198 protein-coding genes, 6 tRNA genes, 1 other RNA gene, 2 pseudogenes and 5 CRISPR repeat arrays (1 of these 212 cut by a window edge) are annotated in these 230686 nt (G+C 24.8%); of the genes and pseudogenes, 94 read left to right on the top strand and 113 right to left on the bottom strand.

The genetic code is table 11. The features are described 5' to 3' along the window. Positions 1-504 precede the first annotated feature (504 nt). Positions 505-2031 (bottom strand): ATP-binding protein, encoded by a 1527-nt coding sequence (locus IGS63_RS10430; protein ID WP_190614777.1) that lies wholly within the window; start codon positions 2029-2031, stop codon positions 505-507. A gap of 167 nt (positions 2032-2198) precedes the next feature. On the opposite strand from IGS63_RS10430, the gene IGS63_RS10425 reads away from it, so the two are divergent. From IGS63_RS10425 to IGS63_RS10415, 3 genes are read left to right on the top strand one after another with little or no spacing between them, the layout of a single operon-like run. Beyond that, complete coding sequence (locus IGS63_RS10425; RefSeq protein ID WP_190614775.1) at positions 2199-3908, top strand: YgiQ family radical SAM protein; 1710 nt, start codon at positions 2199-2201, stop codon at positions 3906-3908. Between the two features lie 28 nt (positions 3909-3936). Next, positions 3937-5148 (top strand): GAF domain-containing sensor histidine kinase, encoded by a 1212-nt coding sequence (locus tag IGS63_RS10420; protein WP_232521230.1) that lies wholly within the window; start codon positions 3937-3939, stop codon positions 5146-5148. Further along, positions 5149-6147, top strand: coding sequence for a bifunctional 5,10-methylenetetrahydrofolate dehydrogenase/5,10-methenyltetrahydrofolate cyclohydrolase (locus IGS63_RS10415; RefSeq protein ID WP_190614773.1), 999 nt, complete (start codon positions 5149-5151; stop codon positions 6145-6147). 61 nt (positions 6148-6208) lie between these two features. Here the strand turns inward: IGS63_RS10415 and IGS63_RS10410 are convergent, their stop codons facing one another. Together IGS63_RS10410 and IGS63_RS10405 are read right to left on the bottom strand one after the other, a co-directional pair. Next, positions 6209-6898: an RloB family protein gene (locus tag IGS63_RS10410; protein WP_190614771.1), complete on the bottom strand. Its 690-nt coding sequence runs from the start codon at positions 6896-6898 to the stop codon at positions 6209-6211. Then, entirely contained in the window at positions 6891-8123 is a 1233-nt protein-coding gene (locus tag IGS63_RS10405) for an AAA family ATPase (protein WP_190614770.1), read from the bottom strand. Before IGS63_RS10405 ends, IGS63_RS10410 begins: the two co-directional genes overlap by 8 nt. 254 nt (positions 8124-8377) lie before the next feature. Here IGS63_RS10405 and IGS63_RS10400 point away from each other — a divergent pair, with 254 nt between their 5' ends. Beyond that, entirely contained in the window at positions 8378-9304 is a 927-nt protein-coding gene (locus IGS63_RS10400) for a DUF5655 domain-containing protein (RefSeq protein WP_190614768.1), read from the top strand. Positions 9305-9371: 67 nt separating this feature from the next. Here the strand turns inward: IGS63_RS10400 and efp are convergent, their stop codons facing one another. Genes efp through prfB form a run of 7 tightly spaced genes read right to left on the bottom strand, consistent with a single transcriptional unit; the run spans position 9372 to position 15852 of the window. Then, complete coding sequence (gene efp, locus IGS63_RS10395) at positions 9372-9929, bottom strand: elongation factor P (protein WP_190614766.1); 558 nt, start codon at positions 9927-9929, stop codon at positions 9372-9374. A gap of 39 nt (positions 9930-9968) precedes the next feature. Continuing rightward, complete coding sequence (earP, locus tag IGS63_RS10390; protein WP_190614764.1) at positions 9969-10907, bottom strand: elongation factor P maturation arginine rhamnosyltransferase EarP; 939 nt, start codon at positions 10905-10907, stop codon at positions 9969-9971. Then, on the bottom strand, positions 10897-11853 hold the full coding sequence (locus IGS63_RS10385; RefSeq protein WP_190614758.1) for a DNA polymerase III subunit delta: 957 nt from the start codon (positions 11851-11853) through the stop codon (positions 10897-10899). The genes earP and IGS63_RS10385 overlap by 11 nt, the downstream gene beginning before the upstream one ends. A 1-nt stretch (position 11854) precedes the next feature. After that, a complete protein-coding gene (locus IGS63_RS10380) occupies positions 11855-13534 on the bottom strand; it encodes a penicillin-binding transpeptidase domain-containing protein (RefSeq protein WP_190614756.1) in 1680 nt (559 codons plus the stop codon). A gap of 3 nt (positions 13535-13537) precedes the next feature. Continuing rightward, on the bottom strand, positions 13538-13798 hold the full coding sequence (locus IGS63_RS10375) for a hypothetical protein (RefSeq protein ID WP_190614755.1): 261 nt from the start codon (positions 13796-13798) through the stop codon (positions 13538-13540). Between the two features lie 24 nt (positions 13799-13822). Next, on the bottom strand, positions 13823-14710 hold the full coding sequence (gene rsmH, locus IGS63_RS10370) for a 16S rRNA (cytosine(1402)-N(4))-methyltransferase RsmH (protein ID WP_190614753.1): 888 nt from the start codon (positions 14708-14710) through the stop codon (positions 13823-13825). Positions 14711-14748: 38 nt separating this feature from the next. Continuing rightward, entirely contained in the window at positions 14749-15852 is a 1104-nt protein-coding gene (gene prfB / locus IGS63_RS10365) for a peptide chain release factor 2 (RefSeq protein ID WP_190614751.1), read from the bottom strand. A gap of 441 nt (positions 15853-16293) precedes the next feature. Here prfB and IGS63_RS10360 point away from each other — a divergent pair, with 441 nt between their 5' ends. Further along, a complete protein-coding gene (locus tag IGS63_RS10360) occupies positions 16294-18927 on the top strand; it encodes a response regulator (protein ID WP_190614749.1) in 2634 nt (877 codons plus the stop codon). A gap of 250 nt (positions 18928-19177) precedes the next feature. After that, the gene (locus IGS63_RS11880) at positions 19178-19267 is read left to right on the top strand and encodes a hypothetical protein (protein ID WP_476756227.1); all 90 of its coding nucleotides are present in this window, start codon (positions 19178-19180) and stop codon (positions 19265-19267) included. A gap of 78 nt (positions 19268-19345) precedes the next feature. On the opposite strand, the gene IGS63_RS10355 is transcribed toward IGS63_RS11880, so the two are convergent. The 6 genes from IGS63_RS10355 to IGS63_RS10330 form a co-directional block, all read right to left on the bottom strand. Beyond that, on the bottom strand, positions 19346-20311 hold the full coding sequence (locus tag IGS63_RS10355) for an adenine nucleotide alpha hydrolase family protein (protein ID WP_198423052.1): 966 nt from the start codon (positions 20309-20311) through the stop codon (positions 19346-19348). A gap of 175 nt (positions 20312-20486) precedes the next feature. Then, positions 20487-20822 carry a GIY-YIG nuclease family protein gene (locus IGS63_RS10350; RefSeq protein WP_190614747.1) on the bottom strand — a complete coding sequence of 112 codons (336 nt, stop codon included), beginning with the start codon at positions 20820-20822 and terminating at the stop codon, positions 20487-20489. A gap of 783 nt (positions 20823-21605) precedes the next feature. Further along, positions 21606-24698 (bottom strand): type I restriction endonuclease subunit R, encoded by a 3093-nt coding sequence (locus tag IGS63_RS10345; protein WP_190614745.1) that lies wholly within the window; start codon positions 24696-24698, stop codon positions 21606-21608. After that, complete coding sequence (locus IGS63_RS10340; RefSeq protein WP_190614740.1) at positions 24691-25920, bottom strand: restriction endonuclease subunit S; 1230 nt, start codon at positions 25918-25920, stop codon at positions 24691-24693. Before IGS63_RS10340 ends, IGS63_RS10345 begins: the two co-directional genes overlap by 8 nt. After that, positions 25913-26770, bottom strand: a complete 858-nt coding sequence (locus tag IGS63_RS10335) for an ORF6N domain-containing protein (protein ID WP_190614738.1) — start codon at positions 26768-26770, stop codon at positions 25913-25915. The genes IGS63_RS10340 and IGS63_RS10335 overlap by 8 nt, the downstream gene beginning before the upstream one ends. Before the next feature lie 118 nt (positions 26771-26888). Continuing rightward, positions 26889-28436 (bottom strand): type I restriction-modification system subunit M, encoded by a 1548-nt coding sequence (locus IGS63_RS10330; RefSeq protein ID WP_190614736.1) that lies wholly within the window; start codon positions 28434-28436, stop codon positions 26889-26891. A 345-nt stretch (positions 28437-28781) separates the two neighbouring features. Between IGS63_RS10330 and epsC the strand changes: the two genes are divergently transcribed. From epsC to uvrA, 4 genes are all read left to right on the top strand, one after another. After that, positions 28782-29378, top strand: a complete 597-nt coding sequence (gene epsC, locus IGS63_RS10325; RefSeq protein WP_190614735.1) for a serine O-acetyltransferase EpsC — start codon at positions 28782-28784, stop codon at positions 29376-29378. Between the two features lie 11 nt (positions 29379-29389). Then, positions 29390-30274, top strand: a complete 885-nt coding sequence (gene cysK, locus IGS63_RS10320) for a cysteine synthase A (RefSeq protein WP_190614733.1) — start codon at positions 29390-29392, stop codon at positions 30272-30274. 88 nt (positions 30275-30362) lie between these two features. Beyond that, a complete protein-coding gene (locus tag IGS63_RS10315; RefSeq protein WP_190614731.1) occupies positions 30363-30878 on the top strand; it encodes a hypothetical protein in 516 nt (171 codons plus the stop codon). Between the two features lie 92 nt (positions 30879-30970). After that, positions 30971-33799, top strand: a complete 2829-nt coding sequence (gene uvrA / locus IGS63_RS10310) for an excinuclease ABC subunit UvrA (protein ID WP_190614729.1) — start codon at positions 30971-30973, stop codon at positions 33797-33799. Positions 33800-33820: 21 nt separating this feature from the next. Here the strand turns inward: uvrA and IGS63_RS10305 are convergent, their stop codons facing one another. From IGS63_RS10305 to IGS63_RS10285, 5 genes are read right to left on the bottom strand one after another with little or no spacing between them, the layout of a single operon-like run. After that, positions 33821-34348, bottom strand: a complete 528-nt coding sequence (locus IGS63_RS10305) for a DUF402 domain-containing protein (protein WP_190614727.1) — start codon at positions 34346-34348, stop codon at positions 33821-33823. Positions 34349-34399: 51 nt separating this feature from the next. After that, positions 34400-35638, bottom strand: a complete 1239-nt coding sequence (locus IGS63_RS10300; RefSeq protein ID WP_190614725.1) for a DUF1015 domain-containing protein — start codon at positions 35636-35638, stop codon at positions 34400-34402. A 2-nt stretch (positions 35639-35640) separates the two neighbouring features. After that, positions 35641-36069 (bottom strand): rRNA maturation RNase YbeY, encoded by a 429-nt coding sequence (gene ybeY / locus IGS63_RS10295; protein ID WP_190614723.1) that lies wholly within the window; start codon positions 36067-36069, stop codon positions 35641-35643. Positions 36070-36074: 5 nt separating this feature from the next. After that, positions 36075-37463, bottom strand: a complete 1389-nt coding sequence (locus IGS63_RS10290) for an HDIG domain-containing metalloprotein (RefSeq protein WP_232521227.1) — start codon at positions 37461-37463, stop codon at positions 36075-36077. Position 37464: 1 nt separating this feature from the next. Beyond that, positions 37465-38421: a PhoH family protein gene (locus tag IGS63_RS10285; protein WP_232521225.1), complete on the bottom strand. Its 957-nt coding sequence runs from the start codon at positions 38419-38421 to the stop codon at positions 37465-37467. 88 nt (positions 38422-38509) lie between these two features. Between IGS63_RS10285 and IGS63_RS10280 the strand changes: the two genes are divergently transcribed. From IGS63_RS10280 to IGS63_RS10235, 10 genes are read left to right on the top strand one after another with little or no spacing between them, the layout of a single operon-like run. Then, on the top strand, positions 38510-39715 hold the full coding sequence (locus IGS63_RS10280; protein WP_190614714.1) for a hypothetical protein: 1206 nt from the start codon (positions 38510-38512) through the stop codon (positions 39713-39715). Then, positions 39708-40631, top strand: coding sequence for a hypothetical protein (locus IGS63_RS10275; protein WP_190614713.1), 924 nt, complete (start codon positions 39708-39710; stop codon positions 40629-40631). The genes IGS63_RS10280 and IGS63_RS10275 overlap by 8 nt, the downstream gene beginning before the upstream one ends. Beyond that, positions 40628-41293, top strand: coding sequence for a hypothetical protein (locus IGS63_RS10270; RefSeq protein ID WP_190614712.1), 666 nt, complete (start codon positions 40628-40630; stop codon positions 41291-41293). The genes IGS63_RS10275 and IGS63_RS10270 overlap by 4 nt, the downstream gene beginning before the upstream one ends. Next, complete coding sequence (gene pelF / locus IGS63_RS10265) at positions 41293-42708, top strand: GT4 family glycosyltransferase PelF (protein WP_232521223.1); 1416 nt, start codon at positions 41293-41295, stop codon at positions 42706-42708. Before IGS63_RS10270 ends, pelF begins: the two co-directional genes overlap by 1 nt. Then, positions 42696-44198: an exopolysaccharide Pel transporter PelG gene (gene pelG / locus IGS63_RS10260; RefSeq protein WP_190614711.1), complete on the top strand. Its 1503-nt coding sequence runs from the start codon at positions 42696-42698 to the stop codon at positions 44196-44198. Before pelF ends, pelG begins: the two co-directional genes overlap by 13 nt. Then, positions 44198-45025 (top strand): ribosome biogenesis GTPase YlqF, encoded by an 828-nt coding sequence (gene ylqF / locus IGS63_RS10255; RefSeq protein WP_190614710.1) that lies wholly within the window; start codon positions 44198-44200, stop codon positions 45023-45025. The genes pelG and ylqF overlap by 1 nt, the downstream gene beginning before the upstream one ends. Next, entirely contained in the window at positions 44988-45890 is a 903-nt protein-coding gene (locus IGS63_RS10250) for a phospholipase D-like domain-containing protein (RefSeq protein WP_190614709.1), read from the top strand. The genes ylqF and IGS63_RS10250 overlap by 38 nt, the downstream gene beginning before the upstream one ends. After that, the gene (locus IGS63_RS10245) at positions 45890-47626 is read left to right on the top strand and encodes an NAD+ synthase (protein ID WP_190614708.1); all 1737 of its coding nucleotides are present in this window, start codon (positions 45890-45892) and stop codon (positions 47624-47626) included. Before IGS63_RS10250 ends, IGS63_RS10245 begins: the two co-directional genes overlap by 1 nt. A 1-nt stretch (position 47627) precedes the next feature. Then, complete coding sequence (locus IGS63_RS10240; RefSeq protein ID WP_190614707.1) at positions 47628-48311, top strand: hypothetical protein; 684 nt, start codon at positions 47628-47630, stop codon at positions 48309-48311. 31 nt (positions 48312-48342) lie between these two features. After that, on the top strand, positions 48343-49290 hold the full coding sequence (locus tag IGS63_RS10235) for an Rpn family recombination-promoting nuclease/putative transposase (protein ID WP_190614706.1): 948 nt from the start codon (positions 48343-48345) through the stop codon (positions 49288-49290). Between the two features lie 51 nt (positions 49291-49341). On the opposite strand, the gene speE is transcribed toward IGS63_RS10235, so the two are convergent. From speE to IGS63_RS10220, 3 genes are read right to left on the bottom strand one after another with little or no spacing between them, the layout of a single operon-like run. Beyond that, on the bottom strand, positions 49342-50193 hold the full coding sequence (speE, locus tag IGS63_RS10230; RefSeq protein WP_190614705.1) for a polyamine aminopropyltransferase: 852 nt from the start codon (positions 50191-50193) through the stop codon (positions 49342-49344). Then, positions 50193-50591: an adenosylmethionine decarboxylase gene (gene speD / locus IGS63_RS10225; protein ID WP_190614703.1), complete on the bottom strand. Its 399-nt coding sequence runs from the start codon at positions 50589-50591 to the stop codon at positions 50193-50195. The genes speE and speD overlap by 1 nt, the downstream gene beginning before the upstream one ends. Positions 50592-50604: 13 nt before the next feature. Beyond that, positions 50605-51141: a helix-turn-helix domain-containing protein gene (locus IGS63_RS10220; RefSeq protein ID WP_190614701.1), complete on the bottom strand. Its 537-nt coding sequence runs from the start codon at positions 51139-51141 to the stop codon at positions 50605-50607. A gap of 173 nt (positions 51142-51314) precedes the next feature. Between IGS63_RS10220 and mreB the strand changes: the two genes are divergently transcribed. From mreB to IGS63_RS10200, 4 genes are read left to right on the top strand one after another with little or no spacing between them, the layout of a single operon-like run. Then, positions 51315-52325, top strand: a complete 1011-nt coding sequence (gene mreB / locus IGS63_RS10215) for a rod shape-determining protein (RefSeq protein WP_190614700.1) — start codon at positions 51315-51317, stop codon at positions 52323-52325. Positions 52326-52328: 3 nt separating this feature from the next. Continuing rightward, a complete protein-coding gene (locus tag IGS63_RS10210) occupies positions 52329-52982 on the top strand; it encodes a hypothetical protein (RefSeq protein WP_190614698.1) in 654 nt (217 codons plus the stop codon). A gap of 2 nt (positions 52983-52984) precedes the next feature. Continuing rightward, positions 52985-53392, top strand: coding sequence for a hypothetical protein (locus IGS63_RS10205; protein ID WP_190614696.1), 408 nt, complete (start codon positions 52985-52987; stop codon positions 53390-53392). Continuing rightward, positions 53379-55094, top strand: a complete 1716-nt coding sequence (locus IGS63_RS10200; protein WP_190614694.1) for a penicillin-binding transpeptidase domain-containing protein — start codon at positions 53379-53381, stop codon at positions 55092-55094. Before IGS63_RS10205 ends, IGS63_RS10200 begins: the two co-directional genes overlap by 14 nt. Here the strand turns inward: IGS63_RS10200 and sdaAA are convergent. Continuing rightward, entirely contained in the window at positions 55062-55943 is an 882-nt protein-coding gene (gene sdaAA / locus IGS63_RS10195; RefSeq protein WP_232521218.1) for an L-serine ammonia-lyase, iron-sulfur-dependent, subunit alpha, read from the bottom strand. The genes IGS63_RS10200 and sdaAA overlap by 33 nt on opposite strands. Before the next feature lie 126 nt (positions 55944-56069). On the opposite strand from sdaAA, the gene IGS63_RS10190 reads away from it, so the two are divergent. Together IGS63_RS10190 and IGS63_RS10185 are read left to right on the top strand one after the other, a co-directional pair. Then, positions 56070-56912: a GNAT family N-acetyltransferase gene (locus tag IGS63_RS10190; protein WP_190614689.1), complete on the top strand. Its 843-nt coding sequence runs from the start codon at positions 56070-56072 to the stop codon at positions 56910-56912. A 110-nt stretch (positions 56913-57022) separates the two neighbouring features. Next, on the top strand, positions 57023-58384 hold the full coding sequence (locus tag IGS63_RS10185; protein WP_190616170.1) for an aldehyde dehydrogenase: 1362 nt from the start codon (positions 57023-57025) through the stop codon (positions 58382-58384). Positions 58385-58446: 62 nt separating this feature from the next. Here the strand turns inward: IGS63_RS10185 and IGS63_RS10180 are convergent. The 4 genes from IGS63_RS10180 to IGS63_RS10165 form a co-directional block, all read right to left on the bottom strand. Continuing rightward, a tRNA-Leu gene (locus IGS63_RS10180) sits at positions 58447-58535 on the bottom strand. A 70-nt stretch (positions 58536-58605) separates the two neighbouring features. Further along, the gene (gene nadD / locus IGS63_RS10175; RefSeq protein ID WP_190614687.1) at positions 58606-59163 is read right to left on the bottom strand and encodes a nicotinate (nicotinamide) nucleotide adenylyltransferase; all 558 of its coding nucleotides are present in this window, start codon (positions 59161-59163) and stop codon (positions 58606-58608) included. Positions 59164-59175: 12 nt separating this feature from the next. After that, positions 59176-60501 carry a GTPase ObgE gene (gene obgE / locus IGS63_RS10170; protein ID WP_190614684.1) on the bottom strand — a complete coding sequence of 442 codons (1326 nt, stop codon included), beginning with the start codon at positions 60499-60501 and terminating at the stop codon, positions 59176-59178. Next, positions 60491-61453, bottom strand: coding sequence for a cation diffusion facilitator family transporter (locus IGS63_RS10165; protein WP_190614683.1), 963 nt, complete (start codon positions 61451-61453; stop codon positions 60491-60493). Before IGS63_RS10165 ends, obgE begins: the two co-directional genes overlap by 11 nt. A gap of 124 nt (positions 61454-61577) precedes the next feature. On the opposite strand from IGS63_RS10165, the gene IGS63_RS10160 reads away from it, so the two are divergent. The 15 genes from IGS63_RS10160 (at position 61578) to IGS63_RS10090 (ending at position 77674) form a co-directional block, all read left to right on the top strand. Further along, a complete protein-coding gene (locus IGS63_RS10160; protein ID WP_190614681.1) occupies positions 61578-61868 on the top strand; it encodes an extracellular matrix/biofilm biosynthesis regulator RemA family protein in 291 nt (96 codons plus the stop codon). 8 nt (positions 61869-61876) lie between these two features. After that, complete coding sequence (gene clpP, locus IGS63_RS10155) at positions 61877-62464, top strand: ATP-dependent Clp endopeptidase proteolytic subunit ClpP (protein ID WP_190616169.1); 588 nt, start codon at positions 61877-61879, stop codon at positions 62462-62464. A gap of 46 nt (positions 62465-62510) precedes the next feature. Then, positions 62511-64961 (top strand): DNA mismatch repair protein MutS, encoded by a 2451-nt coding sequence (gene mutS, locus IGS63_RS10150; protein ID WP_190614679.1) that lies wholly within the window; start codon positions 62511-62513, stop codon positions 64959-64961. 48 nt (positions 64962-65009) lie between these two features. Further along, positions 65010-65402, top strand: a complete 393-nt coding sequence (locus IGS63_RS10145) for an Asp23/Gls24 family envelope stress response protein (RefSeq protein WP_190614677.1) — start codon at positions 65010-65012, stop codon at positions 65400-65402. Between the two features lie 4 nt (positions 65403-65406). Beyond that, positions 65407-65820 carry a transcription antitermination factor NusB gene (gene nusB / locus IGS63_RS10140; protein WP_232521217.1) on the top strand — a complete coding sequence of 138 codons (414 nt, stop codon included), beginning with the start codon at positions 65407-65409 and terminating at the stop codon, positions 65818-65820. Further along, entirely contained in the window at positions 65807-67630 is a 1824-nt protein-coding gene (gene dxs / locus IGS63_RS10135) for a 1-deoxy-D-xylulose-5-phosphate synthase (RefSeq protein ID WP_190614674.1), read from the top strand. The genes nusB and dxs overlap by 14 nt, the downstream gene beginning before the upstream one ends. Continuing rightward, the gene (locus IGS63_RS10130; RefSeq protein WP_190614672.1) at positions 67627-68160 is read left to right on the top strand and encodes a hypothetical protein; all 534 of its coding nucleotides are present in this window, start codon (positions 67627-67629) and stop codon (positions 68158-68160) included. The genes dxs and IGS63_RS10130 overlap by 4 nt, the downstream gene beginning before the upstream one ends. Then, positions 68133-70460, top strand: coding sequence for an endonuclease MutS2 (locus IGS63_RS10125; RefSeq protein ID WP_420856927.1), 2328 nt, complete (start codon positions 68133-68135; stop codon positions 70458-70460). The genes IGS63_RS10130 and IGS63_RS10125 overlap by 28 nt, the downstream gene beginning before the upstream one ends. 2 nt (positions 70461-70462) lie before the next feature. Then, positions 70463-72529: a cell division FtsA domain-containing protein gene (locus IGS63_RS10120; RefSeq protein WP_232521216.1), complete on the top strand. Its 2067-nt coding sequence runs from the start codon at positions 70463-70465 to the stop codon at positions 72527-72529. Continuing rightward, on the top strand, positions 72526-72882 hold the full coding sequence (gene acpS / locus IGS63_RS10115; RefSeq protein WP_190614668.1) for a holo-ACP synthase: 357 nt from the start codon (positions 72526-72528) through the stop codon (positions 72880-72882). Before IGS63_RS10120 ends, acpS begins: the two co-directional genes overlap by 4 nt. A 1-nt stretch (position 72883) precedes the next feature. After that, positions 72884-74875, top strand: coding sequence for an NAD-dependent DNA ligase LigA (gene ligA / locus IGS63_RS10110; RefSeq protein ID WP_190614666.1), 1992 nt, complete (start codon positions 72884-72886; stop codon positions 74873-74875). Between the two features lie 22 nt (positions 74876-74897). Beyond that, entirely contained in the window at positions 74898-75335 is a 438-nt protein-coding gene (locus IGS63_RS10105) for a GatB/YqeY domain-containing protein (RefSeq protein ID WP_190614665.1), read from the top strand. A gap of 1 nt (position 75336) precedes the next feature. Then, positions 75337-76548 (top strand): TolB family protein, encoded by a 1212-nt coding sequence (locus IGS63_RS10100; RefSeq protein WP_190614664.1) that lies wholly within the window; start codon positions 75337-75339, stop codon positions 76546-76548. Between the two features lie 64 nt (positions 76549-76612). Next, a tRNA-Leu gene (locus IGS63_RS10095) sits at positions 76613-76699 on the top strand. Positions 76700-76744: 45 nt separating this feature from the next. After that, positions 76745-77674, top strand: a complete 930-nt coding sequence (locus IGS63_RS10090; protein WP_190614662.1) for a GAF domain-containing protein — start codon at positions 76745-76747, stop codon at positions 77672-77674. Between the two features lie 54 nt (positions 77675-77728). On the opposite strand, the gene IGS63_RS10085 is transcribed toward IGS63_RS10090, so the two are convergent. Then, the gene (locus IGS63_RS10085) at positions 77729-78694 is read right to left on the bottom strand and encodes a 2-hydroxyacid dehydrogenase (protein ID WP_190614661.1); all 966 of its coding nucleotides are present in this window, start codon (positions 78692-78694) and stop codon (positions 77729-77731) included. Between the two features lie 121 nt (positions 78695-78815). Here IGS63_RS10085 and IGS63_RS10080 point away from each other — a divergent pair, with 121 nt between their 5' ends. Then, positions 78816-80243, top strand: coding sequence for a GGDEF domain-containing response regulator (locus IGS63_RS10080; protein WP_190614659.1), 1428 nt, complete (start codon positions 78816-78818; stop codon positions 80241-80243). A 33-nt stretch (positions 80244-80276) separates the two neighbouring features. Here the strand turns inward: IGS63_RS10080 and ssrA are convergent. The 3 genes from ssrA to IGS63_RS10065 form a co-directional block, all read right to left on the bottom strand. Continuing rightward, positions 80277-80630, bottom strand: a transfer-messenger RNA (tmRNA) gene (ssrA, locus tag IGS63_RS10075). Between the two features lie 46 nt (positions 80631-80676). Beyond that, a complete protein-coding gene (locus IGS63_RS10070) occupies positions 80677-81294 on the bottom strand; it encodes a HEAT repeat domain-containing protein (RefSeq protein ID WP_190614657.1) in 618 nt (205 codons plus the stop codon). 14 nt (positions 81295-81308) lie between these two features. After that, a complete protein-coding gene (locus tag IGS63_RS10065; RefSeq protein ID WP_190614655.1) occupies positions 81309-82910 on the bottom strand; it encodes an AAA family ATPase in 1602 nt (533 codons plus the stop codon). A gap of 139 nt (positions 82911-83049) precedes the next feature. Here IGS63_RS10065 and IGS63_RS10060 point away from each other — a divergent pair, with 139 nt between their 5' ends. Further along, positions 83050-84831, top strand: a complete 1782-nt coding sequence (locus IGS63_RS10060) for an AAA family ATPase (RefSeq protein ID WP_232521212.1) — start codon at positions 83050-83052, stop codon at positions 84829-84831. 30 nt (positions 84832-84861) lie between these two features. Here IGS63_RS10060 and IGS63_RS10055 read toward each other — a convergent pair whose 3' ends face one another. Further along, entirely contained in the window at positions 84862-86478 is a 1617-nt protein-coding gene (locus tag IGS63_RS10055; RefSeq protein WP_190614651.1) for a radical SAM protein, read from the bottom strand. Between the two features lie 178 nt (positions 86479-86656). Between IGS63_RS10055 and IGS63_RS10050 the strand changes: the two genes are divergently transcribed. From IGS63_RS10050 to IGS63_RS10025, 6 genes are all read left to right on the top strand, one after another. Continuing rightward, positions 86657-87172, top strand: a complete 516-nt coding sequence (locus tag IGS63_RS10050; RefSeq protein ID WP_190614649.1) for a DUF5684 domain-containing protein — start codon at positions 86657-86659, stop codon at positions 87170-87172. A gap of 94 nt (positions 87173-87266) precedes the next feature. Then, positions 87267-87659: a YbaB/EbfC family nucleoid-associated protein gene (locus IGS63_RS10045; protein ID WP_190614647.1), complete on the top strand. Its 393-nt coding sequence runs from the start codon at positions 87267-87269 to the stop codon at positions 87657-87659. 144 nt (positions 87660-87803) lie between these two features. After that, positions 87804-88823 (top strand): type I glyceraldehyde-3-phosphate dehydrogenase, encoded by a 1020-nt coding sequence (gene gap / locus IGS63_RS10040; protein ID WP_190614645.1) that lies wholly within the window; start codon positions 87804-87806, stop codon positions 88821-88823. Positions 88824-88876: 53 nt separating this feature from the next. After that, entirely contained in the window at positions 88877-90844 is a 1968-nt protein-coding gene (gene tpiA / locus IGS63_RS10035; protein WP_190614643.1) for a triose-phosphate isomerase, read from the top strand. A gap of 272 nt (positions 90845-91116) precedes the next feature. After that, a complete protein-coding gene (locus IGS63_RS10030; protein ID WP_190614642.1) occupies positions 91117-91398 on the top strand; it encodes a hypothetical protein in 282 nt (93 codons plus the stop codon). Between the two features lie 138 nt (positions 91399-91536). Then, on the top strand, positions 91537-91716 hold the full coding sequence (locus IGS63_RS10025) for a hypothetical protein (protein WP_190614640.1): 180 nt from the start codon (positions 91537-91539) through the stop codon (positions 91714-91716). 82 nt (positions 91717-91798) lie between these two features. On the opposite strand, the gene IGS63_RS10020 is transcribed toward IGS63_RS10025, so the two are convergent. From IGS63_RS10020 to IGS63_RS10010, 3 genes are all read right to left on the bottom strand, one after another. Next, positions 91799-91873: transfer RNA gene (locus IGS63_RS10020), tRNA-Cys, on the bottom strand. Between the two features lie 38 nt (positions 91874-91911). Next, positions 91912-91988, bottom strand: a tRNA-Asp gene (locus IGS63_RS10015). 68 nt (positions 91989-92056) lie between these two features. After that, positions 92057-93322, bottom strand: coding sequence for a trigger factor (locus IGS63_RS10010; protein ID WP_190614638.1), 1266 nt, complete (start codon positions 93320-93322; stop codon positions 92057-92059). 269 nt (positions 93323-93591) lie between these two features. On the opposite strand from IGS63_RS10010, the gene IGS63_RS10005 reads away from it, so the two are divergent. Together IGS63_RS10005 and IGS63_RS10000 are read left to right on the top strand one after the other, a co-directional pair. Continuing rightward, on the top strand, positions 93592-94296 hold the full coding sequence (locus IGS63_RS10005; protein ID WP_190614637.1) for a WecB/TagA/CpsF family glycosyltransferase: 705 nt from the start codon (positions 93592-93594) through the stop codon (positions 94294-94296). Positions 94297-94318: 22 nt separating this feature from the next. After that, positions 94319-95605: an amidohydrolase family protein gene (locus tag IGS63_RS10000; RefSeq protein ID WP_190614635.1), complete on the top strand. Its 1287-nt coding sequence runs from the start codon at positions 94319-94321 to the stop codon at positions 95603-95605. Positions 95606-95632: 27 nt separating this feature from the next. On the opposite strand, the gene IGS63_RS09995 is transcribed toward IGS63_RS10000, so the two are convergent. Genes IGS63_RS09995 through IGS63_RS09980 form a run of 4 tightly spaced genes read right to left on the bottom strand, consistent with a single transcriptional unit; the run spans position 95633 to position 98415 of the window. Next, positions 95633-96571 (bottom strand): hypothetical protein, encoded by a 939-nt coding sequence (locus IGS63_RS09995; RefSeq protein WP_190614633.1) that lies wholly within the window; start codon positions 96569-96571, stop codon positions 95633-95635. Continuing rightward, entirely contained in the window at positions 96568-97065 is a 498-nt protein-coding gene (locus tag IGS63_RS09990; RefSeq protein WP_190614632.1) for a hypothetical protein, read from the bottom strand. Before IGS63_RS09990 ends, IGS63_RS09995 begins: the two co-directional genes overlap by 4 nt. A 12-nt stretch (positions 97066-97077) precedes the next feature. Next, positions 97078-98010, bottom strand: a complete 933-nt coding sequence (locus IGS63_RS09985) for a DUF4097 family beta strand repeat-containing protein (protein WP_190614630.1) — start codon at positions 98008-98010, stop codon at positions 97078-97080. Between the two features lie 27 nt (positions 98011-98037). Further along, positions 98038-98415, bottom strand: coding sequence for a DUF2089 domain-containing protein (locus tag IGS63_RS09980; RefSeq protein ID WP_232521211.1), 378 nt, complete (start codon positions 98413-98415; stop codon positions 98038-98040). A gap of 320 nt (positions 98416-98735) precedes the next feature. Between IGS63_RS09980 and ftsY the strand changes: the two genes are divergently transcribed. The 9 genes from ftsY to eno all read left to right on the top strand — a co-directional run bounded on the left by ftsY (position 98736) and on the right by eno (position 106836). Beyond that, positions 98736-99641 (top strand): signal recognition particle-docking protein FtsY, encoded by a 906-nt coding sequence (ftsY, locus tag IGS63_RS09975; protein WP_190614628.1) that lies wholly within the window; start codon positions 98736-98738, stop codon positions 99639-99641. Positions 99642-99644: 3 nt separating this feature from the next. Further along, positions 99645-100310, top strand: coding sequence for a DUF2225 domain-containing protein (locus IGS63_RS09970; protein ID WP_190614626.1), 666 nt, complete (start codon positions 99645-99647; stop codon positions 100308-100310). Then, the gene (locus IGS63_RS09965) at positions 100307-102061 is read left to right on the top strand and encodes a 3D domain-containing protein (RefSeq protein WP_190614625.1); all 1755 of its coding nucleotides are present in this window, start codon (positions 100307-100309) and stop codon (positions 102059-102061) included. The genes IGS63_RS09970 and IGS63_RS09965 overlap by 4 nt, the downstream gene beginning before the upstream one ends. 1 nt (position 102062) lies before the next feature. Continuing rightward, the gene (locus IGS63_RS09960) at positions 102063-102530 is read left to right on the top strand and encodes an RrF2 family transcriptional regulator (protein WP_190614623.1); all 468 of its coding nucleotides are present in this window, start codon (positions 102063-102065) and stop codon (positions 102528-102530) included. Continuing rightward, positions 102493-103584 carry a tRNA 2-thiouridine(34) synthase MnmA gene (mnmA, locus tag IGS63_RS09955; RefSeq protein WP_232521210.1) on the top strand — a complete coding sequence of 364 codons (1092 nt, stop codon included), beginning with the start codon at positions 102493-102495 and terminating at the stop codon, positions 103582-103584. The genes IGS63_RS09960 and mnmA overlap by 38 nt, the downstream gene beginning before the upstream one ends. A 2-nt stretch (positions 103585-103586) precedes the next feature. After that, entirely contained in the window at positions 103587-104066 is a 480-nt protein-coding gene (coaD, locus tag IGS63_RS09950; RefSeq protein WP_190614622.1) for a pantetheine-phosphate adenylyltransferase, read from the top strand. Positions 104067-104166: 100 nt separating this feature from the next. Then, positions 104167-104754: a translation elongation factor Ts gene (tsf, locus tag IGS63_RS09945; protein ID WP_190614620.1), complete on the top strand. Its 588-nt coding sequence runs from the start codon at positions 104167-104169 to the stop codon at positions 104752-104754. Positions 104755-104805: 51 nt separating this feature from the next. Further along, entirely contained in the window at positions 104806-105513 is a 708-nt protein-coding gene (gene pyrH / locus IGS63_RS09940) for a UMP kinase (RefSeq protein ID WP_190614618.1), read from the top strand. Positions 105514-105537: 24 nt separating this feature from the next. Then, complete coding sequence (gene eno / locus IGS63_RS09935; protein ID WP_190614616.1) at positions 105538-106836, top strand: phosphopyruvate hydratase; 1299 nt, start codon at positions 105538-105540, stop codon at positions 106834-106836. A gap of 24 nt (positions 106837-106860) precedes the next feature. Here the strand turns inward: eno and IGS63_RS09930 are convergent, their stop codons facing one another. Next, the gene (locus IGS63_RS09930) at positions 106861-108870 is read right to left on the bottom strand and encodes a fructose-1,6-bisphosphatase (protein WP_476756226.1); all 2010 of its coding nucleotides are present in this window, start codon (positions 108868-108870) and stop codon (positions 106861-106863) included. Positions 108871-109052: 182 nt separating this feature from the next. On the opposite strand from IGS63_RS09930, the gene IGS63_RS09925 reads away from it, so the two are divergent. The 3 genes from IGS63_RS09925 to IGS63_RS09915 all read left to right on the top strand — a co-directional run bounded on the left by IGS63_RS09925 (position 109053) and on the right by IGS63_RS09915 (position 110456). Further along, complete coding sequence (locus IGS63_RS09925; RefSeq protein WP_190614612.1) at positions 109053-110240, top strand: MFS transporter; 1188 nt, start codon at positions 109053-109055, stop codon at positions 110238-110240. 31 nt (positions 110241-110271) lie between these two features. Continuing rightward, positions 110272-110361, top strand: a tRNA-Ser gene (locus IGS63_RS09920). 18 nt (positions 110362-110379) lie between these two features. Continuing rightward, positions 110380-110456, top strand: a tRNA-Arg gene (locus tag IGS63_RS09915). 79 nt (positions 110457-110535) lie between these two features. On the opposite strand, the gene IGS63_RS09910 is transcribed toward IGS63_RS09915, so the two are convergent. From IGS63_RS09910 to IGS63_RS09895, 4 genes are all read right to left on the bottom strand, one after another. Beyond that, on the bottom strand, positions 110536-111918 hold the full coding sequence (locus tag IGS63_RS09910; RefSeq protein ID WP_190614610.1) for a sensor histidine kinase: 1383 nt from the start codon (positions 111916-111918) through the stop codon (positions 110536-110538). After that, positions 111915-112568, bottom strand: a complete 654-nt coding sequence (locus tag IGS63_RS09905) for a response regulator transcription factor (RefSeq protein ID WP_190614608.1) — start codon at positions 112566-112568, stop codon at positions 111915-111917. The genes IGS63_RS09910 and IGS63_RS09905 overlap by 4 nt, the downstream gene beginning before the upstream one ends. A gap of 9 nt (positions 112569-112577) precedes the next feature. Further along, positions 112578-113012, bottom strand: coding sequence for a hypothetical protein (locus IGS63_RS09900; protein WP_190614606.1), 435 nt, complete (start codon positions 113010-113012; stop codon positions 112578-112580). Positions 113013-113076: 64 nt separating this feature from the next. Further along, positions 113077-115341, bottom strand: coding sequence for a glycoside hydrolase (locus IGS63_RS09895; RefSeq protein ID WP_190614605.1), 2265 nt, complete (start codon positions 115339-115341; stop codon positions 113077-113079). Between the two features lie 185 nt (positions 115342-115526). Here IGS63_RS09895 and IGS63_RS09890 point away from each other — a divergent pair, with 185 nt between their 5' ends. The 17 genes from IGS63_RS09890 to IGS63_RS09810 all read left to right on the top strand — a co-directional run bounded on the left by IGS63_RS09890 (position 115527) and on the right by IGS63_RS09810 (position 134104). Then, positions 115527-117431: a S9 family peptidase gene (locus IGS63_RS09890; RefSeq protein WP_190614603.1), complete on the top strand. Its 1905-nt coding sequence runs from the start codon at positions 115527-115529 to the stop codon at positions 117429-117431. A 265-nt stretch (positions 117432-117696) separates the two neighbouring features. Next, positions 117697-119232, top strand: a complete 1536-nt coding sequence (locus tag IGS63_RS09885; protein ID WP_190614602.1) for an ATP-binding protein — start codon at positions 117697-117699, stop codon at positions 119230-119232. A gap of 399 nt (positions 119233-119631) precedes the next feature. Next, positions 119632-119811 carry a hypothetical protein gene (locus IGS63_RS09880; RefSeq protein ID WP_190614600.1) on the top strand — a complete coding sequence of 60 codons (180 nt, stop codon included), beginning with the start codon at positions 119632-119634 and terminating at the stop codon, positions 119809-119811. An 812-nt stretch (positions 119812-120623) separates the two neighbouring features. Beyond that, positions 120624-120902: an SPASM domain-containing protein gene (locus tag IGS63_RS11870; RefSeq protein WP_190614598.1), complete on the top strand. Its 279-nt coding sequence runs from the start codon at positions 120624-120626 to the stop codon at positions 120900-120902. Between the two features lie 253 nt (positions 120903-121155). Then, entirely contained in the window at positions 121156-121293 is a 138-nt protein-coding gene (locus IGS63_RS09870; RefSeq protein ID WP_190614596.1) for a hypothetical protein, read from the top strand. Between the two features lie 96 nt (positions 121294-121389). Beyond that, positions 121390-122442 (top strand): radical SAM/SPASM domain-containing protein, encoded by a 1053-nt coding sequence (locus tag IGS63_RS09865; protein WP_190614594.1) that lies wholly within the window; start codon positions 121390-121392, stop codon positions 122440-122442. Next, positions 122426-123259, top strand: coding sequence for a radical SAM/SPASM domain-containing protein (locus IGS63_RS09860; RefSeq protein WP_190614592.1), 834 nt, complete (start codon positions 122426-122428; stop codon positions 123257-123259). Before IGS63_RS09865 ends, IGS63_RS09860 begins: the two co-directional genes overlap by 17 nt. A gap of 271 nt (positions 123260-123530) precedes the next feature. Further along, on the top strand, positions 123531-124481 hold the full coding sequence (locus IGS63_RS09855; protein ID WP_190614590.1) for an ABC transporter ATP-binding protein: 951 nt from the start codon (positions 123531-123533) through the stop codon (positions 124479-124481). 16 nt (positions 124482-124497) lie between these two features. Beyond that, a complete protein-coding gene (locus tag IGS63_RS09850; RefSeq protein ID WP_190614588.1) occupies positions 124498-125265 on the top strand; it encodes an ABC transporter permease in 768 nt (255 codons plus the stop codon). Then, complete coding sequence (locus IGS63_RS09845) at positions 125258-126079, top strand: ABC transporter permease (RefSeq protein WP_190614586.1); 822 nt, start codon at positions 125258-125260, stop codon at positions 126077-126079. Before IGS63_RS09850 ends, IGS63_RS09845 begins: the two co-directional genes overlap by 8 nt. Then, positions 126055-126543: a nitroreductase family protein gene (locus tag IGS63_RS09840; protein ID WP_190614584.1), complete on the top strand. Its 489-nt coding sequence runs from the start codon at positions 126055-126057 to the stop codon at positions 126541-126543. Before IGS63_RS09845 ends, IGS63_RS09840 begins: the two co-directional genes overlap by 25 nt. Next, positions 126530-126691, top strand: coding sequence for a hypothetical protein (locus tag IGS63_RS09835; RefSeq protein WP_190614582.1), 162 nt, complete (start codon positions 126530-126532; stop codon positions 126689-126691). The genes IGS63_RS09840 and IGS63_RS09835 overlap by 14 nt, the downstream gene beginning before the upstream one ends. A gap of 78 nt (positions 126692-126769) precedes the next feature. Further along, a complete protein-coding gene (locus tag IGS63_RS09830; RefSeq protein WP_190614581.1) occupies positions 126770-127264 on the top strand; it encodes a S24/S26 family peptidase in 495 nt (164 codons plus the stop codon). A 180-nt stretch (positions 127265-127444) separates the two neighbouring features. After that, positions 127445-128182 carry a phosphorylase family protein gene (locus tag IGS63_RS09825; protein WP_190614579.1) on the top strand — a complete coding sequence of 246 codons (738 nt, stop codon included), beginning with the start codon at positions 127445-127447 and terminating at the stop codon, positions 128180-128182. A gap of 889 nt (positions 128183-129071) precedes the next feature. Beyond that, positions 129072-130607, top strand: coding sequence for an ATP-binding protein (locus IGS63_RS09820; protein WP_190614577.1), 1536 nt, complete (start codon positions 129072-129074; stop codon positions 130605-130607). 660 nt (positions 130608-131267) lie between these two features. Beyond that, positions 131268-132485, top strand: a complete 1218-nt coding sequence (locus tag IGS63_RS09815; RefSeq protein WP_190614575.1) for an IS256 family transposase — start codon at positions 131268-131270, stop codon at positions 132483-132485. Between the two features lie 326 nt (positions 132486-132811). After that, on the top strand, positions 132812-134104 hold the full coding sequence (locus tag IGS63_RS09810; protein ID WP_190614574.1) for a radical SAM/SPASM domain-containing protein: 1293 nt from the start codon (positions 132812-132814) through the stop codon (positions 134102-134104). A 148-nt stretch (positions 134105-134252) separates the two neighbouring features. Here the strand turns inward: IGS63_RS09810 and IGS63_RS11865 are convergent, their stop codons facing one another. Both IGS63_RS11865 and IGS63_RS09800 read right to left on the bottom strand, forming a co-directional pair. Continuing rightward, the gene (locus IGS63_RS11865) at positions 134253-134636 is read right to left on the bottom strand and encodes a transposase (protein WP_420856926.1); all 384 of its coding nucleotides are present in this window, start codon (positions 134634-134636) and stop codon (positions 134253-134255) included. Positions 134637-135021: 385 nt separating this feature from the next. Beyond that, the gene (locus tag IGS63_RS09800; protein ID WP_190614572.1) at positions 135022-135456 is read right to left on the bottom strand and encodes an IS110 family transposase; all 435 of its coding nucleotides are present in this window, start codon (positions 135454-135456) and stop codon (positions 135022-135024) included. Between the two features lie 243 nt (positions 135457-135699). On the opposite strand from IGS63_RS09800, the gene IGS63_RS09795 reads away from it, so the two are divergent. The 5 genes from IGS63_RS09795 to IGS63_RS11860 all read left to right on the top strand — a co-directional run bounded on the left by IGS63_RS09795 (position 135700) and on the right by IGS63_RS11860 (position 141014). After that, complete coding sequence (locus tag IGS63_RS09795) at positions 135700-136956, top strand: radical SAM/SPASM domain-containing protein (protein WP_190614570.1); 1257 nt, start codon at positions 135700-135702, stop codon at positions 136954-136956. A 15-nt stretch (positions 136957-136971) separates the two neighbouring features. Beyond that, a complete protein-coding gene (locus IGS63_RS09790) occupies positions 136972-138183 on the top strand; it encodes a S41 family peptidase (protein WP_190614569.1) in 1212 nt (403 codons plus the stop codon). Between the two features lie 159 nt (positions 138184-138342). Further along, a complete protein-coding gene (locus tag IGS63_RS09785; protein ID WP_190614567.1) occupies positions 138343-139218 on the top strand; it encodes an ABC transporter ATP-binding protein in 876 nt (291 codons plus the stop codon). Positions 139219-139267: 49 nt separating this feature from the next. Continuing rightward, entirely contained in the window at positions 139268-139993 is a 726-nt protein-coding gene (locus tag IGS63_RS09780) for an ABC-2 transporter permease (RefSeq protein WP_190614565.1), read from the top strand. A 754-nt stretch (positions 139994-140747) separates the two neighbouring features. Next, on the top strand, positions 140748-141014 hold the full coding sequence (locus tag IGS63_RS11860) for a helix-turn-helix domain-containing protein (protein ID WP_420856925.1): 267 nt from the start codon (positions 140748-140750) through the stop codon (positions 141012-141014). Between the two features lie 332 nt (positions 141015-141346). Here IGS63_RS11860 and IGS63_RS09770 read toward each other — a convergent pair. The 4 genes and pseudogenes from IGS63_RS09770 to IGS63_RS09755 form a co-directional block, all read right to left on the bottom strand. After that, positions 141347-142596 (bottom strand): annotated as a pseudogene (locus IGS63_RS09770) (IS256 family transposase). Between the two features lie 175 nt (positions 142597-142771). Beyond that, the gene (locus IGS63_RS09765) at positions 142772-143971 is read right to left on the bottom strand and encodes an extracellular solute-binding protein (RefSeq protein WP_190614551.1); all 1200 of its coding nucleotides are present in this window, start codon (positions 143969-143971) and stop codon (positions 142772-142774) included. After that, on the bottom strand, positions 143971-145347 hold the full coding sequence (locus IGS63_RS09760; RefSeq protein WP_190614549.1) for a sigma-54-dependent transcriptional regulator: 1377 nt from the start codon (positions 145345-145347) through the stop codon (positions 143971-143973). Before IGS63_RS09760 ends, IGS63_RS09765 begins: the two co-directional genes overlap by 1 nt. Then, positions 145344-147320, bottom strand: a complete 1977-nt coding sequence (locus tag IGS63_RS09755) for a sensor histidine kinase (RefSeq protein WP_190614547.1) — start codon at positions 147318-147320, stop codon at positions 145344-145346. The genes IGS63_RS09760 and IGS63_RS09755 overlap by 4 nt, the downstream gene beginning before the upstream one ends. A 247-nt stretch (positions 147321-147567) precedes the next feature. Between IGS63_RS09755 and IGS63_RS09750 the strand changes: the two genes are divergently transcribed. The 3 genes from IGS63_RS09750 to IGS63_RS09740 are packed head-to-tail and all read left to right on the top strand — an operon-like array spanning position 147568 to position 151389. After that, positions 147568-148629: a sugar ABC transporter substrate-binding protein gene (locus tag IGS63_RS09750; RefSeq protein ID WP_190614545.1), complete on the top strand. Its 1062-nt coding sequence runs from the start codon at positions 147568-147570 to the stop codon at positions 148627-148629. 57 nt (positions 148630-148686) lie between these two features. Further along, positions 148687-150207 (top strand): sugar ABC transporter ATP-binding protein, encoded by a 1521-nt coding sequence (locus tag IGS63_RS09745; protein WP_190614544.1) that lies wholly within the window; start codon positions 148687-148689, stop codon positions 150205-150207. 12 nt (positions 150208-150219) lie between these two features. After that, complete coding sequence (locus IGS63_RS09740) at positions 150220-151389, top strand: sugar ABC transporter permease (protein WP_190614542.1); 1170 nt, start codon at positions 150220-150222, stop codon at positions 151387-151389. 77 nt (positions 151390-151466) lie between these two features. Here the strand turns inward: IGS63_RS09740 and argS are convergent, their stop codons facing one another. Then, positions 151467-153158: an arginine--tRNA ligase gene (gene argS / locus IGS63_RS09735; protein ID WP_190616164.1), complete on the bottom strand. Its 1692-nt coding sequence runs from the start codon at positions 153156-153158 to the stop codon at positions 151467-151469. 131 nt (positions 153159-153289) lie between these two features. Here argS and IGS63_RS09730 point away from each other — a divergent pair, with 131 nt between their 5' ends. Beyond that, entirely contained in the window at positions 153290-154033 is a 744-nt protein-coding gene (locus IGS63_RS09730; RefSeq protein ID WP_198423048.1) for a DUF1175 family protein, read from the top strand. Here the strand turns inward: IGS63_RS09730 and IGS63_RS09725 are convergent. Further along, a complete protein-coding gene (locus IGS63_RS09725) occupies positions 154017-154850 on the bottom strand; it encodes a helix-turn-helix domain-containing protein (RefSeq protein WP_190614541.1) in 834 nt (277 codons plus the stop codon). The two genes, IGS63_RS09730 and IGS63_RS09725, sit on opposite strands and share 17 nt — an antisense overlap. Positions 154851-155000: 150 nt before the next feature. Here IGS63_RS09725 and yiaY point away from each other — a divergent pair, with 150 nt between their 5' ends. Both yiaY and IGS63_RS09715 read left to right on the top strand, forming a co-directional pair. Continuing rightward, positions 155001-156149, top strand: coding sequence for an L-threonine dehydrogenase (gene yiaY, locus IGS63_RS09720; protein ID WP_190614539.1), 1149 nt, complete (start codon positions 155001-155003; stop codon positions 156147-156149). A 121-nt stretch (positions 156150-156270) separates the two neighbouring features. Then, positions 156271-159003, top strand: coding sequence for a CYTH domain-containing protein (locus IGS63_RS09715; protein ID WP_190614537.1), 2733 nt, complete (start codon positions 156271-156273; stop codon positions 159001-159003). A 73-nt stretch (positions 159004-159076) separates the two neighbouring features. On the opposite strand, the gene IGS63_RS11805 is transcribed toward IGS63_RS09715, so the two are convergent. The 47 genes and pseudogenes from IGS63_RS11805 to IGS63_RS09495 form a co-directional block, all read right to left on the bottom strand. Next, positions 159077-159205 carry a hypothetical protein gene (locus IGS63_RS11805; RefSeq protein WP_269777930.1) on the bottom strand — a complete coding sequence of 43 codons (129 nt, stop codon included), beginning with the start codon at positions 159203-159205 and terminating at the stop codon, positions 159077-159079. Positions 159206-159245: 40 nt separating this feature from the next. Continuing rightward, complete coding sequence (locus IGS63_RS09710) at positions 159246-159515, bottom strand: hypothetical protein (RefSeq protein WP_190614535.1); 270 nt, start codon at positions 159513-159515, stop codon at positions 159246-159248. 102 nt (positions 159516-159617) lie between these two features. Further along, the gene (locus IGS63_RS11800; RefSeq protein WP_269777929.1) at positions 159618-159752 is read right to left on the bottom strand and encodes a hypothetical protein; all 135 of its coding nucleotides are present in this window, start codon (positions 159750-159752) and stop codon (positions 159618-159620) included. A 76-nt stretch (positions 159753-159828) separates the two neighbouring features. Beyond that, positions 159829-160170, bottom strand: coding sequence for a hypothetical protein (locus tag IGS63_RS09705; protein ID WP_190614473.1), 342 nt, complete (start codon positions 160168-160170; stop codon positions 159829-159831). Positions 160171-160578: 408 nt separating this feature from the next. Next, positions 160579-161345, bottom strand: a pseudogene (istB, locus tag IGS63_RS09700) (IS21-like element helper ATPase IstB). Next, positions 161342-162886, bottom strand: a complete 1545-nt coding sequence (gene istA, locus IGS63_RS09695) for an IS21 family transposase (RefSeq protein ID WP_190614534.1) — start codon at positions 162884-162886, stop codon at positions 161342-161344. The pseudogene istB and the gene istA overlap by 4 nt, the downstream one beginning before the upstream one ends. A 463-nt stretch (positions 162887-163349) precedes the next feature. Next, positions 163350-165137: an AAA family ATPase gene (locus IGS63_RS09690; protein WP_232521207.1), complete on the bottom strand. Its 1788-nt coding sequence runs from the start codon at positions 165135-165137 to the stop codon at positions 163350-163352. Positions 165138-165332: 195 nt separating this feature from the next. Then, positions 165333-166794: a CRISPR direct-repeat array (repeat unit 36 nt; unit sequence GTTATTATCCCTTTCAGGGAAGAGTAGCATTCAGAC). A gap of 303 nt (positions 166795-167097) precedes the next feature. Continuing rightward, on the bottom strand, positions 167098-168264 hold the full coding sequence (locus IGS63_RS09685; protein WP_190614532.1) for a hypothetical protein: 1167 nt from the start codon (positions 168262-168264) through the stop codon (positions 167098-167100). A gap of 26 nt (positions 168265-168290) precedes the next feature. Beyond that, on the bottom strand, positions 168291-168719 hold the full coding sequence (locus tag IGS63_RS09680; RefSeq protein WP_190614531.1) for a hypothetical protein: 429 nt from the start codon (positions 168717-168719) through the stop codon (positions 168291-168293). A 112-nt stretch (positions 168720-168831) separates the two neighbouring features. After that, positions 168832-169746, bottom strand: a complete 915-nt coding sequence (locus IGS63_RS09675; RefSeq protein WP_190614530.1) for a hypothetical protein — start codon at positions 169744-169746, stop codon at positions 168832-168834. 426 nt (positions 169747-170172) lie between these two features. After that, positions 170173-171753 carry a hypothetical protein gene (locus IGS63_RS09670; protein ID WP_190614528.1) on the bottom strand — a complete coding sequence of 527 codons (1581 nt, stop codon included), beginning with the start codon at positions 171751-171753 and terminating at the stop codon, positions 170173-170175. Further along, positions 171746-172417, bottom strand: coding sequence for a hypothetical protein (locus tag IGS63_RS09665; protein ID WP_190614527.1), 672 nt, complete (start codon positions 172415-172417; stop codon positions 171746-171748). The genes IGS63_RS09670 and IGS63_RS09665 overlap by 8 nt, the downstream gene beginning before the upstream one ends. Positions 172418-172566: 149 nt before the next feature. Continuing rightward, positions 172567-172914, bottom strand: coding sequence for a double zinc ribbon domain-containing protein (locus IGS63_RS09660; protein WP_190614525.1), 348 nt, complete (start codon positions 172912-172914; stop codon positions 172567-172569). Positions 172915-173137: 223 nt separating this feature from the next. Then, positions 173138-174071: direct repeats of the CRISPR family, unit length 36 nt; unit sequence GTTATTATCCCTTTCAGGGAAGAGTATCTTTCAGAC. Between the two features lie 233 nt (positions 174072-174304). Then, entirely contained in the window at positions 174305-175603 is a 1299-nt protein-coding gene (locus IGS63_RS09655) for a sigma-54-dependent transcriptional regulator (RefSeq protein WP_190614523.1), read from the bottom strand. Further along, the gene (locus tag IGS63_RS09650; protein WP_190614520.1) at positions 175603-176406 is read right to left on the bottom strand and encodes a hypothetical protein; all 804 of its coding nucleotides are present in this window, start codon (positions 176404-176406) and stop codon (positions 175603-175605) included. The genes IGS63_RS09655 and IGS63_RS09650 overlap by 1 nt, the downstream gene beginning before the upstream one ends. After that, entirely contained in the window at positions 176399-180643 is a 4245-nt protein-coding gene (locus IGS63_RS09645; RefSeq protein WP_190614518.1) for a hypothetical protein, read from the bottom strand. The genes IGS63_RS09650 and IGS63_RS09645 overlap by 8 nt, the downstream gene beginning before the upstream one ends. A gap of 99 nt (positions 180644-180742) precedes the next feature. Continuing rightward, entirely contained in the window at positions 180743-181429 is a 687-nt protein-coding gene (locus tag IGS63_RS09640; protein WP_190614516.1) for a DarT1-associated NADAR antitoxin family protein, read from the bottom strand. A 12-nt stretch (positions 181430-181441) separates the two neighbouring features. Further along, complete coding sequence (locus IGS63_RS09635; protein ID WP_190614514.1) at positions 181442-182068, bottom strand: DarT ssDNA thymidine ADP-ribosyltransferase family protein; 627 nt, start codon at positions 182066-182068, stop codon at positions 181442-181444. Between the two features lie 112 nt (positions 182069-182180). Further along, positions 182181-183158: a type III-B CRISPR module RAMP protein Cmr6 gene (gene cmr6, locus IGS63_RS09630; protein ID WP_190614513.1), complete on the bottom strand. Its 978-nt coding sequence runs from the start codon at positions 183156-183158 to the stop codon at positions 182181-182183. After that, positions 183155-183532: a type III-B CRISPR module-associated protein Cmr5 gene (gene cmr5 / locus IGS63_RS09625; RefSeq protein ID WP_232521205.1), complete on the bottom strand. Its 378-nt coding sequence runs from the start codon at positions 183530-183532 to the stop codon at positions 183155-183157. Before cmr5 ends, cmr6 begins: the two co-directional genes overlap by 4 nt. Before the next feature lie 12 nt (positions 183533-183544). Then, a complete protein-coding gene (cmr4, locus tag IGS63_RS09620; protein ID WP_190614511.1) occupies positions 183545-184366 on the bottom strand; it encodes a type III-B CRISPR module RAMP protein Cmr4 in 822 nt (273 codons plus the stop codon). 1 nt (position 184367) lies between these two features. Then, positions 184368-185348 carry a type III-B CRISPR module-associated protein Cmr3 gene (gene cmr3 / locus IGS63_RS09615; protein ID WP_190614509.1) on the bottom strand — a complete coding sequence of 327 codons (981 nt, stop codon included), beginning with the start codon at positions 185346-185348 and terminating at the stop codon, positions 184368-184370. After that, positions 185345-187717: a type III-B CRISPR-associated protein Cas10/Cmr2 gene (gene cas10, locus IGS63_RS09610; RefSeq protein WP_190614507.1), complete on the bottom strand. Its 2373-nt coding sequence runs from the start codon at positions 187715-187717 to the stop codon at positions 185345-185347. Before cas10 ends, cmr3 begins: the two co-directional genes overlap by 4 nt. Beyond that, positions 187701-188870 carry a type III-B CRISPR module RAMP protein Cmr1 gene (cmr1, locus tag IGS63_RS09605; protein ID WP_190614505.1) on the bottom strand — a complete coding sequence of 390 codons (1170 nt, stop codon included), beginning with the start codon at positions 188868-188870 and terminating at the stop codon, positions 187701-187703. Before cmr1 ends, cas10 begins: the two co-directional genes overlap by 17 nt. Positions 188871-188894: 24 nt before the next feature. Further along, a complete protein-coding gene (locus IGS63_RS09600; protein WP_190614503.1) occupies positions 188895-190115 on the bottom strand; it encodes a putative CRISPR-associated protein in 1221 nt (406 codons plus the stop codon). Between the two features lie 109 nt (positions 190116-190224). Continuing rightward, positions 190225-191139, bottom strand: a complete 915-nt coding sequence (locus tag IGS63_RS09595; RefSeq protein ID WP_190614501.1) for a glycosyltransferase family protein — start codon at positions 191137-191139, stop codon at positions 190225-190227. A gap of 321 nt (positions 191140-191460) precedes the next feature. Next, positions 191461-191736, bottom strand: a complete 276-nt coding sequence (locus tag IGS63_RS09590) for a hypothetical protein (protein ID WP_190614498.1) — start codon at positions 191734-191736, stop codon at positions 191461-191463. Positions 191737-191845: 109 nt separating this feature from the next. Next, entirely contained in the window at positions 191846-192031 is a 186-nt protein-coding gene (locus IGS63_RS09585) for a hypothetical protein (RefSeq protein WP_190614497.1), read from the bottom strand. 607 nt (positions 192032-192638) lie between these two features. Then, positions 192639-192773, bottom strand: coding sequence for a hypothetical protein (locus IGS63_RS11795; RefSeq protein WP_269777927.1), 135 nt, complete (start codon positions 192771-192773; stop codon positions 192639-192641). A 100-nt stretch (positions 192774-192873) separates the two neighbouring features. Further along, the gene (locus tag IGS63_RS09580; RefSeq protein ID WP_190614495.1) at positions 192874-193011 is read right to left on the bottom strand and encodes a hypothetical protein; all 138 of its coding nucleotides are present in this window, start codon (positions 193009-193011) and stop codon (positions 192874-192876) included. Between the two features lie 46 nt (positions 193012-193057). Then, positions 193058-193819 (bottom strand): vWA domain-containing protein, encoded by a 762-nt coding sequence (locus IGS63_RS09575; protein ID WP_190614493.1) that lies wholly within the window; start codon positions 193817-193819, stop codon positions 193058-193060. A gap of 231 nt (positions 193820-194050) precedes the next feature. Next, complete coding sequence (locus tag IGS63_RS09570; RefSeq protein ID WP_232521202.1) at positions 194051-195838, bottom strand: AAA family ATPase; 1788 nt, start codon at positions 195836-195838, stop codon at positions 194051-194053. Between the two features lie 120 nt (positions 195839-195958). After that, complete coding sequence (locus tag IGS63_RS09565; RefSeq protein WP_190614491.1) at positions 195959-196102, bottom strand: hypothetical protein; 144 nt, start codon at positions 196100-196102, stop codon at positions 195959-195961. Between the two features lie 205 nt (positions 196103-196307). Next, positions 196308-197696: direct repeats of the CRISPR family, unit length 36 nt; unit sequence GTTATTATCCCTTTCAGGGAAGAGTAGCATTCAGAC. Positions 197697-198010: 314 nt separating this feature from the next. After that, positions 198011-199942, bottom strand: coding sequence for a protein argonaute (ago, locus tag IGS63_RS09560; RefSeq protein ID WP_190614489.1), 1932 nt, complete (start codon positions 199940-199942; stop codon positions 198011-198013). 11 nt (positions 199943-199953) lie between these two features. Beyond that, on the bottom strand, positions 199954-200232 hold the full coding sequence (cas2, locus tag IGS63_RS09555; protein WP_190614488.1) for a CRISPR-associated endonuclease Cas2: 279 nt from the start codon (positions 200230-200232) through the stop codon (positions 199954-199956). A gap of 1 nt (position 200233) precedes the next feature. Further along, complete coding sequence (gene cas1, locus IGS63_RS09550) at positions 200234-201238, bottom strand: CRISPR-associated endonuclease Cas1 (protein ID WP_190614486.1); 1005 nt, start codon at positions 201236-201238, stop codon at positions 200234-200236. A 10-nt stretch (positions 201239-201248) separates the two neighbouring features. Further along, entirely contained in the window at positions 201249-202880 is a 1632-nt protein-coding gene (locus tag IGS63_RS09545) for a CRISPR-associated primase-polymerase type A1 (protein WP_190614484.1), read from the bottom strand. A gap of 2 nt (positions 202881-202882) precedes the next feature. After that, positions 202883-203716, bottom strand: a complete 834-nt coding sequence (cas6, locus tag IGS63_RS09540) for a CRISPR-associated endoribonuclease Cas6 (RefSeq protein WP_190614482.1) — start codon at positions 203714-203716, stop codon at positions 202883-202885. A 315-nt stretch (positions 203717-204031) separates the two neighbouring features. Further along, positions 204032-205036: a PP2C family serine/threonine-protein phosphatase gene (locus IGS63_RS09535; RefSeq protein ID WP_190614480.1), complete on the bottom strand. Its 1005-nt coding sequence runs from the start codon at positions 205034-205036 to the stop codon at positions 204032-204034. A gap of 45 nt (positions 205037-205081) precedes the next feature. Continuing rightward, positions 205082-205765, bottom strand: coding sequence for a vWA domain-containing protein (locus IGS63_RS09530; protein ID WP_190614479.1), 684 nt, complete (start codon positions 205763-205765; stop codon positions 205082-205084). Between the two features lie 11 nt (positions 205766-205776). Next, complete coding sequence (locus IGS63_RS09525) at positions 205777-207480, bottom strand: protein kinase domain-containing protein (protein WP_190614477.1); 1704 nt, start codon at positions 207478-207480, stop codon at positions 205777-205779. A gap of 102 nt (positions 207481-207582) precedes the next feature. Continuing rightward, complete coding sequence (locus IGS63_RS09520; protein WP_190614475.1) at positions 207583-207987, bottom strand: ribonuclease H family protein; 405 nt, start codon at positions 207985-207987, stop codon at positions 207583-207585. A 77-nt stretch (positions 207988-208064) separates the two neighbouring features. After that, positions 208065-208406 (bottom strand): hypothetical protein, encoded by a 342-nt coding sequence (locus IGS63_RS09515; RefSeq protein ID WP_190614473.1) that lies wholly within the window; start codon positions 208404-208406, stop codon positions 208065-208067. Positions 208407-208844: 438 nt separating this feature from the next. Further along, positions 208845-209606 carry a vWA domain-containing protein gene (locus tag IGS63_RS09510; RefSeq protein WP_190614471.1) on the bottom strand — a complete coding sequence of 254 codons (762 nt, stop codon included), beginning with the start codon at positions 209604-209606 and terminating at the stop codon, positions 208845-208847. A gap of 218 nt (positions 209607-209824) precedes the next feature. Next, the gene (locus IGS63_RS09505) at positions 209825-210172 is read right to left on the bottom strand and encodes a double zinc ribbon domain-containing protein (RefSeq protein WP_190614470.1); all 348 of its coding nucleotides are present in this window, start codon (positions 210170-210172) and stop codon (positions 209825-209827) included. A 223-nt stretch (positions 210173-210395) separates the two neighbouring features. Then, positions 210396-211715: a CRISPR direct-repeat array (repeat unit 36 nt; unit sequence GTTATTATCCCTTTCAGGGAAGAGTAGCATTCAGAC). Positions 211716-212016: 301 nt separating this feature from the next. After that, entirely contained in the window at positions 212017-213672 is a 1656-nt protein-coding gene (gene nrdD / locus IGS63_RS09500; RefSeq protein ID WP_190614468.1) for an anaerobic ribonucleoside-triphosphate reductase, read from the bottom strand. After that, positions 213654-214118, bottom strand: coding sequence for a 4Fe-4S cluster-binding domain-containing protein (locus IGS63_RS09495; RefSeq protein WP_190614466.1), 465 nt, complete (start codon positions 214116-214118; stop codon positions 213654-213656). The genes nrdD and IGS63_RS09495 overlap by 19 nt, the downstream gene beginning before the upstream one ends. Before the next feature lie 923 nt (positions 214119-215041). On the opposite strand from IGS63_RS09495, the gene IGS63_RS09490 reads away from it, so the two are divergent. Then, positions 215042-217603, top strand: a complete 2562-nt coding sequence (locus tag IGS63_RS09490) for a hypothetical protein (protein WP_190614464.1) — start codon at positions 215042-215044, stop codon at positions 217601-217603. A 139-nt stretch (positions 217604-217742) separates the two neighbouring features. Here IGS63_RS09490 and IGS63_RS09485 read toward each other — a convergent pair whose 3' ends face one another. From IGS63_RS09485 to IGS63_RS09430, 12 genes are all read right to left on the bottom strand, one after another. Beyond that, complete coding sequence (locus IGS63_RS09485; protein WP_190614462.1) at positions 217743-218180, bottom strand: PIN domain-containing protein; 438 nt, start codon at positions 218178-218180, stop codon at positions 217743-217745. A 15-nt stretch (positions 218181-218195) separates the two neighbouring features. After that, positions 218196-218447 (bottom strand): hypothetical protein, encoded by a 252-nt coding sequence (locus tag IGS63_RS09480; RefSeq protein ID WP_190614460.1) that lies wholly within the window; start codon positions 218445-218447, stop codon positions 218196-218198. A gap of 64 nt (positions 218448-218511) precedes the next feature. Continuing rightward, positions 218512-218778 carry a hypothetical protein gene (locus tag IGS63_RS09475; protein WP_190614458.1) on the bottom strand — a complete coding sequence of 89 codons (267 nt, stop codon included), beginning with the start codon at positions 218776-218778 and terminating at the stop codon, positions 218512-218514. A 492-nt stretch (positions 218779-219270) separates the two neighbouring features. After that, on the bottom strand, positions 219271-221061 hold the full coding sequence (locus tag IGS63_RS09470; RefSeq protein WP_232521200.1) for an AAA family ATPase: 1791 nt from the start codon (positions 221059-221061) through the stop codon (positions 219271-219273). Positions 221062-221320: 259 nt separating this feature from the next. Further along, positions 221321-222409: a CRISPR direct-repeat array (repeat unit 36 nt; unit sequence GTTATTATCCCTTACAGGGAAGAGTAGCATTCAGAC). Positions 222410-222875: 466 nt separating this feature from the next. Further along, complete coding sequence (folK, locus tag IGS63_RS09465) at positions 222876-223349, bottom strand: 2-amino-4-hydroxy-6-hydroxymethyldihydropteridine diphosphokinase (protein WP_190614456.1); 474 nt, start codon at positions 223347-223349, stop codon at positions 222876-222878. Next, a complete protein-coding gene (folB, locus tag IGS63_RS09460; protein ID WP_190614455.1) occupies positions 223333-223707 on the bottom strand; it encodes a dihydroneopterin aldolase in 375 nt (124 codons plus the stop codon). Before folB ends, folK begins: the two co-directional genes overlap by 17 nt. A gap of 1 nt (position 223708) precedes the next feature. After that, positions 223709-224557: a dihydropteroate synthase gene (gene folP / locus IGS63_RS09455; protein ID WP_190614453.1), complete on the bottom strand. Its 849-nt coding sequence runs from the start codon at positions 224555-224557 to the stop codon at positions 223709-223711. Positions 224558-224561: 4 nt separating this feature from the next. After that, on the bottom strand, positions 224562-225125 hold the full coding sequence (gene folE / locus IGS63_RS09450; RefSeq protein ID WP_190614452.1) for a GTP cyclohydrolase I FolE: 564 nt from the start codon (positions 225123-225125) through the stop codon (positions 224562-224564). Continuing rightward, entirely contained in the window at positions 225118-225933 is an 816-nt protein-coding gene (locus IGS63_RS09445; RefSeq protein WP_190614450.1) for an aminotransferase class IV, read from the bottom strand. Before IGS63_RS09445 ends, folE begins: the two co-directional genes overlap by 8 nt. Next, entirely contained in the window at positions 225933-227279 is a 1347-nt protein-coding gene (gene pabB / locus IGS63_RS09440) for an aminodeoxychorismate synthase component I (RefSeq protein WP_190614448.1), read from the bottom strand. Before pabB ends, IGS63_RS09445 begins: the two co-directional genes overlap by 1 nt. Next, a complete protein-coding gene (locus tag IGS63_RS09435; RefSeq protein ID WP_190614446.1) occupies positions 227272-227862 on the bottom strand; it encodes an anthranilate synthase component II in 591 nt (196 codons plus the stop codon). Before IGS63_RS09435 ends, pabB begins: the two co-directional genes overlap by 8 nt. Positions 227863-227914: 52 nt before the next feature. Beyond that, a complete protein-coding gene (locus tag IGS63_RS09430) occupies positions 227915-228370 on the bottom strand; it encodes a methylated-DNA--[protein]-cysteine S-methyltransferase (protein ID WP_190614444.1) in 456 nt (151 codons plus the stop codon). 270 nt (positions 228371-228640) lie between these two features. On the opposite strand from IGS63_RS09430, the gene IGS63_RS09425 reads away from it, so the two are divergent. Next, positions 228641-230167, top strand: coding sequence for an ATP-binding protein (locus tag IGS63_RS09425; RefSeq protein WP_190614442.1), 1527 nt, complete (start codon positions 228641-228643; stop codon positions 230165-230167). 228 nt (positions 230168-230395) lie between these two features. Beyond that, positions 230396-230686, top strand: the start of a protein-coding gene (locus tag IGS63_RS09420; protein WP_190614440.1) for an MFS transporter. 861 nt of this gene lie beyond the right edge of the window; the window shows 291 of its 1152 coding nt (coding positions 1-291); its start codon is at positions 230396-230398; its stop codon lies off the right edge, out of view.

The following is a 230686-nucleotide window of genomic DNA, read 5'->3' as shown; positions in this document are numbered from 1 at the left end:
ATTTCATATTAACTGTTAATCTTTGTGAATTTAGATTTTATATTTTTTATAATGTTATTATTAATAATTTTCATTATAAAAGTTTGTGAAATTCTATCAAAAATTTATTTTTTATAAATATTCTGATTTGATTTTTTATTATTGATGAAATATTAATATCAAAAATTTGAGTGTTTTTTTACTTTGATTTTATCTTTAATCTATTGTATTTTATTAAAATTTTTAATTTTATATATTTTTTTTACTCACAAAATGCGTGAATATTACAAAAATATTTAAATTTAAAAGGAAATAGTGAAAAAAATGAATAAGTGAGCCTTGTGAGAATTTTCGTTATAAAAACCATCGAGAGAATGGGGAAATATGTTAAGAAAATTCAACTGTTTGAGCGTTATTAGTTCCAAGTATAGTGAGTTTTAAATTTTTAATATTTTTTCATGAACGAAATACGTTTTTTAGAAAATATGAGTTTTTATAAAAATATAATCCCAGCACCCGCTGGGATTATATTTTTTCTATTTTGTATTCGTCTATGTTTCTTTTTTCTGAGTTTATGTTTATTCCTATTATGTAAATTTCTTTCTCTTTGTACTTTTCATAGTACTTCATTTCTTTTATTTGATTTAAAGCTTTTTCTGCACTTTTGTCTATCTTTATTTCCATTATGTATATAGTGTCTTCCTCTATTACTATATCGCTTCTTCCTAAGTTCGTTAATTCTTCTGCTGTTACGTTCAGTCCCGCTGATGCAAGTATTGTGTATATCAATGAGTGATAGTAGCTTTCTTCTTTTTTGTGCAAGTTGTATGGTATTGCACTTATTATTCTTTTTATTTCTTTTATTATTCCTTCTATGTCTTTTTCATATATTCTTTCATATATTGTGGTTTCTATTTGTTCTGTTTCTCTTATTCCATAGTTTGCTTCTAATATTATCTTTGAAAAGCTGTTCTTTACTTCTATGTTTGGATAGTCTAATATATACTTTTCCCTCAATCCTAATCTTTTTATTCCTTTAAAGGTCAAGTATCCTGCTTGTGTAAAGAATATGCTTGCATTTGCTTCTTCTATTTCTCGGGTTGAAAAGTCTAATTCACTCACTGGATACTTCACTAAGTCTTCGTATCTTATCTTCTTTCCTTTTATGTATTCATATAAAAATGATGGCGATCCACTTTCAAACCAATAGTTTTGAAACTTTCTTTCATTAAAAAATCTTAATATTGAAAATGGATTGTATACAGAATTCTCTCCATCAAATGAAAATCCATTGTAGTACATCTTTAAGTTTTTTAATAATTCTTTTTCTTCCATCTTCATTTCAATTGCTGTTTCTTTTATATGCTCTTTAAAGTTACTTTCCAACTCTTCTTGTGTGTACCCCAACATCTGTGCGTATTTTTTATTCAACGATATATCATTTAAGTTGTTCAATGCTGAAAATACTCCTGTTTTTGTGAACTTTGTTATTCCTGTCATGAATACAAACTTTATGTATTCATCATTTGATTTTATACTAACATAAAAATTCCTCAATATTTCTCTATATCTTTCTGCTTTTTCTTTGTTGTTTATATTGTCTAATATTGGTTTTTCATATTCATCTACTAATATTACTACTCTTTCTTTTCTTGATAGTTCAAATATTAATTCATCAAAAGCATATTTATAATGGTCGCTCTCTATATTTATTCCATATTTTTTTGCTTCTCTTTTTATTATTCTTAATAATCCATCTTTTAATTCTTCTTCTGTATCATTTGTTGTATCCAATAAACTTATCCTTATTACTGGATACTCTTTGAACTCCCATTTGTCGTATATGTATGTTCCTTTAAATAAGTCTTTTTCTCCTTTAAACAAATAATACAGCGTTGATATCGTTAAACTCTTTCCAAATCTTCTTGGACGAGATAAAAAATAAAATTTTCCACTTGTTATTAATTCATGTAAATATTTTGTTTTATCTATGTATATATAATCTGTTATTAATTCTTTGTAGTCTTGTACTCCTATTGGTAGTTTTTTCATTTTTATCACCTCTAATTTTTATTATACCATAGGTTTTTTATTAAATAAAAATTAATAATATTAGATCCATTGGTTTAAACTAATTTAAACATTAAACTAATTAATTTCTTAATGAACAAATAACTTTTTTAATGTATAATAAAAGAAAAAACTAAAGGAGTTATAAGATGTTTGATATACCGACAACACGTGAAGAAATGAATAAATTAGGAATTAAACAATTAGACGTGATTTTAGTTAGTGGCGATGCTTTTGTAGATCATCCTTCCTTTGGAACTGCTATAATAGCTCGTGTTTTAAAAGATATTGCTAATTTAAAAGTAGGAATTATTTGTCAACCAGATTGGAAAACATCAAAAGATATAACTAGACTTGGGGAACCTAAGTATTTTTTTGGTGTTACTTCAGGAAATATGGATTCAATGGTTGCTAACTATACTGCTTCAAGGAGAAAAAGAAAAACTGATGAGTATACTCCAAATGCTGATTTTGGTAAAAGACCAGATAGAGCAACTATAGTTTATTCTAATTTAATAAAACAAAATTTCAAAGGAATACCTGTTATTCTAGGTGGAATAGAAGCAAGTTTAAGAAGAATTTCTCATTATGACTGGTGGCAAAATAAAGTAAAAAAATCATTTCTTTTAGATTCAAAAGCAGATCTTTTAGTTTATGGTATGGGAGAAAAAACTATATTACAAGTAGCTGATATTTTCAAAAATGGAGGAAACATAGATGATTGCAAAAAATTACGTGGTGTAGTTTTTTGGAAATCAAAGTTACCTAAAAATAACTTTAAATATAAATCATTACCTTCTTTTGAAGAAGTTTCAAATTCTAAAGAAAAGTATATGGAAATGTTTAAAATTTTTCAAAATGAAAATGATCCTCTTAACTCTGATGGATTAATACAAAAACATGATAATAGATTTGTTATACAAAATCCACCACAAAAATATTTAACAACTAAAGAAATGGATATGATTTATGATTTGCCTTATACAAAAAAAGTTCATCCATACTATAAAAAAATGGGTTATGTTAAAGCCTTGGATACTGTTAAAACATCTATAACTTCTCACAGAGGTTGTTATGGAGAATGTAGTTTTTGTGCTATAACGCTTCATCAAGGAAGAACTATACAGAGTAGAAGCATTGAATCTATTTTAAATGAAATAAAAAAAATGACAGCTGATTCTTCTTTTAATGGTATTATTTCAGATATAGGTGGTCCAACTGCAAATATGTATGGACATGATTGTTCAAAAAAAATTGAACATGGAGCTTGTAAAAATAAAAGATGTATAGGGATTAAAACTTGTAATCTATTAAAACCTAATCATTCAAAGTATATTGAATTATTAAAAAAAGCCAGAAAAATTAAAGGAATAAAAAAAATTTTTGTGGCCTCTGGGATCCGGTTAGATTTAATTTTTGAAGATAAAATTTATGGTATGGATTTTTTAAAAGAATTAATTAATCATCATATTTCTGGAAGAATGAAAATAGCTCCAGAACACGCATCAAAAAAAGTTTTAAACTTAATGAATAAACCGGATTTTTCAATAACAGAAAAGTTTATAGAAACATTTAAAAAATTAAATAAAGAATCTGGAAAAAAACAATTTTTTTCGGCTTACATAATAGCAGCTCATCCAGGAAGTACTTTAGAAGATGAAAAATACTTAAAAAAAAGATTAAATAAAAGTTTTGGATTTACTCCAAATCAAGTACAAATTTTCACTCCAACTCCATCAACAAAATCAACAACAATGTATTATACTGAAAAAGATCCAAATACAAATAAAAAAATTTTTGTTGAAAAAAACGAAAAAAAGCGTAAAATTCATAAAGAAATTGTGGTAAAATATAATTGAATTTTTGAAAACAGGGGGCCTTATTAATATGAGTTCTGATATTTATTTTAAAAGTTTTAAAGAAATGGCAGAATTATCTTCAATTATAACTGGTACTGAAAGCGAAAAAGATTTTTTTAAAAAACTTCTTAGTGCTGCTATTAAAAGCATTCCGGAAGCAGAATGTGGTTCAATATGGAAAATAAATGGGTCTCTTTATAAAGGAATGGTTGGATATTGTTATGATGATTCAATTTCAAAAGTTGAAATACCAATTGAAGAATCTTATATTTATAAAACATTAGAAAAAGACGAAATAATTGAAGTCAAAAATATAGAAAACGCTAAAATGAAACCTCAAGAACTTTATTCAGATAAATCAAACAAATTTACTAAAAGTGTGACAACATTAATTGTTCCATTAAAAATACATAAAAAAATAGTTGGACACATATATATAGATAATTTCTTAATAAAATCCTTTTCAGAAGAATCCAAAAGAATATTACAAGTTTTTAGTAATTTTGCATCTACTTTTTTAACTTTGAAAGCTTCAAGAGATAAAGAAAGAGAAGCAAATGAATTAAATAGTGTTTATTGGAGTTTTATAACTCATGAATTAAGGACACCATTAACTTCAGCATTAGGATATGCGGAATACATACTTAGAAATAGAGATATAGAAGAAAAAGAATTGAGAATTCATGTAAAAAAAATATACGCTTCTTCAAAACATATGAATTCTTTAATAAATGATATTTCTACTTTTAACAAACTAAATAGAGAAAATAAAATAAGTATTGAAAAAATAAATTTTAAACAAATAATGTTTGAATCTGTTTCTATAGTTGAACCATTAACTTCTCCAGATGTAGAATTAAATATAAAGTATGAAGCAAATATTCCAGAGTTTATTGAAACAGATACTACAAAATTTACTCAAATTCTAGTAAATATCATAGGAAATGCTATAAAATATACTGATTATGGATACGTTGATGTTAAAGTATCTTATGATAAAAACAAAAAATTATTTATAATTCACGTAGAAGATTCAGGACCAGGAATACCAAAAGATAAATTAGAAGATATATTTAAACCTTTTATTAGACTTTCAAAAGATAAGCCTGGAAGTGGACTTGGATTAGCTATAGTAAAGAAAACTATAAAATTATTGGGTGGAGATTTAAATATTGTTTCAGAAGTAGGATATGGAACAAAATTTACAATAAAAATCCCACATTCATTAAAGGTGTTCTAAATGCAAAATAAATTATTTAGTATAAAAACAATAATAGATATGTTTGATAAACCTATTTTTAAAAAAAATATTGAATTATATAAAAACAATAATATAAATCCAAAAATAGTTTGTATAATTACTTCAGATGATTTGGGAAGTTTATCATATTCTAAAGGTATCAACAATATATGTAAAGAATTTAATATTGATTTTGAAAATTTCTATGCATATTCACGTCACGAATTAACAGATATCATTAATTCATGTAATAAAAATGAAAGTATTAATGGAATAATAACTTTGTATCCAATTGATTTTGGAAAAGATACTCATTTTATGAATTTAGTTTCCTTTGAAAAAGATATTGAAGGTCTAAATAATAAATACTTAGGATACTTAATGCAGCATGAAAAGTTTCAAGATGAATATGGCTTAAGAAAACTAATTATTCCACCAACTGCCAAAGGTATTTTATATGTTTTAAAAAGATACAATAGAATTTTTGAATCACATATGAAAACTTTTGGAAAATATCCTGATACTGTAAAAGAAAATCCGTTTAATTTAAATGGGAAAAAAGTAACTATAATTAATGATTCTTTAGCTGTTGGAAGATCATTAGCTTTAATGTTTTTAAATGAAAATGCAAGTGTTAGAGTTTGTCAAAAATATACTGATTATAAAGATATCTTAAACTTTGTATCAAACTCAGATATAATTATATCAGCAGTTCCTTCGAAAAAATTTATTATACCAACAAACTCAATAAAAGAAAATTCTATAATTTTCGATGTTTCTTTTACAGGAAATTTTGAATACCCTTCTATTTATGAAAAAGTTTATAAAATATCTCCAATGTGGAAGTTAGTAAAAAAAGGTAACAGAATAAACGATATGACATTACATAGACTAATTTCAAATTTATTTTATTTAACTAATAGGAACTTACCTGAAAAAGATTTAATTGAATTAAAAAACTTTGAAAACTCAATAATACCAAAAAAAGAGATGGATTAATTCCATCTCTTTTTGATTTAATGAAAACTATAAAAATTTTTGTACGAGTAGAATTTTATTTTTATTTTTTATCTTGTTTTTCTATAATTTCACATAATTCTTTAACAAGATAATAAACAGTTGTATATGGTGCTTTTTTAGCATATGATTTTTCATTTTTAAACTTATTTACTAATTTTTCAGCATTTTTATATGCTTTTTTCCATCCACTATATCTTTCTAAAATTTCAAACATATCTTTTCTATTTTTTTTGTATCCTTTTTCATTTATATTTTTTTTTACATTTGTATCCAACTTTTCTATATAGTTTTTACAATTAAGATTAGAGTCATTATATTCAAAATATAAAAGAAACCATAATTCAAAACATTTATTTGACCAAGCTACAGAATATCCATTATTTTTAGACTGTTCAATTGTATAATTAAAGCTTTCATCCGAAAAATTATCTTTATCAAAAACCAACCATATATTATCATATATATTACTATTTCTATTTATATATCTATTAACCTCTTTTAATAATTCATCAGTACCTCTTTCGACTCCCTTAATTTCAAAATTATATTTTTTTAAATCAAATACTGTTGAATCTCTTCTTAATAATCCTTTTTCTTCAAATTTCTTTTTTATTCCTTCAAAATAGTTCACTTCTGTTTCTTTACCTTCACAAGCTATTAGATATCTTACAATATTTTCGTTCCTAATATTTTCTTTTCTAATTCTTTTTTTTCTTTTTCTACTACTCATTTTTCTCAGCCCTAAAATAAAAATCTTTTACTATTGGTATTGCTCCATACTTTCCTTTTAAATAATCCTTATCATATGATGCATCATTTCTTACCTTTTTACCATTAACTTTAAATTCAACTAAGGAATATAACTTTGATTCTTTACTTTTTTTCTCAGCAAACCAAATTTCATCTCTTCTAAATAAATCTTTAGTAAGTAATACAACATTGTGAGTTGTAAAAATTAATTGAGAATTATTTTTATTTACTTTTTCATCATGAAACATCGCTATAACTTTTCTCATTAATATTGGATGTAATTTTGAATCAAGTTCATCTATAAATATTGTTTCTCCATTTTTAAATACATCATAAAAAATGTTATATAAAAGAAGCATTTTTTTTGTTCCATCTGACTCCTCATCAAATGGTAATTCTATTAATTTTTTTTTATTATCATAATGTTTAGAATATAAAATTGATGTTTTTTTATTATTTGATATTCGCTCTTTTACCATAATATCTTCAATATCTATATCTATTGATTTCAAAAATTCTACTAATCCTTTAATATATTTTTTATCTTTATACCTTCGTTTTAATTCGGAATTTGTTTCATATATTAATTCAGAAAAGCTATCTCCAAAATTTATTACTTTTATTTCTCTAAACCAATCAAAAACATTTTTAATCTCTTTAACATTAATATTTCCTAAAAATGATAAAAATAATGTAGAACCATTAATAATATTTTCTGTTATAGAGACAACTTTTTTTAAAAATTTAGAAGATTTTATATTATTTTCTTTTCTTTCAAAAATTATATTATATTTATTTTTTCCTCTAAAATCTCTTTTATATAACCATTCTTCGTATACTTTACTATCATCAATTAAAAAACCATATTGATATTCATAACCTTTTTCTTTAAAAAAAACTTCAAATTCAGATTTACCATTTTTAAATTTTTCATCAAAAGCAAAACATTTAAGAGGTATCCCTTTTCTTTCTCCTGCTTCCTTAAAAGAAGATAGCACCCAATATCTCATAAACCTAAAAGCTTCTATAATATTGCTTTTTCCGCCTGCATTGGGACCATATATTGCAGCTATTTTTAAAAATTTTTCTTCATTTTTATCGTGTATTAAATTATATTCATGATCTTTTATTGATGTTGCGGATAAATCTAAAGACACTTCATTTTTATACGATTTAAAATTTTTAAAATTGAATTGTATGAGCATTTTTCTCACCTCCTGTTTTTATTATACCATAAAAATTATAATATATCATAAATTATGAGCATTTTTCTCATTAATTACATTTTTTAGATTTATTCTTAAATAAAATAAAAATAATAAACAATCACAGATTTTCATGATATAATATAATTAAAAAGTTAAATGTTTAATGTATAAGAAGTATTTTGAGAAAAAAACAAATCAAATCAATTAATTGTATTACATTGTATTATTTATTGAAAAAAGGAGTGATTTAATTGGCATTATTTGAGTTGAAGAACGATAAAAAAATTGATGAAATAAAAGAAAAAGAATTTAAACTTGAAAAAGAATTACAAGAAGTTTGTGAAATTAATATGGAAAAATTATTAGGTATAAAGTTTATAAAAAGCGAATTTGCAGTTGAAAATTATAGATTTGACACTCTTGGATATGATGAAGAAAATAAAGCCTTTGTAATTATCGAATATAAAAGAGGACAAAATTATAGTGTTATAGACCAAGGATATGCATATTTAGCTACAATGTTAAACAATAAAGCTGAATTTATTTTAGAATATAATGAAAAATTCGATAATTCCTTAAAAAAAATAGATATTGATTGGTCTCAATCTAAAGTTATTTTCATATCTCAAAATTTTAATAAATTTCAAAAAGATACTATCAATTTTAAAGATTTACCGATTGAATTGTATGAAATAAAACAATTTGAAAATAATATTTTGTACTTTAACGAAATAAAAGGAAATAGAATTACTAATAGTATTTCAAATATTTTAAGTAAAGATGAAAAGGTACAAAAAGTTATTTCTGAAATAAAAACTTATACATTAGAAGACAGTTTAAGCTCAGGTAGCAAAGAAATTATTGAATTATTTAAAATATTTAGTGATAAAATAGAACAAATGATTCCAGATATTGAAGTAGAACCAAAAAAAATATACATAGCATTTAAGAAAAATAAAAAAAATATAGTTGATTTTAAACTTCAAAAAAAGAATTTAAAAATATGGTTGAATATAAGTAAAGGAAATTTAGAAGATAGTAGAAATATCTTTAACGATGTTTCACAAAAAGGGCATCATGGAAATGGAGATTATGAAACAACTATAAATGATGATGAAAATTTAGAATACATACTAAGCTTAATTAAACAAGTTTATAAAAAAAATTTTAATAAATAAAGTAAAACTCAATAATACCAAAAAAAGAGATGGATTAATTCCATCTCTTTTTTTGTATTATATTATTTTAAGCTCTTGATGCATACTCTCCAGTTCTTGTATCTATTACTATTTTATCTCCTATATTTATAAATAAAGGTACTCCAACTTCATATCCTGTTGAAAGAGTAGCGGGTTTTAATGTATTACCAACAGTATCTCCTCTTTCACCTGGTTCAGTGTAAGTAACTTCAAGAATAACATTTTTTGGAAGTGAAAAAGCTACTGGTCTTTCTTCATAAAATGATACTATTACTATTCCATCTTCTGCAAGAAAATTAACTATATCTCCAAGTTCATCTTTTAAAACTTCTATTTGTTCATAAGTTTCATTATCCATAAATGCATAATAATCTCCACTTGTATATATGAATTGCATTTCTCTATGGTCTAATTGTATATCTTCTAATTTTTCTCCACCCTTCATAACTGTATCTAACATTGAATTATTTTCAATATTTTTCATTTTTAAAGTTACTGTTGCTTCATTTCTTCCAGACCAGTTGTATTTTGCCTTTAAAACTGTATAAAGTTTTCCGTTTATTTTTACAACGTATCCAGGTTTTAATTCTGCTGCTGTTATCATTGAATTCACTCCTTTTGTTGATTTTCTATTTTTATTATACTATAAAATTTCTATTATTTTTATTAAGTTTTTTTGAAAACTTTTTCTATTAAGAAAATATTGATTTAAATTCATAAATTTATTTTTAAAATCATTATAATTATTGTTTATAAATAAATATGATTCTTTTATACTTGTTTTTTTAAAATTATTTATATATAAAATTATGTTATAATAACTTTGATAAAATTCATCTAAAAAAGGTTTCATAAAATTCAAAAAAGCATCTATTTTAAGCTTTTTTATTTCATTTTTTTGGGGGTAAGCCTCCCAAAAAAATGGTATACCAGACCAAAGTGCTAATTGAAAAGAGTCTTCTCCTCTAATCCAATTATATTTTGCACCTAAAATATAAGAATCAAATATATCTTGTGTTTTAAAATTCATTTTTTTTATATTATTTATGTTTCCGCTCCAAAGTATTGAATCATTAAGGTCTATAAAAGTTTTTAATTTTTCAGGTGTATATAAATATATATTATTATTTACTTTAGTTTTTTTCATTGCTGAAGTATATGTTAAAACGCCTAAACTTTTATTAGATAAACCTGGAACATAAAATTCACATGGAATATTTAAACCATTGTGCAAACAATTATTTCCATTTACTTCATCTGCCCAAGATTCTGAAGTAAAATAATCTATAACTATAAATTTTTTTGAATTTTTATTAATTTTATTAATAAAAAAATCATTTGGAAAGTACTGAAACATTCCTATACATACATCTGATGCTTCATATTTTTTTATTTCATTAAAACTCAAAATATCAATATCATTTATAAATTTTGGTTTTAATTTTAAGAATAACTCTTTATAATCTGTATAAATTCTTATTTTAAGTGAAGTTTTTAGTGATCTTAAAGCCATAGCCATTCTTAATGTATAACCAGCATCTCCATAATTATCTATTACCGTACAAAATATATCAATTTTCATATCTACACACCTTTTCAAAAAAATCCAAAAAGATAACTCTATGATCAGCTCCAATTTTTAACTTTCTATCTATTTTTTCAATTTCAATTAAAATATTTCTCAATTCTTTTATTTCATATAATTTTACAAGATTTATTTTTTTTATTTTATCATTTTTAAAGTTGATTCCTAAAAAATTTCTAACTCTTTGTGAATTAACTTTAGTTTCATTTTTTATTTTTTCTACTTCTGGCCAAGTATATTTATTTTTCTTTTCTACAAAAGATATTACTTTATACAAATCAAAAAAATATTTAAAGGCAAAACTATTAAACATTATACTATCAAAATCATTATTTGAAATATTTTTAAAATGTTTTATTACTTCATTAATTTTTTTTGAAGATAAGTAATAAAAAAAATCTTCCAAGTTTGATTTAGAAAAATTAGATCCTATTTCAACAACATCATTAAATGTTATAAATTCATTACTATAAATTTTTAACTTTTTTATTTCACCATAAAGATATAAATCGTTATTTCCTAATAAAGATAAAAGATATTCAGATGCTTCGTTTTTTATTTTTTTTGGTTCAGCAAGTTCATTTATAAATTTTATCCATTTATCTTCTTCCCATGGCTTTGGTAAGAAAGCTTTCTTTTTTTCATCAAAATTTATATTTTTGATTTCTTTTTTTGATGAAACAATTAAAATACCATCAGTTAATATTTCATTATTCAATAAAGAAGTAATTTCTTTCTTTTGAGATGTTTTAAAATCATCAAAATTTTCAATTAAAATATCTTTTTTTTTAGTAAACATTCCTCTTGTTGATAATAATGTATTTATTTTTTCAAAAGTGTAGTTTTCTTTTGAAAGTTTTTCAAAGTTATTATTAGTAAAAAACTTTTTTATTATTAATTCTTTTTTTATTAATGAATCACCATATATTAAAATTTTTTTCAAATTAATCACTCCGCAACTCTATATATTGAGTATCTTTTAGTAATGTTCCAGGATTAGGATATTGATAAGTGACTTTAGTTCCACTTCCAGTTATTATTATTTTATTAAAATTATATCCAAGATTTATCAATAATGCTTTAGCTTCTTCCATATCAAAATTTATTAAATTTGGTAAAACTCCTTTAAAATAATAACCTAAGTAATTATAAACTTCTTTTCTTTTGGAATAATTATAAAAAACATTAGTTATTATTGGTGCAGCAACCTCTCCGCCATAATATTCTCCTTTTGGATCATCAACAATAATTAAAAAAGTATATTCTGGATTTATCGACGGATAATATCCTTCAAATAATGAATAATAATCTTCTTTTGTATAACCAATTCCTTTTAATGCTTTTTGTGCTGTACCAGTCTTTCCACCAATTAAAAGCCCTTCTTTATAGGCATCTTTTGCTGTTCCTAATATAGTTGTATATCTCATCCAATCCAATAACTTTTTAGAGGTTCTTTCTGAATATATTTGTCTTCCAAATACTTTTTTGTTTTTAAAGAAAGTTGGATAAACATAATATCCATTATTTACTATTGCATTAAATGCTGTTATTAATTGTATTGGAGTTACTCCAATTCCTTGCCCTATTGCAATTTGATATGGAGTTATAGATTTCCATTCATCTGGATTTTTTAATACACCATCAATTTCTCCAGAAAATTCTATATTTGTTTTTTTCCCAAATCCCATTTTTAATAAACTATTATACAACCATTCTTGAGAATATGTATTTAAAATTTTTTCCATAACTTTGGCTATTGCAACATTTGAAGAATGAGCTAAAGCGGTTTTTATATCCATTGTACCTAAATCAAAATATTCTGATTCTTTTATTTTAATATTCGTATTTTTAGGAGTATATTGATAGCTCCACTTAAATGTTTCATAAGGCTTTATTATATTTTCATCTATTGCCATTGCATAAATCATTGGTTTTAAGGTTGAGCCTGGCTCTATATATCCCATATATCCCATATTCCATGGATATATTGATACACTTGCTTTAATTTCACCCGTTTTAGTATTCATTATAAGTGCAACTGCACCAGATGCATTTTTTTCTTTTACTGTTTTTTTAAGTTCTTCATATAATATTCTTTGTAAAGTTAAATCAATTGATAAATTTTGTTCTTTTTGAGTTTCTAAAAGCTTATTATTATATAAATATTTTTCAATACCATAATTTGTTTTGTCATATTTTCCAATTAATTGAGATAGTGAAAATAAATCATTATATATTCTATCTTGTGTTTCATATATTTTAGAGAATTTTCTTAAAACTCCCAAATTGTCTTCAGCTTCTTTTTTTGTATAGAATTTTCCCCATTTTAAAAATTTTTTATCTTTTATTTCATCTTGAGTATATTTAGATAGTAATAAATGTTCGTATTCTTTAAATTTTTTTTGTCTTCTTAAAAAAGATAAATCAATCCAAGCTTCATACATTTTTTTATTATAAACAATAAAATTACCCTTGCAATCTACAAGGGTAGCCATATTTTTATTATTAATATTTATATCTTTTGAATTTTCAATAACTTTATAATTAAAAAAAACACCAAAAAAAATAATTGTCAAATATAACATTGACAAAAGTAATAAAAGAATATACTTTTTTAATTTCATGAATTATTTTCCTTCATAAGAGTTTAAAATTTGAGTTATCTTTGCAATTTCATCATTTAATTGTACTATTTTTTGTTCTGTACCATTAATCTTTTTTTGAGAAACAGCTAAAGATTCTCTATAACTCTCTACGTTTTTTCCAAAGTTTAAAAATAGTGAAATCCACACAACAACTGCTATTAAAATCATAAAAAGAATAGACCAAAAAGTTAAATCAATAGTTTTTACTTCTGTTTTTTCAATTCTTATGCTTTTAGTACTCATAATAAAGCCCCCCAAATTAATAGATTACTTTTTTTCTGCAGCTCTAAGTTTGGTACTTCTCGCACGTGGATTATTTTTTATTTCTTCTTCTGAAGGTATCAAAGGTTTTTTTGTTAATAAATTAAACCTTTCATCATTTTTAAAAAATGTTTTTATAATTTTATCTTCAAGAGAATGAAAAGACAAAACAACAACCCGTCCCCCAACTTCTAAATAATTTCCAAATTTATTTAATGCCGTTTTAATATTATTAAATTCACCATTTACTTCTATTCTTATTGCTTGAAATGTTTTGGTTGCAAAATGTCTTTTTCTTTTTCTTATTTCAGAATAAGGAAAGGCAGATTTTATTGCTTCAACTAATTCAAAAGTAGTATTTAATGGCCTTGCTTGTACTATCCTTTTTGCTATCTTCCTTGAAAATCTAAATTCTTCACCATATTCAAATATTATTTTTGATAATTCTTGTTCAGAATATTCATTCACAACATAATGAGCCGTCTTATCAGCTTCTAAATCCATTCTCATATCAAGAGGTTCATCTTTCATAAATGTAAATCCTCTTCCTACGCCTTTTAATTGAAAAGTTGAAACTCCTAAATCCATAAAAAATCCATTTACTTTTTTAACTCCAAGTCCCGCTAAAACAATATCTATTTCTTGATACGGTGCTTTAAAAAAATCTATTTTATAAGAAAGTTCTTTTAATCTTTTTTCTGCTATTCCAAGGACTTCATAATCAACATCAACTGATATTACTCTAGCTTTCCCATTGCATTTTTCATAAATTGCTTTAGAATGTCCACCCTCTCCAGCAGTACAATCTACATATATTCCATCTTCCACTGTAATAAGATAATCAAGAACTTCATTCACCATTATACTTTTATGATAATCTTTATACTCTCTCAAAAATTATACACCACCTTAACGTTTTTGTCAAATTTATTTTATCTTGAAAGCTCTGCAAAGTACAAAAGTTCTGATTCTATAAACCCATCTATTGTACCGTCTAATACTCCATCTGTATCTGATGTTTCATAAGAAGTTCTATGATCTTTAACCATTTGATATGGATATAATACATACGATCTTATTTGATTTCCCCAAGATATATTTTTAACATCTCCCATTAATTGCATTTTTTCTTCCATTTTTTTTCTCATTTCCATTTCATAAAGTCTTGCTTTTAACATACTCATTGCTGTTGCTTTGTTTTGATGTTGTGATCTTTCATTTTGACAGGCAACAACTATTCCTGTAGGTAAATGAGTTAATCTTACAGCAGAATCTGTTTTGTTTACATGTTGTCCTCCTGCTCCACCTGCTCGATATGTATCAATTCTTAAATCTTCTGTTCTTATTTCTATTTCAACATCTTCGTTTAATTCAGGAACAACATTTACAGATGTAAAAGATGTATGTCTTCTACCATTTGAATCGAATGGGGAAATTCTAACTAGTCTATGTACTCCACTTTCATATTTTAGTTTTCCATAAGCATATGGTCCAGAAATTTTTATTGTTACACTTTTTATTCCCGCTTCGTCTCCATCAAGATAATCTATTGTTTCTACTTTCATTTTATTTTTTTCACACCATCTTACATACATTCTATAAAGCATACTTGCCCAATCTTGAGATTCTGTTCCACCTGCTCCTGGATGTATAGAAAGAAATACATTATTGTTGTCATACTTTCCTGATAAAAGCATTGAAAGTTCAAATGCTTTTATTTTCTTTTCTATTTCATTGAGTGTTTCAAATATTTGAGATTCCATGCTTGAATCTTCTTCTGTTAGTTCTATTGCTGCATCTAGATCATCAAATAAATTTGCTAATGCTTCAAAATCTCCTATTTCGTTTTTTAGGTGTTGTGACTCTCTTGAAACACTTTCAGCTTTTTTAGAATCATTCCAAAAATTTGGATCTGTCATAATTTTTTCCAATTCTTTAACTCTATTTCTTGATTTTTCAATATTAAATAAATTTTTTAAATCTTTAAACTTATTTTTAAGTCCATCTATTTTTACTTTAACTTCATAATCAATCATTTTTTACCTCCAAAATGAAATACGTAATTTATTTAATTATAGCATAAAAAGAAAATATTTTGTTTAAATTGATTTTAAATGTTGTTCAAATTAATTATATTATGCACAAATTATTTGTTATAATATTTTTAAGAATAAATTATAAAACAACAAATCAACAATGAATATTTTTATAAAACATTCACAAAATATTAATATTAATTTGTTGATTTTATTAAAAAGATATGATATAATTTAATTGTTCTTAAATAAGTATAAAAACTCCCCAATTTAGAATAAAAAGGTTAATCCCCTTCAATTTCCCAATATATCCTATTGCTGACTTATGTCAGCATTTTTTTTAATTGATTAGATTAAGAATATATGGTATAATTAATTATATTAAAAAAAAGTTAATTTTTTTAATTGATCACTAATAAAATCTTTTAAGAGGTGTATTTTATGATTAATATAATTTTATTATTAACTTTAATAGTTTTACTTTTTGATATTCTTATTAGAATAATTTTCTTTAAAAACATAATATCGAGTGACTTTGATGGAAGAATTATCTTAAAACAAAAAGATAACAAATTAATAATATCTTCTTGTAATGAATATGCAGAGCTTTTATTTGGCGAAAAGATAAAAAATAAAAATATATTAAATTATTTAAAAATTAATATTGAAAAAAATATGAAATATTCAAAAGTTAAAGATATTTATTTTTCAAAAACAAAAAAATGGGCTTATGGAGTAATTTATAAAATTAATTTCAATAAATTTGTTTTGATTTTATCTGACATAACCGATGAAAAAGAAAAAGAAAATAAAATTAGGAAAGAACAAAAGAGAATGAATCTTGCAATGAGTGCTTCTAATGAAGGAATATGGGAATGGGACTTAGAAAAAAATGAATTTAATTTTAATAAAACAATAGAAAAAGTATTAGATTATAATATTATTGAATTAAAAGAAAAATTTAAAGACTGGAAATCTTTATTTTCACCAAAAGATTTAAAAAAAATATCTCAAAAAGTAGATGCTTGTGTTAATAATAAAACAGATGATTTTACATGTGAAATACAAATAAAAATGAAAAATGGAACTTTAAAGTGGATAGAAGCACGAGGAAAAGTAATTGAAAGAACTCAAAATTTAAAAGCAATAAGAATCATAGGAACTTTAAGTGATATTTCAAAAAGAAAGAATTTTGAAAAAGAAAAAGAAAAACTTTTGGAAATAACTCAAAAATTATTTGAATTATCTCCAGACTTTATATTAATAGTTGATTTCAATCAAAATATAGTAAAAGTATCACAATCTATATTGGATACATTTGAATATAAAGAAGAAGAACTATTAAATAAAAATATTAAATATTTTTTAAAAGATTCGGATTTAATTACTGTAGAAAATACACATAATAAAATTTTAGAAGGAAATTTTATAAATAACACTAAAATTTATATGAAGAAAAAAAATGGAACTTATCTGCCTTTAAGAATATCAGCAAAGGCTTCTAAAGAATTAAAACTAATATTTGGTGTAGGAAGAGATGTAAGTGCTGAAGAATTAACTCTTAAAAAACTACAAATGGCTGCAAAAAAAGAAGCCGAAGCTTCAAAATTAAAAACTAATTTTCTTGCTAACATGAGTCATGAAATAAGAACTCCTTTATCTGCAATCATAGGAGCTATTGAATTATTATCAGAATATAATTATACAAATGAACAAGAAGAACTAATTAATATACTTAGAAGTTCATCTGATACTTTATTAGAGTTAATAAACAACATATTAGATCTTTCAAAAATAGAAAGTGGACATTTAAGTTTTGAATTTATTGATTTTAGTCCTTCAATAATGTTTGAAAATATTGAAAATATTTTTAGACCTCTTGCAAATAAAAAAGGAATAAATTTTTATCTTGAAAATAATATGAGTAAAAAATATAATTTAAAAAGTGATCCAACAAGATTAAAACAAGTTTTAGTAAACTTAATATCAAATGCAATTAAATTCACTTCAGAAGGTAGTGTTTCTTTATCAATAAATGAATTAGAATCAAATGAAAAAACTGTTAAATTAGAATTTAAAGTTAAAGATACTGGAATAGGAATTCCAAAAGAGAAAATAAATACAATTTTTGAAAGTTTTAATCAAGCAGATAATTCAATAACAAGAAAATTTGGCGGTACTGGCTTGGGTCTTGCAATATCAAAAAAAATAATTGAAAAATTAGGTGGGAAAATAATTGTTGAAAGCGTTTTAAATGCTGGAAGTACTTTTAAATTTGTTCTTGAAATCGAAAAATCTAATAAGTTCATTGAAAAAGATAATACATTGAATATTGATACAATAAAAAGTTCTGAAATAACTATATTAATTGCTGAAGACAATGATATTAATCAAAAAATATTAAAAATGATGTTAAAAGATAAAAATTTTAATATACACATGGCTTCAGATGGCGAAGAGGCTGTTTCACTTATTTCAAAAATACCTTTTGATTTAATATTAATGGATGTACAAATGCCTAAATTAAATGGATTTGAGGCAACAAAAGAAATTCGAAAACACAATAAAAATATACCGATTATAGCTTTAACAGCAAATGCCATGAAAGGATATAAAGAAGTATGTATAAAAAATGGAATGAATGACTATCTTGTAAAGCCTATAAGTAAAAGGGCTTTGTTCAATATAATATTAAAATATGCAAGCTTAAAAAAACAAAGTATAAATAACTTTAAAAATATTCATATAGAAGATAATTTTGAAAATAGAATTGAGAGAAGTGGACTTGATAAAGAGTCATTTAGAGAAATCTTTTCAGAATTTATAACTAATTATAAGCCTATACTTTCTGAAATAAAAAATGCTTTACTTGAAAGAAATTTTAAAAAATTAGAGGAAATTTCTCATTCTTTAAAGTCTTCTGTTGGATATCTTGGTACAAAAAAATCTTTTTATTTAGCTCATCAATTAGAAATATGTGGAAAAACTTTTAACTTAAAAAAAGCTCAATATTATTTAAATGCATTAGAAGAAGAACTACAAAAAATGCAAGTAGAATTTTATCAAAATTTTTAAAATCAAAGAAAAGTAGATAATGAATAAAAATTAGATTATCTATTAAGAAGTATTTTTTATGAGAAAAGTATATTAAAGATATCTAAATATAAAGAACATGTAGTTAATGAATTTCTTATTTTATTATAAAAAGATGAATTAACAGATGGCATAGATTTAAAGAATTATGATGCAAGTCAAAATCTAAAATTAATGAAAACAAATTAACTGAAGCTAAAAAAACAAAATGTGAACTTGAGAAAGAAAAAGAATAGAAGAATTAAAAGGTAAAGTAGTTGAATATATTAAATATTACAATGAAAAAAATCTTAAAATAAAATGCATGGTTTCTATATTATAGAAACCATGCATTTATATATACAACATTTTAATTTAGTTAATGATTTATTTGATAAAGGTCTATTCAAAGTTTACATTGTTATTTTATAAATTCATAGTCAATAACAGAAAAAGTTCTTAATTTATTATTTTTAGAAGGTAACCATTCAACTTCTATTGGAACTGCAAATTCTGGTTGAAGTCTTCCCGTTTTAATCCAATAACTTGATTCTTTATTATTAGATATTCCAGGACTTGCTGAAATTTTTAGTTTCATGGGTTTATTAGCAACAACAACTTCATCAATAGTACTTTCTTTTTCTAAAAGTTTTACAATATCATTTATTATGTTTTGTGGAGGTAATGGCTTTATATTTATAATGGCTATATTTTTAGACAAAGGACCTATTATTTTTACATTAGCAATTTCCCTTTTAAATTCATAAAAATCTAAAACATCATGAATTACTTCATTTGATATAACATCAGCTCTTGAATGATATTGTGTATTTACAGCCATTTTTAAAAGATGTTTAAATTTACATCCTTCTCTTCCAATATTTTCACCAATTTTTGGAATTGTAAATCCATAATAGCTTAATATTTCTTTTATTTGAATTTTATTGAGCATGACTAAAGGAGAATATATATTATTCATAATTTTAATTTTTGTTTTTCCCCAAGAATCAGATTGATTAGCTCCAGAAGCTACTATACCTTTGTAAGCAAATTCTTTTACTTTTTCAATTTTTATACTCTTGGTACATTGATTACAATTTGGGCCATGATACATTAGTGTTTCCTGTTCAGATTCTCCTGATACAAAAAATAAATTTAAATTCATTTGATTTGATAAACTCAGTACGGCTTCTAATCCTTTTGAATAAGAATAAGCACCAAAACATACATTCACTAGAGTTATTTGAGATTTTGGAAGAGCATCTTTAGCAAGTAATGCAACGACCGTACTATCTAATCCTCCAGAAAAAGCAATATAGAGTTTTTTATTTCCAACTACTTGTTTTATATCTTCTTTAATTTCTTCTATTATTTTTATTGTAAACACCTCCGTATAGAGTTTATCAAAAAAATTTTAAGAGATAGTAAAAAAATTTCTAACATTTAAAAATTCTAAAAAAATACTTGACTCTTAGGAGAGCAAGTGTTTTTATATAATGTTATAATAATTATTATGTAAATTTTTAATTTTTTCAATAGACAGATTTGTCATTTCGACAAGCTCAATGACTGGATTGCTTTTTTCCCCCTAAGCCAGTCGAAGAGTATTTTTTCGTTTGTCTTTGATTCTTTACTAATTCTGGTAATAATTCTGGACAACCATTGATCAATGCCTCTTTTTTCTTTCGACTCCAACCTTGAATTTGTTTTTCTCTATAGAAGGCTTCATCTACTCTTGAATATTCTTCATAATAAACCAACTTTACAGGTAATCTTTTTCTTGTATAATTTGCTCCATTACCATCTTGATGTTGAATTAATCTTTTTTGTAAATCATTAGTACTTCCTGTATAATAACTTCCATCAGAACATTTTAATATATATGTATAACCTATCATTAATAAAGTCCCCCTTTTGATAAGTCATTTCGACAAGCTCAATGACCGGATTTTTGCTCCCTGAGCCAGTCGAAGGGTGGGAGTCATTTCGACAAGCTCAATGATCGGATTTTTGCTCCCTGAGCCTGTCGAAGGGTAGGAGTCATTTCGACAAGCTCAATGACCGGATTTTTGCTCCCTGAGCCTGTCGAAGGGTAGGAGTCATTTCGACAAGCTCAATGATCGGATTTTTGCTCCCTGAGCCAGTCGAAGGGTGGGAGTCATTTTTCGACAAGCTCAATGATCGGATTTTTGCTCCCTGAGCTTGTCGAAGGGTGAGAGTCATTTCGACAAGCTCAATGACCGGATTTTTGCTCCCTGAGCCAGTCGAAGGGTGGGAGTCATTTCGACAAGCTCAATGACCGGATTTTTGCTCCCTGAGCCAGTCAAAGTGTGTGTGACATTTCGACAAGCTCAATGATCGGATTTTTGCTCCCTGAGCCAGTCGAAGGGTGGGAGTCATTTTTCGACAAGCTCAATGACCGGATTTTTGCTCCCTGAGCCAGTCGAAGGGTGGGAGTCATTTTTCGACAAGCTCAATGATCGGATTTTTGCTCCTTGAGCCAGTCGAAGGGTGAGAGTCATTTCGACAAGCTCAATGACCGGATTTTTGCTCCCTGAGCCAGTCGAAGGGTAGGAGTCATTTCGACAAGCTCGATGATCGGATTTTTGCTCCCTGAGCCTGTCGAAGGGGATTCTATAATATCCTTTCAATTGGCTAAAAATATATTTATTTAATTTAAATTAAATTTTCCCTCCTATACCTTTAAACTTTTCTACAAATGCAGCAATTTTTTGAAAAACACTTTGTTTTTTTGTTAAATATTGTGGATTAAGAGGACTCATTTTAGGTAGAATACTATTAAGTTCAGTCCCATTTTCACTAGCATATTCTTTTTTTAGTGAATTTAAGATATATCTTTTTGCAGCTTCTTCATTAAGTTTTTCTGTATTAATTAATTTTTCTGCTTCACGTTTCTGTTCTTTTTGAGCAAATAAGAAAAAGGAATCAATAATGCTAGCTTTATCTTGAATCTCGTCTAAATCATTATTATTAATAAAGTTAACTATTAAACTTTCTTTAGCTCTATTTCCAACACTAGAACGAATTAAACGTTTTATATCCTCAACTAATAACTTTTTATCTTTTGTTTTTTTATTTTTTTCAAATATCAGTTCAAGAATATAATCTAAATTTATTTCTTTTGACTTTAAAAGTTCTACTTCAAAAACAACGTCATCCCAATCAACAGAAGAGGATTCTTTTGCTTTCTCAACTCTTTCAGAGTGAAGCCAATCTCGAATATCATTATAAGTTGAACGATAATCTTGAATAACTCTTTCTTCTGGAATTTTAATATTTTGTACATAAGGTATATTTTCTTCACTTACATAAAAATCTGATGCATCTTCTTCATTTATATAAAAGTTATTATCTGTTGACTGTAACTCTTTTAACTTAGTAAAATCATCATAGTTTTGTAGTATATTTTCAATTTTTAAATATTCTCCAAAAAGTTTAACAAATTCTTTTTTATCTTCTTCAGTAGTTATATTTTCAACATTTGGAAAACGCTCTTGTAACTCTTTTACTATATCTATATATCCACGTCGAGCTTTTCCGGTAATTATATCAGTAAATCCTTCCATATATTCCTTATAACTTTTTTCTAAAATAATATTTTTAGTATTTTCCTTACCAAAAAGAGTTATTGCATCTATAGTTGCTTTTTCTAAATCTCTAAAAGTAACAATGTTTCCAAATGTTTTAGTAGAATCATAAATACGATTAGTTCTTGAAAAAGCCTGTATTAATCCATGATAACGTAGATTTTTATCAACAAATAATGTGTTTAGCATAGGTGCATCAAATCCAGTTAAAAACATTCCTACAACAATCAAAAGGTCAATTTCTTTTCTTTTGACTCTATTAGATAAATCACGGTAATAGTTTTGAAATTGCTTACTATCTACACTATAATTAGTTTTAAACATAGCATTATAATCATTAATTGCTAATGTTAAAAATTCTTTTGCACTACTATCCATTGCAGATGGTTCAAAAGTTTCATCAATAATTTCACCTATAGAATTTTGATCTTCATTAGCAGCAAATGAAAATATTGTAGCTATTTTTAAAGGTTTATTGCTTCCTTTCTGTAAATTATTCAATGATTCATAATAAAGTTTTGCTGCATCTACACTACTTACTGCAAACATCGCATTAAATCCTTTTCCACTTGCGTTTCGATGTGTTTTTATTTTGAAATTTTTAAGTATATACTCTGAAATTTCTTTAATTCTTTCGGGATGTAATAAAGCTTCTTTATTTTCTGCTGCTGATAATTTTTTCTCGTCTTGTTCTGTTTCTAAATTCTTAAATTTAGGACGGACATTATTATAATCTACCTTAAATTTTAAAACTTTTTCATCTCTTATTGCGTGAGTAATTACATAAGAATGTAATTCTCTACCAAATACTGATGCAGTAGTCTCAGATCCTAAAGCATTTTCAGGAAAAATTGGTGTACCAGTAAATCCAAATTGATAAAATTTTTTAAATTTCTTTTTAATATTTTTTTGAGCTTCTCCAAATTGAGAACGATGTGCTTCATCAAAAATAAATACAACTTGTTTATTATATATAGACAAATCTGATTCTTTTTTTATAAGGTTATTTAGTTTTTGAATTGTAGTTACAATAATTTTATTATCATCTTTTTCAATGTTACGTTTTAAACCTGCTGTATTTTCTGATCCGTTAACACTATCAGGAGAAAAACGCTGATATTCTTTCATAGTTTGATAATCTAAATCTTTTCTATCTACAACAAAAAATACTTTATCTATAAAATCTAATTCAGTAGCTAAACGAGCAGCTTTAAAACTTGTCAGAGTTTTCCCAGAACCTGTAGTATGCCAAATATATCCACCACTTTCAGTAGTACTCCATTTTTTTGCTAAATGAGAACTCTTTATTTTCCATAAAATTCTTTCTGTAGCAGCTATTTGATAAGGTCTCATAATTAACAAAGTATCATTTGTATCAAAAACTGAATAATGTAATAATATTTTTAATATAGTGTTTTTTTGAAAAAATGTAGCAGTAAAGTCTTTTAAATCTTTAATTAAAGAGTTATCTGACTTTGCCCAGTTCATAGTAAAGTCAAAACTATTTTTATCTCTTTTAGTTGTATTTGCAAAATAACGACTATCTGTACCATTAGAAATAACAAAAAGCTGTAAATACTTAAACAAAGAGTTTTCAGAATTAAAGCTTTCTTTACTATATCTATGAATTTGATTAAAAGCTTCACGAATAGCAACCCCACGTTTTTTAAGTTCTATTTGCACCAAAGGTAAACCATTTACTAAAATAGTTACATCATATCTATTTTTATGAGTTCCTGTTTGTTCAAACTGAGAAATTACTTGTAATTTATTTTTTGAAATAGTCTTTTTATTTACTAAATAAATATTTTGAATATGTCCATCGTCAAATACAAAATCATAAATATAATCATTGTGTATTTTACGTGTTTTATCTATAATATTATCACTAGGTTTATCTAAATATTCTTCTACAAAACGAAGCCATTCACCTTCTGAAAATTTTACTTTATTTAATGTTTCTAATTGTAATCTAACATTAGCAAGCATTTTTTCAGGAGTTGTTAAGTCTTTTAGATAGTCGTATCCTTGATTTTCTAAATCTTGAATAAGTTCTCGCTCTAAATCAGGTTCTGTTTGATAACCTGTACCATCTTGCTCTATTTTTTTGTATTTATCTAAAACTATAAAGTTATTTGATTCTGCTATTGGTTTATAGTTAGTCATATTTATTGTTCCCTCCTTTATTCCACCTTAGCCCTGGAAAATTAAGAAGCATATTTCTATAATATTCATATTGTTTTTGACGCAACTCTATTTCACGAGGTAAACCTTCTGAAATTGAGGTTGTTAAAGCCTCAAATTTATCTAAAATTTCCACAATCTCTTTTTGTTTTTCTAATGGTGGGATTGGGATTTCCCATTTTCTTAATTGCCCCATTTGCACGCTAGGAAAACTTGACTTATTAACTGATTGTTTTGCTTTCTCATCAATAATAAAAAAATAATAATAAACAAATTTCATACATAATCTTTCACAAAGCTCATCTTTTAAAGTGAAATTTGTGAACCGTTGATTACTCAAGTAATCAACGGTTACAAGAGCATGTTCACCTATTGTTGCAGTTGTCGCCATTATAATAGAATTAGCAGGAAATAAATTCCCTTTTATTCCACTTTTGTGAACATGTTGTATTGAATTATTAAGAATATTCCCATTTTTTCTTAAATCTTCCATTCTAAACCAAGGGATATCTCCATTTTTCCAATATTCTTTTTTAGATTTTGAAGGAGTATATCCGTTTTTTAAATAAAATATGTCTTCAATTTTCTTCCACTCCACCTCTTTGCCATTTAAGAACCATTTACCATTATCTTCTATAGGTGTAAGCAACTTATCACGATAATACTCATATTGCTTCTTACGAGCTGTAAGCTCTGCTGTAAGCTCTGCTGTAAGCTCTGTAAAGGTATCCAAGATACGGACTATCTCCTTTTGGACGTGTAGGGGTGGGATTGGGATTTTTACTTTTGCCATTTGATTACTCATTAACTTTGGGTTACCCATCCCCGAGTAAACATATTTTTTAGCTTCAATTGACAACCAAAAATATAAGAATTTATAACTTAATTTTTTTTCATTCTTAATTGTTATAAGACCACACACATTTGTAATAGAGAATTTTCCATTACGATGAAATACTGTGCCGGCATTAGCACCATCAGTTGTCCAATTAATATACTCGCCATCAAAATCATAAGAGGTAATTTTACCTATCATTCCATTATTCAAAGTCTGAGAACTATATACAGGATAATCGCCAGCATTTTCAGCTAAGTAAGTTTTTGACATAACTCTACCTCGTTTTAATTCAGCCACTTCCTCCAACGTCCTCCACTCAACCTCAACTCCATTAAGCAACTTTTCCATAAAATTCTTTTTAATCATTTTCAACCCCCAATAATTCTTTATCTATATTCATCTTACTAAAGCCAAAAACTTTCTTACCTAAATCTTTTAAGCTTTCCCCAATATGATAGACCATCTCATCAATTATCAAAAATCTATCATGGTATTTATTAGAAGTTTTCACTTTTAGATTTTTATACTGAGAATTATATTTCTCTAAATCAAGATTTAATTTTTTATCTATCTTTTTTGTGATAATTGTAACAGTTAATTTTGGATACTCTTTTAGAAGAGTTAAAACAGTGTCATCAATATAATTATCTATCAAAGTTACCTCTTTTTTGGCACTTCGTAATAATTTGTTTATAAACTCATAAGCATCCCAAATCTCTCCATCAAAAAACACTCTTTGAATAGGAGGTTTATCACCTTCTAAATATTTAAAAATTTTTTCAAATTTCTCTTTATGTTCTAGTAATATTTTCTCTGTTCGGTCAATTCTTTGAAAAAGAGAAGCATTTGATAACATTATTTGTTTCATTTCTACAAAAGCTCTCATTATATTTACACTTACTTCTACAGCTACTTTACTTTTTAAAACAGCACTTAACATTGATACACCTTGTTCTGTAAAGGCATAAGGTAATGAAGAGGAATGTTTTAAATTTTCAAGCCGGTCGCATTTTGCGACCAGTTCATTTTTTTCATTAGAAGTTAATTGAAATCTAAAATCATTAGGGAATCTTTCTATATTTCTTTTAACTTGTTCATTTATTCTTTTTGTTTCTGCTTGGTATAAACTTGCCAAATCTCTATCTATCATCACTTGTTTACCTCGAAAGGTAAAAATGGTATCTTTTATATTAACTGTTTTTATTAAATCTTCCACTTTAAAACCTCTCTCCTCATAAAAAAATCACTCCACTCTAGTCCTCTCCTTTGTAAAAGGGAGGGAACATCTTTTAAAGTCTCCCCTTTATTAAGGGGGAGATTTAGATGGGGTACGCTTATGCTTCTATTTCCTCTACAATCTTATCAATTTCAGATCGCAATTTGTCTATCTTTTCTACTGTACTTTTTATCTCTTTATTTAATTCTTTTATATCAATAACTTCTCTTGTGTCTTTTGGTTCAACATAAGAACTAACAGATAGAGTATAATCTTCTTCAACTATTTTTTCATAATCAACAGATTTTGAAATATGTTTAATATCTTCTTTACTATCAAACGTTTCAATAATTTTTTCAATATGTTCATCTGTAAGTTTATTATTATTAGTTTCTTTTTTATAAAAATCTTCTCCACTAACATCAATAAACTGAATTTTATTATCTGTTTTGTGTTTAGATAAAACTAAAATATTAACAGCTATAGAAGTTCCAAAAAATAAGTTTGGAGCTAATGAAATAACAGTTTCTACAAAATTATTATCAACTAAATATTGTCTTATTTTTTTCTCCACTCCTCCACGATAAAATATACCTGGGAAAGTAACTATAGCAGCACGCCCTTTACTAGATAAATAATGTAGTGAATGAAGAATAAAAGCAAAATCAGCTTTAGATTTTGGTGCTAATACTCCAGCAGGTGCAAATCTTTCGTCATTAATAAGAGTTGGGTCATCTTTTCCAATCCATTTTATTGAATAAGGTGGATTAGACACAATTGCATCAAAAGGTTTTTCATCCTCAAACTGTGGGTCTATTAAAGTATTTCCTAAAGCAATATTAAATTTATCATAATTTATATTATGTAAAAACATATTCATACGAGCAAGATTATAAGTTGTATGATTAATTTCTTGACCATAAAAACCTTCTTGAATAATATGCTCATCAAATTGTTTTTTTGCTTGTAATAATAATGAACCTGAACCACAAGCAGGATCATAAATTTTATTAATAGTTTCTTGTTTATGAGTTGCTAATTTTGCTATAAGTTTAGATACACATTGAGGAGTAAAAAACTCTCCTCCTGATTTTCCTGCATTAGCAGCATAATTAGATATTAAAAATTCATATGCGTCACCAAAAAGGTCAATATTATTCTCTTCAAATTTTCCAAAGTTTAATTCTGCTACACCTTTAATTACAGCTGCTAAACGACTATTTTTATCCTTAACTGTATTTCCTAACCTATTACTTGTTGTATCAAAATCAGCAAAAAGTCCTTTAATATCCAATTCTGATGGATAACCATTTGCAGAATTTTCTATTGATGAAAATATATCAGCCAAATCCGTATTTAAATTTTCATTTGTATTGGCTGTTTTAGCAATATTAATAAATAATTGACTAGGATATATAAAATAACCCTTTGTTTTAATTGCATCATCTTTAATTTCTGGAGTAATAACATCGTCAGATAATTCAGCATAATTTATATTTTCATCGTCACCTTCAATATAGTTGGCAAAATTTTCACTAATAAAACGATAAAAAAGAGTTCCCAAAACATATTGTTTAAAATCCCATCCATCTACTGAACCACGGACATCATTAGCTATTTTCCATATTTGAGATTGTAATTCTGCTCTTTGAGCTGTGCTTGACATTTTTATACCTCCAAAACATGTATTTTTTATAATATTCCAAAAACTTTAATTCTATGTTTATTATACCATATTAATTATAACCTATTACTTTTCGCTTTAAATTCTTTTATCATTTTTAACTAAAAAAATATCCTTTAATCACAACAAATAAAAGTGTTTACATTCGTAAACACTTTTATTTAACAATTATAATCTATAATATTTTAAATACGATAAAATAGGTGGTGAAAGAAATGGGGTGCATTTTAGTTTAAAATATTTAAAGTTGTTTCATAATTCCTCAATATACGTCTGTTGATTTTTTATGTAAAATAATTAAAAATCAAATATTGGAGGCGTATATGCATGATTAAAATAATTAAGGATTTTTTTCACATTTTTAGATCAATAAACAAAGATTTGAATGAATTTATAAAGAAAGATCCAATAGCAACTTCTAAATTAAAAATATTTTTTATATCAACATCTTTACATGGGTTAATTTCTTATAGATTTTATAGTTTTTTTCATAAATATAAGATTTATATTTTATCTTATCCACTGTATGTTTTGTCAAAGATATTGTATTCAATGGATATACATCCATCAGCACAAATAGATGCTGGAGTTGTTATAGATCATGGTATAGGTGTTGTCATTGGTGAAACTGCAAAGATTGGTAGTGGTACTTTAATATATCATGGAGTTACTTTAGGAGCCAAAAAGGTTATGAAAGGCAAACGACATCCTGAAATAGGTAAAAATGTAACTATTGGAGCTGGTGCAAAGGTTCTTGGTAATATAATAATTGGAGATGATGTTGTTATTGGTTCAAATTCAGTTGTTTTAATGGATATACCAAGAAAAAGTTTAGTTGTTGGTATTCCTGCAAAGATTAAAAAGTTTAATTGCAATGCATCAAAGATGTTTGCTCTTTCTGAAAATACAAACTTTGTGATATAGGAGATGATAATATGATTATAAATGCGATAGGTACTACACCATTAATAACTCTTTCAAATATAATTGATCCTGGAAAAATATTTATTAAATTAGAAAAAAATAATGTGGCAGGTAGTGTTAAAGATAGACCAGCTTATTTTATGATAAGTGAAGCTGAAAAGTCTGGGAACTTAAAAAATAAAGTTATTATAGAGCCAACAAGTGGAAATACTGGTATTGCTCTTGCAGCAATAGGAAAAAGCAAAGGGTATAGAGTAATTCTAACTATGCCTGAAAGTATGAGCATAGAAAGAAGAAAAGTTTTGAAAGCTTATGGTGCTGAATTAGTTTTAACTCCTGCAGAAAAAGGTATGAAAGGAGCTATTGATAAAGCAATAAGTTTAACAAAAGAATATGATGCTTTTATGCCAAATCAATTTGAAAATCCAAATAATCCACTATCTCATGAATTAACAACTGGACCAGAAATATTGAAACAAATGAGCTTTAATATGGATGCATTTGTTGCTGGAGTTGGTACTGGAGGAACTATAAGCGGAGTTGGAAGAGTATTGAGAAAATATTTCCAAAATTGTGTTAAAATAGTAGCAGTAGAACCAAAAAATTCTTCTGTTATATCTGGAAATAATCCAGGAAAGCATAATATTCAAGGTATTGGAGCTGGTTTTATTCCAAGAAATTTAGATATTTCTTTAATTGATAATATAGTACAAGTAGAAGATGATGAAGCTTTTGAAATGAAAAAGAGATTGGCAAAAGAAGAAGGGTTGTTTTTAGGTATTTCATCTGCTGCTAATGTAGTTGCTTCTTTGAGAGTTTTAGAAAACATGAATGAAAATTCAAGAATAGTAACTATTTCTCCTGATTCTGGAGATAAGTATTTGAGTTTAATTTAAAATTTTTAGCATTTTTTTAGTAAATTTTTAGTAGTTTTTTATTTTTTTTTGTTATAATATTTTAGAAGTTCATATGAGGAGATGAAAAATGAAAAAACTACTTGTTACAATTTATATGTTTATAATAATAAATATTTTTAGTATATGTTTTGTAAATCCATTAGTTCCAATAACTCCAACAGTTCCAAATATAAAACCTGGTCAAATATCTGTGAGAGTTAAGATAAAACCTTGTAGATATTTTATGATGCAAGTTATTTATGATAAAACTTGTCCTTGGGGACTGAATACAACTATAAATTATGATAAAGATGATAAAGATAAAGATAAAGTATTTAAAGATAAAGTTAAATTGTATATGTATTCAAATGTGAATTTTAATTTGAAAATAACTACTGATTATGATGGCCCTGGAAATTTTTATTTAAAAGATAGATATCATGAGTATAAATTTAATTCAAATAAATCAATAGATTTTATTTTAAGAAAGGGAGTTTATAATTCAAATATAGAGTATAGGTTTTCTTATAAAAATAAAGAGTTTTATGATATAAAATCAGGAGAATATAATGGAAAAATATATGTAACAATGTACCCCGATTAAACCCAATTTTATGGTGGCTTTTGCCACCACTTTTTTTATTTTTATGATATAATATATATATAAGTATACTTTTTTATTTTGGAGGTAATTTTATGGATTTTATAAATGTAAGAGGTGCCCGAGAACATAATTTAAAAAATATAGATGTAAAAATTCCAAAAAACAAAATAACTGTAATAAGTGGTTTATCTGGTTCTGGAAAGTCAACTCTTGCCATGAATACAATATATGCTGAAGGACAAAGACGATATTTAGAATCTGTTTCTTCTTATGCAAGACAGTTTTTGGGTAATTTAAACAAACCAGATGTTGAATCTATTGAAGGACTTTCACCTGCAATAGCAATAGAACAAAAATCAGTGAGTCATAATCCACGTTCAACAGTTGGTACAGTAACTGAAATTTATGATTATATAAGAGTTTTATTTGCAAGAGTAGGAAAGGCTTATTGTCCATCTTGTGGAACAAAACTTGAACGTTCAACTGTTGATGAAATAGTTGATAATATTTATATTAATTTTGAAGAAGATTCGAGAATATATATTTTTTCTCCAATTGCCAAAGAAAAAAAGGGAGAATTTAAAAAAGAAATAGAAAGTATGAAACTTTCTGGATATAAAAAGGTTGAAGTTGATGGAATTTTATATGAATTAGAAGATTTAACAGAACTAAAAAAAACAAAGAGACATAATATAAACTTATTGATAGATAGAATGAAGCTAAAGAAAGATAATTTTGAAAGATTATATGAAAGTATTGAATTAGCTTTAAAAGAAGGAAATGGTTTCGTTAATATAAGAGAAATGAATATTGACGAAAAAACTTTAAAATCAATGGATTTTAGTGAAATGCTTGCTTGTCCAAAATGCGGATATAGTTTTCCCGAAATAACTCCAAAATTATTTTCATTTAATAGTCCGCATGGAGCGTGTACTGAATGTCATGGATTAGGATTTAAATTAGAAGTTGAACCTTCATATGTTTTTGACTTTAATAAATCAATAGATGAAGGTGCAATTTTAACTATGGGAAAAGATACTTATATGGCTGAAATGATGAAGCAAATAATAGAGTTTTATGGTGAAGCTTCAAACAAAAAGCTTTCAGAACTTCCTGAAGAAGTTTTAAACAAGCTTATGTATGGTACAAAAGAAAAAATATCCTTTGATGTATCTACTGAAAATGGAAAACATTATGTTTTTAAAAGAAAATTTGAAGGTCTTTTGAAGTGGTATGAGAGGCGTTATAAACAAACAGAATCTCCTGATATGCGTTCTTGGATGGAAAATAATGTTATGGTTCAAAGAACTTGTAATTCATGTAATGGAAAAAGATTAAATAAAGATGCTTTAAATGTTAGAATTGGTAAATATAATTTACATGATATAACGAATATGCCTTTAAATAAATTAAATAATTTATTGAATAAATTAGAATTTTCTGATTTTGAAAAAGAAATAATCGATGAGCTTCTTTTAGAAATAAAAAAAAGAGTTACATTTTTAGTTGATGTTGGCCTTGGGTATATATCTCTTTCAAGAACTTCAAGTACTTTATCTGGCGGTGAATCTCAAAGAGTAAGGCTTGCAACTCAAATTGGATCAGGTTTAACAGGAGTTACTTATGTTTTGGATGAACCTACTATAGGTCTTCATTCAAGAGATAATGATAGATTAATAAAAACTTTAAAAAAATTAAAAGATTTAGGAAATACAGTAATTATAGTAGAACACGATGAAGAAGTAATAAAATCTTCTGATTATCTTGTTGATCTAGGACCAAAAGCAGGTGTAAATGGTGGTGAGGTTGTTTATCAAGGTAGTACAAAAAGAGTTCTTAATGCTCCAGGAAAATCTTTAACAGCTCAATATGTTTCTGGAAAGAGAAAGGTTGAAATTTTTGAAAAAAATAGAGTTGACTTAAATAAAAGTATAAAAATACTTGGAGCCAAGCACAACAATTTAAAAGATATAGATGTTGAAATTCCTTTAGGAAAATTAGTTGTAGTTACAGGTGTTTCTGGTTCAGGAAAGTCTTCTTTAATAATGGATACATTATATCCTGCTCTTTTAAAAAAATTGAGAAAAACAAGAGCAAGGCACGGAGATTTTAAAGATATTATTGGCCTTGAAAATTTAGATAATATAATTTCTATTGATCAGTCGCCCATTGGCAGAACACCAAGAAGTAATCCTGCAACTTATACAAAAATTTTTGATACTATTAGAGATGTTTTTTCTCAAACACCTGAAGCAAGAATTCGTGGATATACAAAGGGAAGGTTTAGTTTTAATGTGAAAGGTGGTCGTTGTGAAGCTTGTGCTGGTCATGGTGTAATAAAAATAGATATGCAATTTTTATCTGATGTGTATGTTACTTGCGATGTATGTAAAGGTAAAAGATATAACAAAGAAACTTTAAAAGTAACTTATAAGGGGAAAAATATTTCTGATATTTTGAATATGACTGTAGATGAAGCAGCAGACTTTTTTAAAAATATCTCTTCAATAAAGAAAACTTTAAATTTATTACAAGAGGTTGGACTTGGATATATAAAATTAGGACAACCTGCAACTACATTGTCTGGGGGAGAAGCTCAAAGAATAAAGTTAACTTCAGAATTGAAAAAAAGAGATACAGGAAGAACTATCTATATTTTAGATGAACCAACAACGGGACTTCATTTTGAAGATGTTAGAAAATTAATTTCAGTTTTAAATTTATTGGTTGAAAAAGGTAATACTGTAATAATAATAGAACATAATTTAGATATAATAAAAAATGCTGATTATATAATAGATTTAGGACCAGAAGGTGGAGAAGATGGTGGTGAAATAATTGCAGTTGGTACTCCACAAGAAATAATTAAAAATCAAAAAAGTTATACTGGAAAATATTTAAAAGAATTAATAATAAAATGAATGTTTTTAATGAATGATTTTTTAGTCAATTAGCCATTCAATTACTTTTTTATTATAAAGTTCTTTTAATGTATTTAAAGGTCCATATTTATTAAAATCATTCATTAATTTTTCCATATTTATTAAAACTGTTTCTAATTCAAAAAAAGGAATTTTCCTTTTTAAAAAAGATTCTAATAATTCATCCATATCTAAAAGAGTATACTTTAAATCTTTTGTTATTATTATATCTAATTCTAAATCAAAAAATTCTATAAAATTTTTTTCGTATTTGTATTTTCCAAAATCCATATAAATTAAATAATTAGAGTATTTAGAATTTTTTTGAGGTATATCTTTATAACTAGATAACATATAAGGATAATGTGGATTAATTATTCTTTTTACGTATTCTACGTCATTATGAGAAGAAAGAGTTTTCCATTCTCTTTTAAAGCCATAAGAGTCATGATTGAAATTTCTAAATTCGGAAAAATCAAAGGTTTCTTTATTTTTTATTGTATTTATTTTTTCGGATTTTTCTTTTAAATTAAATGTATAACTTTTCATAATATACCTCCATAAAATTAATACAGGGCAAGCCCTGTATTAATTATTATATCATATTTTATGAATAACTAGTCCTGAACGTAATTTTGGTTCAAACCATGTTGATTTTGGTGGCATAACTTTATCAGCATCTGCTACATCTATTAATTGTTCGAGAGGTGTTGGATGCATTGAAAAAGCAACTTTCCAATCTTTATTATCTACCCATTCTTCAAGTACACCTATTCCTCTTATTCCTCCAAGAAAGTGTATTCTTGAATCTTTTCTTGGGTTTTTAATTCCTAAAATAGGGTCTAAAAGATAGTTTTGAAGTATATATACATCTAAAGCTTTTACTGGATCACTTTCATCAACTGTTTTTGGTTTTAGTATATACCATTTTTTATCTAAGTACATACCATATGTATGTAATTCTTTTGGAGAGTAAGGTGTTTCTTTTGTTTCTGTAATTTCGAAATTTTCAGAAATTTTTTCAATAAATTCATCTTTACTTAAGCCATTTAAATCTTTCACAACTCTATTGTAATCTAATACTCTTAATTCATCATGTGGGAAAATTGCTGCAAGGAAATAATTGTATTCTTCATTACCTACATGATTAGAATTTTTTTCTTTCATTAATTTTTGAGTTCTTGATGCTGCTGCTGCTCTATGATGTCCATCTGCTATGTATAATTTTTCTATATCTGAAAATGATTCTTGAATTTTTTTAACGTCTTCTTCATTATTTACTACCCATAATTCATGCCTTACTTCATTTTCATCTGTTAAATCATATTCTTTGTCATATTTTTCTAACATTTCAGATAAAATATTTTTTATAGTTTCTTTTGATTTAAAGGTTAAAAAAACTGGTCCACTTTGAGCACCTAATAATGTTATATGTCTTGTTCTATCGTCTTCTTTATCTTGTCTTGTTAGTTCGTGCTTTTTTATTAATCCTTTATCATATTCATCAACAGATACAGTTGCAAACAATCCTGTTTGAGATTGACCTCTCCAAGTTTCTCTATAAAGATAATATGCTGGAGTTTCATCTTGAAATATTATACCTTCTTTTTCAAAGTTTTTTAGATTTTCTCCTGCTCTTTTATAAACTTCATCAGAGTGAGGATCTGTACCTTCAGGGAATTCAACTTCTGCTCTTGTAACTTTTAAAAAGCTTTCTGGTTTTTTTGAAACAATTTCTTTTACTTCTGAATCTTCTAAAACATCATAAGGTGGACATGCAAAACTTTCAACTTTTTCTCCTGTTGGTCTTAATCCTTTAAAAGGTCTAACTATCGACAAAATTACTCGCCCCTTTCTACTAATTTTTTAAAATATTTATCTTGTTTTTCAAACATTATTTTTTTGTCTTCTTCATTTGTCTCATGATCATATCCAAGTATGTGTAAAATTCCATGTATAATATTATAATAAAATTCTTCTTCAAATGTATTATTAAAGGTAGGTGCTTGTTTTTCTATCTGTTCAGTCGATATAACTATATCACCGATTATTTGTTCATTCAAACCGTATTCAAATGAAAGAACGTCAGTTGGTCCTGTTTTATGCCTATAATTTTCATTATACTCTTTTATTCTCTCATTTTTTGTAATTAATATATTTAATTCAAAGTCTCCATCTTTAAATTCTTTTTCTATAATATACTTTGTTATATGTTTTATTAATTCTTCATTTATAATTTTTTCTTGTTCATTTATTATATTTATTTTCATCAAGTTCAACTCCTTAATTTGTCAACTTCTATTTTTGGATATTTAATTCTTTTATGATTCATTTCAAGCATAGTTCTTATTATTTGTCCTTTCATTTTTTTAAATTCTCTTAATGTTAATCCACAATCATCTAATTGTCCTTCTGCAAATAATGATTCAAGTAATTTATCTAATTTTTCATTTAAAATAGATGGTGTAATTTCTTTTAAAGATCTACTCATTGCTTCTGTTACATCACAAAACATCAATATAGCACTTTCCTTAAATTGAGGAATAGGTCCTGGGTACTTAAACATTTCTTTATCATATATTCCTGTTTCATCATAATACTTTTTAAAAAAGTATTGTTTTATACGTGTTCCTTGATGTTGAGCTATCATATCTTCAATTAAAATTGGTAATCTGTTTTTTTTAGCTAATTCAATACCATATACTATATGATTATTTAAAATTAATGAGCTCAATTTTGGTGAAATATTATTGTGTGGGTTTTCAGATTTTTGATTTTCTGTAAAATAAATGGGTTTCCAAATTTTTCCTATATCATGAAAGTATGATCCAACTCTTGCAAGAGTTGAATTACCTCCAATAGCTTCAGCTGCACTTTCAGCAATATTAGAAATAATCATACTATGATAATAAGTACCTGGAGCTCTCAAGGTTAATTTTTTTAATAAAGGATTATTTAAATTACCTAATTCAAGTAAGCCTATATTTGAATATACACGAGTAATATATTCAATAAAAGGTAAAATCCCCATTGTTATAAGTGTATTTATGAAGTTGCTTCCAATAAGTAAAAAAATATCTTCTGTAGTATGTTTATATTTAAATATATAAGTCAATAATATTTGTATTATACTTGAAATAAAAAAAGGAAAAATTATTTCTACTCTTCTATTTATTCCTTTTGAAAAATATGCTACAATGGCTGATGGAATAAATAAAAGTATCATATATTTTATATCAAATCCAAAAATCCCTCCAAAAAATATAGAAAAAGTTATAGCTGATATAATACCCGATTCAAAATCAATTAACATTGTTATCATTAATGTACTTAATATTCCAGAGACTGCAAAAATATTTACATATTTAAAAATAAACAAATTTATTAAAATATTTATAATTAGCGGAGTTAAAAAAGCTCCCCAATAATTTTTTCTATGCAATTTAAAAAGCCTTTTATAGCTCATAATTAACTCTATTACAAAGATCCATAATGATAGAAAAACTGTATTAAAAATAATTTGAAAACTAAAAGTTATTTGTTTCCATAAAAAAAATTCAGCTATAATAGATAAAAATATAAATAATAAACCTCTAAATATTTGTTCTCTATAATTAGGAATTTTTATTTCGGATAATTTTAAAAATTTTATTAATTTAATCATTTTAATTCTCCTTTTTGTTTTCATATATTTCATATGCCTGAATTATTTTTTTCACCATTGGGTTTCTAACTACATCGTTTTTATTTAAATAAGTTATTTTTATCTCTTCAATGTCTTTTAATATTTTTGTTATAGCAAGAAGTCCTGATTCTTTTTTCTTTTCTAAATCTATTTGTGTTATATCTCCTGTAACTACAACTTTAGAATTAAATCCAATTCTCGTTAAAAACATTTTCATTTGTTGATAAGTTGAATTTTGCGCTTCATCTAATATAACATAAGAATTATTTAAGGTTCTTCCTCTCATATATGCAAGTGGTACTATTTCAATTATACCTTTTTCTTTATATTGAATTAAATTTTCTGTTCCTATAAAGTCCATTAAAGAATCGTATAAGGGTTTTAAATATGGATCAATTTTATCATAAAGTGTTCCTGGTAAAAATCCTAATTTTTCTCCAGCTTCAACTGCAGGTCTTGTTAAAATTATTCTTTGTACTTCTCCCATCTTTAAGCTTTTAACTGCCATTGCAACTGCAAGATATGTTTTTCCAGTACCTGCTGGTCCAATTGAAAAAAGCATATCATATTTTTTTAAATTTTCTATATATTTTGCTTGTCCTTCTGTTTTTGCAGAAATTTTAACTCCATTTATTGTAGTATTAACTATATTTTTCATTGACATACTGTTTTTTTGAACTTGTTTAGATACTATATATATAAATTCACTCCATTCAATAGTTTTTTTTAATAATATTACATCTAAAACTTCCTTTATTATTTTTTCTACAGTTTTAAGTTCTTCTTTCTTATTAGAATTTATCAAAATATTTAAGTTTTCATACTTTATTTCAACATCAAAATATTTTTTGATATATCTTACTTTATTGTTGTGAACACCTAAAATTTCTACTGGTTCTATTCCATTTGGAATATTAACTTTAATGTTATATTTCAAGTTGTTTCCTCCTTAAATTTTGTGTTAAAATATTCATAATGGGGGTGATATTATTAAGAAAAATTACTATCTTTTTTTTGAAATTATTGTGCTTTCAACCATATTATTATTTATTGATTTATTTTTTATAAAAAGTAGCGCAGCTTATGTTGATATTTTTCCTAATCCTTATTTAATTATAGTTATTTATGCTGCTTCAAGGTATGGAACAGTATTTGGTTTTATTGATGCATTTATAAATATAATTTATATGTTTATATCTATTTTAACATATTATGGGTCGATTGATGAAATAAGTAAATCATTAGATAAATTAGATCTTTTTAAATATCCTATAATATATTTAATAATGGCTTTTATTTTTGGAATTTTAAAAGATATAGAAAATATAAGAAGTTTGAATTTAAAAAATCAAGTTAAAGAAAGAGAGCAAATAATAGATGACTTAAATAAATTAATTGAAGAACATCAAAATGCTATTGATAATTTAAAAGAAAAATTAACCATTGAAGATAAAGGTGTTTCAATGCTCGTTGAAAAACTTAGAAATGTTCATATAAATAAATTAGAAGATGTCTATAATGAAGGTGTAGAATTAATTTCTAATTTTATAGGTGCAGAAACTGTTTCAATTTATAATCTTGAACAAAATGGTTTTTTACGCCTAAAGGTAAGAAAAGGAAAAGGTTTATTGAGAAATTCTTTAATGCCAGATGATTCAATTGTTATTAAATATGCAATTAAAAATGATGTAGCAAATATAAATGTTATGTTTTTAACAGATGAAGAATCAAAAATAGATTTTGAACCTTCAATGGTTTCTGTAATTAAAAGTTTGGATAAAATAATAGGATTAGTAGTTGTTGAAAATATTGATGTTAATAAATTAAATAAAAATACAGAATCTTATTTAAGAATCGTTTCAGATTGGTTATCTTCAATGCTTTCATCTTCGTTAGCTATAAATAAAGAATTAGAAGTTGTTATGAAAAATGAGGATGGTACTATTAAAAATAATTATTATGAAAAATTTCTTGAAGATTATTTAACTAGATGGAATAAATTTAAAATGCCATTTTCTTATTTAAAAATAAAAGTAAATCTCAAAATAAGAAAAAAAATAATAAGTTCTAAAAGAGCTATGGATATAGTTTTTGAAGGTGAAGAAAATGAAAAACTTCAATTTATATTTGGTATTTGTGATAAAATAGGTCTTGAAAAAATTATAGAAAGATTTAAGGATATATATGGAGATGATGTTGAAATCCTTGAAAGGGGATCTTATAGTGAATAAAAACTTAAAAGTATCATTGTTATTGATATCTTTTGTATTTGGTTTTATGTCATTAATATTCTTTTTTGAAAGAGATTTTAATACAGTTTTTTTTATTTTCTTTTCAATGTACTTTATATTTTATATTATTTCTGGTATAAAGTTACTTGAAATTTTAGCACTTTTTCTATTTTTTCCTTATTTTCCTTTAATAAAAGTTTTTAGTATTTTACAAAAAGAAAAAAAATATGTTGAATATAAAATTGAAAAACCTATTTATTCTATATCAAAAAGTATAAAAACAGATGTTGTTGATACAACACCTCTTTCTGTTTTATCTAAATATGGAGATACAACTCAAAAAAAATCTAGTGTAAGACTTTTAGTAGAATTAATAAAATCTGAAAAAATAAATGTAAGTGAAAGCTTAAATGTTTTAAAAACTCTTCAAGAAGATGATCATCCTGATGTTGTAATGTATGCTTCAGATGCTATGACAGAGTTAGAAAATTTTTTTATAAGAAAAATAGAAAGTTTGAAGAAAAAATTAGATTCTCCTAATAACATCATATCCTATACAAATTATATAAAATATTATCTTTTATCTGGAATGGTTGGAGGTAACATAAAAAAAAGAATGTTATTAAATGCAAAAAAACTATTAAAAAATAAAATAAATCTTTTTCCAACAAGAGTCGATTTAATAGAACAATATGTTTTTTTTGTTGAACTTTCAGGAGAAAATTCTCTATTAATTATAGAAGATTTTTATAATAACTTTCCTGTTCAAAATTTATTAGAATTATTAATAATAACATCAATAAAGTATAGAAATTATTCTGTTTTGAAAAAATTTGCTAATATTTTTATTAAAAATGATTACAAAACAGAAAATGAAGTTATTCAATATCTTTTTGAATCGGGGGGAATATTGTGAAAAAAGATTATAAAGATAAAATTTTAATTTTTATATTAAAACCTAAAAATTTAACCTTTATACTTATGATTATAATTATATTAGTAATTGCATTAACGGGTAAAAATCTTAAACCTAATTTAACAGCAAGAGAAGCAAGTATTTTATCTCGTGATGAAGTTACTTTAATGCAAGATAAAAACAATCATGAAAATCTTATTAAAAAATTAGAAAACAGCATGACTTCTCAAAGAAATGTTGAAAGGTATAGTGCTAAGTATATTCAAACATTAAAAGAATATAGAAATATATTAATATATATAAAAAAAGAAAAATTCAAGGGATTTTTAGAAGATATAAGTGCAGAAATTGAAGAAACAGATATAAAATTAATAAACTTTTTTAAATTAAATATATCATATTTAATGGATGGATACAATTATTATACATCAGAACAAAAAAATATTTTATTAAAAGAAATTGCTATATCATCTCAAGATGAAAATATACTAAAATTTTTATATAAAAAACTCTCTTGGAAAGAAAAAGGGGAATTTTTAATTTATTTAAAGTTTTATAATAAAGAAGTTAAAGAATTAAAAGAGGATTTTTTACTAAAAGCAAAAAATAATATTCAAGATAATCTTTATGAATCTTTTAAAAATATATTGAGTGGTGATTAATGTTGAGAGTAGGAATCTTATTTGAAGGAACATTTCCATATGTTAGAGGTGGTGTTTCTTCATGGGGAAAAACTTTAATGAGTGGTTTAGATGACATAGAATTTACAGTTATACATGTAGGAGCAAATCCTGAAAGAAGATTACCAAAATATAAATTTTCAAAAAACATAAAAGATTTTTTTGAATTTTTTATCTTTTCAGATTATACTTATAATAAACCTCCATTAACTGATTCTATTGTAAAAGAAATTTCAGATAACATAATTTATCCTTTTGAAGAAAAATATATGAGTAGTAAGCTTTATGAAATTTTAAAAAGAAATAACAATATTGACTTTACAAAAATGTTTCAAATGAATTCTTATTGGGATGCAATTTTAAGTATGTATAAAAAATTTATACCTTATGAAAATTTTAATTATTATTATTGGAATACTCGTTCAATGTTAATACCTTTTTTAAATTCACTTACTATAGATATACCAGAATGCGATGTTTATCATTCAGTTACTACTGGATATGCTGGATTAATTGCATTAATGGCTTCTTTACGTTATAAAAAACCTTTTATAATAACTGAACATGGAATTTATCATAGAGAAAGGCAACTTGAACTTCTTAGATCAAAATGGGTTAAAGATGAATATAGAATGTCTTGGATTAAATTGTTTAATACAATAAGTGCTTTAACTTATAATAGTGCTTCTCTTGTAACAACATTATTTTATAAAAATCAACAGGTTGAAAAAGAGTTATGTTATGATCATTCTAAACTCGAACTAATCCCAAATGGTGTTGACTATAAAAAATTTGCTTCTATACAAAAAATAAAAAACGATATATTTACAATAGGTCTTGTTGGAAGAGTTGTAGAAATAAAAGATATAAAAACAGCATTAAAAGCTATAAAGGTAGTTAGTGAAAGTATAAAAATAAAATTTTATGTACTTGGACCTACAGATGAAGAACCAGATTATTTCAATGAATGTTTAGAAATGATTAATGTTTTAGAATTGGAAGGTATAGTTGAATTTACTGGAAATGTAAATGTTTTAGAATGGTATTCAAAATTAGATTTAGTATTATTATCCAGTGTTAGTGAAGGACAACCTTTAGTACTTTTAGAAGCTATGTCTGTTGGTATTCCTTGTATAGCTACAGATGTTGGCGCATGTTCTGAAATAATAAATGGAAGCGGAGTAGATGATGTAGAAGGTAAATGTGGTTATATTGTTAAATCAAAAGATTTTATGGATATGGCTAAAAAAATAATAAATATTTTTGAAGATGAAAAATTTTATAAAAATGCTTCTATTATCGGTAAAAAAAGAGTCGAAAAAAAATATAATTTACCCCAAATGTTAGAAAATTATAGAAATGCTTATAAGATGGTGGTGGAAAAATGGCAGGAATAGGCTTTAAGTTAAATAGAATGATGCAAAATGAAAGTATATCAGGAAATATACTTGCCTTTACATATTCAACTATAATTTCTGCTGGTCCTTGGATAATTACATCTTTTACACTTTATTTATTATTATCTAAAAACTTTTTTTTGAGTGCATTTAAAATTATAGCTAATATATCTAATTTTTTTGGAATTTCACTTATAAAAACAAATGCTTTTGAAAAAATAATCAATGATTATTTTAGTGTTGCATTAGTTTATAGCTTCGTTTTTTCAACATTAATTACTGGTGGAGTATTAATGGTTATTTCAAGAGTCATATCAGATAATATTTATTTAAAAAAATATGATAATATATTTTCTGATACTTTAAATATTATATTTTTTACCAATATAATAGCTTCTTTTTTAGCAATTATATTTTTTATATTCAATCCAAATTCACCTTTAGACTTTAAACTTTCATTTATATACTTGCTTGTTTCTCTGTGTACATTATGGATTTCGGCTGTTTCAGCTGTTTCAACAGATGATTATGGTAAGTATTTGATAGGTTTTGCTATTTCAGGATTTTCAAGTTTAATATTTGCATTTATATTTGGATATAATTATGGATATTCAGGTAGTATATTTGGATATGGACTTGGAATATCTGCTGGATCATCTTATATGCTTTATATAATTGGAAACAATTTTGGCTTTTCTTTTAACTTTGATTTCACTTGGTTTAATGGATTTAAAAAGTATTGGACAAACTTATTAATTGGAACTTTTTACTATTTTGCTCTTTGGATTGATGATTTAATGACTTGGTATTCAAACTATGGAAGAGGTTTTAAAAATATACAAGGCTTTAGACTTTCTTTTATTTATGACTCACCAATGTTTGTAGCTTATTTTAGTACAATTCCAACTATGGCTATGTTTGTTTTAGTTTTAGAAACTTATTTTTATAAAAAATATAAAACTTTTTATAATACAATAATAGAAGGTGGCTCTTATACAGAAATTGAATATGCCAAAAAAGATATGATTACAGAAATGAAATCAAATATTTCAATGGTTATAAAATTTCAATTAATTATAACTGTTATATTATTTTTGATAAATGAAATACTTGATATAATGGGAATGGTTACTATTTCAAGCCTTATATTAAGAATTGCAGTTGTTGGCGCATTTTTAAATGGTGTATACTTAATGATAACCTTATTACTTTTATACTTTGATTTTAGAAAAGAAGTAATTTATTTACATTTTATGACATTTTTAATAAATTTAATAAGTACACCAATAATTTTAAATATTTATGGAATAAATGGTATGGGATATGGTTACACTATTGCATTCTTAGTTGGAACTTATTTAGGTTATAATTTATTGTTAAAAAAATTAGATAAGATTATACAAATTGAATTTAATAGGCAAAAAACATCTATGCCAAAAGGATATGTCGTCGAATATGAAGACATAAAAAAATATGTGGAGGAAAAATAATGTGGTACCCAGGTCATATAGCTAAAACAAAAAGAGCAATAAAAGATAACATAAAAGCAGTTAGTGCAGTAATTGAATTAGTAGATTCAAGAATACCATATTCAAGTAGAGCTTATGAATATGCTAGTTTATTTAGAGATAAGAAAAAAATTATAATTTTTAATAAATACGATATATGTGAAATTGAAAAAACAAAAAAATGGATTAAAATTTATGAAAATAAAGGATACATAGTGAAAACTGTAAGTTTAAAAAGCATAAACATAAAAAATTTTTTGAAAAAAAATATTGCTAATGAAATTCCAGAAAAATTTAATGAACGTAGAGCTCTTGTGGTTGGTGCTCCAAATGTTGGTAAATCAACATTTATAAATAGTTTAAAGGGTAAAAAAACAACTTCTGTTGGTAATACTCCAGGAATAACACGTGGAGTTCAATGGATAAATGTAGATTCAAAAACAAAAATAATGGATACTCCAGGTATATTATTTCCTGAACTATACAATAAATCAATAGCATATAAATTAATTTTAGCTGGTTGTTTAAAGGCAGAAGATGATGAAGCAGATGATGCAGCTTTCTTTGCTTTTGATTATCTAAAAGAAAATAATCCAAAAATTTTAGAAAATTCTGTTGAGAATGGAAGTAAACTTGAAAATGCTTATGAGTTTATTGAAAATTTTGCAAAAAAAAGAAATTTTTTAAAAAAAGGTGGAATTGGAGATTATCAAAGAGGATTAAAAACATGGCTTAAAGAAATTTCAGATGGAAAATTGGGAAGAATAACTTATGAAATACCTGATGAATATGAAGAAATTAAAGTTTAATGTTTTTTTTCTATTAATTGCCATAAATTCTTATACTCAAATTTTTTACTCTGGAGAAATATTACAAGATTTTGTTAAAAATAAAATTGATTCTTCAAATAACATAGAGGTAGTTACTTTAACTATAAATAAAGAAATTTTATCAAAATTAAAAGATAAAAACTATACGATATATGCTGAAAGTACTTTAAATAATTCTCCTATGATAATTCTAGATAAAAATAAAGATGGCTATTTACATGAAAAATTTATGATATTTGACAATAAGAGTATATTATTTGGGACTGGAAATTTTACTGAAAGTGGTCTTAAAAATGATTTCAATGTTTTTATTTATACTAAAGATATAAAAATAGTTAATTTATTCAATTTAGAATTAAATAATTTTAAAAGAGGTTTATATGGAATAAAAAAAGAAAAAATTGATAAAAAAATAAATTCAAAAGAATTTGGAAATGTAGAATTTATAACCTCCCCATCAGAAACAATCTATAAAAAAATTATTAAAGAATTAAACACAGCAAAAAAATCTATAAATATTTTTACTTTTTCATTTACGGATCCTTTTTTACTAAAAGAATTAGAAAAGATTTCATCAAAAAATATAAAAATAAAAATATTATATGATGATTGGAATGAAAAATATTTATCTTCTATTAAATATATGAAAGGAATTGAGTTAAAAAAAAGAAATGATATACATGCAAAAATTATAGTAATAGATTCAAAAACATTAATAATTGGAAGTTATAATTATACTTATAGAGCAAGAGCAAAAAATGATGAATATATTTTAATAATTAAAAATAGAATAATTTCAGAAAAAATAAATAAAAAATTTCAAAATATGTTTAGAGGTGAATAATGAGAGTAAGAATTGCAATTTCTCAAATAAATCAAATCGTTGGAAATTATGAAGAAAATTACAAAAAAATTATAACTTCTATTGAAGAAGCACATAACAATAAATCAGATATAATAATTTTTCCAGAATTAACCTTAAATGGATATCCTCCAGAAGATTTAATTTTAAAAACTCAATATTTAAAAAAATCTAAACTCTATATAAATAAAATAATTGAATATTCAAAAAATAAAAATATTTTAATTGCATTTGGAGCAGTAGATTGGGATGTAGAAACATATAATTCAGCTTTTATTGTATACAATGGTCAATTAATATCTAAATACAAAAAGATGTTTTTACCAAACTATTCAGTTTTTGATGAAAAGAGATATTTTATTGCAGGGAATACACCTACAATGATTGAATTTAATGATATAAAAATTGGAATTACTATTTGTGAAGATATATGGGTTCCAAATGGCCCTGCTTTAGCTCTTGCACAAAATGGTGCAAATATAATATTAAATCTTTCTGCATCACCATTTTTTAAAGGGAAACAGAGTTCAAAGTTGGAAATGTTAAAAACCAGAGCATCTGAACTTTCTTGTTGGATTGCTTACTGTAATCTCATAGGTGGACAAGATGAGGTTGTTTTTGATGGAGGAAGTGCTATATTAAATCCTTATGGAGAAATAATGCAACAAGCACCTTTGTTTGAAGAAACTATTCTATATTATGATGTAGATCCTTATGAAACAACAAGAGCAAATTTAAGAGAAGGAAAGAGGAAACATTATAATAATAGTGTTTACAATAATATTAAAATAAAAAGTATAAATCATGAAGTATGCAAAAAAGAAAAATTAGATCAAAAAAATGAAAATCTTCCAGATATTTATACACAAATGTACATGGCTATAAAATGTGGAATAAAAGATTATGTTAAAAAGAATGGTTTTTCAAAAGTAGTTCTAGGATTAAGTGGTGGGATGGATTCCGCAATAGTTGCATCAATAGCCGTTGATGCACTTGGAAAAGATAATGTTTTTGGTATAATGATGCCATCTCAATATTCTTCTGAAGGAAGTATAGATGATTCAAAAGCACTTGCAGAAAATCTTGGAATAAAGACAACAATAGTACCTATAAAGGATATTTTTGATTCATTCATGGAAAAGTTAAATAAAGATTTTGAAGGAACAGAATTTAACACAACAGAAGAAAACATACAGGCAAGAATTAGAGGCGTTATAAATATGGCATTTTCAAATAAATTTGGTTATATGGTTTTAGCAACTGGAAATAAAAGTGAATCTGCAGTTGGATATTCTACTCTTTATGGAGATATGGCTGGTGGTTTTTCTCCAATAAAGGACTTATATAAAACGGAAGTATACAAAGTTGCTGAAAAATATAATGAATTACATAAATCAGAAATCATACCAAAAAACATATTTACAAAGGCTCCTTCTGCTGAATTACGTCCAGATCAAAAAGATCAAGATTCTTTACCAGATTATGATACACTCGATGCAATACTTTTTAGATATATAGATAGAGAAATGTCTTTTGATGAAATAGTTGAAGATAATTATGATAAAAATTTAGTTAAATTTGTAATTAGATTAGTAGATTTAAATGAATATAAAAGAAGGCAAGCTGCACCTGGAATAAAACTAACGGAAAGAAGTTTTGGGAAAGATAGAAGAATGCCTATAACAAACGGATATAAAGTATGGAAAGAAGGTGTTTAATGTGATCTCAAAAGAAGAAAAAGAAAACACTATAAAAAATTTTCTTAGTATACTTGGAATAATGGCAGTGATATATCTTTTATCATTTTTTGCTTGGCAAAGATATGAACTTCATTTAAAAAATAAAATACATTATCCATATGTTCAACTAAGAGATAGCGGTTATACAACAGTAAAATATTATCCATATAAATTTAAGAATACTAGTATAGAAATAAATTTAACTAATAAAATTAATATATACAATATTTCTACAAAATATGGAAATGGCGAAATAAAAACTTTTGATTCAAGATATTTCATTTTTGAAAATAGTAATTTTTCTATAATTGCTTATCCATCTTATGAATATAGAGGTCTTGAATATAAAGCTTTTTCTAAAAAAAAGGTATTAAATTTTATAATTATTCCTACAGAAGAAAAATTAAATAATATTTTTGAAATTCTAGAAACTTTAATTAAAGATAAAAAAAATGAATTAATAAAAGGAGAAAATAATTTAATAATAACTGGAAAAACAGCCTGCATAAAATATGAAGATGAAACTTATACTATACCAGAAGAAGTTTTAAAAGTTTTTAAAAGTAAAAATTATTATTATTTTTATGTATTAGAAAATAAGTTTAATAAAGTTTATATAGCTAATAAAACGCAAGAAAAAATTTATGAAATAATTTTGTTGTGATATAAGGAAGTATAGAGAGGAGGAAAGAATCATGTGTAGAATAAACCCAAGAGTAGATTTTGCATTCAAAAAGTTATTTGGTACGGAATCAAATAAACAATTATTAATAGACTTAATAAATTCAATAGTATCAGAAGAAGATAAAGTAAAGGACATAGAAATAAAAAATCCATACAATGAAAAAAACTTTAAAAATGATAAACTTTCAATATTAGATATAAAAGCAGTAGATCAAAAGGGACATTGGTACAATGTAGAAATGCAGATAATAGATCAAGAATATTATGATAAAAGAGCACTGTATTACTGGTCAAGAGTCTATTCAGGACAACTTTTTGCAGGAATAAACTATGATAATTTGAAAAAAACTATTAGTATAAACATATTAAACTTCAAATGTTTAGAAGAGGAAAATTATCATAATGTATACAAAATAGTAAATATGGAAAGCAAAAAAGAATTCATTGATCATTTAGAAATACATTTTATTGAGCTAGAAAAGTACGATGAAAAAATGAGTACCATGTTGGATAGATGGGTAAACTTTCTAAAAAAAGCTGATATATATGAAAAAGATAAATTACCAAAAGAATTAGAAGAAGTAGAAAGTATAAAAAAAGCTGTAGAATTATTGGATGAAATGTCATTAAATTATGAAGAACGAGAAAGCTATGAAGCAAGATTAAAGTGGCTTCGTGATGAAGAAGCTGCAATAAAAACAGCTGAAAATAAAGGTTTTAAAAAAGGTTTATCTAAGGGAATTGAACAGGGAATCGAACAAGGTATTGAACAAGGTATTGAACAAGGTATTGAACAAGGTATTGAACAAGGTATTGAACAAGGGATCGAACAGGGGATCGAACAAGGTAAAATGGAAATAGCTAAAAGTTTATTAGATATTTTAGATATAAAGACAATAGCTGAAAAAACAGGACTAACTGAAGAAATAATTAAAAAATTAAAAAACACTGATAGTTAAATTAAACAAATAATAAGAAATATCAATGGTTATTTAACCATTGATATTTTTTTATTTAATATTTATTAATTCTTTTACAAAATTAGGTAATGCAAACGAAGCAATATGAATACTTTCATTATAATACTTTAATTCTGATTCAAAAGCTTTAATCTTTTCTGGATTAAAATCTTTTATTGGATCTAATCCTTTTGATGCAAAGGTCCAAGTCCAAGTGCCTGGTGGATATTGTGGAACATATCCCATATATAAATTCGATACATTAAAAACATTAGAAATTCTATTGTAAGCTAATTTCAACCATTTTTTATGAAGGAACGGATCTTCGGTTTCAGCAGAAAAAACACCATTTTCTGTCATAGCTTCATAACAATCTTTATAAAATTCTTCAGTAAATAAAAGACCACCTTGACCTTCAGTTGGATCTGTTGAATCAATTATTATCACATCAAAATAATCTTTATATTTTTTTATCAACTTAGATCCATCTTCACAAATAATCTTTAATTTTGGATTATCAAATTCACAAGAAGTTGTAGGTAAAAATTCTTTAGCAACGTTTACAACATCTGAGTCTATTTCACACATAATAACATTCTCTACTGATGGATGTTTTAAAACCTCTCTTGAAGTTCCTCCATCTCCTCCACCTATTATCAATACATTCTTAGGATTAGGATGTATAAACATAGGAACATGAGTTATCATTTCATGATATATAAATTCATCTGATTCCCTTGTCATAGTAAGTCCATCAAGTGTAAAAACTCTTCCAAATTCAGGTGTTTCAAATACATCTATCCTTTGATATTTGCTTTGCGTTGAATATAAAAATTTATCTATTGTAAAAAAAATTCCAGAATTATTTCCTATATTGTATTCTTCAAATCTTAAATGATTCATTATTTCACCTCCACTTTATGCGGAGAATTTTCCGCTATTCCAATTTCACTATAAAGTCCTCTAAAATGTTCTGAAACTTGTGTTCTTGATGATGAAAAAGCTTCTTTTAAATATTCGAATGCTTTCCATGGATCAACATGATCACCACAGGTATATAAATCAATAGAAGCATATCCATATTCAGGCCAAGTATGAATTGCTAAATGTGATTCTGAAACAATAACAGCACCGCTAACTCCATGAGGTAAAAAACGATGAAACGTTGAAGTTACTATAGTAGCTCCTGTTTCTATTGTTGCTTTTTTCATATGATATTCTATTTTTTCGACATTGTCTAAAATGTCTTTATTGCATTCAAAAAATTCTGCAATTAAATGTTTTCCAAGAGATATTGCCATTTTTTACCCCCTCTTAAAAAATTTCTATCCACAAAACTTTTGCACAGTTTTTTTTAGATGTGTTTTTTATAAAATGTTTTTTATTAGATGTAAAAAAGAAAGATTCTTCTTCTTTTACTTTGTAAGAAATTCCATCTAAGTAAAGCATAATATTCCCTTCAATTACATAACCAAATTCAATTCCTTCATGATAATTTTCTTCCTTTGTTTTACTCATAGGTTTCAAATATAAAAATGAAGGTTCTATTTTTTTAGGGTCAGTTGCTGTCATTAATAACTCTTCTTTTACCCCTTTTGGAGTATCATAAATTGGTATTCTATCTTCTTTTTTATATACAATTTTCTCAACTGAATCAAATTTTGAAAAAAATTCTTTTAAATCAGTTCCGAGTGCATGAAGAATCATATCTAAATTTTCTAATGTAGGAGAAGTTAAATCTCTTTCTAATTGAGATATAAAACCTCTTGTTAAATCTGATCTAACAGCTAATTCTTCTTGTGTCATGTTTTTCATAATTCTTAAACTTTTTAATTTCTTACCAATTTTCACGAAAAAGCCCCCTATAAAAAGCTTTAGTATATAATATTAAACAATACGTTTAATATTATATACTTTTATATTATACATGTCAATAAAAAAAAATTAAATTTTTGTTTCTATATTTTCAAATGGCATTAGGTGTGATATACTATAATTGATATTTATTCTTAAGGAGGAAATTTATGAGGACATATCTTGGGATTGATTTGGGAACTGCAAATACACTTGTTTATTCAAAAGGAAAAGGAATAATAATAAATGAACCATCAGTAATAGCTATAGAAAGAGACAAAGGGGAAGCTTTAAGTGTTGGAATAGAAGCAAAAAAAATGATAGGTAAAACACCATCAAATATAATAGCGATAAGACCTTTAAAAGATGGTGTTATTGCTGATTATGATATAGCTCTTGCAATGTTAAAATACTTTATAAAAAATGCAGTCGGTGGCTTTAGTATATTAAAACCATTAGTTGTTGTTGGTATTCCAACTGAAGCAACTGAAGTTGAAAGACAAGCTCTTAGAGAAGCAGCACTTGATGGTGGAGCAGGAAAAGTATATTTAATAGAAGAAGCTATGGCAACAGCAATAGGAGCAGGATTAAATGTTGAAGAACCTTCAGGAAATATGATTGTAGATATTGGGGGAGGTACAACAGAAATAGCAGTTATATCTCTTGGTAGTATTGTACTTTCAAAGTCTATAAGAGTTGCCGGAGATGAGTTGGATGAACATATTGTTGAATATATAAAAAATGAACATAATATACTTGTTGGAGAAAGAACTGCGGAACAAATTAAAATGGAAGTAGGAAATACCTTTGAATGTGATGAATATGATAATCTAAGTATTGAAGTAATAGGACTTGATATACTAAGCGGATTGCCAAAAAGAGTTAATATTACAGGAAAAGAAATAAGAACTGCTATAAAAAACCCAGTTTCAAAAATAGTTGAAAATATAAAAAATGCTGTTGAATCAACGCCACCAGAACTTTTATCAGATATTGTAAATAAAGGAATATTTTTAGCTGGTGGTGGTGCTATGATTAAAGGAATAAAAGAACTTATTGAAAAAGAAACTTTAATTAGAGTAGTTATAGCTGATGAACCTTTAACCTGTGTTGCAAGAGGTGCCGGTATGGCTTTGGATAATATTAAAATATTAGAAAACATTTCAAAAACCAGGAGATAATAAATGTTTAAAAATAAAATATTTTATTTAAATATTTTTATAGTTTTGACTATAATGATAAATATATATAAACCCATTGGAAATATAGTTCAATGGGTTTCTTATCCTTTTAATTACGTTTTTTCAAAATTACAAGAAGAAATTTTAATAAGAGATTCAAGAGCAGAAAGTTTAAAAAATATTTTAAGTATAATTTCTTCAAATAAAATACAATTAAAAAAAGGAGAAAATTTAAAATTTTCTATTCCTTATGGAATAATATTAAAAGAAGAATATAAATACTTAATAGTTCATTCTAATGAAAAAGTTTCTAAAAATAGTTTTGTAATTGATGATGAAGGAAATTTAATAGGTTTTTCAGAAAAAACATACTCTAATAGAATAATTGTAAAAAAATTAGGTTGGGGAACAAATGAAATATTTGGAGAAATAGGTGGATATGATGTTTTAATAAAAGAGGATAATGGAAATCTTTTTGTAGAATTACCACAAAAAATAAATGAAAAAATATTAACTATTACATTACCTTATTATATTGATACAATAAACAAAAAAAAAGTAATATTAACAGGAAAAATAATTTCTAAATATGGTGAAATGTATCTCTTTAAACCTCTTAAATTTAAAGGAATACTTGCTTACTTTTTGGAGGAATAATTATGAAATATTTATTGTTTTTTTTATTTACAATAGCCTCTTCATCATGGGATAGATGGTTAGGTCAATATCTGTTTTTTTCTTATCCAATAGTTTCAGTTTATTTAAAAAATCTTGATTTTAATGAAAAAACAAAAAATATGTATGCTTTTTTATATACGTTGATATATTTTTCGTTAAAATATGATGTAGGTTTATATGCGATCATTTTTTTAGTAATATACATAATAATAGATACAATTTTTATAAATATACAAAAAAATTTTATTTCAACAATTGCTTACACAATACCATCAACATTGTTTTTATGTTCAATAAAATGGACTCCAATACCTTTAATAATAACTTTATCAATAATAATAATTTTATATTTTATAAACATGAGGTTGATTATAAATGAAAAATCATAGAATAACTTTAATATTTATAATTATATTTTTTAGTTTTAGTTTATTGCTTGTAAGAAGTTTTTATTTACAAATAATAAAGTGGAAAGATTTTAGAATAGAAGTTCAAGATTTAAGTACAAGAATAATAAAACAAAATGCAAAAAGAGGAAATATATATGATAGAAATGGAAAATTATTAGCTTGGAATGAAAGAATATATAAAATAACTAACTTGAGTGATGAAATAAATGCTGATACAGAAAAAAAAATAAGACTAATATTAAATAAATTTAATATAGATACAGATTCTATCATAGATAAATTAAACTTTCAAAAAAGTATAAATTTAAACATAAACTCTACAACAGCAAAAAAATTATCTTCAATAAGAACTTTATTAATAGAAGAAAAATACATAAGAAAATATGCTCATAAATCTTTATATCATATTACTGGATATGTAGATAACGAAGGAAATCCTCGAAGTGGTCTTGAATTAACATTAAATGATAAATTAAAAGGTGAAGACGGTTATAAAATAGTAAACATAACTCCAAGTGGTCGTATTAAAAATATAATAGAAAAAACAATTCCTATTTCAGGAAATGATGTTTATTTAACTCTTGATTTAGATATTCAAGAAAAAATATACACTTATTTAAGTGAGAATAATAAGCCAGGAGCTGTAGTTGTTTCAAACCCAAATAATGGTGAAATAATAGCAATGGTTAGTTATCCTTCACCAGACCCAAATGATTTTTCAAAAGGTCTTACAAACTTAAAGTTTCAGAGAATATTAAACGATAATAAAAAACCAATGTACAATAGAGCAATATATCAAAATTATCCTCCGGGATCTGTAATAAAACCATTTTTAGCTTTGTCGGCTTTAGAATTAGGTATTTCACCAGAAGCTACAATAAACTCAACAGGAAAGTATCAACTAAAAAATTCAAAAGGATACGTAATAGGAACATTTAAAGATTGGTGGCCACTTGGTCATGGAATAACAAATATGATAAAAGCAATTAGAGTATCAGCTAATAGTTATTTTTATTGGCTTGGTGAAACAATAGGGATAGATGCTATAAATAAAAAAGTTAAAGAATATAAATTAATTGAAAAAACAGATATAGATTTACCTGGAGAAAAAAGTGGCTTTTTTCCTTCAAAAGAATGGAAAGAAAAAGTTTTTAAAGAACCATGGTATCCTGGAAATACTTTGAATGTTTTTATAGGGCAAGGAAATGTAAAAGCTACACCTTTAGAAATGTTGCGTTTTTATAATATATTAGCAACTCGCGGAAAATACTATCAATTTCATTTGTTTAATATTCAAAAAGATTTATTCAATAAAATACAAGAACAATATATTCCAAAAATAAGAGATGCTTACAATATAAATGAAGAATATTTAGATAATGTTTTAGAGGGAATGAAAGAAGTTACTACTTATATGGGAAATTATGAAGGAGATTCTGCAAATGAGGGAACTGCTTACGAAGGGTTTAAAGGATTTCCTTATGTAGTTGCAGGTAAAACTGGAACTGCTGAAGTTTCTGGAGGGAAAAAACCTCATGCTTGGTTTGCAGGTTTTTTCCCAGCAGATAAACCTAAATATTCAATAATAGTTTTTTTAGAAAATGCAGGTTATGGACCTCACATTGCAGTTCCGTTGGCAAGAAAATCTTTAGATTTTATTATTAATAAAGTCATTAAGTAATTTTTTACCTGTTTTGGTGGCAGCAATGCCACCTTTACCTGTTTCTCTTAAATCTTCAGACAAAGATCGACCAACTTTTCCCATAGCATCGGCAACTTCATCGAATGGAATGGCGCTTTTTACTCCCGATAAAGCTAATTCAGCTGCAGTAAAAGCAAGTATAGATCCTGCAGGATTTCTTTTAACACAAGGTATCTCAACAAATCCACCAACTGGATCACAAACAAGTCCCATTAAAAATTTCATAGAAAGAGCTGCCGCATTAGAAACTTTATCTGGATTTCCATCAATTGCATAAACAATTGCTGCTGCTCCCATAGCAGTTGCACTTCCTATTTCAGCCTGACAACCACCAACAGCACCAGCTAAACTTCCTCTTCTTCTTATAAATTCACCAACAGCACCAGCAATTAATAAACTTTTCCCAAGAGTTTTTATATCTATATTTTTTTCTTCATGTAATGAAACTAAAACACCAGGTATTACCCCACTTGATCCTGCAGTAGGACAAGCAACAATTCTTCCCATAGAAGCATTATTTTCTGAAGTAGCTAAAGCCACAAGAATAGCTTTTGATAAAAGATTGTTAAATAAACTTTTTTTATTTTTCATTCTTTCAAAATAGATTTTAGTATTAAATCCTGTCCATCCTGTTATACTTTTTTCATTAAGATTTTCTATTTTATGTTTATAAGATTTTATCATTTCTTCAACTAATAATTCTGAATTTTTTTCAATTTGTATTGGATCAGTGCCATTTTCTAACATTTCCCATTCTTTTACAACTTCATGTAAAGGTTGACCACTTGAATTTGATAAATCAATTAATTCTTTAAATTTTGTAAACACAAAACCACTTCCCTCTAATTTTAAGATATATTTATATAATATCATAAAATATAAGATAAAATGCTTACATTAATTTAAAATTTTTAATAAAAATGTAGTATAATAATATTGAGAGGAGGGAAAAATATGGAATACAAAAATTTGGTGGAAGCATCTTTGATGACAGTTGTAAATCTTGTTAATGAGGTTTTTAAAGATTATATAGTTCCAGTTCATTGGACAATTCAATCATTTGAAAAAGATATTGTTGAAAACTCCATATCCCTTGAAAATTCATTTGTAGCATATGATAAAAATGAACCAATAGGATTTAGTATAGTTTCTGTAAGGGGAGAAAGAGGAAGAATTGATTCTATAGGGTTATTAAAAAAATATCGTGGAACTGGTATATCTTCTGAAATATTAACAAGAACCATGGAAACTTTAAAATGGAAAGGAATAAGAGATGTTGTTTTAGAAGTAGAAGAAAATGAAAAAAGAGCTGTAAAGTTTTATCAAAAACATAATTTTAAATTAAAAAGAAAATTAGAATCATTAAAGTATAATATAAAAAAGTCAGAAGATCCAGAATATAAGTATTTACCAGAAGATGGAAAATGGGTTCATGATATGGCAGTTTCTGCATTGAATAATCTTCATAGAAAGCCTAATTGGCAAAGAGAACCTAAAACATTAGGTTTGAGTGAAGGAAGATATATTGTTGAAAAAATAGTTTCAAAAGGTTTTGCTATTGGTTATATAGTTTGGGGAACAAATGAAGATAATGCTTTTATTGTTGATATTTCTCCAATAGCTGATGAAACTAAGTATTATGATATTTTTAAAGATGCTTTAAAAAGAATTGCTTCAGAAAAAAATAAAGTAATTATGGTTTCTGTACCATCAGATGATCTTTTAAATAAAGTTGCAAAAGAACTAAATTTTGAACCATTTTTAATTCAATGGGAAATGGAAAAAAAGATACATTAAAAAAAACACTAAAGAATTTCTTTAGTGTTTTTTAAATTCTTTATTTTATAAAAAATAAATGTTAATATGAAATGTAGGAGGATAATGTGAATAATAAAGAACTTCAAAATATGCTACTTGAAATGAAAGAATATTTTTTTATAGGAAAAACAAAAGATGTAAACTTTAGAATAGAACAGTTAAAAAAACTAAAAAAATCAATTATTAAATACACTGATGAAATTATAGTAGCCTTAGAAAAAGATTTAGGTAGACATAAATATGAAACTTATGCAGCAGAAATAGGAACCGTGTTAAAAAGTATCAACTATTCAATAAAAAATATAAAAAAATGGAGTAAAGTAAAAAAAGTTAAAACGCCACTACATTTGTTTAGTGCAAAGAGTTATATTAACCCAGAACCATATGGTGTTGTATTGATTATAGGACCATTTAATTATCCTTTTAATCTTTTAATAGAACCAATGATAGGAGCTATAACCGCTGGGAATACAGTAGTTATAAAACCATCAGAAGATACACCAAATGTTTCAAAAGTAATAAATAAAATAATTTCTGAAAATTATGATTTTAATTATATAAGGGTTGTAGAAGGAGAAAAAGAAATTGTTTCTAATTTAATCAATATGAAGTTTGATTTTATATTTTTTACTGGAAGTGTAAAAGTTGGAAAGATTATAATGGAAGCAGCAAGTAAAAATTTAACTCCAGTAACATTAGAGCTTGGAGGAAAGAGTCCTTGTATTGTAGATAAAACAGCAAACATTAAAGTTTCAGCTAAAAGGATTGCTTGGGGGAAATGTTTTAATGCAGGTCAAACTTGTGTAGCGCCAGATTACCTTATAATTCATAAATCAGTAAAAGAACAATTTATAAAAGAATTTAAACAAGCCATAAGTAATTTTTATGGTCATGAAATTGAAAAATCAAAAGATTATGCAAGAATAATTAATGAAAAACAAATGAACAGATTAATTAAAATAATTGAAGAGGATAAAAGTAAAGTGATTTTTGGTGGAGAATATAATTTAAAAGAAAAATATATATCTCCAACTCTTTTAAATAATGTAAATTGGAATGATGCTTCTATGAAAGATGAAATATTTGGCCCATTATTGCCAATTTTAGAGTATGAAAATATTGAAGATGTTTCAAAAATAATTAATGAAAGGCCAAAACCTTTAGCTGTTTATATATTTTCTGAAAGTAAAAATAATCAAAAGTATATTATTGAAAATACAAGTTCTGGAGGTTTTGGAATAAATGAGACTGTAAGTCATTTTACTTCACATTATATGCCTTTTGGAGGCGTTGGAAATTCTGGATTAGGTTCTTATCATGGAGAAGCAAGTTTTAGACAATTTTCCCATTTTAAAAGTATTTTAAATAAATCCACAAAGATAAATTTAAACGTTCAATTTCCACCATATACAGAAAAAAAATTCAAACTTGTAAAAAAGATTTTAAAATAAGAATATATATTCAATATTAAAAATATCAAATAAAAAAGAGAAGACTAAGTCTTCTCTTTTTTTGGTGCCGGGGGCGGGACTTGAACCCGCACGAGCGCAATTGCCCATATGGCCCTCAACCATACGTGTCTACCAATTCCACCACCCCGGCATTAAGAACTCGAAGTTCATTTACGAAACAATTATACACAACAAATACCTATTTGTCAATAGTTTTACTTTTAAATTTGTGTAAAATAAGTATAAACTTTGATTATTTCATCTTTTATTTTATCTTCAACCATTCCATTTATTGTTTTCTTTTGGGTTATTCGATTTCTTATAGTAGTAGAAGATATATCAATTAATGGTGAATTTATTTTTATATATGGGATATCTGTATTAATTTTATTTTTAAAAAATCGTGGATAAACAGCTAAAGTACATTTTTTTAATATTTCTTCCCATTTATACCATTTTTTAAAGTTTAGTAGTGAATCTTCTCCAATGAGTAAAATAACTTTATCTTTTTTTGAAAAATATTCAATAGTTTGAAATGAATATGATGGTTTTGGTAATTTGTTTTCTATATTACTAATTTCAAATTTTGACGAAAAAACTTTTTTTAACCAGTTATATCTTATATTAAAATCAACTATAAAATTATTAGTTTTATGTGGTGGTACAGATGCAGGAATTATTAAAAATCTACTTGGTTTTAGTTCATCATAAGCTACTTCTGCTATTATTTTATGAGCAATGTGTGGTGGATTGAATGTTCCTCCAAATAAAACAATCATTTTTAATTCTCCTTAAGGTATGTATTCAAATGCAAGATCACCTATGTAAACGGTATCTCCTTCTTTTATTCCAGCACTTAGGAGTGCTCTATCCATTCCATTTTCTTCAAGAAGATGGATTATTTTTCTTTTAGAATCTTCTTGCATAATATTATATTTATTTAAAAGTTTTTCTACACTTGAGCCTGTAACTTCGTAAGTATCTTTACTCCATTTTACTACTTCTATTTTAATTTTAAAATCGATTGGTATATTTACTGGTTCTACCTTTAATTTTACTCTTTCTGGTTGAGTTTTTAAGAATTTTTGAATTCTTTTTATGTATTCAATTCGATCTTTGCTTATTAAGTTCCACATTTTACTTATTAGTTTATCTGTGTTATATCCAGTATATGCTGAAATTTCAAATATTTCTTTACCTGTTTTTTCTGTAAATTCTTTTAATTTTTTTTGAGTTTCTTCTTCTGTTATTAAATCAAGTTTATTTGCAACAATAATTTCTTTTTTTGAGGCTAAAATTTCTGAAAAATTTTCTAATTCTTTTCTTATTTTATAGTAGTCATCAATAGGATCTCTACCTTCTATTCCAGAAATATCTACAATATGAACTATAACATGACATCTTTCTATATGTCTTAAAAATTTATCTCCAAGTCCTGTTCCTTCATGGGCTCCTTCAATTAATCCTGGTATATCTGCAACAACAAATGAATTGCCTTCTCCAACTTTTACTACGCCAAGATTTGGTTTTAATGTTGTAAAATGATAATTTGCTATTTTTGGTTTTGCATTAGAAATTTTTGAAATTAATGTTGATTTTCCTACATTTGGAAATCCAACTATTCCTATATCTGCTATTAATTTTAGTATAAATTTTATATTTCTTTCTTCTCCTTCGATGCCTTTTTCTGCAATTTTAGGAGCTTGCATTTTTGAATTTGCAAACTTTGCATTACCTTTTCCACCTTTTCCTCCACGAGCAATTACTACGTATTGTTCTGGATAAGTTAAATCTGCTATTAATTCTTCCGTATCTTCATCATAAATCATTGTTCCAACAGGAACTTCAATTATTGTATCTTTACCATTTCTTCCAAATTGTTTTTTTCTTGTTCCAGCTACACCATCTTCTGCAACAAATTTCTTTTTGAATTTAAAGTCTATTAAAGTATTTTTTGTTAAAACAGATTTTATTATTACGTTTCCTCCATTTCCTCCATCGCCACCATCTGGACCGCCTTTTGGAACGTATTTTTCTCTTCTAAAATTTACGGAACCATTTCCGCCTCTACCTGCTTTAACATATATTCTTGCTTCATCTAAAAAATCAAATTCCATTGTTTTCCTCCTCATTTCCAAATGTTCTTTTTATTAGATTTTCATCGTATCCAAAACATTCTTTTTCATTATTTCCTATTGGTTCTACATGGATAGTTATATCTTTTATATAAACATTTAATTGTTTGATTTCTTTTTCTATTTTCATTATTATTGAATGTGCTTCATTTATTGTTTTTTCTCCATTTATTTCAAGATGCATGTCTACAAAAAAAACAAATCCAGATTTTCTAACTCTTATTTTATGTGGATTTTTGATATCTTCATATTTATCTACTACGTTTACTATATCAAGGTATATTTTACCAAGGTTTTTAGAACCATCCATTAAATCGTTTGAAGCTTCAAAAAAAGTTTCAAATCCAACTTTAAAAATCATTAATGAAACTAATAAAGCTATTATAGGATCTAATATTTTTATTCCAGTAAAATAGTAAATGGTTATTCCTATCAATACTGAAAGGGATATTAAGACATCATTTTTCATATTCATTGCATCTGCAATTGAAGATGGACTATTTATTTTTTTGCCAATTTTTAATTTGTATTTAAAAAGAAAATATTTTATAATAACAGAAATTGATGCTGTTATCAATACTAAAATTAAATTGTTAATTTTAAATTCCGGAGTTATTATATTTTTTATAGATTTTATTAATAAATTGTATCCTGCAAATATTATTACAAGAGAAAGTAATTTTGTTATTATTGTTTCTATTTTTTCATGTCCATAAGGATGAGATTTATCTGGAGGTTTATTAGAAATTTTTGCTGCGATTAATGTTAAAAATGAAGTTGCTATATCAGTGGTAGTATCTATTCCATCAGCTAATATTGCTAAACTTCCAGTAAATATACCTATAAATAATTTTAATATAGCCAAAAATGTATTTCCTATTATTCCAGCATATGCAGCTCTATTTACAAGTTTATTTCTGTTATCATCATTCATAATATTTTTCTCCTTATCAATATTGTTTATTAAATTAGTTTAAGTATAACAAATTATTGTTAACTATGTAAAGAAATTTTGTTTTTTTTTTAGTTTGTTGTATAATATGGGCGGAGGTGAAAAAATGTTTATTCCAATAACAAAAGATTCTTATTTAGTTGCAGAAAGAATACATTCTGTTATTCCAGAAGAATTCTTGCAATTTAGAAAAATAAAAAAAATATTTCAAGAAAATGATGTTTTAGCTCAACTTGAAAAAAAACCTATAAAAGGTGGAATAAAATTAATTGATATAACTTATGGAAAAAGTGTTGAAACCGTTATTTTTATGGATAGTGGCCATATGGTTTTAACTTCCGTTAATGCTAATAAAATAATAGATAAAGTAAAAAAGGGGAGGAGGAATGAACTTTGAGTATTCCAATGCCGGTAGTTGTTGAATCAAATGGACGTTATGAAAGATCCTATGATATATATTCTAGATTATTAAAAGATAGAATTATCTTTATAGGTTCACCAATAGAAGAAACTATTGCAAATGTAGTTGTTGCACAATTATTATTTCTTGAATCTCAAGATCCTGAAAAAGATATTTATATTTATATAAATTCTCCAGGGGGATCTGTAACAGATGGTCTTGCAATTTATGATACTATGCAATATATAAAACCAGATGTATCTACTATTTGTATAGGCCAAGCTGCATCAATGGGTGCAGTATTATTATCTGGAGGTACAAAAGGTAAAAGATTTGCTCTTCCAAATTCCAGAGTAATGATACATCAAATAGCTGGCGGTGCTGAGGGTGTTGCAACCGATGTTCAAATAAGATTAAATGAAATGCAACGCTTAAAGAAAATACTTTATGATATATTGAGTTTCCACACTGGTCAAACATACAAAAAAATTGAAAAAGATTGCGATAGAGATAATTTTATGTCAGCAGAAGAAGCTGTAAAATATGGATTAATAGATAAAGTTATAGGTTCAAGAAAAGAAATTGAAAAATAAACAAGGCGCTTAGCGCCTTGTTTTTTGAAACGGAGGTTTTTTATTCATGGCTTCTCTTACTCCTATGATAAGACAATATCTTGAAATAAAAGAACAATATAAAGATGCTGTTTTACTATTTAGATTAGGCGATTTTTATGAAACTTTTTTTGAAGATGCTAAAAGAGTAAGTGATATACTACAAATAGTTTTAACTAATAGAAATGGACATCCAATGGCTGGTATTCCATATCATGCTCTTGATAATTATTTAAAAAAATTGTTAGAAAATGGTTTGAAAGTTGCAATTTGTGAGCAACTTGAAAATCCAGAAGATGCAAAGGGTATAATAAAACGTGAAGTAACTAGAATTATTACTCCAGGTACAATTATAGAAGAAAATATGCTAGATGAAATTAATAGTTTTTCATTATTGATTAAAAAAAATGATGACAGAAAATATATTGTCAGCATTTTTGATTTTTCAACTGGAGAGGTCTATTTAGATTCTTTTGAATTTAATGAATCTGAATTAATAGATTTTATTATTTCATCAAATTTTGTACAAATTCTTTTGTCTGAAGAACTAAAAGATTTATCAAAAAAAATAAAAGAAATTAATAATAAAATTTATATAGAATCTTTAGATGAATGGTATTTTTCAAAAAATTATAAAAATCAATTGGAAGAAAGTTATGGTTCAATTGATTTTAATATATTAGGTTTTTCAAAAGATGAATTAATAACTTTTTCTGCTGTTTTAAAGTATTTAGAAGTAACACAATTTTCAAAAGTAAAACATTTTAAAATTCCAAAAAGATTAAAAACCTTAGAATATATGTATATTGACAGTAATACAGTTACAAATTTAGGATTAATACCTTCTAATGAAACAAAAGGAAAAACATTATATGATATTTTAAAGAAAACAAAGACTCCTATGGGAAATAGATTATTACGTGAATATTTATTAAGGCCTTTAATAGATAAAAACGTCATAGAAAACAGATTGAATAATGTTGAAATAATGTACAAAGATAGACTTTTAATGAATGAACTAAAGGAATATTTATCATACATAAGAGATATTGATAGAATTTCTACAAGAATCTCTTTATTAAAAGCTACTCCGAGTGATATTTTAGCTTTAAAAACATCTTTAAATGCTATACCTTATATTTATGAATTATTAGAAAGTAGTGAGCTATCAAATTTTTTTGAAGATATTAATTTACTTCAAAATATAAAAGAAAAAATAAATAACACATTATTTGAAAATGCAAATAATGATGTAGGAAAAGGTTTTGTAATAAAAGAAGGTGTTTCTAAAGAATTAGATGAGTATAGAAATTTATCTTTTGATATAGATAAAATATTAAAAGAAATAGAAAATAAAGAAAAAGAAAAAACTGGTATTACTAAATTAAAAGTTGGAAGAAACAAAATATATGGATTTTATGTAGAAGTTTCAAAAACGCAAGCAAATTTAGTTCCAGAATACTATATAAGAAGACAAACATTAACTAATAATGAAAGATTTATTTTTGAAGAATTAAAAGATTTAGAAAAAAAGATGATAATAGCAGAAGATAAGATTAGGAAAATAGAAAAAAAATTGTATTTAGAATTATTAGAATGGCTAAATTCTTATACTCAAAAGATTAAAAAATTATCTGATAAAATTTCTGAATTAGATGTTTTAAGATCTTTTGCGGAAATTTCTGTGTTAAATAATTATGTAAGACCAACTTTTACAGAAAACAAAAAATCTAAAATAATGCAAGGAAGACATCCTGTAGTTGAAAAATTTTCAAAAGAATATACATCAAATGATTTTGATATAGATAATGAAAACTTTTTTATAATTTTAACAGGACCAAATATGAGTGGAAAATCGACATATTTAAGACAAGTTGGAATAATAAGTGTAATGGCTCAAATTGGGTGTTTTGTACCTGCTAAAAAGGCACTTTTACCTATTTATGATAGAATTTTTACAAGAATAGGCGCAAGAGATGATATCATTACAGGAAAATCAACTTTCTTAATGGAAATGTTGGAAATGTCAACTATATTAAATAATGCTACTAAAAATAGTTTGGTTTTATTAGATGAAGTTGGAAGAGGTACGAGTACTTTAGATGGTATTTCTGTTGCCTGGGCAATTTCTGAATATATTTTTCAAGTAATAGGATCAATTTCTATATTTGCTACTCATTATACTGAATTAACTATGATGGCTGATATTTATGAAGGTGTTACTACTAAAAGGGTTAAAGTTTTAGAAACTGAAAATGGTGTCATTTTCTTACACAAAATTGAGGATGGTGTAAGTGATAACAGCTATGGAATAGAAGTTGCAAAGTTGGCAGGGTTTCCAATTGATATAATTACACGTTCTAAAGAAGTTTTGGATTTAATATCAAATAAGATAGATTTAGAAAATAACTTAAAAAAAATGAAAAATGTAAAGAAAAAGAGATATAAAGTTCCTAAAGGGCAAATAAAAATATTTTGAATTATGGTATAATTTTATAGTAATTAAATTTCAAAAGGAGGAATTACTATGTCTATAAAAGAAGAAAATAATTTTGGACAAATAAATATTTCTGAAACTGTTTTAAAAAATATAGCTTACAAATCTCTTGAAAAATTTTTAAAGGAAGAAAAAATATATAATTTAAAAATAGAAAAAGATTTACCAAAAAATATAAAAATAGGAAAAAATGAGGATCAAAGTATAACAGTTACAGTTAAAACAGCTGCTAAATATGGAGAAAATATAGTTGAATTTTCTAAAAAATTACAAGAATTAATAAAAAACGAATTAGAAAAAATGGCTGATGTTTATGTAACTAATATAGAAGTAATTGTAGAATCTCTTGAATACCCTATTACCGAAGAATTAGAACAATCAATAATTGAAACAAAAGAATATGAAGAAAAAACTGAGGAGTGATAAAGTGCCTGTACCAAAAAGAAAAATTAGAGAAGCTGTTATAGAAAGTATATTTCAATTAAATTTTTTTGAAATAAAATTAGATGAATTAATTGAAAATCTTAATGATATATGTAAAGAAAAAAAAATAAATATGGAAGAACCTTTAATTTATGTAAAGTATATAAAAGAAAATTTATCTTCAATAGATAAAATAATTGAAGATAATTTAAAAAATTGGTCTTTTGATAGAATAGGAAATGTTGAAAAAAGTGTATTAAGATTAGCAATTTATGAAATATTAGAAAAAAAAGAAACTCCCATTAAGGTTATAATAGACGAAGCTATTGAATTATCAAAAAAATATTCAGAAGAAACGTCTGGGAAATTTGTTAATGGAATATTAGATAGGATTGCGAGGAAATATGAAAGATTATAAAAAAGAAAAAATGCTTTATAATGCAACAAGAAAAATGAATTATAAACAACTTGATGGATTTGCAAAAAATATAAGAAAGTATATTTATAATATTGTGTCAAAAGGAAATGGTCATCTTGCTTCAAATTTAGGAGTTGTAGAATTAACTCTTGCAATGTACAGAACCTTTAATCCAGAAGAAGATGTTATTATATGGGATACAAGTCATCAAGCATATGTACATAAGCTCCTCACTGGAAGGTGGGGAGCATTTAAAACATTAAGAAAATTAAATGGTATTAGTGGTTTTACAAATATAAATGAATCAAGAACTGATAGATTTATTGCAGGACATGCAGCAACCTCTATTGCAGCAGGTATTGGTTATGCACTTGGAGATAAAGTCTTAGAAAAATCAAGAAGTATTGTTACTGTAATTGGAGATGGTGCTTTTACAAGTGGAATGGCTTTAGAATCTTTAAATCAATTAAAGTATCAAAAAACAAACATAAAAATAATTTTAAATAGTAATGATATGGCTATATCAAATAATGTTGGAACACTTTCAACTTTGTTTTCTAAAATACGTGTTAAAAAATCATATAATACAATAAAAAAATATATAAAAGAGAGTTTAAATGATTCTGAAATAGGGCAAGATTTAGAACTAATATTAAAAAAATTAAGAAATGGAATGAAATACAGTATTTATTCAGAACCAGCTGGTTTTTTTGAAGATATGGGAATAAAGTATTATGGCCCAGTAGATGGTCATAACATAAAAGAATTAGAGTTATTTATGAAGTGTTTAAAAAATTATAATAATGGTCCAGCTGTTTTACAAGTTCTTACAACAAAAGGAAAAGGAATTGAAAAAGCAGAAAAGAATCCATCTAAATTTCATGGTATGTCTATAAAAAAAGAAGGGTTGTCTTATAGCAAAATAGTTGGTAAAACTTTATCGATATTAAAAGATTATCGATATTTAGCCTTTACAGCAGCTATGACATCAGGGACAGGACTTGATGAATTAAAAAAAGAAGCTCCAGAAAAAATGATTGATATGGGAATTACTGAACCAAGTATAGTAACTACAGCAGCAGCACTATCTTTAACAGGTATACTTCCTATTGTTGATATTTATTCTACATTTTTACAAAGAGCTTATGATTCTTTAATACACGATGTTTCTTTACAATCTTTACCTGTTTTATTTTTATTAGATAGAGCTGGATTAGTTGGTGAAGATGGACCAACTCACCATGGGATTTTTGATATAGCTTATTTAAGACCAATTCCAAATATAGAAGTTTTAACTCCATTGGATGGTTTTGATCTAGCAAACATGATTTATACGTCAATAGTTAAAGAAATAAATAAACCAAGGTTTATAAGATTTCCAAAAGAATATTATCTTGGAAAAGAGGAAGATCTTTTTAAGAGTCTAAAAGAAGTAAATTATAATTGGAAGTATTTAAAAAAATCAAATTCAAATATTTATGCACTTGCCGTTGGAACGCTATCTAAAACTGTTTATAAGGCTTTAAAAGATTATGAAGTTAATATAATAGGAGTAAGAAGTATAAAACCAATAGATAATAATATAATGAATGAAATAAATAAGAATGCATCTATAGTAATTACTTATGAAGAAGGTATTTTACAAGGCGGTTTTAATGAAGAAATAAAAAATAAAAAGGTATATGCATATGGTATAAAGGATTTTGTAACTCATGGAACGCGTGAAGAACTTTTAAAAATTTGTGAACTTGATTTAGTGTCTATAAAAACTAATTTTGAAAAGATACTTGAAAGGGTGAATTTATCTTGAAAAAAATATTTTTATTTATAATCATATCTTTTACTATATTTAATTTTTCTAAAATATTTTTTAATTATTCTTATGAAGTAACTCAAAGTGCTACATCTGCTATAACGAATTTTGATACAAATTTGAAAGCAGATTATATTGGAGGAAGAATAAGTTATTTAGTTCCAACAGAAGATTCAAATGAAATATATTTTGGACCATACTTTGGTTTTTTTTATAATAATTTTAAAGATACAATGTTAAATTTATATAATCCGAAAATTGGAACAATATCTTATTCATTGGGGTTAAACGTAGTGTATAAAGGTAAAATAATAGAAAATATAAATTACTCTATAATTGCATATGGTGGTGTTCATAGCGAAGACAATTTAGTATCTTTTTCAACGGAAGTATTAGTTGGAGGTGGATTAAATATAGGAATATTCCATTTGAGTTCTAGTTATGAAACAAGATATTATAAATCAAATGATGATTATACTATAATTAATTATATACCTGTATTTTTGGGGGTGGAGTTACAATTTTAAAAGAAAAACTATACAATGACTTACAAATATATGAAACATTAAATAAAATTTCTGAAAATTGTCATACAAAATATGGAAGGGATTTTATAAAAAATAATTTTAAAATGCTCAATATAGATCAAATAAAAATTGAAATAGATATTTCAATAAGTTTTTTTAATCTTTTTAATACAGGAAAATACATTGATTTAAGAGGTTTACCAGATATAACAGAAACATTAGAAAAAATAGAATTAAATTCTTTAGTAGAAATAAAAGAGTATAGAAATATTGCAAATTTTTTAAATCAAATATATGATATCTTTAGTAAAAATAAACAAAACTTTGATAAAAATATTGAAGAACAATTTTCTCATTTTATTTATCATAGAGAATATGTATCTATGCTCTATAAAACTATAAGCATAGATGGTGAAATAGAAGATAACGCTACTTTGTCTTTATTTACAATAAGAAAAAATATAAATAGAATAAAAAATAAAACTTCTGGAACTTTATCATCTTTGATAAATAAGTTTGGAAAATATTTATCAATAGATAGACCAATAATTAGGAATGAAAGACAATGTCTTGCAGTAAAAAGTGAATATAGAAGTAGAGTTAAAGGAATGTTTGTTGGAAAATCTGATTCTGGATCAACTTTTTTTATAGAACCCGAAAAATTAATAGAGTTAAATGAAGAACTTTTGAAATTAAAGTCTGATGAAAAAACTGAAATTTCAAAAATTATTTCACATATAAATTTTGAAACGGTAAAAAGATTAAAATCTATTAAAAATAATATAAAAGTAATTTCATACATAGATAGTATGATAGGAAAAGCAAATTATGCAATAAATAATAAAGGAATATATGTTACTCCAAGTGAACAAGATAAAAAGATATTTTTTAATGGATTGAGACATCCTTTAATCCCTAAAAGTGAAGTTATTCCTTTGAATTTAAAATTAAATGAAGAAGGAATGATTATAACTGGTCCAAATACTGGTGGAAAAACAGTCACATTAAAATCAATAGGTCTTGCTTTTTTATTATCTCATGCTGGTTTTCCTATATTATCTTATGAGGCAAAATTACCGTATATAAAAAATATATTTACAGATATAGGAGATTCACAAAGCGTAACACAAAATCTTAGTACATTTTCTTCGCATTTAAAAAATTTAAAAATAATATTAGATGAAGCAAATGAATATTCATTAATCTTAATAGATGAACTTGGAACAGGAACAGATCCAATTGAAGGAGCTGCTTTAGGTAGAGCTATAATAAAAAGATTATTAAATAAAAATTCCATTTTATTTATAACTTCACATCTTTCTGAAATAAAAACTTATTCAATAGAGGAAAAAAGATTAGAAACAGCCTCCATGTCGTTTGATGTTCAAACATTAAGACCAACATATAAAATATTAATAGGAGTTCCTGGTGCTTCACATGCAATAGAAATTTCAAGAAGAATGGGATTTGATGAAGAATTACTTAGAGATGCACAAAATAATATAGGCGAAGAATATATAAAAAGTGAGCATTTATTTTCAAAAATGGCTAATTCTTTTGAAACAATTGAAGAAGAAAAGAATAAGATAAAAATGAAAAAATATGAAATAGAACAATTGAAAAAACAATATGAAAAAAAATATCAGAAATTGAAAAATAAAGAAGTTGAAAAACTTGATAATGAAACTTTAAAACTTAAAAATGAAATAAGATTTTTAAAAAATGAAGTTTATAATATAATGAGTGATATAAAACATGCATCTAATCAAAAAAACACAGATTCTTTAAAGAAAAATTTAAAAAAATTAGAAGATATTTCTAATAAAATTGAAATATTAAATAAAAAAAATGAGGTTAAGAATAGTTATACCATAAAAGTTGGTATGGATGTAAAAGCTCCAGGTGGAACTATTGGAAGGGTTATATCTATAAAAAAGAATAAAGCAGAAATTAAAATTGAAAATTCACCTATTAATTTAACTTATAATATAAACGAATTAATACCAACGAAGAAAAAAGAAAAAATAAATAAAGTTACCTCTTTTTCAAACTCAAGTACAAAAATACCAGAAATAGATTTAAGAGGGTTTACAGTAGCTGAATCTATACCAGAAATAGAAAATCTTATTTCTGATATGTTATTTTCAAATTTTAATAAAGGTTATATAATTCATGGCAAAGGAACTGGAAAATTATCTTTGGGAATATGGGAATACTTAAGAAATTGTAAAGAAATAAAAAGTTTTAGGGTTGGAAAACCAAATGAAGGTGGCACAGGGGTTACCGTTGTGGAGGTGTAATAATGATTTTTAGCCTTGATGTTGGTACAAGAACATTAGTTGGTGTTATTGCTGATTATGATGAAAATGAAAATTTAATTATAAAACATACTTCAATAAGAGAACATGAAAGTAGAGCAATGGTTGACGGACAAATACATGATGTTCAAAAAGTTGCAAAAGGAGTAACAAAAGTAAAAAAGGAACTTGAAGAAAAATTAGGTGAAAAACTTGAAGATGTTGCTGTAGCTCTTGCTGGAAGATTTTTAATAACAACAACGGGAGAACATATAGCTGATATAAGTAGTACAAGATATATTGATAATTCTTTGGTAAAAACTTTTGAAATTGAAGCTGTAAAAGATGCTACTCAAAAATTAAATGAAAATAATGGAATGTATTGTGTTGGTTATTCAGTACTTTACTATGAATTAGATGACGAATGGATAAAAAGATTAGAAGGACAAAGAGGTACAAAGGCTTCTGTAAAAGTTATTGCTGCATTTTTACCCAAAAATGTAGTTGAAGCTATGATATCTGTATTGGAATTAAACGATTTAAAACCAGCACATATAACTCTTGAACCTATAGCAGCAATAAATCTTGTTGTTCCAGAAGATTTAAGAAACTTAAATATTGTTATGGTTGATGTTGGAGCAGGAACTAGTGATATAGCTGTTTCAAATGAAGGAACTATAGTTGGATATGGAATGGTTCCTATGGCAGGTGATGAAATTACAGATTCTATAACAAAAAAATTATTAATAGATTTTAAAGCGGCTGAAGAAATAAAAAAGCATTTACACGAAAAAGAAAAATTTATATATAAAGATATTTTGGATTTTGAACAAGAAATAACTAAGAAAGAAGTTTTAGAAATAATAGAACCAGTAATAAATAATATAACAACAAATATAGCTGATAGAATTTTAGAATTAAATGGAAAACCACCAGTTGCAGTAATGGTTGTTGGTGGAGGAGGAAAAGTACCAGGTTTTAAAGAAAAATTAGGTGAAAAATTAGGTTTACCTAAAAATAGAATAGCTTTAAAAGATTTAAAATCATTAAATACTATAAAATTTGAAGGTGAAAAAGAATTAGTAGGAAGTGAATTTATTACACCTGTTGGAATTGCAAATGTGGCTTTGAAAAATGAAGGGAATGTTTTTACATCTGTTTATATAAATGGAAAAACCGTAAATATGATGATGGTAGGTACTAATTTAACTGTATTACAAGTATTATTACAAGATGGATATTCTTTATCTCAACTCATAGGAAAGCCATCACCAGCAATAACCTATGAAGTAAATGGTGAATTAACTATAAAAAAAGGAAATATGGGAAAAGAAGCACCAATATCAGTTAATGATAGACCAGCTTCTTTAAAAACAAAAATAAATTCTGGAGATAGAATAACTATTGGAACTCCAAAAGATGGTGAACCATTAATATTAAAGGTAAAAGATGTAATAAATCCAATAAAATACTTTTTAAATGGAAAACCACAAAAAATTTATCCAAAAATAATAGTTAATAACAAAGAATCAAATATAGATACTATAATAAAAGATGGAGATAAAATAACTTTAGAAAAAATATACTTAAAAAATGTAACAAATAGTTCGAATAAAACTATTTATTTTACCATAGATGGTATACCTTATGAAATACCTAGTAATACCGTTATATTAAAAAACGGTGAAGTTTTAAAAGATGATTATGAAATAAAAAATATGGATTCATTTGAAATTGAAAAAGTTGATTTACCAGTAATTGGTGATTTTATAGATGTTGATGTAAAAAAAAGAGCAATAGACTTTAATGGAAAAACTATTTTTTTACCTGAAGAAGAATGCTTAATTAAAGTTGGAAATAAAATTATAGATAAAAACAAAAAAATATCTGAGGGAGAAAATTATATTATTGAAAAAATAGAAAAAAATCCAACTATAATAGATTTATTGGCACATCTTTCAATAGATACAAGAACAATAACAAGCTTTGAAATATATATAAATGGTAAAAAAGTAGAAAGTTTTATGCAAACACTTCCACCAAATTCATCAGTGAGGTTTAATTATAAATGATTTTAGGAATAGGTACCGATATAGTAAAAATAAGCAGATTAAATATTAAATTATTAAATAAAATATTAACTGAAAGCGAAAGAGAAATATGTAAAAACTATGCTATAAATAGAAAACTAGAATTTGCTGCAGGTAGATTTGCTGTAAAAGAATCTTTAACAAAAGCCTTTAAAATATTCATTCCAATGGATAAAATTTCTGTATTAAAAGATGATAATGAAGTTCCTTACTTATCAAAAGAAACTCATAAGTATCTAAAAAATAAGTTTGGTAATGTTAATATAAACATATCAATATCTCATGAAAAAGAATATGCTATTGCAATGGTTATTGTAGAAAAATTGGAGGATTAAAATGTCTGTACCTGCTAAATTAAGAGAAAAATATGAAAAATTAAAAAAAGAAATAGAAGAACACAATTATAGATATTATATAAAATCAGATCCAATAATTTCAGATACTCAATATGATAAAATATTTAAAGAATTAATAACTCTTGAAGAAAATTTTCCTGAATTAAAAACTCAAGATTCACCTACTCAAAGAGTTGGTGGAATTATTGTAAATGAATTTAAAAAAGTAGAACATACATTGCCAATGTTATCTTTAGATAACACTTATAATGAAAAAGATATAATTGACTTTAATCAAAAGATAATTAAAAATTTTCCAAATGTAAAATATTATTGTGAATTAAAAATAGATGGTGTATCAATATCCTTAAAGTATAAAAAAGGTAAATTAATACAGGCTTTAACTAGAGGAGATGGAATTTTTGGTGAAGATGTAACCCAAAACATAAAAACTATTAGAAGTATCCCTTTAAATTTAAATGAAAAAATAGATATAGAAGTTAGAGGGGAAGTTTTTATGCCAATAAATGAATTTAAAAGAATAAATGAAGAAAGAGAAATTGAAGGCTTAAATATATTTGCAAATCCAAGGAATTCTGCAGCTGGAACTTTAAAACTTTTAGACTCCTCAAAAGTATCTAAAAGAAGATTAGATGCTTTTATTTATTATATTTTATTTCCAAATAATTATAATTTAAAAACACAAGAAGAAGCTATGATTTTTTTAAAAAAACTAGGTTTTAAAATAAATGAGCATAATAAAATATGTAAAAATGAAAATGAATTAATCGATTATTGGATATATTGGAGTAATAATAGAAAAAATTTAGATTATGATATAGATGGAGCTGTTGCAAAAGTAAATGAATTTTCAATGCAAAGAGAACTTGGAGAAACTTCACGCGCACCAAGATGGGCAATTGCTTTCAAATTTAAAGCTGAAAGAAAATTGACTCAGATAAAAAATATTAAATTACAAGTTGGAAGCAGTGGCATAATAACTCCTGTTGCAGAATTTGAAGCTATACAACTTGAAGGTTCTACTGTAAAAAAGGCTAGTCTTCATAATTTTGAATATATAAAAGAAAGAGATATTAGAGAAAAAGACTTTGTTTATGTTGAAAAAGCTGGTGGTATAATACCACAAGTTGTAGGTGTAAAAATAGAAAAAAGAACGGGTGAAGAAAAAATTATTTTAGAACCCCAAAAATGTCCTGAATGTGGTGGAAAAACAGGGAAAATTAATCCTTCAGAAGTTGCAATAAGATGTTTAAACCCACTTTGTCCTGCAAAATTAATACGAATATTAGAAAATTTTGTATCAAGAGATGGGATGAATATAGAAGGATTAGGACCAAAATTAATAGAAAGAATGGTAAAAAGCAAACTGATTTCTGATCCAAGTGATTTATATTATTTAAATTCTTTTAAACTTGCAACGCTTGGAAGTGGAATAGGCATAAAAACCATAAATAATCTTCTATCAGAAATAGAAAAATCAAAAGACTCTGATTTAGAAAATTTATTATTTGCATTAGGTATACCTCTTGTTGGAATTAAAAATGCTAAAAATCTTGCCATAAAATTTAAATCAATTGACAAAATTCAAACTTCAACATTACATGAATTAATGGAAGTTGAAGGTATAGGAGAAGATATGGCGCGTTCAATAAAAGAATTTTTTAATCAAGAAGATGTAAAAAAAATACTTTTGAAATTAAAAAATGCTAATGTAAATACTGTTTATAAAAAAGAAGTAAAAGAAGGAAAATTATCAGGGTATATAGTTTCACAAACTGGCGAATTAAAAAATATGAATAGAAGGGAATTCTCTAAATATGTAGAAAGTAAAGGTGGTATTTTTTCCAATAATGTAACTAAAAAAACAAAAATATTAGTGGTTGGAGAAAATCCAGGAAGCAAATTAGAAAAAGCAAAAAAATTTGGAATATCAATTATGTTAGAAGAAGAATTTTTTAAAAATTATAATTAAAAACTCAAGGAGGAATAAAATTATGTTGAAAGAAAAATTAATGGAAGATTTAAAAAAGTTCATGAAAGAAAAAAATCAAATTGCTTTAAATACAGTAAAATTATTGAGATCAGAAATAAAAAAAGCGGAGATAGATACACAAAAAGAACTAAATGATGATGAAATTATAAAAATAATAAAAAAGCAAGTTAAAATGAGAAACGAATCAATAAAACAATTTAAAGATGCTGGAAGAAATGACTTAGTAGTAAATGAAGAAAAAGAAATAGCGTTTTTAAAAAATTATTTACCAGAAGAAATGAGTGAAGAAGAAATAAAAAATATAATAAGTTCAATAATAAAAGAAATGAATGCAACACCTAAACAATTTGGATTAGTAATGAAAACTGCTATTCAAAAAATTGGAAATCAAGCAGATGGTTCTATAATATCAAAAATAGTAAAAGAAATTTTAGGATAAAATGAAAAAATATATAGTTTTCTTTATATTATTATTTTCTGTTTTTATGTATGCACAAAGCATGGTAAAAAATATGATGTTAATAACAATCCATGATAAACAATGGATTACTAATCGTGTTGCAAAAAAAATTTCCGAATTATCAGAGTATATGTATAATACAAAAATTATAGAAAAAACACCTTATGGTTATATAACAGATGATTCAACAGAAGTTTGGGAAAATATAAATATAGAGGCAGATGTATATTTAAATATTACTTCAGATGCTTCTACTAATAAAATTAGAGCCTATGGAAGTTTTAAAAATGGAACATTTGATCTGTCTTCAGATATAAAAGATACAGAAGAATGGGTAGAATATTTTTCTGGAAAAACTTTAGAAAAAATAGCAGAAAATAGATTTTTATATGATAAAACTTGGGATGTTTTACAATTAACTTATTGGAAAGGTGTAGATGAATATCCTATTTATTCTAATGGTAAATTATATTTTATAAGTGATAGATATAGTGGTAATAGAGAAATAAATATAATAAACTTTAAAACAGGATATCAAACTACTATACAACTTGAATTATCCTCAGAATATTTTCCTGATGTATCACCAAATGGAAAGTATGTAGTTTTTCAAACATCAATGTTTGGAAAATGGGATATAGTATTGTACAATACTGAAACAAGTGAATTTAAAAGAATTTCTCCAGAAGGATTAAATGCTTATTCACCTTATTTTTATGATGATTCTTTAATTTTATTTAGTATGGGAACAAAAGAAAATAAAAACATAATGGAAATATGGATTTATGATATATTGAATGATGAAGTAAAACAAATTACAAATGATAAAACTATTATGAAATTTAGACCAATAAAATGGAATAAAAATAAAATAGCTTTTTATGGTCAAGATCTAAAAAATGCTGACTTAAATATTTATTATATTGATAATGAAAAAATAAAAACATTATTAAACGGTGAATACAATCAAGCTGATTCATGGTCAGACGGTTCAAATCTCTTGTTATATTCACAATTTCAATTTGGAAATTTTAGAATATTTTCTTATGATAATAAAAATATAAAAAATCTAACTTATATGATATCGGACGACTGTTACTACCCAAGTTTTTCACCAGATAAAAAATTTGTTTTTTTTGGAGTTTATTATAAGGATAAAGAACCAGATATTTTTGTAATTAGAAGAAATTAAATATTTAATTCATAAGTGAGTAAAAAAAAATTAAATTTAAAAGGGTATAATGATTTAAAATGATGCCGGGATGGTGGAATTGGTAGACACGTAAGATTCAGATTCTTATGAGAGAAATCTCGTACGGGTTCAAATCCCGTTTCCGGCACCATACTTAGCAGACAAAAAAGTCTGCTTTTTTTAAAGGAGTGATTTTATGAGAAGTGTTTTTCGAGATATAACAGATAATTTTTTTGAAATTTTATCATATAAAAAAGAAGAATGGAATAAATTCTGGCATATTTATAAAATTAAAGTTCCATATGTTGAATTGTATCAAAAAAAGAACGAATTAAGTGATGAAAAAATATTAAATAAATTATTTTCTTATGGAAGAAAATATTTAGATGAAATGTTTTGGTATAAATTTGAAAATGCTGAAAAAGTAAAAACAGAAATTATAAAAATGGTTGGGAAAAATGTACAAAAATATAATTTACAAAGAGGAGATTATACAGTAAGAATAATTGGTTTAACTGGCGATAAACCTTATGAATTTGTTGATACTTATGCAGGAACTATTATATTAATTGATTATTTATATTTTTATAAAAATAAAGAAAAAACGACAATAAAAGAAATTATGGACAAAGCTATATTAGACTTTATAGAAAATAATGAAGTAAATGAAAAAAAAGCTAATTTTTGGATAACATATGATGAGATAAAAAAAGTAGTTTATGATAATAAAAATAAAAATATTGCAATGAAAAAAATAGTAAAAATATTAGATAAAAGATTTGACTACTTTGACTGGACTGGTTTTTATCTTGTTGAAAATAATGAATTAAAATTAGGCGAGTTCATAGGTGAACCTACAGAACATAAAAAAATAAAGTTTGGAGAAGGTATTTGTGGTCAAGCTGCCGAAACTCAAAAAACTTTTGTTGTAAAAGATGTAAATAAAGAAAGTAATTATTTATCTTGTAGTCCTAAAACAAAATCTGAAATAGTAGTTCCGATTTTTGGAAAAAATAATTCTATTGTTGGCGAAATAGATATAGATAGTCATAAGGTTAATGCTTTTGATGATGGAGATAAAGAATTTTTAGAAAATATAGCAATACTTTTAAAAAAATACTTTTAAAAAAATAAAATTGGTTTTTAAAACCAATTTTATTTTTTTTATGCTACCTTTTTATTAATATTTTTCTTTCATATCAACTATATTTTTTGGTTTACCAGTATTAATATACGATTCAATATTTTCAATTGTCCAGTCAATACTGTATCTAACTGATTCTTCATTAAATCCAGCTACATGTGGGGAAACTATAACATTTTTAAATGTATGTATAGGATACTTTGAAGGAATTTTATATTTATTTTCTTTATTTGGATAATCATACCAAACATCTATAGCTGCTCCTGCCAAAATATTATTTTTAATGCTTTCATAAAGAGCTTTTTCGTTTACTATTGGTCCTCTACCAACATTTATTAAATACTTACCTTTCATTTTATATAAAATATCTTCACTTATTAAATTTCTTGTTTTTTCTGTTAATGGAAGGGCCACAAAAATTATATCACTTTTATTAACAACATAATTAATATCATTACTCAATTCATCAAAATTTTCTACTTTATTATTAATATTTTTTTTGAAACCAATTGTTTTACATTCAAATGGTTTAAGATACTTAGCAATGTATCCACCTATACTCCCTGTACCTAAAATCCCACATTTTTTTTCTCTAATGCTTGTCCAAGAAGTATTTGGTTTTTCTCCAATAGTAAATCCATGCCAAATTCCTCTTGAAAGATCATTATGAAATTCTGGAATTCTTCCAAGAAGCGATAAAGCTAATGCTATAGCTCTTTCTGCAACTATTTTTCCATTTCCCTTTGCATTTGCAACAATTATTTTTTTTTCAATTATTTCATTCGAAGGTAATATATTTACTCCTGAATATGGAACAAAAATAATTTTTAAATTTTTAGCTTTTTTAAGTTCTTCTTTTGAAATAGTCCCTCCAATTAAAGCATCAACTTTTGAAATATCAACATTTTCATCAGTTATTATTTTTAATTTATACTTATTTTCAAGATAATTTATCTTAGTTTTCCAATAATCATTTAATATATGTCTAAATAAAAATATCATGCATTTTACCTCCATCATTTTTAATAACTTTACTATTATTATACAACATGAATAAATATTATACAAATATTATTTTGACATATTAATTTATTTGTTATATAATATAAATGAGGTGTTAAATATGCAAAAAAAAATACTGATTGTAGATGATAGTAAAGTTTGGAGAGAATTTTTAAAAGACTCATTAGAAAATAAAGGTCATATAGTAGAAGTTGCTAATGATGGAATAGAAGGAATAAATAAGGCTTTTGATTTTTTACCAGAAGTAATTATAACAGATTATGTAATGCCAAAAATGAATGGCATACAACTTTGTCGGTTTATAAGAAGTTATAATACATTTAAAAGTGCTGGAGTAATTTTATTAACTGCTTCAGAAGATACTCTTAATTCTTTTTGGAGTTTAAGAAGTGGTGTTGATTTATTTATAAAAAAATCATCTGATAATAAAAAAATGTTAAATGAAATTCTTAATTTTTTAGAAAACAATTTTAATGTAGAGTGGTCAAGAGAATTATATAAATATAGAAAAGAACCATTTGGAGAACTTGTTGATATATTAGAGGAAACTTTGAAATTTGAAATAATAAATAAAGAAATTTTAAAACTATCGAATTATATTAATGACGATGAATATATGATGAGAAGAATATTTATGATTTTAAAAGAATTAATAGATTTTGAAAATTTTTATTTAATGATTCTTACATCAAGCTCTGGTAGAATTTATGCTTTTTCAAGTAATAATTCAAAAATAAATCAAAAAATATTGAAAAACAAATTATTTTATTTATTACAAAAACCAATTACTCCATCTGAATGGGTATACAAAGGAAATATGTTTGAAGAAAAAATACTTAGAGAACCAGCTAATTTAGTTTCATTTCCAATTGTTCATGAAAGTAATGAAATAGGATTAATTTCTTTTGAAAATCCAAAACAAAAAAATGAACTATATGATTTTTATGGAAGCATAGCAGAAAATCTTGGAATATTAATTTATTCCATAAATACTTTTATAGAATATAAAATGGCTTCAGAAATTGATTCTTTGACAAAACTTTATAATAAAAAAAAGATATTATCAAAGTTGTCAGAATACATACATTTATTAAAAAGAGAATATATTGAATTATCAGTTGCAATGTTTGACATAGATGACTTTAAAAAAATTAATGATACGCATGGTCATTTAATTGGTGATTTAGTTTTAAAAAATATTGGTAAAATAATAAAAAATTCTTTAAGGGAAAGTGATTTTGCTGGTAGATATGGAGGAGAAGAGTTTTTTATACTATTACCTTATACTAATGTTGAGCTAGCAGGGAATATTTCTCAAAGAATATTAAAAAATATTGAAAGTTTTGATTGGGAAAAAGAAATTAATAAAAAAATAAATATAACTATTAGTGGAGGTATTTCTTCTGTAAAAAAAGGTGATTTAATTACTACAATTATAGAAACCGCTGATAAAAATCTTTATAAAGCAAAAAGAGCTGGAAAAAATAGAATATTTATTGAAGGAATAGAAAAACAAAAAAGCTGTTAATTTCAACAGCTTTTTTGTTTTTCTATTTTTTATTGGTGGAGACGGCGGGAGTCGAACCCGCGTCCGGAAATAACGCACTTAGAGCATCTCCGAGCGCAGCCCAAGTTTGAAATTCGGTTAATTCCGCTACTTAGGCAAAGCTAAATCAACCTATCGTTATAAATTTTCCAAAGTAACCCTAACGAAAAAATTACTTTGTAAGAACTCCTAAATGACGTTCATTAGTTTGGCGGAGTTCATTACAAACTAAGAACGAGCTAACCTATTAGGCAGCTAATGCGTAATTTTCTTCTGCGTTTATATTTTGTGCTGTTGTTTAACGAAGGTAACAGCAACCTCGGCTCGCTTCTCTAAGAAAGCTATCCCCGTCGAATCCGGAACGCCCCCAAAAGTATTATATCATTATTTTATTTAAATTTCAATTACTTTTTAATTATTTAAAAGTTTCCCAATGCCAACGTAATTTATTTGCTATTTCTCTATCTTTTTCTTGTAAATAAGGAACTAATTTAAAATCGTTTATTATAATTTGTAAAATAGAATCTAATATTAAAGCTCTTGATGAATTTTCTTTTGAATTATTATACTTATCAACTAAAACATCTATACCTTTTTTAGTTGGAACATGGCTTATACCCATAATTGCTATTTCTTGTACAGCATCATCATCATCTAAAAAAGTTGTTAGTATATCTAAATATCTTTCCTCTTTTGTAAGTCTCCAAAGATGTTCTACTATTATTGGAAATGCTCTTTCATCAGTATAATTATTTATCATACGTTCTAAATAAGGTATTATTTCTTTATAACCATTTTGAGATAAAATCTCTGCTAAATATAACATAACCATATCATCTTCTAAGTTTTTATCAAATCTCTTTTTAAAATCTTCAAACAAGTATTCATTTGCACTTTCACCCATTACTCCAATTACATCTCGTGCAAGTTCTCTTGTATCAGGATCACTATCTTCTAATAACTTTACAAGATTTGGTATAGCCTCTATACCTTTTTCTTCAACTATTTTTTGTATTATATCTTCTTTATACATAATTATAACCTCCTTTAATACACAATATTTCCATACATATCTTTAATTTCTTTTTCTCTATCAACGTTCTTTAATTCTATAATTTTGGAATATACACTGTTATTTTCTTTATTCTTTTGAATTTTAAAGTGTTTTGTTCCAAAATTGGCAACTTGTGGCATATGTGTAATTGTTATTATTTGTTTTTTTGAAGATAATTCATTTAATTTTTTTCCAACAGTATCTGCCATTCTTGGACCAACTCCAGAATCGACTTCATCAAAAAGCATTGTATCTACATAATGATTTTTTCCAATAACTTCTTCCATTGCCAATAAAATTCTTGACATTTCTCCTCCAGAAGCAATTTTATTTAATTTTAAAAAATCACTTTGTGGAGTTGTTTTTAATAAAAGTTCACAACTATAAAAAGAATTTATATCTGGTTCTGTTTTCTTTTCAAAATAAAAATCAATTTCAGCATGTGGCATATTTAAATCTTTTAAATTATTTTCTATATTTATTTTTAATTTTTTTAAATATTTCATACTTTTATTAATTATAAATTCACTTTCTATTTTCATTTTCTCTTTTAAATCTTTTATTTGTGGTTTTATTTTATCCATTATTTTTTGTAATTCTTGATATTCCAATAAGTCTTTTTTCATTGTTTCATATTTTTCAATAATATCTTCTATTGTAGGACCATACTTCCTTTTTAATTCAATTATATTATTTAATTTTTCAGATATCAATTGTAACTCGTCCTTATCAACATCTAATTCAAAAAGCTTTGATTCAAGCATACTATAAAGCTCATTAACTTCTTCTTGTATAGAGAGAGCTAAATCTGCTTCAGTATTAAAACCATATTTTGATACTTTATTTATATTGTATACTATATCTCCAACTAAATTATAAACATTTATTTCACTATCTTTTAAAATAGAAAGATTTTCATATACATTATTTTTAATTAATTCAACATTATTTAGAGCATTAAAATGTTCAGTTAATTCATCATCTTCGCCAATTTTAGGATTAACTACTTTTATTTCATCTATTTGATACTTTAATAAATCTATTTTTCTGTATACTTCAGATGGATCTGAAGGTAATTTTTTTAATTTTTTATTTAATTTTAAATATTCATTAAATAAATTATCATATTTTTTAAAATCATTTGTAAATTTTTTTCTTAAAATATTAAAAATTAATTTATTTTGATATGAGCTATCTCTGAATATAACGTTTGAATCTTGAGAATGTATTTCTATTAAATATTTTCCAACAGTTTTTATTGTGCTTTTTGGAACTATTGTTCCATTTATCCTAAACAAAGTTTTTTTTAACGAAAAATTTGCAGATATAATCAATTCATTATCTTCAATATCAATATATTTATTAAGTATGTCTTTTATACTTTCTACAGTAAAATAAGCTGATATACTACCATCATTATTTTTCATATTTGAAGGTATATTTCCAGTTGTTAAAGCTTTTATAGCTGATATAAACATAGATTTTCCTGCACCTGATTCACCTGTTAATATATTAAATTTTTCATCGAAATTAACATGAGCTTCTCTGAACAAACCAAAGTTTTTAATTGACAAAGAAATTAGCAAAGTTTTCACCAACCCATTATTGTTTATATTTTAATTATATCATATTTTTTATTACTGAATACTAAAAAAAATATTTCATAAGCAAATTAAGGTTTTTATTTTTTAGCTTCATATAAAATTTATGATATAATAAAATGAGGTGATGAAAATGAAAAAAAGACTTCCAATAGGACGAAGTGACTTTAAATCATTAATAGATGACAATATGTACTTTGTAGATAAAAGCATGTTAATCAAAGAAGTTATTGAAAGTGGAGACGTTCTATTAATAACAAGACCAAGAAGGTTTGGGAAAACTCTCAGTCAATCTATGATGAAGTACTTTTTTGATATTACTCAAAATAACGAATACCTCTTTAAAAACTTAAAAATATATAAAGAAAAAAATATAATAGAAAAACATTTAAATAAACATCCAGTTATATACATCACCTTTAAAGATTTAAAGTCTAATAACTTAAAAAAGATGCATGCTTTATTAACAATGGAACTTTCAAGATTATATACAAAACATGAATATGTTTTTGAAATATTGAGTGAAAAGGAAAAAATTGTATTTAAAGAAATAATGTTAGAAACAGCAGATGATGCTAAGTATGAAAATTGTATAAGAAGTTTATCAGAATATATGGAAAGATACTATGGTAAAAAGGTAATAATATTAATAGATGAATACGATACTCCCATTCAACAAGCTTACTTACATGGTTACTATGATGAAATAATATCTTTAATTGGTAACTTGTTTGGCATGGCATTAAAAGATAACGTATACCTTGAAAAGGCAGTTCTTACTGGTATAACAAGAGTTTCTAAAGAAAGTATCTTTACTGGTGTGAATAACTTAAAGGTTTCTACTGTATTGAATGAACTATTCAATGATAAGTATGGTTTAACTAAAGAAGAAGTTGAAGAAACATTGAAGTATTATGAACTTGAATACGAGGAAAGTGAAGTTATAGATTGGTACAATGGTTATAATTTTGGTGGTGTTGAAATTTACAATCCTTTTTCTATAATAAACTTAGTAGATGAAAAAAAGATAAGACCATATTGGATGAATACTAGTGGAAACTACTTAGTTAAACAATTAATAAAACAAGGAAGTGCTGAATTAAAAGATAAAATTGAAAAACTAATAAATGGTGAAGAAATTGAAAGTACAATAAATGAAACTATGGTTTATGGAGACTTAAACAATAACTTAGAAGAGTCTGTATGGACATTATTTTTATTCAGCGGATATTTAAAATGGACAAAAAATATAAATCATGATTATGAAAGATATACTTTAAAGATACCAAATAAAGAAGTAAAAATATTTTATAATAAAACTGTAGTATCTATGCTTGAAGAAGAAAGAATAAAACTAAATAATATATTAATAAATCTAATAAATGGACATATAGAAGAGTTTAAAGAAGACTTTCAAAAACTAACTATGAATACATTGAGTTACTTTGACGTTAACGGAGAAGAACCAGAAAGATTTTATCATGGACTAATACTTGGAATGAGCGTTGGATTAAAAGAAGAGTACATAATAAAGAGTAATAGAGAAACAGGACTTGGAAGAGCAGATGTTATTTTAATACCAAAAGATAAAACAGATAAAGGAATAATAATAGAGTTTAAAAAGTTTTATAAAAATGAAAAAACACTATTAAACAGTGCACAAAATGGACTAAAACAAATAAATGAAAAAAGGTATGAAGAAGATATAAAAAATTATGGAATAAATGATATAATAAAAGTTTCAATAGCTTTTGATAAAAAAGAGGTTGAAATTGTTAGTAATTTGGATAAAGATGTTGAATTAACTCCAGAAGAAAAAATTGCAAAAGAGCTATTAAAAAATGGAGTTGATATAGAAATTATTTCTAGAACAACAAATTTATCTATTGAAAAAATTAAAAATATGCTCAATTGATTAAAAACAAGCTGTAAAAATTATTGATTTTTACAGCTTGTTTTTCAGTATTTCATTTTTAATATCTTTAAGTGATTTTGTTAAATAAATTTTTTCAGCTGTTTTTTTACCTATTCCATTTATAGAAGATAATTCCTCAACTGATAAATTTTTAAAATCAAATGGATATTCGAGTACAGTCAAAGATCTTGAACCATGATTAACAACTATTCCATCGAATTTTTCTAAAAGTTCTTTCTTTTTTTTGATTCCGGCGAGTATTGGATATGTTGCTATTTGTCTTGAAAAAGAAATATTTCCTTTTACTTCTTCTACGAATAAATCTTTTAAAATTGCTCCTTCTGGAAAAACTTTTTTTATCATTTGATTGTTATATACATCCATAAATTCTTTGAATTTTATAAATTCTTTTTTATTTATTTTTATTTTATTTAGTTTTTTTGATAATAATGTTCCTGGGAACATCATTACTTGTCTAACATTTATTCTTCTCAATAATAAATTTTCATTCAATATTTTGTTTAAGTATTCTTTGTTTTTATTATAGGTGTTTTTAGTTTCACCTATTAATCCATACAATAAGTTTATTCCAGGTAATAATTTTGGTATTCCATTTTTATCTCGTTTGCTTCCTATTTCGTTAACTATTCTTATGGCTTTTAAAGCTTTTTCAGAGTTTAAGGCTATGTTGTTTAGTTTTGCAACTTCATCATCAAATGTTTCTATGCCAAAAGACAGTATATCACCAGATGTATTTTTATTTGAAATTATTTCAAGAATTTTTTTTGCTTCTTTTTCATTATTTACTATAAATTCTGGATTTGCATTGTCTGTATGTAAAACATTACAAAAATTTGAAACTTCTGAATATAATTCATTAAATATTTCTGGGTTTGGATTTCCATTGTTAAATGTTATTCCATAAGCCAAAAAGTTAGCACTTCTCCCAAATCTAAAGTTTGTGGCTCCATTTGCATTCAATGCTTTCATTTCGTTTATTATGCCATTTAAACTTCTTTCTCTATACATTCCATGAAGTATTGGTTCTGTGCAAAAAGAACAAAAACCAGTTTTTCTATCGCACCCTTTTGATACTTCTATTTCTAACATTACATTTGGGTATCTTTCATGCATTTTTATAATACCAGCACCATAGGGAGCTATTTTATCTATTAATTCATAACTACTCTTGGAATTTAAATCGAACTCATCTGATACGGGATAGTCAAATAAAAATTTTTCTATGTCTCCTTCAACAATATACTCAACATTTTCTTCTATAAAATCTTTTAAAGATATAGCTTTTTTACCACCTGTTATTGTGTATCCTTTTGTTATAGGTCCTCCTATTACTCTGAGTGGTTCTTTATTTAATTCAAAAATTTTCTTTATTTCATTTAAATTTATAGGAGTTCCACCAAGATAATGACCAGGTACAGTAGTTCCAGCTATTATTATAAGATATTCATATGAATTAAATGATTGCCATAAATTTTTTTCTCTTATTTTATCTATTGTATAATAATCTACTTCTATTCCATGATACCTTAAAGCTCCTGCTGCGTATCTAACATATGGGGAAATATAAGGTGGAACACCTAATACTGCAGGTTCATCAACATATCCATCAATAATTATTGCCTTCATTTTAACACCTCTAATTAAAAGATATGAAAATTATAGCATATTTATTTTAATTTTTTTAATATGAAAAATTTAAAATCTTGACAAACTATTTTTTGTTATGATATAATCATATTATTAATTTTATATTATATGTATAATTTATTTTAAAAAATAATCAAAAAATTAAGGAGGTTTTTGTATGATTAAGTACTTTTTTTTCCGTTTTTTTCCATTTTTTTCTCATATTTTTTCTTTAGAATATAGGGAATACCCTACTTCTAACTTTGATTTTGATCCAGGTTTTGGAGCTAATATGAATCAAATGGGCTCTTCTTTTATTTCTGCCATGTGGGTATTTATGGTAACTATTTTTGTGATTGTTTTTATTACATATGTAATATCTTTGTGGAAAATATTTAGTGATAATAACATTCAAGGATGGAAAGCATTAATACCAATTTATAATATTTATGTGTTATTAAAAATGTTAGATATGTCTGGATGGTGGCTTATACTTTATTTAATAGACTTTGGATATATAACTAGTGTGTTAATAAATTATAAGTTAGTAAAAAAATATGAAAAAATATTACCTTTTATTGTTGGACTTGAGATATTACCTTTCATCTTTTATCCAATTTTGGCTTTTTCAAATAAAACACAAAAACACTTTAAAACATATAGAGAAAACGATGATATCGATGATGAATTATAAAAATAGATGTTTGCTTAGCAAACGTCTATTTTTTTTAATATACACAATTTTATGGTATAATTATTTGTAAGATAGAATAAAGGAGGATTTTCAAATGGCTAAAAAAATAAAAAGTATTGGTGGAAGATCGCTTAAAGGTGGAAAATCAAAAAAGCCTAGTATGGCTCATCTTTTACAAGAAGCTCAAAAAACTCAGTCAGCAATGGAAGAAGAAATGGCAAAATTAGAAACACAACTTGCAGATATGACTGTAGAAGCCACTAGTGGTGGAGGAGTTGTAAAAGTTGTTGCAAATGGTAATTTAAGAATAAAAGATATAATTATATCTGATGAACTTGAAGATGAAGATATAGAAATAGTTAAAGATATGATAATGGCAGCAACTAATGAAGCTATTGAAAAAGCTTCAAATTTAAAGGAAGAAGAAAGTAATAAAGTAAGTGAAAAATATCTTGGTGGACTTCAAAGTATGGGACTTGGTTTTTAATAAATTAACATTATTTTAGTTATCCTTTATAAAAATAAGAGTATAATTTCATTGAGAAAAAAATAACCACTTAAAATTAATAAGTAATATTCGAGGGCAGATACTAAAAAAGTTTAGAAAACCTTAGAGGGGGTGCTTTTTAGCATGGCAGTAAAAGTAGCTATTAACGGTTTTGGTAGAATTGGAAGACTTGCATTCAGACTTATGTTTGATAATCCTGAATTTGAAATTGTTGCATTAAATGATTTAACTGATGCAAAAACACTTGCACTTTTATTGAAGTATGATTCATCACAAGGTAAATTTCCTGGCACAGTTGAAGCAGGAGAAAATGCTATTATTGTAAATGGAAAAGAAATTAAAATTTTAGCAGAAAAGAATCCTGCAGATCTTCCTTGGGGAGAAATGGGAGTAGATGTTGTATTAGAATGTACAGGTTTCTTTGTACAAAAAGATAAAGCAGCTTTACATCTTCAAGCTGGAGCTAAAAAAGTTGTTATTTCTGCACCAGCAAAAGGTGATGTTCCAACAGTTGTTTACAATGTAAACCACGATATACTTTCTGGTGAAGAAGATATAATTTCTGGTGCTTCTTGTACAACAAACTGTCTTGCACCAGTTGCAAAGGTTTTAAATGATAAGTTTGGAATTGTTAAAGGTATAATGACAACAGTTCATTCTTATACAAATGATCAAAATACTCTTGATGCTCCACATAGAAAAGGAGATATGAGAAGAGCAAGAGCTGCTGGAGTTAACTTAGTTCCAACAACAACAGGTGCTGCAAAAGCAGTTGGTTTAGTTCTTCCAGAATTAAAAGGTAAATTAGATGGAATGGCTATGAGGATTCCTACTCCAACAGGTTCTTTAGTTGATTTAGTTGTTGAATTGAAAAAGAATGTAACTGTTGAAGAAATAAATGCAGCAATGAAAGAAGCTTCTGAAACAAACTTAAAAGATACATTGGGTTATACTGAAGATCCTATTGTTTTAACAGATATAGTTGGAATAACATACGGTTCTTACTTTGATGCACAATTAACAAAAATAGTAGAATCAGATGGAAAACAAATGATAAAAGTTGTTTCTTGGTATGATAATGAAATGAGTTATACAGCTCAGCTTGTAAGACTCGTAAAACATTTTGCAACATTAATTAAGTAATAAATGAGCGGAGCTTTCGAGTTCCGCTATTTTATTAATAGGGAGGAATAATAATGTCAAAAATGACAGTTAGAGATATAGATTTAAAAGGTAAAAAAGTTATAATGAGAGTTGATTTTAATGTTCCACTAAAAGATGGGAAAATAACAGATGAAACAAGAATAAAAGCAGCTCTTTCTACTATAAAATATGTTCTTGAGAAAGGGGCTAAGGTTATATTATTATCTCATCTTGGAAGACCAAAAGGAGAAGTAAAACCTGAATTTTCTTTAAAACCTGTTGCTAATAGATTAAATGAATTGCTCGATGGAAAGGTAAGTTTTATAGACAAAACAAGAGGTGAAGAAGTAGAAAAAGCTGTAGAAAGCTTAGAAGAAGGTAAAGTTTTAGTAATTGAAAATACTAGATTTGAAAAAGGTGAAACAAAAAATAATGAAGAATTAGCTAAATATTGGGCTTCACTTGCAGATATTCATGTAAATGATGCTTTTGGTACAGCTCATAGAGCTCATGCTTCTAATGTTGGAATAGCTTCTAATATTCCAAGTTTTGCAGGATTTTTAATGGAAAAAGAAATAAAGTTTATTGGCGGAGTTAATGATAATCCAGAAAAACCTTACTCTGTAATTCTTGGTGGAGTTAAAGTTTCAGATAAAATAGGCGTTATAAATAACTTACTTGAAAAAGCAGATAATATTTTTATAGGTGGAGCTATGATGTTTACTTTCTTAAAAGCTATGGGGAAAGAAATAGGTTCATCTTTATTTGAAGAAGATAAATTAGATCTTGCAAAGTCACTTTTGAAAAAAGCAGAAGAAAAAGGAGTTAATTTTATACTTCCTGTTGATACTGTAATTGCTCAAGAATTAAAAGCAGGGGTAGAAACAAAAGTAGTAAAAATAGAAGATGGAATTGAAAAAGGTTGGATGGGACTTGACATAGGACCAGAAACTGTAAAATTATTTAAAGAAAAGATGGCAAACTCAAAAACAATAGTATGGAATGGACCAATGGGTGTTTTTGAAATAGATGAATTTTCAAATGGTACAAAGTCAGTAGCCGAGATGATAGTTGAATTTACAGAAAAAGGAACAACAAGTGTTATTGGTGGTGGAGATTCAGCAGCTGCTGCTGAAAAATTTGGACTTGCAAAGAAGTTTTCTCATGTTTCTACAGGTGGTGGTGCTTCATTAGAATATCTTGAAGGTAAAAAATTACCAGGAATAGAAGCTATTGTTTCAAAAAAAAAAGTAACTGATAAAAGATATATCTTAGCAGGAAACTGGAAAATGAACAAAACAACAACTGAAACAGCTGAATTTTTAGCAAAACTTTCTGGAAAAATAGGAAATAAAAGTTCTTATGATGTTGTTGTATGTACACCTGCTGTTTCATTACAAAAAGCAGTGGATATTGTATCTTCTACAAATATAAAAATTGGTGCAGAAAATATGCATTATGAAGATAAAGGTGCATTTACTGGTGAAATATCTTCACACATGTTAAAAGATATAAATGTTGAATATGTTGTACTTGGACATTCAGAAAGAAGAGATATTTTTGGTGAAACCGATGAATTAATAAATAAAAAAATAATAAAAGCTTTAAAAGAAGAATTAAACCCTATTTTCTGTATAGGAGAACACCTTGAAGAAAGAGAAAAAGATTTAACTTTCAATGTAATAGAAAGACAAATAAAAGAAGGATTTAATTCAATTAATGCAGAAGATGCAAAAAAAGTTATTATTGCTTATGAACCAATTTGGGCAATAGGTACTGGAAAAGTTGCAACACCAGCTCAAGCTCAAGAAGTTCACGCTTATATAAGAAGCTTATTAGCAAAAATGTATGACGAAGAAACAGCAAATTCTATATCAATTCTTTATGGTGGAAGTGTTAAACCGAATAATTACTTTGGTTTATTCACTAAAAAAGATATTGATGGTGGATTAGTTGGAGGTGCTTCTTTAACAGAAGCATTTGTTGAACTTGCAGAAATAATGGATTTAGTTATTGAATAATAAAACAAAAAAATACACTCTTTAATTAGAGTGTATTTTTTTTATTAATAAAAAAATTAAATAAAACTAAATTAAAAAAATGATATAATTAATAGTGAAGTGTATGTTGAATTGAGTATAAAAATAAAAAGAAGTGATTTATATGTATAAGCTATATGATATAGTAAAAACTAAAATAAATATGATGTTTCGACATGAATTTTTTTTCTAATTCTACAAAACTAGTTTTTAAAAATATAAAATCATTATTTATTAAAAAAGTGGGGATTTTTGTGAAAAAAGAAATAGATGCTTTAATATATGCTAAAAGATATTATTCAGCTATTATAGGATATGAAGAAGATCCATATTATACTGAAGATGCTGCATATTTTCGTAAAATGGCAATAATAAAACTCAGAAAATTAAAAGATCCTAAAAATAAAAAAGAAATAAAATTAATATTGAAAAACACCGATAATATTTTAAGAAGAGAAAAGAAAAAGTTAATAGATAGGCTTTCAAGAATTTCTAGTATGGATAGAAAAGAATTAAAATATTTAGAAAGAATATAAATAAAAAAATTTTTTATATTAATAATTAATAAAAAAGAACTGTTGAAGTATTTAGTGAGATTAAAAATATCTGAAAAATTATTTATTAATATATTTAAATAAAATTGAAAAAGGTTGTGGTTATTATGAAAAAAACAGATGATAAGATTAAAAATGATTAATTTATTTAAGTATATGGAATGGATGGAAATAGAATTAGATAATTGGAAATTAAAAAAAGATGCTCCAGATTATGTAAAAAAAGAGTGGGAAAAATATAAAAAAATTGATGAATTAAAAAAAATAGATATAGATATAAAAAATAAAAACACTCCTTAATAAAGTGTTCCATATAAAATGAATAACAAAAAAATGTCGATACGAATCGCATCGACATTATTAGAACTCACATAAATATCTATGGAGGCAACGATGGGATTCGAACCCATGCGTATCGATTTTGCAGACCGATGCCTTACCACTTGGCTACGTTGCCTCAAATAATAAAGAGTTTCCAAAGAAACTCTTTATTTATGGCGGGGACGACGAGACTCGAACTCGCGGCCACAGGTGTGACAGACCCGCATGCTAACCAACTGCACCACGTCCCCACTACGGAAATATTTTACCGTATTAGTGATTACATTTCAAGTTATTAATAGTTAAAATTTTGTTACTATTATTTAGTTTCTTCTTCTTTTTCTTCAACTTCTTTTATTGTTACTTTTTCTTTTATTATATCAGCTACTTTTGATTTTAATACATCCCAAACTACATCATTTAAGAGCTTTTGATTTGAATAAATTGTTTCTTTTGCTCTTTCAACAGGCATATACCACATTTGAGCTATTGCTTTTATAGATTCCATTATTTCTTCTTCTTTTACTTCGAGATTGTGTTCTTTAGTTAATGTATCAACAACAACTAATTCCTTTACCCATCTTTCAGCAGTTTTTTTAACTTCTTCAATTAATTTTTCTTTATCATTATCATATTTTGCTAATTCTTCTTCTAATTTACCTTCTTTTTCCATTGATTCCATATAGCTTTTAACATAAAATTCTTTAGTTTCTTCTGATAAGTCAACTTCTGTTTTTGCTGGGATTTCTCCAATTATGTAGTTTCTTACGAAGTCGTCATTCCATTTGCTAAATACTTCTTTTCCTTCTTCTTCATATTTTGCTTTTAATTCAGAAATTGAATTAAATTCTGATCCTATTTCTCTTAAAAATTCATCTGTTAATTCAGGAATTGTTCTATTATAAACTTCTTCTAAAGTTACTATATATTTGTATTTTTTATTTTCATATTCTTTTTCGTATTCTACAACATCACCTTTTTCTTTTCCAACTAATTTAGTAACCATAGGTCTTTTATCATCTTCATAAAGAACATATTCATTTTCTTTATCTTTTTGTAATTCTTTTCCTTCTTCGTTTAAAACAGTATATTTAACTCTTATGAAGTCGTTTAATTCTGCTTTACCTTCTTTTGGTTCAACAATGGCATTTGATTCAAGTAATGTTTTTATCTTATCTTCTATAAATTTTTCTACAACTTTATCTGATTTAGGAGCTTCTACTACAATTTCTTCAAATTTTGTATTTAGTAGTTTTGGATAAGCATGAACCAATATTTCAAATTCAACATTACCATTTTCATTAGCTGTTGATTCTACTGTTGGAGAAAAAAGAAATTTTTCTTCTTTTTCAATATCCTGAACTGCTTTTTCTAAAAGTGTATCATTTAACCAATTATTGAAATTTTCACCTAATCTTATTTTTATTATTTGTTTTGGAGCTTTACCTTTTCTAAAACCTTCAAATGAATATTCTTTATTAACTTCTCTAACTATATAATCTTCAGTTTTTTTAACTTCATCACTAGGAATTTTTACAAGAATTCTTTTAATATTTTTATCCTCTGATAGTATTTGTTTTTCCATTTTATAATACCTCCATAATATTTTTTTGCCTTTATATTATACAGTTTAAATACTTTTATTTTGTTAAAATTAAGTCAAATTTCATTGTCTTGTGTAAAATTCAGTGTAACAAAGACATTTTTAACCATTTTTTTCTTATAGTTAAATTTACATTAAATTTATTATACTATAATATAAATTGTACTAATAATATGGTAAAATATTAATCGAGAGTGAATTTTAAGATAAGTAACTATTAATTGTATAAAAATTTTTTAGGAAGGTATCATATGATCAAAAAAGTGAATTTTAATGAAATTGATATTATTACTGGTAAAAATAATGATATACTTGAATTTATTTTAAATCAAAAAACAAAAGAAAAAATATGGATAACAACATTAAATGCCTTAATGTATATGGAATATTTAAAAAAATCTGATTACAATAAAGCAATTAAAGAATCAACTTTTTCAATTCCAGATGGGTTTGGAATAGTAAAACTTTTAAAAAAATATGATATTTTCACAGAAAAATGTTCTGGAATAGAAACTATGAAAGAAATTTGTAAAAATTCAAAAGATGGAATTTATCTTTTAGGATCTAAAGAAAACAATGTAAATAATGCTGCAAAGAATTTAAAAAAATTATTTAATACTAATATTGTTGGGGTTCATCATGGATATTTTTCAATAAATGATGAGGAAAAGATAATATCAGATATTAACTCTTCGAAGGCAAAATTTTTATTTGTAGGAATGGGTATACCAAAACAAGAACTTTTTATAATGAGAAATTATGAAAAGTTAAATATTGATTTTATTATGGGAGTTGGTGGAAGTATAGACGTTTTTGCTGGGAAAGTAAAAAGAGCTCCTGCTTTTTTTCAAAAATTTGGATTAGAGTGGTTATACAGAATGATTTGTGAGCCTAAACGTTTAAAAAAATTTCCTGATTTAGTTAAATTTTATTTAAAAATATATATGAAAAAATAAATATGTAGTGGAGGTGTAAAATATGATTTTAAAAAATTGTAAAATTTTAACAGGAACCCTTGGAGAAATTATTGAAAATGGTGCTGTATATATAAAAGAAGAAAAAATAGTTGATGTTGGAGAAACTGAAGAAATTTTAAAAAAATATCCAGATGAAAAATCAAAGGATTTAGATGGAAAAATAATACTTCCAGGGCTTTCTAATCCTTATACAAGTTTTTATATAAACGAACTTTCAATGCTTTATAAACTTATAAACTCCAAATTTCCACCATATGAAAAATTTTCAAAAATTGTTGGATATTCAGAAAAACTTGTAGAAAAAGAACAATTATTTGAGTATATTATTAAATTAGGTGGATATAAGTCTATGATAAATGGTATAACTTCAACAATTGTTTCAATACCTTATTCTAAAAACATTTCTAAAGTTAATGAACTTTGTAATTCAATAGGAATAAAAATAAAACCTTCTCCTGTTTTTTTAACTGAAAGAGGAGTTCCTAGAGCATATAGAGATGATTTAATAAATAATAAAGAAATTTCTTCAATTACTCTTTTGGGCGCTTGGGGATTAGAAGAAGAAGATTATGAATTTTTAAAGAAATTTATAAATTCTGGAAAAAGAGTAAGAATAGTAATTATTGATTTTAAACAAGAAGAAAGATATTGTAAATTAAAACATGGAAAAGATCTATTAAGCGTTTTTAAAGAAAATAATATATTATCAAAACATATAGATATAATATTTGCTGGTAATGTTAATTCAGAAATAATTGATTTTTTCTCTTCAAAAAGTGTGAGATTGATAAAGAGTCTTAGAGCTGAATTATCTGAACTTGAAAAAACTCCTGATTTATTAGATATGCTTGGAAGAGGTATGAAGGTTTCTATTGGAACTGGAACTACAGATTATTCTATTTTTGATGAAGCAAAAACACTTTTGGTTAATGAAAAATCAAGTAATAAAGCTAAATCTAATATAGTATACAATGAAGTAGAAAGAACAATTTTTATGAATAATTATTTATTTACATCGGAAGAGTTTGGAGTACAACTTGGAAAGATTGCGCCAGGAAAAGAAGCTGATATAACAATATTAAATTCAAGAACTGGAGTTTTTCAATTTGAAACAAAGACACCGTTTACAGAAATTTCTTTTAAAATAGGATCTGAACTTGAAGTTTTTGGAACTATTACAAGCGGTAAAATAGCTATGTGGGATAGGAAACCAAAAATTGCTAATGTTAAAGAAATAAGAAAAATTCAAAAGAAAATAAATAAATTTGTAAATGAAATAGAACTATAAAAAAATGCGAACATTGTTCGCATTTTTTTATATAATAACTACGTTTAACTTTGAGACATCAGAAGATATTGTTAAATGACATATGTATTCAGAATTATCATAATTAGATGAAATATAAGAACCACTTTCTGTTTTGATTAATCCTTCAAATGTTTTAAAATTTAAATCTCCAGAATGAGTTAAAATTAATCCGATGTTTCTTGGTAATTTTATTGTTAAAGAAGAAATTTCAAGATTTATATCCATTGTTGAATCTGATTTATCTATTGGTATAATAACTATTTTTGAGGCAGTTGCAGAAATATATGTATCTTTTATATTAGTTTCACGAAAATCATAAAATACATCAGCAACATTTAAATCGCTATTTAAATGATAAAGTATATTTTTATTTAACTGTAGTCTTACTTTAGCTCTTTCTGGAATTTTAGGAGATGTTACGTTTATTTTATTTTTAAATGTTATTATATTCTCGTCATTATTTAATGACATATTGTATATTTTACTATTTGATATATATTTTGCAATTAATGCATGTTCAATATTATTGCTATTTAGATTTATTTTTGTCCAATCTGCATCTATATTTAAACTTATTTCTTTGTCTAATTTATTGTAAGGGATTTTAAATTCTTTTGGCATATCATTTTTTGTTGAAAATAAAAATGTTCCACTATAAAAAGCTGAATATAAGCCATGTCCTATCATATATGAAGCTATTAAAACTAATATTATTTGCCAAAAAGATAAAATTGGAATTATTTTAAATGCTTCTAAAATTAAAAAAATACCAAAAATAAGACTTCCGAATCTTTCACCTTTCATTTTTTTAAAGTTTAATCCATCTATTAAAAATATTAAAGAGAATATTATTAAAAGAGTACTGTTTAATCCCAATTCTATTTTAAATACAATATTTAACAATATTAATATTCCAATAAGAATGCTTATTAATCCATTTCTCATTTTTTTTCACCGCCAAATATAATGTTTGAAATTCCAAGCCCTATTAAATATGAAGAAAAAATAACTAATATTATTTGCCAAAAATTAAAATTTAGTCCGAATAAACTAAATGAATCTAATATTAATATTGTTCCAGATAAAAACCCAAAAATTAAATACTTTAAAATTCTCTTTTTTTCATTTGGTAATAAATGATCTTTTACTACACCAATAGTTTTTGTAGCTATTTTTTTTGCAAATTCAGGCATTTCATTTTCAGAACTTATTTCTTCTTCAGCTTCTTCTAAAGTATTTTTTATCATATTTTTATCTCTTACTATTTTATCTTTATATATTAAATGAAAGTTTGAATTTTTGTGAAAAAAAGAAGTTGAAATTAATAAAATTCCCAATATAAATTCAAATATACTCCATATATTCATTGAATATCCAGAAAAAACTATCATTAATAATAAAATTCCTAATATCATTAAAGTTATAGAAAAACTTTTCATAAAGAACCTCCTTTAAATATCTCTTTTTTTTAAAAAGGTTTCACCTGAATTAGAATCGTATCCAAGTTCAATTAATAATTCTAATGCAAATTCTCTTGATATTTTTCCTTGTTTTAAAAGATCAATTATCTTTTTTTCTTCTTCGCTCATTATTTCTGTATCATTTTTTCCTAAATTTATTTTAGTATCATTGCTTTTTTTCCCAATTAATCTTACTGTAGAAGCTGTTGCTTTTATTTCTAAATTTCTATTATTTCCATATCCATTAATTGTTGGGATATTTGTTTTTAGTGAAGCTGAATAAGGAGTTAATTTTTTTTCTAAGTATACAGGGTCAGTACCTTTAATGTATAACTCCGCATCACCGGTTATTACTTTTAAAGTACTTTTATTAAAGTTTTCGGATAATGAATCTAAATGTATATCACCTGTTATTAATGAAACTTCTATTCTATTTAAATCTGAATTTTTTATTGAAACATCACCAGTGGTTACTTTTGAAATGAAATCTAAAATTTTTGTATTTTTTATTGATAAATCACCAGTTATTATTTTTTGTTCTAAAACATCTATTGAACAATCTTTTATTTCTATATCACCTGTTGTAAGTTTAGTATATAAGTAATCAATATTTAAATCACTCATATAAACATCACCATTTGTTGATTTAATACTTATTGATTTAACTTCTGGTGGTATAGTTAATACACAATCAATATTTTTTCCAGAAATAAAAGAACCTAAAAAGTTAGTAAAAAAATCTTCTTTTTTATTTTGAAACTTTATTATATTTGTATCTGAATTACTATAATTTTCAATATTTAATTCATTATCATCATCAAATTCTAATTGTAACGAATCTCCTTTTTTTACATTTAAATCTAAGTTTATTTTTGGAGCTTCAATTTCTAAATTTTTAAGTGGTATCATGTTTATTATTCCCATTTTTTTCCCCCCTAATAAAAATTAAAGTTATCTTTTTTTATTTTTTTTTAAAATTTCTTTTGCTTCTTCTGGAGTTATTTCTCCACGTTCAATTTTTTCGAGTATTTCAAATGTTTTAATTCTATTATCTTCTTCTCTTCTATAACCTAAAGCACTTACTAAATCCTCTAATCTTGCCTTTGCTGTTGGATAAGAAATATTCATTTCTTTTTGAAGTTCTGATAAATTGCCTCTGTTTTTTATAAAAATTTTTAAAAATAACATTTGTTCATTTGTTAATGATGCAAAATCTTCTAATTTAAAATCTCCTGAAATTTCTGTTCCACATCTTTCACATTTATATCTTGTGATTTTTAGTCTTCCTCCACAAGCTGGGCAGGTAGATAATCTTTTTTTTTCTATCATATTTTTTGCCTCCATATTCTATAAAATTTTATAAAAATTTTTAAAATTAATTCAAATCTAAAAAAATTATACTCTTTTTTTTTAGATTTGTCAATTAAAACCTTTAATATTTTTAAAAAAATAAATAAAATATTATAAAATATAATTTTGTGTTTAATTTTTTTAATTTTAAAACTAATATTTTTTTGAATTTATTTTTATTTCTTGTATACTTTAAACTAAGAAAAAATTAGAAAAATAATTGAAATAAAAAAACTTTTTATTTTAAACAAAAAATGTTATAATTGTTTTATGTAAATTATCGGAGGTGTATTTGTTTTATGGGAATTTTTGATAAATTTAAAAAAGGTCTTGAAAAAGCAAGAAATACTTTTTTTGGTAGTATAAAAACAATCTTTGCAGGGAAAACACTTGATGATGAAACATTAGAGGAGTTAGAGGAAATATTAGTAATGTCTGATATGGGTGTTGAAGTTACTCAAAAGATTTTAAAAGAACTAAAAGAATTTTATAAAAAAAGTGATGATTCAGATCCTTTGATACTTTTGAGAGATATAATGGAAGAAAATTTGACTAATGAACCTATAAACTTAAATCCAACAAAAAAGCCATATGTCATATTAGTTGTTGGTGTTAATGGAAATGGTAAAACAACTACAATTGCAAAACTTGCAAATCAATATATAAAAAATGGAAAATCTGTAGTTCTTGCTGCTGGTGATACATTTAGGGCAGCTGCTATTGAACAATTAAAACATTGGGGAGAAAAAATAGGCGCAGAAGTAATAGCTCATGAACATGGATCTGATGCGGCAGCTGTTGCTTTTGATGCAGTTAAACATGCAAAAGCAAAAGGAAAAGATGTTGTTTTAATAGATACTGCAGGTAGATTACATAATAAATCAAATCTTATGGAAGAGTTAAAAAAAATAAAAAGAGTTGTACAAAAAGAATTGCCTGAAGGTATTGATGAAACATTATTGATTTTAGATGGAACAACAGGTCAAAATGGTATAGTACAGGCAAAAGCATTTAAAGAAACTGTAGATATAACAGGAATTGTAATTACAAAATTAGATGGAACTGCAAAGGGAGGTATAGCTTTTGCTATAGATCATGATTTAAATATTCCAATAAGAATGATTGGAGTTGGAGAAAAAGAAGATGATTTACAACCATTTGTTCCACATGAATATTGTGATGCTTTGCTTGGATTGGAGGAATAAAGTATGGCAAATTTTTATAAAGAAATTACGACTTGTCCTATTTGCAAAACTGAATTTACGTATGCAAAGATTATGTCTTCTGCTATAAAGGTTAAATCTTATGATCAAGATTTAAAACCTAATTATGTAGATTATAATCCGTTGATGTTTTCTATTATAACATGTACGAACTGTAAATTTACCTATAATGAAAAAGATAAAGATAAAATAAAAAATAATATTTCTCCAAAAAAATTTGAATTAATAAATAAGTATCTTTCTAATATAACAGAAGAAGATATATTTAAAATAGATAATAGTGAAAATAAATCTCCTGAATTTTATAAACAACAGTTAGTAATGGGATCAGAAATATACTCTATATTAAAAAAACCATTTGAAGTAGCAAAGTTGCTTTTGAAATTAGCTTGGCATTATAGAGATATTGATGATGAAAGAAGAGAATTAAAAATATTAAATAATGTTTTGAAAATTTCAACTATGTATTTTGAAGAAGCATATACAGATGATGATACTATTTTTGCTTTATTTTATTCTGGATATATAAGTTATAGATTTGGGAATTTAAATGATGCTGCTAGATATTTGGATAGACTAAATAGTAAGTATAAAAATGCAAGAAGCCCTTATATAAGAGCTTCTAAAGAATTGAGAGGGGAACTTAAGTGAAGAAGGCGTATATTTTAATTTTACTGATAACTATTTTGATTTTTACAGGATGTACTACTTTAAAAAAAGATCCAAGTCTTCCTGAAAATCAATTAAGTGAAATAAATACTAACTTAAAGAATTTAAATGATAAAATAAAAATATTAGAAGATAAAGTAAATTATATATCTAAAAAAGTTGAAGAGAATTCTGATTATAATGATAATACAAAGACGAATATAAATAGTTTAAAAGAAAATTTTGATATTGTGGATAAAAGGCTTAGAATAATGGAAGGTTTTATTTATGATGGTAAAAGTGTCAACAATAATTCGAAAAATAATATAGAAGAAAGAGTAAAAAAATTAGAAGATTCTTTAGATAAGATAGCTACTTCTTTATCTGGAGATTCAACAAAGGTTAATTTAGAAACTATTACTAACAAAATTAAAAATATTTATTCGGAAAATGAATCAATAATAGATAATTTAAACAAATTAAGCGAAAAGATTAGTTATTTAGAAAGTAGTTATAAAAATTCAGATAAATATTTAATGGAAAATGGAAATTTAAAAGAATTTATTTCTAATGAAATAAATTCTGAAATATCAAAAATGGATTTTAGTAAATATGTAAAAGATGTAGTTGAACTCAAAACAGAACAAGAATTTTCAAAATTATATTATGAAAATAAAAAGGAAGAAATACAAAAAATAGAAACTTTAACTAAAAAAGTTGATGTATTACAAGATAATATAAAAAATTTAAGTAATGAATTTGAAATGGTTTCATCTAATCCGGCTCACAGTTTAGATGAAAAATATACCACTCAAATTCAAGAAATTGAAAAGAAAATAAATACAGCTTTATTTTCTATGGGAAATAGTGAAATTCAGAAATTATTTCAAAATAAATCTGAGTTAAATTATATAGTTAAATCTGGAGATACTTTAAGTGAAATTTCATATGCTTATGGTCTTGGATATTCTGGAATAGAAATATTAAAATCTGCTAATAATCTTAAAAATGCTGGTAGTATACGCGTTGGTCAAAGAATAAAAATACCTGTTGGAAATATAGAAAAATATATAAAATGGCCTTTAAAAACAACTAGAATAATTGATTATGATAGAATAGTTGTTAAATTTGGTGAAAGAACAGTTGGTGGGATTACAGCTGGAATAGGTATATTACCTAAAAGTTCTGAAAGAATATACCCTATACTTCCAGGTAAAATTATTGAAACTGGTAAAGATGCCAAAGGAACTTATTATGTTAAAATAGATCACGGAAATTCAATAGTTAGTGTTATTTCGAATTTGTATGTTTTGTATACAAAAATTGGTAAATGGGTTGGAAGTACAGATTCATTAGGATCTGTAAAAAAAGATAAGTTAGTTATGATTGAATTATGGAAAGAAGGCGAGCCAAGAGATCCATTGAAATTATTTTTTAAGTTAGCTGGACAATATAAAGCTACTTATTATACTGAATGGGATGATAAACATATATATTCTCCAACATTTAGAGTTACAAAATCTGGAAAAATACCAAAAAATTTTGAAACTATAGCTGCTGATCCTAAAAAGTTACCAATTGGTACGGTTGTTTATATACCACAATTTAGTAAATTGCCTAATTCTGGATTTTTTGTTGTAGAAGATATAGGAAGTTCTATAAAAGGAAATAGAATTGATATATATATAAATGATGTTAGAAATGCTGATATAAAAAAAGATGTAACACTATATATAGTGGGACAGGAGGGGTAACATGAGTTTAACAGTTAAAAGTAGCTATGCGTTAAGAGCTTTGTATGAACTCTCAATTTTAAATAAAAAAGGGAAAAAAAAAGTATCAATAGCTGAACTTTCTAAAAATCAAGAAATACCAAGAGATTTTTTAGAAAAAATATTTAGTGAACTCAGAGATGCGGGAATACTTCTTTCAATAAGAGGAAGATATGGTGGATACGTGCTTTTAAAAAAACCATCTGAATTAAAAATAAGTGAAATAGTAAATATTTTAGATAAACCATTGCAATCTTATAAGTGTGTTGGAGGAGAATGCTCTATGGAAGTTAAGTGTGCTGTTGAATTTGTTTGGAAAAGGGCATACAACACAATGATGATGGAACTTAGTAAAATAACACTTCAAGATATAATAGATCATGGACAAAAAATGATAAATGGAGGTACTGACATTGCCAAAAGCAATAATGTTGATGAGTGGCGGTGTTGATAGCTCCGTTGCTGCATACTTATTAAAAAAAGAAGGATATGAAATTATAGGTATACATTTTAAAACTGTAGAAGATATAATCTTTTCATTAATACCAGAAAAGAAAAAAGTTTGTTGTAGTCCTTCTGATACAAATGATGCTTTAAAAGTATCAAATGATATAGGACTTGATGATTTTAAAGTTATTTCAATAAAAGAAGAGTTTAAAGAAAAAATCATAAAGTATTTTATTGAAGAATATTCAAAAGGTAAAACTCCAAATCCCTGTATGTTGTGTAATAGATACTTTAAATTTGGGAAAGCTTTTGATATTATGAAAGAGTTAAATGCTGATATTGTAGTAAGTGGTCATTATGTAATTTCTGAATTTTCAGAAAAACACAATACTTACGTAATAAAAAAAGGGATTGATGAATATAAAGATCAATCATATTTTTTATCTATGGTAAAAAAAGAATATTTAGATAAAATGTACTTTCCACTTGGAAAATTAAAAAAAGAAGAAATACGAAAAATAGCTTTAAATTTGGGTTTAACAGTTGCCAAAAAACCAGATAGTCAAGAACTTTGTTTTATACCAGACAATAATTATGTTAGATACTTAAAAGATGCTGGTTTAAAAATAAAAGAAGGAAATGTGTTAAACTTAAATGGCGAAGTAATAGGAACACACAGTGGATATACTAATTATACTATTGGTCAAAGAACTGGAATAAAATATTTTAAGAATGCTTCAAGTAAGCTATATGTTTATAAATTAAACTCTGAAAAAAACGAAGTAACGGTTGCACCTAAAGAAAAATTATATTTTACGCAAATGATAGTAAATAAATTAAATATGTTTGTTGAAATTGAAGATAAAAACGTTTTATGCAAAATAAGAAAAAGGAATGAAGAGAAAAAAGTAAAAGTAATAAAAATAAATAAAAATGAACTTAAAGTTATATTTGAAGAACCTGTTTTTGCTATAACACCTGGTCAATTTGCTACCTTTTATGATGAAGATGGCATTGTTTTGGGTTCAGGAATAATTCAAAAATATTTGGAGGATTAAATATGAAAGAAGTTGCTGTATATCCTGGAAGCTTTGATCCTATAACTAAAGGACACATAAACATAGTAGAAAGAGCAGCAAAACATTTTGATAAAGTTATTATATTAGTTTTAATGAATGTAAACAAAAATTATACATTTTCTTTGGAAGAAAGAATAGAATTAACAAAAAAATGTGTTTCACATATAGACAATGTTGAAGTTCAAAGCTATTCTGGTTTATTAGTAAATTATGCTAAAGAAAATAATATAAAATCAGTAATAAGAGGTTTAAGAGCTGTTACAGATTTTGAATATGAACTTCAAATGGCTAATGCAAATAGGTCTCTTTATAAAAGCTTAGAAATTTTTTTCTTAATGACAGATACTGAGTATTCCTTTGTTTCTTCTTCTATGATAAAAGAAGTTGCAAGATTTAAAGGGGATATAAGTATGTGGGTATCAAAAGAAGTTGAAGTGGCGTTAGCTAAAAAATTTGAATAAAAGTTAACTTTTCATAAGTTTTTAACAGTTATTATACTGAAATAAAAAAAATATATGATAGAATATAATGATTAAAATAACCGTAAGGAGGTACTATTTAATGGCTGTAACTGTAGAAATGATAAAAAAATTGAGAGAAGCAACAGGTGCTGGTATGATGGATTGTAAAAAAGCTCTCGTTGAAACTGATGGAAATCTTGATGCTGCAATTGATTACTTAAGAAAAAAAGGTGCTGCTAAAGCTGCAAAAAAAGCAGATAGAACTACTGGTGAAGGTATTGTTTATTCATATATACATCATAATGAAAAAATTGGTGTTCTTCTAACTTTAAGCTGTGAAACAGATTTTGTTGCTAGAACAGAAGATTTTCATGCAATAGCAAAAAAGATTGCTTTACAAATTGCTGCTATGAATCCAAGATGGTTATCAAGAGAAGATGTACCAGAAGAAATTATTAATAAAGAAAAAGAAATATATGCAGAAGAATTGAAAAATTCCGGAAAACCAGAACATATAATTTCTAAAATAACAGAAAATAAATTAGAAAAATTTTATGAAGAAAATTGTTTATTAGAACAAGTTCATTACGAAGAAAAGAAAAAAATAAGTGATATGATTACTGAAGGAATTGCAAAAATAGGTGAAAATATAAAAGTAGCAGAATTTACAAGATATCAAATAGGATAATGGGTGGGGTGTTTTTATTCCACCCCTTTTTTTTAGGGAGGGATGTGTATTATGTATAGAAATGTACTCCTAAAATTAAGTGGAGAAGTTCTATCTGGAGAAGGAAGTAAAGGCTTCAATCTTGATGCTTTAAAATATATGGCCGAAGAAATTAAAAAAATATCTCAACATGGTTTAAATATAGGAATGGTTGTTGGTGCAGGTAATATTTTTAGAGGAAAAGAATTACCTGGTATGACAAATTCAATTGCAGACCATATAGGAATGATGGGAACTGTAATGAATGCTCTTTTTATTAAAGATTATTTTGAAAAATCAGGTATAAAAACCGTTGTCGTTTCTCAAATTGTAAACTTGCCTTCAGTTAGATCTATACATTATGATGATATAGATTTATACTTTAATTCTGGTTATGTTGTAATATTTGCTGGTGGAACTTCAAATCCTTTCTTTACAACAGATACTGCAGCAGCTTTAAGATCTGTTGAAATGAAAGCAGATATACTTGTAAAAGCCACTAAAGTAGATGGAATATATGATAAAGATCCAAAAAGGTTTACAGATGCTGTGAAATATGATACAATTACATATGAAGAAGCAATTTCTAAAAATATAAAAGTAATGGACACAGAAGCATTTGCTATTTGTCAAAGATATAATATGCCAATAATTGTATTGGATTTTTTTAAAAAAGATAATTTATTAAATGCAGTAATGCAAAATAAAGTTGGAACAAAGGTTGTTCCAAATAGATCATAACACTAGAGGGGGTGTTGTATAAACATGGAATTATTTTATGATGAAATTGTAGAAGTAAAAGCAAGAGAAGTTTTAGACTCAAGAGGTAATCCAACTATTGAAGCAGAAGTTATTTTAGCAAGTGGAGCAACAGGATCTGCAATAGTACCATCCGGGGCATCAACAGGTATTTATGAAGCATTAGAATTAAGAGACGGTGATAAATCAAGATATATGGGTAAAGGTGTTTTAAAAGCTGTTGAAAATGTAAATGATATAATAGCTAAAGAAGTACTTGGATTAAATGTTTTTGATCAAGCATTAATAGATAAAGTTATGATAGATCTTGATGGAACTGAAAACAAAGATAAACTTGGAGCTAATGCAATATTATCTGTATCAATGGCTGTTGCAAGAGCAGCTGCAGATTCTTTAGGGATTCCTCTTTATAAGTATCTTGGAGGTCCTAATGCAAAGGTTATACCATCACCAATGATGAATATTGTTAATGGTGGTCAACATGCAGATAATAGTTTAGATATTCAAGAATTTATGATAATGCCTTTAGGTTTTCCAACATTTAGAGAAGCATTAAGAGCAGGTTCTGAAATTTTTCATACTTTGAAAAAGATATTAAAAGAAAATGGTCTTGCAACCTCTGTTGGAGATGAAGGTGGATTTGCTCCTAATTTGAATTCAAATGAAGAAGGACTTCAATATATAATGAAAGCAATTGAAGCTGCAGGATACAAACCAGGAGAAGAAGTATTTATTGCATTAGACAGTGCTGCATCTGAATTTTATAATTCAGATACAAAAAAATACTCAGTTGATGGAAAAGAATTAACTTCAGAAGAACTAGCAGATTACTATGCAGGATTAATTGAAAAGTATCCAATAATCAATTTAGAAGATCCATTTGATCAAGATGATTGGGATGGTTATAAGAATTTAACAGCTAAAGTTGGTCATAAAGCTCAAATAGTTGGAGATGACCTTTATGTTACTAATGTAAAAAGACTAAGAAAAGGTATAGAAACTAAAGCAACAAATTCTATTTTAATAAAATTAAATCAAATAGGATCAGTTACAGAAACACTTGATACAATAGAACTTGCAATGAAAAATAATATGACAGCTGTTATTTCTCATAGATCAGGAGAAGCAGAAGATGCATTTATAGCTGATCTTGCTGTTGCAACAAATGCAGGATTTATTAAAACAGGATCATTATCAAGAACAGATAGAATTTTAAAATACAATCAATTATTAAGAATTGAAGAACAACTTGGAGAAGTTTCTGAATACAGAGGAAAAGATGCATTTTATAGTTTAAATAAATAAGAATAGGCCCTATGGGCCTATTCTTTATATAGAGTTAAGAAGTTTAGAAATATTAAATTTTTTCTCTTTTTCCTTTAAAACACCATTTTTATAAGCTTCAAGAAGTTCTTTTAAATCTTCAACTTCTTTTATTAATTCTTTTCCTATATCTGTATTTTTTACCTTTAATCTTTCAGCTTTCTTTAAAACATTTGTTGAAGAAATGATATCTTGACCTTCAATAATAGCTTTTTTAGTGCCTTCAAATTTTTTATGTGAATTTAGAACTAATCCATAAGAGTTAAAAATCAATGTATATCCAGCAATTCCAGTTGTATTTTGATAAGCTCTGCAAAATCCACCATCTATTACTAAAAGTCGTCCATTTGCTTTTATTGGACTTTCACCTTTTTTTACTTTTACTGGTGTATGACCATTTATTATATAACCTTTTTCATCTAAATCAAATTCATCTAAAACTTTTAAAGCTATTTCTTCTTTTTCACGTAAAGTATAATAAGAGTTTTTAATTTCTTTGTGAGTTTCTTTATTTTTTATAAAGTAACGTTCAAATGTTGACATTTTATTTTTTCCAAATAAAGGTGATTTTTCACCTCGCCATAAATACCACAACCACTTTAAATACTTATTATTTTCATTTTTATGAAAATAACTCTTTCTTACATAAACATCAAATTTGTCCAATAAAGCTCTTCCTTTATACTTTCTTCCATTTATTTCAACTTCTTCAAAGTTACCTTCTTCATTCATAGGTATACAACCATGGAATAATAAATTTCCATTTGTTTTTAAATACATACTACCTTTATTTATTAAAAAATAAATATGACTCTTTAATTTTTCACTTTCAGTAAAATTTTTAATCAAATTATTTAAAACATCACTTTCTTCTTTTGTAAGATTTAAAGGATTTTTAGGATCAATTGTTGGAAAATTATTTGAAGTGAGAGAATAAACTGTATTGTTTAATTTTATTGTACCTTTTTCATAATTTATATTTTCTAAATAATCTATATTATTTATGTGTAATTCTGGATATTCATTCATTATTTTTTCTTCAACTTTAAATTGTATTATAGAAATTGCTTTGTGCATTTGTGCAATCATATATTTTTCACTTTCATTAAAAAGATTTTTATCTACTCTTGGCATAAATTCTTCACAAGGGTCACCTTTATAAGTATTCATTGCAAAGGTTAAAAGAGGTCTTAAATTTATACCATAAGAATCTTCTAATATACTCAAGTTTGCATAACGTAAAGTTATCCTAACAGCAGTTGCTACTAGAGCAGGATGACCTAAAGCTGCACCTATCCATAAAATATCATGATTTCCCCACTGTATATCACAATCATGATGTTTTATTAATCTTTCGATAATTTTATGTGCACCATTTCCTCTATCGAATATATCTCCAACTATGTGAAGTTTATCCACTGCAAGTCTTTGAATTAAATAAGATATTTGTATTATAAAATCATCTGCTCTTCCAATTTCAATAATAGTATTTATTATATTATTGTAATAACCTTCTTTATTTAATTGAGTATTTTTTAAATGAAGTAACTCTTCAATAATATATGCAAAATCTTTTGGTAAAGCTTTTCTAACTTTTGAACGAGTATACTTTGAAGAAATGACTTTACAAATATTTATGACTCTATTTAAAGTTATTTTATACCAATTTGGAGTTGTTATATTTTTTTCATGTAACTCTTTTAATTTTTGTTCAGGGTAAAAAATTAAAACACCAAGTTGTTTCTTATCTTCCTCATGTAAATGATCTCCAAATATATCATCTATTTTTCTCTTTAAAACACCAGAAGCAGTTCTTATTACATGATCAAAAGCTTCGTCTTCTCCATGTAAATCTGTTAAAAAATGCTCTGTAGCTTTTGGTAAGTTTAAAATTGCTTGTAAATTTATTATTTCAGAACTAACACTTGCAATATTTGGATATTCTTTTGAAAGTAATTTTAAATATTCAATACTTCTCATAAAAACCTCCATAAAATAAATTTGTGAAAAAGTAATTACATATTAATTATATCAAATATAAATGAAAAATTATAAAGTTAATGAAAAGTTTTTATAAATTGAAATTTTAATTTATTTCAATATAAAAATAATAGTATTAAAAATATTTAAATAATAATATTTGACATTCATAATTATATGTGTTAAAATATTCTCAATATTAATTTGGAGGTGGTTATATGGAAGTACAACGGTTTAAAAAGAATATAAAGGTTTATGTTTTATTTAGGTTTTTTATATCCATGTTGATAATAGGACCTATATTAACTCCTTATATGCTGTTTAAAGGACTTAATTACTCTCAAATAATGTTGCTTCAATCAATTGCTGCAATATCAGTTTTTGTATTTGAAGTACCTACAGGAGCAATAGCAGATAAAATTTCAAGAAAAGTATCGCTTGTTATGTCTGGCTTTTTTATAGCACTTGGAACCTTATTTTATATAGTTTTTAGTTCTTTTTATTTATTTGCAATTGCTGAAATTTTATTTGGAATTGGTCTAACTTTTGCAAGTGGAGCCGATTCAGCAATATTGTATGAGAGTTTAGATAAATTAGGAAGAAAAAAAGATTATCAATACTTTGAAGGTCATGCATCGTTTTATATATTTATAGGTCAAGCATTTGGTTCTATTTTAAGTGGATTTTTGTATAAAATAAATCCATATGCACCTTGGTGGATAAGCATTGTAAATGTTTTAATTGCATCATTAATAGCATTTAGTTTTACTGAACCATCTAAAAATAAGAGTAAACACAAATATTTAATTCATGTTTTTAAAAGTTTTAATATTGCTTTTAAAACACCAAGAATACTTTGGGCAATAGTGTTTTCGGCTATTATTGGATTTACATTTAAGAGTAGTTTTTGGCTTTATCAACCGTACTTTAAATCTGTAAATATAGACGTTATGTGGTATGGGGTAATATTTTTCTTTTTTAATATAATTGCAGTATTTTCTTCAAAAATATTAGTAAAGAGATATTATGATAAAAGGCCAAGAAAAGTTTTAATAAGGCTTTTGATTTTATTATCAATAACCTTTATACTTCCTGCAATATTTATTTTTCCATTTATGGTGATAGTATTATCTTTACAACAAATTTTAAGAGGATTGTACCCGCCAACTCTTAAATTTTATATAAATCATCAAATAAAAAATGAATATAGAGCAACAGTATTATCTTTAGTCAGCCTTGTTGCAAATTTAAGTTTTGCAATTTTTTCACCATTTGTTGGTATGAGTCTTGATTCATTTGGAATGAAAACAACATACATATGGATGGGAACAGTTACAGTTGGTGGAATATTGGTTTTAACAAAGCTAAGAAAAATTCAAAAGAATAAAAAAATACTTGACAAGTAAACGTATCCATGTTATAATATTTGCGTGATGCGGAGAGATGGCCGAGCGGCCGAAGGCGCTTGCCTGCTAAGCAAGTGTAGGGGTAACTCTACCGAGGGTTCGAATCCCTCTCTCTCCGCCATTTTTTTTATATAAAAACGTACCCGTGGCTCAATTGGATAGAGCGTTGGACTGCGACTCCAAAGACTGCCGGTTCGATTCCGGCCGGGTACGCCAAAAAATAACCGACTAATGTCGGTTGTTTTTTTAATTTTTTCATTATTATATTCACGCATTTTATGAGTTATTACATAAATTAAGTATAAAGACTAAAATAAAATTCTACTCCATTGTTTAAATTATTGACCCCAAAATTAGAATTGTGTTTTTTTAATATTTCGGCTACTATTGAAAGACCAAGTCCTGTTCCGCCATATTTTCTATTTTTTAAAGTTTTAATTTTATAAAAAGGAGTCCATATATCATTTATTTTTTCTACTGGAATTTGTTCACCATCATTGAAAATAAAAAACATTATCTTATTATTTTGTTTTTTAGTACTTATTGTAATAACATTATTGGTAAAACTTAATGCATTTGAAAGTAAATTATCAAATACTTGTTCCAGTTTTTTAGGATTTCCATAAACTACAGTGCCTTTATCTATTAATAAATTTATTTGTATATTTTTTTCTTCTAAATCTAAACTGTATTTTTTTATTACATTTAATATTACTTCATAAATATTAAAATGGTAAAAAATTATTTCATCATTATTTATTGATGAAAAATCAAGAAAAGTATTAATTATATCTTTTAATTTTTCGCTTTCTTCTACTATTATTTCAGAATAAAAAGTTCGTTTTTTATCATTTTTTATGTTATCTTTTATAGCATGAGCATATCCTTCAATTATTGTGACTGGTGTTTTTAATTCATGACCTGCATTTGATATAAAATTTTGTTGTTTTTCATTCAATACTTCATGATAATTTATTTGTTTTTTTAATTTATTTATAGAAACTTCAAGTTTTTTTGAGAGTGAATTTATACTTTCACTCAATTCTTGTAATTCATCATTTGTATTTAATTTTATTTTTTCTGAAAAATTCAAATTAGAAATTTTTTTTGCAGCATTTTTTATTTTTTGTATTTTGTTTACAAGGTTATTTGTATAAATATTTATTCCAATACTTGAAAGTATTAAAGTTATTATTAAAGCAAATAAATAAAATTTATTAAATAAACTTATTGTATCTTTCATAGAAGCTAAAGAAACTGCTACACTTATTACTTTGTTTTTATACAGTTTTATTGTAATAATGGTAGTTGTTTTTAATTTTGGCTGCTTATAATACTGTATGTAAGTTTCTCCATTTTTTATTTTATCTATATTTTTTTGTATTACCCAGATTTTTACTAAAAACAATTTCTTATCATGAAAACCAAGCCTTAGACGATCATTGAATAGATCTTCATTGTCAACATATTCAAAAATGTTTATTGTTGTTTCTGAATCTGAAAGAATTTCACTTTTTTTTTCATCTTTAATTAATTCATTTAATATATTTATAGATTTTTTAGTTTTTTCGTATATATAGTATTTTTCCAAAAAAATATTTATAAAAAAATATATTGAAAAAAATATAAAAATTAATAAAAAATTTATTAAAAGAAAATTTTTTGTTTTTAATTTCATTTAGATACCTCAAATATATATCCGAAATTTCTTCTTGTTTTAATTAACTCTTTTCCCAATTTTTTTCTTAATTCTTTTACATGATAATCAACAGTTCTTTCATCTCCAAAATAATCAAAACCCCAAACATCATTTAAAATTTTTTCTCTTGAAAGAGTTATATTTTTATTTTTATAAAAATACCATAAAAGCAAAAATTCTTTTGGAGCTAATTTTATTTCAACTTTATCTTTGAATATTTTTTTTGAATTAAAATCTATCATTAAATTTTTGATTTTTATTAATTCTTCTCCATAGCATCTTTTAATCAAATTTTTAACTCTTAAAACTAATAAATTAGGATTGAATGGTTTGGTTATGTATTCATCTGCACCATTTTTAAAGCCTTTAATTTGATCATTGTCTAAATTTTTAGCAGTCAACATTATTATTGGTACATTAGAACTTTTTCGTATTTCTTTACACACATCAATTCCCTCTATTTTTGGCAGCATCCAATCTAATATTATTAAATTATATTTATTTTTATAAAATAAATCGAGTGCTTGTTCACCATCATTAGCTTCACTTATCTCAAAGTTTTCTTCTATGAGATAATCTTTTATTATCCATCTTATTTTTTCTTCATCTTCTACTATTAATACTTTCATTTATTCCTCCTAAAAAGTATAATCAAGGCTTAAAAATGGAACGGGTTTAAATTCTTTGCTGGCAGAAAATGGAAGTATTAACTCTGTTAAAATCGATAGGTTGAATTTTCCATCAAAAAGATTACAACCTAAACCTCCGCCAGTTAAAAATAATCTTCTGTTTTCTATAGAAACATTTATTATTCTAAAATTTCCTTCAAGATTAATTGCAAAATCAGTATAATATTTTAATTTTAAAATTGGCTCATACAAAACAATAATACCATTTTCATAAGGTGCGGCAATAGTTGCAAAATCTCCTTCAACTTCAAAATTATTTAATTTATATGAGATACCAATATAAGGAAAAATATGACCACTGATTTCAATACCAGCTTTTATTGTGTATGAAAAATTTAATGATAAAAATAATAAAATTATAATAAAAAAGATAAACTTTTTCATAATATCCCCTCCTTTTAATATTTTCATTATAATGATACATCAAGAAAATTTCAATTAAATTTCATTAAAAATATAATTTTGGTGAATATAAAACTTTATTATTTTCAATACATAATAAAACTGATTTTGGAGGAATTTTTGTATCTTTATATATATAATTTTTTAATGAAAAATTTGCAATAATTTTTGTTTTATCTTTAAATTCAGTCATTTGAACTAATTTATCATTACTCAAAATTTTAAAGTTAGTCATTTCAACATTTGCTAATTTTTTATGTAATTTTGACCACACATTTATATGATTGATAATAGTATTTTTGTATTTTTTCCACAAAACTCTATCTAAATGATAAAGTGGAGGAATACAATAAAGCATTTCACGAAGCATGTTATTAATATCTTCTTCTGGTGCTTTTAAGCTTCCCATTTCCCAGTGATATGAAGAAATCACTGAATCATGATAAACTAATTGAAATAAAGGTAAATTGTATTTTTGATTATAGTATATTTTTTTATGAATAGGTTTTAATGGAACTTCTTTTGAATATCTAAAAGGTGTACCAATTGCTGCCCAATATTTGCCAAGATAATATTTTGATTTTTGATTTTTTCTTAAATCTTTATCTGACCAATCCATTACAAAAGATTCCATTCCATGAGAAAAAATAATATTTTTTGAAGAATAATCATTACCTTTTTCTGTTCCAACTATTAAACCTTTTTTTGAAAGGAGGTCAATTCTTTTAAGTCTTGCATCCATATCCATTTTTTCGGATGTGTTATGAGCATAATCTTCAAAAAATTCACCAGCTCCATCACAATCAAGAAACCAAGAATTAAATTTGACTCCAGTATTTAAAATTTTGTCAACCCTATTTTTTACTGCATTTAATGCAAGTGTTGGATTTAATTTTCTACCTTTTTTTAAAAATCCAGTTAAATATTTTCCTTCTTTATTTTGTATAGTAGCCTTATAATAAAGGGTTTTGTCTTCAAATTTTGCCGTATTCCATAGTTCTTTCCCTGGTTCATGAATTGAATGATATGAATCATAAGTTCCAATTACATATCCTTTATCAACAGCATTTTTAATAAATTCAGAATTCATTATTCCAGTTTTCCAATCGCTTAAACCAAACCATGCTTTTTTTATACCAGAATTCCAAAGTTCATTTAAAATATAATCTGATGCACCATTTCCCCAATTTTTTATTGGATAAAGATATTCTTTATAAGCATTGTATAAAATCTCTTTATTTATTTTATATATTTGAGTTAAAGACATAGAATTTATATTTTTAACTTCTTCATTCATATATTTAGATAATTTATCATTATAAAAATCTCTTAAATAAAGAGCTTTATTTATACTTGTACAAATTGTATTTTTTAAATAAGTATATATCCATTTTTCTTTTAAAAGTAAATTAAAATTGTTTAAGGCTTCTTTAGAATCTTCAATTTTATTTTTTTTAAAAATATTCAATAAATGTTTAGTTAGATTATAATCTTTTGAGTTTAAATCATCTTTTACTTTTTGTTTAAATAATTTCCAATTTTTTATATTTTGTGGAATTAAGATTTCATCTGACCATAAGTATATGTGTGGAGCTCCAAACATTTTTTTTATATTTTTATTATTTTCAATTTTTTTATTAAGAGAAATAAATTTATTTTTTTCTAAAATATACTTTTTGTATGTTTTAGCTATTTTTTCTGAAGAATTCTCTAATATATATATTCTATACTGTAATTTATCTTTTATATTTAATGAAGTGAAATCATGAGATACGCTTATTTTTAATTTTTTATTTTCATTATAAAACTTTATATTGTTATTAAATATATTTTCTATTATAAATAATGAAGAAAAATTTTTATAATTTGATGCAAGAAATTGCATTGATAAAAATTCAGATCCCTTTTCTATATTTCCATCAAGGAATTTAATCCAATCAGAATCATAAGCTGGTATATACTTACCTTCTTGCATTGGGAGTGTGTAAGCATTTCCATTTAGTTTTAAAAATTCATAAGTTTCTACTTTATTTGCTTCTATTAAAACAGATAAATAAGAATCTTTTAGTTCAAAAATAATTTTTTCATTTTTTGTTTCAAAAGAAAGCTTATTCTTTGAAACAAGTAATTTTTGTGGAATAAAATTTGTTTTACCTGATGAAATAATTTCATAATTACCATTTTTTTCTGCTGTTATTTCCATATTATTAGTGTTTATACTAAACTTTAAATGAGAATTTTGTAAAATATAAACCTTTGAAAACACGAAAGCAGAAATGAGTAAAAAGAAGAATAAAATAGTTTTTTTCATTGTATAACCTCCATTTTTTAAATTCTAAATTATTTTACACATTTAATATGAGGGTTTTTTGATGAAAAAATAATTATTTAAAAATGTATGAGAATGTTTTTTTATAATTTGTAAAAAATTAAAATTAAAGTGGTATAATAGTTAATATAGCTAATTATTTTTAAAATAAAAAAGGGGGAATAAAAATGGAAAAATTAACTTTAGATGAATTTACTAAGTTTAAGTATATATCGACTTTAAAATTTTCTCCAGATGGAGAAAAAATATGTTTTGTTCAACATGAAGCAGATATGAAAAAAAATGGATACAATTCATATTTATGGATTTATAATAATGAAAGATTGTATAAATTAACATCTTTTGGAAAAGAAAAGAACTATTTATGGTTGGATGATGAAAATATACTCTTTCCATCTATGCGCGAAGAAAATAATGATAAAGATAAAAAAAGAACTATTTTTTATAAGATAAATGTAAATGGTGGAGAAGCAATTAAAGACTTTGAAGTGGAAGAAAAAATAACCGGAATAAAAAGAATTAATGATGATAAGTTTTTAATTACTGTAATAATGGAAGAAGAAAGTGAAAAAGATTATAAAGTTTTTGATGAAATACCGTTTTGGATTAATGGACAAGGTTTTTCTAATAAAAAAAGAAATACTTTGTGTATTTATGATAAAAAAACTTCTAAAATAGAAAAAATAACAGAAAGATATGAAAATGTAGGTGGATATGATATTTTAAATGAAAAAATAGTTTTTGTATCTAATACTTATGAAAATAAAATGGAAAAGTATAATGAAATAAAGTTGTATGATATAAAAAATAAAAAAATAGAAACTATAATTTCAGTATCAAATAAATTAAATTTTTCAAAACCATTTTTGATTGATGATGAAACAATAATAGTTCCTGCTTCAGATATGAAACTATATGGAATAAATGAAAATAAAAAGTTTTATAAAATAAATATAAAAACTAAAGATATAAAGTGCATAACTCCAAATTTTGATGCATCTCTTTGGAACTCTGTTGGAACAGATAGTAGATTTGGTGGAAATGAAATGATGATAAAAAAGAATGAACATATTTATTTTGTTTCTACACAAGAGTATTATTCTAAACTCTTTAAGATAAATAAAGAAGGAAAAATAGAAAAAGTAATAGATGAAGAAGGTACAGTTGATGGATATGATATCTTTGATGAAAAAGTTGTATTTACAGGATTAAAAGGATTAAAACTTCAAGAATTGTATTTAAATGGAAAACAAATAACTTCTTTTAATACATGGGTTTTAGAAAAATCTCTTTCTATTCCTGAAAAAATTGAAATAGAGAGTAATGGAGATAAAATAGTTGGATGGATTATGAAACCTATTGATTTTGATGAAAATAAAAAATATTCAGCAATACTGGATATTCATGGTGGTCCAAAAACAGTTTATTCTGATATTTATTATCATGAAATGCAATATTGGACTAATAGAGATTATGTTGTATTTTATTGTAATCCACATGGAAGCGATGGACGAGGAAATGAATTTGCAGATATAAGAGGAAAATATGGAACTATAGACTTTGAAGATATAATGAACTTTACAAAATATGTTGTAGAAAAATATACTTTTATAGATAAAGAAAAAATTGGAGTAACTGGTGGATCTTATGGTGGGTTCATGACAAATTGGATAATAGGTAATACTGATTTTTTTAAAGCTGCAGCTTCACAAAGAAGTATTTCAAATTGGATATCAATGGGAATGACTACAGATATAGGATATTATTTTGCAGAAGATCAAATGGATACAAATCCATGGAATGGTTTTGAAAAAATGTGGAATCAATCACCATTAAAGTTTGCAGATAAAGCAAAAACACCAACTTTATTCATACATTCTGATGAAGATTATAGATGTTATATGCCTGAAGCAATACAAATGTTTACAGCATTAAAGTATCATGGTGTGGAATCAAAATTCGTTTTATTCCATGGAGAAAATCATGAATTGAGTAGAGGTGGAAAACCAGAACATAGAATAAGAAGACTAAAAGAAATAACTGAATGGATGGACAAATATTTAAAAAAATAAATCTCTGAAATTTTTAAAGTTAAAAGATAAAAAATAGGTTTTATACTAGAAAAGTTTTAAATAAAAAAGAGGAGAGGAAGATATTTATTCTAAAAATTATACATGGTCGGTTAGTGAAATATCCATTGATGTAGCATGGTACGATTATAACTCTCAAGGAAGTATTCAAAAAATAAAATCCCAGCGGGTGCTGGGATATTTTTATATAAAAAAATTCAATTTTAAAAAATACATATGGTATAATAAAAATTAGAGGTGATAAAAAATGAAAAAACTACCAATAGGAGTACAAGACTATAAAAAAATAAAAGAAGGAAATTATACATATATAGATAAAACGAAGTATATATTAGATTTAATAAGTTCAGAAGCACCTATTTTTTTATCTCGCCCAAGAAGATTTGGAAAGAGTTTAACGATATCAACACTTTACTATCTATTTAAAGGAGAAAAAGACCTATTTAAAGAAACATACATATACGACAAATGGGAGTTCAAAGAATATCCAGTAATAAGGATAAACCTTTTAGATGTAGCAACAGATAATGTGGAAAGAATGAAAGAAAGTTTAACAAAGATAATAAAATTAGAAGGAAAGCGAAATGGAATAGAAATAACAGAAACAGACTACAAGTTTGCATTCAATGAACTGATAATAAAACTATCAAAAAAAGAAAGAGTAGTAATATTAGTAGATGAATATGAAAAACCAATATTAGACAATATAAACAACAAAGAAAAAGCAGAAAAGTATAGAGAAATATTGAGAGACTTTTATGTGAGTATAAAATCAAAAGACGAATACATAAAGTTTGTATTCATGACAGGAATAACAAAGTTCACAAAAACAGGAGTATTTTCAGCATTGAACAACTTAAACGATATATCATTGGATAAAGCATATGCACAGATGTTGGGATACACACAAGAAGAGTTGGAAAGTAACTTTAAAGAGCACATAAAAGAAACAGCACTTGAAATGAAGATGGAAGAAAAAGAGTTATTAAAAAACTTAAAGATGTACTACAATGGATTTTCATTTGATGGAAAAAATTCTGTATACAATCCATTTTCAATACTACAATTTTTTAAAAAAAGAGAATTTGAAAACTATTGGTTTGAAAGTGGATCACCATCATTTTTGTACGAATACATAAAAGGGAAGAAGATAAGATACGAAGACTTAGTAAAGTATCCAGTGAGCAAACTCGATTTTTCAACCCGAGAAATAGAAGAAGCAAATGCAAGCATATTCTTTACACAAGCAGGATACTTAACTTTTAAAGGAAAAGAACAATATGGAATGGAATATGAATACCTATTAGACTATCCAAATATAGAAGTAAAGAACAGCTTTTCAAAGATGATATTAGAAGCAAACTATGAACTTGAAAGGGGAAAAATAAAAGAAATAAACAAAACGATATGGAAAGCAATAAAAGAAAAAGACATAGAAGAAATAATAAAAGAAATAAAAAGAATAATAAGTGCAATCCCATACAACTTGCACAAAAAAGAAGAAAGCTACTATCATTCATTGATATACACAATAATAGCATCAGCAGGACTGAACGTAACAGCAGAAGAATTAACGAACTTAGGAAGAAGCGATATAGTAATAGAGGAAGACACTATATACATAATGGAAATAAAGATAGACAAAAGTGCAGAAAAAGCTTTAAATCAAATAAAAGAAATGAAGTACTATGAAAAGTACAAAGAAAAAGAAATTTATATAATAGGAATAAACATAAACTCAGAAAAAAGGAACATAGACGAATACAAAATAGAAAAGATATAATCCCAGCGGGTGCTGGGATATTTTTTTATAAAGAATATATAAAAGGGAGTGTAAAATAACTGATAACATTTTACCAAAATTACAAGAGTGGCAAAATAGACCTTAAAAAAAACTTGTATTTTGCAAGTGAAGAATAAGCCAAATTACAATTGAAAAATGGGCCATGAAGGGAAAAAGACTCCTTTTAAAAGATGAGAGGATTCCATGGAAAACTGCCCCTTTGAAGGGGCGTGTCCGCAGGACGGAGGGATGTTGTTTATTGGTATATTCGCTGTTTATTATTATATAGAAAATTAGAAATCCAAACATCCCTCCGAGAAAACCTCGTCCCCTCAAGGGGACATTTATAAACCGAAAATATTAAGACATAATATACGCTTCCACACATGGAACTGTTTAATGTATAAAAAAATTAAGCCAGGAATAAAAAAGAAAAATGGGTCAAGAAGAAAAAAAGAAGTATCAAAAAAATTTAAACAAAGCAATAACAAAAAAAATGAACAACAAAAAAACTACCATTTAATAAAAAATGAAATGAGATCAGTATTAGGAATATTTAAACGAAGTAACATCAAATGATTCAAAAATAGATAAAGTACTGATAAACATAGGAAAAAAAATTATGAAATGTCAGATTTCATAATAAAAAAGGTGGAATTATATTAAAAGATACACCACAAGGAATGGAATATATAGTACAATACCCAGTATCCTGTAAAATTTTACAGGATACTTTTTTTATATTTTTTATAAAATGGGACGTTATAAACAAAAAAATTCAATGTTACAATTTTTAAGAAAAATCGTCGTCTAAAATCATCTTATAGCACACGCAAAAAAGTGAAATCAAATGAAATATGTTATAATGAAATATATTAAATTTTTGAGGAAGATAAATAAGATTAAAGAGAAATATAAAAAATATTGGAGATATAGTTTTCTTTGTATAAAAAATATGAAAAAAGACAAAAGATATTTCTTTTGGAAAATTTACAAAAAAATAACCTTTCTGCAAAAAAAAAAAAAAAAAAAACGAAACATTTATTTAACATTAAAAGTGATATAATGCTTGTGTTAGTTTACAAAAAGCAAACATAAAGATACGCTAATTACATATAAAGGTTTTTCTTGTAATATTAAAAATATAAATAAAACAACTTAAAGTATTGTTTTAAAGTTATTAAAGATTATTTTCACAAAGCAAAAATGATGCCAAGAGACTTTCAAAAATAAAAAAATTAACTCTCCAAATTTCTTTGGATGGAATTACCAAAGAATTACATGAATTCAACAGAGATAGAAATACATTTGATAAGGTTATTAAAACTATAAAAATTTAAAAAAAATATGATGAAAAATATAAAAATATTTTACAAAAAGACTCAGCAAGGATGATTTTAGATTCGTTAATAAGTCAAATTAAGAAAAAATGTTGTGGGATTGATAATCGAACGGTATATATTAATTCAGATGGAGGTGTCTATCCATGTAATTTACTTATTAATGAAAAATTAAAACATGGAAATATTAGAGAAAAAAACTTCAGAGATATATGGTTATACAATAATCATAAAATTTTTTTAAAAATTAAGGTTAATTTTATTTTTGTAATTAAAATTAAATATTTGTGCGCACAAATTAAATTAAAAAAAGAGGTGAGAAAAAGATGAAAAAAGATAAAAAAATGCAACAACCAGAATATACAATAGTGGAAATTACTGTATGTATGAGTAAGACAGGTTGTTCATCAGTAGTTGATTGAATGTAAAAATAAAATAGTAGCGGATTAAAAAAATTAATCTGCTACTATTAAATATTAATAAACAGTATTTACTGTTTGATTTGTTAGTACAAAATAATATGTATTTTGTGTAAATAAAAAAACAAATTAGTTTATCGAATCATATTTAATGGAGGGAAAAAATGAAATTAAAGGATAACTTAATTTATAGAGAAGATGATGCTGTTATTTTTGATACAGAAAAGGGAATATTGATTGAGTTAAATGAATCTGCTAACGAAATAATAAAACGTTTAAATAAAACGGAAAAAAAATTATAGAGGATTTAAAGTATATATATCCAGATACCAATGAGGAAGAAATTAAACAATTTTTTTATGAATTTATTTTTAAATTTCAAAAAGAAGGTATTTTATATGAATAAAATTTTTTCTAGTCCATTATTTGTTTGTTGGGATGCTACTTATAAATGTAATTTAAACTGTTTACATTGTTGTTTTGGAAGCAATAATAAAAAGAATAATGAACTTACAACACTAGAGGCTAAAAAAATGTTTGACGAATTATCAGATTTAAAGGTCATATCTTTTCAATTTGCTGGTGGAGAACCAATGATTAGAAAAGATTTTTTTGAATTGGCAGAATATATATGCAAAAAAAATATTATCACAACTGTAGCAACAAATGGCTTATATATAGATAAAATCACTTCTAAAAAAATGAAAAATATAGGAATACAGGGAATTCAAATTAGCCTAGATGGAGTTAATGAAAAGAATCATGAGTATATTAGAGGCAAAAACACATTTTCTAGAACTATAGAAGCAATTAAACATTTAGTAAGAGTTAAGATACCAGTTTCAGTAGCTACTTTAGTATATAAAAAAAATATTGAAGATATTTATAAATTAATTAATTTTCTTAATAGTATTGGAGTAAAAAACATGAGATTGCAATTTTTATTACCACAAGGAAATGCAATTAATAATTTAAAAGAGCTATTTATTAGTCCAAATAAGATAAAAGAAATAATTGAAAAACTTTATAACCATCCTCTTGTAGTTCAAAATAAATTCAATTTGATATTACCTTGTTTTGTTCCGAGCATAATTGGAACAAAACAAATTAAGACTAATAAAAGTTTATTTTTAACCAATAATTGTGGTGCTGGAACGTGTAATGTAAATATTAATCCTTTTGGTGATGTTACAGCTTGTGGTATTCTAACTGATGAAAAATGGATATGTGGAAATATTAGAGAAAATACTTTAAAAAATATTTGGAGTAAAAGTGATGGCTTTTCCATATGGAGAAAAGATATAAAATTAAATGGTAAATGTAATTATTGTGATTTATTGGATGATTGTAAAGGGGGGTGTAGAGCTAGTGCCTATCTTTCGACTGGAGATATAAATGCATCTGACCCATTATGCTGGAAAGGAGTAAATTTAAATGAAACAACCTGTTAGTTGCGAATGGAATATAACGAATTATTGTAATTTAAAATGCTCATTTTGTAGTATGAATTCTGAGCATTATAAGGATTTTGAAAATTTAAATACTATAAAAATAAAAGAAGTTGCAAAAAAAATAAAAGAAGTTGGATGTTTATATGTTTCATTAAGTGGTGGAGAACCGATGAGTCATCCTATGTTTTTTGATATTATCAAAGAGCTTAGAAAAAAGAATCTTGAAGTTACTATATCAACTAATGGAACTCTTATTAATTCATATAATATTAAAAAACTTGAAAAATTGAAAGTTAAGTGGATTCAAATTAGTTTACATGGAAATCAAGCAAATGTAAATGATAAAATAATGGGAAAAAACGTATATAACACTATTAAAAAGAATATAGAATTGATAAAACAAAGCAATATTGGAATCTCTGTAGCTTCAGTTATGACAACTGAAAATAAAATATCGATAAAAAAATTACATGAGGAATTAAAACGTGAAAATATACCACACATTATAAGAAAACAAATGTTAGTAGGTAGGGCTGCTTTAATTGAAAAAGAGTTAAATATAAGTAAAAAAATTAAAATAGAAAAAAATAATAAAAGATGTGGTTATTTTTTTGCAATAGCAGTTAATGGAGATATACAACCTTGTGGAGAATTTAAAATAAAATTAGGTAATATATTTAAAGATAATTTAGTTAAAATTTGGAAAAATAATCCAATGTTAAGAATGTGTAGTAAAGATTCAGGGTGTTTGGCTGAAATATATGAAAATGATGAAAGTTTTAGAATGCAAATAAATGAAACCATAAAAAAGTTTTGATTTGTATAATATATAATTTTCTATAAATATATAGAGTTAAATTTTAAATAAAATATTAATTTATTTATTAAGGTTATACTAATAAATGATGGGTTACACAAAAATTTTGATAATAACTACTCGCAACTATTCATAATATTTTTTAATGAAATGGACATTGGATAAAAAATTATAACTGTTGTAGAGAAATATTTTCTTGTAGTTACTTTAAATAAATAGTTTTATAAATTAAATTTAGAAAAAGATACTATAGCTATTTTAGGAGGGAAAAATGGAAGATATAATTAGTTGTAAGAATATTCATAAATCTTATATTAAAAAAAAATGGTTTAAAACTGTGAAAAGAAATAATGTGCTAAAAAATTTAAATATTAAAATAAAAAAAGGAGAAGTTTATGGATTACTTGGATTAAATGGAGCAGGAAAAACTACCTTAATTAGAATAATTACAGGTATTTTAGTACCAGATAATGGGACTGTTGAATTATTTAAAATGACTTATAATGAATCTGAAAAAGAAATTAAATCTAAATTGGGAGTTGTTATGGGAGGTGATAGATCGCTATATTGGAAGCTTTCGGCCGAGGAAAACTTAGAATTTTTTGGTACTTTATATAATGTACCAAAGAAAAAACTTAAAGAAAATATACAATTATATTTAGATTATGTGGGATTGAGTAAATATAAGAAAAATTTAGTTGAAACTTATTCTAAAGGAATGAAACAAAGATTATTAATAGCTAAATCTTTAATAAGTGATCCTGAAGTTTTAATTTTAGATGAACCAACAGTTGGCTTAGATATACAAGTAGCATTTGAGTATAGAAATTTATTAAAAAAACTAAATGAAGATTTAAATTTAACAATATTATTAACGACTCATTATTTACATGAAGCTGAGGAACTATGTTCTAGAGTTGGTATATTAAAAGGTGGAAGCATTATTGAAGAAGGAACAATTGATTATTTAAAAAAAAGAAATAAAATGGAAGAAATAATAGAATTTAAATTAAAATCTAAAATAGAATATAATTTAAAAAAGAAAATTTCAAATATAGGTGTAATAAAAGAATTAATTGTTGATAATTCTTTTTCATATCGAGTAAAAACTAGTAGTTTATATGTAGAACAAATCATTGATTTATTGAGTTCTCAAGGTAAGTTACTTTATTTAGAAGTAAAAGGAATTACTTTGGAGGATATAGTTTCCAATTATTTTTAAGAAGGAGTTGTTCATTATGAAACATATATTGATAGCAGCAAAGTCAGAATTTCTTATTTTAAAAAGATATCCTTTGAATTTATTTTATACTATAATTGCCACTCTTTTTTTCTTATTGCCATTATTTTATATTACTAAAACATACAATGTTGAACAACAGCAATATTTGTGGATGTTGTCTGGTGGAGTATTTTGGATGTATATATCCCAAGCATTGTGGGTTATTGGTTTGTCGCTTAGAAAGGAACAAGAAATAGGAACATTAGAACAAATATTTTTATCGCCTACAAATTTAATTTTTATAATGATAGGAAAAAGTTTAATTACGCTTGGAATTAATAGTTTAACTTTGTCTATTGGAGTACTATTGATTAAATATATTTTTAATTGTCATATTAATTTTTTAATAATATTTATTATTCCAATAATTAGTATTCCAGCTATTTTTGGTTTTGCATATATAATATCTGGTATGGTAATTAAATTTAAAGAAATATTTGCATTTTTACAGGTTTTAGTTGGTTTGCTATTTATTTTTAGTGGTATAAGTCAACCAATAAAATTTCTTCCATATAAGTTAGGAGGAATAAGTAAATTTATAGTTTTTGAAAAAATGATTTATATATTTAGACAAGCCATAATTGATTCACCAACATTTTCAGAGATTTCTAATGATTTAATTTATATAGGGGTTTATGGTTTAATATTAAACATAATTGCTATTTTCATATTTTATTATTTTAGAAAAAGAGTGTTGAAAAATGGGGATGGTTTATATGTTTAGTAAAATTTATATTTTTTTAAAAAAAGAATTACTTTTTCTTATTAGATATCCAATGCAATTTATATTTGAAATAATATTACCAGTAATTAATATGTTGCCAGCAATATTTTTGTCAATATATTTAATGTCTTCTAATCATATTCAAAGTTTTGAAAAATCAACGGGAACAAAAAATTATTTTGTTTTTATTAGTATAGGAATTGTTTTTTCTATATTTAATTCAATACAAGAACAAACAGGATATCAATTATCTAAAGAAATGTGGATGGGAACTTTAGAACAAATTTGGATTACTCCAATAAAAAAAATTAATTTAATATTAGGCTGGATATTTTTTAGTTTTATAAAAGCACTATTATATACTATCAGTTCAGCAATAATATTAAAATTTATATTTATATACTTAAATATAAATTTTAATGTCTATAATTTACCATTATTTATTTTATCTGTACTTTTATTATTGGCTACTTCAATTTGTGGTGGAATAATTATGTGTAGTATTACTCTTAGCATAAAACAAGTGGATTCTTTTGTGTTTTTAATAACTGGAGTTATACCGTTATTAAGCGGTATTACGTTTCCAATTTCAGTTTTACCTCCTAAAATACAGATAATTTCAAAAATTTTACCAACAACTTATGTGTTTGATTTGATTAGATATTCTATTTTAAAAAGTAATACTATATTTGAACCAATTGAGGAATTAATTTTGGTTTTATTTTTTATAATTATTTTGATGATTGTATCTGTTATTATTTTTAAACTATTAAAAAGAAGGGTTGAAAAATGTGGAACAATTTATATGATGTAAGGAATAAATTTTATTCAAGAAAAAGTATTAGAAATTATTTAAATTTCAAACTAAGCCAAGAGATGATTAACATATTAATTGATATAGGGTTTAGTGGCCCTGTTTCAGGCGGATTAAAATGTGTTTTTATAAAAGAAATAAACAATATTGAAGAAAAACATATTTGTTATAAAGGAACTTATTATCAAAAGCATGTTTTGGAGGCTCCACATATTTTTTTAATTGGATGTGATGATTCAATTATTGAAAGTAAGTATAGTGGAGAATATGTAAGTACATTTAGTTGTCAAAATTCAGTTGTTGCTGCTCAGAATATTATTATGGCTGCTCATGAAATAGAATTGGGAACATGTTTTATTGGTTCTATTAGGAAGAATATAATAATAAAATATTTAAAATTAGAAAAAGGCTATAATCCGTGGTGTATATTATGTTTAGGAGTAGGTGATAATGTTGGAATATAAAAATCTTGATATGATAATAAAATTTGATGAAAAAGATAAAAAAGCTATTCTATTAAAGAATAACAATGAAATAATAATGGATATTAAACAAATTATAGGTTCTATTGTAATATTTAGAGAAATTTTAGAAAAGATAAAAGATAAATGATTTTAGAGTTTTTAGAAAGTTTTTTAATAAAAAATGATAAAATTTCAAATTATTGCGTGAGGAGTATTGAGATTGAGAGTGAATTATAGCTATTTTATAAAAAATATTATTAATAATAAAGATATTACTGTTTTTTCAGATGAGAATACTACAAGCATGAATCCTTTTATTGTTGGAAAAGTTAAATTAATTGTATCAAATTGCAGAATGAGTGATTTAAAAATAGGAGATATTTGTGTAATTATATTTGATACAGGAGAGTTAGTATGCCACAGAATAATTTTTTGTAGTGAAAATCAAATTGTTACAAAAGGAGATAATGGATTACATTATGATTGGGCAACATATAAAAAGGATTTAGTTGGAAAAGTAAAAAAGATTTTTTATGATTCTTATTATTTAGATATGGAAAATAGTAGGAATTGCTTATTAAATATAATTATGGTAGTGTTATCAAAATTAAAAATTACAAAAAAACAATATATAAATTTGTATCAAAAAATAAAAAATAATATAATATTTTTTTTACAAAAGATTATAACCAAATTATATAAAAAATCATTAATAAATTAATTTACTATTGTAGATAAAATCAACCCATTATTATAATAAAAATAACATTTTTATGTAAGAAAGCATTTCTAATTTTTGGGGTAATTAATTTGTATTTTAGAGTTAAGTAGATTTTATACAAGAATTTGGATTTGGTTAACTCTATAGTTATATAAAAAAATATACATGAGAGGTGACATTATGAAAATTAAATATGGAATTGTTTTAGAAAACACTAGTTGGTATAAAAACGTTATAAAATTGTTTAATTCAGACTTAAATTATGAAATTAAAGAATTTACCCTATATTATGATTATCAAAAAATTCTAAGGATAAAATATAAGGATATATGTGAATTTTATGTTATAACTGGTTCTGGTGCTTCAAATGCAGCATCAAATTCAGAATTTTTAATAAACTTTAATATTGATGTATTATTACGTATTGGAACTGTTGGTGCACTAACAAATACATTAAAAATAGGTGATGTTGTAAATATTATTGCTGGAATCAAAGGTGACGGAGTAACCAAATATTATCTTCCAGATCAAATTCCAGCAATGGCAAATATTAAATTATTTAAAAGTTTGAGTTCTTATTTAGAATCAAAATTAACAATAGTTGAAGGCATTGTATTTACTACTGCTGCTAGATTTAAAGAAAATATTGAATATTTGAAAAAAGTAGTGCAATATAATGTAATAGGTATTGAAATGGAAACAGCAGCTATATTTGGAGTTGGATTAGATAAAAAAATTCCTACAGGTTCATTATGTGTTGTTAGTGATCTACCTATAAATGATCAACAAAATAATCCTGGAATAATGAATAAAAGAAATTATGATATTGTAGAAAATAAATTTAGAAAATTATTTTTAGAAATTATAAAATGGGGATCTTTGGTAGATATTGAAAATATAAATTATAAATGGGAATAAAAAAATACAAATAACGGGTAAAATTTCACATTTTTTGATTAATAAACAACAAATAATATAAAAAATATAAAATAATCAAGAAATATTATTTTTTCAGTAAAAAAGTTGATTTTTTTGATATAATATTTTTGTAATTATAAAATAACATTTTATATATGGAAAAAATTAAAATTATTAAAAGACCTAAAAATATTAAAAAAATTAATGATGGCTCAGAATTATTAGATAATAATTATGGAGCTTGGTAATTTTGAGGAGGCATATCTGAAGTTTTCCCTGGGAAATAGACATGAAATAAAAAAGTGCCATAAAAGAACAGGGAACACTTTTGCTATATAAGTAAGAATAAAAAGAAAGTCTCTGGTATTAAGTCAAGAGGAAAATAAAAAAAACAATAATAATTAACAGAGAAGTAAAACAAAAAGGAATAAGAATAAAAAAAGTAAAAAAACATTATGCACAGCGTACAAAAATTAAAATTATTAAATTAATAATAAATTATTAGATATTACATTAGGATTATAAGGGATAATGTTTTTAATCATATAATAAATGCTTCTAACCAATTTTCTAGTAGTTAAAACAATTGTTTAAAGTATAAAAAAAGTAAGGCAGGAATACAATTGAAAAATGGACCAGGTTTGAAAAAAACGAAGTAACAATAAATGATTCAAAAATAGATAAAGTAATGAAAGTACTGATAAACATAGGAAAAAAATTATGAAATGTTATATTACATAATGAACCGCTATATATCAAACGGCACTTACGGTGATGTGAGAGGACAGAAAATAAAATAAATATTTTTTTCCTAAAACAATAAAAAATCATATAGCTTCATAAGAAAGTGATGAGAACATATGGTATAATGAAATTAGAGGTGATAAAAATGAAAAAACTACCAATAGGAGTACAAGACTATAAAAAAATAAAAGAAGGAAACTATACATATATAGATAAAACAAAGTATATATTAGAATTAATAAGTTCAGAAGCACCAATCTTTTTATCTCGCCCAAGAAGATTTGGAAAGAGTTTAACGATATCAACACTTTACTATCTATTTAAAGGAGAAAAAGACCTATTTAAAGAAACATACATATACGACAAATGGGAGTTCAAAGAATATCCAGTAATAAGGATAAACCTTTTAGATGTAGCAACAGATAATGTGGAAAGAATGAAAGAAAGTTTAACAAAGATAATAAAATTAGAAGGAAAGCGAAATGGAATAGAAATAACAGAAACAGACTACAAGTTTGCATTCAATGAACTGATAATAAAACTATCAAAAAAAGAAAGAGTAGTAATATTAGTAGATGAATATGAAAAACCAATATTAGACAATATAAACAACAAAGAAAAAGCAGAAAAGTATAGAGAAATATTGAAAGACTTTTATGTGAGTATAAAATCAAAAGATGAATACATAAAGTTTGTATTTATGACAGGAATAACAAAGTTCACAAAAACAGGAGTATTTTCAGCATTGAACAACTTAAATGATATATCATTGAATAAAAAATACGCGCAGATGTTGGGATACACACAAGAAGAGTTAGAAAGAAACTTTAAAGAACACATAAAAGAAACAGCACTTGAAATGAATATGAAAGAAAAAGAGTTATTAAAAAACTTAAAGATGTACTACAATGGATTTTCATTTGATGGAGAAGATAGTGTATACAATCCATTTTCAATATTAAGATTTTTTAATGAAAGAAAGTTTCAAAACTATTGGTTTGAAAGTGGATCACCATCATTCTTGTATGAATACATAAAAGGGAAGAAGATAAGATACGAAGACTTAGTGAAGTATCCAGTGAGCGAACTCGATTTTTCAACCCGAGAAATAGAAGAAGCAAATGCAAGCATATTCTTTACACAATCAGGATACTTAACCTTTAAAGGAAAAGAACAATATGGAATGGAATATGAATATCTATTAGACTATCCAAACATAGAAGTAAAGAACAGTTTTTCAAAGATGATATTAGAAGCAAACTATGAACTTGAAAGAGGAAAAATAAAAGAAATAAATAAAACGATATGGAAAGCAATAAAAGAAAAAGACATAGAAGGAATAATAAAAGAAATAAAAAGAATAATAAGTGCAATACCATACAACTTGCACAAAAAAGAAGAAAGTTACTATCATTCATTGATATACACAATAATAGCATCAGCAGGACTGAACGTAACAGCAGAAGAATTAACGAACTTAGGAAGAAGCGATATAGTAATAGAGGAAGACATCATATACATAATGGAAATAAAGATAGATAAAAGTGCAGAAAAAGCCTTAACCCAAATAAAAGAAATGAAGTACTATGAAAAATACAAAGGGAAAGAAATTTATATAGTAGGAATAAACATAAACTCAGAAAAGAGAAACATAGACGAATACAAAATAGAAAAGATATAATCCCAGCGGGTGCTGGGATTATTTTTTTATGTGTGCCCGGCATGGGCCCGTTCTATAGGGTGAAAGTCCCGAACGCCGAAGAGGATATAGGCGTTAGTTGAGGGCAAGGGTGTTCATCGTGAGGTGAAATCTGAAGGAAGCCTAAGGCAAAGTTCCGATCCGAGGGACACAAATCACATAAGAGGCTGCCGAACTCTGGATGAGTTTGCATAACAAAACGAAGTCCGTATCCTCCGAAAGAGCCGGAAGTATATGTGGCGGATATATGGAATGAAAGAACGTGTTCTTACCCGGGGAGGTCTGGCAGCTGTCAGGAAGCAGAAGACTACACCGACAGGAATAATGGAGACATTAAACCGAAAACTGCCAGAAGTCAGCAGAGGTCATAGTACCGAAAGGTGATGAAACTGAAGGGAGTAAGTTTCAATAATGCGTAAGGGAAGGGCCGAACATTGAGTGGTGAAACCGCTGAGGATTCCCGCAAAGCGAATAGCACAGAAAAAAAAAAAAAAGCTAAACCTGAAGAATTAAGGCTGGAAGTCTGAAATAAACAGGAAAGCGTGGGGAATGTCAAGTAAAATGAGAGTGTAAAATATTAAGTGTATAAGGAAAAAAAGATACAGATCTGGTGGTAAAATAAAACCAGAGGAGGTACGAAAAATGGGAAATGTACTACAGGAAATAATAAAGGAAATGGTAAGGAAAGGAGAAATCCGAACAATAAAGGATATAAAGGAGTTAACAAAATCACTGACAGGAAATCTGATCCAGGAAGTACTGGAAGCGGAACTCGAAGACGAGCTGGGCTATGGCAAGTATGACAGAGAAAAGAAAAATACAGAAAATTCAAGAAATGGCTACAGGAAGAAGAATTTAAAGAGTAGTAGCGGTATGATAGAATTAATGGTACCTCGAGACAGGAAGGGAGAATATGAACCCAAAATAGTTCCAAAGTATTCGAATGATATTTCAGAGATAGAGGAAAAAATAATAAGTTTGTACGCAAGAGGAATGACCACCAGGGATATATCTGATCAGATAATGGATTTGTACGGATTTGAAGTATCAGCTGAACTGGTGAGCAAGATAACAAATAAGCTTATGCCATTAATAAAAGACTGGCAGGAAAGACCATTACACGAAATATACACCTTCGTTTTCTTGGATGCAATATACTTCAACGTTAGAGAGGACGGAAGGATAGGAAAGAAGGCTGCTTATGTAATAATAGGTGTTGACATAGACGGAATTAAAGATGTGCTCGGGATATATGTTGGTGAAGTAGAAAGTGCCAAGTTTTGGATGGGAGTACTTAACAACCTCAAAAACAGAGGAGTTAAGGACATACTTGTAGCTTCAATAGATGGTCTTTCTGGATTCGAGCAGGCTATAAATGCAACCTTCCCGCAAACTATGATACAAAGGTGCATAATCCACCAGATTAGAAACACCCTGAAATATGTTCCTCACAAGGATAGGAAAGAGTTTGCAAAGGACTTAAAGACAATCTATACAGCACTGGATGAAAAGACGGGCTATGATAATCTAACCAATGTAATAAACAAATGGGGAGACAAGTATTACGCTTCATTGAGGAGCTGGGAGAAAAATTGGCACCTATTATCCACCTTCTTTCAGTTCTCAGACGGGGTAAGGAAGATTATGTACACCACGAACATCATAGAGTCACTTAACAGGCAATTCAGGAAGGCTACCAAGACCAAATCAATATTCCCTAATGACGATGCTGTCCTTAAAAGTTTATACCTTACTACCAAAAACGTGACAAAAAAATGGACAGCACGGTTTCACAACTGGAACGCTGTTATTTCCGAACTGGCCATCCTTTTCGAGGATCGTCTTAAAGACTACCTCTGAAAGTAGCTTGTAACCCTAAAAAACTTAATATTTTACACTCTCACCGGGAGATGGGTTGTCGCCCTTTCAGTCATTGCAGTTTTTTACTGTAAAAGGGTGGTTTTACCAATTTTGCCTTATTTAATTCATACTATTCAGGAACATTTTTTTCATTTTCTAATAACTACATTTTTTTAAGATTTTTGTCGTTGTTTTCCAATATTTATATGCTACCAGATATATCTAATACACACTAATCTTTACAGACTCGGTTATTTGATGGTAGAATTATAGAAACAGATTTTGATAAAAAGTATGAGTATGTTACGAAGTTAGTCAATAATGGAATGTTTATACCAAGATCTATGCTGTTACCAACTAGTGAAAATGTATTTAATGATATGTTGATGAGAACATCTATTTCTCAATTATATATAATTGTAACTGAAGATTGCAATTTAAGATGTAAATACTGCATATTTTCTGATAATTATCCACATACTCATGGATATTCATCACAAAAAATGACATTTGAAATAGCAAAGAAGGCAATAGATTATTATCTAGATTTATATAAAGAGAAGCAAGCCTATGGGTTGGGAAGTAATCCTGTTATAAGTTTTTATGGAGGAGAACCATTACTAGAATTTAATTTAATTAAAGAAATAGTTAAGTATGCTAAGGAATTAAATGACAATTTCGAATTTTATATTACAACTAATGGAACTATTATGAATGATGAAATTATTAACTTTCTTATAAGCAATAGTGTTAAGATAACTGTGAGCTTAGATGGATATAAAGAAAATCATGATAGAAACAGGGTTTTTATAAATAATAAGAGATCTTTTGATGTTATAATTAAAAACCTTACAAAACTACAAGAAGAAAAGGAAAAAAGAGGTAGTAATCAGCCAATTTCATTTAATTGTTGTTATGATAATTATACTGACATGGTAAAGGTTGTGGATTTCTTCTCACATGCACGACTAGGTGGGGCTGCTACATTCTATGCTCAAATAAGTCCTTATGACACAAGTTACTATGATCATTGTGACGATTTAAATAAAAAAGGTTTTATAAAAGAGAATATTGATACTAAGAATCAGAGTATAAAGAAACTTCTTGAAGAATATAAAGAAAAACTATCTAAAAATGAAAAAGTTCCAGAACCATTAAAATTTTTATTTACTTCTATGTTTTATATTAAAAATGCTCCAAGGGGGCAACAAGGACCATTAGGAAATGCTTGTATACCAGGGAGTAAAATAGCAGTTGCACCAGATGGAAATTATTATTTGTGCGAGAAAATGAATGAAACACATCCTATTGGGAATGTAAATGATGGATTAGAATGGTATAAAATACAAAAAATTATAAAAGACTACTTAGAAATCATAGAAAAGAATTGTAGTAATTGTAATGTAAAACGACTTTGTGAATGTTGCTATGTGCATCTAAATATGAATGGCGATGGAGTATTCAAATTTAACAAAGAATTTTGTAAAGAAAATAAAGAGGGAATCCCTTTAATGTTAAAGACTTTATATTCATTACTTGAAAAAATACCTAATGCATTATCATTCAATGATAATGAAAAAGCAAATTTAAGTAAAGACTTTACTTTATTAGAATTATAGTAAATTGAAGATTATAGAGTCTCTGGTATTAAGTCAAGAGGGAGGTAGAAAAAGCAACAGTAAATTAACCAAAAAGAAAAACAAATAAAAATAAAATAAAAAAAGGTGCAAAAAAGATATGCACAAAGTGCAGATAGAATAAAGAATATTAAAATGTAAAAATGTTACTACTATGAAAAATCTTTAAAAAGGACGGTCTTCTTAAAAGATTGAGATAATTCAAAAAGAATATAAGGGACATTTTTTTTAGCATAAAGAAAATACTTCTAAGAAGTTTTCTAGCAGATAAAACAACAGCAGCTTTATGAGATTTTCCTTGAGCTCTCTTCATTTTGTAATAAGACTTAAGGACAGGGTCATGAATAATGGCTAAAGAAGAAGCCTGATAAAAGTAATAACGCAAATATTTATTACCTTTTTTAGATAACCCTTTGTGATTGTTGGTATTTTTACCAGAATCATTTAAATCCCAACGTAACCCTGCGTAAGAAGAAAGTTTGGAATCTGAAGAAAAATTATTAATATTAACAATTTCAGAAATAATAGAAACAGATAAAACAACAGAAACACCTGGGATAGTATCAAGGTAGTATTAATACGATTAAAAAAATTTTCTAGCTGTTTATCAATACGCTTGATTTGAGAATTTAAAAGTTTAACTCTATCAAAAGCTAAAGCAATATTAAAATTGGCTGTATTAAAATCATTTAAAATAGAACGATAAATTTTAGTAACAATAGATTTGAGTTTTTTAGCGAAATCAATACCTAATTTTCTCTTGGATAAAAAAGCAACTAAATTAAATAAATCATCAATAGACATATTAACAATATCATCAGCAGAATAATCAGATAAAATAGTTAAAAGAGTTTTAAATAAATTAAGTTGCTTAGATAAACTAGGAAAATACGCAGAAATTAGTTCAGCAAGATAAGTTTTTTCTGCACTAATTGATGAGAAATATGGTATCTAGAACGAGTAAGTTCTCTAAGAGATTCAAAAAAAGAATCTTTAGAAACAAAAGGAGTGAGATTCTCAGGGAATTTAAGAGCAGTTTTTTGAATAATTTTAGAATCTAGCTTGTCAGTTTTAGCCCAATTAAGAATCTTTCTGGTATTAGAAACATTAGCTGGAGCAACAAAGAATAAATCATTAAAGCCATGAGACTTAAGAAAAATGAAGATATTTTTAGAATAAATTCCTGTAGACTCCAAAGCAAAAGCAACATCTTTATCTTTGAAAATAGAAACAAGTTTCTCATAACCATCAATAGAATTATCAACAATACCTTTGATAGAATTTTCAAGAAAATAATCAAGCTTATCTTTAGAAACATCGATACCAACAAACAATATAGAAACACATCCTTTCTAATTAAGATTCTAATTATGGGTATATAAGAAAAAAGCCTAGTTATAGGTAGGAACTAGTGTTCATGGCAATTCAACTTATATACCAAAGTTAGTCAGAATTATTAGAGCATTTGAAAATGCAAGGAGGAACAGAATTACTATAGTTAAATAATAATTCAAAGTTAGAATGTTTTTTAAAAAATTATTAACTGTATGAAAACATTATACACGAGGGAGGAAATAATGAGATATTTCAGATTAAATATGGGAAGTTTTTTAATTAAAGGAAAAGAATATGGAGCCATATATGATACTTTAACTGGTAATATTATTCGCATAACAAAACATAATTATGAGGTGTTAGAAAGTTGTGAGAATAATAATGATATTGATGAACTTAATAAAGAGGATTTTTTGTTTTTAGAGAAGTTATATGAATTAAATGTAGGTATGTTTTATAGTAAGCCTATTTATATTGAAAAGTTGTCAATTTATGATGATGGGGTTAAAGAAAGGTTTTCAAAATATAGTTATATAATAAAAAATTTATTTATAGAATTTACTAATAGATGTAATCTTGAATGTAAATTTTGCAACGAGGATGATGAGGTAGTATTTAGGAAAACTGGATGTAAAAAATGGAAATTAAAAGGAGAGATTATAGATATAGATAAAATATTAGATATAATATCACAAGCTAAAAAGTTAGGCTGTGAGAGTTTGTATTTAATTGGTGGTGAACCCTTTATGTTTATAAATAAAATAAAAAAAATAACAAATTATTCACATAGTATTGGAATCAATAATATAACAATATTTACAAATGGAACTATTCTTGATGATAATATATTAGCTTTTTTGAAAAAAAATAATGTAAATCTAATTGTACAGATTTTAGGGAGTAGTGATAATGTTTATAAAGCAATAACAAAGAAAGAAAAATTAGCATCTAAAATATATGATAATGTTATTTCTTTAGCAAAGAATAATATAAATTATTCATTAAGTATTTTAATTAATTCTTTTAATGAAAATGAGATAGAAGAAATTATAAAAAAATATAATTCAGTAATAGATAGAACAAAGATAAGAATTGATTATATATATCCTAATAAATCAAATAAATATCATTCTGAAAAATATAAAGAATTGATGTATAGTAAGGAAAAGACTTTATCTAAAATTTCATTGATTCAGTTCTTAACAAATAGATATAAGCATAATTGCTATGGAAATCAAATAGCTATTACAGGTGATGGAGAAGTAATTCCATGTATAATGTCTAGGAAACTTGTTTTAGGAAACATAAGAGAAAATAAATTAGTAAATATTTTGAGAAATAGTAATTATAAGGAATTGTATAAGTTAACAAAAGATAAAATAGACAAGTGCAAGAATTGTGAATTAAGGTATGGATGTTTTGATTGTCGTGCACTTGAAAGTAATGCAGATAATAATTTATTAGGTATAAAATATTGCAAATATGCAGACAATTATTAATAAGGTGTGATTAGAATGATCAATAATAATTTTAATGTTCATAACTTAAAAAAGGATATATTTACAACAGTATGGGAAAAAGTTAATGATGTATATCCTCTTTTTTATGAAAGAAAAATAAATTGGCATGAAATACGAAATAGATATAAAGAAAAAATTAATAACGTTAATTCTTTTCCAGATTTATATGATATATTAAATAATATGCTTTTGCAACTTAGAGATCCTCATACAAAAATATATAGTTCCTATACTAATAACGAAAAATTACCACCTCTTATATTTACCTTTAAGGAAAATGATTTATATGTTTATTATACATTAAACAATAGTCCAACTATTAAACCTGGAATGAAGGTTTCTAAAATTGATGGATTAAGTATAGAAAAACATATGGAAAAAATGAGATATAAAATTAACTTTACATCATTAAACATGAGAAACAATGCATTTGAAAGTGAATTGATAAAGTATATTAAGTCTAAATCAGTTAATATTGAAGTGATAGGACATAACGATAAAGCTAGTATTCACAATATATCTCCTATAGACAATCCTATATTAGTCAATAAAAAATTAAGTAATAATATCAGTACCTTAGAAATAAAATATTGTAATTCTAGAATTATTGATAATATTGGATATATAAAAATCCATAATTTTTCTAATAAAAAAGTGATTTCTGATTTTCAAGAAGAAGTTTACAAGTGTAAAGGGTGTGCTTCTTTTATTATAGATATTAGGTCTAATAGTGGTGGATTAATAGATGTTGCAAAAGAAATAACATCAATGCTTTCTATGCAAGAAAAAGTTATACTATATAAGATTTCAAGGAAGAAAAATGTGAAAGGATATAAGTATGAAAAACCTAAGCCCATAGTAATACGTCCTAAAAATTCAATTAAATACAAAAAATTAGCAATACTTTGCAATGAAAAAACTTCTAGTTCTGCTGAATATATATTGTTGAATACATTGATTCATTCAAGTAATAACATAAAAGTATTTGGAACAAAAACAGCAGGTTTTGCTCACGAAGCGACTAGGTATACTCTTTTTGATAAGTCAATATTACAAGTAACTACTAGTAAGTATCTAGATAAGAATAAAGTGCTTTTAAAAGAAGATGGAATATCTCCTGATTATATAGTAAAAATTTCAATAGATGATCTGATAAAGGGTAGAGATACCGTCTTAGATTGTGCAATAGAATTTTGTACAAAGTGATAGTTGGAGTATATATTGTGAATTTATGAATAGATATTAAAAGTATTTTTATTATAGTTAAAATGTATATAATACAAATATGACTAGTAATTTAAAATACAGACATTTTATAAAATTTTGTCTAAATAAAATTATTATTAACAAAAAAGGAGGTGTAATATGAATCAGAGCTATATATTAGAGATTAAAGGATTAAGAAAAGAGTACTCTAAGTTTACACTAAATAATATAAATGTAGAACTTGAAAAAGGGTCTATTATGGGTTTTATTGGACCAAATGGTGCAGGAAAAAGTACTACTATAAAATCAATATTGAATATTATTTCTTATGATAGTGGAGAGATAATTATTAATGGGATAAATTCTAAAGATAATGAAGTATCTACAAAGGAAATTATAGGATATGTTGGAGATGAAACAAGCTTGTATTCTCAAAACTATGCGAAAAGTGTATATAAGTTTATAAGAAGGTTTTACAAAAATTGGGATGATGAAGTATTTAATAGCTTGATTAGGAAATTTAATTTAAATTTAGATAAAAAAGTTAAAGAGTTTTCCAAAGGGATGAAAGCACAGTTTATGCTTGCATTATCACTTTCACATCATGCAAAACTATTTATATTAGATGAACCTACCTCAGGATTAGATCCTGTTATTAGAGCTGAAATATTGGATATTATTTTTAATACGGTAAAGGAAGAAGGTGCTTCAGTGTTTTTCTCTTCACATATAACAGAAGATATACAAAAAATTGCAGATAGTGTTACATATATAAATAACGGAAATATACTCCTATCTGATAAAAAGGTTAATATATTATCTAATTATAAACAAGTTGATTTTAATCAAGATATTTCTTGTGAATTTGAAAAAAAGCTTACTTTTTATAGAAATAAGAAATTGATTATACATAAATCAAAAATAGAAGAAGTAATAAATTTGGCTAAAAGTTATAATATTGATTCTAGGAAAATAGAGTTTACTACTCCTTTACTAGATGAAATATTATTAAACTTAATCAAGAAACAAAATTAAATTATTGTATAATAATATTTTTAATATAAATAAGTAAAGGAGAATTTATATGAAAGATAATTTTAATAGAATTATAAACATTAAAAATTTAATGTTGAAAGATATAATATTTAATCAAAAACCTTTTATGTTAGGTATAGCTTTTTCTTTATTTGCTTGTATAGCATTTCAGTTTGATTCAGATCCAAATCCAACTTTGGCATTGTATATGAGCTTGATGGTTTTATTCACAAATTTTATTGGAAAATCGTGTTCATCAGAAGAGAAAGATAATATTTATAATTATTTGAAAGCAATTCCTATTAGAAAAACGGATATTGTTCTTGCTAAATATTTGAACAGCATATTAGTTATTCTTATAACTTTTTTACTATATTTCTTGGCTTCTATCATACTTCCATTATTTGGAATAAATTCATTGATGATAGGTTTAAATTTATCAATATTGCTAATTAGCATTTATATATTGTATTGTTCAATTTATTTATTCATCTTCTTTAAATATAATTATTCTAGTGCACAAAATACTGTACTAATAGTTTTTATATTAATGTTTATTATTCTGAAATTTTTTAAAAATAAAGCTAAAATCCATTTGGTAGGTATTTTACGAATTGATTTAATATATATAGTAATTTTAATGTCGTTAGTTCTGTTTTTAATATCATATAAGTTATCTAGTAAATATTTTATTAGTAAATCTAATAAGGATAGTATTAAAAGTTCCTTTAATCTTAAAATTAAGAGTATTTTAGAAAGGATGGGATTGTCATAAAAAAATTATCTATAAAGAAAATTATTTTTATTGTTTTAAAATTTTTATCAGTATTCATAGTTCCATCAGTAGTTTTATATCAAAGATTTTTATTATTTTCAGTATTTTTGTTGATATGTATTATTGAAAATAAAGTTTTAAAAAAAGATACAAAATGGAATAAGTTTTATATTTTAGGAATAGTATTGTTTAGTATAATAGCAACTACTACAGTAATCGTATGAATAAACATCTTACTATATGTAAAGAATAAATTTAATATAAATAAAATAGATAATGAAATAGAAGAATTATTAAATTAAAGTATTCCCTGTAAAATAGACACGAAATAAAAAAGTGTCAGAAAAGAACAGGGAACACTTTTGTTATATAATAGAATAAAAAGAAGGTGAAAAAATGAGTGAAAAAAATTTAGTGAAGAAGAAATAAAAATATTAGAAAATAATAAAAATGTAAAAACAGTATCAAATAAAGGAATAACATACAAAGAAAAATTCAAAAAAATTAATAGAAGGATATTTAAAAGGAAAAACAGCGCTAAAAATATTTGAAGAAAATGGATTAAGTATAAAAATATTTGGAAGAAAAAGAATTGAATCAAGGTAGGTCAAAATCAAGAGAATTGACTTTAGAAGAAAAATATGAAAATTTAAAGGTTGAATTAGAATATTTGAAAATGGAAAATGAACTTTTAAAAAAATTATAAAAGATGGAAAGATTGTGAGAGTTATCAAAATCAGATAGATTTGAGTTAATAAATATATTAATTAATAAACATGGAAAAAAGCATATTAAACATTTATATGATTTTGATAAAGTTTCTAAGAGTGGTTATTATAATCATTTTAATTATAATATTTCTTTTAAAAGACACAAAGGAGCTAGACAAATAAAAATGACTTTAAAATCTTTTTTTGATACAATTTTTAATCTTAAAAAGATTAGAAGACTTATGAAAAAATTTGGCTTATTTTGTCCTATTAGAAAAAAGAATGAGTCTGTAAAGATTAGTGTGTATTAGATATATCTGTTAGCATATAAATATTGAAAAACAACGACAAAAATCTTAAAAAATGTAGTTATTTGAAAAGGTAGCATAAAAACTTTTGTGTAAACGGCTCTTCTTGGAAGGTAAAAATAAATAAAATTAGTTATTATTTTTAAAGTATTTCCATAAGAATTATCGACTATAAAGAAATAAGCTTTAAGAGTAAATTTTAGAAGTTTTTAGTATAATTTTTTGTAATAAATAGCCTTTTGCAACTTTTTATTGCAAGGTATAGCATTATAATATTTAATATTCATTTTTGTGTGTTATAGGTATTTTTTGTTAAGTTACAAAGTATATTTATGTTAGGAATTATAGATATATTTTGTAATTCTTTCATTAAAAAAGATGGATAATTCGTTTAGGACATTGCTCCAGTTTCTATAACGAGCTGTCCATCTTTTTGTTGCATTTATTGTTGCTAAATAAAGCATTTTCAATAATGCATCGTCATTTGGAAATGATGTTTTATTTTTTGTAGCTTTTCTATATTGTCTATTTAATGATTCTATTACATTTGTTGTGTACATTATTTTTCTTACATCATCGCCATAATCGAAATAAGGAGATATTGTTTCCCAATGTTTTTCCCAACTTTCTAATGCTAATTTGTATTTAGTCCATTTATTTTCTTTCAAATCTTGTAAGTTTGAATAAGCAATATCTTTATTTGGTGCTTTATATACTTTTTTTAAATCATTAACAAGTTCTTTTCTATCTTTGTAACTAACATATTTTAATGTATTTCTTATTTGATGTATTATACATCTTTGTACTATAGTATCTGGGAAAGCAGTTTTTATTGCTTGTGGGAAACCTGTTAATCCATCTACAGAAGCTATTAATATATCTTTTATTCCTCTATTTTTTAAATCATTTAATACTCTTAACCAAAATTTTGATGATTCTATTTCACCTATATATATACCAAGTACTTCTTTAAATCCATCTATATTTACACCAAGTACTACATATGCAGTCTTTTTTATTATTTCTCCATCATCTTTTACTTTAAACACTATTCCATCCATAAACATAAAAGTGTATATTTCTTCTAAAGGTCTGCTTTGCCATTCTCTGATTTCAGGTAATATTTTATTAGTTATTTTACTTATCATTTCCGCTGATAATTCTACACCATATATGTCCTCTACGTTCTTTACTATATCTTTTGTGCTTAATCCTAAACCGTACATACCTATTATTCTACCTTCAATATCTGAGATATCTTTTTTATACTTTGGTACTATGGCTCATATTCACCTTTTCTATCTCTAGGTATTTTTAATTCCATTTCTCCAACACTTGTTCTTACTCTTTTTGAACTGTACCCATTTCTAGAATTATCTGTTTTCTTGTTTTCTTTATCGTATTTCCCATAACCTAATTCATCTTCTAATTCTGCTTCTAACATCCCTTGTATTAACGGTCCCACTAATTCTTTTATCTTTTCATATACATCTTTTATTGTGTTTACCTCTGGATCTCTTGCTATTAATCTTGCTAATTTTTCAATGTTGCTTTCTTCTTTTTCTTCTTTTTTCCTTCTTGCCATTTTAAAAACCTCCTTCCTGGTTTTATTTTACCATCCCAAGAAGAAGGTTTTATTTTTTTATTTACACAAATTTTTTTATGGTCTCTTTGAAAATGAAAAAATGTTCCTTAATAGTATGAATTAAATAAATAAAAATTGGTAAAAATAAACTCTTTGCATTGCAAAGAGTTTATTTTTAATTCATACCTTCAATTTCTTTTTGAGCTTTATTTAAAGCTTCTTTTGGACTTATTAATCCTTTTAAAGCCATATAAATATATCTTCTTAATATCTTTGAAAATTCATTATATTTTACCAAAGAAGGTCTATTTACTATATTTTGTAATTCTGTTAATTTTTTTTCATTGTAATATTTTTCTTTAGAATAATCTGTATACATGCTCTTATACAGCGGGATTTCATAATTAAACTTTTTAAAAAATTCTTTTTTAGTAAAAAGTTTTATAGCTTCAATTGAACCTTTAATATTTTTAGAATTTTTTAATATAGCTAATCCTTGAAAACCACTTACTGAAACAGTTTTTTTATTAGTTTTATTGGAAACAGGAATTAATTCAAGACTACCCTTTTTAATTATTTTTGAATATCTTGAATCTTCCATATATCTTGATTGATATGTCCAATTAGTGGTAAAAGCAGCATCACCATTAATAAATACATTTAAAACATCATCTTCTTTAAATTCAAGAGATAGTGGATTTATTAATTTTTCATCTAATAACCTTTTCATGAAAGATAGAGCATTTATTGCTTCTTTTGTATTTACTTTTAAAGAATTATTTTCATAGTATTTACCTCCAAAAGCTCCCAATAACCAAGTGAATTCACACATCAAAACTTCTTCATTTGTCCAAGAATCAACAATTGGATATTCTAAAATCCCTTTTTCTTTAATTACTTTTGCTTGATGTTCCATTTCTTCTAATGTTTTTGGAGCTTCATTGAATCCAGCTTTTTTTAATATTTCTTTATTCACAAAAAAATGTTGTATATTAGTTAAATATGGAAAAGCCCATATCTTATTATTATATTTAAATTGATTAAATATATTTTTGGGAATATCTTCTAAATATTTTTTATTTATTAAGTTATCAAGAGGGTATAACATATGATTTTTTGCTAATTCTGGTATCCATATTAAATCAACTAGAGCAACATCATATAATGGAGAATCTAAATTTTCAGAAATTTTGATGTTTTCGTGCATTTCTTCATAAATTTTAAAAGTAATATTTATATTAGTTGCATTTTGTGAATTTAAATAATTTATTAAGTCTTCTGGCTGATATCCTGCTTGATACATGTACAAAAAATTAACACTGAATATTATTGAATATGATATTATTATAATCAATATAAAAATGTATTTTTTCATTATTTTTCTCCTAAAGTATTTTCATATTTTTTTAATTTATACTGTAATGTTCTTAAACTAATTCCTAATGATTTAGCTGTTTTTGTTTTGTTTCCAGAAAATATTTCTAATGTTTTTAAAATTACATTTTTTTCAATTTCTTCTAATTTCATTAATGAAAAATTATCTGATTTTAAAAGTTCTTCTTTAGAATTTTTTGCTTTTAATTTTTTTGCTAATAAACTTTCAATTTCTTGTTTTTTTATTTGTTTACTTGTATCAAAAATTATAAAAATTCTTTCCATAAAGTTTCTAACCTCTCTAATATTTCCTGGCCAATCATATGAGTTTAATATATTATATGAATCTTTAGAAAATGAAATTTCTGGTTTATTATACTTTTGAGAATATTTTTTATTAAAAAATTCAATGAATATAGGTATATCTTGTTTTCTTTCTCTTAAAGGTGGAATAACAATATTTATTATATTTAATCTATAAAATAAATCCATTCTAAAATTTCCTTTTTTTACTTCTTCTTCTAAATTCCTGTTTGTTGCAGCAATTATTCTAACATCTGTTTTTATTTCTTTTGTACCGCCAACTCTTTCAAATACTCCATTTTCTAAAACTCTTAATAATTTGCTTTGCATTTGAAGTGGAAGTTCACCAATTTCATCTAAAAATAATGTTCCTTTGTCTGCAAGTTCAAATTTACCAAGTTTAAATTTATCAGCTCCTGTAAAAGCTCCCTTTTCATATCCAAATAATTCAGATTCAACTAAATCCTTTGGTATAGCAGCACAATTAATAGTGATGAATGGTTTATCTTTTCTTTGGCTAAACTTTTGAATATATCTTGTAAACACTTCCTTTCCAACACCAGTTTCACCTGTAATCAACAAATTAGCATCAGTTTCTGTTACTTTGTTTACTATATAAATAATATTTTTCATTATATCAGACTTTCCAATAACAAAATCTTTTTTTATACTTTCTTGAACAATGTATCTTAATTTTTTATTTTCTTTTTCTAATGAAATTTCTTCATAAGCTTTTTCAATTAAGAACATCAATCTTTTTAAATCAATTGGTTTTTTTATAAAGTCAAATGCTCCGCTTTTCATAGAGTATACTGCATCTTTTACATCACCAAAACCAGTCATAATTATAATTTTTAAATAGGGATTTAAGTTTATTAAATCTTTTATTTTTTCTGTTCCTTTACCATCTGGAAGTATCATATCTAATAATATTAAGTCATAATTATTCAAATCTACTTTTTCTAAACTTTTTAAATTATGAAAGGCATTTACATTATATTCCTTTTTTTCTAAAAATTGTTTTAGTATTTGTGCACTATTTTTATCATCTTCAATTATTAAAATATTTTTCATAAAGTTTTCTCCTTATTTTCAAAGTTTAGAGTTACTTTTGTACCTTTTTTTGAACTAATAATTTTTATATCTCCATTTAACTCTTTTACTATTGAATGTACGATAAATAATCCAATTCCATTTCCGTATTTTTTAGTTGTAAAAGGTTTTTTAAATAAATTTTTTTGATATTCTTTTGGTATTCCAATTCCATTATCTTCTACATCAATTAAAATTTTATTTTTAACATTAGATACATTTATAAGTATTTTTTTTGAATTATTTTTATTTTCCAAAGCTTCAACGGCATTGTTTATTATATTATAAAATAATTGATTTAATCTTTGTGGATTTGCTTTTATTAAAATATTTTTGTTTGACTTAGAAAAAACAACTTCTATAGAATTTTCTAAGAGTTTATATTTTAAAAGATTTAATATTTGAGATATAACACTGTTTATATTTATTTCTTTTTCTTCTGATTCCATGATAGCTCTTGAAGACCATTCCTCAACAACAGAATCTATAATTTTTATTTGTTCTATTATTAAATTACTGATTTCACTTATTTTTTTATTTTCTTCAAATTCTAAGTTTAAATATTGTAAGTTAAGATACATTGAGTTTAATGGATTTCTTATTTCATGAGCAGCAATTCTACCAAACTTTTCTTTTTCTACTAATTTTTCATTTAATGAATATAAATCATTCATTTCTTTTTCTAATGAAATATCTCTTATTAAAATTAATAGTGCTGCATCTAAAAAATTTCTACTTACTTCAATTAATTTTTGTTCATTTTTAATTTTTAATGAATATATTTTATTAGTGGATTTTTTTAGTTCTTCTTTTCCAATTTTATTTAAAACTTCTTCACCAAATTTATTTTTTACTTTTATGCTTCCATCTAAATCAAAAAAAATAATGCCTTCATGTAAGTTATTAACCAAATATTTTAAAGTGTTTTTTTCATTTTTAAGGGTATCTATATTTTTTTCTAATTCTTTGTGCATATAATTTAAATTCTTAGATAAAGTATTTATGGAGTTAACTAAGTCTTTATAACGATTGTTTTCTAAATTTTTAACATTTATTTTCACATTAAAATTTCCTTTAGCAATTTTTTTAATTGATTTTATAGATAGTTCAACAGTTTCTATATTTTTTCCAAAATAAAATAGTGCAAAATAAATTAAAAGTGGAGATATAAGAATCCAGATCAATAAAGAAGTATTTAAATTTGAAGATATATTTTGAAAAAAAACATCTTTTATTTTATTTTGAATTAAATTTAATTGAGAAACATTGAATGATAAAACAAAAGTAATATCTTTTGATAATTTTTCTGATTTTGAAGGATATTTGTATTTTCCTGAATTTACATAATTATTATTTAATTTAAAATCTATATAAAAATTATCATTTTGAAAAATTTTGTGTTTTTTACCAATTATTGAAATTATTGAAATAGAAGATAAATTCAATGAATTTAAAAAGTATTTATCTAATTTCATTGAAGCATAGACTTGAACATTATTTTTTGATGTTCCAGATATCATATATATATTTTCATTGTCTTCAAAGTAACCATTTTCTATAACATTTATTTCTGGAAAATTACCTACTTTAATTCTTTTTTTATTGTCAATAATGATTATAATCCCATCTGCAGAAGAAGAAGTTAATAGTTCATTAATGTGTATGTTTAAGGTGTTTATTAATCCATATGTTGCATAATCTATAAGTCGTTGATTGTTCAATATATTTTTTGAAAATGATTTTAAAGAATTATTGTATTCAAAAAAATTATTTAATGCAGTTGGATATATTTTATTAACGAGTTCAAAGCCAAAATCATCTATTTTTTCTTTTGTATATCCAGATAATTCATTAAAAATATACTTTGTAATGTAAGTTTTATTGAAAATTGTGAGTATTGTAGGCAAAATAACAAAAATAATAATTATTAAAATAAATCTTTTTTTTAAGGTCATAAGTTTTCCCCCAGATATTTTTGCATACTACATGCAATTTTTGCACTGCGATTATATTATTTATTTTAAAAGTATGCAAATTATTCATATTACTATAAAAGAGAATTAACTCAAATTAAATTTAATTGTAGTAATAAATCTTTTATTTTGTAAAAAATATAAATATAAACTTAACAAGTTAAATAAGAGGTGGCACAGTGTTGCTAAAGTATATATGTATGAGTTTTTATAATTTGGAGGTGGAGTTATGAAAAAAGTTTTGTTGGCATTGTTGGCTATTTTTGCAGTTACTATTTTTTCTGTTGATGTAGGAATTGTTTTACCTACAAAAGATGAACCAAGATGGGTACAAGATGAAGCAAGATTTAAGAGTGCATTAAATGACACTAACTATTCTGTTGAAGTTTTATTCAGTCAAGGTAGTTCTGCAAAAGAAAGACAAAATGTTGAAGCATTACTTTCAAAAGGGATTAAAGTATTAATCATTTGTCCACAAGATGCTGTAGCAGCTGCTGGTACAGTAAACTTAGCAAAAAAAGCTGGAGTAGAGGTAATTTCTTATGATAGACTAGTAACTAACACAAATTCTGTTGATTATTATGTAACCTTTGACAGTGTTGAAGTTGGAAGAGCACAAGGTAGATTTTTAGTTGATCATGCAAGTGGAAAAAATAATCCATTATACTTATATGCTGGAGCATTATCAGACAACAACGCATTTTTATTTTTCCAAGGTGCATGGGAAGTTTTACAACCAAAAATTGCTGATGGTACATTTAGAATTATTAATTCTACAGAAGCACAAAATTTAAAAAATAAAAAGAATTTAAGTAGAGAAGAAACATCTAAAATAATAAATCAAATTACAACAGATTGGAGTTTTACAGTAGCAAGAAGAAAAGCTGAAGATAATTTAACAAGAGCAAGAAGAACAGATAAAGGAAATGTATTTATTTTAGCACCAAATGATGGTACAGCAAGAGCTATAGCAGATGCATTTAAACAAGATAGAGATGTTAAAAGCTATTATGTTACAGGTCAAGATGCTGAAAAAGCTTCTATTCAGTATATTATTAGTGGAAAACAATCTATGACAGTATTTAAAGATGTTAGATTGTTAGTAAAAGATGCTATAAATGTTGCTCAATTCTTATTAAAAGGAGTAAAGTTGATAACACCACAAGCATATGACAATGGATCAAAAATGGTTCCTGCAATTCAATCAGAAATTCAAGTTGTTACAAAAGATAATGTAAAAAAGATCTTAATAGATTCTAAATATTATAAAGATTCAGATTTTAGATGGTAAATTTCTAAAGGGGTAGTGAAAAACCACTACCCTTTTTTAAAGTAAGGGGTGATGTTATTGAGTGAATATATTCTTGAAATGAAAAATATAACTAAAGAATTCCCGGGAGTAAAAGCTTTAGACAAAGTTAATTTTAAAGTAAAAAAAGGTGAAATACATTGTTTAATTGGTGAAAATGGATCAGGTAAATCAACACTAATGAAGGTTCTTAGTGGATTTCATAAGTATGGAAGTTATGATGGTGAAATAATTTTTGAGGGTGAAAAGCAACAATTTAATAGCATATATGATAGTGAAAAAATTGGTATTATAACAATTTATCAAGAATTAGCTTTGATACCAGAACTAACTATATATGAAAATATTTTTTTGGGTCATGAAATTAAAAACAAAGGTATGATAGATTGGAATAAAACTACATCTGAATCTGAAAAAGTTTTAAAAAAACTTGGATATGAATTGGATACATCAAAAAAAATAAAAGATTTTGGTGTTGGAATACAGCAAATTATTGAAATAGCTAAAGCTCTTAGTAAAAATGTTAAATTATTAGTTTTAGATGAACCAACTTCATCGTTGAATGAAACTGATAGTGAAAATTTATTAAGAATAGTAAAAGAATTAAAAAAACAAGGTATTACTTCTATTTTAATATCTCATAAATTAAACGAAATTTTAGAAGTTGCTGATACGATAACAATTTTAAGAGATGGATTAACCATAAAAACAATTGAAAATAATGAAAATATAACTGAAAATGAAATTATTAAGCATATGGTTGGGAGAGAAATTACTGATATTTATCCAAAAAGAGATAGCAATATTGGAGAAAAATTATTTGAAGTAAAAAATTGGAAAGCTTTTGATACAAAAAATGAAAGATATGTTGTGAAATCTGCTAATTTTAATGTAAAAAAAGGAGAAATAGTTGGTATTGCTGGATTAATTGGTGCAGGTAGAACAGAACTTGCACACAGTATTTTTGGAAATCCAGATGATTATAAGATAAGTGGTGAATTATATTTTGAGGGTGAAAAACGAAATTTTAAATCAACATCAGATGCAATAAAAACTGGTATTGCATATGTTTCAGAAGATAGAAAAGGGAATGGACTTATTTTAGACTTTGATATAAAAACTAATATTACAGTTGCAAACTTGAAAAAAATAATAAAAAATAAAATGTTTGTAAATGAGAATGAGGAAGTTATAGTAGCTCAAGATTATAGAAAATCATTAAAAATTAAATCTTACAGTATAGAACAAAAAGTTTTAAATCTTAGTGGAGGTAATCAACAAAAAGTATCTTTAGCAAAATGGCTTTTTGTATCACCAAAATTATTGATATTAGATGAACCAACAAGAGGTATAGATGTTGGGGCAAAACATGAAATATATAGTATTATGAATGAATTAGTTAAAGAAGGTATGAGTATAATAATGATTTCTTCAGAACTACCAGAAGTTTTAGGAATGAGCGATAGAGTATATGTAATGTCTGGTGGAAAGATAACTGGTGAACTCAGTAAAGAAGAAGCAACTCAAGAAAAAATAATGGTATTAGCTGTAGATTATTAGGAGGAAGAGAGCATGTTTAATGAAATAGGAACATTACTCAAAAAAAATATAAGAGAATATGGAATGTATATAGCTCTTGCAATCATTATGTTGATTTTTTCTGTATTAACAAATGGATTATTTCTTTCTGCAAGAAATATAAGTAATTTATTTAATCAAATGGGTTATATTGCTGTATTGGCAGTTGGTATGACATTAGTAATTGTTATAAGACATATCGATCTTTCTGTTGGATTTGGTTCTGGATTTTTAGGTGCAGCTGCAGCAATATTATTGATGAATCATAATGTCCCAGTTCTTCCAACAGTAATAATTGTAACTTTATTAGGTATTGCCATGTGGCTTGTTATAGGATTTTTAGTATCATATATAGGTATACCTTCATTTGTTGTTACTTTGGCAGGAATGATGGTGTTTAGAGGAGCATTATTAGTTTCTACTGAAAAAAGTGGGACAATTATAATATTAAATGATACATTTAATATTATTGGTAATGGCTATATTCCAGATTTTTTTCACGGTGAATATATTCATATAACGACATTGTTAATAGGTGTACTTATTGTATTATTTTATATTTATTCAGATATAAAAAGCAGAAATAATAAAATGAAATATAACTTTGAGGTATTATCTGTTCCAGTATTTATAGTTAAATTAATATTAATGTCTTCAATAATAATGTATGTTTTTTGGATTTTAGCAAATTATAATGGTTTATCATGGACAGTTGTAATAGTTTTAATTGTTACTCTTATTTATCATATTTTTACTACAAAAACAGCTTTAGGAAGACATATTTATGCTGTTGGAGGAAATCCAGAAGCAGCTAAACTTAGTGGTATTAGTTTAAATAAAATTACTTTATTTGTTTTTGGATCAATGGGATTTTTGACAGCATTATCAGGAATTTTATATGCATCAAGATTTCAATCAGCAACACCTACTGCTGGAGCATCTTTTGAACTTGATGCTATAGCAGCTGCATTTGTTGGAGGAGCTTCAGCTGCAGGAGGCGTTGGTAAAGTTACTAACTCTATAGTAGGAGCCATTGTTATGGCATCACTTATTAATGGTATGAATTTAATAGGTGTTGGTATATCTTATCAATACATTATTCGTGGAGCAGTCCTTGTTGCAGCAGTTATATTTGATATTAAAACCAGAAGTAAAGCATCATAATATCTCCCCTTTATATATAAGTATATAAAAAATAGTAAAACTCTTTTTTGAGTTTTACTATTTTTTTATTTCAATAATTACATTTCATTAAGAACTTTAATTCCAAGAAGGTTTAATCCTTCTTTTAATATATGAGCTGTTTTTTCACACAAAATTAGTCTTGAATTTAATTCAATATCAGTTGATTTTAATATAGGTGTTGAACTATAAAAAGAATTAAAAGTTTGAGCTAAGTCAAATAAATAATCCGTTAAAAGATTAGGTTTATAAGCATCTGCAGCTCTTAAAACAGCTTCAGGGAATTTAATTAAGGTTTTTGCTAATTTTTCTTCAGCTTCAGTTGTTAAAGATAAATTATTTGAAAGCTTATCTATATTTGCTTTTCTAAAAATAGATTGTATTCTTGCATATGTATATTGAAGATAAACTGATGAATTTGCATTAAAACTCAAGGTTTTATTCCAATCAAAGATAACTTCACTGGTTCTATTTTGACTTAGATCACCATATTTTACAGCTCCAATTGCTATTATTTCAGCTTTTTCATCTATATTTTCATCATTTGGATTTCTTTCTTTTAAAATGTCTAATACCTTTTCTTTAGCTCTATCGAGTAAGTCTTGTAATTTTATAACATTACCTTTTCTTGTTGAAAATACTCCATCAGCAAATCTCATTAATCCAAAGTAAACATGTTCTTTTTTTACATCCCAACCGAGCATATCAGTTATTGCAAAAACTTGTTTAAAATGAAGTTGTTGTCTATCATCAGTTACATAAATTAGTCTATCTACATTATATTTTTTTCTTCTAAAATCTATACATGCAAGATCTGATGTTGTGTATAAAAAGGCACCATCACTTTTTTGAACTAAAGCTACTGGTATATGAGATTCTTCAGGAAATTTTACTACAAGAGCCCCTTGGTCTTTTTCAGCAATATTTTTTTCCTTTAATAATTCTATTATTTTTCCCATCTTGTCATGATAAAATGATTCACCATAATATGTATCAAATTTTATGTACATTCTGTCGTATATTTTATTGTACTCACTCATGGAGACATCAATAAATTCTTTCCAAAGTTTTCTGTTTTTTTCATCCCCATCTTGAAGTTTTTTTAATTCAGCTCTTGCAATATCAAGAAGTTCAGGGTTTTCAGCAGATTTTTTTTCAAATTCAACATATATTCTTTCTAATTCATTTATAGGATTTTTTTCATAATTTTCTTTGTCTAACCATCTTTCATAAGCAACAATTAACTTACCAAATTGAGTTCCCCAATCTCCAAGGTGATTATCTCCAATAACATTGTATCCTACGAATGTATAGATTCTTTTAATAGCATCTCCAATAACAGTACTTCTTAAATGTCCAATATGCATTGGCTTTGCAATGTTTGGAGAAGAATAATCTATGACTATGTCTCCAGAAATATCTCTATTGAAGTCAATCTTTTCTTTTCCAGTAGAAAGAACATAATTTTCAATAAAAGATTTTTTTAAAAAAATATTTATAAATCCAGGACCGGCTATTTCAACTTTTTCAATTACATCATTTTTTTCAAGATTATCTACTATTTCTTGAGCTATAAGCCTTGGGTTCTTTTTAAATACCTTTGCATTTATCATAGCATAATTAGTTTGATAATCTCCAAAAGTTGGATTATTTGTTTCTTGTATAAATAATTTTTCTGCATTTTCTTTTCCATAAAGTTTTGAAACAGTTTCTACCAATATTTCTTGAAGTATATTTTCAATTAATTTAATATTAATCACGCTCCTTAAATTTTTATATTTTGTATTTTATATTTTGTATATTTTGCCGTAATTTTGTTTTATGCATATTATCACTCCTAAAGATTTAAACTTTATAGTATAATTAAAATGAGGTGATTAAAGTGAAAAAAAGTGTAATTATCATTGTTTTCTTTATTATAGCATTTTTATTTTTTTTATTCATTAACATTAATAAAAAAAATGTTAAAAATGTTTCTTTTTTCAACATGGATAATAACAATAATAATTATCCAGATATATTAGAACTAGATTATAAAGATTCAAATAACTTTAGATTATGGTATTCATCGATATTAATTGCTATTTTAAAAAAAGATATAAAACTTCCTAAAAATTATCAGGATTGTGCAGGATTAGTTCGTTTTGTATATAAAGAAACACTAAAAAAACACAATAATGATTGGATAAATCAAAGTAATTATAAAGGACCAATTTTTAATGACATAAAGAAATATAATTATCCAGATATTCCTTATATAAAATCAAAATTATTTAAAATAAAAGAAGAATTAAAAACAAATAATTTTTCAACTTATGCTTCTGCAAGGTATATAATAGAATTTAATATGAATTATGTTTCAAAAGATATAATATTTGCTAAAAATGGAGATATATTAGCATTTTTTCATCCAGAAGATACAGATTTTCCATATCATTTAATGATATATTTTAAAAATACAAAAAATAAGTATGTAATATACCATACAGGACCAATAAATTCAAACAATAAAGGTGAAATTAGAGTAGTAAAAATAAATGATTTATCTTTAGTTGATCCAACTTGGCGAGTAAATAAAGATAATAAATATTTTTTAGGTATTTATAAATTTAAAATTTTAAATTAAAATCTTTTAATTGGAATTGTTTTGGTGTTATTCCAAATTTTTCTTTAAAAATTTTTATAAAATAAGAAATATTTTCATAACCTAAATCATAGGCTACATCGGTTACACTCTCATTTAATAATCTTTTTTTTGCTTCATTTAATTTTAAATTTTTTAAATAATTATTTGGAGAAATTCCTGTACACTTTTTAAAATATGTAGAAAAATTTGAAGTGGACATGCTTAAATAATTTGCTAAATCATTTACTGTTAAATTGTTTAAAAAATCATTTTTCATCTTTGAAATAGCTTTTTGAATTAATGTGTTTTCATGACATAGTAATGAATTAGATAATTCATTTGTTAATAAAGAATAAGTTATTTCTTGAGCATATAAATCTAATAAAAATTCTTTGTTTTTAGTATTTTGTAAAAAGACATTGTGTATTTTATTAAGTACATCATCTATTAAATTAACTTTGCTCTTAAAAAGAGAAACTTCTTTTTGTTCAACATTAAATTTTATTGAAATTTGATTTGATATATTGTGTATTAATTCATTACTTATCTCTAAAACAAAAGCCTTTGTTGGTTTTTGTATTTCCATTTCAACAGAAGAATTTGAAGGTAATAAAATAAATTGATCTTTATTATAAATAAATTTTTCATTTGAATTGATAGTAACTCTTTTTTCTCCTTCTAAAATAGTACACAATCTTGGATATTCATAAGATTTATAAGATCCTTTATAATAACTATTAAAATCATAGTATAAAACTTTCATATATTTTGTTTCTAAACCATCATTCATTTCAAGTTTTCTGTTAAATGAATTCATTAAAAACACCTCTTTATTATTTTCCTTGTTAAAATTATAACATTTTAAAATTAAAAAAATAGAATATTTTTATGAAAAAAGTGTTAGTTTTTTTTTTAACAAAAGAATATACTTTTAATGTGAAAATAATAATTTAAAGAGGTGATGAAAATGGGTTATAAATTTTTTATGCCAACGATGAGTTTAATGGGAAAAGGATGTTTGAATGAAGCAGGAGATGCAATAGTAGAAAATGGATTTAAAAAAGCTCTTATAGTTACTGATAAAGTTTTGGAAGAAATAAAATTAGTAAATAAATTAACAGATATGCTTGAAGGTAAAAAGATTGACTATGTTGTTTATTCTGGAGCACAACCTAATCCAACTATTTCAAATGTAGAAAATGGATTAAAAATGTTAAAAGAAAATAATTGTGATTTTGTAATGTCTTTTGGAGGAGGATCACCACACGATTGTGCAAAAGGAATAGCACTTGTTGCTAAAAATGGAGGTAGCATAAAAGATTATGAAGGAGTAAATAAATCTAAATTACCACAACTTCCATTAATTGCAGTTAATACAACAGCTGGTACAGCAAGTGAAATGACTATGTTTGCAATTATAACAGACGAAGAAAGACATGTTAAAATGGCAATAGTTGATAAACATACTACTCCAATAATAGCTGTAAATGATCCTGAATTAATGATGGAAATGCCAAAATCTTTAACGGCAGCAACAGGAATGGATGCATTAACTCATGCAATAGAAGCTTATGTTTCAACAGCAGCAACACCAGTAACAGATGCAAGTGCACTTCATGCAATTACATTGATTTCAAAATACTTAAAAAAAGCTGTTGACAATGGACAAGATGTTGAAGCAAGAGATAAAATGGCATATGCAGAATTTTTAGCTGGTATGGCATTTAACAATGCATCATTAGGTTATGTACATGCAATGGCACACCAACTTGGGGGATTTTATGATTTGCCACACGGAGTTTGTAATGCAATACTTTTACCACATGTTCAAAAGTATAATTCCCAAGTATCTGCTAACAGATTAAAAGACGTGGCAAAAGCAATGGGAGTCGATGTTTCTAATTTAAATGCAGAAGAAGGTGCAAAAAAAGCTTTAGAAGAAATTAAAAAATTATCAAAATCAGTTGGAATTCCATCTGGTTTAAAAGAAATAGGAGTTAAAGAAAAAGATATAAAAACACTTTCAGAAAATGCTTTGAAAGATGCATGTGGTTTTACAAATCCAAAACAAGCAACACTTGAAGAAATAATGAACATATATAAAGAAGCATTATAATAAATATAAATTATTAAAATTATAAAAAATCCTCTTTTTAAAAGAGGATTTTTATTTATCAAAAAACATAAACTTTTATGTTATAATTTATTTATAAAACTTAATTGAAAAGGGGGATATTATGAGTATTGAAAGAGAAAAAAAGTTTTATATATTAAAAAATACGTCTATTATTGATAATTTAAAAGATAATTGTATAGAAAAAGTAGGGATTATTCAATGGTATACAAAAATTAAAGATGAATTTGAAGAAAGAATAAGATTAAATATAAGATTATTAAATGATGGTTATTCTTATGAATGGATAAAAACAATTAAGAAGGAAACAAATAAACTTAATGAAAGAGAAGAAATTGAAGAATCAATTGATTATAGTCTTGAGAAAGATTTAATGGATAAACCATGTATTGCTAAAATAAGATATGTAGTAAAAAAAGACCCAGAAATTATCATTGATGAATATTTATTTCAAGATAATATTAATTATAATGTTGTAGATAAATATGATTTAAATAAAATTTATATTGTTGAAGTTGAAGAAAAATCAAAAAAAAATATTGACTTAGATAATGAAGCAAAAAAAATTTTTGGAAAAAAATTAAAATTAATAGACAAAAATGATGAAGAAAAACTAAAGAATAAAAGCATTGCTAATATTTTTAAGTTTGATAAAGAAAAAAAGATTTTGAATATAACTGATATCAAATTTTTTATAGAAAATAGATTAAAAGGAAAAGTTGATGTATTTTTATCACTTGGATTATCATTGAAAAGTAATATTAATAATCCTAAAAAAAATATATTTGATGAAATAAAAAAGATGTTTAAAGATAAAAATTATTACAATAGAGAAGCTTTAATTGAAAGTTCTGCAGAGATAGGAACTTTAATATCACTTAAAGAGAGTGGATTTGATATAAATACCGTATATACTTATGTTTCAAATCCTTTTATAGATGAAAAATTTGATGTTGAATATTTAGAAAATACTGATAAAAATTTTAGAAAAAATTATTCATCTTTTTTTGATACGGAAATTAATGATTTTAATCAAAAAGAATATTTTTTTAATGAAAACAGAAGAAGATTTCCAAGTGTTTATCCATTTTTCTACAAAATATGTAAAGATATATTAAATATTAAAAATATTGAATATATATCTAATGATTATGATTCTAATGATAGCAATAAGTCAAAAACTTTATTTGTAGATACTTGGGATGTTTTAAATAAATTATATCAAAGTTCTAACAACTTAATATTTGATATAGGACCAGGTAATAAGTTGTTTTCAATAATAGTTTCTTTGTATGCGTTATTTAATAAAAAAGAATTTTATTATAAGTTTGAAACTGGAGATATTTTTAAATTTCCTGAAATAGGAATAGATTGGGATTATCAATATCTTGATGAATTATACAATATAATAAATAATTATAGAAATAAAGAAGAATTTAATAAAATTTATAAGTACTTACCCAAAAATATTCAATCTTTGTATTATAAAAACAGAGAAGAATTAAAAGAGTTTTTTCCAGTAGAATTGATATTGAAAAGTTATAAAGAAAGAAGAAATATGCCATTTGGATATGGAGAATCTTATTTAAAATTTATTAAAAATAATGAATTATATGATTATATTAAATATGGAATATTTAATAAATGGACTCATATGTGGATAGGAGACTTAATTCCAGAAACCGTAGAACATTCACAAAGACATAGTAAAAGATTAATGGAAATGACTGTAAAAATTATAAGAGTTATTGGAGAAAGGAACTTCTTACCCAAAGTAGAATTAGATAAAGAGTATGTTGAAGGTATAAATTATAGAGACTTATTTTACTTTTTGTTTGGAGTAGCTTTAAATGTTCATGATTTAGGACATACATATTCAAAGTTTAAATTAAAGTCTAGAGAAGATTTTTATGTGGATGCTTTTCCTTCTTTAGTTAGAGATTTACACAATGAATTAACATTAAATTTAATAGATGATGAATCGTTTGATATTTTAGCTATTAATAATAAATTTTCTGATAAATCAAAAACTTTACAGGATTTATTTGGCAATAAATCAAAAGAAATTATAAACGCAATTAAATATATTTGTAAATATCATAGAGGTTATCTACCAATTGATGATAAATTAGAAAAATGCGATAAGGAGTATGTAAAAATTTTTGATATTGATTATTCTCCTTTAGCTAAAGTAGTTGAAAATATAAAAGATGATAACTTAAAAAAAATTATTATTCATTCAGCAAGATGGATTAAGTTTATAGATGGAACAGACGTTCAAAACGATAGAATAGTTACAAAAAGCTATCATGAAATGAAAAAACAAAGAACTGCTTTTGATATTATGATTAATATAAATAGATTTTTAAATGATTCTAAAAATATAGATACTATTTATGAAGAATTTGAAACTAATTTTAAATTGATGAATGAAAATTTAAAATTAAAAAATAAAAATTATAAAGAAATAGAAGAAAAAGCAAAATCGTTAGAAAAGAAATTATACAATAAATTAAAAGAATATATAAAAGATAAAAATGAAATTAACTTAAATAGATTAGGGCAAGTTAATAAAATTTTATTTAAAGCAAGACAATTTCCACATTTTGATAAACATTTTGCTGTTAATTCAGTATTTCCAACTTGGTTTGAATGGTCAGATAAAAAAGATGTAATGACAATACATTTTAAATTGATTAAAAATCCAGAATTTGAAGGGGAAAAAAAATATATAAAAAATGATATAACTAACGAAGTTAAAAAAGATATAACTGATGAACTTGAAAATGCTAATATTACTATTAATAATAAAAAATTAAAAATAGAATTTGATTAATAATTTAAAATAAAGGTGAATTATTCACCTTTATTTTTTATATTTTTTGAATTTGAGTTATTATAATTTTGTGCTATTCATTTTCAATAATGAAATTTTCAGATACATTAAAATGTTTGGCTGTAATTTTTATAGCTTCTTCCTTAGTTTTTCCAGTTAATAATAACATCATCATATATACATCTATTTCTATTAATTTCATTTATTTCACCTCCAATACTTTTTTATAAATAGTATTAATTTTAATTATTTTTTTTATAAATTTCTTTTTCATTGGTAGAATTTTTTTGTATTTCATTGCTTTTTTCACCTTTTATTATTTTTAAACTAACTATAAGAAATATTATTATAAATAATGCTAAAATTAAAAATATCAATAAACTTTCTATCATTTTTGTTTGGTTTTCTATTACTATACTTTGATTTTTAGTGGTTTCTGCTAAATATAAATTTGTGCATGATGAAAATAACATTAATATAATCGTTGAAATAATTATAAATACTTTTTTCATAAAAAATCACCACCTTTATTATTTTTTATCTTTTATCAAATTATGATTCGACATTATTAATTGTAAAAATAAATAAAGAGGAGCAAAGCTCCTCAAAGAGATTTAATCTTCTTTTTTTTCTTCATTTTTCTTTTCATTTATTTTTTTATCATAATACTTAAAAAAATGCTTAGTTAATTCTTTTATTTGTTCTGAAAATAATGTTCCAATTACTATACCAATTATAAATTCTAACATGTTTACTCCTCCTTTCGAATTTTTTTAAATACTTTTATAAAACAAATAAAAAATAGGGAGCAAAAGCTCCCAAGAATTAATATAAAGTATCAACATAATAATACAATTTTTCCTTAAAACCTTTAGTAATCCAAAGTTTAGAAATTTCATGTCTTAATTCATATTTTGAATAACCTTTCTTTTTGTATTCACGCATTAATTTTTTCATTGCATAATCAATTCCATAATTATCTAAATAATTGACTATAACAGGAGCAGAAGCTAAAACAAGCATTCCACCAGCCATACCAGCAGGACCACCAAGTGTTGATAAGGTTGTAGATATAGCAGCAGCACCAGCTAAACCTGATGTTGCTAACATTGCTAAAATTACCATACCCAATACACCAAACGAAGCTAATTTTACTATTACATCCATGATTTTCACCATCCTTTTTTATATTTTTTGTTTCTCTATGTTATTATTCGACATTAAACAAATAAATAAAAAAGATGCATTTTCATTGAAAATGCATCTTCTAATTTATGATACTTTAAATAAAAAAATAAAGTATTTTCAGAACTTGCTGAAGAATATGATTAATCCCTTTCAGGGAAGAGTAGCATTCAGACTTAAAGTTATCTTGAGAAAAAGTGGGGTCGAATACATGTTATTATCCCTTTCAGGGAAGAGTAGCATTCTGTATTTTGCAAGTGAAGAATAAGCCAAATTACAATTGAAAAATGGGCCAAAAAAATAAAACGCTGAATAAAACCACGTTTCAGGAAACATTAAGAGTTTGTTAATATTATAATCTCACCAATCTTTCTATAAGCATCCCTCCAATCAATCCAAAGATTTTATAAATTCTTCTGTTTCTTTTAATCTATAACTATGTTCATATTGGCCATATAAGCTCTATGAGTTAATCTATCGATCATAGCTGCAGATAATACAGGATCATTAAATATTTCTTCCCATCTATCAAAGGATAAATTAGTTGTTATTACAGTAGATTTTCTTGTTGCTCTTAGAGATAATAAAGAAAATAATAATTCAGCACCTTCTTTGTCAAAAGATATGTATCCTAATTCATCACATATTACAAGGTCATATTTTCCAAATTTACTTTGAAAAGCTCTCAAAGTTTTATTTGATCTAGATTCTTTTAATTGAGTTATTAATAATGGAATTGTTGTAAATAATACTTTAAATCCTTTCATACAAGCTTTCATACCAAGTCCTATTGCTATATGAGTTTTCCCTGTTCCAGGATTACCAGATAATATTACATTCTGATTTGTTTGTATAAATTCTAATGTAGATAATACTTTTAATTTTTTTCTTGCATCTTCTGGTAAATATTCTTTTTCTAAATCTTCTATATATTTTTTTTGTGAGAAATTTGCTGTTCTTATCCTGCTTTTTAATCTTGAATCTAATAATCTTTCATATTCTTTTTTTAATATCTCATACAAAAATGATTCATAACTTATCTCTGTATTATTTGCATCTTTTATATATTCTTTAAAATGTATTTTTAATTTTGATAACTTTAATTCTTTTGAATAAAACTCTATTTCTTCATATATTTTATTTTTGTTATTTTTCATGATTTGATCAGCTCTTTTAAATGCAACAATTGTTTTCTTGAATATTCTTCTATTGTTCCTTGATATTTATTTTTTTGATTATTATTAATTTTATTTTCATAGAGTATCTTTATTTTTGTAGCGCTTATATCTTTTGGACTTATACGTTCTAACTTTTCAATTGTTTCTTCAATATCATTTATTCTTAAATTATTTTTATACATATACTCTAATAAGTTTATGAATTCTTTTGGTTTTGTGGTAAAATAGTTATTGTAGATTTTTTTTATTTTTTGTGGGACCTGATGCAGAGCTAAACTACTATGCAATGCACCAGGTTTTCTTTTTAATAATGATAAATAATGATTTATTTCTATTTTCCACATATTATTACCATATAACCTTTTATGAGTAGCAATAGGTTTTTCATCATATATTATTATCTTTTCTGGATATAACTTAACCTTTAACCATTTATTAGTATATTCTACTGGTACCGAGTAATGACAGTTATTTAAAGTTATAGTTGAATATTTATCTACATAAACTTCTTTTATTATTGAATATTCATATTTTGGTGGTTTGCATATTAAATATTCTTTTTCTTCTTTTAACAACTTTAAAGGGCTAATGTTTGATGTGTTTTTCATATTTTCATTTAAATATTTGACTCTTGAACTCAAAAATTCATTTGCATCATCTATATTTTTAAATTTATCTTTTATTGAAAATGCTCTTTGTTTCAATACATTGACACTCTTTTCTACATGACCTTTTTCATTTGGTTTTCTCACATTACAAAACCTTATATCGAATTTATAATATAATGATAATTTAGTTAAATCATCTGTCAACTCTCTATCGTTATGCCCTACAAATTTTCTTATTGCAACTTTCATATTGTCATATACAATAGTTTTATTAATACCACCAATATGTTCAAAAAACCTTACGTGTGAATCTATAAAACTCTCCATATTTTGTTTTTCATACAATAACGCATATCTATAATTACTATATGCAAAAGTAAATACTGCCATTTGAAACTTTTTATTGATTCCATTTATTTCTAACTTAACTTCTCCCCAATCGAATTCAACAATTTCTCCAGGATTATATCTTTGTTTTATATAAGCCTCTTTAGTTCTTTTTGTATTAAATTTCTTTACAATATTATATATTGTTCCTATACTAATCTCATACCCTTCATCTCGAATAATTTCATACATTTGAGTAACTGGCATAGTTTGTTTTCTCAACCCTTTTTGCCTTTTTAATTCATTTGCTTTAACTAACTCTTCTATTTTAATTCTTAATTCTTCTGTGACTTTTCTGGGTTTTCTATTTGAAACTTTATATTTTGGTTTACCTGTTATAATTTCTATTATTTCTTCTTTACTCTTTTTACTTTCTACCTTTTCAAATTCTTTTAATGCATCTTCATATTCATTTATATATTTATTTACTGTTTTTCTGTTAATTCCTGTTTTTCTGCTTATCTCTGATTTGTTTTCTCTAAAATATAATATTATTATTTCTCTTTTTTGGCCCAATCTTATCATCCTTCCTTCAACTCCTCTCTTGTTCTCTGAGAAGAGTTTATCATATTTTTTCCTTCCTGGCCCATTTTTCAATTGTATTCCTGGCTTACTTTTATTATACATTAAACATTGTTGCATTTTTGGAAATATTTTAGTTTAATTTTTATATGTTTTAGTAGTATTTAAAGGATATAAACTTATGTATATTATTAAAACAAAATGTTTAATACTTTCATATTTCCTCCTCCCTTCAAGATTTTTTAATTAATTACTTTTTTCATCATTAGAAGTTGATATTTTTTTTATAAATATTTTTAAATTTTCTGAAAACAATGTTCCTAATGCTATACCAATAAAAAATTCAAACATTTTTAATACACCTCCAAATTATATTTTCAAAGTGTTATTCGACATTAAACAAATAAATAAATAAAAAAGATGCATTTTCATTTGAAAATGCATCTTTATCTTTTTCAAGTTTATTTTATAAATGATTATACATATTTTTTAATTTTTCTATTGGAATACCAGTTAATTCAGAAATCATATTTATATCTAACTTTTTTTCTAACATTCCTTTTGCTACTTTTTCCATTTCTGTTAATTCAGTATCTTTATCCAAATTACTAACAATTTCAACCTCTTTTTTGTCAAAAGCTATTGAAACTTTTATTATGTCATTTATACCATAATTTTTTATCTCTTCTTCATACTTCTTTTCATTTATTTGTTTTAATCCATTTTGAGCGCTATTTAATAGTGTTTTTTCGTTTTTATAAAACTTTTTAAACTCTATTATTATTCCTTTATCTGTTTTATCTTTTGGAATTAATATAACATCAGCTCTTCCAAGCCATGTTTCTCTATTACTCTTTATTATGTACTTTTCTTTTAATCCAACGCTCATTCCAAGTATTAATCCATGATAAAACCTTTCTGGTTCTTCTCCACTAACATCAAAATAACTCAATGTATTCATTGTTAGTTTTTGAAAGTCTTCTTTAAACTCTTCTATATGTCCATTTATTAAGTTTATTAGTATATTATCTAATTGTATATTTTCTTCTTCAAGCATTAATAACACTGTATCTTCATAAAACATTCTTACTTCTTTATTTGGAATAGCAAGTGTGTATCTTCTATAACCTTCTTTTGTTTCTTTAATCCATTTTAAGTAACCGCTAAATAAAAACAATGTCCATATTGATTCATTTGAATTTATGTGCAAATCACCATAAACCATAGTTTCATTTATTTTACTTTCAACCTTTTCTCCATTCAAAAGTTTTTCTATACTATCTTTTATATTAACAGTTCCTTCTTTTATTAACTTTCTTATTAAATAATTCCCACTCGTATTCATCCAATATGGTCCTATCTTTTTCTCATCTACTAAGTTTATAATAGAAAAAGGATTGTAAATTTCAACACCACCAAAGTTATAACCGTTGTACCAATCTATAACTTCACTTTCTTCATATTCAAGATCATAATACTTCAATGTTTCTTCTACTTCTTCTTTAGTTAAACCATACTTATCATTGAATAGTTCATTCAATACAGTAGAAACCTTTAAGTTATTCACACCAGTAAAGATACTTTCTTTAGAAACTCTTGTTATACCAGTAAGAACTGCTTTTTCAAGATATACGTTATCTTTTAATGCCATGCCAAATAAGTTACCAATTAAAGATATTATTTCATCATAGTATCCGTGTAAGTAAGCTTGTTGAATAGGAGTATCGTATTCATCTATTAATATTATTACCTTTTTACCATAATATCTTTCCATATACTTTGATAAGTTTCTTATAGAATTTTCATATTCAGAATCATTTGCTTTTTTTGAGGTTATTGATTTATATACTGATTTTTCTTCTTCATCTAATACATCTAAAACATACTTATGATCTATATACAAAGTTGAAAGTTCAGAAATTAATAAATCATGCATCTTTTTTAAGTTGTTGGACTTTAAATCTTTAAAGGTGATGTATATAACAGGATGTTTATTTAAATGTTTTTCTATTATGTTCTTTTCTTTATATATTTTTAAAGCTTTAAAGAGGTGTTCGTTATTTTGAGTAATATCAAAAAAGTACTTCATCATAGATTGACTGAGAGTTTTCCCAAACCTTCTTGGCCTTGTTATTAATAAAACATCGCCACTTTCAATAACTTCTTTTATTAACAAGCTTTTATCTACAAAATACATATTATCTTCAATTAAAGATTTGAAGTCACTTCTTCCTATTGGAAGCCTTTTTTTCATTTTTATCACCTCTTTTTATATCCTTACATGTTATTATATCAAATCTTCTTTAAAATAAAAAAAAGGTCATTTTGATATGTTCAATGACCACATTTCGACAAGCTCAATGACCACATTTCGACAAGCTCAATGACCGTAAGAAAAGTAGAAGTATTAAAAAAAAAATAAACGTTTCCTGAGCTTGTCGAAGGGCACGTTATTATCCCTTTCAGGGAAGAGTAGCATTCAGACAAGGTATGAGAATAATAGATAATAAAGTTTATGTAAGTGTTATTATCCCTTTCAGGGAAGAGTAGCATTCAGACATATTTTCGAGCAAGCCCGAAAGGCTTGTTCTCAAATTAGTTATTATCCCTTTCAGGGAAGAGTAGCATTCAGACGCTATTGATGGTTATATGTATTTCAGTGAAACATTTGAAGTTATTATCCCTTTCAGGGAAGAGTAGCATTCAGACAAAGTTTGTAATTAAAGTAAATGAAGGATATGTATACAGTTATTATCCCTTTCAGGGAAGAGTAGCATTCAGACTTCGAACTATTCGACAAAGTATACATTTTAATTATTTATGTTATTATCCCTTTCAGGGAAGAGTAGCATTCAGACAATTATCTGAAGAACTTACAAATAAAATTAAGATAGCAAGTTATTATCCCTTTCAGGGAAGAGTAGCATTCAGACATATTTTCGAGCAAGCCCGAAAGGCTTGTTCTCAAATTAGTTATTATCCCTTTCAGGGAAGAGTAGCATTCAGACATTAGAGAAGAAATTTATGATTTATTTTGGGAGGAAGATGTTATTATCCCTTTCAGGGAAGAGTAGCATTCAGACGACTATAATATGTTAATAGATATTATGATGAAGAAAAAGTTATTATCCCTTTCAGGGAAGAGTAGCATTCAGACATCTGGAAGTTTTTTGGGTCTAGTTAGTTTCATTGACCCAGGTTATTATCCCTTTCAGGGAAGAGTAGCATTCAGACAGGATTCAAATTCAATCACTTAGAAATGTTTCATATCTAGTTATTATCCCTTTCAGGGAAGAGTAGCATTCAGACATAGAGATATATTTCTTCCAGAAAAAAAGAGTAGAATAGTGTTATTATCCCTTTCAGGGAAGAGTAGCATTCAGACAGTTATGGATGAACATGAAGTAACTAAGTTAATAAGGGTGTTATTATCCCTTTCAGGGAAGAGTAGCATTCAGACGACAGAAATGGTTGGACAACAATGAGATAAGGGGCAAGTAGTTATTATCCCTTTCAGGGAAGAGTAGCATTCAGACAGTTATGGATGAACATGAAGTAACTAAGTTAATAAGGGTGTTATTATCCCTTTCAGGGAAGAGTAGCATTCAGACGACAGAAATGGTTGGACAACAATGAGATAAGGGGCAAGTAGTTATTATCCCTTTCAGGGAAGAGTAGCATTCAGACTCTACCCAAAGTAAATGACATGGAGGTTGCCAATTATACGTTATTATCCCTTTCAGGGAAGAGTAGCATTCAGACGAATTGATTAAGCTAATTAAGGTTCTTAGCTTAGCTAAGTTATTATCCCTTTCAGGGAAGAGTAGCATTCAGACAACAAAAAATATGGTTTTAATTTTAGTTCAAACAGAAAAGTTATTATCCCTTTCAGGGAAGAGTAGCATTCAGACTGCTAGCATTTGAATGCCTATTTATTAGTACCTTTCAATACCGTATTTTCCAAACCCTCTTTGTGATATTTTTCTTATCTTCATTTTCTACCACCATTTCGTCTGTAATGCTTATTATTACTTAGTTCCAAACCTATTTTGCTCAAACCCTTTATTTATGCGATTTTTTATTTTTGCCAATGTTCCGGAAACTTTACATTCATGTTTATTATAACACATTTATTTTTATTTTGCAAGTGTTTTTTTGTTTTTTTAATAAAAATATCTCTTTCAACGAAAGAGATATTTTTAATTAATTATTTTTTATAATTTTGTATAACTTATGATGTGTGTATTTGAATTTGTTTGTAAAGTATTCTTGTTATTTTTTTTGATAATGAGATTATTTTTATTTTTGTCTTTTATTGACATTGATTTTACTATTGTTGGTTTTTTTTCGAATGATTTATTATAATTATTATTATTATTATTAGTTTTTTTTATTGTAGTATTATTAATTCTTTTATAATTATTAATTGTAGTATTTAAAGCAGATTTCATGTTTGAAACTACTTTTTTAGATTTTTTACTTATATTTCCAGATTTATTTATTATAGGTGTTTCTAAAACTTCTTTTAAAGCTTTAGCTATTATAAACATGTTATATATTTTTATTTTTTCAACTTCTGTTAAGTCATATTCTTTATATCTTATAGGTATATTTTTATATTTATATTTATTTGAAAGTTTTTGATGGATATTTTCAACTTCATTCATACTTTTTATTAAACTTTCGTTTAATTTATTTATTACATAATTAAATTCTTTTATTCTTCTACCAATTGCATACAAAAATTCAATAGAATTATTTATTTTTTCATTTGCTTTTTTAACGTTATTTTCATATTCTATTGCTTCAGTCATTGCTTTTGATGATTCTGAACTCAAAATGATTCCACCTATTGCAAGTGCTGGTCCAAGTAAAACACTTCCTAACAATACCGATCCTATTGTACCAGCGATAGATTCTCCAATAGCTGCGCCTGATAAAATGCTTAATGTTTCTGTTCCCATAATGTTCATTATTCCATATGTTCCTAAACTAACTAATGCTCCTCCATTTATTGCTTTTATTATTGCATCTGTTTCATTTATAAAAGTTTTTCTTTGATAATCTAGTTCGTTTATTTCTCTGAAAGTTGGTATTTTATTATTTAAGTTTGGCTTATTTTCATTTATGTTTTGAAAATAACTATATAGTCTTAAAAATCTTGATATGCTATTTTTATATACACCACGTTTTAAATTTGTAAGCCTATTTGCTTTTCTATCTATTTTATTTTCAACTTTATGAAAATGTTTTTTTTTATCTTCATACGAATTACTTGCTTGTTCTTTTTTTTTTTTTGCTTCCTCCATTTCGTCTAAGCTAGCCACTCCAACACTAAAACCAGTTATACCTAATGCAGCTAAAATAAAAGGTAATGGCATATTTATTCCCCTCCTTTTTTATTTTTTTAAAATTCTGCTGTATAATTTTCATCACTCAATTTATTTTTGAAATCATGAAAACCTTCAAAAGGATTAGTTCTTATTTGAGCAATTATTCCATTCAAAGCTGCTTCAATTGCTTGTGTATTGTTTTTTTCTAAACCGAGTTCTAAAATATTAAAAAATTTATCATAAACTCTATATCTTTCTTTATAATTTTCTTCTATGTACTTCATAAATATATCTCTTTTTGCTCTAATTTCTTCGATTTTTATTTTTGTTTGATTTTCAATCATATATCTTTTAGTTTTTTCTTCTTCTTTAATTTTTTGATAATCTAATGAAGCATTAATTATTTCTGTAATTACTTGTGTAAAATTTAATGGTATTCCTACTGATATATTCTTTGATGTTTTTGTTGGTAAGTTAGTTTTTTTATTTTTTTTAAAATTCATAAAAAATCACCACCTTTATTATTTTTTATCAAATGTTCTTGCTAATTAGGTTTCTTTGTTATACTTACTCCTATTACCAATATTTTTTCATCTATTTACTTTATTTTATTTATTAAATATTTATTATTTTTTCATCTATTACATGTTCATTTAAGTTTAGAACATTATTTAAAAATTTATTTTCAAATTCTTTAATGTTTATTACATTCATATCAAACATAGTGCTTAAAGCACTTTTCATTCTATCTTCTAAATTTTTTGTCAAAACAACAAAAACATTTTTTCTTTTTAAATTTAACATTTTTTTTATTTTGGAATATTTTTTTAAAGAATTTTGATATTCACCAGTTTTTGCTTCTATCCAAAATATTTCATCATCAATTTTAAACATTAAATCTAATTCAAAATCATCACCATTTGGCAATATTATTTGTGGATTTTTTATATATGAATATTTTATCTTTTTGTTTTGTTTGTTCATTTCTAAACTTTTTATAACTTTTAATTTTAAATAACGTTCAAACCATTCTCCATTTAAAAAATTTATTGCTTCTGGTATCTTATTAACTTTTGCTGTAAGATTATACTTTGGAGATTTTTTATATATGTAAGAACTTAAAAAGGTAAGTTCATATAATCTATTACATAAATTTGTTATATCAGATATAGATCTTTGAGTAAAATCTTTCATATCAAGATTTATATAATTAGAACTATTTATATTTCTTTTTAATAATTTAAGTATAGGTTCTATACTTTCAAAATTTTCACCCATAAAATATGCTATGTTATCTAATATTTCTTCATTTTTTTCTGGTTTTAAAGTCTTTATTTGAATATTTTTAGAGTTTAAAAATTCTTCTATTTCATTTTTTCTTGGTATTTCTATTATATTTTCTTCATTTTTTATTATTTCTTTTTTCAAAATAATATTTTGAGTATTGTAATTACTCGTAATTTTTAATGAATTAGAAATTTCTTCTAATGAGTTAGCTATTCTTTCTAAAACATTTTCTAATTTTTTCATACTTTTTCCCCCTATTTTTTATTTTTGTGTTTCTAAATTAATATTCGACATTATTAATAAAATACTTTATAAAAATAGTTCTTTGCAGATTAAATCTTTTATTACAATAATTTTAGACCTCAATAAAGATTAAAAAATGACTCCTGTTCAATATAGAAATCATCTTTATACATTCTTAATTTTTTATTTAATAAATCATTATTTAAAACTTTTTTAGGTTATTAAAATATGTAAAATTTTCCAACTTTACAAGAGTATTTTGATTCTTAGTAGTTTGCACTTGGTACAAAATTATTCTACTGCGGTTAGCCAGTGGATTTCGTATGTATCCTCTATTATATTTAGTTGACAGCATGGTCTTTTTATTATTTTAGAAGTATGCTAAAAATCGGATAAAAAGATCAGTTTTTAAATCTTCTATGTTAATTATGAAACTTCAAATACACTATAAAGATTATCTGATTCCTCTAAAACTTCTTCAATCCTTTTTTCCAATTTATTCATAACGAATTCATGTTTTGCTTCTTCGTTCACTTTAAAGAGATCAATTTTATCAAGAAAATAAATAGTTAAAACAGATAAAAGTCCTGTAATAATTCCAATAATAACAGGTGAAATTATTTGTGCAAAGATATTTAAACCAGGAATAGTTTGTAAAAATTTTTCGACTCCCTCTTCAATTAAAATTCCTCCTGATACAATAACTCCTGTTGATATTAATTTTGTTGCTTCATGAGCAGCTTGTTTAAATGTAAAGCCTTTTGGTGGCATTATTAAAATTTTTATTGCCTTTAATAATGAAAAAAATCCTTCTCTAATAATCCTAACAAATCTTTTTCCTGTACTTAAAAATGTATTAATTATATAAGTAATTAGATTTGAGAAAAATCCACTAATTACACCATCTTTAAAAGTACTAACAAGATCTTTCCACTTAGATAATACTTTTTTAGAAATTCGTTGCAATCTATCTTTAATTGCTTCTAAAAAAGTTTTATCTAATCTACCATTTTTTAATCCATTTCTATAAATATCCTTAATTTCAACAAAAAGTGCTTCTGTAAATTCTTTGATCAAAATTCCCAATGATTGTTGGAGTCCCATTTTTATACCTTCTCTTCCACCAGTTGTTAATAATTCAGTTCCATTTTTTTTTATTTTTGCATTTCTAACAGTCTTATTAATGTGTTTTTTTGATTCATTATAATTTTTATTTACTAATTCTATATCTAAATCATATTTTTCTGTATTTGTTATTTTATTATTTTTTGAGTTCGTTTTAGTAGACCAAACCATTAAATCATGATTATTTTTTGATTGATTTAAAGAAGAATCTGTCATTGTAAGATTTTTATTTGAATTAGCCATATCAATTCGTTTTTCTTTTGTAAGATAAAGATTATTAGTTGATGTTATTTCTATTTCATGTGCCGAAGTAATATGATCTAAATGACTTCTTCCATCTTTTGGTATTTCTTTTCCAGTATAGCCATCTTTTAATTTGTTTACAGAGTTAAATATTTCTTTTCTTTTGTTTGAAAAATCTTTTTCATAAGGCTTTCTATCAAATTTATTATTTTTGTTTTTTTGCCATTCGTTATATTTTTTATTATCAAATTCTGTAGAAGTGATACCTTTTTTAAAATTGTGTTCTGTTGTAATATTTCCACCATCTTTATCTTCAAACAATATTTTTTCTAATCCAAATGGTTTAATAATTGAATCTAAAACTTTTTCTTTCAAACTAAATATTAAATTATCAAATTTTTCTTGATCAAAATTACCTCTTATTTCTGCAAGTATTTCATTAGCAGAACTTTTCATTTCATCATTAGAGGAAAAATCAAACTTTTCATTTTGCATTTCAAATATTTTATTTACTTTTTCAGTATCTACATTAGAATTTTTTAATTGAATAACTAATTCTCTATCTGTAGGGATATATAATTCTTTTTTATTTTGTAATTTTTCTTTTCGTTTAAAAAATCTATCTGTTCGATTACTCATTACAATCACTCCTTATATATGCAGAAATAAAGTTTTCCCAGTCTTCTCTATATTTTCTTTCTTTATATCTATCAACATTATCAGAAGCAATAATAATATCAATAATATCTGTAAAAACACACAAGTCAGTTGCATTCGATTTTTTTACAAATGTCATTGCTTCATCAAAAGTTGGAGGGTTATTATATAAAATTTGAATAGTTTTTTCAAAGGTTATAGGATAATTTTTAAATGATACTCCTTGTATAAATTCTTCTAAAGTATTTTTTTTTGCATCTGAAAAATCCCCATCACAGCAAGCTACAGATATTCCTACTGCATAACAAGCTAACAAATAGTTTTCAAATTCTTTGTATTCTTTAAATCTTTTAGATGCTTTTTTAAGTTTGCTTTTTAAATTTTCCATTTCACTAAGATTTTCTGATTTTCCTTGTTCGATGCCTTTCTTATAAGCTGAATTTATTTTATTATCGTTGTCCATATCAGAAATTACAGCACCAGCAGCACCAATAACAGCAGCACCAACAGCTACTGCCTCTGCACCTGCAAGTGATTTAGCTAAAGTTATTCCTGCTACTAAAACAGAACCGCCACCAGTAAATGGTGCTATAGCTACTGCGCCTGCTCCAATTACAATACCTCCTAAAACTTTAAATAAACTCATAAAAAATCGCCTCCTTATTTTTTTTGATATTTTTTTATATCTTTAAATTATTTTTTATCTTTTTTATAAATTAGTATAAATTTAGTGTTTCCTAAGTTAATATTCGACATTAGTTTAGATTTATTTAGAAAGGTAGAATAAAAAGAATATTAATATCCATAATCATCAAGAATGTCTCCAGCATTTCCAATGTAATCTGAATCTATACCAGAAACATCACTAGCTAAATCAGTTAAAAAATCCCAATCATTTTCATAATTTTCTTCGTAATCATTATCATCTTCATAATTTTCATAACAACCATCATCTTCTCCGATATATTCATTCCAATAAAAATACCATCCACATTTAGGACATTCTTTTGTACTATCATCCATATATTTTCCACATCTAGGACATTTTTTTTTATAAAAAATCCATCCACAATTAAAGCATTTTCTGTTATAATCTCGTACTTCTTCCCCACAATTAGGACATTTTTTCCAACCTGAAGTCATTTTCTCACCTCACTTTTTATTTATGTACTATCCATATTGTTATTCGACATTAATATACTAAATAAAGATTTATCTTTCTTTTATTTAGTATATTAAAAATATTTTATAAAAAAGATTAAAGGATAAATTTAGAAAAGAAGAATAAAAGAATTTTGAAAGGATCAATGATCGTAAGAAAAAGAAAAGAATAAAAAAATAAAATTCCATAAAGTTGTTGAAGAAAATGCTTATCCCTTTCAGGGAAGAGTATCTTTCAGACAAGAATTAGTAAGAACATTAACACCAGCTGATAATGTTTTGTTATTATCCCTTTCAGGGAAGAGTATCTTTCAGACCTGTTATTGTTGGTAGTTTAGTTGTTGTTGGCGTTATGGCGTTATTATCCCTTTCAGGGAAGAGTATCTTTCAGACCTGGAGTACTAACTTTCATAGCAACAAACTTATTACTAAGTTATTATCCCTTTCAGGGAAGAGTATCTTTCAGACATTTAGAAGTCATAGCAGAAGTTATGGATGAACATGAAGTGTTATTATCCCTTTCAGGGAAGAGTATCTTTCAGACATGAAATGAAAGAAGTAGTAGAAGAAATGGAAGCAGATGCAGTTATTATCCCTTTCAGGGAAGAGTATCTTTCAGACAATGGATAAAGAAATTTTAAAAATAGCTCTATCCAAACTTGTTATTATCCCTTTCAGGGAAGAGTATCTTTCAGACGAGTAATCGATCTACTTGTAAATGCTATAGCATTAATGGTTATTATCCCTTTCAGGGAAGAGTATCTTTCAGACAGTAAAATTGGTAAGGGTTCTTAATATGTCAAAGAACCCGTTATTATCCCTTTCAGGGAAGAGTATCTTTCAGACTAGATGAAAAAGAAATAACAATAGACAGAAATGGTTGGATGTTATTATCCCTTTCAGGGAAGAGTATCTTTCAGACCTTATTAGGGTTCTTAATATGTCAAAGAACCCGTTATTATCCCTTTCAGGGAAGAGTATCTTTCAGACAGGTGAAAACATGGTAATATATATCTCGAAGAGATCCAAGTTATTATCCCTTTCAGGGAAGAGTATCTTTCAGACTTAGAAGTCATAGTAGAAGCAATGAATGAAGGTGAAAAGTTATTATCCCTTTCAGGGAAGAGTATCTTTCAGACTGCTAGCATTTGAATGCCTATTTATTAGTACCTTTCAATACCGTATTTTCCAAACCCTCTTTGTGATATTTTTCTTATCTTCATTTTCTACCACCATTTCGTCTGTAATACCTATTATTACTTAGTTCCAAACCTGTTTTGCTCAAATCCTTTATTTATGCGATTTTTTATTTTTGCCAATGTTCCGGAAACTTTACATTCGTGTTTATTATAACACATTTATTTTTATTTGTTTATATATTTATATGTTTTGGTAAGATTATATCTTGTTTTTCAAAATATGCAATATTCAAGGCTTCTCTTAATATACTTTCTAGTTCTCTAAAGTTTCCTGGATAGTCATAATTTTCTAGTTTTTCAATGGCTTCTAGCGAGATTTTATCTACTTTATAAATTTTATTTTCTTTATCATATTTATTAATGAATGGATTTAATAGTATAAAATTTATTAAAAATCTTATATCTTCTTTTCTTTCTCTTAATGATGGTATTTTTATTTTATATTTAAATCTGTGGTATAAATCGCTTCTAAAATTACCTTTGTTTATTTCTTCTTTTATATTTTTGTTTGTTGCACATATTATAAAAGCTGGTGCGTATTCTGGTTCTCCATCGGATCCTTCTGGTAAAACTTTATTATCATCAAAGTATAATAATAATTTAGTTTGTGTTTCTATGGGTATTTCTGATATTTCATCTAAGAATATTAATTCTTCTTTATGAGAAACTATTCTTCCAGGTTTATCTTTATCTGCTCCAGTAAAAGCGCCTTTTTTATATCCAAATAATTCTGAGTCAATTAAATTTTTTTCTATATTTACAAGTGAAAATTTGTATGCTGTTTCTCCAAAAAGAAGGTTATCAGAAATAATATCAGCAATTAATGATTTTCCAGTTCCTGTTTCTCCTTCTATTAAAAGAGTAGGAAAAACATTAAAAGTTTTTTCTTTAGTATTTTCATAGTTTTCTTTAAATTCATAAAAATCATTTAAAATAGTTCTTATTTGTCTTGAAAATTTTTGCATAGTTATGTCTAAAAATATAGAAATATATTTTCTTTTTCTATAAAATTCTTCTATATTATCGAATTCTGGATTGAATTTCCAATTTTTAATATTTTTATAAGCAATTCTTTTAATATAAAACTTATCTTCTTTTTCTAATTTTGTATAAGTTAGCTTTCTAATTTCATTTTTTAATAATTTTTCAAGTTTACCTATTTCTTCATATTCAGTATTTAATTTATTTTTTCTAAATACTCCTATAATATTATAATTAAAAAAATTTTCTAAAATATTTTTTTCTAAATATTTATCTATGATTAAAATTATTTTTTTAGGTTCAATCTCTTTAAATTCTTCTTTGTATTTGTTATATTTATCTATATTTCCAATATAAATTGTACATTTATTAAACTCTTTTGTAAAAAATTTGCTAATATCTATATTTTCTTCTTTTGATTTAAATTGTTTTTTTAAATAATTTTTTATTGGTTTTATTAAATCTTCGTATTCTTCTTCTATATATATCATTAAAATCCTCCTAAAATCATATATTCGTTTAATGTATTTAATACAACTTTAGATTCACTATAATCTTTTATATCAAGTTCTAGTTTTTTTGCTTTTTTTTCTTTGGCTTTTTTCTTTCTTATATTATCTTCTTCTTTATCTTCAAAAAATATCCAATTTGAAAGTAATTTAATGAATTCATCTAAAGAAATTTTTTTATCTTTTTTATCTTTTTTATTCAAAAATTCTTCTATTAATTTTTTATTATCTAATATGAATTTTCTAAATTTTCTGTTTTTTTCAATTTCATTTTTTTCCTCTTTTTTCTTTTTTTTAGTAAGATTACTTAGTGGATAGGCACATCCATCTAATAATTCAATATTCTTATAAGTTATAAAATCTCTATCTAACATAAAATATTTTTCATTTTTATTTCTGCTATCTATAGCTAATCCATTTAATTTTTCTGGTGTTACTTTTTCAATAACTAAAAAGGATTTGAATATTTCTTTTAAACTTTCATATTTTCCTATTTTATCATCTTTTATTTTTATACTTCCTAAATTTATTAAAACATATTCTTCATCTGTTTTTAATAGTTTAAAGGTTATAGTTTTTTTTGGTATGTCTATTTCAGTTTCTAAATTTCTTTCCTCTTTTGCTTTTTTTGAAATTTCAGTGTTACTATAATCATCTTCGTTTATTTCTTCTTCTTGTTCTTCTATAGAACTTCCATTGATATTTATATAATTAAAGTCTGTTTTTTTTGTTTTAGTTAAAAATTGATTTTTTTGTTTTTGCTGTAAGTGGATTTTTTTATTCATTTTCATCACTCCTAAAAAATGCATATTTTATTCTTGGTTGTGTTTCAATATATTCTTTATTTAATTCAATTTTTTCTAAAACATTTAGGCCACTTTCAAAGCTCATGCAGGTTAAAGGACCTCTTATATCAATATTTGATAAATATTTTTTTATTGAATCTATATTCTTTTCTTTTTTTAAATATTGAGCAAAATTATATAAAAGTTCAAAATAAATTGAATTTGGATTTATTTTTTCTAATAAAGAAAATTTGTCTTTATCTTTATCTTTGTTTATACCCATTTTTTCTTTAATTTCTTCATTATTATCCAAAGATTTTAAAAAATCAAAGTATGTATCTTTTTTAAATGCTTCTTTAAATATTATAGTTTTAACAGTTGCCATAGGTAGTGATTTTGAACCAGAGTGAAAAGTTTCCATTGAAAGTTGTGTGCCTCTTTCTCCTAAAACTTGTCCTGCTGTTATTCCTATATAATCATTTGTAAAATCATTTAATGTTGATATATCTTTTCCACAATATTTACTGCTAACAAAATAATTATTGTTTATTTCGATTACTTTTGGTGATAACAAGATAAATTTATTTGGTAATTTTTCTAATTCATTTGGGGTTAATAATATTTTTTTATTATTATATTTTATATATCTATATAAAAATTTTTCTTTTCCATATTTTCCTTCTTTAAGTTCATTTAAATCAATTTCGTATTCTATGAAGTCATCTATTTCTTTTTTTGTTTTTATTGTTCCAAGAAATTCAACTAAAACTCTTGTAAAGTATCCAGCATCTGCAACGTGAAGTTTTTTATCCATTAAGGTTCTTCTTGCTCTTTTTGCTATTCCCTTTTCTGGGTTAAAGTATATTTCTTTATTTATACCATGCACAAATCCTTTATCATCAGATATGTCTTTTATTTTTTGATTTAATTGAATATACTGTTCATCATTTCCTCTACATTTTGAATTTCTTATTTTTTTCATGCTTTCTGTATTGTTATCAATTTCAAAAATGCTAAGGGTTAAATTTTCTTCTGTTGCTTTTTTTAATGCTTCATTCAATATTTCTTTATTTATCATTTCTTTTATTTTTTTATATTCTTTATTTTCTAAAAGTTTTCTTATTTTTTTAACATAGTCTTTTTTTATAGATGATTTTGATTTGTTTGTTAATAAAAAGAGTCCATATATCATATCTTGATCTATTGAATAACTTAGTTCTCCTTCACTTATTTTTAAAGGGTTTTTTGAAGGGAGCATTTTTTCTATTTCATTTATTTCTTGTTCAGTTGGATAATATACTGCCATTGTATCACCGTCAAAATCAGCATTGAATCCTTCACAAACATTTATTGGTAATCCTATTGTATAATTATTCCAAAATCTTGCTTTAAAACTTTGTATAGAGTGTCTAAATAATGATGGTTGTCTATTCAATAGTACATATTTTTCTTCTTCTAAAACTTTTTTATTTAATTCTTTTGCTATTTCAATTCTTTTTTTATTATCTCCTTTTTTAGCTTTTAAAATATTTTTATTTTGTATATCTATAAATTCAATTCCAAATTCTATTGGTAATAATACAGTATCTATATCCATTTTTAAGTCAAATTCTTTTATATAAGTTAGTGGTTGTGGAGTTATTACTGTTCTTCCTGAATAGTGTAATCTTCTTGCAATAACTAGTTTTTTCAAGTATCCATTTTTTACAAATAAATATTTTTTTAATTTATTTGTAAGTATAGCTTTTTCTTTTTCTATATTTTTGAATATTTTTTCTTCATAATTTTTATTTAATATAGATTCTAGGTTATTTAAAGTATCTTCATTAGAAATATTATTTTTTAATATTTTAATTATGTGTTCGTTGGTTTTGAAGTTATCAACAACAAATTCTTTTAGTGGTTCATCTATTTTTTTCATAATTTTATCTAATTCAAATTTTACTTTATTTTTTAATTCTTTTTTTAATTCTTTTTTTATTTGTTCTTTTAAAAGTAGAAGTATATATTTTTGTATATCTTTTTTTGTTAATTTATTTATTATTTTTTTTAAAACAAGGTATTGATAATAATTTTCAACTTCATTTTTTTGATAAATATTTAAAAATTCTAATAATTCTTTATTTTTATTTTTAGTACAAAAAAATTCTGATTTTAAATTTTTATTTATTTTATAATCAATATCAAATCCATTTATTAATTTTTTAAAGTAAGATTCAGGATATTTTGAATATATATTATTACCTTTATTATATTTGTTATTCAAATTTTTTTCAGAAAAAAGGGTTACTAATTTTTCATTATTATATGAATACATAGACCAAAATTCCATTTCTCCAAATTTTTGCCCACCATTTCTTGATTTTCCTTTTAATGGTTGATAAGATAAAATACCTTCTTTTGCAATAGCTGAAAAATGAATTTTATCCTTAACACAATGATCTAATCTAACAATATATTGATATCCAGCTGTTAAATACCAAGTATATTTTTCGTACTCAACTTTAAATCTTCCGTATTCATCAGCCCCTATTTTCTTTAAAGATTCTAATATTTCATCTTTATCTTCATAAGCTGTTTTTAATGGATCAATTCCATTTTCATATTTTTTGAAGTCAGAATGTTTTTGTGCCATAGAAGCATGTACTTCATATAATTGCCCTAAATTCATTCTTGAAACAACTCCCAAAGGGCTTAAAATAATTTCTGCACTTTTATATTCGTTGTTAAAAAAGACTTTAGGCATTTCATTATCAGGGATTATTTTCGATACAGTTCCTTTATTTCCATGTCTTCCCATTAATTTATCACCAATATTCAATTCTTTTTTTACTGAGTACTGAATTCTTATTTCAATTAAAATATTGTTTTGATAGTTTTTATATGGATACACAGGCGTTTTAGGTATATTTTTTATTTGTGCTGGATATTTTCCTTCATATCTTATTTCTTTATTATTTTTAACGGTTGCAATAATATCATTAAAATAAACCCAATCACCTTCTTTTTTTTCCCATTCTATAACTAATTTTTTTTCACCAGCATTATAAATCCATTTATTTGATTCAATTTTTGGGTTTTTGTCAAGTGGTATAGTATCTTTTATAATATATTTTGATTCTTCTATTAAAGTTGTTTCCATTTTTTTTGCAAAACTTTCTGATACTACTATTCCATCTTCAAAATTAAATCCTTTAAATAATCCATAAATTGTTAAAGCGTTAACTCCTATAAAATCTTTTTCATTTCCTGTAGAAATTAAGGGCTTTTCAGCATCTTTTACTTTTACAGCTTGTTTTAAGTTTTTTGATCCCATTAATATTCTTGCACCATCTGAATGAAGAATAAAAGGAATTTGTTTTGTTGCAAATGATAATATATTTTCATTGTCTCTTTTAAATTTAAAATTTTTAAAATCATATTTTAAGTTTTCAGAATCAATTAAGCTTAAAGTTAGTCCTATTTTTTTGGATTCAGGGGTTTCAAGCATATCAACGATACCAATGTGTGTTTTGTTAGGTAATCTTAATTTTTCATTTACTTTTTCATTTGGATAAACAACTTTTCTTGGATTAGTATATTTTTCTATATAATTTAAGTCATATGGTTCAAAAAAAACAGGGATTTTTACATAAATTGATTTTATCTTTTTTTTAATTTTTACATCATATTTGTATAACCAAACTCCTGTTGTTTTTATAAGTTTGTTTATTGAATTTCCTAATAGATCATTTTCATCTTTATTTTTTTTTCTTTTCGCATTTACAATTCTTAAAAAAGTAGAGAATATTGCTAAAAAATAACCAGGAATTATTAATGAATTATCAAAATCTATTTCAGTATTTATTTTTTTATCTTCGTTAATTTTTACAGTTTCTTCGTTTTCTTCTACAGTTTCTTCTTCATCTTCTTTCGTTAAATATTTATCAAAAATAACAAAAGGAGAATACAATTTTTTAGAACCTGAATAATAATAGCCATTTTCGTCTGGAAATAAAATTGCAATATCTTTAAAAATGGAAGTTGATTTTTCATCATAAATAAATTCTATATCATATAATTTCCCTATTTCAATACTTTCATTAAATAAATTTCTTTCATTATTAAATTTAAATTTTGATTTTTTTACTTTATTAGAAAGTTTTGGATTTATATCTTTTAAGTTTATTTCTACATAATTAAAAAAATTTTTTAAAATTTCTTCTAATTTTTCTGATTTTAAAGTATTAAATATCATATTTTTTCCCCCTGTTTTTTTATAACTATATATATTTTAACATAATTTAGTCCATTTTTAAAAGTCTAAATATATATTAAAGAGGGAATAAAGTATTTATTAAAATAATAAATAAGTTTTATTGAGAGTATCTTTGGTTTTTTTATCATAATTCATTAATTTAAAAAAATTATTTTTTGATATACTTTTTTCATTAAAATATTTTTTTGGAATTTTATGATTTTTATATAGATTCATAAATTTAGATAGTGCTTCAGCTTGACAATTATATGATTTTTTATGATTAAATTCTATATCGCTAAATGCTTCGTATTCTAACAATAAATCAAAATCAATATTACTTTCTAATAATGCATTAAAATATAAATAATCATAAAATGCTGTTATTGGAATTAGATCCCATTTTTCACCATCAAACTTAAAGTATCTTAACTTACCTGAACTTTTTAATCTTTCATCTTTTTTAGCATCTTTTGAAGTTAAATATAGTATATCATTATAAGGACCACCATTTTCAAAAACTTTACTAGATTGAAAAATATTTTCTAAATGAAACCTTCCTTTTGAAGTTCTTATTTTTAAATTAAATGCACTTAATTGTATTCCTAATTGTGATTCTGATTTTGAAGATATTTCTAATATTTTATTTATTCCAATTTTTTTAGCGTTTTTATGTAATGATTCTATATTTTTTCTTTTTTGAACAATTGAAAATCCTGGATTCCATTCAAATTCAACTTCTTTTTTTTCTAAAGGATAAACAATAAATATTAATCTTTTTGCCATATTTTCACCACCTTAAACATTTAATAAATTATAAATATTTGCCTTTTTTAATTTAATATTAAAAGATTTTATATTATCTTTTTCATATGGTAAAATAATTTCTTTTATATATTTATAATCTACTTTATCTTTTATTAAAATTTCTGCTTGTTTTTTTGATTTTATATAATTTTTATTTTTTTCTCTTATTCCGTATCTTTCATATATAATATCAAAATCTAATAAATCTAATATTTCACTGCAATTACCTATCTTTGCATAATTACTCGTTGAATTTGTATTAGATAGTTTAAAGCTTTTTTCTAATAAAATTATTGGATCAATCTTTATAATTACTGGATTTTTTAATTTTTTATAATATATTTTTGCAGAAAACATGTTATAACTTTCATCAAAGGCTACTTTTACATAATCATTTGTATTGTTTTTTTTATCAAGTTTTTTTGAAAGATTATCTGTTATATATTTTGGATATATTTTTTTCCATTTTAAATTATTTACACTATAAATACCTTTTTCCTTTATTATTGATTTTAAATTTTCATATTCTGTTACATGTAAAATATATCCTTTCTTTTTCATAATAATGTTGTACAATTTTTTTACATAATAATATTCATTATTATACCAATTTGACATTTTTTTCCCTCCTTTTTTTAATTTGTTCAAATTATTATTCGACATTAAAAAGGAGTTTATATAAAAAAAGGTGCATTAATGCACCTTTAAAATATATTTTATAAATTTTATTTTACTTGAATCTACCATAACCCATACTTGTTTTTGAACCAATACCATAGTATTTTAAAAATAGTTCCAAGTGTTCGTTGAGGATTTCTTTTAATTTTTCGTTTGAACTTTCTATTATTATATCAAATCTAAATTCTGTACCTGAATTAACACTCATATAAGATAATGGTATTGGATTATAGATATCATTTGGAGCTTTATTTTCTGTATAATACTTTCCAAAATGTGGTGTTTGTATTTCTTTTATTAATTCTATTTTATCTGTTGGTATACATTCTAAAAATATTACTTTTCCAGAACTTTCTTGTGTTCCAAATATTTCATCTTTTATTTCATTCATTTCTAAATCTTTAAAATAAGTACTAAATGCACCTTTAAATGTACTTCCGGGTATGGTTGGAATCCCATAATTTCTATTCCAGTAAAATCCTATTTCATCTATTGATGGAATACCTATTCCAATAAGCATTGGAGTTTGTAATTTTTTCTTTATTGATACTACTTCTTTTCCATTTTTTATTAATGAATATATAAATCTTTCTCTTACTATATTTAATGAATTTAATGGTTTTGATAAATCGAATTTATTTAAATTATATTCTTCTAATACTTTTTTATATGTTTTTCGTGTTATTTCTAAAGATTTTTTAGATAATCTTTCTTTTTCTGCATCTTTTAATAGTTCTAAAGTAAATTTTTGTTCTTTAGTAAATTTATTTTTTTCTCTTCTAAAATTTTTTCTATCTCTTATATTTGGAAATGAGGATATTTTTAGAAATGTTTTATGTTTTCTGCTTCTATTAATTCTTGAAGAGTGTTCGTATAAATCAAATTCATCTCTACCAGGGTTAATTTCTCTAATTATTTTTTCTAATTCTTCTGATTCTTTTTCAATATAATTTTTCATGTTGTACACTTTTTTATCATAGTACAAACTTGGATTTTTTATTATTTTTGTTTCTTGATTAAAATATTTCAAGAGTTATCACTCCCTGTATTTTTATCATTTCGTATAAATATATCAGCAAATCTTCTATACCATCCAACAAATTCTAAAACTTTATCTTGTGCTAACATTAAGTTGTTTTCTTTTTCTAAAAAATCATAAATATGATCATTTGTTGTGTAAATATTTGATTCTTTTAAAAAGTATATTATATCTTCAGATACGGCTTTGTGATGTTCTTTATTTTTTGCATCTAAAAATACCAATGTTCCATAAAGTCCATTTTGTATTATTTGAGAACCTAATCCTTTTATCAAAGATCTGTATGTTGAAGCATAACTTTTATCTTTTCTCATTATTATTCTTTCTTTTGCACACTTTTGTATAGAAAAATCTGTTTTTATCATTTTATATCCCCCTTAAATTACTTTTATATATGCAAAACCTTTTCCTATAGTTGCTTTACCACCAACGTTTATAAAATTATCATTTAATTTTTCTTCTAATTTTTCTAAAGTGTTTTTTTCTAATATTTCTTTTACTATAAAGTACATAACGGTATCATTTGGTAAGTATTCTTCATACCAAAGTGCACCTTGTTCGGTTACTCCTTTTTCTTTGTTTATTTTTATTCTTGCCATAACTTCTGTTGAGTTTTTTACAAAAAACATAAAATCTTTATCGCTTAAAAGAACTGTTGTATTTATTAATTTATCTGATAAATATTCATCTGGAGTTATTTCTTTTAATTCTTCCAAAAATTCTTTTAATTCTTTAGAATATTTTGGTGTTACTAAAAATTCTTCTATATTTACTTGTGATGAGTTAAATGTTGATAATTCTTCGTTTTTGAAATTTTTTAATACTGTTGAAATTTTTTCTTCTATTTTATTATTATTTGTTAATTTAAATGCTGTTTTTAGTCTTGATAATACCATAGGGCATGTAACCCAAACAAATCCATGACTTATACTTCTTAATGGAAATAAGAATATTTTTGCTTCTGAAAAGGCTATAGTTCCTGCTAAATCTTCATTTTTATTATCTGGCATTGCTCCAAAGATATCTTTTTCGTCACTTCCCCATTTTATTTCATTTCTTATTGCTCCTTTTATTCCAGAAACAATTGGAAATCCTGTTGCTTCTTCTCTTTGTATTGGTAAATCTACAACTCCTGAATCAAATCCTTTACCTGCATGTAATTGAGTTACTGAATATAAAAATGCTACTTTTCCTTTCAATTTAATTGCCCCCTTTTATTTCGATATATTTTCCAAAACCATAATGATCATAATCATCTGTTAAGTATTTTGGTATTTCTTCTTTAAAAATATAAGTGCTTCCACTTGGCACTACTTTAAAAAGTTCTGATGGTTTATTTGTTTCTCTATCCCAATATCCAATAGTTTCTGGTTTGTAGTTTGATATTCCTATTAAATTTTTATTTTCTTTTGGCATTACTCCTTTTTCAAAATATGCTGGTGTTAATAATATTGCCATTTTTTGTGTTGTTTCTACTTTATTAAAGAGATTAGTTTCTATTTCTATTATTTCTAATTCTGCTATTTTTCCTTTGGTTCCAAGGTGTATTGTTTTAATATCTTTTAATATTTCTTCTTCATCATTTTCTATAAAAAAACAAAATCCAGAATTTTCTTTAAATCTATAATAGCTCAAAGAGTATAACATTCCCTTTTTTGTTTTTCTTTTTCCGGTTTCTAATTCTATTCCAACTTTTCTTTCAATTCGATAAGGTAATTCAATTGGTTTTTTGTTTTCAATTAATTCCCCATTTTTTATCTTTTCTAACTCTTTTAAAGTTATGTAATAATTTTCTAATTCTTTTATATTTTTCATACTTTTATATCTTATTCCATTTAATTCCTTTCCATCAACTTCATATTTTATTTTTTCATCAATATAACCCATTAAAGTTTCTTTAGTATCTTCATTATACTTTAATATTGATGGTGTTCTAAATAATATTTTTATTTCATCATTTTTTTCAAATAAAAATGGCCCTGTTAAATCTAATTTTTTCATCTTTATTTTGTCTTTTATTTCTTTTGGAGTTAATATGTTTTTTCTATATAATTCTGCATATATTGCACCATAAAATGTTTTTGTATTTGGAAATTGAGTATCACCACTAGAAGAAAAGGTTCTTGATGTTCTAAATGCCAACCAGTCAAGAGGCTTAACTAATAATAATCTTTTTTTCAATTTTTTTCACCTCGTTTGTCTCTCTTTTTTAATGCATGTTCTACTTCATCAAAAATATTTAATATTTCTATGAAGTTTCCACCTTCTTTTTTTATTAATTCATTAAAATCATTTAATATTTCTTTTATATTTTTTATTGTTGTGTCTTTTAACTCCATTCTTTTCTTTAAAGCAAATGGAACTACATAATTTATATATTCTTCAGTGCTTAATACTTGTATGTCTTTATCTTTAGATAGTGAAATATATTCATTTTTTAATTTTGAAGATAATCTTTTTATAGATCTCTTATTTTCTTCTTTTGAATAGGTTTCAAAAAAATTTATTACTCTTTTAAGTATATCTTTTTTATCTTCCCACTTTGACACAGTATATGAAAACTTTCCTGTTCCTCTTACGCTTCCTAAAGCAAATGAATTTCTACCATTATTTTTTGCTATTTTTTCAAGTTTTCTTGCTTCATCTAAGGCTAATTTTAAATTGTACTTTGGATTTGCAATCAATATTCCAGCACTCATAGTTGCATTTTCTCCCATCATATTGTATACTGGTATTCCATTTTCAAATGCCCATCCATCTTTAAAGGTGTATTCTTTATTTTTTATGGTTATTTTTTCATTTAAACTTGATCCTGAATATACTTTTCTTAAATCATTTGCTGCTTGCAATACTGTATTTGATGGAAATATTGCTAAAACATCATCACCACCGGCATAAATTAAATATCCATTGTATTTTGATACTATTTTAGAAACAAACTTTGTAAAATTATTTAATGTTCTTGATACAGTTCTTTGATAAGAAGGTATTACATACTTTGTATTTTTTAAAAATTCATAATAATTTTTATCTATTTTTTCAAGTTCTTTTTGTACCTTTGGATGCATTCTATCTAAAAAGTTTGGAATTTCTTCTTTTCTTCCAGAAATCCATTCTCCCATTTTATCTCCATCCATCATGAGTATAGCCATATTATATTCCTTAGTTATTTCTTCTATACTTTCAACTTTTCTTATTTTTCTTGAAGCATTTTTATATATGGTTTTTTCTTCTAAATATCTATAAAAATATCTTTTTATAGTACTTAATGCAGATAATTTTTCAGTTTTTATATTTTTATCTTCGTCTATAAATTTATAATATACTAATGCTTTATTATTTGCCGATATATCATCACCAGTTTCTTCAAACTCTTCTTTTAATTGAATAAAGTTTCTTGTTGCTTTTCTTATAGCTGATTTTATTCCAATTAATTCTGAAGCAAATCCGAAAAAAGTTGTTTTATTTATTTCTTTAGTATTTATAACATTTTTGAAAGCATTTTCAACTTCTTTTGCTATATTTTCATTTGTATAATCAACATGTTCATCTATTATATTGCTTGATGAAATATCTTGATGAACAGCTATAATTACTGGAAATTGTTCTACTTGTTTATCCCAAAGTTCATTCCAATTTTTTAACTTTATTTTTTCATTCATTTCTCGCTTTTTTTCATTATATCCAAATTTTATTATATTTTCTTTTATATAATTACTTATTTTTTTCATTTCATTTTTTATTTCATTTTCGACTTCTTTTACTATTTTTTCAATATCATTTGTTGGAAGTATTGCTGTAAAAACATTTGGCAATGAAGCAATACTTGGATCAACTTCTTTTGAAAGTTCAAAATTATGATCTTTTGATAAAAAATAGTTTTCTCGCATAGATGGAAAAATTATTGAATCATATCCATAATTTTCTCCTATATACTTTATGCCTTTATAAGTTAAATAAGACAATAAATAACTACCAGTTTTTAAATCAATTATTTTTCTTCCTGCTGCAATAAATTCTTGAACAGGACCTATTGATAACATTAATATTGATATATTTTCAGAATTACTCATTGCAGCTGTTGTATCTAAATGATCTATTATAGAATTATCTGGTATCTTTGTATCTGCTGGATACATATAAGAGTATTTCAATACATTTGGTAAATCCCACCAAAGTTTATGATACAATTCATTACTTTTTAAATTCATTTTAGATAAATCATTTAAATATATTTCCCATTCTTTTTTATCATTAATATTTTTTACAAATTCTTTGTATTCATTTTTTAATTTATTTCCAGATAATGGATGAATATATAATAGTTCATCATTGTTAAAATCAACTTTAATTTCATTTTTGTTTGGTAATAAAACTTTATCTGCAGTATTTGCAAGACTTTCTGATTTGCTTTTTATGTATTCGATATTTATTCTTTTTAATCTATTTTTTTGTAACTCTTCATGATCTGTATTAATAAAAACTTTTTCAATTGGAGTATACATAATTGCATTTATTTTTTTTATCCAAAAATCATTTTTTGTGCTCAATTTTTTTTACCTCCTTTATAAGATTAGCTTTTACAAGATTTTTTTCTATATCTTTAAAATCAAAGTTAAAATATCCATTTAAAGTTATTTTTTCTCCCTTTTTCTTAAACTTCAGATTGTTATTTGAACTCATTTTACTTTTTATTATGAATATTTTATATATATATTTTATCGTTTTTTTCTCATCTAATATTCTGTGAACTGAAATATAAACAGGAGAGGCTTTTCTTTCATCTCCACTTAATGTGTAATTTCCACCTCTTATATTTCCATGGTGTCCACTCATTATTCTATAATTTATGGGTAAACCAAGTAAAGCTTGCTTATATTCAATTCTTTCTGGTCTTGATCTTTCAATAGCTTTTATAGACCTTACAAATGAATCTCTTTTAGTATGAGCGCCTCTTAAATATTTCTTTTTTAAATGAATATAGGCACCTGGATTTTCTATATCTGCTTTGTATAGGAATTTAAATAGTTGTTGAATATTCACAAAACGTTGTTTACTTGTGTATCCTTTATAATTTGATTTTGTTAAAGTTGGGAAGTCGGGTATTTCATTGAATATAGTACCTCCCAATGGTAAGTTTAATTTTTCTGCATATTTTTGCATTATAACATCAATTTTTTTTAAAGTATCAACAAATCCACTTGGTTTTTGATATTTTTCATCTTTTTTTATTATTAAAAAACTTCCAAATCCATTTCTACTCTTCATTCCTATTCCACCAATATTTGATATTAAATACATTAAATAATATAAAAGATAATCTAAATCATCAATATTTCTTTTTATTACAAAAGTTAAGTTTATCTTTGTACCTTCTTTTAAATATCTTTTTGATTCAGCACCATAGATTCCATATTTAAAATCAGAAAAAACATTACCTGCAATTGATTTAGATATTGATTGTTGATAATTAGATTCAACTATAACATCAAATGAAGATTTTCTTTCAGTTGAACCAAATAAATCCTCTTCAATTTTTTTTAAATTTTCATAGTTTCTTCCTATATTAATAGTTCTTGGAATACATGCTCTAAACCAATATCTCATAACTCCTCTAATACTTTGAGGTAATAAAACAAAGTTATTATCTCTACCATTGAACATGGGAGATGTTGTTTCAAGAGTTAATTTTAATAGTTGCATTTTTTTATTCCCCCTTTTAAATTTTTACTTCCAATTTTTATTTAAATAATCTTCTAAAATTATCTTAGCTTTTTGAAGTTCAACATTATTTCTTGCTGTTGTTTCAATATTAAAATGAGTTATTCCTTCGTTTGAATTTAATATTAAATTTAATTCATCTCCCAATACCTTTACTCTAAAACCACCATTTTTATTTTTGTCAGAAAATTTAACTACTCTTGCTCTTTCAATAAAATCAACTTTATTTAATATTTTTTCAACATTATTTTTTAATATCATTTCTAAGGAATGTCCTTCTTTTTTTGAAGATTCTAATATTATATTTGTATTTTTTCTTTGTTTTAAAGTTATTTCTTTTTCTCTATTAAAATAAAAAGTTGCACTTTCAACAAAAGCTTGTCCCATTGCATTTAATGAAATTATTTTTTCTTTATCTATTCTTTCAATATCAAAAAGTGGTTTTAATTTTTCATCAAGTTGTTCATATAAACTTTTAACATTCCCTTTTAATAAATAACTTTGAAAAAGGTCTATTTCATCTTCGGAGATATATTTTTTTAAAAATTCTTTTTGTTTAGGTAAGAGATCTCCATTTTCATCGTAATCAAAGTTTTTTTCATATGGAAGTAATGGTATATCTTCTAATAATTGAAATATTTTAGAATAATTTGCATATAGTGTAGAATCAAATGAAAGAGGTAATGGTGGCATTTGTATAACAGTTGGAAATCTTTCAAACATATAATAAACAGGTATATTCATTCCTTGACCTATTGCTAATGCAAAAGCTATTTGAGCTTTATAACCTCCCGTTGCATTTATTATCATATTTGCATAATGTTTTTGATTTATTCTTGCTATATCTTTTACAAGATTTCTTAATCCATATCTTTTAAAATCTTCACTATTTGTATCAGTTAATTTTTTTACTGTATTTATTTCAACATTTTCAAATCCATATTTTGAGCTAATTTTAAAATATTCTTTTAATATCATTCCTATTTTTTCTCCCATTTGCGTATCTGAAATAAAGAAATATAAGTTTTTCCTATCTTCTAAATATCCTTTGTCTATTATGTTCTCTATTGAATTTATTTCAGCACAACTTCTTCTTCTTCCTTCCAAATCTAATGAATTTAATTTCTTAGCTATTTCTTTATAATCAGTAATATCTTTAAACGTTTCATCTCTTTGTAAGTTTCTTACTAAACTGGCACCTGTTGTTGCAATCATAGTATTATACATGTAATTTCCTCCTTTTTTTTATGATTAATTAAATTATATAATATTTTTACATAAAATTCAACCTTTAATTAAATAAAATTTAATTTAATTACAAAAAATTTTTTATTTATTAAATATTTATTATTTTTTCATCTATTACATGTTCATTTAAGTTTAGAACATTATTTAAAAAAATATTCTCAAATTCTTTAATGTTTATTACATTCACATCAAACATAGTGCTTAAAGCACTTTTCATTCTATCTTCTAAATTTTTTGTCAAAACAACAAAAACATTTTTTCTTTTTAAATTTAACATTTTTTTTATTTTGGAATATTTTTTTAAAGAATTTTGATATTCACCAGTTTTTGCTTCTATCCAAAATATTTCATCATCAATTTTAAACATTAAATCTAATTCAAAATCATCACCATTTGGCAATATTATTTGTGGATTTTTTATATATGAATATTTTATCTTTTTGTTTTGTTTGTTCATTTCTAAACTTTTTATAACTTTTAATTTTAAATAACGTTCAAACCATTCTCCATTTAAAAAATTTATTGCTTCTGGTATCTTATTAACTTTTGCTGTAAGATTATACTTTGGAGATTTTTTATATTTATAAAAGCTTAGAAATGTAAGTTCATATAATCTATTACATAAATTTGTTATATCTGATATAGATCTTTGAGTAAAATCTTGCATATCAATATCTATATATCCAGAATTATTTATATTTCTTTTTAATAATTTAAGTATAGGTTCTATGTTTTCATATTTTTCACCCATAAAATATGCTATATTATCTAAAACATCTTCATTTTTTTCTGTTTTTAAAGTTTTTATTTGAATATTTTTAGAGTTTAAAAATTCTTCTATTTCATTTTTTCTTGGTATTTCTATTATATTTTCTTCTTTTTTTATTATTTCTTTTTTCAAAATAATATTTTGAGTATTAATATTACTCGTAGTTTTTAATGAATTAGAAATTTCTTCTAATGAGTTAGCTATTCTTTCTAAAACATCTTCTAATTTTTTCATTTTTTCTGCCTCCTTATTTTGTATTTCTAAATTATTATTCGACATTTTTATAAAAAATAGTTCTTTCAGATATCTGAAAGAACTAAAAGGATTGTTAAAAATATAAATTTTCTCAATCATTAGATAGTATATCTATCTAATTGTATTTTTACTTGATATAAAAACAAAGATAATAGAACAATTTAATTACTTATAGATACATTTAAATGTTATTTTCAATATAATCTACTATAGTTTTCATCATAGTTTTAAATATTTTTGAAAATATTGATCCAATTAATAATCCAGCGATAAATTCAACCATTTTATTCACCTCACATTTTAATGATTAATTTTTTTATTCTCTATTTTATTTTCTTTAGGTTTAATTATAAAATATCCTGTTATAAATAAATTTAATCCAATAACTCCCCATAATCTTCTTATTGTTCTTTCTTGTCTTTCAATCATACTTTCTTGATTATCAATTATTTTTGTAGTTCTAAAAAACCATATTCCATTATATTTTGTTGGTGATCCTGGTTCTTTTGCTATAAAATAAATAAAAACTATTATTACTATTATTGCCAATACATTTTTTATACTTTTTCCTTTCATCTTATTACCTCCCTTTCAATTTTTTTGTGTTTCTAAATTATTGTTCGACATTTACTTTGATTGGATTAAAATACTAATAAACATTATGTTTTTGATATAAAGAGTATCATTAATTTTCTTTTTTTGATTTATTATTTTGAAAAATTTCAAAATTTCTTTTTGATTCTTCATTTCCATATAAATCAATATGTTTGTTTACAAGTTTTAATATCATTTCTGATTTTAACTTTGGAAATAATTTTTTATAATATTTAAATAATTTTTCTGGGTTAATATTTTTTTTGAAAATAAACACCTCCTCGATATGTATTAGTTTTCCATTATTATTTGTTAGATTTTTTTGAAAATATTTTGATTTAATTTTTATATGTTTTAGTAGTATTTAAATAAGGATATAAACTTATGTATATTATTAGAACAAATAAATAAAACAAAACATTTAATACTTTCATTTTTTACACCTCCATTTTTATTTTTGTATTTCCAAATTATTATTCGACATTTTTTTATAAAATATTATAAAAAAATAGTTCTTTCAGATAAATCTGAAAGAACTAAAAGGATTATTAAAAATATAAATTTTCTCAATCATTAGATAGTATATCTATCTAATTATATTTTTTTTGATATAAAAATTTACAAAAATAATAAAGCGATTTAACTACTTATAGATACATTTAAATGTTATTTTCAATATAATCTACTATAGTTTTCATCATAGTTTTAAGTATTTTTGAAAATATTGATCCAATTAATAATCCAGCAAGGAATTCAATCATTTTATTCACCTCACATTTTAATGCTTAATTTTTTTATTCTCTATTTTATTTTCTTTAGGTTTAATTATAAAATATCCTGTTATAAATAAGATTAAATTTAATTCTATTAATTTTATTTAATTACTAAAAAAATCTTTTTAATTTTAAAAATATATTTAATACAAATATTATTGCCACTATAATTAAAATTGTTTTTATAATTCCAGTATAAAAAACACCTAAAAGTAGTGCTATTATTGAAGCTATTATAATTGACACTATTTTCACCTTCCTTTTATTTTTGAGTTTTTCTATATTAATTATTCGGCACTATAAAAAAATATAAATGAGGAGCAAAGCTCCTTATTTAATAAAAAAATCATTGATTTTCATTTGTTTCTTCATTTTTCTTCTCATTTGCTTTTTTATCATAATAATTAAAAAAAGATTTTGTTAATTCTTTTATTGGTTCTGAAAATAATGTTCCAATTACTATACCAATTATAAATTCTAACATATTTACTCCTCCTTTCATTTTTTCTCAAATTATTATTCGACATTCTTTATAATTCTCCCCAACTTTTTATTTCTTCGATATCTAATTGTATTTTTTCTCCTGGTGATGATTGTGAAGTTCTTGACACACTTTGGCTTAACCAAGTAAAAAATTCTTGAAATTTTAAATCTTTTAATTTCAATGGTTTTCTATTTGGTGAAAATTTTTGTAATGTTTCCATTCCTGCTTCGTCACCTATACCTATTGGAAAAATAGTTAGTTTTTTATTTTCAATCATTTTTCTTGTTCTTTCAATTGCTTTTGATAATTCTTTAGTATTTCCATTTGGTTCGCCATCTGTCATTAATACTAACCATGGTTGATAATAATCTACACCTTTTTCTTTATATTCTTTTTTTCTTTTTTCTAATAAATCTAATGCTAAATTTACCCCTTTTCCCATTGCTGTGTTTCCAAATGCTTTTAAATTTGGGATTTTTTGCCTTTTGATATTTGCAAAATCTAATATACAATTTGCATTATTGTTAAATTCAACGATACAAATTTCAGCAGAAGCTGATGCGATTTCATCTGCTTTAATGGCATTATAAAAAATTTTTAATCCATCTTGAAGTTTGCTAAGTCTAGTTACTCCACCTGTTACTATGTTCCAGTTTTTCCCATCTTCAAAACAAGTTTCTCCTGTTAGTTTGAAATTTCCACTAACTGCATCCATTGATCCACTTGTATCTAAACATAAACATATTGGAATTCTTGGTGTTGGATTATTAATTAAATCTTTTGTTCTAATTAATAGATTATTCCCCATATCTTTCACTTCCTTCAAGATTTTTTAATTACTTTTTTCATCTTTGAAATTTGATATTTTTTTTATAAATATTTTTAAATTTTCTGAAAACAATGTTCCTAATACTATACCAATAAAAAATTCAAACATTTTTAATACACCTCCAATTTGTATTTTCTAAATTAATATTCGACATTAGTCAAATAAATAAAAAATAAAGATGCAATGCATCTTTATTTTTTAAAGTTTATTTTATAAATGATCATACATATTTTTAAGTTTTTCTATTGAAATACCTGTTAATTCTGAAATCATATTTATATCTAATCCTTTTTCAATCATGTTCTTTGCCACTTTTTCTATCTCTGTTAATTCAACATCTTTATTCAAATTACTAACGATTTCAACCTCTTTTTTATCAAAAGCTATTGAAACTTTTATTATATCATTTATACCATAGTTTTTTATCTCTTCTTCATACTTCTTTTCATTTATTTGTTTCAATCCATTTTTAGCACTATTTAATAGTGTTTTTTCGTTTTTATAAAACTTTTTAAACTCAATAATTATTCCTTTATCTGTTTTATCTTTTGGAATTAATATAACATCAGCTCTTCCAAGTCCTGTTTCTCTATTACTCTTTATTATATACTTTTCTTTCAAACCAACGCTCATTCCAAGTATTAGTCCATGATAAAATCTTTCTGGTTCTTCTCCGCTAACGTCAAAGTAACTCAATGTGTTCATTGTTAGCTTTTGAAAGTCTTCTTTAAACTCTTCTATATGTCCATTTATTAAGTTTATTAGTATATTATCTAATTGTATATTTTCTTCTTCAAGCATTAATAACACTGTATCTTCATAAAACATTCTTACTTCTTTATTTGGAATAGCAAGTGTGTATCTTCTATAACCTTCTTTTGTTTCTTTAATCCATTTTAAGTAACCGCTAAATAAAAACAATGTCCATATTGATTCATTTGAATTTATGTGCAAATCACCATAAACCATAGTTTCATTTATTTTACTTTCAACCTTTTCTCCATTCAAAAGTTTTTCTATACTATCTTTTATATTAACAGTTCCTTCTTTTATTAACTTTCTTATTAAATAATTCCCACTCGTATTCATCCAATATGGTCCTATCTTTTTCTCATCTACTAAGTTTATAATAGAAAAAGGATTGTAAATTTCAACACCACCAAAGTTATAACCGTTGTACCAATCTATAACTTCACTTTCTTCGTATTCAAGTTCATAATACTTCAATGTTTCTTCTACTTCTTCTTTAGTTAAACCATACTTATCATTGAATAGTTCATTCAATACAGTAGAAACCTTTAAGTTATTCACACCAGTAAAGATACTTTCTTTTGATACTCTTGTTATTCCTGTTAGTACTGCTTTTTCAAGGTATACATTATCTTTTAATGCCATGCCAAATAAGTTACCAATTAAAGATATTATTTCATCATAGTATCCATACAAATATGCTTGTTGAATGGGAGTGTCGTATTCGTCTATTAATATTATTACCTTTTTACCATAGTATCTTTCCATATACTTTGATAAGTTTCTTATAGAGTTTTCATAATCTGCATCTAAAGCTTCTCTATCCATTATTTTATTGAATACATCTTTTTCCCTTTCATTTAATACTTTTAAAACATATTCATGATCAATGTACAAAGTTGAAAGTTCAGAAATTAATAAATCATGCATCTTTTTTAAGTTATTAGACTTTAAATCTTTAAAGGTGATGTATATAACAGGATGTTTATTTAAGTGTTTTTCTATTATGTTCTTTTCTTTATATATCTTTAAGTTTTTAAAGAGGTGTTCATTGTTTTGAGTAATATCAAAAAAGTACTTCATCATAGATTGACTGAGAGTTTTACCAAACCTTCTTGGTCTTGTTATTAATAAAACGTCTCCATTTTCAATAACTTCTTTAATTAACAAGCTTTTATCTACAAAGTACATATTATCTTCAATTAACGATTTAAAGTCACTTCTTCCTATTGGAAGTCTTTTTTTCATTTTTATCACCTCGTTTTATATCCTTACATGTTATTATATCAAATCTACTTTAAAATAAAAAAACATTTTTTGAGTATAAAAAAAAATAGTTAGTACATATTGGGATTTACAAAATAATTTTTAAAATTTATTATTCATTATAGAACGAATAAAATCTTCAGATACATTAAAATGTTGTGAAGTTAAAGATATAACATCATTTTCTGGATAAAAAATTAATAAAATTTTAATAAATTTAATAATAAGATCGATAAGTAAATCCATATGAATTACCTCCTTTGTTTTTTTAATGTTTTTATATATACTATAAATTATTTTTTATAAATCAATATAATTTTATAGTTTTCTAAATTAATATTCGACATTAGTCAAACAAATAAAAAATAAAGATGCATTTGCATCTTTATTTTTTAAAGTTTATTTTATAAATGATCATACATATTTTTATTTTTTCAATGGAACAAATGCAGTTATTATCCCTTTCAGGGAAGAGTAGCATTCAGACTATTCAGTAGAATTATGAGAAGTTTAAATGATAGTTACGTGTTATTATCCCTTTCAGGGAAGAGTAGCATTCAGACCGGACGGTATGTTTCAAATCGGACGTTCGGAAACGAACGTGTTATTATCCCTTTCAGGGAAGAGTAGCATTCAGACTTATCAAAATAGCATTAAGTAAATTATTATACGGATTCAAGTTATTATCCCTTTCAGGGAAGAGTAGCATTCAGACAAATTGATAAAGGTTCTTAGCTTAGCTAAGAAACCTTATGTTATTATCCCTTTCAGGGAAGAGTAGCATTCAGACAAATCATTAAATTGATAAAGATTCTTAGCATTGCTAAGAAGTTATTATCCCTTTCAGGGAAGAGTAGCATTCAGACAATGGGTCTCTTTGTTTAGGGTCCCCGAAGAAGGGGACGTTATTATCCCTTTCAGGGAAGAGTAGCATTCAGACGAGGTGAAACCATGACAATTTATATCTCAAAGAGATCCAAGTTATTATCCCTTTCAGGGAAGAGTAGCATTCAGACTAGAAGTCATATTAGAAGTTATGGATGAGAAAGAAATGTTATTATCCCTTTCAGGGAAGAGTAGCATTCAGACTAATGGATGAATCCGAATTGGTAAAGTTAATAAGGGTTGTTATTATCCCTTTCAGGGAAGAGTAGCATTCAGACCTGCAAAAGCTGATAACATAAATATGTTTATTGGCTTTGGTTATTATCCCTTTCAGGGAAGAGTAGCATTCAGACTCTTAAGTTAGCTCTATCCAAACTTCTATATGGCTTCAAGTTATTATCCCTTTCAGGGAAGAGTAGCATTCAGACAACAAAGTTAATAAGAGTTCTTAGCTTAGCTAAGAACCCGTTATTATCCCTTTCAGGGAAGAGTAGCATTCAGACTTTTAAAAATAGCTCTATCCAAACTTCTATATGGCTTCAAGTTATTATCCCTTTCAGGGAAGAGTAGCATTCAGACTTTAGAAGCTATATTAGAAGTTATGGATGAGGGTGAATTAGTTATTATCCCTTTCAGGGAAGAGTAGCATTCAGACTTAGAAGTCATAGTGGAAGCTTTGAAAGAAGAAGAGTGTTATTATCCCTTTCAGGGAAGAGTAGCATTCAGACAGAAATGTTAAATCAACAATATGGTTCAGAATTAAAGGTGTTATTATCCCTTTCAGGGAAGAGTAGCATTCAGACCATATGGTAATCTATATTTCCAAGAGATCCCAAGGGTTACAGTTATTATCCCTTTCAGGGAAGAGTAGCATTCAGACAATAACTAAGTTAATTAAGGTTCTTAGCTTAGCTAAGAAGTTATTATCCCTTTCAGGGAAGAGTAGCATTCAGACTGCTAGCATTTGAATGCCTATTTATTAGTGGATTTCAATGCCGTATTTTCCAAACCCTCTTTGTGATATTTTTCTTATCTTCATTTTCTACCACCATTTCGTCTGTAATGCCTATTATTACTTAGTTCCAAACCTGTTTTGCTCAAATCCTTTATTTATGCGATTTTTTATTTTTACCAATGTTCCGGAAACTTTACGTTCATGTTTATTATAACACATTTGTTTTTGTTTTGCAAGTATCTTTTATCTTTTTTAAATAAAAAAAGCAACTCTTTCATAATTTGAAAGAGTTGCACAGCTTTTTATAAAATTTTTTATTCAAAGTAAGGTATATAAAGTTTCCATTCTAAATCATTTAAAGCTACTTTGTTTGTTATATGTATTGGATAGGGAAGTTTTATATTTGAATATGGTGTTGAATAGTAAAGTTTAGAGAGCATAAATCCTTGAAAAGCTATTTTTTCATTTTCTATTTTAACATTATTATATATAATTTTTAATTCTATTCCTTTTTGTTTGTGCATTGTTTTTGGAAAGTAAACATAAATTTCATTAGAAATTTTTATTATATTATCTTTTAAATCATATGTAGAGTTTATATTTGAATTTTTATTTACTTCTATAAATGTGCCTTTAATTTCTTTATATTCAACAATATTTTTTATTCTTTCAATATTCTCTAAATATATTCCATCTCTATATAAAAATATTCTTTTGGGAAGTTTTTTATGTTTAGTTTCATATTTATTTATTATATTTATATATTCTTTTTCAAAAAGGTCTAACTTTATTTTTTCATTTAATTGTAATTCTTTTATTCTATTTAAATATAGTATATTTCCATTATTTTCAACTGCAGTTATACTAAAATGTGTTTTTTTTGATATGTTATCATGACTCATATCTAATCCTATAAATAAATCTTCTTTATATTCTTTTAAATTATTAATTATGAAAGGAGTATTTCCTGGTAAAAATTTTGCAAGTTTATATACAAAACTTTTTATTATAAATGGTTTCATACTATTTATATTTTTCATTAAAACTGGTTGAAATATTATATTTTTTGGCATTTTATTCATTAATAGTTCTATATTTCCTAAGAAGTTATCCAAAAATGTAATTCCTATATAATTATCTTCAATTCCTAAGTTTTCTATAAAACTTTTATCTTTTATTTCATATGTTTCTTCATCATAGAAAAATATTGATTTATTAGTTTCCTTATTCTTTACATAGCTTATTGTATTGAATCCAAGTTGTTTTATAGAATTATAAAATATTGAATTTTTATTAGAAAATAGTTCTTTTAATATATTTCGCGCTCTAAAAAATTGTTTTTCAGAATTAAAGAAAAATAAAATTTTTATATCTTTTTCGTTTTTATAAAAGGAGTATTTAAACATATCTTTTGCATTTTTAGAAGTCCCATTTTTGAATATATAGTTTATATCTAAATATTTTCGGTTATCCCAAGGTATTTCATATTTATTTTTAATATCAAGAATATCTTTTAAAAAATTTAATTTTGATGATATTTCTTTTAGTTCTATATTAAATTTTTCTTTGTTAATTGTATAAATTTCTTTTGAAAAACCTAAAAATTCAGCTTCTTTTGAAGAATAATTAAAATAATAATTTTCAGGGTAATTTACTATTCTTAAATCACCATTTTTTAATTCTATTGTTAATTTATTATCAATGCTGGATATATATGGAAAAGTTTTTCCTGATTTTGTATTAAATAAATAAACTCCCTTTTCTTGTGATTCTAATGCATTTAATTTTGATAAAAAAACAAATTTTGGATTTATAGATAAATAATATTCATCATCAATTTTATATATTTTTACTTTATAAGCTTTATGGCACATAATATTTTTATTTGATTTTAATTCAAATTTATCTTTTAATGATATATATTCATTCCCATTTTTATGATAAAATTCGTTATCTAAGAATAATTTTTGTACATATGAATATATCATTTTTAAAAATAATTTTTCGTCTTTTTGTACTGTTAGTACTTCTTCTTTTTCTATTTTGTATTGCATAACTTCTTTTGGTTTTATTTCTAATTTAATGTTTGGGAGTTCCACCCAAATTAAATCATTGGAGTATGTAAATTTTATATTGTTAACTCTTTTTAGATTTTTTGCAAATATTTCAGGGCTTATTTCTTTTTTATAAAAATAGATTCTTTTTACTTCTTTTGGAATTATTATTTTAAATAGATTAAGTGTCATTTTATTACCTCCTACACTATTAAAAAGTCTTTTTTATAATAACTTCCTTTGTCTATTCCTATTGTTTCTATTTTTTTTCTACATTCACTACATAATGGATATATTCTTATTGTGTCTTCATTTAAATTTATTGATTTTTTCAAATTTCTTTTTAAAGAATTGAGTTGTGTTTCGTTTAATTCAGCTTCAAAAACACTATATTGAACTCTAACACCATAACTTTCAAGATATTTAATTATTTTATTTCTTTTTTTATTATCTGTTATATCATAACTTACTACATAAAACATATTAATCTATCTCCTTTCTAAAAAAAGGTATGTATTCTTCTTCATCGCCCAAAATTACTCTTGCGTAATGTCTCATTTGTTTTTCAAATATTATTCTTATATAATTTTCTTCTTCGTCTAAGTGGTATTTCATTTTTGAGGCTAGTAAATTTTCATATTTTGAAATAAATATCTTTATGCCATCTTCTGTAAAGTGTATTATATCTTTTTGTTTTGAAAAGTGATTTATTTTTATTTCGTTTCTATTTATTAATTTTAATACAAAATCATCTATTATAATATTTCTAAATTCTTCAACCATATCAAAGAGTAATGATTTTTTTGATATAGCAACTGTATGTAAGTTTCCAAAATAAGGGTCAAGTCCAACAATATTTATTGCTGCTAATAATTCATTATATAAAAAAGAGTATCCAAATGATAATATTGAGTTTATTTCATCTTTTGGTGGATGTGATATTCTTTTTTCAAATTTAAAATTTTTATTTTTTATTAAATTTTTGAAGGCATTAAAATAAGCTTTTGAAGCCATTCCCTCGTATCCTCTAACACTGTCTATATTTTTTGCATTTGTTGTTCTTTCTATAATACTTCGTATAGTAGCTATTTCTTGACTTATTTCCCCTTTTAGTAAGTACTTTTGTTTTTTTAATAAAAAGTCATAATAATTTTTTAATTTTCCTTTAACTATCGATTTTGCCATCTTTAGTTTAAATGTTTCATCAAATGATTTTTCATATTGTTTTAATCTTAATAAAACATTTTTGTATTCTTCTTTGTATAGTTTTCCTCTATATCTTCCATATCTTGTCATGAAAATAACTTCAATATTGTTGTCTAAAAAATAATTGATTGCTGGAGTTGTAATGTTTATATTTCCCATAATATTAATTTTATCTATTTTTTTTATTGGTATTTCATTTATTTTTTCTCCATTTTTACTAACAATTATTTTTCCTTGTTTTTTTGAAAGTATTGCTCCTTGTTCAATTATATAAATAATCATATTTTTCACCTTAAATTATTATGTTTACGTCATTCCCATCTTTTTTTATTATTCCTAGATCAAAATTTATTTCTGTTTTTTCTCCCATAATTTTTAGTATCATTTTCTTTAAGCTTTTTATTTCTTTTTCTATTTCATATTTTTGAGAGTTTTTTTCCATTATTTTTTTCACTATATCATTTATTTCAACTTTTTCTAAAAATAATTTATCTATATCATAGATTATTGAATAAGGAGAGTTATAGGTTGTTAAGAATTTACAATTGCATTTTTCAAGATTTAAATGAAGTTCTTTATTTAGAATAGTTTTCTTTATTTCTTCACAAGTTATTGGAATATTTTTTTCTTTTTTCATGAGTAGATCAAGTCGTATTGCAGAGAAATTTATTGTTTTTTTTAACATTTCTTCTATAAAATTTTTACTATCTTTGATTTTTATTAATGATTCAACAAATATTTTTTCTTCTTCTTCTGTAATATAAGCTTCATTTTCTATTTTTTTTATAATTTGTTTTATTATTGTACAATTTGTGATTATTTTTTTTATATCATCATTTTGAGTATTATTGTTTATTTCTTTTCTTATAACATTTTTTATAGTGTTTTTATTTGCTTTTTTAGTTTTACTTTTAACAATTGTTTTATATACAAAATCTGAAGAACATTCATTATAAAGTTCTTTTATAATGTCATAGTTTGTATACTCTATATTCATTAGATATTTTATTTGATTTTTAATTGGAGTTAATGTGTCTTTATTTACAAATAAACATTTATTTTTTGTTTTTTGATGTAAACCTAATGGAACTTTTATAAGATTTCCGAGTCCTTCTCCAATATTTGATTGTTTTGGAAATATTTCCACACCTATTTCTTCTTGTGTTTGTATTTGGTTTAATAGGTATTCCATTACGCATTTTACTTTATAACTTTGAACAGGAGTTTCAAAAAATATCCATATATGATATCCTTTATTCCCACTCCATTCAACGTATGTATTAAAATTTAAATTATTTAATTTATCTATTAATTGATGAGTTATATCTTTTAATTTTTCATTGTTTTTGTTTTCTTCTGAAGTTTTATGGTAAGCTTTTTTTATATCAATATCATATGCAGCAAATTTTATTGTATTATCTTTTTTTAATTGATATATCCCAAGTGTTCGCTTTCCTTTAAAATGATTATAAACATCTTTTGTATTTAATGGTCTTCTAATTGGTCTATAACCATTTTCATATTGAAAAGATATAACATCTTCTCTTCCATTAAAAAGTTCTATAAACTTTTTAATGATTTTAAGATTAGGATTATTAAAATTTTCTTTGTCTATTAATGTTTGAACTTTATCTTTTATATTTAATTCTTTGTATAATTCTACAGCTTTTGTTGTTTTATTTAAGTTTTCATATATTTTTGCTAACATTTCTTTATGTTCTAATTTATTTGGAGCTAATTTTATTATTTTTTCATAGATCCTTTTAGCGTCATTATACATTTGAAATTCATATAAAAGGGTTCCATATCTAATGAGTGATCCGTCTTCTATTTTTAATTTTTTTTCTTTCTTTTTATATATGTTTAAAGCTTCTTTAAATTTAAATTCTTCTTCATATTTTACAGCCTTTTTCAGCCATCCCATTTTTATCCTTCCTTTAATATTTTTACTTGTCCAAATCCCATAGTTGTTTTATAACCTATACCAGAATAAAATGAAAATTCTAAAAGTATGTTTACAATTTTTACTATTTCTTTTGGTATTTCAAATTCAACTTCACCAATAAATCCTTCTATAAAAAATTTTGTTAAGTATACTTTTTTTGGTTTTATATTTTTATTTTTTATTTTTATATCTAAAAATTTATTTTTTATAGAGTCATCTATTTTAATTTCATTGTATAAATTAAATTTTTTTAATAATCCATTAAATATTTTTTCTACATCAGGTTCTTTTAAATATTTATCTCCAATTTTAAATAAGGTTGGTGTAATGAATTTTAATTTTATTACACTTTTAAAATTATCTTTTGCTATTATATTTTCTATATTAAATGTATTTGCCCATTCGTTTTCAGATTCATTAAAAAATATTCTATTTATTAAAAAGTAAATATCTCCAACTTTAATGCTTTTTCTTAATAATCTGTTTTTATATAATTTAGTTAAGAAAATTTCATAAACTTCATCTGATAAAAAAGTTACTCTAAAATAGTATTTTTTCCCTTTCCTAAATTCTATTGGTGTTCCTATTTTTTCATTTAAAAATGTTGAAATAGTAAATGCTTTACTCAATGTATTATTGTGTATTGTGTCAGCTAATTCTTTATTTGCTTCTTTTAATAGTTTGAAAAAAAGTCCATGAATTTTTTGTCCAGAATAAGTACTTATTATTCCATTATTTTTTGCTTTTAATTCAATCACAATGCTATATAAGATAGTATCACTCCTCATCTTTGTACATAAAAAAGTTTCAAACAAAAAATCCAAAGGCTTTTTTGTTATTATTGTTTAACTAAATGACCATACCCAACAGCAGTTTTTGAACCTATACCATAATTTTCTAAAGCTTCTTTTATCCAGTACTTTAATTTTTCTTTTATTGTTTCTTTTGTATTTAAATAGGTTTGCGTCTCGTTTGTTTTTTTATTTCCTGCATTTTAGGGTATTTTTTTCTTTTTATATACGTTTGTTATTTAATTCTATATTAATTATAACATATTATTACTAAAATATGTTTTTAAATCAAAACAAATAATACAAACACTTTATTTTTAATCAAATGATACAATAAATTTATTTTATTTGTATTTGTAATTTATATTTTTTATTTTCTTTTTTGATGAGTCCAAGATTTGAAAATTTATTTAATTTCTTTTTTAAGTATCTTTTTTTTATGTGGAATTTTTTTGCTAATTCTAAAATATTTATTTGTTTTTTATATAATTCTTTTAGTAAATTTTCATTTGCTTTTATTTTTTTTAAATAAATTTTAGGATCTTTAGTTTTTATATCATAAAATTCTTTTTTTTCATGAATTTGAAAAGTATTATAAATATTAGATTTATGTTTTTCATTTGTAATTATTGCAACACTGCAATCATCATAAGTGTTGTTTATTATTAAATTATTAAAAGTTTCTTCTATCAATTGTTTCATATTATTTTTAGGCAATAATACGCTCCAATTAATTATTTTTTTTGTTGCATTTGATAATTCTTTTTTTTTATTACTATAAAAACTATTTGCTGTTCCATCAGACATTAAAATGAAACCAGATATATCCTTTGTTTTACCTTTGAAAAGTTTTATATATTTAAAAGAATTTTTAGTTGTTGTAAATATTGTACTGTTTATATATTCTCCGTTTGCTGGAGTTGAAACAACCATTAATTTATTATTTTTTATTACTCCTATTGTTCCATCACCTAAATGTATAATTATAAAATGGTCTTCTTTTATTGCAGTAACTAAAAGAGTTGAAGCTAAGCTTTTTAATTCACAAGATAGTTCCTGTGCCTTTTCTTTTAACTTTTTGTTTAAAGTATTTATTAGTTCTATTTTTACTTTTAAAGCATCATTGTTTCTTATTAAATTATCAAAATTATTGTTTAAAAAATTAGATATTGTTTTTACAGCGATTTCTGCTCCATAATGGGAAAATTTTGCTGAACCTGCACCATCTGCTAATGCTATTACATGTACATTATTTTCATAATTTGAATATGTTTTATCTTGACATGGTATATCTTTCGTTTTATGAGATCTTCCTTGTACTTCATAAGTAATTGTTTTCCACATTTTTTTCGCCTCCATATATAAAAAATATTTATTTTTTTTATTATTTTATAATTCTGCCCAACCTTTTATTTCTTCTACATCAAGTTTTATTTTATCACCTGGATTTGATTGTGAGGTTATGCTTACACTTTTACTCAACCACTCAAAGAATTTTTTGAAGTTTAAATCTTTTAATTTTAATGGAACTCTTTTTGGAGATAATGAATTTAAAACTTTTATGTCTGCATATTGTCCTATTGCTATTGGAAAAATTGTTAATTTTTTATTATTAACCATATTTTGTGTTCTTTTTATTGCTTTTTTTAATTCGTTTTCATCTCCATTTGGCATTCCATCTGTCATTAATACTAACCAAGGTTGATAGTAATCTATACCTTTTTCTTTATATTTTTCTTTTCTTTTTTCTAATAAATTTAGTGCTAAATTTACTCCTTCTCCTAATGGTGTGTTTCCAAATGTTTTTAAAATCGGTATTTTTTGTATATCAATGCTTGAAAAATCTTTTTCAAAATATGCTTCTCCACCAAAGGTTACAATTGCTAATTCTGCTGCTGCCCTTGCTATTTCATCATCATATATGTTTCTATAAAATAATTTTATTCCTTCGTTTAATTCATTTATTGGTTCTCCTTCCATTGAAGAACTTACATCTAAACACAAACAAATAGGTATTCTTGAATTAGGATTATCTACAAGTTCTTCTGCTTTTAACAATAAATTTTTATTCATGATATCGCCTCCTATTTATTATTTTTATAAATTAAATTACCTAATTTTTTGTATCTGGTAGGGAACATATTTAAAGACATTTTATCTACGATTTTTGAATTATTTTCTAAAAAAAGTTTATATTTTTCCATTTCATTTAACCATTGTTTTGTATTCAATCTTGTTTTTAAATGACTATATTTGCCATTTTTATTAAAAATATTAAAAAATTTTTCTTTTAATGCATAAGTTAAATGACTCCAAATAAAAACCCACATACCTTCTGGAGCTACTTTATTTGTTTGTTTCATAAAAGTATAAGGAAAATTCATATTTTTTATGTTTTTTTTAATATCTTCACCCCCTTTTTGTGAATATGGATGTTTTCCCGGAAGCATAAGCATAAATAATAATATAGCTATAGCAAAATATTCGTTTTTTAAAGTTCTAATAATATTCCCAAAATTTTTTCCTTGGAGTTCTGGAGGTGTAAATTCTATTGTTCCAACAGGACAAGGGAATCTTTCAATTTGATAACTATCTGTATCAACAAAATAAACTTCTTTAGGATTTACTACTAAAATATTCATAGGATTTATATCTCCTAAAATTATATTATTACTGTGTAAATAATTAATTTTTTCTAAAATGGTAATTGCAAGATTAACAGCATCAATTTTTTTCCAGTTAATTAATTTTTTCTTTGGTTCAATAAAATACATTCTTTTTAATTCTTTTCCAAATGCCATAGGCATTAAATAGCCTACAAATTCTCCTGAATTATTAAAAATAATTTTATGTGGCCAACATATGCCATTATAATTTAAAGATTTTTTTATCATAAGTTTTAATTTTTCAAATTTTCGTATTGTAATTTTTTCTTTTTTATATATTTTACAAACATAATTTGTATTAGTTTTATATACAGTTCCTTCACCACCAGAAGAGATTTTACTTATTAATTTGATTTTTTCTCCAAAATCTGTGTAAACATTACTACCAATACTTGGTATATTTTTTATTGGAATAATGTCATTTGGTACATTAGTAATTTTTATTTTAGTTTCGTTTGATTTTTTTTTATTAGAATTTGATTGATAGTTATTTAATTCTTTGAAATCATATAAAATTCCATTATTTGATATTTTCATAACTCTGACATTATTTTCTTTTGGTGATTTGATTTTGTTCAATTTGATTATGCTATTTGAAAGCTTTTTATCTTGTGTAATCAATAATAATTTATGTTTTAATCTATATTTTGAAAATTGTATAAAAAAAACATTATCAACAAAATTATTTCTTGTTTCTACTCTTATTTCTATTAAATTTTTTTCTCTTAATTTTGATAAAATTTTTATATTTTTTTTAACTTTTTCTTTTAATTGTTCATTTTCTAAATAATTGTACAGTTCATTAAAAACTTTAGGAATTATTATTATTTTTTTTTTATACTTTAATAATAATGGTTCTATTTGATTACAAAATATTTCAAAATTTTTATCTAAAATGCTAGATGTATCTATAAAAATTTTATGTCTTTTAACAATTTTTTTTAACTCTTTATTTTGTTTTTTTTCATTTTTATCTTTACTTATATATTTTTTTATTAGTGTTATTTGAGAATTACTCAATTCTTTATTTGGATTAAGAATAAATATTCCGATTTTATTTAATTCAAATAAAAGTTTTTTTATATCAATATTTAAATTTATTGATATTTCTTTTAAAGTCATTTTTTTCCCTCCATTCAACAAATTATTTTTTAATATTATATTTAAAAATTTTAAATAATTTCTTTGAATTAATATTTTTTGTGAAAAAAAACACCTTCTTTTTTAAACTGAAATTTTAGTATTATAATATTTAATTTTTCTTCTTTTGCTAGCAATTTTATCTGCTTCTTTATTAAATTTCCTTGAAATATACATTATTTCTATTGATGTTCCTTTTAATAAATTTGTAATTTCCTTGATTAATTTTTTCATATAGTCAATATTTGTATGTGATTCTCCTATTATTAATTTATAGTTTGATTCATTATCTGTGTATATTCTTATATTTTTTAAATTGTTTTTAATGACATATTTTATCCCAAAATATATTGCAAGAAGTTCTGCTTCTGAAGAGCTTTTTGATTTACATTGAAATCTATTTTTTATTTTTTTGCCTTTGTTTTTAATGTAAACACCTATACTTGCTTTTTTATTTTTGTATGAAGCATCAACTTTAATGTGTATCATTTTTTTTCCTCCTTTCGAATTTTTTTTAAATACTTTTATAAAACAAATAAAAAATAGGGAGCAAAAGCTCCCAAGAATTAATATAAAGTATCAACATAATAATACAATTTTTCCTTAAAACCTTTAGTAATCCAAAGTTTAGAAATTTCATGTCTTAATTCATATTTTGAATAACCTTTCTTTTTGTATTCACGCATTAATTTTTTCATTGCATAATCAATTCCATAATTATCTAAATAATTGACTATAACAGGAGCAGAAGCTAAAACAAGCATTCCACCAGCCATACCAGCAGGACCACCAAGTGTTGATAAGGTTGTAGATATAGCAGCAGCACCAGCTAAACCTGATGTTGCTAACATTGCTAAAATTACCATACCCAATACACCAAACGAAGCTAATTTTACTATTACATCCATGATTTTCACCATCCTTTTTTATATTTTTTTTGTTTCTCCAAATTAATATTCGACATTATTGGATTATGCAAACACTTTGATTTAATTTTTATATGTTTTGTTAGTACTTAAGTATGGGTATAAGCTAATGTATATTATTAAAACAAATAAATAAAACAAAATGTTTAATACTTTCATATTTACTCCTCCCTTCAAGATTTTTTAATTAATTACTTTTTTCATCATTAGAAGTTGATATTTTTTTTATAAATATTTTTAAATTTTCTGAAAATAATGTTCCTAATACTATACCAATAAAAAATTCAAACATTTTTAATACACCTCCAATTTGTATTTTCAAAGTGTTATTCGACATTTTTATAAAATAATTTATAAAAAATAGTTCTTTCAGATACATCTGAAAGAACTAAAAAGATTGTTTATAATGGTAATATTTTTTTATAATTCTCCCCAACTTTTGATTTTTTCGATATCCAATTGTATTTTTTCTCCTGGCATTGATTGTGAAGTTCTTGATACGCTTTGGCTTAACCAAGTAAAAAATTCTTTAAATTTTAAACCTTTTAATTTTAATGGTTGCCTATTTGGAGAAAACTTTTGTAATGTTTCCATTCCAGCTTCGTCACCTATACCTATTGGAAAAATAGTTAGTTTTCTATTTTCAATCATTTTTCTTGTTCTTTCAATTGCTCTTGACAATTCTTTGGGATTTCCATTTGGTTCTCCATCTGTCATTAATACTAACCATGGTTGATAATAATCTACACCTTTTTCTCTATATTCTTCTTTTCTTTTTTCTAATAAATCTAAGGCTAAATTTACTCCTTTGCCCATTGCTGTATTTCCTGATGTTTTTAAATTTGGAATTTTTTGTCTTTTAATATTTGCGAAATCTAATATACAATTTGCATTATCATTAAATTCAACAATACAAATTTCAGCAGAAGCTGATGCTATTTCATCTGTTTTAATGGCATTATAAAAAATTTCTAATCCATCTTGAAGTTTGCTAAGTCTAGTTACTCCACCTGTTGCAACATTCCATTCTTTCCCATCTTTAAAACAAGTTTTTCCTGTTAGTTTAAAATTTCCGCTAAGTGCATCCATTGAACCACTTGTATCTAAGCATAAACATATTGGAATTCTTGGTGTTGGATTATTAATTAAATCTTCTGTTCTAACTAATATGCTATTTTTCATATTTCCTCCTCCCTTCAAGATTTTTTAATTAATTATTTTTTTCATCATTAGAAGTTGATATTTTTTTTATAAATATTTTTAAATTTTCTGAAAATAATGTTCCTAATACTATGCCAATAAAAAATTCAAACATTTTTAATACACCACTAATTTGTATTTTTTAAATTAATATTCGACATTAGTTTAGATTTATTTAGAAAGGTAGAATAAAAAGAATATTAATATCCATAATCATCAAGAATGTCTCCAGCATTTCCAATGTAATCTGAATCTATACCAGAAACATCACTAGCTAAATCAGTTAAAAAATCCCAATCATTTTCATAATTTTCTTCGTAATCATTATCATCTTCATAATTTTCATAACAACCATCATCTTCTCCGATATATTCATTCCAATAAAAATACCATCCACATCTAGGACATTCTTTTGTACTATCATCCATATATTTTCCACATCTAGGACATTTTTTTTTATAAAAAATCCATCCACAATTAAAGCATTTTCTGTTATAATCTCGTACTTCTTCCCCACAATTAGGACATTTTTTCCAACCTGAAGTCATTTTCTCACCTCACTTTTTATTTATGTACTATCCATATTGTTATTCGACATTAATATACTAAATAAAGATTTATCTTTCTTTTATTTAGTATATTAAAAATATTTTATAAAAAAGATTAAAGGATAAATTTAGAAAAGAAGAATAAAAGAATTTTGAAAGGATCAATGATCGTAAGAAAAAGAAAAGAATAAAAAAATAAAATTCCATAAAGTTGTTGAAGAAAATGCTTATCCCTTTCAGGGAAGAGTAGCATTCAGACGTATTGGCTAATGTTTTTACGTTTGATAAAAACATTAGCAGTTATTATCCCTTTCAGGGAAGAGTAGCATTCAGACAATAAGAAGTGAAAGAATATATTTAGAAAAAGATGGTAAGTTATTATCCCTTGCAGGGAAGAGTAGCATTCAGACTCTAAAAATAGCTTTATCCAAGCTTCTCTATGGCTTCAAGTTATTATCCCTTGCAGGGAAGAGTAGCATTCAGACATCAAACCGTCCGTGTCTTTCGCGACACGGACGGTTTAGTGTTATTATCCCTTTCAGGGAAGAGTAGCATTCAGACCTTAGCTAAAAATCCATATACGAAAAAGCCATCATCTAAAGTTATTATCCCTTTCAGGGAAGAGTAGCATTCAGACTTAAAAAATACTAAAGGAGAGTGAGAAAGAATGAGTAAAGTTATTATCCCTTTCAGGGAAGAGTAGCATTCAGACTAGAAGATATATTTTAAAATAATTGCCCGGCTTGTTAAAGTTATTATCCCTTTCAGGGAAGAGTAGCATTCAGACATTGATAAGGGTTCTTAATATGTCAAAGAATCCTTATCAGTTATTATCCCTTTCAGGGAAGAGTAGCATTCAGACGTAATGGAAAATGAAAAAATGTACTTAGAAAATGATGGGTTATTATCCCTTTCAGGGAAGAGTAGCATTCAGACATTACAACAGTAGTAATTATAAGAGTAAAATAAGAAATCAGTTATTATCCCTTTCAGGGAAGAGTAGCATTCAGACTTTGATACAAAATAAACATTTGACACGAGTTATTAATTATGTTATTATCCCTTTCAGGGAAGAGTAGCATTCAGACAAAATAGAAATAGAATAGTTGGGATCTTTATAAGTGACCAGTTATTATCCCTTTCAGGGAAGAGTAGCATTCAGACTGGTAAAACTTATTAGGGTTCTTAATATGTCAAAGAACCCGTTATTATCCCTTTCAGGGAAGAGTAGCATTCAGACTGGCACTGAAAAACGGATATTCTATATCCGTTGAATAATTGTTATTATCCCTTTCAGGGAAGAGTAGCATTCAGACTTTGATACAAAATAAACATTTGACACGAGTTATTAATTATGTTATTATCCCTTTCAGGGAAGAGTAGCATTCAGACCTAGAGAAGAACTTATTAAGGTAATTAAGGTTCTTAGCTTGTTATTATCCCTTTCAGGGAAGAGTAGCATTCAGACTTTCAAAGCTTCTCTATGGCTTCAAGTTAGAAGTCATAGGTTATTATCCCTTTCAGGGAAGAGTAGCATTCAGACTGCTAGCATTTGAATGCCTATTTATTAGTGCCTTTCAATACCGTATTTTCCAAACCCTCTTTGTGATATTTTTATTATCTTCATTTTCTGCCACCGTTTCGTCTGTAATGCTTATTATTACTTGATTCCAAACCTGTTTTGCTCAAACCCTTTATTTATGCGATTTTTTGTTTTTGCCAATGTTCCGGAAACTTTACGTTCGTGTTTATTATAACACATTCGTTTTTATTTTGCAAGTGTTTTTTATCTTTTTTTAATAAAAAAAGTAACTCTTTTATAATTAAAAGAGTTACTTAGATTTTTATAAAGAATGATTTTTTCTATTTTTTAATTCTTTTTTCTTTCCAGAAGCAAATTTATTTTCTTCAGATAAATATCCAGAAACTCTTCTTAATTTTATAATATTAGTACTTCCACATTTGGGACAACTTTTATCTATTTTATTTATGTAATTACAATCTTTACATTTGTCCAATGGAAAATTTATACCAAAATAATTACAATCATTTATATAAAATAGTTGGATTATTTCTTTTAGTGCTTCTATATTATTTGTTGGTATTTCTTTTAATTCAACATAAGATATTGAGCCGCCTGTACAATATTTATGAAAGTTTCCTTCATATTTTATTTTATTTGATATTTTTGTATGTAATTCTACGGGAATATGAAAAGAATTGTTATAATACCCTTTAGTTATAATGCTTTTTTGTAATGTACTTAGATTTTTGATTTTTTTATCACTTTCTGGAAATATTCCTGATATTCCTTCTCCTGATGTTGCTAATAATGAAAAGTTTAATTTATTTTTATTTGTAAATTGATTTATTTTGTTATGCATGAATTTAATTATTTGAATAGCTTCATTATAATTATTTTCTATGAAGTTTATAGTTTTTATTTTTTCGTTTTTTAATATAGCTAAAGATTCCCATAATCCAATAAATCCTATTGATAAAGTGCCATTTTTTAACATGTTATAATAATCTTTATCATAATCAATATATATTTTATTATTTGAAAAATATTCATTCATATTACTGTTTGAAACTTTATTTAATCTGTGTATTAGTAATTCTTTAGATTCTTCCATTAAATTATTTAATTCTTTATAAAAAAGAATTTTATTATTATTGGAATTTATTGCTAATTTTATTAAATTAATGGTAACGGAAGCTATATTACCTCTATTTATTGAAGTAGATTTACCAAAAATGTTGTTTACTATACGTGAACGACATCCCATTATTCCTATTTCTTTAGAATCAACTCTTTTGTTTATTTGAGAGTCACAATTCATATAAGTTGGTATCATACATTTTGAAGTTGTTTTTAAAGCTCGTATTAATAAATCATAATTAATATCTTTTTCATTATAATTAATACCGTTTTTTATTTTAAATACTAAATTTGGAAAAATATAAGGTTCATTTTCATCATTGCCTTTTTCGAATTCTTCTAACAAAACATTTGAAATTAATCGACCTTTTTCAGAAGTATCTAATCCAAAATTTAAAGTTACATAAGGTTTTTCACATCCTTTTCTAATTGGTAAGTTCAATTTGTTAAAAAAATCATTAATATGATAAGAAATTTCTTTTTTTGTTTCATTTTTTAAATAATAGGCCATATCAGTATCAAAGTTTATTATTCCAATTCCGCCTGATTGTATATTTGTTATTTCAACAATTTTTTTATAAAGTAATTTTAATGCTTTTTCAAAAGAAATATTTTTATTATCTTTTTTTATTAAAGTCTTTATATTTAATCCTATACAATTGTGTGATATATCATAATACTCTAGATCATGTATCCAAAAATTTTTATTTTTATGATTTTTAGATAAATTCAATGGTATTATACTTTTTAAAATATAATTTTTTTGATAATCAATTGATTTTTCTAATATTAAATTTATGGAATTATCTTTTGTATTTGCTAAATTTCTTTTAGACATATTTTCTCTCCTTTTTCTATTTTATAAAATTTTTGATTTTTTGAACCGTAATAATTTAACTCAACATTTGTTTTTTTATTATCAAAATATCCTACCTTTATATAATTTATATAATAAAGTAGTTCTTTTGGAATTTCTTTTAAATTATTTCCAGTATATATACATATATCATATTTATTTTCATATAATTTTTTTGTTAATTTTAAAAGGTTATTATATTGTTCTAAAGGTTCGCCTCCTGAGATAGTTATTTTTTTGTTATTTGAAATTTTTTTTATCATATTAAAACATTCATTTATTGTTATTTTTTTTCCTTTTCCTTTTTCATTTATAGATTTATTGTGACAATCTTTGCAATTACGGCTGCATCCTTGAAAAAAAACTACACTTCTTATTCCAGGACCATCTGTTAAACTTTCTTCTATGTAACCTGCTATTTCTAACATTAGATTTCTCCTCCCACTATAAAATATGATTAAATTTATATTTATTTTTTTATATTTGACCAGAATTTATTATATCATTTTTTTTAAATATTTAAAGAGTATAAGTCTTCTTAATATTAATAATTATTATAAATATTTTATTTATATCATATTTATTTGCATTTAAAGCTTTAGATAATAAAATAATAACATTTATAAAAGATCAATAGCTACATAGGTAAAACTATCATAAGAGTATAAAAAACAAAATGTTCTTTAAGTTTGTTGAGAGTATATTTTATTACTTAAAGAGAAGAGTATTATTTGGTTTTTATTAGTTTAAACGTATATTTGTAAATTTTTTACTTATGAATTTTTTTAGTAATGTTTTATAAATGTATTTTACAATTGAAAAATGGGCCAAAAAAATAAAACGCTGAAAAAAACAGGTTTCAGAAAACATTAAGAGTTTGTTAATATTATAATTTCTCCAATCAATCCAAAGATTTTATAAATTCTTCCCTGATCCTTTTTTTTATTCCTGGCTTTTTTTTTTTATACTTTAAACACTTTCATTTGTGGAAGCGTATATTATGTCATAATATTTAAGTTTATAAATGTCCCCTTGAGGGGACGAGGTTTTTTCGGAGGGGTGTTTCTCCTTCTAATTTTCTATATACTAATAAATAACTAATATAACAATAAACCACATCCCTCCGTCCACTGGACTCGCCCCTTCAAAGGGGCATTTTTCCTTCCTGGTCCATTTTTCAATTGTATTCCTGGCTTACTTTTATTATACATTAAACATTATAAATTTTACATTTTTATTTATTATAATATATTTGTTTTTAATTTAAAAAAATTTTTTATGTTTTATATACAAAATAAAATAAAATTATGGTAAAATTAATTATAAATTAATTTTAAAGGAGAGTGATTTTATGAAAACAGAAAATAAATGTAAATATTTAATTTTTAAAGATGATGAAGAAAAATTAAAAAAATTAAAGGAAAATGCTGTGAAAAAAATTGGAATTATACAGTGGTATACAGATAAAAATATAAAATTAATTTTAGAAAAACAAAGCACAGGTATTTTAAAATATTGGATTGAAAATGAAAAAAGTATAAAAATAAAACACGATCTTATTGAAAAATTAAAAGATTCTAAATTAATAGTAAAAGTAAAGTACGTAATAAAAAAGGATCCAGAAATTATTTTATATGAGTATTTAACACCATTTAACTTAAATTATTCAAAAAATATAAATTATATGTTAGAAATTGAAAAGAAAAACAAAATTTGTTCTTTTGAGTTTTTTGAAGAATATGAAATAAATAGATATGAAAAAATTTCTGAAGATGATATTAATGAATATAATGATAAAATATTGTCAACAAATACTATAAATAATTTACTTAAACAATACAATAATGATAATAAAAATAGCAATGAATTATTTTTAGATGTAATAAATTATGTGAATAATAAACTTTTGAATGATGTAACAGTAATTATGCCTTGTGGCCAAGCTATTACAGGTAATAGAAAAAATGAAAAAACAGGAAATACAGTTTTTGATAACTTAAAAAGTTTAAAAAAATTAGATTATGAAAATTCTAAATTAACTCCAGAACTTCAAACAATCTATTTATTAAAAGAAAAAGGTTTTAATATAAAAAAAATTATTTTATTATTGAACGAACCTTACGAGAATATAAAAAAGAATATAGTTGAAGAATTAGATTTAACTTTTCAAAATGATTTAAATAAAATATATTATTATTTAACTTACACCTTTAAAAAATTTTTTAAAGGTGTTGAGATTGAATATAGAAAGTTAAATTTTAATCCTGATGATTATAAAACTTCGTCAACTACGTTTAAAGAAATTTGGGATATAATGGATGGAATATTTGAAAAAGAAAAAAACAATGAAATAATAATTGACGTTGCTCCAGGAGTGAAATATTTAGGTATAATATTAAGTTTTTATTCTATGTTCAATCAAAAAAATTTTTATTATAAATATGAAAGACAACATAATCTCGTTAAGATACCTCAATTTGGCATTGATTGGGATTATAATTATATAGATGAATCTTATTCTATTTTAAAAGCTTATAAAGATTCGGAAAATAAAGAAATGTTTGACTTATCTGATTTATTATCTTTTCCAGATATTTTATATAAAATAATGAAAATTTCAAATGAGGGTATAATTTCTTTTTTCCCACTTGAAAAAATATTTGATAAACTAAAAGAAAAAAGAGAAATGCCTTTTGGATACGGTGAAAAATATTTACATTTATTAAAAAATAACAATTTAAAAGCTTATTTAAAAGATGGTATAATAAAAAAATGGTCAACTATGTGGATGGGAGATCAAATTCCAGAAACAGTAGAGCATTCTCAAAGACATAGTAAACGTTTAATGGAGTTTACAGTCAATTTAATAAATACTCTTAGTGAAAGTATTTTTTTGAATGTTGATAATTTAGAAGAAGAATATAATAATGATATTTCTTATAAAGATTTACTGTATTTTATATTTGGTGTAGCCTTAAATATTCATGATTTAGGCCATACTTATCCAAAATACTTTGTTGATGGAAAAACTTATTATTTGGATTCATTACCATCTTTAGTTAGAGATTTGCATAATGAATTAACTTTGCAGTTAATAGATAATAAAGAATATGATATATTAGCAGAAATTAAACCATTTAGTTCAAATTCAAAAACTTTAAAAGAGATTTTTGGAGATAAAACAGAAGAAGTAAAAGAAGCAATAAAAATGATTTGTAAGTATCATAGGGGTTATTTAGAGGTTGAAGAAGATTTAAATTCAAAGGATAAAGAAAAAAATTTTATAAAACCTTTAAAAATAAAAACAGATAAGTTAATTAATATATATAATCCAATGAATAATAAATTAAAAAAAATTGTAATTCATTTAGCAAAATGGATAAAATTTATTGATGGTACAGATGTTCAAGCAGATAGAATAATAACAGATAGTTATCATAAAAATAGGATTGAAAGAACTAAAAATGAAATTTTTTATTTAATTGATAAGACAAAAGAATTTGAATTCTATAAAGTTTATAAAACTGACCTTGAAAATATAAAAAAGTATCTTAAAGAAGAAAACTATAAAGATCTTGATAATACTGCAAAAAGATTAGAAAATAATATTTATGATAATATAGATAAAATAACGTTTGAACTTGAAATTATAGATAAAATTGCTTTTAAAGCAAGACAGTTTAATCATTTTACCAAACATAGTAGAGTTTCTGCAATTTATCCAACTTGGTTTGAAGATAACTCAAAAGATGAAAAAATATTACATATAAAAATTATTGAAAATAAAAATTTAAAAAATGAAAAAGATAGTAGTGTAGATTTTATTGAGGAAATAAAAGAAGATATTAAAAAAGAGTTTGAGAATGCTTACATTTCAAAAGAAAAAAATATAACAAAAATAATTTTTGATTAACATAAAAAGCTGAGATATTTATCTCAGCTTTTTATGTTTTAAGGTATGTTATAAAATGGGTATTATTTACTATTTTTTATCAATTTTTACCTTTCAAGAAGAAGCGTTTACACAAAATTTTTTATGCTACCAAAAATATTTAGTATATTATAAATATTTCGTTTATATCATATGTATTTATATCTAATGCTTTTGCTTTAATTTTTAATAATTTATCTGAAGTTATAAAAATTGGATTTTCTTTTTTATAATTTATACATACTGAAAGTATTAAATTATCTGGATTTAATTCCTGATATTCTATTGGTAGAAGATTTGGAAATGAATTAATAAATTTTATTTTATTTAATTTATAAAATTTTTCTAAAAATTTTATAGCTTTTTGAGCGGCATAATGCGTTTTAGGTGATGTTTTTAGTTTTTCTAATTCTTCAATACACATAAAAGGTATAATTACATTATTATATGTAGTAATTAAATTTTTACAGTTATTGATATTGTTTATAATTGAATTAGTATCTAAAATAATTGGTGTAGATTTTTTTGATTTATTTTTAAAGTTTACTATATTAGACATAAATTCCCCCTTTTTTTAATTTAAAATTTTTAATTTTGATGTTTTTATTATATTTATTACTTTTAAATCAGATAAAACAACAAATAGATTTTTATATTTTTCTAAATTTTTATATGCTGTTGTTTTTTTCTTTGGAATATAATAAACTCTATAATTTTTATAGTAATAAAATTTTCCGAATTTTATTACATCAATTATTTTTTTTCTATTTATTCCATATTTATTTAAACTTTTTTCAGCTGTTTTTGATAATTTTATTTGCTTCATAAAAATCACACACCTTTCTTATGTTTTTTACTTTGTCATTCTATATTGTTTTCCTATTTAAAACTTATTTTTTAAATAATAATGATTTAATTAAAAAGCTAGTAGTTACATTTAGTATGGCACTAACTTGTAATCCAAACATAGTTTTTCCCACTATGAGTAATGTTAACATAAAAATTGATATATCTATTGAAACGGTTAAAAGTAATTTAAAAAACTCTATAAATTTACCTTTTGAAAGTTCAATAATCATTTTTCTAATTCTTAATATCCAAATACTAATCATAAATAACAAAGATGCTGCAGTTATAAATACCATTACAATTGTCAAATTATCCCCCCTTTTTTTTAAAATAAATATAGTTTTTGAATAATGTACTATTTTTTCTACTTATTCTTAGTAAATTAAAAGTAGTTAATAAATTTTTTGTTTCATTTATAAAATGTTATTCGACATTATTTAAAAATATATTTTTAAATTTCTATAATTATTAATTTAATTATTATCTATATGTTTTTATGAATTATTTTTTTAGAAAAAATTATTAAATATTTGTTTGTTATTTCTACAATTTTTACATCTTTTTGGTAAATTTCATTCTTTGTTTGTGCAGAATTCATATTCTCAATTGGTGATTACAAAATAAACTTCTTCAAACAAAAGTTCTTTTATATCAATATTTAAATTTATTGATGTGTCTTTTAAAGTCATTTTTCTCTCTCTTTTTTTGTTTTTCTAAATTAATATTCGACATTAGTTAAATAAATAAAAAATAAAGATGCATTTTCAATGAAAATGCATCTTTATTTTTTTAAGTTTATTTTATAAATGATCATACAAATTTTTTATTTTTTCTATTGGAATATTAGTTAATTCAGAAATCATATTTATATCTAATCCTTTTTTCAACATTCCTTTTGCCACTTTCTCCATCTCTGTTAATTCAACATCTTTATCTAAATTACTAACAATTTCAACCTCTTTTTTATCAAAAGCTATTGAAACTTTTATTATATCATTTATACCATAGTTTTTTATCTCTTCTTCATACTTCTTTTCATTTATTTGTTTCAATCCATTTTTAGCACTATTTAATAGTGTTTTTTCGTTTTTATAAAACTTTTTAAACTCAATAATTATTCCTTTATCTGTTTTATCTTTTGGAATTAATATAACATCAGCTCTTCCAAGTCCTGTTTCTCTATTACTCTTTATTATATACTTTTCTTTCAAACCAACGCTCATTCCAAGTATTAGTCCATGATAAAATCTTTCTGGTTCTTCTCCGCTAACGTCAAAATAACTCAATGTATTCATTGTTAGTTTTTGAAAGTCTTCTTTAAACTCTTCTATGTATCCATTTATTAGGTTCAATAGTATATTATTAATGTTTATATTTGATTCTCTCAACATATTTCTAACTGTTTGTACAAAAAAATCTTTTACTTCTTCATTTGGTATCTTTACTTTATACATTGTTATATTATTTTTTCTTTTTTTACTCGTCCACTTTAAGTAACCACTAAATAAAAATAATGTCCAAATTGCACTTTCACTGTTTAAGTTTAAATCACCATAAACCATTGTTTCTATTATTTCGCACTCTACTTCTTCTCCGTTTATTAACCTTTCTACATTATCTTTTATATTAACAGTTCCTTCTTTTATTAGTTTTCTTATTAAATAATTCCCACTCGTATTCATCCAATATGGTCTTATCTTTTTTTCATCTACTAAGTTTATAATAGAAAAAGGATTGTAAATTTCAACACCGCCAAAGTTATAACCATTGTACCAATCTATAACTTCTTTTTCTTCATATTCAAGCTCATAATACTTAAGTGTTTCTTCAACTTCTTCTTTAGTTAAACCATACTTATCATTAAATAGTTCATTCAATACAGTAGAAACCTTTAAGTTATTCACACCAGTAAAGATACTTTCTTTTGATACTCTTGTTATTCCAGTAAGAACTGCTTTTTCAAGATATACATTGTCTTTTAAAGCCATGCCAAACAAGTTACCAATTAAAGATATTATTTCATCATAGTATCCGTGTAAGTAAGCTTGTTGAATGGGAGTATCGTATTCATCTATTAATATTATTACTTTTTTACCATAATATCTTTCCATGTATTCTGATAAACTTCTTATAGAATTTTCATAATCAGCATCTAAAGCTTCTCTACCCATTATTTTATCATATATAATTTTTTCTTCATTATCTAAAACTTCTAAAACATACTTATGCTTTAAATACAACCTTGAAAGCTCCATGGCTAATAAATCATGCATCTTTTTTAAGTTATTAGACTTTAAATCTTTAAAGGTGATGTATATAACTGGGTGCTTATTTAAATGTTTTTCTATTATATTTTTTTCTTTGTATATCTTTAAGTTTTTAAAGATGTATTCGTTGTTTTGAGTAATATCAAAAAAGTATTTCATCATAGATTGACTGAGAGTTTTACCAAACCTTCTTGGTCTTGTTATTAATAGAACGTCTCCACTTTCAATAATTTCTTTGATTAACATACTTTTATCTACAAAATACATATTGTCATCTATTAATGATTTAAAGTCACTTCTTCCTATTGGAAGTCTTTTTTTCATTTTTATCACCTCGTTTTATATCCTTACATGTTATTATATCAAATCTACTTTAAAATAAAAAAACATTTTTTAAGTATAAAAAAGAAATAGTTAGTACATATTGGAATTTACAAAATAATTTTTAAAATTTATTATTCATTATAGAATGAATAAAATCTTTAGATACATTAAAATGTTGTGAAGTTAAAGATATAGCATCATTTTCTGAATAAAAAATAAAGATGCATTTTCATTGAAAATGCATCTTTATTTTTTTCAAGTTATTATCCCTTACAGGGAAGAGAAGCATTCAGACCAAAATTTTTAAGAAAGAGTTAGAAACAAAAGCAAATGTGTTATTATCCCTTACAGGGAAGAGTAGCATTCAGACATGAAGCTGAATTAATTAAATTAGTAAGGGTTCTTAATATGTTATTATCCCTTACAGGGAAGAGAAGCATTCAGACATGATGATGATGCATATAGTAGTGAATATGCTATATCGTGTTATTATCCCTTACAGGGAAGAGTAGCATTCAGACGTATTAGGAAACGCAGCTGAAAAAGTTATAGGTGATTTTGTTATTATCCCTTACAGGGAAGAGTAGCATTCAGACATATATAGTAAGTTATGAAGTAAGTGGCGAAGGATATATGTTATTATCCCTTACAGGGAAGAGTAGCATTCAGACCCACTATAGCAATGAAACAAGTAGAAAAAAGTAAAAAAGTTATTATCCCTTACAGGGAAGAGTAGCATTCAGACAAGGAAAAATTGTTATCTCTATGATTATAGAGATGACACGTTATTATCCCTTACAGGGAAGAGTAGCATTCAGACAATTTCTATCCATCCTAAGGAATCTGGTGGGAAATTCACGTTATTATCCCTTACAGGGAAGAGTAGCATTCAGACAAGTTGTTAAGCTAATTAAGATTCTTAGCTTAGCAAAGAGTTATTATCCCTTACAGGGAAGAGTAGCATTCAGACGAGTTACGAAGTTTTAAGTGCCATAAAAATGGCACTAAAGTTATTATCCCTTACAGGGAAGAGTAGCATTCAGACGTAATGAAGAAATAGTTAAATTGATAAAGGTTCTTAGCTTGTTATTATCCCTTACAGGGAAGAGTAGCATTCAGACACGTGAAGAATTGAAAATTTACAGTAAGGTTGGAGAACTTGTTATTATCCCTTACAGGGAAGAGTAGCATTCAGACTTGAAGTCATAGCAGAAGTAATGGATGAGAGCGAATTGGTGTTATTATCCCTTACAGGGAAGAGTAGCATTCAGACCAGCTGGTTACGATGTTGTAGGATTTGTAAGTCCTGCACGTTATTATCCCTTACAGGGAAGAGTAGCATTCAGACTGCTAACATTTGAATGCCTATTTATTAGTGGATTTCAATGCCGTATTTTCCAAACTCTCTTTGTGATATTTTTCTTATCTTCATTTTCTACCACCATTTCGTCTGTAATGCTTATTATTACTTAGTTCCAAACCTATTTTGCTCAAACCCTTTATTTATGCGATTTTTTATTTTTGCCAATGTTCCGGAAACTTTACATTCATGTTTATTATAACACATTTATTTTTATTTTGCAAGTGTTTTTTTTGTTTTTTTAATAAAAAAATAACTTTTTTATAATTTAAAGGAGTTATTTAGTGAGAATGTATATAACAGGATTTTTATTTGCTTGTTTTTCTATTATGTGTTTATTTAAAAATAATAAATTATTAATCAGAGTGAAAAAAATAATGTGAAAAAAACAATTATTTATATAAATATTAAACAAATAATTTTTTCATTTGAAAGAATTATTTGTTTAATATTATTAATCTTTTATTTTTATTACATCTTCATCAAATTTTTTCATATAAGTTTTTATGGGTTTATTGTTTATTTTTATTTCTGGAACTATTTCAAATAGTGGAATCATAACAAATCCTCTTTCTGTCATTCTTGGGTGAGGTACTGTTAATTTTTTATCATTTGATGTGAAATTTTCATACAATAAAATATCTATATCTATTGTTCTTGGTCCCCATCTTATTATTCTTTTTCTTTTTAAATCTTTTTCAATTTCATTACATTTTTTTAGTAATTCATATGGAGTATAAGTTGTTTCTATTTCTATTACAATGTTTAAAAACCATTCTTGATTTTTATAACCAACGGGTTCAGTTTTGTAATAAGATGATTTTTTTGTTATATTTATTTTTGAATCTTGTTGTAATTTTTGTAAAGCAGAATCTATATTTTTTTTTGTATTTCCCATATTGCTTCCAAGACTAAGATATGATTTCATTTCTTTTTCTCCTTATTTCTATGCCAAAGTAATCATATATTCCATGTACGGGTGCTTCTGGTTTTCTTATTTTTACTTTTATTTCATCTATTTTTTCAAAGTCTTTAAATAGTTCATTGCATATTCTTTGAGCTATTTTTTCTAATAAATTGTGGTTTTCATTTTCTACTATTTTTTTTACAACTTTATATGTTTCGGCGTAAGAAATAGTATCATTAACATCATCTGTTTTTCCCGCTTTTTCTAAGTTTAAATACATTTCAACATCTATAAAGAATTTTTGACCTAATTTATTTTCTTCTTTTAAAACACCATGGTAACCATAAAAACCTAAATTTTTCATTATTATTTTATCCATATTATTTCCTCACAATAGCATCTGTAACTTTAATTGCTCTTATATTTTCTTTAACATCGTGTACTCTGAGTATATCTATTCCTTGTATGATACCCATTACGGATGTAGCTATAGTTCCTTCTACTCTTTCTTTTGGGGGTAAGTCTAAAATTTTTCCAATCATTGATTTTCTTGAAGTTCCTAATAAGATTGGATATCCAAGATCATTTAATTCACCAAGTCTTGCCATAACTTCCATATTTTGTTCAGGAGTTTTTCCAAATCCTATTCCAGGATCTAAAATAATATTTTCTTTTTTTATTCCAGCATTTAAAGCTATGTTTATAGATATTTTTAAGAAATCTATTATTTCTTCTATTATGTCTTTTTTATATTCGGTATCATTTTGATTGTGCATTATACATATTGGTACATTGTATTTTGCAACAACATTTGCCATGTTTGAGTCTTTTTGTAATCCCCAAACATCATTTATCATGTGTGCTCCGCATTTGAGTGCTTCTTCTGCAACAATGGCTTTCGAAGTATCAATAGAAATTGGTATATTTATTTCATTTATTAATTTTTTTAAAACAGGTATTACTCTATTTATTTCTTCATTTGAACTTACTTCTTTTGATCCAGGTCGAGTAGATTCTCCTCCTATATCTATTATATCTGCTCCATCTTTTTCCATTTTTTTAGCATGTTCAATTGATTTTTCTAAGTCAACAAAGTCGCCACCATCTGAAAAAGAATCTGGAGTTACATTCAATATTCCCATTATATAAGTTTTTGTTCCAAAATTAAAATCAGTATTTTTCATTTTTACATTTATTTTTCTATGAAATTTATAGTCTATTCTTCTCATTTAATCACCTTCCGAGTATTAATGACATAGCTTCAGCTCTACTCTTTTGGTCATTTTTGAAAACTCCTCTTACAGCTGAAGTTACTGTTTTTGAACCAGGCTTTTTAACTCCTCTCATAGACATACACATGTGTTCTGCTTCAACTATAACAATTACTCCATAAGGTTGTAATTTTTCCATTATTGTATCTGCAACGGTTGTTGTTATTCTTTCTTGGAGTTGAGGCCTTTTTGCAACGGTTTCTACTACTCTTGCAAGTTTGCTGAGCCCAGTTAAACGTCCACCTTTTGGTAAGTATCCAACATGAGCTTTTCCAACAAATGGTGCAAAGTGATGTTCACACATAGAATAAAAAGGTATATCTTTTACAATTACTAATTCTTCATGTTCTTCAGCTTGAAAAAATACTTTTAAGTGTTCTCCAGGATCTTGTTTTAATCCAGAAAATATTTCTTCATACATATCTGCTATTCTTCTTGGAGTATCAATTAATCCTTCTCTTTCTGGATCTTCTCCTATTGCTATCAATATTTCTTTAACTGCTTTTTTTATTCTTTCTTTATCCATTGTTAAGACCTCCAAAATTTTCATTTAGACTTTCATATAGTTTTATTTTATTTTTGAAAAAATTATATTCAGTGAAATTTTTAAAGTTTACATTATTTACTTTTAAAACAGGCATTACTCCCATTAGTGAATTGGTTAAAAATATCTCATCTGCTTTTAATAAATCTTCTAATGTATAATTACCTTCAGTTATATCTATTGAATTTTGTCTGCATATTTCTATTATTTTACTTCTAATTATTCCATTTAATAATCCATTTTTCAATGAAGGTGTATATAATTTTTTATTTTTTATAAAAAAAATGTTTGAGATTGTTCCTTCACAAATATAATTTTTGGAGTTTAAAAAAATAGTTTCATCATAGCCTGCTGCTTTTGCTTTATTTAAACAATAAATATTTTCCATATAATTCAATGATTTTATTTTTGATAGTATTGAAGTTTCACTTTTTTTTATGGAAGATATTTTTATTTTAAAACCTTTTTCATATTGAGATTTTGTGTATATTTTATTATTTAATGTAATTAGTAAATCTGAGCTATCTTTGTTTTTTGATACTATTAGCTTTAAACTTCCATTTTTAAAATTTGTTTTATTTAAAAAGTTTTTTGAAATATGAAACAATTCATTTAAAGTGTATTTGAAATTTATTTCTAATTTGGAACATCCTTCAAATAATCTCTCAGTATGTTCTTTGAAAAAAATTAACTTTCCATTTAATACTTTTATAGTTTCAAAAACACCATATCCATATTGATAACCTAAGCTTAATTCTTTATTGACTAAATTTCCATTGTACATGTACATTACTTAAGAGCCTCCATAAGAGCTTTTCCTTTATCTAAAGTTTCTTGATATTCAGCTTCGGAGTTTGAATCCCAAGTAATTCCACCACCAACTTGAAAGTATGCTTTATTATTTTTACATAGTATAGTTCTTATTACTATGTTAAAGTCGCTATTACCATCAAATCCAATGTAGCCAATACTTCCTGTATATATATTTCTTGTAGTAGTTTCTAATTCATCTATTATTTCTATTGAACGTATTTTTGGAGCTCCTGTTATGGATCCTCCAGGAAAGGTTGCTTTTAAGACATCCACAACTGATATGTTTTCTTTCATTTCACCAGTAATAGTTGAAACTAAGTGAAAAACAGTAGCATATTCTTCTAATTTAAATAATTCTGTTACTTTTACAGTTCCAATTTTTGATACTTTTCCTAAATCATTTCTTTCTAAATCAACTATCATTAATAATTCTGCATGATCTTTTTCGCTATTTATTAGTGAAAATTTATTTTTTTTATCTTCTTTTTCATTTTTTCCTCTTGGCATAGTTCCTTTTATGGGTCTTGTTTCTATTTTTTTGTCTTTTATTTTGATAAATCTTTCGGGTGAACTCGATACAATTTGTGCTTCTTTAATATTAATATAAGCTGCAAATGGTGCTGGATTTATTGTTCTTAATTTTTTATATAGTTCAAATGGAGTTTTGTTTAATTCGCATTCAAATCTTTGTGTCATATTTGCTTGATAAATATCTCCATTTTTTATGTATTCTTTTATTTTTTTGATTGCTTTTATATAATTAGTTTTTGAAAAGTTTGATATAAATTCAACGTCTTTTTTATCTGAACTTTTTTCATCAAAAGGTTTGTTATTTTTTATTTTATTTTCGATACTTATAATTTTATTTTCATCATCAAAGATAGAAGATATATATTTTTTCTTTTTTAAGTTATCTATTATTATTACAGTGTCATAAAAACCAAAGAACATATCTGGAATATTGACATCGTCAATAGCTTTTGAATTTATTTCTTCTATTTGATGATAAAGTTCATAACCTAAATAGCCAACTGCACCACCAATAAAAGGTAAATCAGTGTCATTTTCAATTTTATATTCATTTAAAAGTTTTTTTAAGGTATCAAAAGAATTTCCTGTTGTATTTGTTTCAATACCATTTTTATTAATTTTTATTTTTGTATTTTTTGAAGATATAGTTAAGAAGGGTTTTGATCCAATAAAGGAATATCTACCCATTCCGTTGTGTTCCATTCCACTATCTAAAAAAAATACATAATCTTCATTTTTAAAGATAGAAAATATTTCAAATGGATTATAGTTTGAATTTATTTCTTTAATCATTTTCTATCCTCCATTTTTTTGCAAAGAGTAAAAAATTATTTAATAATTCAATTCCATTTTCTGTTAATATTGCTTCTGGATGAAATTGTACGCTCTCAATTGGATATTTTTTGTGTTTTAAAGCCATTATTTCACCAATTTTTGTTTCGGCAGTTATTTCAAAACAATTTGGTAATGTTTTTCTTTCAACGATTAAAGAATGATATCTTGTTACTTTTAAAGGATTTTTTAAATCTTTAAAAACACCAATATTTTTATGGCTTATTGAATGTACTTTTCCATGAACAGGTTCTTTTGCTTTTATTATTTTAGCTCCAAAACTTTGAGCTATTGCTTGATGACCAAGACAAATTCCTAAAATTGGAAGTTTGTTTTTAAAGTTTTTTATTACATCTAAACTAATGCCTGCTTCATTTGGTGTACAAGGTCCAGGAGAAATAACGATCATTTCAGGGTTCAACTTCTCAATTTCATTTAAAGTTATTTTATCATTTCTAAATACTTTTACTTCTTCATTTAGCATGTTTAAGTACTGTACTAAGTTGTAAGTGAAAGAATCATAATTATCTATCATCAAAATCAATAAAAACACCTCTTAATTATTTTTCAAGTTGATTATACATTTGAAAAATATATTAGTCAATACTTTTTTCAAAATCAATTAAGTAGCTTTTTTTCTCTATTCCACCCTCATAGCCCCCAAGTCCACCATTTGATAAAATAACTCTGTGGCAAGGAATAATAATAGCAATTTTATTTTTATTGTTAGCATTGCCTACAGCTCTATAACCTTTTGGATTTTCAACTTTTTTTGCAAGTTCTTTATAAGTTATTGTTTTTCCATAAGGAATTTTTAATAGTTCTTTCCAAACTTTAATTTGAAAATCAGTTCCACTTAGTTCAAGTTCTACTTCAAATTCTTTTCTTTTTCCTAAAAAGTACTCTTCTAACTGTTTTTTACATTCTTTTAAATATTCTGGACTTTCATTTATTTCAATGTATTCATTTATAAATGATACTTTAGTAATTTTTTCATTTTTGCCTTCAATTTTTATTGGGCCTAAAATAGATTTAAGGTAAATTTTATCCATATGTTAACCCCCTTATGATATAATGCGTAATAATTTTTTCTCATGTATTGTATCATTAATATTTTAATTAATATCTTCAAAAAATTTTTACTACTTTTTTAAATCGTACTAATAACATTATATAACTTTTTTGTGTAATATCAAGTATTGATGTGCTTTTATTTATAAGAACTATTATTTACTATATTTTTATATTAAATGATTTTTTGGATATATATAAATGAATTTAATAAAAAGCATATGGTATAATAAAAATTAGAGGTGATAAAAATGAAAAAACTACCAATAGGAGTACAAGACTACAAAGAATTAATAACAGATTATATATACGTAGATAAAACAAAATATTTACATGAATTAATAACAAGTGGAAAATTTTATTTTTTATCTCGTCCAAGAAGATTTGGAAAGAGTTTAACGATATCAACGCTGTATTATTTGTTTAAAGGAGAAAAAGACTTATTTGAAGGAACATACATATACGATAAATGGGAGTTTAAAGAGTATCCAGTGATAAGAATAAATTTGTTGGATGTCTCAACAGAAAATGAACAAAGTTTTAAGTATGGCTTGTTAGAAATAATAAAAGAAGAAGCGGAAAGATATGGAATAACAATAGAAAATACAAACTATAAATATGCATTCAATGAATTAATAATAAAACTATCCCAAAAAGAAAGAGTAGTAATATTAGTAGATGAATATGAAAAACCAATATTAGACAATATAAACAACAAAGAAAAAGCAGAAAAGTATAGAGAAATATTGAGAGACTTTTATGTGAGCATAAAATCAAAAGACGAATACATAAAGTTTGTATTCATGACAGGAATAACAAAGTTCACAAAAACAGGAGTATTTTCAGCACTGAACAACTTAAATGATATATCGTTGAATAAAAAATATGCACAGATGTTGGGATACACACAAGAAGAGTTAGAAAGTAACTTTAAAGAGCACATAAAAGAAACAGCAATTGAAATGAATATGGAAGAAAAAGAGTTATTAAAAAACTTAAAGATGTACTACAATGGATTTTCATTCGATGGAGAGAATTCTGTATACAATCCATTTTCAATATTAAGATTTTTTAATGAAATGGAGTTTCAAAACTATTGGTTTGAAAGTGGATCACCATCATTTTTGTATGAATACATAAAAGGGAAGAAGATAAGATATGAAGATTTAGTGAAGTATCCAGTGAGCGAACTCGATTTTTCAACCCGAGAAATAGAAGAAGCAAATGCAAGCATATTCTTTACACAAGCAGGATACTTGACCTTTAAAGGAATAAAAAGATTAGGATTGAGGAAAAAGTACATATTAGACTATCCAAACATAGAAGTAAAAAATAGTTTTTCAAAGATAATATTAGAAGCAAACTATGGGATAAGAGAAACAGAGCAAATAGAAACCACAATATATGAAAGAATATATGAAAAAGACATAGAAGGAATAATAAAAGAAATAAAAAGAATAATAAGTGCAATCCCATACAACTTGCATAAAAAAGAAGAAAGTTACTATCATTCATTGATATACACAATACTTGCATCAGCAGGATTGAACGTAACAGCAGAAGAATTAACGAACTTAGGAAGAAGCGATATAGTAATAGAGGAAAACGTCATATACATAATGGAAATAAAGATAGACAAGAGTGCAGAAAAAGTCTTAAATCAAATAAAAGAAATGAAGTACTATGAAAAATACAAAGAGAAAGAAATTTATATAATAGGAATAAACATAAACTCAGAAAAGAGAAACATAGACGAATACAAAATAGAAAAGATATAATCCCAGCGGGTGTTGGGATATTTTTTTTATAAAAAGAATATAATTAAAATGCAAAAATTTGTATTGGTCAAATCAGTAGAATAAAAAAACTTTAAATTTTTTATGTGTATTTTAATCTTTGTAAAAAAGGGAAACTAATTCTTAAGTAATTAATAAAAAATATACCTTTTGAAAAAATTTTTTCTTGAGGTATAATTAGCATAACTTACTATAAAGTCGAGGTGCTTGATGAATAAAAATGTAAAAAGATATTTATTTATGTCTTCAATACCAGCCTTTTCGTTTATTACAATACTTATATCTCCAATGTTTGCGAACAAGCTTGGATTGAGCGTATATGAAGCTGGTATGGTTTTTTCAATCGTTTATGGAGTTCAATCAATATTGACATTTTTAATAGGAAAATTATTTGAAAAAAGATCGCCAAATTATGGTATTACAATTGGTAGAACTCTCTTTGGAATTGGAAACTTAGTTTTGGCATATTCATTTAACTTTAAACTTTATTTATTTGCTCAA

The organism is Tepiditoga spiralis (assembly GCF_014701195.1).
Classification (GTDB): domain Bacteria; phylum Thermotogota; class Thermotogae; order Petrotogales; family Petrotogaceae; genus Tepiditoga; species Tepiditoga spiralis.
Note: the sequence above shows the minus strand (reverse complement) of the source record. Positions and strands in the feature narration are given on the sequence as shown.

Excerpts from the sequence above, each read along its gene's own strand:
- ybeY (WP_190614723.1), bottom strand. The coding sequence starts at position 36,069 with ATGAAAATAAATATAATAAATGAACAAGAAAAAATTATAAATGAAGAA.
- folE (WP_190614452.1), bottom strand. The coding sequence starts at position 225,125 with ATGGATAAAGAAAGAATAAAAAAAGCAGTTAAAGAAATATTGATAGCA.
- IGS63_RS09850 (WP_190614588.1), top strand. The coding sequence starts at position 124,498 with ATGAAACATATATTGATAGCAGCAAAGTCAGAATTTCTTATTTTAAAA.
- mreB (WP_190614700.1), top strand. The coding sequence starts at position 51,315 with ATGAGGACATATCTTGGGATTGATTTGGGAACTGCAAATACACTTGTT.
- coaD (WP_190614622.1), top strand. The coding sequence starts at position 103,587 with ATGAAAGAAGTTGCTGTATATCCTGGAAGCTTTGATCCTATAACTAAA.
- IGS63_RS10340 (WP_190614740.1), bottom strand. The coding sequence starts at position 25,920 with ATGATTAAAAAGAATTTTATGGAAAAGTTGCTTAATGGAGTTGAGGTT.
- IGS63_RS09430 (WP_190614444.1), bottom strand. The coding sequence starts at position 228,370 with ATGGATAAAATTTACCTTAAATCTATTTTAGGCCCAATAAAAATTGAA.
- speD (WP_190614703.1), bottom strand. The coding sequence starts at position 50,591 with ATGGCAATATCTCTTGGAAAACATTTAATTGCAGAATTTTTTGAATGC.
- IGS63_RS09925 (WP_190614612.1), top strand. The coding sequence starts at position 109,053 with ATGGAAGTACAACGGTTTAAAAAGAATATAAAGGTTTATGTTTTATTT.
- pabB (WP_190614448.1), bottom strand. The coding sequence starts at position 227,279 with ATGATTAAAGAAATAAATTCAAACTATAATCCATTTGAAATATTTTCT.
- IGS63_RS09795 (WP_190614570.1), top strand. The coding sequence starts at position 135,700 with ATGAGATATTTCAGATTAAATATGGGAAGTTTTTTAATTAAAGGAAAA.
- IGS63_RS09985 (WP_190614630.1), bottom strand. The coding sequence starts at position 98,010 with ATGGGAATAATAAACATGATACCACTTAAAAATTTAGAAATTGAAGCT.
- IGS63_RS10205 (WP_190614696.1), top strand. The coding sequence starts at position 52,985 with ATGAAATATTTATTGTTTTTTTTATTTACAATAGCCTCTTCATCATGG.
- nadD (WP_190614687.1), bottom strand. The coding sequence starts at position 59,163 with ATGATTGTTTTATTTGGAGGAACATTCAATCCACCACACATTGCTCAT.
- cmr5 (WP_232521205.1), bottom strand. The coding sequence starts at position 183,532 with ATGATAAAAACAGATTTTTCTATACAAAAGTGTGCAAAAGAAAGAATA.
- IGS63_RS10210 (WP_190614698.1), top strand. The coding sequence starts at position 52,329 with ATGTTTAAAAATAAAATATTTTATTTAAATATTTTTATAGTTTTGACT.
- IGS63_RS09600 (WP_190614503.1), bottom strand. The coding sequence starts at position 190,115 with ATGTATAATACTATGATTGCAACAACAGGTGCCAGTTTAGTAAGAAAC.
- IGS63_RS10410 (WP_190614771.1), bottom strand. The coding sequence starts at position 6,898 with ATGAGTAGTAGAAAAAGAAAAAAAAGAATTAGAAAAGAAAATATTAGG.
- gap (WP_190614645.1), top strand. The coding sequence starts at position 87,804 with ATGGCAGTAAAAGTAGCTATTAACGGTTTTGGTAGAATTGGAAGACTT.
- IGS63_RS09705 (WP_190614473.1), bottom strand. The coding sequence starts at position 160,170 with ATGGATGTAATAGTAAAATTAGCTTCGTTTGGTGTATTGGGTATGGTA.
- ylqF (WP_190614710.1), top strand. The coding sequence starts at position 44,198 with ATGTGGTACCCAGGTCATATAGCTAAAACAAAAAGAGCAATAAAAGAT.
- IGS63_RS10000 (WP_190614635.1), top strand. The coding sequence starts at position 94,319 with ATGATTTTAAAAAATTGTAAAATTTTAACAGGAACCCTTGGAGAAATT.
- IGS63_RS09990 (WP_190614632.1), bottom strand. The coding sequence starts at position 97,065 with ATGAAAAGTTTTTCTATAACTTTAATGATATTAGGAATTTTATTATTA.
- ftsY (WP_190614628.1), top strand. The coding sequence starts at position 98,736 with ATGGGAATTTTTGATAAATTTAAAAAAGGTCTTGAAAAAGCAAGAAAT.
- IGS63_RS10345 (WP_190614745.1), bottom strand. The coding sequence starts at position 24,698 with ATGACTAACTATAAACCAATAGCAGAATCAAATAACTTTATAGTTTTA.
- IGS63_RS10405 (WP_190614770.1), bottom strand. The coding sequence starts at position 8,123 with ATGCTCATACAATTCAATTTTAAAAATTTTAAATCGTATAAAAATGAA.
- IGS63_RS09680 (WP_190614531.1), bottom strand. The coding sequence starts at position 168,719 with ATGAATTTTAAAAAAAATAAAAAAACTAACTTACCAACAAAAACATCA.
- yiaY (WP_190614539.1), top strand. The coding sequence starts at position 155,001 with ATGGGTTATAAATTTTTTATGCCAACGATGAGTTTAATGGGAAAAGGA.
- IGS63_RS10315 (WP_190614731.1), top strand. The coding sequence starts at position 30,363 with ATGAAAAAACTACTTGTTACAATTTATATGTTTATAATAATAAATATT.
- IGS63_RS09810 (WP_190614574.1), top strand. The coding sequence starts at position 132,812 with ATGTTTATACCAAGATCTATGCTGTTACCAACTAGTGAAAATGTATTT.
- IGS63_RS09835 (WP_190614582.1), top strand. The coding sequence starts at position 126,530 with ATGTTGGAATATAAAAATCTTGATATGATAATAAAATTTGATGAAAAA.
- IGS63_RS09590 (WP_190614498.1), bottom strand. The coding sequence starts at position 191,736 with ATGAAAGGAAAAAGTATAAAAAATGTATTGGCAATAATAGTAATAATA.
- acpS (WP_190614668.1), top strand. The coding sequence starts at position 72,526 with ATGATTTTAGGAATAGGTACCGATATAGTAAAAATAAGCAGATTAAAT.
- folP (WP_190614453.1), bottom strand. The coding sequence starts at position 224,557 with ATGAGAAGAATAGACTATAAATTTCATAGAAAAATAAATGTAAAAATG.
- IGS63_RS10200 (WP_190614694.1), top strand. The coding sequence starts at position 53,379 with ATGAAAAATCATAGAATAACTTTAATATTTATAATTATATTTTTTAGT.
- cas1 (WP_190614486.1), bottom strand. The coding sequence starts at position 201,238 with ATGATTATTTATATAATTGAACAAGGAGCAATACTTTCAAAAAAACAA.
- IGS63_RS09785 (WP_190614567.1), top strand. The coding sequence starts at position 138,343 with ATGAATCAGAGCTATATATTAGAGATTAAAGGATTAAGAAAAGAGTAC.
- IGS63_RS10080 (WP_190614659.1), top strand. The coding sequence starts at position 78,816 with ATGCAAAAAAAAATACTGATTGTAGATGATAGTAAAGTTTGGAGAGAA.
- epsC (WP_190614735.1), top strand. The coding sequence starts at position 28,782 with ATGATTAAAATAATTAAGGATTTTTTTCACATTTTTAGATCAATAAAC.
- IGS63_RS10250 (WP_190614709.1), top strand. The coding sequence starts at position 44,988 with ATGAAATACCTGATGAATATGAAGAAATTAAAGTTTAATGTTTTTTTT.
- IGS63_RS10245 (WP_190614708.1), top strand. The coding sequence starts at position 45,890 with ATGAGAGTAAGAATTGCAATTTCTCAAATAAATCAAATCGTTGGAAAT.
- IGS63_RS10380 (WP_190614756.1), bottom strand. The coding sequence starts at position 13,534 with ATGAAATTAAAAAAGTATATTCTTTTATTACTTTTGTCAATGTTATAT.
- IGS63_RS09485 (WP_190614462.1), bottom strand. The coding sequence starts at position 218,180 with ATGTCTAATATAGTAAACTTTAAAAATAAATCAAAAAAATCTACACCA.
- IGS63_RS09905 (WP_190614608.1), bottom strand. The coding sequence starts at position 112,568 with ATGAAAGTATTAATAGTAGAAGATGAAGAAAAAATAAGATGGATAATA.
- IGS63_RS10235 (WP_190614706.1), top strand. The coding sequence starts at position 48,343 with ATGTGTAGAATAAACCCAAGAGTAGATTTTGCATTCAAAAAGTTATTT.
- IGS63_RS09565 (WP_190614491.1), bottom strand. The coding sequence starts at position 196,102 with ATGGATTTACTTATCGATCTTATTATTAAATTTATTAAAATTTTATTA.
- IGS63_RS09660 (WP_190614525.1), bottom strand. The coding sequence starts at position 172,914 with ATGACTTCAGGTTGGAAAAAATGTCCTAATTGTGGGGAAGAAGTACGA.
- IGS63_RS09535 (WP_190614480.1), bottom strand. The coding sequence starts at position 205,036 with ATGTGGAAAACAATTACTTATGAAGTACAAGGAAGATCTCATAAAACG.
- IGS63_RS09580 (WP_190614495.1), bottom strand. The coding sequence starts at position 193,011 with ATGTTAGAATTTATAATTGGTATAGTAATTGGAACATTATTTTCAGAA.
- IGS63_RS10185 (WP_190616170.1), top strand. The coding sequence starts at position 57,023 with ATGCTACTTGAAATGAAAGAATATTTTTTTATAGGAAAAACAAAAGAT.
- IGS63_RS09545 (WP_190614484.1), bottom strand. The coding sequence starts at position 202,880 with ATGGGATGGCTGAAAAAGGCTGTAAAATATGAAGAAGAATTTAAATTT.
- IGS63_RS09960 (WP_190614623.1), top strand. The coding sequence starts at position 102,063 with ATGAGTTTAACAGTTAAAAGTAGCTATGCGTTAAGAGCTTTGTATGAA.
- IGS63_RS09910 (WP_190614610.1), bottom strand. The coding sequence starts at position 111,918 with ATGAAATTAAAAACAAAAAATTTTCTTTTAATAAATTTTTTATTAATT.
- IGS63_RS09825 (WP_190614579.1), top strand. The coding sequence starts at position 127,445 with ATGAAAATTAAATATGGAATTGTTTTAGAAAACACTAGTTGGTATAAA.
- cysK (WP_190614733.1), top strand. The coding sequence starts at position 29,390 with ATGATTATAAATGCGATAGGTACTACACCATTAATAACTCTTTCAAAT.
- IGS63_RS09840 (WP_190614584.1), top strand. The coding sequence starts at position 126,055 with ATGTGGAACAATTTATATGATGTAAGGAATAAATTTTATTCAAGAAAA.
- IGS63_RS09970 (WP_190614626.1), top strand. The coding sequence starts at position 99,645 with ATGGCAAATTTTTATAAAGAAATTACGACTTGTCCTATTTGCAAAACT.
- clpP (WP_190616169.1), top strand. The coding sequence starts at position 61,877 with ATGCCGGTAGTTGTTGAATCAAATGGACGTTATGAAAGATCCTATGAT.
- IGS63_RS10060 (WP_232521212.1), top strand. The coding sequence starts at position 83,050 with ATGAAAAAAAGACTTCCAATAGGACGAAGTGACTTTAAATCATTAATA.
- earP (WP_190614764.1), bottom strand. The coding sequence starts at position 10,907 with ATGAAAATTGATATATTTTGTACGGTAATAGATAATTATGGAGATGCT.
- IGS63_RS10330 (WP_190614736.1), bottom strand. The coding sequence starts at position 28,436 with ATGTCAAGCACAGCTCAAAGAGCAGAATTACAATCTCAAATATGGAAA.
- pyrH (WP_190614618.1), top strand. The coding sequence starts at position 104,806 with ATGTATAGAAATGTACTCCTAAAATTAAGTGGAGAAGTTCTATCTGGA.
- IGS63_RS09520 (WP_190614475.1), bottom strand. The coding sequence starts at position 207,987 with ATGATACACATTAAAGTTGATGCTTCATACAAAAATAAAAAAGCAAGT.
- IGS63_RS10190 (WP_190614689.1), top strand. The coding sequence starts at position 56,070 with ATGGAATACAAAAATTTGGTGGAAGCATCTTTGATGACAGTTGTAAAT.
- IGS63_RS10375 (WP_190614755.1), bottom strand. The coding sequence starts at position 13,798 with ATGAGTACTAAAAGCATAAGAATTGAAAAAACAGAAGTAAAAACTATT.
- IGS63_RS10010 (WP_190614638.1), bottom strand. The coding sequence starts at position 93,322 with ATGGAAAAACAAATACTATCAGAGGATAAAAATATTAAAAGAATTCTT.
- IGS63_RS10050 (WP_190614649.1), top strand. The coding sequence starts at position 86,657 with ATGATTAAGTACTTTTTTTTCCGTTTTTTTCCATTTTTTTCTCATATT.
- IGS63_RS09885 (WP_190614602.1), top strand. The coding sequence starts at position 117,697 with ATGAAAAAACTACCAATAGGAGTACAAGACTATAAAAAAATAAAAGAA.
- IGS63_RS10120 (WP_232521216.1), top strand. The coding sequence starts at position 70,463 with ATGATTTTTAGCCTTGATGTTGGTACAAGAACATTAGTTGGTGTTATT.
- IGS63_RS10160 (WP_190614681.1), top strand. The coding sequence starts at position 61,578 with ATGTTTATTCCAATAACAAAAGATTCTTATTTAGTTGCAGAAAGAATA.
- IGS63_RS09820 (WP_190614577.1), top strand. The coding sequence starts at position 129,072 with ATGAAAAAACTACCAATAGGAGTACAAGACTATAAAAAAATAAAAGAA.
- IGS63_RS09530 (WP_190614479.1), bottom strand. The coding sequence starts at position 205,765 with ATGAATAAAAATTTATTGTTAAAAGCAGAAGAACTTGTAGATAATCCT.
- IGS63_RS11805 (WP_269777930.1), bottom strand. The coding sequence starts at position 159,205 with ATGAAATTAATAGAAATAGATGTATATATGATGATGTTATTATTAACT.
- IGS63_RS09765 (WP_190614551.1), bottom strand. The coding sequence starts at position 143,971 with ATGAAAAAATACATTTTTATATTGATTATAATAATATCATATTCAATA.
- IGS63_RS10105 (WP_190614665.1), top strand. The coding sequence starts at position 74,898 with ATGTTGAAAGAAAAATTAATGGAAGATTTAAAAAAGTTCATGAAAGAA.
- IGS63_RS10420 (WP_232521230.1), top strand. The coding sequence starts at position 3,937 with ATGAGTTCTGATATTTATTTTAAAAGTTTTAAAGAAATGGCAGAATTA.
- obgE (WP_190614684.1), bottom strand. The coding sequence starts at position 60,501 with ATGGAATTTGATTTTTTAGATGAAGCAAGAATATATGTTAAAGCAGGT.
- IGS63_RS09740 (WP_190614542.1), top strand. The coding sequence starts at position 150,220 with ATGTTTAATGAAATAGGAACATTACTCAAAAAAAATATAAGAGAATAT.
- IGS63_RS09470 (WP_232521200.1), bottom strand. The coding sequence starts at position 221,061 with ATGAAAAAAAGACTTCCAATAGGAAGAAGTGACTTTAAATCATTAATA.
- IGS63_RS09425 (WP_190614442.1), top strand. The coding sequence starts at position 228,641 with ATGAAAAAACTACCAATAGGAGTACAAGACTACAAAGAATTAATAACA.
- IGS63_RS09855 (WP_190614590.1), top strand. The coding sequence starts at position 123,531 with ATGGAAGATATAATTAGTTGTAAGAATATTCATAAATCTTATATTAAA.
- pelF (WP_232521223.1), top strand. The coding sequence starts at position 41,293 with ATGTTGAGAGTAGGAATCTTATTTGAAGGAACATTTCCATATGTTAGA.
- ago (WP_190614489.1), bottom strand. The coding sequence starts at position 199,942 with ATGACACTTAATCTATTTAAAATAATAATTCCAAAAGAAGTAAAAAGA.
- IGS63_RS10055 (WP_190614651.1), bottom strand. The coding sequence starts at position 86,478 with ATGAAGGCAATAATTATTGATGGATATGTTGATGAACCTGCAGTATTA.
- IGS63_RS09510 (WP_190614471.1), bottom strand. The coding sequence starts at position 209,606 with ATGAAAAATAGCATATTAGTTAGAACAGAAGATTTAATTAATAATCCA.
- pelG (WP_190614711.1), top strand. The coding sequence starts at position 42,696 with ATGGCAGGAATAGGCTTTAAGTTAAATAGAATGATGCAAAATGAAAGT.
- IGS63_RS10090 (WP_190614662.1), top strand. The coding sequence starts at position 76,745 with ATGAGAAGTGTTTTTCGAGATATAACAGATAATTTTTTTGAAATTTTA.
- IGS63_RS10145 (WP_190614677.1), top strand. The coding sequence starts at position 65,010 with ATGTCTATAAAAGAAGAAAATAATTTTGGACAAATAAATATTTCTGAA.
- IGS63_RS10415 (WP_190614773.1), top strand. The coding sequence starts at position 5,149 with ATGCAAAATAAATTATTTAGTATAAAAACAATAATAGATATGTTTGAT.
- IGS63_RS10085 (WP_190614661.1), bottom strand. The coding sequence starts at position 78,694 with ATGATATTTTTATTTAGACATATATTAAATGATTATTGGAAAACTAAG.
- IGS63_RS09710 (WP_190614535.1), bottom strand. The coding sequence starts at position 159,515 with ATGAAAAAAGTATTTATAATTATTTCAACGATTATATTAATGTTATTT.
- cmr1 (WP_190614505.1), bottom strand. The coding sequence starts at position 188,870 with ATGCAACTATTAAAATTAACTCTTGAAACAACATCTCCCATGTTCAAT.
- IGS63_RS10025 (WP_190614640.1), top strand. The coding sequence starts at position 91,537 with ATGATAAGATTAAAAATGATTAATTTATTTAAGTATATGGAATGGATG.
- speE (WP_190614705.1), bottom strand. The coding sequence starts at position 50,193 with ATGAATCATTTAAGATTTGAAGAATACAATATAGGAAATAATTCTGGA.
- IGS63_RS11870 (WP_190614598.1), top strand. The coding sequence starts at position 120,624 with ATGATTTTAGATTCGTTAATAAGTCAAATTAAGAAAAAATGTTGTGGG.
- IGS63_RS10425 (WP_190614775.1), top strand. The coding sequence starts at position 2,199 with ATGTTTGATATACCGACAACACGTGAAGAAATGAATAAATTAGGAATT.
- IGS63_RS09480 (WP_190614460.1), bottom strand. The coding sequence starts at position 218,447 with ATGAAGCAAATAAAATTATCAAAAACAGCTGAAAAAAGTTTAAATAAA.
- IGS63_RS09650 (WP_190614520.1), bottom strand. The coding sequence starts at position 176,406 with ATGAATAAAAAAATCCACTTACAGCAAAAACAAAAAAATCAATTTTTA.
- IGS63_RS09495 (WP_190614466.1), bottom strand. The coding sequence starts at position 214,118 with ATGTTAGAAATAGCAGGTTACATAGAAGAAAGTTTAACAGATGGTCCT.
- IGS63_RS09690 (WP_232521207.1), bottom strand. The coding sequence starts at position 165,137 with ATGAAAAAAAGGCTTCCAATAGGAAGAAGTGACTTCAAATCTTTAATT.
- IGS63_RS09645 (WP_190614518.1), bottom strand. The coding sequence starts at position 180,643 with ATGATATTTAATACTTTAAAATCAGAAAAATTAGAAGAAATTTTAAAA.
- IGS63_RS10430 (WP_190614777.1), bottom strand. The coding sequence starts at position 2,031 with ATGAAAAAACTACCAATAGGAGTACAAGACTACAAAGAATTAATAACA.
- tpiA (WP_190614643.1), top strand. The coding sequence starts at position 88,877 with ATGTCAAAAATGACAGTTAGAGATATAGATTTAAAAGGTAAAAAAGTT.
- IGS63_RS09895 (WP_190614605.1), bottom strand. The coding sequence starts at position 115,341 with ATGAAAAAAACTATTTTATTCTTCTTTTTACTCATTTCTGCTTTCGTG.
- IGS63_RS09880 (WP_190614600.1), top strand. The coding sequence starts at position 119,632 with ATGTATAAAAAAATTAAGCCAGGAATAAAAAAGAAAAATGGGTCAAGA.
- IGS63_RS09505 (WP_190614470.1), bottom strand. The coding sequence starts at position 210,172 with ATGACTTCAGGTTGGAAAAAATGTCCTAATTGTGGGGAAGAAGTACGA.
- IGS63_RS09995 (WP_190614633.1), bottom strand. The coding sequence starts at position 96,571 with ATGAGAAATGGATTAATAAGCATTCTTATTGGAATATTAATATTGTTA.
- dxs (WP_190614674.1), top strand. The coding sequence starts at position 65,807 with ATGAAAGATTATAAAAAAGAAAAAATGCTTTATAATGCAACAAGAAAA.
- IGS63_RS09570 (WP_232521202.1), bottom strand. The coding sequence starts at position 195,838 with ATGAAAAAAAGACTTCCAATAGGAAGAAGTGACTTTAAATCGTTAATT.
- IGS63_RS09845 (WP_190614586.1), top strand. The coding sequence starts at position 125,258 with ATGTTTAGTAAAATTTATATTTTTTTAAAAAAAGAATTACTTTTTCTT.
- uvrA (WP_190614729.1), top strand. The coding sequence starts at position 30,971 with ATGGATTTTATAAATGTAAGAGGTGCCCGAGAACATAATTTAAAAAAT.
- IGS63_RS09755 (WP_190614547.1), bottom strand. The coding sequence starts at position 147,320 with ATGACCTTAAAAAAAAGATTTATTTTAATAATTATTATTTTTGTTATT.
- IGS63_RS10045 (WP_190614647.1), top strand. The coding sequence starts at position 87,267 with ATGGCTAAAAAAATAAAAAGTATTGGTGGAAGATCGCTTAAAGGTGGA.
- IGS63_RS09815 (WP_190614575.1), top strand. The coding sequence starts at position 131,268 with ATGGGAAATGTACTACAGGAAATAATAAAGGAAATGGTAAGGAAAGGA.
- IGS63_RS09900 (WP_190614606.1), bottom strand. The coding sequence starts at position 113,012 with ATGAAAAAGTTTATCTTTTTTATTATAATTTTATTATTTTTATCATTA.
- IGS63_RS09670 (WP_190614528.1), bottom strand. The coding sequence starts at position 171,753 with ATGAGTAATCGAACAGATAGATTTTTTAAACGAAAAGAAAAATTACAA.
- IGS63_RS09890 (WP_190614603.1), top strand. The coding sequence starts at position 115,527 with ATGGAAAAATTAACTTTAGATGAATTTACTAAGTTTAAGTATATATCG.
- IGS63_RS09655 (WP_190614523.1), bottom strand. The coding sequence starts at position 175,603 with ATGATATATATAGAAGAAGAATACGAAGATTTAATAAAACCAATAAAA.
- IGS63_RS09665 (WP_190614527.1), bottom strand. The coding sequence starts at position 172,417 with ATGAGTTTATTTAAAGTTTTAGGAGGTATTGTAATTGGAGCAGGCGCA.
- IGS63_RS10360 (WP_190614749.1), top strand. The coding sequence starts at position 16,294 with ATGATTAATATAATTTTATTATTAACTTTAATAGTTTTACTTTTTGAT.
- IGS63_RS10005 (WP_190614637.1), top strand. The coding sequence starts at position 93,592 with ATGATCAAAAAAGTGAATTTTAATGAAATTGATATTATTACTGGTAAA.
- IGS63_RS09675 (WP_190614530.1), bottom strand. The coding sequence starts at position 169,746 with ATGAAAAAATTAGAAAATGTTTTAGAAAGAATAGCTAACTCATTAGAA.
- IGS63_RS11800 (WP_269777929.1), bottom strand. The coding sequence starts at position 159,752 with ATGTTAGAATTTATAATTGGTATAGTAATTGGAACATTATTTTCAGAA.
- istA (WP_190614534.1), bottom strand. The coding sequence starts at position 162,886 with ATGATAAGATTGGGCCAAAAAAGAGAAATAATAATATTATATTTTAGA.
- ligA (WP_190614666.1), top strand. The coding sequence starts at position 72,884 with ATGTCTGTACCTGCTAAATTAAGAGAAAAATATGAAAAATTAAAAAAA.
- IGS63_RS09685 (WP_190614532.1), bottom strand. The coding sequence starts at position 168,264 with ATGCCATTACCTTTTATTTTAGCTGCATTAGGTATAACTGGTTTTAGT.
- IGS63_RS09640 (WP_190614516.1), bottom strand. The coding sequence starts at position 181,429 with ATGGCAAAAAGATTAATATTTATTGTTTATCCTTTAGAAAAAAAAGAA.
- mutS (WP_190614679.1), top strand. The coding sequence starts at position 62,511 with ATGGCTTCTCTTACTCCTATGATAAGACAATATCTTGAAATAAAAGAA.
- IGS63_RS09790 (WP_190614569.1), top strand. The coding sequence starts at position 136,972 with ATGATCAATAATAATTTTAATGTTCATAACTTAAAAAAGGATATATTT.
- IGS63_RS09595 (WP_190614501.1), bottom strand. The coding sequence starts at position 191,139 with ATGAAAAAATTAGAAGATGTTTTAGAAAGAATAGCTAACTCATTAGAA.
- IGS63_RS09515 (WP_190614473.1), bottom strand. The coding sequence starts at position 208,406 with ATGGATGTAATAGTAAAATTAGCTTCGTTTGGTGTATTGGGTATGGTA.
- prfB (WP_190614751.1), bottom strand. The coding sequence starts at position 15,852 with ATGATTGATTATGAAGTTAAAGTAAAAATAGATGGACTTAAAAATAAG.
- IGS63_RS09445 (WP_190614450.1), bottom strand. The coding sequence starts at position 225,933 with ATGTACATGTACAATGGAAATTTAGTCAATAAAGAATTAAGCTTAGGT.
- IGS63_RS10165 (WP_190614683.1), bottom strand. The coding sequence starts at position 61,453 with ATGAATGATGATAACAGAAATAAACTTGTAAATAGAGCTGCATATGCT.
- IGS63_RS09780 (WP_190614565.1), top strand. The coding sequence starts at position 139,268 with ATGAAAGATAATTTTAATAGAATTATAAACATTAAAAATTTAATGTTG.
- IGS63_RS09860 (WP_190614592.1), top strand. The coding sequence starts at position 122,426 with ATGAAACAACCTGTTAGTTGCGAATGGAATATAACGAATTATTGTAAT.
- IGS63_RS09715 (WP_190614537.1), top strand. The coding sequence starts at position 156,271 with ATGAGTATTGAAAGAGAAAAAAAGTTTTATATATTAAAAAATACGTCT.
- IGS63_RS09750 (WP_190614545.1), top strand. The coding sequence starts at position 147,568 with ATGAAAAAAGTTTTGTTGGCATTGTTGGCTATTTTTGCAGTTACTATT.
- folK (WP_190614456.1), bottom strand. The coding sequence starts at position 223,349 with ATGAAATCATATCTTAGTCTTGGAAGCAATATGGGAAATACAAAAAAA.
- IGS63_RS09980 (WP_232521211.1), bottom strand. The coding sequence starts at position 98,415 with ATGATAGAAAAAAAAAGATTATCTACCTGCCCAGCTTGTGGAGGAAGA.
- efp (WP_190614766.1), bottom strand. The coding sequence starts at position 9,929 with ATGATAACAGCAGCAGAATTAAAACCTGGATACGTTGTAAAAATAAAC.
- IGS63_RS09525 (WP_190614477.1), bottom strand. The coding sequence starts at position 207,480 with ATGACTTTAAAAGAAATATCAATAAATTTAAATATTGATATAAAAAAA.
- IGS63_RS09635 (WP_190614514.1), bottom strand. The coding sequence starts at position 182,068 with ATGTCAAATTGGTATAATAATGAATATTATTATGTAAAAAAATTGTAC.
- eno (WP_190614616.1), top strand. The coding sequence starts at position 105,538 with ATGGAATTATTTTATGATGAAATTGTAGAAGTAAAAGCAAGAGAAGTT.
- IGS63_RS10290 (WP_232521227.1), bottom strand. The coding sequence starts at position 37,463 with ATGATTAAATTAATAAAATTTTTAAAATTATCCGAAATAAAAATTCCT.
- IGS63_RS10350 (WP_190614747.1), bottom strand. The coding sequence starts at position 20,822 with ATGATAGGTTATACATATATATTAAAATGTTCTGATGGAAGTTATTAT.
- folB (WP_190614455.1), bottom strand. The coding sequence starts at position 223,707 with ATGGATAAAATAATAATGAAAAATTTAGGTTTTTATGGTTACCATGGT.
- IGS63_RS09725 (WP_190614541.1), bottom strand. The coding sequence starts at position 154,850 with ATGAATTCATTTAACAGAAAACTTGAAATGAATGATGGTTTAGAAACA.
- IGS63_RS09865 (WP_190614594.1), top strand. The coding sequence starts at position 121,390 with ATGAATAAAATTTTTTCTAGTCCATTATTTGTTTGTTGGGATGCTACT.
- IGS63_RS09870 (WP_190614596.1), top strand. The coding sequence starts at position 121,156 with ATGAAATTAAAGGATAACTTAATTTATAGAGAAGATGATGCTGTTATT.
- IGS63_RS10100 (WP_190614664.1), top strand. The coding sequence starts at position 75,337 with ATGAAAAAATATATAGTTTTCTTTATATTATTATTTTCTGTTTTTATG.
- IGS63_RS09575 (WP_190614493.1), bottom strand. The coding sequence starts at position 193,819 with ATGGGGAATAATCTATTAATTAGAACAAAAGATTTAATTAATAATCCA.
- cas2 (WP_190614488.1), bottom strand. The coding sequence starts at position 200,232 with ATGTTTTATGTAGTAAGTTATGATATAACAGATAATAAAAAAAGAAAT.
- tsf (WP_190614620.1), top strand. The coding sequence starts at position 104,167 with ATGGCTGTAACTGTAGAAATGATAAAAAAATTGAGAGAAGCAACAGGT.
- nrdD (WP_190614468.1), bottom strand. The coding sequence starts at position 213,672 with ATGTCTAAAAGAAATTTAGCAAATACAAAAGATAATTCCATAAATTTA.
- IGS63_RS09760 (WP_190614549.1), bottom strand. The coding sequence starts at position 145,347 with ATGAAAAATATTTTAATAATTGAAGATGATAAAAATAGTGCACAAATA.
- IGS63_RS10070 (WP_190614657.1), bottom strand. The coding sequence starts at position 81,294 with ATGTATAAAGAAGATATAATACAAAAAATAGTTGAAGAAAAAGGTATA.
- IGS63_RS10305 (WP_190614727.1), bottom strand. The coding sequence starts at position 34,348 with ATGAAAAGTTATACATTTAATTTAAAAGAAAAATCCGAAAAAATAAAT.
- IGS63_RS09490 (WP_190614464.1), top strand. The coding sequence starts at position 215,042 with ATGAAAACAGAAAATAAATGTAAATATTTAATTTTTAAAGATGATGAA.